The sequence below is a fragment of the Roseivirga echinicomitans genome (genome assembly GCF_001592935.1).
GTDB lineage: Bacteria > Bacteroidota > Bacteroidia > Cytophagales > Cyclobacteriaceae > Roseivirga > Roseivirga echinicomitans.
Map to the genome: position 1 here is coordinate 173015 of NZ_LRDB01000001.1, position 230686 is coordinate 403700.

The 230686-nt window shown below is 39.5% G+C and carries 209 protein-coding genes and 1 riboswitch (2 of these 210 cut by a window edge); of the genes, 87 read left to right on the plus strand and 122 right to left on the minus strand.

Going from position 1 to position 230686, the window contains the following annotated elements:
* Both scpA and AWN68_RS00825 read right to left on the minus strand, forming a co-directional pair.
* Positions 1-1192: the 5' portion of a methylmalonyl-CoA mutase gene (scpA, locus tag AWN68_RS00820; protein ID WP_068410117.1), read on the minus strand. 926 nt of this gene lie to the left of the window's left edge; only the first 1192 of its 2118 coding nucleotides appear in the window; its start codon is at positions 1190-1192; the stop codon falls past the left edge of the window.
* 9 nt (positions 1193-1201) lie between these two features.
* Positions 1202-2338 (minus strand): methylmalonyl-CoA mutase family protein, encoded by a 1137-nt coding sequence (locus AWN68_RS00825; protein WP_068410118.1) that lies wholly within the window; start codon positions 2336-2338, stop codon positions 1202-1204.
* Positions 2339-2605: 267 nt separating this feature from the next.
* Here AWN68_RS00825 and dnaA point away from each other — a divergent pair, with 267 nt between their 5' ends.
* Complete coding sequence (gene dnaA, locus AWN68_RS00830; RefSeq protein ID WP_068410119.1) at positions 2606-4021, plus strand: chromosomal replication initiator protein DnaA; 1416 nt, start codon at positions 2606-2608, stop codon at positions 4019-4021.
* A 45-nt stretch (positions 4022-4066) separates the two neighbouring features.
* Here dnaA and AWN68_RS00835 read toward each other — a convergent pair whose 3' ends face one another.
* Positions 4067-5551 (minus strand): trypsin-like peptidase domain-containing protein, encoded by a 1485-nt coding sequence (locus AWN68_RS00835; protein ID WP_068410120.1) that lies wholly within the window; start codon positions 5549-5551, stop codon positions 4067-4069.
* Between the two features lie 218 nt (positions 5552-5769).
* On the opposite strand from AWN68_RS00835, the gene AWN68_RS00840 reads away from it, so the two are divergent.
* From AWN68_RS00840 to AWN68_RS00860, 5 genes are all read left to right on the plus strand, one after another.
* Entirely contained in the window at positions 5770-7266 is a 1497-nt protein-coding gene (locus tag AWN68_RS00840; RefSeq protein WP_068410121.1) for a GH3 auxin-responsive promoter family protein, read from the plus strand.
* An 11-nt stretch (positions 7267-7277) separates the two neighbouring features.
* Positions 7278-8441 carry a 1-deoxy-D-xylulose-5-phosphate reductoisomerase gene (locus tag AWN68_RS00845; protein ID WP_068410123.1) on the plus strand — a complete coding sequence of 388 codons (1164 nt, stop codon included), beginning with the start codon at positions 7278-7280 and terminating at the stop codon, positions 8439-8441.
* A 3-nt stretch (positions 8442-8444) separates the two neighbouring features.
* A complete protein-coding gene (gene rseP, locus AWN68_RS00850; protein WP_068410125.1) occupies positions 8445-9752 on the plus strand; it encodes an RIP metalloprotease RseP in 1308 nt (435 codons plus the stop codon).
* Between the two features lie 206 nt (positions 9753-9958).
* The gene (locus tag AWN68_RS00855; protein WP_245657911.1) at positions 9959-11284 is read left to right on the plus strand and encodes an HNH endonuclease; all 1326 of its coding nucleotides are present in this window, start codon (positions 9959-9961) and stop codon (positions 11282-11284) included.
* Positions 11285-11414: 130 nt separating this feature from the next.
* Complete coding sequence (locus AWN68_RS00860) at positions 11415-11615, plus strand: hypothetical protein (RefSeq protein ID WP_068410127.1); 201 nt, start codon at positions 11415-11417, stop codon at positions 11613-11615.
* 109 nt (positions 11616-11724) lie between these two features.
* On the opposite strand, the gene AWN68_RS00865 is transcribed toward AWN68_RS00860, so the two are convergent.
* Positions 11725-13713 carry an OmpA family protein gene (locus AWN68_RS00865; protein WP_068410129.1) on the minus strand — a complete coding sequence of 663 codons (1989 nt, stop codon included), beginning with the start codon at positions 13711-13713 and terminating at the stop codon, positions 11725-11727.
* Between the two features lie 167 nt (positions 13714-13880).
* Here AWN68_RS00865 and lon point away from each other — a divergent pair, with 167 nt between their 5' ends.
* Genes lon through argH form a run of 4 tightly spaced genes read left to right on the plus strand, consistent with a single transcriptional unit; the run spans position 13881 to position 20197 of the window.
* A complete protein-coding gene (gene lon / locus AWN68_RS00870; RefSeq protein ID WP_068410131.1) occupies positions 13881-16346 on the plus strand; it encodes an endopeptidase La in 2466 nt (821 codons plus the stop codon).
* Positions 16347-16403: 57 nt separating this feature from the next.
* On the plus strand, positions 16404-17435 hold the full coding sequence (porQ, locus tag AWN68_RS00875) for a type IX secretion system protein PorQ (protein ID WP_068410133.1): 1032 nt from the start codon (positions 16404-16406) through the stop codon (positions 17433-17435).
* A 1-nt stretch (position 17436) separates the two neighbouring features.
* On the plus strand, positions 17437-18825 hold the full coding sequence (hslU, locus tag AWN68_RS00880) for an ATP-dependent protease ATPase subunit HslU (RefSeq protein WP_068410135.1): 1389 nt from the start codon (positions 17437-17439) through the stop codon (positions 18823-18825).
* 40 nt (positions 18826-18865) lie between these two features.
* Entirely contained in the window at positions 18866-20197 is a 1332-nt protein-coding gene (argH, locus tag AWN68_RS00885; protein ID WP_068410138.1) for an argininosuccinate lyase, read from the plus strand.
* A gap of 18 nt (positions 20198-20215) precedes the next feature.
* Here the strand turns inward: argH and AWN68_RS00890 are convergent, their stop codons facing one another.
* The 17 genes from AWN68_RS00890 to AWN68_RS00965 all read right to left on the minus strand — a co-directional run bounded on the left by AWN68_RS00890 (position 20216) and on the right by AWN68_RS00965 (position 37770).
* Positions 20216-21337 (minus strand): hypothetical protein, encoded by a 1122-nt coding sequence (locus tag AWN68_RS00890; RefSeq protein ID WP_068410139.1) that lies wholly within the window; start codon positions 21335-21337, stop codon positions 20216-20218.
* Positions 21330-21620 (minus strand): nucleotidyltransferase family protein, encoded by a 291-nt coding sequence (locus AWN68_RS00895; RefSeq protein WP_068410142.1) that lies wholly within the window; start codon positions 21618-21620, stop codon positions 21330-21332. Before AWN68_RS00895 ends, AWN68_RS00890 begins: the two co-directional genes overlap by 8 nt.
* 49 nt (positions 21621-21669) lie before the next feature.
* On the minus strand, positions 21670-22944 hold the full coding sequence (locus AWN68_RS00900) for a serine hydrolase domain-containing protein (protein WP_068410144.1): 1275 nt from the start codon (positions 22942-22944) through the stop codon (positions 21670-21672).
* Positions 22945-23111: 167 nt separating this feature from the next.
* Positions 23112-23891 (minus strand): DUF547 domain-containing protein, encoded by a 780-nt coding sequence (locus AWN68_RS00905; RefSeq protein ID WP_245657913.1) that lies wholly within the window; start codon positions 23889-23891, stop codon positions 23112-23114.
* Between the two features lie 88 nt (positions 23892-23979).
* On the minus strand, positions 23980-24672 hold the full coding sequence (locus AWN68_RS00910) for a Dph6-related ATP pyrophosphatase (protein ID WP_068410146.1): 693 nt from the start codon (positions 24670-24672) through the stop codon (positions 23980-23982).
* Between the two features lie 19 nt (positions 24673-24691).
* On the minus strand, positions 24692-25369 hold the full coding sequence (locus tag AWN68_RS00915) for a Dph6-related ATP pyrophosphatase (RefSeq protein ID WP_068410148.1): 678 nt from the start codon (positions 25367-25369) through the stop codon (positions 24692-24694).
* Between the two features lie 4 nt (positions 25370-25373).
* Positions 25374-27254 (minus strand): TonB-dependent receptor plug domain-containing protein, encoded by a 1881-nt coding sequence (locus tag AWN68_RS00920; protein ID WP_068410151.1) that lies wholly within the window; start codon positions 27252-27254, stop codon positions 25374-25376.
* Complete coding sequence (locus AWN68_RS00925) at positions 27251-28261, minus strand: ABC transporter ATP-binding protein (RefSeq protein WP_089082085.1); 1011 nt, start codon at positions 28259-28261, stop codon at positions 27251-27253. The genes AWN68_RS00920 and AWN68_RS00925 overlap by 4 nt, the downstream gene beginning before the upstream one ends.
* A gap of 7 nt (positions 28262-28268) precedes the next feature.
* Complete coding sequence (locus AWN68_RS00930) at positions 28269-29327, minus strand: FecCD family ABC transporter permease (protein WP_068410156.1); 1059 nt, start codon at positions 29325-29327, stop codon at positions 28269-28271.
* 20 nt (positions 29328-29347) lie between these two features.
* On the minus strand, positions 29348-30541 hold the full coding sequence (locus AWN68_RS18695; RefSeq protein WP_084362745.1) for an ABC transporter substrate-binding protein: 1194 nt from the start codon (positions 30539-30541) through the stop codon (positions 29348-29350).
* Positions 30542-30568: 27 nt separating this feature from the next.
* Positions 30569-30766: riboswitch (cobalamin riboswitch) on the minus strand.
* 119 nt (positions 30767-30885) lie between these two features.
* Positions 30886-31545, minus strand: a complete 660-nt coding sequence (locus tag AWN68_RS00935) for an FKBP-type peptidyl-prolyl cis-trans isomerase (protein ID WP_084362712.1) — start codon at positions 31543-31545, stop codon at positions 30886-30888.
* A 112-nt stretch (positions 31546-31657) separates the two neighbouring features.
* Positions 31658-33385: a DUF885 family protein gene (locus AWN68_RS00940; RefSeq protein WP_068410158.1), complete on the minus strand. Its 1728-nt coding sequence runs from the start codon at positions 33383-33385 to the stop codon at positions 31658-31660.
* A 105-nt stretch (positions 33386-33490) separates the two neighbouring features.
* Positions 33491-34402, minus strand: a complete 912-nt coding sequence (locus tag AWN68_RS00945) for a CPBP family glutamic-type intramembrane protease (protein ID WP_157716017.1) — start codon at positions 34400-34402, stop codon at positions 33491-33493.
* Positions 34403-34529: 127 nt separating this feature from the next.
* Positions 34530-35075 (minus strand): lipid-binding SYLF domain-containing protein, encoded by a 546-nt coding sequence (locus AWN68_RS00950; RefSeq protein ID WP_068410162.1) that lies wholly within the window; start codon positions 35073-35075, stop codon positions 34530-34532.
* Positions 35076-35135: 60 nt separating this feature from the next.
* Positions 35136-35786 (minus strand): AlbA family DNA-binding domain-containing protein, encoded by a 651-nt coding sequence (locus AWN68_RS00955; RefSeq protein ID WP_068411431.1) that lies wholly within the window; start codon positions 35784-35786, stop codon positions 35136-35138.
* Between the two features lie 409 nt (positions 35787-36195).
* Positions 36196-37224, minus strand: coding sequence for a tetratricopeptide repeat protein (locus AWN68_RS00960; RefSeq protein ID WP_068410164.1), 1029 nt, complete (start codon positions 37222-37224; stop codon positions 36196-36198).
* A 6-nt stretch (positions 37225-37230) separates the two neighbouring features.
* Entirely contained in the window at positions 37231-37770 is a 540-nt protein-coding gene (locus AWN68_RS00965) for an RNA polymerase sigma factor (RefSeq protein ID WP_068410167.1), read from the minus strand.
* A gap of 300 nt (positions 37771-38070) precedes the next feature.
* On the opposite strand from AWN68_RS00965, the gene AWN68_RS00975 reads away from it, so the two are divergent.
* From AWN68_RS00975 to rpiB, 4 genes are all read left to right on the plus strand, one after another.
* The gene (locus AWN68_RS00975; protein WP_068410172.1) at positions 38071-38514 is read left to right on the plus strand and encodes a response regulator; all 444 of its coding nucleotides are present in this window, start codon (positions 38071-38073) and stop codon (positions 38512-38514) included.
* A gap of 96 nt (positions 38515-38610) precedes the next feature.
* The gene (locus tag AWN68_RS00980) at positions 38611-39885 is read left to right on the plus strand and encodes a serine hydroxymethyltransferase (protein ID WP_068410173.1); all 1275 of its coding nucleotides are present in this window, start codon (positions 38611-38613) and stop codon (positions 39883-39885) included.
* A gap of 4 nt (positions 39886-39889) precedes the next feature.
* Positions 39890-40708 (plus strand): twin-arginine translocase subunit TatC, encoded by an 819-nt coding sequence (gene tatC / locus AWN68_RS00985; protein WP_068410176.1) that lies wholly within the window; start codon positions 39890-39892, stop codon positions 40706-40708.
* Between the two features lies 1 nt (position 40709).
* Complete coding sequence (rpiB, locus tag AWN68_RS00990) at positions 40710-41141, plus strand: ribose 5-phosphate isomerase B (protein WP_172796016.1); 432 nt, start codon at positions 40710-40712, stop codon at positions 41139-41141.
* Between the two features lie 12 nt (positions 41142-41153).
* On the opposite strand, the gene AWN68_RS00995 is transcribed toward rpiB, so the two are convergent.
* Positions 41154-42173, minus strand: coding sequence for a hypothetical protein (locus tag AWN68_RS00995; protein WP_157716018.1), 1020 nt, complete (start codon positions 42171-42173; stop codon positions 41154-41156).
* 118 nt (positions 42174-42291) lie between these two features.
* On the opposite strand from AWN68_RS00995, the gene rbfA reads away from it, so the two are divergent.
* From rbfA to radA, 4 genes are all read left to right on the plus strand, one after another.
* Complete coding sequence (gene rbfA / locus AWN68_RS01000) at positions 42292-42678, plus strand: 30S ribosome-binding factor RbfA (RefSeq protein ID WP_068410186.1); 387 nt, start codon at positions 42292-42294, stop codon at positions 42676-42678.
* Positions 42679-42681: 3 nt separating this feature from the next.
* Positions 42682-43908: an ABC transporter permease gene (locus AWN68_RS01005; RefSeq protein ID WP_084362713.1), complete on the plus strand. Its 1227-nt coding sequence runs from the start codon at positions 42682-42684 to the stop codon at positions 43906-43908.
* A gap of 95 nt (positions 43909-44003) precedes the next feature.
* Positions 44004-46934, plus strand: a complete 2931-nt coding sequence (locus tag AWN68_RS01010; protein ID WP_068410192.1) for a DEAD/DEAH box helicase — start codon at positions 44004-44006, stop codon at positions 46932-46934.
* 287 nt (positions 46935-47221) lie between these two features.
* Positions 47222-48595, plus strand: a complete 1374-nt coding sequence (gene radA, locus AWN68_RS01015; protein ID WP_068410195.1) for a DNA repair protein RadA — start codon at positions 47222-47224, stop codon at positions 48593-48595.
* Here the strand turns inward: radA and AWN68_RS01020 are convergent.
* Positions 48592-49485, minus strand: a complete 894-nt coding sequence (locus AWN68_RS01020; protein ID WP_068410198.1) for a 1-aminocyclopropane-1-carboxylate deaminase/D-cysteine desulfhydrase — start codon at positions 49483-49485, stop codon at positions 48592-48594. The two genes, radA and AWN68_RS01020, sit on opposite strands and share 4 nt — an antisense overlap.
* Positions 49486-49841: 356 nt before the next feature.
* Between AWN68_RS01020 and AWN68_RS01025 the strand changes: the two genes are divergently transcribed.
* From AWN68_RS01025 to AWN68_RS01040, 4 genes are all read left to right on the plus strand, one after another.
* Positions 49842-51161 (plus strand): NAD(P)/FAD-dependent oxidoreductase, encoded by a 1320-nt coding sequence (locus AWN68_RS01025; RefSeq protein ID WP_068410200.1) that lies wholly within the window; start codon positions 49842-49844, stop codon positions 51159-51161.
* 173 nt (positions 51162-51334) lie between these two features.
* Complete coding sequence (locus tag AWN68_RS01030) at positions 51335-52276, plus strand: sensor histidine kinase (protein WP_245657915.1); 942 nt, start codon at positions 51335-51337, stop codon at positions 52274-52276.
* A gap of 17 nt (positions 52277-52293) precedes the next feature.
* Positions 52294-53013 (plus strand): LytR/AlgR family response regulator transcription factor, encoded by a 720-nt coding sequence (locus AWN68_RS01035; RefSeq protein ID WP_068410203.1) that lies wholly within the window; start codon positions 52294-52296, stop codon positions 53011-53013.
* A gap of 57 nt (positions 53014-53070) precedes the next feature.
* Positions 53071-54687, plus strand: a complete 1617-nt coding sequence (locus tag AWN68_RS01040; RefSeq protein ID WP_084362714.1) for a mechanosensitive ion channel family protein — start codon at positions 53071-53073, stop codon at positions 54685-54687.
* 87 nt (positions 54688-54774) lie between these two features.
* Here the strand turns inward: AWN68_RS01040 and AWN68_RS18700 are convergent, their stop codons facing one another.
* The 7 genes from AWN68_RS18700 to AWN68_RS01070 form a co-directional block, all read right to left on the minus strand.
* The gene (locus tag AWN68_RS18700) at positions 54775-54933 is read right to left on the minus strand and encodes a DUF1328 domain-containing protein (RefSeq protein WP_084362715.1); all 159 of its coding nucleotides are present in this window, start codon (positions 54931-54933) and stop codon (positions 54775-54777) included.
* A gap of 245 nt (positions 54934-55178) precedes the next feature.
* Positions 55179-55670, minus strand: a complete 492-nt coding sequence (locus AWN68_RS01045) for a hypothetical protein (RefSeq protein ID WP_068410207.1) — start codon at positions 55668-55670, stop codon at positions 55179-55181.
* Positions 55671-55692: 22 nt separating this feature from the next.
* Positions 55693-56082, minus strand: coding sequence for a zinc ribbon-containing protein (locus tag AWN68_RS01050; protein WP_068410209.1), 390 nt, complete (start codon positions 56080-56082; stop codon positions 55693-55695).
* A gap of 32 nt (positions 56083-56114) precedes the next feature.
* Positions 56115-57032, minus strand: a complete 918-nt coding sequence (locus AWN68_RS01055; protein WP_068410211.1) for a mechanosensitive ion channel family protein — start codon at positions 57030-57032, stop codon at positions 56115-56117.
* A 4-nt stretch (positions 57033-57036) separates the two neighbouring features.
* Entirely contained in the window at positions 57037-57228 is a 192-nt protein-coding gene (locus AWN68_RS01060; RefSeq protein ID WP_068410214.1) for a CsbD family protein, read from the minus strand.
* Positions 57229-57419: 191 nt separating this feature from the next.
* Positions 57420-57944, minus strand: a complete 525-nt coding sequence (locus AWN68_RS01065; RefSeq protein ID WP_068411434.1) for a Dps family protein — start codon at positions 57942-57944, stop codon at positions 57420-57422.
* A 132-nt stretch (positions 57945-58076) separates the two neighbouring features.
* Complete coding sequence (locus tag AWN68_RS01070; RefSeq protein WP_068410217.1) at positions 58077-59516, minus strand: PAS domain-containing sensor histidine kinase; 1440 nt, start codon at positions 59514-59516, stop codon at positions 58077-58079.
* 152 nt (positions 59517-59668) lie between these two features.
* On the opposite strand from AWN68_RS01070, the gene AWN68_RS01075 reads away from it, so the two are divergent.
* Positions 59669-60289: a porin family protein gene (locus tag AWN68_RS01075; RefSeq protein ID WP_068410219.1), complete on the plus strand. Its 621-nt coding sequence runs from the start codon at positions 59669-59671 to the stop codon at positions 60287-60289.
* Between the two features lie 85 nt (positions 60290-60374).
* On the opposite strand, the gene AWN68_RS01080 is transcribed toward AWN68_RS01075, so the two are convergent.
* Positions 60375-61748, minus strand: a complete 1374-nt coding sequence (locus AWN68_RS01080; RefSeq protein WP_068410221.1) for a sigma-54-dependent transcriptional regulator — start codon at positions 61746-61748, stop codon at positions 60375-60377.
* Position 61749: 1 nt separating this feature from the next.
* Positions 61750-62106: a response regulator gene (locus AWN68_RS01085; protein WP_068410223.1), complete on the minus strand. Its 357-nt coding sequence runs from the start codon at positions 62104-62106 to the stop codon at positions 61750-61752.
* 232 nt (positions 62107-62338) lie between these two features.
* Here AWN68_RS01085 and AWN68_RS01090 point away from each other — a divergent pair, with 232 nt between their 5' ends.
* Positions 62339-62938 carry a M48 family metalloprotease gene (locus AWN68_RS01090; protein WP_068410226.1) on the plus strand — a complete coding sequence of 200 codons (600 nt, stop codon included), beginning with the start codon at positions 62339-62341 and terminating at the stop codon, positions 62936-62938.
* Here AWN68_RS01090 and AWN68_RS01095 read toward each other — a convergent pair.
* From AWN68_RS01095 to rho, 7 genes are all read right to left on the minus strand, one after another.
* The gene (locus tag AWN68_RS01095; protein WP_068410228.1) at positions 62924-64462 is read right to left on the minus strand and encodes a GH3 family domain-containing protein; all 1539 of its coding nucleotides are present in this window, start codon (positions 64460-64462) and stop codon (positions 62924-62926) included. The two genes, AWN68_RS01090 and AWN68_RS01095, sit on opposite strands and share 15 nt — an antisense overlap.
* A 473-nt stretch (positions 64463-64935) precedes the next feature.
* Positions 64936-65550 carry a response regulator transcription factor gene (locus AWN68_RS01100; protein ID WP_068410230.1) on the minus strand — a complete coding sequence of 205 codons (615 nt, stop codon included), beginning with the start codon at positions 65548-65550 and terminating at the stop codon, positions 64936-64938.
* A 78-nt stretch (positions 65551-65628) separates the two neighbouring features.
* Complete coding sequence (locus AWN68_RS01105) at positions 65629-66015, minus strand: response regulator (protein ID WP_068410233.1); 387 nt, start codon at positions 66013-66015, stop codon at positions 65629-65631.
* A gap of 76 nt (positions 66016-66091) precedes the next feature.
* Positions 66092-68134, minus strand: a complete 2043-nt coding sequence (locus tag AWN68_RS01110; protein ID WP_068410235.1) for a tetratricopeptide repeat-containing sensor histidine kinase — start codon at positions 68132-68134, stop codon at positions 66092-66094.
* A gap of 2 nt (positions 68135-68136) precedes the next feature.
* On the minus strand, positions 68137-68748 hold the full coding sequence (locus tag AWN68_RS01115; protein WP_068410238.1) for a response regulator transcription factor: 612 nt from the start codon (positions 68746-68748) through the stop codon (positions 68137-68139).
* 6 nt (positions 68749-68754) lie between these two features.
* Positions 68755-70716, minus strand: coding sequence for a histidine kinase dimerization/phosphoacceptor domain -containing protein (locus tag AWN68_RS01120; RefSeq protein ID WP_068410241.1), 1962 nt, complete (start codon positions 70714-70716; stop codon positions 68755-68757).
* A 203-nt stretch (positions 70717-70919) separates the two neighbouring features.
* Entirely contained in the window at positions 70920-72596 is a 1677-nt protein-coding gene (gene rho, locus AWN68_RS01125; RefSeq protein WP_068410243.1) for a transcription termination factor Rho, read from the minus strand.
* A gap of 260 nt (positions 72597-72856) precedes the next feature.
* On the opposite strand from rho, the gene serS reads away from it, so the two are divergent.
* Both serS and AWN68_RS01135 read left to right on the plus strand, forming a co-directional pair.
* A complete protein-coding gene (gene serS / locus AWN68_RS01130) occupies positions 72857-74128 on the plus strand; it encodes a serine--tRNA ligase (protein WP_068410246.1) in 1272 nt (423 codons plus the stop codon).
* A 45-nt stretch (positions 74129-74173) separates the two neighbouring features.
* Positions 74174-74650 carry a GNAT family N-acetyltransferase gene (locus tag AWN68_RS01135; RefSeq protein WP_068410249.1) on the plus strand — a complete coding sequence of 159 codons (477 nt, stop codon included), beginning with the start codon at positions 74174-74176 and terminating at the stop codon, positions 74648-74650.
* 35 nt (positions 74651-74685) lie between these two features.
* Here AWN68_RS01135 and AWN68_RS01140 read toward each other — a convergent pair whose 3' ends face one another.
* Positions 74686-74988 (minus strand): DUF4286 family protein, encoded by a 303-nt coding sequence (locus AWN68_RS01140; RefSeq protein ID WP_068410252.1) that lies wholly within the window; start codon positions 74986-74988, stop codon positions 74686-74688.
* Between the two features lie 80 nt (positions 74989-75068).
* Here AWN68_RS01140 and AWN68_RS01145 point away from each other — a divergent pair, with 80 nt between their 5' ends.
* The 9 genes from AWN68_RS01145 (at position 75069) to AWN68_RS01185 (ending at position 83229) form a co-directional block, all read left to right on the plus strand.
* Positions 75069-75719: a carotenoid biosynthesis protein gene (locus tag AWN68_RS01145; RefSeq protein WP_068410254.1), complete on the plus strand. Its 651-nt coding sequence runs from the start codon at positions 75069-75071 to the stop codon at positions 75717-75719.
* 42 nt (positions 75720-75761) lie between these two features.
* Positions 75762-76211, plus strand: a complete 450-nt coding sequence (locus tag AWN68_RS01150) for a sterol desaturase family protein (protein ID WP_068410256.1) — start codon at positions 75762-75764, stop codon at positions 76209-76211.
* Positions 76212-76213: 2 nt separating this feature from the next.
* Positions 76214-77113 (plus strand): MerR family transcriptional regulator, encoded by a 900-nt coding sequence (locus AWN68_RS01155; RefSeq protein WP_068410259.1) that lies wholly within the window; start codon positions 76214-76216, stop codon positions 77111-77113.
* 251 nt (positions 77114-77364) lie between these two features.
* On the plus strand, positions 77365-77874 hold the full coding sequence (locus AWN68_RS01160) for an RNA polymerase sigma factor (RefSeq protein ID WP_068410262.1): 510 nt from the start codon (positions 77365-77367) through the stop codon (positions 77872-77874).
* Positions 77875-77887: 13 nt separating this feature from the next.
* Positions 77888-79363 carry a phytoene desaturase family protein gene (locus AWN68_RS01165; protein ID WP_068410265.1) on the plus strand — a complete coding sequence of 492 codons (1476 nt, stop codon included), beginning with the start codon at positions 77888-77890 and terminating at the stop codon, positions 79361-79363.
* A 26-nt stretch (positions 79364-79389) separates the two neighbouring features.
* Positions 79390-80226 (plus strand): phytoene/squalene synthase family protein, encoded by an 837-nt coding sequence (locus tag AWN68_RS01170; RefSeq protein WP_068410268.1) that lies wholly within the window; start codon positions 79390-79392, stop codon positions 80224-80226.
* 67 nt (positions 80227-80293) lie between these two features.
* Positions 80294-81139, plus strand: a complete 846-nt coding sequence (locus AWN68_RS01175) for a 4-hydroxy-3-methylbut-2-enyl diphosphate reductase (protein WP_068410271.1) — start codon at positions 80294-80296, stop codon at positions 81137-81139.
* A gap of 23 nt (positions 81140-81162) precedes the next feature.
* Positions 81163-81843, plus strand: coding sequence for a fatty acid desaturase (locus AWN68_RS01180; protein WP_068410272.1), 681 nt, complete (start codon positions 81163-81165; stop codon positions 81841-81843).
* A gap of 99 nt (positions 81844-81942) precedes the next feature.
* Positions 81943-83229 carry a hypothetical protein gene (locus AWN68_RS01185; protein WP_068410275.1) on the plus strand — a complete coding sequence of 429 codons (1287 nt, stop codon included), beginning with the start codon at positions 81943-81945 and terminating at the stop codon, positions 83227-83229.
* Positions 83230-83275: 46 nt separating this feature from the next.
* On the opposite strand, the gene AWN68_RS01190 is transcribed toward AWN68_RS01185, so the two are convergent.
* The 3 genes from AWN68_RS01190 to AWN68_RS01200 form a co-directional block, all read right to left on the minus strand.
* Positions 83276-83950 (minus strand): ABC transporter ATP-binding protein, encoded by a 675-nt coding sequence (locus tag AWN68_RS01190; RefSeq protein WP_068410278.1) that lies wholly within the window; start codon positions 83948-83950, stop codon positions 83276-83278.
* 143 nt (positions 83951-84093) lie between these two features.
* Positions 84094-86499 carry an ABC transporter permease gene (locus AWN68_RS01195; RefSeq protein WP_068410281.1) on the minus strand — a complete coding sequence of 802 codons (2406 nt, stop codon included), beginning with the start codon at positions 86497-86499 and terminating at the stop codon, positions 84094-84096.
* Positions 86500-86689: 190 nt separating this feature from the next.
* Positions 86690-87916 carry a Pycsar system effector family protein gene (locus AWN68_RS01200; protein WP_068410283.1) on the minus strand — a complete coding sequence of 409 codons (1227 nt, stop codon included), beginning with the start codon at positions 87914-87916 and terminating at the stop codon, positions 86690-86692.
* 86 nt (positions 87917-88002) lie between these two features.
* On the opposite strand from AWN68_RS01200, the gene AWN68_RS01205 reads away from it, so the two are divergent.
* Both AWN68_RS01205 and AWN68_RS01210 read left to right on the plus strand, forming a co-directional pair.
* Positions 88003-88839: an SdiA-regulated domain-containing protein gene (locus AWN68_RS01205; protein WP_068410286.1), complete on the plus strand. Its 837-nt coding sequence runs from the start codon at positions 88003-88005 to the stop codon at positions 88837-88839.
* A 34-nt stretch (positions 88840-88873) separates the two neighbouring features.
* Positions 88874-92557, plus strand: coding sequence for a metallophosphoesterase (locus AWN68_RS01210; RefSeq protein WP_068410289.1), 3684 nt, complete (start codon positions 88874-88876; stop codon positions 92555-92557).
* A gap of 20 nt (positions 92558-92577) precedes the next feature.
* Here the strand turns inward: AWN68_RS01210 and AWN68_RS01215 are convergent, their stop codons facing one another.
* The gene (locus tag AWN68_RS01215; RefSeq protein ID WP_068410291.1) at positions 92578-95601 is read right to left on the minus strand and encodes a PAS domain-containing protein; all 3024 of its coding nucleotides are present in this window, start codon (positions 95599-95601) and stop codon (positions 92578-92580) included.
* A gap of 106 nt (positions 95602-95707) precedes the next feature.
* Here AWN68_RS01215 and AWN68_RS01220 point away from each other — a divergent pair, with 106 nt between their 5' ends.
* Positions 95708-96484 carry a LytR/AlgR family response regulator transcription factor gene (locus AWN68_RS01220; protein WP_068410294.1) on the plus strand — a complete coding sequence of 259 codons (777 nt, stop codon included), beginning with the start codon at positions 95708-95710 and terminating at the stop codon, positions 96482-96484.
* Here the strand turns inward: AWN68_RS01220 and AWN68_RS01225 are convergent.
* From AWN68_RS01225 to AWN68_RS01240, 4 genes are all read right to left on the minus strand, one after another.
* Positions 96481-97401 (minus strand): hypothetical protein, encoded by a 921-nt coding sequence (locus tag AWN68_RS01225; protein WP_068410297.1) that lies wholly within the window; start codon positions 97399-97401, stop codon positions 96481-96483. The two genes, AWN68_RS01220 and AWN68_RS01225, sit on opposite strands and share 4 nt — an antisense overlap.
* A gap of 99 nt (positions 97402-97500) precedes the next feature.
* Positions 97501-97914 carry a c-type cytochrome gene (locus tag AWN68_RS01230; protein ID WP_068410299.1) on the minus strand — a complete coding sequence of 138 codons (414 nt, stop codon included), beginning with the start codon at positions 97912-97914 and terminating at the stop codon, positions 97501-97503.
* Positions 97915-98040: 126 nt separating this feature from the next.
* The gene (gene lysA / locus AWN68_RS01235) at positions 98041-99273 is read right to left on the minus strand and encodes a diaminopimelate decarboxylase (protein ID WP_068410301.1); all 1233 of its coding nucleotides are present in this window, start codon (positions 99271-99273) and stop codon (positions 98041-98043) included.
* Between the two features lie 95 nt (positions 99274-99368).
* Positions 99369-100370 carry a T9SS type A sorting domain-containing protein gene (locus AWN68_RS01240; protein WP_068410302.1) on the minus strand — a complete coding sequence of 334 codons (1002 nt, stop codon included), beginning with the start codon at positions 100368-100370 and terminating at the stop codon, positions 99369-99371.
* 131 nt (positions 100371-100501) lie between these two features.
* Here AWN68_RS01240 and AWN68_RS01245 point away from each other — a divergent pair, with 131 nt between their 5' ends.
* The 3 genes from AWN68_RS01245 (at position 100502) to AWN68_RS01255 (ending at position 103679) form a co-directional block, all read left to right on the plus strand.
* Entirely contained in the window at positions 100502-102061 is a 1560-nt protein-coding gene (locus AWN68_RS01245) for a sensor histidine kinase (protein WP_068410304.1), read from the plus strand.
* Positions 102054-102761 (plus strand): response regulator transcription factor, encoded by a 708-nt coding sequence (locus AWN68_RS01250; protein ID WP_068410306.1) that lies wholly within the window; start codon positions 102054-102056, stop codon positions 102759-102761. The genes AWN68_RS01245 and AWN68_RS01250 overlap by 8 nt, the downstream gene beginning before the upstream one ends.
* A 183-nt stretch (positions 102762-102944) precedes the next feature.
* Positions 102945-103679: a 1-(5-phosphoribosyl)-5-[(5-phosphoribosylamino)methylideneamino]imidazole-4-carboxamide isomerase gene (locus AWN68_RS01255; RefSeq protein WP_068410309.1), complete on the plus strand. Its 735-nt coding sequence runs from the start codon at positions 102945-102947 to the stop codon at positions 103677-103679.
* 5 nt (positions 103680-103684) lie between these two features.
* Here the strand turns inward: AWN68_RS01255 and AWN68_RS01260 are convergent, their stop codons facing one another.
* Together AWN68_RS01260 and AWN68_RS01265 are read right to left on the minus strand one after the other, a co-directional pair.
* Entirely contained in the window at positions 103685-106063 is a 2379-nt protein-coding gene (locus tag AWN68_RS01260; protein WP_068410312.1) for a TonB-dependent receptor, read from the minus strand.
* A gap of 77 nt (positions 106064-106140) precedes the next feature.
* Positions 106141-106512 carry a hypothetical protein gene (locus tag AWN68_RS01265; protein ID WP_157716019.1) on the minus strand — a complete coding sequence of 124 codons (372 nt, stop codon included), beginning with the start codon at positions 106510-106512 and terminating at the stop codon, positions 106141-106143.
* Positions 106513-106642: 130 nt separating this feature from the next.
* Between AWN68_RS01265 and AWN68_RS01270 the strand changes: the two genes are divergently transcribed.
* A complete protein-coding gene (locus AWN68_RS01270) occupies positions 106643-106984 on the plus strand; it encodes a tRNA-binding protein (RefSeq protein ID WP_068410319.1) in 342 nt (113 codons plus the stop codon).
* Positions 106985-106993: 9 nt separating this feature from the next.
* Positions 106994-109429, plus strand: a complete 2436-nt coding sequence (locus tag AWN68_RS01275; protein WP_068410320.1) for a bifunctional UDP-N-acetylmuramoyl-tripeptide:D-alanyl-D-alanine ligase/alanine racemase — start codon at positions 106994-106996, stop codon at positions 109427-109429.
* A gap of 1 nt (position 109430) precedes the next feature.
* On the opposite strand, the gene AWN68_RS01280 is transcribed toward AWN68_RS01275, so the two are convergent.
* The 3 genes from AWN68_RS01280 to AWN68_RS01290 form a co-directional block, all read right to left on the minus strand.
* Positions 109431-109997 carry an RNA polymerase sigma factor gene (locus AWN68_RS01280; RefSeq protein ID WP_068410323.1) on the minus strand — a complete coding sequence of 189 codons (567 nt, stop codon included), beginning with the start codon at positions 109995-109997 and terminating at the stop codon, positions 109431-109433.
* 340 nt (positions 109998-110337) lie between these two features.
* Complete coding sequence (locus AWN68_RS01285) at positions 110338-112446, minus strand: KAP family P-loop NTPase fold protein (protein ID WP_172796017.1); 2109 nt, start codon at positions 112444-112446, stop codon at positions 110338-110340.
* Between the two features lie 455 nt (positions 112447-112901).
* Positions 112902-113201, minus strand: coding sequence for a hypothetical protein (locus AWN68_RS01290; protein ID WP_157716020.1), 300 nt, complete (start codon positions 113199-113201; stop codon positions 112902-112904).
* A 233-nt stretch (positions 113202-113434) separates the two neighbouring features.
* On the opposite strand from AWN68_RS01290, the gene AWN68_RS01300 reads away from it, so the two are divergent.
* Complete coding sequence (locus AWN68_RS01300) at positions 113435-114493, plus strand: PDDEXK nuclease domain-containing protein (protein WP_068410333.1); 1059 nt, start codon at positions 113435-113437, stop codon at positions 114491-114493.
* An 84-nt stretch (positions 114494-114577) separates the two neighbouring features.
* On the opposite strand, the gene AWN68_RS01305 is transcribed toward AWN68_RS01300, so the two are convergent.
* The 4 genes from AWN68_RS01305 to AWN68_RS01320 all read right to left on the minus strand — a co-directional run bounded on the left by AWN68_RS01305 (position 114578) and on the right by AWN68_RS01320 (position 119511).
* Positions 114578-114943, minus strand: a complete 366-nt coding sequence (locus tag AWN68_RS01305; RefSeq protein ID WP_068410335.1) for a YccF domain-containing protein — start codon at positions 114941-114943, stop codon at positions 114578-114580.
* On the minus strand, positions 114940-116127 hold the full coding sequence (locus AWN68_RS01310) for an SdiA-regulated/phytase-like domain-containing protein (protein WP_068410338.1): 1188 nt from the start codon (positions 116125-116127) through the stop codon (positions 114940-114942). The genes AWN68_RS01305 and AWN68_RS01310 overlap by 4 nt, the downstream gene beginning before the upstream one ends.
* 82 nt (positions 116128-116209) lie before the next feature.
* Positions 116210-116848, minus strand: coding sequence for a hypothetical protein (locus AWN68_RS01315; protein WP_068410341.1), 639 nt, complete (start codon positions 116846-116848; stop codon positions 116210-116212).
* A gap of 380 nt (positions 116849-117228) precedes the next feature.
* The gene (locus AWN68_RS01320; protein ID WP_068410344.1) at positions 117229-119511 is read right to left on the minus strand and encodes a family 20 glycosylhydrolase; all 2283 of its coding nucleotides are present in this window, start codon (positions 119509-119511) and stop codon (positions 117229-117231) included.
* A 95-nt stretch (positions 119512-119606) separates the two neighbouring features.
* On the opposite strand from AWN68_RS01320, the gene AWN68_RS01325 reads away from it, so the two are divergent.
* A complete protein-coding gene (locus AWN68_RS01325; protein WP_068410346.1) occupies positions 119607-120581 on the plus strand; it encodes an isoaspartyl peptidase/L-asparaginase family protein in 975 nt (324 codons plus the stop codon).
* A gap of 1 nt (position 120582) precedes the next feature.
* Here the strand turns inward: AWN68_RS01325 and AWN68_RS01330 are convergent, their stop codons facing one another.
* From AWN68_RS01330 to AWN68_RS01345, 4 genes are all read right to left on the minus strand, one after another.
* Positions 120583-121815, minus strand: coding sequence for a DUF418 domain-containing protein (locus AWN68_RS01330; RefSeq protein ID WP_068410348.1), 1233 nt, complete (start codon positions 121813-121815; stop codon positions 120583-120585).
* 40 nt (positions 121816-121855) lie between these two features.
* Positions 121856-122182, minus strand: a complete 327-nt coding sequence (locus AWN68_RS01335; RefSeq protein ID WP_068410351.1) for a Rieske (2Fe-2S) protein — start codon at positions 122180-122182, stop codon at positions 121856-121858.
* Entirely contained in the window at positions 122182-125298 is a 3117-nt protein-coding gene (locus AWN68_RS01340) for a S41 family peptidase (protein WP_068410354.1), read from the minus strand. The genes AWN68_RS01335 and AWN68_RS01340 overlap by 1 nt, the downstream gene beginning before the upstream one ends.
* Before the next feature lie 161 nt (positions 125299-125459).
* Entirely contained in the window at positions 125460-125891 is a 432-nt protein-coding gene (locus tag AWN68_RS01345) for a VOC family protein (RefSeq protein WP_068410357.1), read from the minus strand.
* Between the two features lie 128 nt (positions 125892-126019).
* Between AWN68_RS01345 and AWN68_RS01350 the strand changes: the two genes are divergently transcribed.
* Together AWN68_RS01350 and AWN68_RS01355 are read left to right on the plus strand one after the other, a co-directional pair.
* Positions 126020-126469 (plus strand): Lrp/AsnC family transcriptional regulator, encoded by a 450-nt coding sequence (locus AWN68_RS01350; protein ID WP_068410360.1) that lies wholly within the window; start codon positions 126020-126022, stop codon positions 126467-126469.
* Positions 126470-126587: 118 nt separating this feature from the next.
* Entirely contained in the window at positions 126588-128855 is a 2268-nt protein-coding gene (locus tag AWN68_RS01355) for a TonB-dependent receptor (RefSeq protein ID WP_068410363.1), read from the plus strand.
* 54 nt (positions 128856-128909) lie between these two features.
* Here the strand turns inward: AWN68_RS01355 and AWN68_RS01360 are convergent, their stop codons facing one another.
* Positions 128910-129281 carry a helix-turn-helix domain-containing protein gene (locus tag AWN68_RS01360; protein ID WP_068410366.1) on the minus strand — a complete coding sequence of 124 codons (372 nt, stop codon included), beginning with the start codon at positions 129279-129281 and terminating at the stop codon, positions 128910-128912.
* Positions 129282-129462: 181 nt separating this feature from the next.
* A complete protein-coding gene (locus AWN68_RS01365; RefSeq protein WP_068410369.1) occupies positions 129463-129675 on the minus strand; it encodes a helix-turn-helix domain-containing protein in 213 nt (70 codons plus the stop codon).
* A 173-nt stretch (positions 129676-129848) separates the two neighbouring features.
* Here AWN68_RS01365 and AWN68_RS01370 point away from each other — a divergent pair, with 173 nt between their 5' ends.
* Positions 129849-130130, plus strand: a complete 282-nt coding sequence (locus tag AWN68_RS01370; protein WP_068410372.1) for a hypothetical protein — start codon at positions 129849-129851, stop codon at positions 130128-130130.
* A 28-nt stretch (positions 130131-130158) separates the two neighbouring features.
* Here the strand turns inward: AWN68_RS01370 and AWN68_RS01375 are convergent, their stop codons facing one another.
* The gene (locus tag AWN68_RS01375) at positions 130159-130806 is read right to left on the minus strand and encodes a porin family protein (protein WP_068410376.1); all 648 of its coding nucleotides are present in this window, start codon (positions 130804-130806) and stop codon (positions 130159-130161) included.
* A 43-nt stretch (positions 130807-130849) separates the two neighbouring features.
* Between AWN68_RS01375 and AWN68_RS01380 the strand changes: the two genes are divergently transcribed.
* Positions 130850-131833 (plus strand): gliding motility protein GldB-related protein, encoded by a 984-nt coding sequence (locus AWN68_RS01380; protein WP_157716022.1) that lies wholly within the window; start codon positions 130850-130852, stop codon positions 131831-131833.
* On the opposite strand, the gene AWN68_RS01385 is transcribed toward AWN68_RS01380, so the two are convergent.
* From AWN68_RS01385 to AWN68_RS01400, 4 genes are read right to left on the minus strand one after another with little or no spacing between them, the layout of a single operon-like run.
* Positions 131830-133020 (minus strand): glycosyltransferase family 4 protein, encoded by a 1191-nt coding sequence (locus AWN68_RS01385; protein WP_068410382.1) that lies wholly within the window; start codon positions 133018-133020, stop codon positions 131830-131832. The genes AWN68_RS01380 and AWN68_RS01385 overlap by 4 nt on opposite strands.
* Before the next feature lie 18 nt (positions 133021-133038).
* A complete protein-coding gene (gene nth / locus AWN68_RS01390; protein ID WP_068410385.1) occupies positions 133039-133692 on the minus strand; it encodes an endonuclease III in 654 nt (217 codons plus the stop codon).
* 14 nt (positions 133693-133706) lie between these two features.
* A complete protein-coding gene (locus tag AWN68_RS01395) occupies positions 133707-133943 on the minus strand; it encodes a hypothetical protein (RefSeq protein WP_068410387.1) in 237 nt (78 codons plus the stop codon).
* Entirely contained in the window at positions 133918-134517 is a 600-nt protein-coding gene (locus AWN68_RS01400) for an RNA polymerase sigma factor (protein ID WP_068410390.1), read from the minus strand. Before AWN68_RS01400 ends, AWN68_RS01395 begins: the two co-directional genes overlap by 26 nt.
* 277 nt (positions 134518-134794) lie before the next feature.
* Between AWN68_RS01400 and uvrA the strand changes: the two genes are divergently transcribed.
* The 5 genes from uvrA to AWN68_RS01425 all read left to right on the plus strand — a co-directional run bounded on the left by uvrA (position 134795) and on the right by AWN68_RS01425 (position 139807).
* Positions 134795-137614 (plus strand): excinuclease ABC subunit UvrA, encoded by a 2820-nt coding sequence (gene uvrA / locus AWN68_RS01405; protein ID WP_068410393.1) that lies wholly within the window; start codon positions 134795-134797, stop codon positions 137612-137614.
* Positions 137615-137854: 240 nt separating this feature from the next.
* Positions 137855-138088, plus strand: a complete 234-nt coding sequence (locus AWN68_RS01410; RefSeq protein WP_068410397.1) for a thioredoxin — start codon at positions 137855-137857, stop codon at positions 138086-138088.
* A 63-nt stretch (positions 138089-138151) separates the two neighbouring features.
* Positions 138152-138874, plus strand: coding sequence for a hypothetical protein (locus AWN68_RS01415; protein ID WP_245657917.1), 723 nt, complete (start codon positions 138152-138154; stop codon positions 138872-138874).
* 4 nt (positions 138875-138878) lie between these two features.
* Positions 138879-139142: a DUF2024 family protein gene (locus tag AWN68_RS01420; protein ID WP_068410400.1), complete on the plus strand. Its 264-nt coding sequence runs from the start codon at positions 138879-138881 to the stop codon at positions 139140-139142.
* A 20-nt stretch (positions 139143-139162) separates the two neighbouring features.
* Positions 139163-139807 (plus strand): MarR family transcriptional regulator, encoded by a 645-nt coding sequence (locus tag AWN68_RS01425; RefSeq protein ID WP_221405691.1) that lies wholly within the window; start codon positions 139163-139165, stop codon positions 139805-139807.
* A gap of 221 nt (positions 139808-140028) precedes the next feature.
* On the opposite strand, the gene AWN68_RS01430 is transcribed toward AWN68_RS01425, so the two are convergent.
* The gene (locus tag AWN68_RS01430) at positions 140029-141600 is read right to left on the minus strand and encodes a PQQ-dependent sugar dehydrogenase (RefSeq protein WP_068410406.1); all 1572 of its coding nucleotides are present in this window, start codon (positions 141598-141600) and stop codon (positions 140029-140031) included.
* 105 nt (positions 141601-141705) lie between these two features.
* Positions 141706-142725 carry a helix-turn-helix domain-containing protein gene (locus AWN68_RS01435; RefSeq protein ID WP_068410410.1) on the minus strand — a complete coding sequence of 340 codons (1020 nt, stop codon included), beginning with the start codon at positions 142723-142725 and terminating at the stop codon, positions 141706-141708.
* Positions 142726-142934: 209 nt separating this feature from the next.
* Between AWN68_RS01435 and AWN68_RS01440 the strand changes: the two genes are divergently transcribed.
* The 3 genes from AWN68_RS01440 (at position 142935) to AWN68_RS01450 (ending at position 145524) form a co-directional block, all read left to right on the plus strand.
* Positions 142935-144095 (plus strand): hypothetical protein, encoded by a 1161-nt coding sequence (locus AWN68_RS01440; RefSeq protein ID WP_221405692.1) that lies wholly within the window; start codon positions 142935-142937, stop codon positions 144093-144095.
* 288 nt (positions 144096-144383) lie between these two features.
* Positions 144384-144833 carry a hypothetical protein gene (locus tag AWN68_RS01445; RefSeq protein ID WP_068410412.1) on the plus strand — a complete coding sequence of 150 codons (450 nt, stop codon included), beginning with the start codon at positions 144384-144386 and terminating at the stop codon, positions 144831-144833.
* Positions 144834-144978: 145 nt separating this feature from the next.
* Positions 144979-145524: a hypothetical protein gene (locus AWN68_RS01450; protein ID WP_068410415.1), complete on the plus strand. Its 546-nt coding sequence runs from the start codon at positions 144979-144981 to the stop codon at positions 145522-145524.
* 14 nt (positions 145525-145538) lie between these two features.
* Here the strand turns inward: AWN68_RS01450 and AWN68_RS18925 are convergent, their stop codons facing one another.
* Positions 145539-145688, minus strand: coding sequence for a hypothetical protein (locus AWN68_RS18925; RefSeq protein ID WP_157716023.1), 150 nt, complete (start codon positions 145686-145688; stop codon positions 145539-145541).
* A 155-nt stretch (positions 145689-145843) separates the two neighbouring features.
* Here AWN68_RS18925 and AWN68_RS01455 point away from each other — a divergent pair, with 155 nt between their 5' ends.
* Together AWN68_RS01455 and AWN68_RS01460 are read left to right on the plus strand one after the other, a co-directional pair.
* On the plus strand, positions 145844-146299 hold the full coding sequence (locus AWN68_RS01455; protein WP_068410419.1) for an excisionase family DNA-binding protein: 456 nt from the start codon (positions 145844-145846) through the stop codon (positions 146297-146299).
* Complete coding sequence (locus AWN68_RS01460) at positions 146289-146852, plus strand: PIN domain-containing protein (RefSeq protein ID WP_068410423.1); 564 nt, start codon at positions 146289-146291, stop codon at positions 146850-146852. Before AWN68_RS01455 ends, AWN68_RS01460 begins: the two co-directional genes overlap by 11 nt.
* A gap of 68 nt (positions 146853-146920) precedes the next feature.
* Here AWN68_RS01460 and AWN68_RS01465 read toward each other — a convergent pair whose 3' ends face one another.
* The 7 genes from AWN68_RS01465 to AWN68_RS01495 form a co-directional block, all read right to left on the minus strand.
* The gene (locus AWN68_RS01465) at positions 146921-149572 is read right to left on the minus strand and encodes an FtsX-like permease family protein (protein ID WP_068410426.1); all 2652 of its coding nucleotides are present in this window, start codon (positions 149570-149572) and stop codon (positions 146921-146923) included.
* A gap of 4 nt (positions 149573-149576) precedes the next feature.
* Positions 149577-149909 (minus strand): PadR family transcriptional regulator, encoded by a 333-nt coding sequence (locus AWN68_RS01470; protein WP_068410429.1) that lies wholly within the window; start codon positions 149907-149909, stop codon positions 149577-149579.
* Positions 149910-150036: 127 nt separating this feature from the next.
* Positions 150037-151161: an ATP-binding protein gene (locus AWN68_RS01475; RefSeq protein ID WP_068410432.1), complete on the minus strand. Its 1125-nt coding sequence runs from the start codon at positions 151159-151161 to the stop codon at positions 150037-150039.
* Positions 151162-151242: 81 nt separating this feature from the next.
* Positions 151243-152103: a DMT family transporter gene (locus tag AWN68_RS01480; protein ID WP_068410434.1), complete on the minus strand. Its 861-nt coding sequence runs from the start codon at positions 152101-152103 to the stop codon at positions 151243-151245.
* Positions 152104-152182: 79 nt separating this feature from the next.
* Positions 152183-152680 carry a YcxB family protein gene (locus AWN68_RS01485; RefSeq protein WP_068410436.1) on the minus strand — a complete coding sequence of 166 codons (498 nt, stop codon included), beginning with the start codon at positions 152678-152680 and terminating at the stop codon, positions 152183-152185.
* A 110-nt stretch (positions 152681-152790) separates the two neighbouring features.
* Positions 152791-153648 carry a carboxylating nicotinate-nucleotide diphosphorylase gene (nadC, locus tag AWN68_RS01490; protein WP_068410438.1) on the minus strand — a complete coding sequence of 286 codons (858 nt, stop codon included), beginning with the start codon at positions 153646-153648 and terminating at the stop codon, positions 152791-152793.
* A gap of 31 nt (positions 153649-153679) precedes the next feature.
* On the minus strand, positions 153680-154093 hold the full coding sequence (locus AWN68_RS01495) for a DUF4783 domain-containing protein (RefSeq protein WP_068410440.1): 414 nt from the start codon (positions 154091-154093) through the stop codon (positions 153680-153682).
* Between the two features lie 131 nt (positions 154094-154224).
* On the opposite strand from AWN68_RS01495, the gene gpmI reads away from it, so the two are divergent.
* Together gpmI and AWN68_RS01505 are read left to right on the plus strand one after the other, a co-directional pair.
* Positions 154225-155742 carry a 2,3-bisphosphoglycerate-independent phosphoglycerate mutase gene (gpmI, locus tag AWN68_RS01500; RefSeq protein ID WP_068410442.1) on the plus strand — a complete coding sequence of 506 codons (1518 nt, stop codon included), beginning with the start codon at positions 154225-154227 and terminating at the stop codon, positions 155740-155742.
* Positions 155739-156320 (plus strand): hypothetical protein, encoded by a 582-nt coding sequence (locus AWN68_RS01505; protein ID WP_068410445.1) that lies wholly within the window; start codon positions 155739-155741, stop codon positions 156318-156320. The genes gpmI and AWN68_RS01505 overlap by 4 nt, the downstream gene beginning before the upstream one ends.
* Position 156321: 1 nt before the next feature.
* On the opposite strand, the gene AWN68_RS01510 is transcribed toward AWN68_RS01505, so the two are convergent.
* Complete coding sequence (locus tag AWN68_RS01510; RefSeq protein ID WP_068410448.1) at positions 156322-157248, minus strand: universal stress protein; 927 nt, start codon at positions 157246-157248, stop codon at positions 156322-156324.
* Positions 157249-157394: 146 nt separating this feature from the next.
* Here AWN68_RS01510 and AWN68_RS01515 point away from each other — a divergent pair, with 146 nt between their 5' ends.
* Positions 157395-157721 (plus strand): DUF6787 family protein, encoded by a 327-nt coding sequence (locus AWN68_RS01515; RefSeq protein ID WP_245657918.1) that lies wholly within the window; start codon positions 157395-157397, stop codon positions 157719-157721.
* Positions 157722-157805: 84 nt separating this feature from the next.
* Complete coding sequence (locus AWN68_RS01520) at positions 157806-158228, plus strand: Fur family transcriptional regulator (RefSeq protein WP_068410454.1); 423 nt, start codon at positions 157806-157808, stop codon at positions 158226-158228.
* Here the strand turns inward: AWN68_RS01520 and AWN68_RS01525 are convergent, their stop codons facing one another.
* Together AWN68_RS01525 and AWN68_RS01530 are read right to left on the minus strand one after the other, a co-directional pair.
* Positions 158229-158450, minus strand: a complete 222-nt coding sequence (locus AWN68_RS01525; RefSeq protein ID WP_068410457.1) for a hypothetical protein — start codon at positions 158448-158450, stop codon at positions 158229-158231.
* A gap of 86 nt (positions 158451-158536) precedes the next feature.
* Positions 158537-160030, minus strand: a complete 1494-nt coding sequence (locus AWN68_RS01530) for a sodium:proton antiporter (protein ID WP_068410460.1) — start codon at positions 160028-160030, stop codon at positions 158537-158539.
* A 759-nt stretch (positions 160031-160789) separates the two neighbouring features.
* Between AWN68_RS01530 and AWN68_RS01535 the strand changes: the two genes are divergently transcribed.
* From AWN68_RS01535 to rsmI, 9 genes are all read left to right on the plus strand, one after another.
* Positions 160790-162067: a hypothetical protein gene (locus tag AWN68_RS01535; RefSeq protein WP_068410463.1), complete on the plus strand. Its 1278-nt coding sequence runs from the start codon at positions 160790-160792 to the stop codon at positions 162065-162067.
* Between the two features lie 11 nt (positions 162068-162078).
* Positions 162079-163404, plus strand: coding sequence for a hypothetical protein (locus AWN68_RS01540; protein WP_068410466.1), 1326 nt, complete (start codon positions 162079-162081; stop codon positions 163402-163404).
* 60 nt (positions 163405-163464) lie between these two features.
* The gene (gene lptC, locus AWN68_RS01545) at positions 163465-164013 is read left to right on the plus strand and encodes an LPS export ABC transporter periplasmic protein LptC (RefSeq protein WP_084362717.1); all 549 of its coding nucleotides are present in this window, start codon (positions 163465-163467) and stop codon (positions 164011-164013) included.
* A 198-nt stretch (positions 164014-164211) separates the two neighbouring features.
* Entirely contained in the window at positions 164212-165492 is a 1281-nt protein-coding gene (locus AWN68_RS01550; protein WP_068410472.1) for a hemolysin family protein, read from the plus strand.
* Between the two features lie 85 nt (positions 165493-165577).
* Entirely contained in the window at positions 165578-167707 is a 2130-nt protein-coding gene (locus AWN68_RS01555) for a peptidylprolyl isomerase (RefSeq protein WP_068410475.1), read from the plus strand.
* Between the two features lie 61 nt (positions 167708-167768).
* Positions 167769-168032 carry a DUF493 family protein gene (locus tag AWN68_RS01560; RefSeq protein ID WP_068410477.1) on the plus strand — a complete coding sequence of 88 codons (264 nt, stop codon included), beginning with the start codon at positions 167769-167771 and terminating at the stop codon, positions 168030-168032.
* A 2-nt stretch (positions 168033-168034) separates the two neighbouring features.
* Positions 168035-168718: a class I SAM-dependent methyltransferase gene (locus AWN68_RS01565; RefSeq protein ID WP_157716025.1), complete on the plus strand. Its 684-nt coding sequence runs from the start codon at positions 168035-168037 to the stop codon at positions 168716-168718.
* Positions 168719-168721: 3 nt separating this feature from the next.
* A complete protein-coding gene (locus tag AWN68_RS01570) occupies positions 168722-168952 on the plus strand; it encodes a 4a-hydroxytetrahydrobiopterin dehydratase (protein WP_068410483.1) in 231 nt (76 codons plus the stop codon).
* Positions 168953-168956: 4 nt separating this feature from the next.
* Positions 168957-169631, plus strand: a complete 675-nt coding sequence (gene rsmI, locus AWN68_RS01575; RefSeq protein ID WP_068410486.1) for a 16S rRNA (cytidine(1402)-2'-O)-methyltransferase — start codon at positions 168957-168959, stop codon at positions 169629-169631.
* Positions 169632-169639: 8 nt separating this feature from the next.
* Here the strand turns inward: rsmI and AWN68_RS18930 are convergent, their stop codons facing one another.
* A complete protein-coding gene (locus tag AWN68_RS18930) occupies positions 169640-169804 on the minus strand; it encodes a hypothetical protein (RefSeq protein ID WP_157716026.1) in 165 nt (54 codons plus the stop codon).
* A 55-nt stretch (positions 169805-169859) separates the two neighbouring features.
* Here AWN68_RS18930 and AWN68_RS01580 point away from each other — a divergent pair, with 55 nt between their 5' ends.
* From AWN68_RS01580 to feoB, 3 genes are all read left to right on the plus strand, one after another.
* Complete coding sequence (locus AWN68_RS01580) at positions 169860-171200, plus strand: HTTM domain-containing protein (protein ID WP_068410487.1); 1341 nt, start codon at positions 169860-169862, stop codon at positions 171198-171200.
* A gap of 116 nt (positions 171201-171316) precedes the next feature.
* Positions 171317-171538 (plus strand): FeoA family protein, encoded by a 222-nt coding sequence (locus AWN68_RS01585; protein WP_317038909.1) that lies wholly within the window; start codon positions 171317-171319, stop codon positions 171536-171538.
* 3 nt (positions 171539-171541) lie between these two features.
* Positions 171542-173656, plus strand: coding sequence for a ferrous iron transport protein B (gene feoB, locus AWN68_RS01590; protein ID WP_068410490.1), 2115 nt, complete (start codon positions 171542-171544; stop codon positions 173654-173656).
* Between the two features lie 29 nt (positions 173657-173685).
* Here the strand turns inward: feoB and AWN68_RS01595 are convergent, their stop codons facing one another.
* The 3 genes from AWN68_RS01595 to AWN68_RS01605 are packed head-to-tail and all read right to left on the minus strand — an operon-like array spanning position 173686 to position 176779.
* Positions 173686-175170: a carboxypeptidase-like regulatory domain-containing protein gene (locus AWN68_RS01595; RefSeq protein WP_068410493.1), complete on the minus strand. Its 1485-nt coding sequence runs from the start codon at positions 175168-175170 to the stop codon at positions 173686-173688.
* A gap of 8 nt (positions 175171-175178) precedes the next feature.
* The gene (locus AWN68_RS01600) at positions 175179-176159 is read right to left on the minus strand and encodes a FecR family protein (protein ID WP_068410496.1); all 981 of its coding nucleotides are present in this window, start codon (positions 176157-176159) and stop codon (positions 175179-175181) included.
* Positions 176160-176206: 47 nt separating this feature from the next.
* Positions 176207-176779, minus strand: coding sequence for an RNA polymerase sigma-70 factor (locus AWN68_RS01605; RefSeq protein ID WP_068410500.1), 573 nt, complete (start codon positions 176777-176779; stop codon positions 176207-176209).
* Between the two features lie 205 nt (positions 176780-176984).
* Here AWN68_RS01605 and AWN68_RS01610 point away from each other — a divergent pair, with 205 nt between their 5' ends.
* The 4 genes from AWN68_RS01610 to AWN68_RS01625 are packed head-to-tail and all read left to right on the plus strand — an operon-like array spanning position 176985 to position 180850.
* Positions 176985-178772, plus strand: a complete 1788-nt coding sequence (locus tag AWN68_RS01610) for a MutS-related protein (RefSeq protein ID WP_172796018.1) — start codon at positions 176985-176987, stop codon at positions 178770-178772.
* Positions 178773-178800: 28 nt separating this feature from the next.
* Complete coding sequence (locus tag AWN68_RS01615; protein ID WP_068410505.1) at positions 178801-179940, plus strand: 5-(carboxyamino)imidazole ribonucleotide synthase; 1140 nt, start codon at positions 178801-178803, stop codon at positions 179938-179940.
* Entirely contained in the window at positions 179937-180443 is a 507-nt protein-coding gene (purE, locus tag AWN68_RS01620; protein WP_068410508.1) for a 5-(carboxyamino)imidazole ribonucleotide mutase, read from the plus strand. Before AWN68_RS01615 ends, purE begins: the two co-directional genes overlap by 4 nt.
* Positions 180444-180448: 5 nt before the next feature.
* Positions 180449-180850, plus strand: a complete 402-nt coding sequence (locus tag AWN68_RS01625) for a VOC family protein (protein ID WP_317038910.1) — start codon at positions 180449-180451, stop codon at positions 180848-180850.
* On the opposite strand, the gene AWN68_RS01630 is transcribed toward AWN68_RS01625, so the two are convergent.
* The 3 genes from AWN68_RS01630 to AWN68_RS01640 all read right to left on the minus strand — a co-directional run bounded on the left by AWN68_RS01630 (position 180847) and on the right by AWN68_RS01640 (position 184925).
* Complete coding sequence (locus AWN68_RS01630) at positions 180847-181068, minus strand: hypothetical protein (protein ID WP_068410511.1); 222 nt, start codon at positions 181066-181068, stop codon at positions 180847-180849. The two genes, AWN68_RS01625 and AWN68_RS01630, sit on opposite strands and share 4 nt — an antisense overlap.
* Positions 181069-181231: 163 nt before the next feature.
* The gene (locus tag AWN68_RS01635; RefSeq protein WP_068410514.1) at positions 181232-184297 is read right to left on the minus strand and encodes an AsmA family protein; all 3066 of its coding nucleotides are present in this window, start codon (positions 184295-184297) and stop codon (positions 181232-181234) included.
* A 91-nt stretch (positions 184298-184388) separates the two neighbouring features.
* Positions 184389-184925: a PepSY domain-containing protein gene (locus tag AWN68_RS01640; RefSeq protein ID WP_068410517.1), complete on the minus strand. Its 537-nt coding sequence runs from the start codon at positions 184923-184925 to the stop codon at positions 184389-184391.
* Between the two features lie 213 nt (positions 184926-185138).
* Between AWN68_RS01640 and AWN68_RS01645 the strand changes: the two genes are divergently transcribed.
* Positions 185139-185999, plus strand: coding sequence for a hypothetical protein (locus AWN68_RS01645; RefSeq protein ID WP_068410519.1), 861 nt, complete (start codon positions 185139-185141; stop codon positions 185997-185999).
* An 8-nt stretch (positions 186000-186007) separates the two neighbouring features.
* Here AWN68_RS01645 and AWN68_RS01650 read toward each other — a convergent pair whose 3' ends face one another.
* From AWN68_RS01650 to tpiA, 9 genes are all read right to left on the minus strand, one after another.
* Positions 186008-188263 carry an OmpA family protein gene (locus tag AWN68_RS01650; protein ID WP_157716027.1) on the minus strand — a complete coding sequence of 752 codons (2256 nt, stop codon included), beginning with the start codon at positions 188261-188263 and terminating at the stop codon, positions 186008-186010.
* Positions 188264-188319: 56 nt separating this feature from the next.
* Complete coding sequence (locus AWN68_RS01655; protein ID WP_068410525.1) at positions 188320-190650, minus strand: patatin-like phospholipase family protein; 2331 nt, start codon at positions 190648-190650, stop codon at positions 188320-188322.
* Between the two features lie 47 nt (positions 190651-190697).
* Positions 190698-191975 carry a M23 family metallopeptidase gene (locus tag AWN68_RS01660; protein WP_084362719.1) on the minus strand — a complete coding sequence of 426 codons (1278 nt, stop codon included), beginning with the start codon at positions 191973-191975 and terminating at the stop codon, positions 190698-190700.
* 71 nt (positions 191976-192046) lie between these two features.
* On the minus strand, positions 192047-194248 hold the full coding sequence (locus AWN68_RS01665; protein WP_172796019.1) for a heavy metal translocating P-type ATPase: 2202 nt from the start codon (positions 194246-194248) through the stop codon (positions 192047-192049).
* Between the two features lie 60 nt (positions 194249-194308).
* On the minus strand, positions 194309-196813 hold the full coding sequence (locus tag AWN68_RS01670) for a protein-disulfide reductase DsbD family protein (RefSeq protein ID WP_084362720.1): 2505 nt from the start codon (positions 196811-196813) through the stop codon (positions 194309-194311).
* A 58-nt stretch (positions 196814-196871) separates the two neighbouring features.
* Positions 196872-198260 carry a dipeptidase gene (locus AWN68_RS01675; protein ID WP_068410533.1) on the minus strand — a complete coding sequence of 463 codons (1389 nt, stop codon included), beginning with the start codon at positions 198258-198260 and terminating at the stop codon, positions 196872-196874.
* Positions 198261-198334: 74 nt separating this feature from the next.
* Entirely contained in the window at positions 198335-202999 is a 4665-nt protein-coding gene (locus AWN68_RS01680; protein ID WP_157716029.1) for a hypothetical protein, read from the minus strand.
* Positions 203000-203097: 98 nt separating this feature from the next.
* Positions 203098-203928: a 50S ribosomal protein L11 methyltransferase gene (gene prmA, locus AWN68_RS01685; RefSeq protein WP_068410538.1), complete on the minus strand. Its 831-nt coding sequence runs from the start codon at positions 203926-203928 to the stop codon at positions 203098-203100.
* Between the two features lie 9 nt (positions 203929-203937).
* The gene (gene tpiA / locus AWN68_RS01690; protein WP_068410541.1) at positions 203938-204699 is read right to left on the minus strand and encodes a triose-phosphate isomerase; all 762 of its coding nucleotides are present in this window, start codon (positions 204697-204699) and stop codon (positions 203938-203940) included.
* Between the two features lie 50 nt (positions 204700-204749).
* Between tpiA and AWN68_RS01695 the strand changes: the two genes are divergently transcribed.
* Positions 204750-205253, plus strand: a complete 504-nt coding sequence (locus AWN68_RS01695) for a regulatory protein RecX (RefSeq protein ID WP_068410544.1) — start codon at positions 204750-204752, stop codon at positions 205251-205253.
* Positions 205254-205262: 9 nt separating this feature from the next.
* On the opposite strand, the gene AWN68_RS01700 is transcribed toward AWN68_RS01695, so the two are convergent.
* From AWN68_RS01700 to AWN68_RS01740, 9 genes are all read right to left on the minus strand, one after another.
* Positions 205263-205757: a DinB family protein gene (locus AWN68_RS01700; protein ID WP_068410547.1), complete on the minus strand. Its 495-nt coding sequence runs from the start codon at positions 205755-205757 to the stop codon at positions 205263-205265.
* A gap of 202 nt (positions 205758-205959) precedes the next feature.
* Complete coding sequence (locus tag AWN68_RS01705) at positions 205960-206568, minus strand: alpha-ketoglutarate-dependent dioxygenase AlkB family protein (protein ID WP_068410550.1); 609 nt, start codon at positions 206566-206568, stop codon at positions 205960-205962.
* A gap of 28 nt (positions 206569-206596) precedes the next feature.
* The gene (locus AWN68_RS01710) at positions 206597-207985 is read right to left on the minus strand and encodes an RNA-binding domain-containing protein (RefSeq protein WP_084362721.1); all 1389 of its coding nucleotides are present in this window, start codon (positions 207983-207985) and stop codon (positions 206597-206599) included.
* Positions 207986-208130: 145 nt separating this feature from the next.
* Positions 208131-208346 (minus strand): Ada metal-binding domain-containing protein, encoded by a 216-nt coding sequence (locus tag AWN68_RS19210; protein ID WP_068410553.1) that lies wholly within the window; start codon positions 208344-208346, stop codon positions 208131-208133.
* Between the two features lie 3 nt (positions 208347-208349).
* Entirely contained in the window at positions 208350-209060 is a 711-nt protein-coding gene (locus tag AWN68_RS01720; protein ID WP_068410556.1) for a 2OG-Fe(II) oxygenase, read from the minus strand.
* 6 nt (positions 209061-209066) lie between these two features.
* On the minus strand, positions 209067-209915 hold the full coding sequence (locus tag AWN68_RS01725; protein ID WP_068410558.1) for a bifunctional helix-turn-helix domain-containing protein/methylated-DNA--[protein]-cysteine S-methyltransferase: 849 nt from the start codon (positions 209913-209915) through the stop codon (positions 209067-209069).
* A gap of 77 nt (positions 209916-209992) precedes the next feature.
* Positions 209993-210415 (minus strand): arsenate reductase family protein, encoded by a 423-nt coding sequence (locus AWN68_RS01730; protein WP_068410561.1) that lies wholly within the window; start codon positions 210413-210415, stop codon positions 209993-209995.
* A gap of 94 nt (positions 210416-210509) precedes the next feature.
* Entirely contained in the window at positions 210510-210674 is a 165-nt protein-coding gene (locus AWN68_RS18705; protein ID WP_084362746.1) for a DUF1328 family protein, read from the minus strand.
* 177 nt (positions 210675-210851) lie between these two features.
* A complete protein-coding gene (locus AWN68_RS01740; protein ID WP_068410567.1) occupies positions 210852-212024 on the minus strand; it encodes a lipoprotein N-acyltransferase Lnb domain-containing protein in 1173 nt (390 codons plus the stop codon).
* A gap of 97 nt (positions 212025-212121) precedes the next feature.
* Between AWN68_RS01740 and AWN68_RS01745 the strand changes: the two genes are divergently transcribed.
* A complete protein-coding gene (locus tag AWN68_RS01745) occupies positions 212122-213144 on the plus strand; it encodes an SPASM domain-containing protein (protein WP_068410570.1) in 1023 nt (340 codons plus the stop codon).
* On the opposite strand, the gene AWN68_RS18710 is transcribed toward AWN68_RS01745, so the two are convergent.
* From AWN68_RS18710 to AWN68_RS01755, 3 genes are all read right to left on the minus strand, one after another.
* Positions 213141-213314, minus strand: coding sequence for a FeoB-associated Cys-rich membrane protein (locus tag AWN68_RS18710; protein WP_084362722.1), 174 nt, complete (start codon positions 213312-213314; stop codon positions 213141-213143). The genes AWN68_RS01745 and AWN68_RS18710 overlap by 4 nt on opposite strands.
* Before the next feature lie 180 nt (positions 213315-213494).
* Positions 213495-214277 carry an inositol monophosphatase family protein gene (locus AWN68_RS01750; protein WP_068410573.1) on the minus strand — a complete coding sequence of 261 codons (783 nt, stop codon included), beginning with the start codon at positions 214275-214277 and terminating at the stop codon, positions 213495-213497.
* 95 nt (positions 214278-214372) lie between these two features.
* Entirely contained in the window at positions 214373-215164 is a 792-nt protein-coding gene (locus tag AWN68_RS01755) for a prolyl oligopeptidase family serine peptidase (protein WP_068410576.1), read from the minus strand.
* A 233-nt stretch (positions 215165-215397) separates the two neighbouring features.
* On the opposite strand from AWN68_RS01755, the gene AWN68_RS01760 reads away from it, so the two are divergent.
* Together AWN68_RS01760 and AWN68_RS01765 are read left to right on the plus strand one after the other, a co-directional pair.
* Complete coding sequence (locus AWN68_RS01760) at positions 215398-216165, plus strand: hypothetical protein (RefSeq protein WP_068410580.1); 768 nt, start codon at positions 215398-215400, stop codon at positions 216163-216165.
* A gap of 206 nt (positions 216166-216371) precedes the next feature.
* Entirely contained in the window at positions 216372-217151 is a 780-nt protein-coding gene (locus AWN68_RS01765) for a hypothetical protein (RefSeq protein WP_068410583.1), read from the plus strand.
* Here the strand turns inward: AWN68_RS01765 and AWN68_RS01770 are convergent.
* The 4 genes from AWN68_RS01770 to AWN68_RS01785 are packed head-to-tail and all read right to left on the minus strand — an operon-like array spanning position 217128 to position 221252.
* Positions 217128-217823 carry an N-formylglutamate amidohydrolase gene (locus AWN68_RS01770; RefSeq protein WP_068410585.1) on the minus strand — a complete coding sequence of 232 codons (696 nt, stop codon included), beginning with the start codon at positions 217821-217823 and terminating at the stop codon, positions 217128-217130. The genes AWN68_RS01765 and AWN68_RS01770 overlap by 24 nt on opposite strands.
* A complete protein-coding gene (locus tag AWN68_RS01775) occupies positions 217802-219067 on the minus strand; it encodes a carboxylate-amine ligase (RefSeq protein WP_068410589.1) in 1266 nt (421 codons plus the stop codon). Before AWN68_RS01775 ends, AWN68_RS01770 begins: the two co-directional genes overlap by 22 nt.
* Positions 219068-219072: 5 nt before the next feature.
* Positions 219073-220521 (minus strand): RimK family protein, encoded by a 1449-nt coding sequence (locus AWN68_RS01780; RefSeq protein ID WP_068410592.1) that lies wholly within the window; start codon positions 220519-220521, stop codon positions 219073-219075.
* The gene (locus AWN68_RS01785) at positions 220521-221252 is read right to left on the minus strand and encodes a peptidase-C39 like family protein (protein WP_068410595.1); all 732 of its coding nucleotides are present in this window, start codon (positions 221250-221252) and stop codon (positions 220521-220523) included. Before AWN68_RS01785 ends, AWN68_RS01780 begins: the two co-directional genes overlap by 1 nt.
* 147 nt (positions 221253-221399) lie before the next feature.
* Here AWN68_RS01785 and AWN68_RS01790 point away from each other — a divergent pair, with 147 nt between their 5' ends.
* On the plus strand, positions 221400-221993 hold the full coding sequence (locus AWN68_RS01790; protein WP_068410598.1) for a nitroreductase family protein: 594 nt from the start codon (positions 221400-221402) through the stop codon (positions 221991-221993).
* 55 nt (positions 221994-222048) lie between these two features.
* Here the strand turns inward: AWN68_RS01790 and AWN68_RS01795 are convergent, their stop codons facing one another.
* The 8 genes from AWN68_RS01795 to AWN68_RS01825 all read right to left on the minus strand — a co-directional run bounded on the left by AWN68_RS01795 (position 222049) and on the right by AWN68_RS01825 (position 227116).
* On the minus strand, positions 222049-222738 hold the full coding sequence (locus AWN68_RS01795) for a methyltransferase domain-containing protein (RefSeq protein WP_245657919.1): 690 nt from the start codon (positions 222736-222738) through the stop codon (positions 222049-222051).
* A 26-nt stretch (positions 222739-222764) separates the two neighbouring features.
* Positions 222765-223085 (minus strand): hypothetical protein, encoded by a 321-nt coding sequence (locus tag AWN68_RS01800; protein WP_068410600.1) that lies wholly within the window; start codon positions 223083-223085, stop codon positions 222765-222767.
* Positions 223085-223237 carry a 3-oxoacyl-[acyl-carrier-protein] synthase III C-terminal domain-containing protein gene (locus AWN68_RS18715; RefSeq protein WP_262501352.1) on the minus strand — a complete coding sequence of 51 codons (153 nt, stop codon included), beginning with the start codon at positions 223235-223237 and terminating at the stop codon, positions 223085-223087. Before AWN68_RS18715 ends, AWN68_RS01800 begins: the two co-directional genes overlap by 1 nt.
* A gap of 33 nt (positions 223238-223270) precedes the next feature.
* Complete coding sequence (locus tag AWN68_RS01805) at positions 223271-224005, minus strand: hypothetical protein (RefSeq protein ID WP_068410602.1); 735 nt, start codon at positions 224003-224005, stop codon at positions 223271-223273.
* Positions 224002-225174: a 6-bladed beta-propeller gene (locus tag AWN68_RS01810; RefSeq protein WP_068410605.1), complete on the minus strand. Its 1173-nt coding sequence runs from the start codon at positions 225172-225174 to the stop codon at positions 224002-224004. Before AWN68_RS01810 ends, AWN68_RS01805 begins: the two co-directional genes overlap by 4 nt.
* 3 nt (positions 225175-225177) lie before the next feature.
* Positions 225178-225432 carry a hypothetical protein gene (locus AWN68_RS01815; protein ID WP_068410608.1) on the minus strand — a complete coding sequence of 85 codons (255 nt, stop codon included), beginning with the start codon at positions 225430-225432 and terminating at the stop codon, positions 225178-225180.
* Between the two features lie 143 nt (positions 225433-225575).
* A complete protein-coding gene (locus AWN68_RS01820) occupies positions 225576-225815 on the minus strand; it encodes a hypothetical protein (protein WP_068410611.1) in 240 nt (79 codons plus the stop codon).
* Positions 225816-226027: 212 nt separating this feature from the next.
* Positions 226028-227116: a type III polyketide synthase gene (locus AWN68_RS01825; protein ID WP_068410614.1), complete on the minus strand. Its 1089-nt coding sequence runs from the start codon at positions 227114-227116 to the stop codon at positions 226028-226030.
* Positions 227117-227166: 50 nt separating this feature from the next.
* Here AWN68_RS01825 and AWN68_RS01830 point away from each other — a divergent pair, with 50 nt between their 5' ends.
* Entirely contained in the window at positions 227167-228072 is a 906-nt protein-coding gene (locus AWN68_RS01830) for a UbiA family prenyltransferase (protein WP_068410617.1), read from the plus strand.
* Here the strand turns inward: AWN68_RS01830 and AWN68_RS01835 are convergent.
* On the minus strand, positions 228069-229184 hold the full coding sequence (locus AWN68_RS01835) for an NAD(P)/FAD-dependent oxidoreductase (protein ID WP_068410619.1): 1116 nt from the start codon (positions 229182-229184) through the stop codon (positions 228069-228071). The genes AWN68_RS01830 and AWN68_RS01835 overlap by 4 nt on opposite strands.
* Before the next feature lie 106 nt (positions 229185-229290).
* Between AWN68_RS01835 and AWN68_RS01840 the strand changes: the two genes are divergently transcribed.
* A protein-coding gene (locus AWN68_RS01840; protein ID WP_068410622.1) for a zinc-dependent metalloprotease crosses the window boundary here: on the plus strand, positions 229291-230686 show its 5' portion. It continues 1085 nt past the right edge of the window; the window shows 1396 of its 2481 coding nt (coding positions 1-1396); the start codon lies at positions 229291-229293; the stop codon falls past the right edge of the window.

The window sequence follows — 230686 nt, forward strand, 5'->3', positions numbered from 1 at the left end:
TAAGGTATTCCACATAATAAGACCCGCCCCATGGATCAACCACTTTGGTGATGTCAGTTTCTTGCTGAAGATAGATTTGTGTGTTTCTGGCAATCTTGGCCGAGAAGTCGGTAGGCAGGGCTATTGCCTCGTCTAAGGCGTTGGTGTGAAGCGATTGCGTATGACCAAGCACGGCAGCCATGGCTTCCACACAAGTTCTAGTAACGTTATTGAAAGGGTCTTGCTCTGTTAAACTCCAACCCGAAGTTTGGCTGTGTGTTCTTAACGCCATTGATTTCTCGTTCTTTGGATTGAACTGCTTCACGATTTTAGCCCAAAGCAAACGACCCGCACGCATTTTAGCAATCTCCATAAAGTGGTTCATCCCAATTCCCCAGAAAAAAGAAAGACGCGGGGCGAAGGTATCAATATCCATACCCGCGTTAATGCCTGTGCGAATGTACTCCAAACCATCTGCCAATGTATAGGCCAATTCGATATGAGCAGGCGCACCCGCCTCGTGCATGTGGTACCCAGAAATACTGATAGAGTTAAATCGGGGCATGTTTTTGGACGAATACTCGAAAATATCGCCAATGATTTTCATGGAAGGCAAGGGCGGATAGATATAGGTGTTCCGCACCATAAATTCCTTCAGAATATCATTCTGAATGGTTCCACTTAGTTCTTCTTTAGCCACACCTTGTTCTTCTGCAGCAGCAATGTAAAAAGCCATGATGGGCAATACCGCTCCATTCATGGTCATCGAAACCGACATTTTATCGAGCGGAATTTGATCGAAAAGCAGCTTCATGTCCAAAATAGAATCAATGGCCACGCCCGCTTTACCCACATCGCCCACCACACGTGGATGATCGGAATCATAACCTCTATGGGTCGCTAAATCAAAAGCCACAGACAATCCTTTTTGGCCTGCCGCTAAATTTCTTCTGTAAAAAGCATTTGATTCTTCAGCTGTAGAAAATCCAGCATATTGGCGGATGGTCCAAGGACGTTGGGTATACATTGAAGCATATGGGCCTCTCAAGTAAGGAGGAGTTCCTGCTTCAAATTTCAAATGCTCGGCATCTTTAATTTCGGAAAAGGAAATAGTTGAAGGCACTTCAATTCCTTCTGCAGTTTTCCAGTTTTCGATAGCCTTAGTTTGGGTACTTTCAGCCGAGATGTTGAGTGTTTTTAATATCGGTCTCATAATTTCGGATTAAAGGGCTAAAGCGTTAATGTCATTTTCAGAAAGGTTTTTCAACCCTCCTTTTTCTTCAATTTGTTGAAGAATGGCCCAAGTTTTTTCAACCAATTGGGCAGTCAGTGATTCTATATAATAGGAACCAGCAGAGGGGTCGAGGGTTTTGTCCAAATACGATTCGTCTTTAAGAATTGTAGAAATGTTTCTTGCTATGCGCTCGCCTTGGGCTGGGTTTTTCGGAAACAAATGATGGAAAGGTTGAACGATCACAGCGTCTGTCCCTCCGATAATGGCGGTCATGGCTTCCGTTGTTGCCCGGAGCAGGTAATTATATTCATCCTTCGTAGGCTCATTCCATTGGCCAGAGCTTGAAGAAATTTGAATGTCGTTCAGTGCCAAGTCAAAGCCATATGAATTTGCGAGCTGCGCAACCAGAATCCTTAAAGCACGGTGACGGGCAATTTCTAAAAAGTAAGATTCACCTACATTGAGGTTAAACTGTAATTGCTTAAACCAAGCTTGAACCTCTTCAGTCGTGTTAGTTTTGGCATCAACAATATCGATGGTTTTGGCAAGAAGAACAGCTAGGCCTAGATTGGCATTTTCGTTTTTCTCTTCTGAAAGGAAAAACCTGAAATTGGGCAGCTTACTTAAAAAAGGCGGCTCGTTGGAACGAATAAAGCCTCTCACTTCATTTTCATCAATTCCTTTTGAATGAATATAAGCTTCGAATGAACTCGTCAATGATTGAGCTCCATTTTCTATCTCCAATCCAATATGGCAGTAATTGAGCAGCAGGTCTTTGAGGAGCAGATCGAAGTTTGGAATTGCTTTTAAGTGAAAGAAGATTCCTGTCGCGCCACTATTCAGGGCCAAAAGCGCCATTTCGTTGGCCTCTTTTTCTGTCTCCACTGCAATCACTTGGTAGTTGACCCAGTTTCTGACTCCCAAAGCTTCCGCCTGATGATTTGGAATTTGTAATTGAGGCAAAGAGCTCGGTAAATCTTCTTCAGTGTAAAAAGGTTTCCCCTCCACACCAGCAATTTTCCAATTGAGTTCTTCAATGGGTTTGCCCTTTAGTTCTTTAATGATTTGGTTCTGCCAAGCCTTAGATTCTGGCTTTTTAAAGTCATCGAAAAGTCTTTGCTCCATACTCCTTCAGTTTATGACACGAAAATAAGGGATTTCAAATCGCCATGCTGATTTAAAGTGAAATTCGACTTTAATAAACTGGATTTTGATGCCGTGATGTGCCATTCAACAGGCACTGAGGCACATAGCTTACAGGGCAAGTTTTAACGGCCAAATTATTTTCACCTCTCTTATGAATTCGCCTTTCATGTTCGTCTTATTTTTATCATTTTTGTCGTCCCCCAAAAATCACTTGGGGATTTTTTATCCAGTTTGCTTAATCAATTGATGGTGAAAGATTGCGTATCGGTTTGGGAAGACTGTCTCCGATTTATTAGGAGCCAGGTAGGCGACCAGAGTTTCAAAACTTGGTTTGAACCTATTGTTCCGCTCAAACTGCACGAAGGTATTCTTACAATTCAGGTGCCTAGCCAGTTTTTTTACGAGTATTTAGAAGAGCATTATGTTCAACTACTTAGGCAAGTGATTCATACTGAACTTGGCCCACAAGGCCGACTTGAATATTCTGTCATTGTGGACAGTGGAAGTGCTCAGAATCAAGCTTACTCCGTTACGCTTCCAAACCAAACACCAAAAAATAAATGGGAGCAAGACAAGCCGGCAAAAATTCATAGCCCCTTTGACATGCCTTCTGTAGAGGAAGAGTTTAGGCACTCTAACCTCAACCCAAATTACGATTTCGAAAATTATATTGAGGGAGACTGTAACCGTTTGGCGAGATCTGCGGGTATTGCCGTAGCCGAAAAGCCGGGCGTTACTTCTTTTAATCCACTGATGGTTTATGGCGGTGTAGGTTTGGGGAAAACCCACTTGATTCAGTCCATTGGAAATAAAATTAGGAGAGATGATAAAAAGCATTTTGTGCTTTATGTGTCTTCTGAAAAATTTACGACCCAGTTTACGGATGCGATTAAGAACAATAGCATCCAGAGCTTTACCAACTTCTACCTACAAGTAGATACTTTGATTATAGATGATGTGCAGTTCTTCTCGGGCAAAGAGAAAACGCAGGAAATGTTCTTCCATATTTTCAATCATTTGCATCAAAGCGGAAAGCAAATCATTATGTCGAGCGACAGGCCGCCAAGAGATTTGAAAGGCTTGCAGGACCGATTGCTATCGAGGTTCAAATGGGGGCTTACGGCAGATTTGCAGATGCCTGATTTTGAAACCAGAATTGCCATTATCTCCAGAAAAATGGAATCGGATGGGATTTATATTCCTGATGATGTAGTAGAATATTTAGCCTACAGTGTTGATACCAACGTGCGTGAATTAGAGGGTGTTTTGATTTCTCTAATTGCCCATGCAACGCTAAACAAAGCTGAAATCAATTTAGAACTGGCCAAGCAAACACTGAAGAACATTGTTCACGACATTGAGTCGGAAGTGGGTGTTGATTACATCCAAAAATCCGTGGGTGAATACTTCCAGATTAGTGTGGAAGACTTGAAGGATAAAACGCGAAAAAAAGAGATTGTAATTGCTAGACAAGTAGCGATGTACTTGTGCAAAGAATATACAAACCACTCATTAAAATCTATTGGTTACCATTTTGGTGGTCGCGATCACTCTACCGTAATTCACGCAGTGCAATCTGTCAGTGATATGATTGAGATTGACACCAAGTTCTGCCATAGCATGGACGAACTCAAGAAGAAAATGAGAATGAAATCAGTATAAAAAAGGGGCTTAAAGCCCCTTTTTTATTACCCCTTCAATAAATGATTATTGGAACCTATACCTCAGTGTATTCTGCCTTCCTTTAGCATCGAGAATATCCAATTGAATTCTTCCTGAATAGCGCTCTAGATAATTGGCGACTGCTGTTGGATCACCTGCCCATTTTTGGTTAATGGCTACAATAATATCTCCTTCTTTAATATCACTGAGCTTTCTCATAAAACCTGTGTCCTTGTTAATTTTGGTCACCTTCACTCCATATTTTAAACCATTCTTTTCCAGTTCCAATTGGGTGAGTTTTCTCATTTCGGCACCCAGAAAATCAGAGAAATGAATGTCCTCTTCATTAAGCCCAGATTGGCTGTCCAGGATATCCGTATTCCCCAAAACGTTTTCCAAGGTTACGTAGGTTTCTGCTACTCGCTGATTTCTTCTGTACTCTACCAACACCTTATCCCCTGGTGACATATAAGTAAGTAATTCATCAAACGTAGATTTGCTATTGATATGTCTTCCATTCAAACTAAGGATTACATCTCCCGCCTCAAGTCCAGCCATATCTGCTGCACTTTCCCTTTTAATGGACTGAACAAATACTCCCTTTAAATCTTTTAGGTTCTCTCGTTTCGCTAGTTCTTCATTGATTTCAGCTACATCTGCACCCGTATAGGCTTTTTGCACATACTTGTACTTTTTCAAATCTTCCACCGCTTTCACCACAATATCGGAAGGCACTGCAAAACCATAGCCTGCATAAGAACCTGTTTTAGAAATAATAGAAGAGTTAATGCCTACCAATTCACCATCCGTATTGACCAAAGCGCCCCCGCTATTCCCTGGGTTAATGGCGGCATCGGTTTGGATATAAAGTTCTAGGGGAAAGTTTTCTCTTAAGGCTGCCGTTTCGCTACCAATCGCACTTACGATTCCGGCTGTTACAGTAGAAGTTAAATTAAAGGGATTGCCCACGGCCAATACCCAATCTCCTATTCTTACATCAGAACTCTTTCCAATTTCTACTGCTGGTAAGTCTTTTGCATCAATTTTCAGTACTGCTAGATCAAGGTTAGGGTCTGTACCTACAAGCGTAGCGCGGTAGGTTCTTTTTTCGTGCATTACCTCAATTTCATCGGCCCCTTTAATCACGTGATTGTTCGTAATGATGTAGCCATCCTTGGAATAAATCACGCCAGAACCAGAGCCAATGGCCACTTCGGAACCAGCCCCTTCACGCCCATAGATGTAATCATAGAAAGACATGCTTCTTCTGTTGCGCTGTAAGTTCTTAATGTAGACTACACTACGAATCGATTTATCGGCAGCCGTTCTAAAGTCTGCTGGGGCTTCAAATGGCCGATTCGTCATTTCATCATTCGATCGGTCATCGGTATAACTCGCCTGCCTGAAATTGGCGGGCACTTCTCTTATAATTTCATTTACTTGAGTTGGGCTCAAGTATTGTTGGAAAACAAAGGCTCCGGCCAGTCCGGCCACAAAAGCCAGAAGAATCATCTTTGCTGCGCTTTTCATATCTGTATCCTAAATATTTATTTTATCTAAATTCGAAAAATGTAAGAGAGCAGAATGTAATTCAGGCTGAATTCTCTTTACACTATTCAAACATACGTAACACAGATATTGTTGGTAATCTGTCCATTGTTAATTAAGGTTAAAAGCCAATACAGATTCTATCGAGATTATTAGATTTCGGTGTTTTCAGCATTTCAAAAAACATATCTTTGCCTCTTATGGGAATACGGTCGATACTTAGCAAACCTTTGGCAGCCTACATGGCAGCGCAACAGCGCAAGTGGTCTTTGAACCCTAGCGCTTCTCAGGCCAAAGTTTTTAAGCAAAACATCAAAGCTGCAAGCCAAACGGTTTTTGGCAAAGACCATAATTTTGATAGCATCAAAACCTATGATGATTTTAAGAAAAATGTACCCATTCGCGATTACGAAGAGCTCAAACCTTATGTAGAAAAGATCCTTCAGGGTGAGGCCGATGTCCTTTGGCCGGGCAAGCCCGCCTACTTTGCGAAAACCTCAGGCACCACCTCGGGTACCAAGTACATTCCTATTACAAAAGACTCCATTCCCAACCATATTGGCAGTGCACGAGATGCGATATTGAGCTATGTGGCCGAAACAGGTAAATCGAAGTTTCTAGACAACAAGCTAATCTTTTTATCGGGTAGTCCAGAAACCTATAAAACTGCGGGAATCAATACGGGGCGACTTTCAGGAATTGTGAATCATCACGTGCCAGGCTATTTGCGTAGTAACCAAATGCCGAGTTACGAAACCAATTGCATTGAAGATTGGGAACAGAAACTGGACGCTATTATTGACGAAACGCTCGATCAGCCCATGAGCTTGATCTCGGGCATTCCGCCCTGGGTACAAATGTATTTCGATCGTATTCAGGCCAGAACTGGAAAGAAGATAAAAGACATTTTCCCTGAATTCGAACTCTTTATTTATGGTGGAGTAAATTTTGAACCCTACCGCCAAAAGTTGTTCGAAACGATAGGGAAAGAAGTAGATAGCATTGAGTTATACCCTGCTTCCGAAGGCTTTATTGCCTATCAAGATTCTCAAAAAGAAAAGGGCTTATTGCTACTCTTAAATAGCGGCATCTTCTTCGAGTTTGTGCCAGCCGATGAATATTTTAACGAAAACCCAACCCGTCTTTCCATTGACGATGTAGAGCTGGACAAAAACTACGCGCTCATTATCAATAACAATGCGGGGCTTTGGGGCTATTCCATTGGTGATACCATAAAGTTTGTGTCGAAAGATCCGTATCGTATTGTGGTGTCGGGCCGAATCAAACATTTCATCTCTGCCTTTGGCGAACATGTGATTGGCGAAGAGGTAGAAAAAGCCATGCAATATGCGGTTGAACAACAGCCAGGAACTGAATTGGTGGAGTTTACAGTAGCACCTAACGTAGCACCCAAAAGCGGTTTGCCACTGCACGAATGGTACATAGAATTTGCCAATGAACCTTCTGATTTGGAGGCCTTTGAAAAAGACCTAAATTTGCAGCTTCGAAAACTGAATTCTTACTACGATGATTTAATTTCGGGGAGCATTCTAAAAAATCTGGAAGTAAAATCATTGTCGCGCGATGCTTTCAGAAATTACATGAAATCGCAGGGCAAGTTAGGTGGGCAAAATAAAGTACCTCGCCTTTCAAACGACCGTAAACTTGCGGATGCACTTTTACATTATCTGAAATAGTTAAGCAATACGTGGAAGAAATTAAGAAGAAGCACATTGCCATTTTGGGCTCAACTGGCTCTATCGGCACGCAAGCCTTAGAGGTGATTCAAGCCAATCCAGACCGTTTTCAGGTGGAAGTGCTTACCGCACAAAACAACTGCGATTTACTGATTGAACAGGCCATTGCCTTCAAACCGAATGCGGTGGTCATTGGCAATGAGAATCATTACGACAAAGTTTTTGACGCCTTAGATCGCCTTGACATAAAGGTTTACGCTGGCGAAAATGCACTGTCATCTGTCGTGCAAATGGACAGCATTGATTTGGTCCTTACCGCTTTGGTGGGTTATGCTGGGCTGAAACCTACCATAAAAGCCATTGAAAGCGGAAAGCCAATTGCCTTGGCCAATAAAGAAACCATGGTCGTAGCGGGTGAACTGGTGACCGCCTTGGCCGAACAACATGGGGTGAATATTTACCCAGTAGATTCTGAGCATTCAGCTATTTTTCAGTGCTTGGTGGGAGAATTTCATAACCCCATCGAAAAAATCATACTTACTGCCTCTGGTGGCCCTTTCCGAGGAAAAGATACCAACTTCCTGAAAACAGTAACGAAAGAACAAGCCTTGAAACACCCGAACTGGGACATGGGCGCCAAAATCACAATTGATTCTGCTTCCTTGATGAATAAAGGGCTTGAGGTAATTGAAGCCAAGTGGCTCTTCAACCTAAAGCAAGAGCAAATAGAAGTCATTGTGCATCCGCAATCTATTATTCATTCGATTGTGCAGTTTGAAGACGGTAGTATGAAGGCACAAATGGGTTTGCCAGACATGAAGTTGCCTATTCAGTTTGCCATGACCTATCCTGAAAGAATCAAAACCGACTTCCCAAGATTCGATTTTTTGAATTATCCTGCCCTTACTTTTGAGCAGGCCGATACAAAGACTTTCCGTAACTTGGCCCTGGCGTTTGAGGCCCTTAAACAAGGCGGAAACATGTCTTGTATACTAAATGCTGCCAATGAAGTGGCAGTAGAAAAATTCCTTAAAGATGAAATCAGCTTCCTAGGAATGTCCGATGTAGTTGAAGCTTGTATGCAAAAGGTATCTTTTGTTAAAAGGCCAACGTATGAGGACTATGTCTTTACCGATGAGGAGACGAGAAAAATAGCATTTGAACACATAATTTAATTAATGGAAACTATAGTACAGATTGCTCAGCTATTGCTGGCCCTATCAATTCTGGTAGGAATTCACGAAGCAGGCCACATGCTTGCCGCTCGTTTCTTTGGAATGAAAGTGGAGAAATTCTTCATTGGCTTTCCTCCAACCATATTCAGTTTCAAAAAAGGAGATACAGAATACGGTTTAGGTGCTATTCCTCTTGGAGGCTTTGTTAAAATATCTGGGATGATCGATGAATCCATGGATAAAGAGCAAATGAAACAAGAGCCTCAGCCATGGGAGTTCCGTTCTAAACCAGCTTGGCAGCGTTTAATCGTTATGTTGGGTGGAATTATCGTCAATGTAATTGCCGGTATCATTGCCTTCGTAATTCTTACCTACAACCAAGGTGAAGCTTATATTCCAGCCAAATTCACAAAAGAATACGGTGTAGTGGCTGGAGAAATTGCTCAGGAAGTTGGCTTCCAAACGGGTGATAAAGTAATCATGGTCAATGGTGCCGATTATGACCGTTTTGGTGACATCGCCAGCGGAACAACATTGCTCACTACGGATGGCTACTGGACTGTTGACCGTAACGGACAGCAACTGGACCTTCCAATTCCGAAAGGCTTTTTAAATAACCTGAGTGATGAAGACTTTCAGTTGAAGTTCTTAGAGCCAAGACAGCTTTCAATGGTAGGTGGCCTTCAAAAAGGCTTTGATATTCCATTACAGGAAGGCGACAAAATTTTGAAAGCCAATGGCGTTGAAGTTCAGTATTACGACCAATTGAGGTCGGAAATGGAAAACTATGCGGGTCAAAATGTTGCCTTTTTAATCGAGAGAAATGGGCAAGAAATGACTGTAAACCTTGATGTAAATGAGGAGACTCAAATCGGTATTGCATTGCCCTCTGCTTTCGAAATAGACGAATACACTTTGGCCGAAGCCATTCCAAGAGGTACTTCAAAAGCATTTGGCGCAGTAATTCTTAACGCCAAGGCCATGGGCAAAATGTTCAAATTCAATGGCGAAATGTCTGCCAGAAATATGAGTGGCCCAATCGGTATTGTCAACATGTTCCCTAAAACTTGGGACTGGAATGCATTCTGGGGGATCACAGGCTTTATTTCTATGGTATTGGCCTTTATGAACTTATTGCCAATTCCAGCATTGGATGGTGGACATGTAATGTTCCTACTTTTCGAAATGGTATCGGGCAAAGCGCCTTCAGACAGGTTCCTTGAAAATGCCCAAAAAGTGGGGATGATCATTCTTCTTTTACTGATGGTATTTGTATTCGGAAATGATATTCTGAAGCTTTTCGGAATTTAGACTGAACCAAAAATTTTAATGAATGAAGGCACCTCACAAGGGTGCCTTTTTTTACTTGGCAATAAAACCATCAATACTTGTATATATATTCCATAAAAGGAAAAAACAAGAGTCATTAAATTCAATATATTTATAGTCAACAGTCAAAAAAGTAACTGGTAAATAACGTTCTAGGTATTAGAATAACATTTCCTGAAAAAGTAAAAATGATTGAAAAAGATATAATTGAGAAAGCAAAAAGGAAAATACCTAAATGGTTTAATTCTCCCAATCAGATAGGTAGTCAAATTGTAATTAATTATATGGAACTTTTGAATGGAAAGAGTTCTATTAGTCTTTCTGACCTGGAGAATAAATGTAAAAACATTGAGACCTTCAATACTAATTTCACTCAACTGTCAGGTAAAGGACAAAAAAATCATGCTAAAATATTCGTCCGAAACGGCTCAATAGTAACACTTTGGGAACCAATTGCAAATTTCTTAAAAAGCGAATACGAAAAATATAAAAGTACGAATTTCAAACCGGTAATTATTGCAAATATTAGTTACAATCCCACAGGGTGGAGGAGTTTGTATTTGAATCCCAAAGCTAGCCATAGTTATGCAACTGAATTCCCAGGACATGAATCTCTCAATTTTAATTTTGATAAAAAGGGAGTTGATACTTCAAATGAAGTTTATGGCTTTGTTCAATGGACAGCCGACCCTAAATTCTTTAATAAAGGCGGAACTATAATATTTTATTCGCGGAATACAGATACCAGAAAAGGGCAAATTGTTGGAATTTATTGTAACACAGAGATTCTAAATCATCACAAGTATATAGACTGGAAAGGTTTTGAGAATAATGAAATTGGATTCAATTTGAAAGCACAAAAGGACCTTTCTATGTTGTTTCCAATCCCATTAGATGCTAATAATTATAAGGAGTCAAAGAAAAAAAGACTAGTTGGACAAATTGGATATTCATATTACAGAAATGAAATTGCTGAAGTAATTATTAAAGATCAATTATATGAATTAAGTAAAAGTGGTGTTCAAAAAAATGAATTCGATAAACTAAAAAATATTTTTTCTTTCATATCTGGAAAGTCATTAGACGAAAACATTTTCGACTATGACTTAAAGCAGCAAGATGAATTAGTTGAGCTTTTAAGTTCAGATAAAAGTCAAATTATTACAGACTTAAAAAATCTTGATAAAGACGAAACAGAAACCGTTACAATCAATCAGAAAGTTTATAAAAGAGACAACAAAACTCTTGCACAAATAAAAATTTTAAGAGATTTCGAATGTCAAATATGTAGCAAGAAGATAAAAAAAGAAAAGGGTGGTTTTTACATTGAAGCAGCTCATATAAAACCAAAGAACAAAAAGGGTAAGGAGACGCCAGACAATATTTTGATTTTGTGTCCAAACCACCATAAAGAGTTTGACTATGGTTCAAGAACAATAATTAATCACACCAAGGATTTTATTGAATTTATAATGAATGGAGTATTATATAAATTGAACTTAAGAATAGAATAATATCCTGCAGAAGAGTAGACGGCCTACAAACTCAGTTTCAAACCGATAACTTAACCAATACCCTTTGAAAGGCTAATCTCAAATAGTTTTGTAGTAAATTTGGTATACGGAATTACAAATTAGGACTAGCATGAGCGGTGAAATTCTGATATACAAAAACCAAGACGGCAATATCAAAATAGATGTCCGCTTAGAGAATGAAACTGTTTGGCTTACTCAGGCACAAATGGGGCTATTGTTCGGCAAAGACAAACGCACCATCAGCGAGCATATTGGTAATATTTTCAGTGAAGGTGAATTGATCGAAAATTCAGTTGTCCGGAATTTCTAAATAACTGCCGAAAATCGTAGAAAACTATGCCCCATCTTGCCCATCAGTATATAAGGTGTAATTAAAGCTGGTTTCAAACCGATCACTCACTGCGTGAATTCTTATGCTTTTAGTGGTTTCCCCCCTCTTCCTGCGCCTCTCTATAAATTTCAAACTCTACCCTGCGGTTCACTGCTCGGTCTTCATCCGTTTTCTCTTCTTTAACAATCGGCCTTTGGCTGCCGTAGCCAATGGCATTAATGCGTTCGGCACCTACTCCGCCATCCACAATCCAAGTCTTAATCGATCGGGCCCTTTGTTGAGATAAAGCCAAGTTCAGAATTGGTTCGCCACTGGAATCGGTATGGCCAGACACATTCAATTTAAACGAGGGGTGATCAATTAAGAAGTCGACCACTTTCTTCAGGTCACTTTCCATGTTGGGGAGAATATCTGATTTTCCATTTTCAAATTCCAGAGAGGCAAATTCAATTTTACTGGCCACGCGCTCCACAATGCCTTCATATTCGGTGTCGCCATCCAGGAAAAACATCTTTTCTAGTCGGAAGAAATCATCTCCTTGAATCACCACCAGGTAATTTCTTTGATTGATCAAATCGAACTCAAAAGTCCCGTCTTCTCTGGCGAATTTTGGGGCCACTTCCACACCATCGTCCAAATCAATAATCGACACCACCATGTTTTGGGGGATTTTCCCTGTCACGCTTTGTATTCGCCCCATAAAGCGGGTGGTGGCCAAAGGTTGCCCACCCATGGGTAAGGGAAAAGAAAAGAGGTCTAGGTTTTTCATGCTCTTTTCCTCTGAGCGCGAGTAAAAAATATCTTTCGAGGCCTTATCAATTGTAAAGTAAAACTCCGTTCCAGGGCCATTCACTAAAGGCCCAATATTGATCGGTTCCGAAAAGTTGACTCCCTCTTTATAGGTTTTGTAGATGTCGTAATCTCCAAAATTCAACAAATGACCGTTGCTACTAAAGTAAAGCACATTGTGTTCTGGATGATAAAAAGGACTTACTTCATTCTGACGCGTATTGACAACGGGTCCTAAGTTCTGAGGCTGCGTCCATTTGTTTTGCCGATCCTTATAGGTGTAATACAAATCGGCCAAGCCAAAACCTCCTTGTCGGTCAGATGAAAAATAAAGCGTGTCTTCCGTAGGCGAAAGTGTAGGGTGCGAATCCCAACCCTTTGAATTAATCAATTCCCCCATGTTTTTGGGTTCCGTCCAAAGGCTGTCGCCTTGAAAAACGGAAGTATACAAATCGCAATTGCCATAACTATCGGGCGCAGCGCAGCGCGAGAAGAAAATGGTTTTTCCATCTTTGGTCATTGCTGCAGAACCTTCGTTGTATTTGCTATTGATGGCTTCAAAAGGTTTGGCTTCTCCCCAGCCATTTCCAGTACTCTGGGCTATAAAAATGTCCTCGTTGCTAATTACTTTAATGCCCTCGTTGTGTGCATTCCTTTTGGAGGTGAACAATAAAATCTCATCGCCTTTGGCTACGCTTGGCGCGTAGTCCTCAAATAAAGAATTGATTTGATTGCCCATGGTGGTAAGCACCCCGCGCGGAGGAATGAGCGTGTCCACTTGTCTTCGGTATTCCACCAGCTCGTAATAGTATTCCAATGGAACATAACGCTCCCTTTTATTGGGGTTGAGGGAATCGTAACGCGCGAGCACTTCTTCAATCGGAAGCCCCCTTCTGTGGTGTTTCAGCACAAGACTATAAAGCGGCCTGGCCTGATCTATGGTTCCGAAAACCTCGGTAAGTTTCGCCAACATCCAGAGGTAATAAGTTTGATAAGCGAAGTTCTGAATACCGAAATTGGACACATACTCCCTCAGTTCAGGGTACAGTTCCTTCCAGTTCTCCTCCCTATCCAGTTTATCAATTCTTTTAAGCTGCTTATCGTTGGTGTAAAGCCCAACCTTGTTTATATTTCTGAAAATGATGTCTGTAACTTCAACCGATACCGAATCAGAATTCAATTCTAAAAGCTCAGTTTTCTTGTTGTCTTTCTTCTTTTTGAAAAACTGCCCATGTACTGTAGAACTACAGCACAACAGTACGACCGCAATGAGGAATATCGGTCTCATCTTTTTCAAGTGTTTTTTTGTCTTTTTTGGCAAAAGATGTACCAAAGAACGTGTATTTCGCCACAATTAAAAAACCGTTCATGACACTTTGCTGTTTGGCACACGGCTTGCAATTTAGGACGTCCAAATTTATTTAAGCACAAACGTGTCATTCTGGCACTTTATATATGAAAATTAATAACCAAATGTTCGGATCCATGATGGCTAGCGATATCGATGACGATGAAGCTGGAGATCTTATTCAGGTAATTGGCGGTGAGGATGACGAGGAGTTAAACGAAGCCAACCAACCAGATGAATTACCGATTTTGGCAGTACGTAATACAGTATTATTTCCGGGGGTGCTTATCCCCATCACTGTAGGTCGCCAAAAATCCATCAAAGTGGTGAAGAATGCATATAAGGGAAACCGTCTTGTTGGGGTACTTGCCCAAGAAAACCCAAAGGTAGACGACCCTACACAAAAGGATCTTTTCAGGGTAGGAACAGTCGCCAAGATTGTGAAAATGTTGGTGTTGCCTGACGGAAATACCACCATTATCATTCAAGGGAAAAGCAGGTTCGAAGTAGAGGAATATACTTCCGATGCGCCTTATATGAAAGCCAAGGTCAAGTACCTAGCTGAGAACTTCCCAAAAAGACTGAGCAAAGAGGTCAAAGCGCTTCTTCAGTCTGTAAGAGATGCGGCCAATAAGATTATGTCGCTCAACCCTGAGATTCCGAAGGAGGCGCAAGTGGCCTTGGACAACATAGACAAAACCAGTTTCTTGATTCATTTCCTTTGCAGCAACATTAACACCGAGGCCAAGGAAAAACAGAAACTTTTAGAAATCAACGATGGTGTTGAAAGGGCTACGGCATTGCTTCAATACATGTTGAAAGAAGTGCAGTTGCTTGAACTGAAGCATGAAATACATAGCCGTGTGCATTCTGATATCGATCAGCAGCAACGCGATTATTTCTTGCGTCAGCAAATGAAAGTCTTGCAAGACGAACTGGGAGAAGATGGCCCAGAGCGTGAAGTGGAAGCCCTTAGAAAAAAAGGAGAAAGCAAAAACTGGCCAGAAAAGGTCGGTACTCACTTCAATAAAGAGCTGGATAAAATCCTTCGGATGAACCCAATGGCAGCGGAATATCCGATTACCATGAACTATGCCGAATTGATGATCGACTTGCCTTGGGGGGAATATTCTAAGGATAACTTAGACCTCAAGCGCGCAAAGAAAATTCTCGACAAAGATCATTTTGGTTTAGAAAAAGTAAAGGATAGGATTCTTGAATACTTAGCTGTTCTTAAGCTTAAAAATGACTTAAAAGGCCCAATTCTTTGCCTTTATGGCCCTCCGGGCGTGGGTAAAACCTCTTTAGGAAAAAGTATAGCCAAGGCTTTGAACCGCCAGTATGTCAGAATGTCTTTGGGTGGCATTCATGATGAAGCCGAAATTCGCGGACACCGTAAAACCTATGTCGGTGCCATGCCTGGCAAAGTGATCCAAAACATTAAAAAATCGAAAACTTCGAACCCAGTATTTGTACTGGACGAAATAGATAAGGTAAACTCTAACTTCCGTGGTGATCCATCTTCAGCTTTGCTGGAAGTGCTTGACCCTGAGCAAAACGCAGAATTCACCGACAACTACTTAGAGGTGGAATACGACCTTTCTAAGGTGTTATTTGTGGCGACAGCCAATTCATTGGATACCATTCAGCCTGCATTGCGCGACAGAATGGAGATCATTGAGGTGTCGGGTTATACGGTAGAAGAGAAAATGGAGATTGCCAAAAGGCACCTTGTTCCAAAGCAAAAAGAGGAACATGGCTTGAAGTCTACTGACTTGGTTTTCGATAAAAAGACGATTCAGAAAATAGTAGATGAATATACCCGTGAATCTGGAGTTCGGAACTTGGAAAGGAAAATTGGTTCAGTTGTACGAAGTGCCGCTAAATCAATTGCTTTGGAAGAAGAATATCCTAAAAAGGTGACGGCTGAATTCATTGAAAAAGTACTTGGCGGCCCTGTTTTCGATAAGGAAACTTATGATAACAACGATTTGGCTGGCGTGGTCACTGGCTTGGCATGGACCTCTGTGGGCGGTGAAATTCTTTTCATCGAAACCAATTTAAGCCGAGGTAAAGGCAAGTTGACGCTTTCAGGTCAGTTGGGTGATGTAATGAAAGAATCGGCTGTGGCTGCGCTTTCTTACCTGAAATCAGAAGCACATAAGTACGATATTGACTATCGTGTTTTCGATAAATACGATTTGCATATTCACGTGCCTGCGGGTGCGGTGCCAAAAGATGGCCCTTCTGCGGGTATCACCATGCTTACTGCCATTACCTCGGTATTTACGCAGCGCAAGGTGAAGAACAAATTGGCGATGACAGGCGAAATCACATTGCGTGGTAGAGTCTTGCCGGTAGGAGGTATCAAGGAAAAAATCTTGGCAGCAAGAAGAGCCGGAATCAAAGAATTGATTTTGAGCAAGAAGAATGAGAAAGACATTCTTGATATTGACGAACGTTACACCAAAGGCCTCAACATTCATTATGTTGAAACAGCCGAGGAGGTATTAGAATTGGCATTAATGAAGCAAAAAGTAGCCAATGCTATTGATCTAGTAGTAGAAGACTAAAATTCAAACTATTTTAAGGGGAAGAACTTCGGTTCTCCCCCAATTAATCCCGAAGTATTGAAGCAAATTGTCCGTCTTGTTTTGGTTGCTGGGTTTTTCATTCCCCAACTATTGACTGCCCAATTGGGCGGGCAAAGGGCATTTGAATTTCTAAACCTTCCAAACAGCGCTCGGCAAGCCGCTTTAGGCGGGGTAAACCTTACCTCTGGCTGGAATGATCCCGGCATGTTGGCTTCTAATCCTGCATTACTGAATAGCGACTGGCACAATCAATTAGTGATCGACAGGCTGGGCTATTTTGCTGACATCGCTCAAACCTCCGTTTCCTACGCCCGAAACATTGAAAAAGCTGGGCTTTGGGCAGCCAGCCTTACTTACCTGAACTACGGCACCATTGAAAGCTACAATGAAAACGGTTTTCTGAATGGTGATTTCAACGCTTCAGAATTCGTTTTTGGTTTAAGTCATTCCATGGCATTCGGCCCTTTTCAAGCGGGTTCTACCTTGAAAATAGCCGCTTCGGATTTAGGAAGCTATAAAGCTTCTGCCCTGCTATTCGATTTTGGAGGCACTTTCAAGCATCCAGAAAAAGATTTGACTGTGGGCTTAGCGGTTAAAAACTTAGGCGTGCTATTGAGCGACTATACGGAAGACAATCAAAGCGAATTGCCTTTAGATGTTCAGTTAGGCGTGACTTACAAACCAGAGTTTATGCCCTTTCGATTTTCGCTTACGGCCAGAAATTTAAATCGTTCAGATGTGGTTTTTTTCGACCCAAAAGGCAATACACTCGTTGGAGCTACAGAAAAGGAACCGGGTTTTAGTGAAGAGGTGTTTCGAAGATTGGTCTTCGGTACAGAATTACTCTTGAGCGACAATTTTCAATTGCGCTTTGGTTATAACCATTTGTTAAGAAAAGAGCTTAAACAAGAAGCCACTTCGGGAGGCGCAGGCTTTTCATTTGGGCTGATGTTTAAAGTAAAAAGATTTGAATTTTCTTATGCCAGGGCACTTTATCACTCGGCAGGAGGAAGCAACACCATACAATTGACCACCAATTTGAGTGGAATCGTAAAGAAAAAGAACTAAGATGTTAGACGAGAAATATTTAACCCCAAGGCAAATTGTTGCCGAACTAGATAAATACATTATTGGTCAAGCTGACGCCAAGAAAAACGTGGCCATTGCACTCCGAAATCGTTGGAGAAGAATGCACGTGAAAGAAGAAATGCAGCGCGAAATTGTGCCGAATAACATCTTGATGATAGGCGCAACGGGTGTGGGTAAAACCGAAATTGCCCGAAGACTGGCCAAAATTGCGGACGCTCCTTTCACCAAAGTGGAAGCTTCTAAATTCACGGAAGTGGGTTACGTTGGGCGTGATGTGGAAAGCATGGTGCGCGACTTGGTTGAGCAGTCGGTCAACTTGGTGCGCCAATCCAAAAAAGAAGAGGTAAAAGGCAGGGCCGAACAAGCTGTTGAAGATGTAATTCTTGACGCATTGATTCCCCCAATCAAAAATACGCGCCCTTCGGCTACCGTGGTTGAAAACGGAGAAGAGCCCGAAAAAATGTCGGATGCGGAATTGAATGAAAGAACCCGTGAGCGTTTCCGTGAGAAAATTCGCTCTGGCGAAATTGACGACCGAAAAATAGAAATCAACATCACTTCTTCTGGTGCAGGAGTTGGTATGGTGGGTGGAGGCATGGACGAAGTTTCCATGATGAACCTTCAGGACATGCTGAGCAATGTAATGCCCAAGAAATCGAAAAAGCGTAAGGTGACCATTGGCGAAGCCAAAAAGATTCTTTTGGATGAAGAGAGCGCCAAGCTGATCGATATGGATGAAGTGAAAGAAGAAGCCATTCGCAAAGCGGAAAATACGGGCATCATCTTTATCGATGAAATTGATAAAGTAGCTGGTAGTTCTAAAAAAGGTGGTGGCGGACCCGATGTAAGTCGCGAGGGTGTGCAGCGCGATCTTTTACCTATTGTGGAAGGCAGTTCTGTAAACACCAAGCATGGCATTATCAATACCGACCATATTCTGTTTATTGCTGCGGGCGCTTTCCATGTAGCGAAACCTTCCGATTTGATTCCTGAGTTGCAGGGTCGATTCCCTATCCGTGTAGAATTGAACAGCCTTACACGAGATGATTTCTACCGCATTTTGAAAGAGCCAAAAAATGCCCTTACAAAACAGTACGAAGCTTTGATGAATTCTGAAGATGTGTCTTTAGAATTTACCGATGAGTCCTTAATGGAATTGGCGGATATTGCTTTCAAGGTAAACGAAGAAGTAGAAAATATTGGTGCCAGACGTTTGTACACGGTAATGAGCAAATTGCTCAACGATATCCTTTTCGATATTCCAGAGAAAATCCCAAACAATGCCAAGGTACTTGTGACCAAAGAATTGGTGCAAGAAAGACTTTCTGGCTTGGTACAAAGCAAAGACTTGAGCGAGTTTATGTTGTAACTCACATTGAATTACTAATTTCGCCCCAAAATAGAAACACATGAAACTCTGGCAAAAAGAAACCCGCGTATCTGAAATTGTAGAACGATTTACCGTTGGTCGCGACCTGGAGTTTGATATCCATTTGGCACCCTATGACGTGTTGGGCTCTTTGGCCCATACCGAAATGTTGGCCAGCATTGGCTTGCTTACGATGGAAGAAAAGGAGGCCATTCATGTGGAACTTAAAAATATTTTCAAGTCGATTCAAGCTGGGGAGTTCTCGATTGAAGCAGGCGTGGAAGACATTCATTCTCAAGTGGAATTTATCCTAACCGAACGACTAGGCGATGTAGGAAAGAAAATCCATAGTGGCCGTTCGCGTAACGACCAAGTTTTGGTAGACATGAAGCTTTTTATGCGTTCCGAAATCAAGGCTTTGGTGGAAGGCACGAATACGCTTTTCGATCGCTTAATGAGCTTGAGTGACCAGCACAAAAACACTTTAATGCCGGGCTATACGCACATGCAGGTGGCAATGCCATCGTCTTTCGGGCTTTGGTTTGGTGCTTATGCCGAAAGCTTGGTGGATGATCTATACGCCTTAGAAGCGGCTTATAAAGTAGTGAACAAAAACCCGCTGGGCTCTGGCGCTGGCTTTGGTTCTTCTTTCCCTTTAAATAGAAAAATGACTACGGAGCTTTTGGGCTTCGAAGACCTGAATTATAACGTGGTGTATGCCATGATGGGCCGAGGCAAGGCCGAACGTTCATTGGCCACTGGAATGGCGGCTGTGGCAGCTACTTTGGGCAAATTCGCCATGGATGTATGCCTTTACATGGGCTCCGATTTCGGCTTTATCGGTTTCCCCGATGAACTGACCACGGGCTCCAGCATTATGCCGCATAAAAAGAACCCTGACGTTTTCGAACTGATGCGTGGCAAATGCAATAAACTACAGGCGGCACCGAATGACATTGCCATGATGACCACTAATTTGCCAGTGGGTTATCACCGCGAAATGCAGCTGATCAAGGAAGTGATTTTCCCTGCCATTCAAGATTTGAAAGATTGCCTTTTCATGGCTGATTTTATGTTGGAGAAAATCACGATTAACGACCAACTCATTCAGCAAGACAAATACAATTACCTTTTTACGGTAGAAGAAGTAAATCGCTTGGTGCTTTCAGGCGTTCCGTTCAGAGATGCATATAAGCAAGTAGGCATGGCCATTGAAAGAGGTGAGTTTAAGCCCGAACGCAGTGTAAACCATAGCCACGAAGGCAGCATTGGCCAATTGAATCATGCAGAAATTAAAGCCATGATGGACAAAGCCACCGCCAACTTTAACTTTACTAAATGGGAAAAGGCTTTTGAGGGGTTGGTGAAGTAACCACCTATTGCTAAACACTCACTTAGGTATTGAATTAACCATTTCAATGAACCAAGGGCTACTTATATTAGTTAAAATACCAGAAGCAACATTTTTGAAGAACTCCTTAAAGTCTTGAGGCTGTTTCTCTTTTAACTCCTTAAGCTCCTGCTTCAAATGCTGAAGCATCTCCAAGCTAGGTTTTTCTCCCATACTCAACTCTAGAAGTTGATATACGTGATCAATATTGTTGTTTTTGATTACTGCCTGAATAAGGTTCGATAAGTCTAATTGTAAATCAAGACTTCCTCTCATAGATTGAGCTAACTTTAGATTTAAATCTTTTTTGTCACTCTTGAGGTCTGATATCAAATCGCTTTGAATTTTCAATAGGTTCTGGCTATTTTCTACTCTGAGAAGCGCTATTTTCAGCTCATTTTCTAAAGAGATTATTTGAAGTCTTTCGGATAGAAAATCAGAGGCTGATTTTTTACCTGAAATAACCAGTTGGTAATCTTCAAAAGCTTTTTCTATTATTTCCTTATGGCCATCCAAGGTCTCAATTTCCATTGAGACAGTATTCCCAAACTGTTTAATTGTAACTGATGCTTCGATTTCAGGATACTTAAAATTAAGTATCTCTTGAAAATAAGATAGAATTTGAATTCCAGCTAGTTTAAACTCTGCTTTAAATTCTATCCTTCTTTCAATACGATGTAAATCAATTTTGAGTATAGATAAAAGTCGAAAAGCAGTATCAAATGTATCATACAAATTGTTTTGAAAAATAAGAGAATTTTTCTGCTCCGAATTTGCTGATACTACCAAATTGGCAACTCTTTTTCGATCAATAACAATAAAGGAATATCTATATGGTAAATACCCTGAAATGGTTTTATACTTCGATAAATAGATTTCCTCATCAAAATTTTCTAGACTTTGAGGAGGAATGAAAATCAATGCTGAATATTGAGAGGATGGTGAAAGATTACTCTTTTTAGTTATGTCTATTAAATGTAACCCCCATTTTTCAAGGCTATCACCTGGTATTTGATAATGCCTTAGTAATTCTTCATCTATAAAGCTTAAAAAATGAATTCCAACTGGAAGGGAGTATGTTGAACTATAAGCTTTGTTATTCCAAATTTCTGTTTCAGACATATATCAAGTCAGATTTGATCTTCTGAAAGTAGCGATCTTTTATTCCTTTTCTAGAAACAAGATCTACTTTGAAGCCTAAATAACTCTCTAGCTCTTCTGCTAACAGGATAAAATCAGAACCGATTTTATCATTGAATTCTACGACCAAATCGAGGTCGCTATGATCATTTTGTTCATTTCGAGCGAAAGAACCAAAAATGGCCAAAGACTGAATAGGATACTTTTTGAAAAGTAAAGTCTTTCTTTCTGCTAAGGCCGCCTTTATTTCAGTCAAGGATTTCATATTTCAAATATATTGATTCCCTGGGACATATTGAATTGGAAAAATACCCCTACTCGCTTACCTCAAACAAATCTGTGCTGGGCCAGTTCTTGATTTGCTTGAAAGATTCGCGCATGGCCCAACGGCTGGTGCTCCAAAAGCTACCTCTGCGCGGTGTAGTGTTTGAGATCACTACCCATGAAACTCCATTCAGGTCGCGGGTAAGTAAGGCTGATGTGCCTGAAAGGGTGCCGGTGCGCCACCAGTGCTCACCACTTACACTACGCCAGCCCAATGGCTGATTTACGCCTCCAACTCCCTTGATCATTTTGTCCATAGAGTCTTTGCTTAAAATATCTTTATAGCGTTTAGAATAACCATCTACCATCACCAACAGACGCATCATGTCTACCGAGTTGGCCACCCAGCCGCCCGCAGGAGCAAGCATCTTCACATCATCAGCACCATAAGGTTTATCTACCATCTTGCCAGAACCAGTATAGGCCAATTGCTTATTGTCTGGGCTATAGTCATAATATTTTACTTCGTTCTTGAGTCGGTCACTTTCAAAATTCCCGGCAATTTTCATGTGGGTGATCCCATTGGGTTTGAGAATATTCTTCTGAATCCAATCTTCATAACTTTCGCCCGTTTTTTCTTCTATGATTCTTCCTAACAAGCAATAGCCAAAATTGGAATAATTGTAATGCGTACCGGGTGTATATGGCAGATGGCGTGTAATTACAAAACTGATGACTTCGTCAAAATCTATGGGATAAGCCGCCTTATCCATTTTATGAATTTTAGCAGGAATAAACATGGGGTCACCATAGGTAATCAAACTCCATCCAGCGGTATGGTTAAGCAGGTGTTTGACCTTTATTTTATACACATTGCGGTTGGTAATTCCTTTGTACTTGGCTCCTTTTAGAATGCCGTTATCTCCAAAGACGAAATCGTCTAAGCCAATTTTCCCATCATCTACCATTTTTAAGATGGCCGTTGCTGTTACTAATTTTGAAACGCTCCCGATTCGGAAAAGATGAGAAGGTTCAACAGGTATTTTATTGTCTTTGTCGGCATAGCCAAAGCCCTTAGCGTATACCAATTTTTCGTTTTTCACCACCGCTACTGTTGCTCCTTCTAGCTTCAGACTAGTGACGATCCGTTGTGCCATTTTATCAATAGGCGCTAAAGCAGGATTATCAGAATCTTTATTGGTAAGTGTCCGTTTTGCGGGTTTTAGATCGTTAGGGATTTCTGTTTCCGAGGGGGCTAATGAGAGCAGAGATATAAGTATACCCACGGTAAGAATTAAAAAAATAGCTTTGCCTTTTTGCTGCATATATTAAGTAACGACCCTTTACAAGTAGCAATTATAAGAAAACTAGAGTTAAACGTAAAGAGCAAAGGACAGTCTCTTTGACTAAGTCCTAAATGAGCCTCTTTTTTGCTCTGATAATCGCATTATTCAGACGAAATAAATCGAAAGAGGTTTAAAGTTAGGTCGAACTACTTTTTCGAAGCATCATTTAGACTCCACTGATAATCCATAAAATCAACCTCTGCATTATCGCTAATTTTCACTTCTGAATACTTATTTAGGAACTGAATTAAGGTTTGTCCTTTCTTAAAATCACCACCAAACCAGCTAAAAATTTTGGACAGTTCTACTGCGTTTTCGGTGATTTTGTTTCGCTGAGGATCGTTGATGAATAACCTGGCTTGCTCAGTTAATTGTGCTTCGATTTTTTCGGCTTTAAAAGCTTCAGCCCTTAAAACTGGACAAGAAAAGGAAGCACAATTAATCGCAAAATGGATTCTTGGTTCCTCAAACTCATCTCTCAAAATTTTATGCTCCACCCGATCAAGGCTAAAATTTTCACCTCCAATTTTAAACCATTCTTTCGTCCAAACGGTGTTTACTGTTGGAATACTCAATGTTGGATTCAGGTCTTTGATACTCGTTAAAGGGTAATTGTCGATAATCAGTTTTACAGTGAAGGCATTGTAGACATTGATCCAGTAAGCCAGTTTTTCATTTTCACTCCAACTATTGGCAGGAGCATTATTGCTGAGCAAATCAAGATAGCTTTCGAACTTCACTCTTTCCGAAATAATGCCTTTGTAGTCGATAAAGCCATCTTCGTTCACATACTCCTTTAGGAGTTCATCCCAGGTCCCGTGGCTCGGTGCAGGGCCATCCCCCACCACCGTGGCTTTTTCATTAGTACAGGAAGTCAGCGCTAAGAAGAGAAAGAAGACTGAAATGTTAATTGATCTTTTCATCATCAAGTTAACCAAGGTAAGGCCTTAGCTGTTCATTTTAAAATGTGGGCATTGTCAGCTAAAGGCTATTTCAGGTCATTAAAAAGATTTACTAAAGCAAGTCTTGAAACCAGTAGGTTACTTTGTCTTGTGTTTGGCTAGACAAAGTGTATTCTTTTGGCACAACCTCTCCCTTTTCGAATGCCACTGGATGGCTAAAGATTGGTCCATCAAAAACAAAGCTGTGGAACTCTCCATTTTCTCCGCAGGGGTCAACATTGCTCGGAAGCTCCTTGAGCAAGTCATGGTCTATGATTTGGCCTGCAAACGATTGATCGAGCTTACTTCCGTCTACCGAAACGAGCATGGTTTTAAAACCCAAGTCGATGAACTCTCTTACTAAGCCAGCTGTGTTCCTTTTCCAAAGCGGAAAGTGCCCTTTAAGCCCCACTTCAGCCAACCTCTTTTCTCTATATTCCTTTAAGTCTTCCAGAAAAATATCCCCGAAGATGGAGTGCGTTATGCCTTGGGCTTTAAAGCCTTCCATTTTCTCTGACATTAAGCGATCGTATTCTGGCATCGTTACTTCACCGGGAATAGACAGAATTGATAAGGGAAGGCCAATGGCTTCCACTTGACGTTTCAAAAGATCTTTGTGTACTCCATGCATGGAAATTCTTTCCAATTCGGCATTAACACTGGTCATCAATGTCATTACTTCAAACACATTTCCTTGAAGCACATAATGTAAAGCCAAAGCACTGTCTTTGCCTCCGCTCCAATTGAAAATTGCCTTTTTCCTCATATTAGCCCCGATTCTGTGCTCAGTTTGACTTCCTAATGTCTAAAAATGAATAGCCTTTATTCGACTGAATTTCAAAGCTATCAATCAATAATGGTTTTTTATGCGCTGGTCCATCAATTACTAATGTATGGTATTCACCATTTTCACCACAAATGTCAATTTCTAAATTCTGAAAAACTTGGATGAGTTCTTCATCAATCACTTTTCCTAAAATGTTGGGTGCGAACTCCGTTCTGCATGAAACTACCAAGGCTTTAACCCCCAGCTCCAACATTTCAAAAACCAAGGCTTCTCTGTCTTCTTGCCAAAGCGGTAAAAGGGCTTTTAGCCCTGCTGCTTCCGAAACCTTCTCTTCCCAATCTCTGTGCGACTGAATATCGATATCGCCAAAAACGGTATGACTGAACTGGTATTCTGTTTTAAGCTGGTTTAGCTTTTCTATGTAGTTGACTTCATAGTCTTCCCATGTGCTTTCTATAAACTCAATGGGCAAACCAATGCATTCGGCTTGGGCCATAAGTACTTCTCTCGGAATTCCGTGCGACCGCGACTTATCACCCAACTCATTCATTACATTGAAAAGCACTGTGGGTTTTGCCTCCCTTTGGAGCGCCCTATAAAAAGCCAAATAGCTGTCCTTTCCTCCACTCCAAGAGCAAAGAAAAGAACAGCTATGATTTGGTTTGGCACTTTTCAAATCCTTAGAAGGTACCAGTTACACCAATCGTAAAGTTAGCCGGACGAGTTGTAAAGCCATAAACGCCTACAAAATCTTCGTCTAATAAGTTGTTGATGGTTCCTGAAAAGATGACTGCTCCATCGAATACCTTGTGTGAAAACGACAGATCAACCATGTTATAGGCTTCAAGCTTCACCAAATATGGATCTGAGAAAATAGCAGCTTCCCGTTCGCCAAAGCGCGTGTAGTTTACCGCTACATTCGTGTTTGAAGTAATGGCATAGTTGGTATTGAAGCCAAATTTCAAGTCGGGGATTCTGTAAAATTGAGCTGGGTTACCGAATTGATAAGACGCCAAATGTCCACTGATAGAAAGCGGCTCAATAATTTGCCACTGGAAATCAATTTCAAACCCTTGTATTTCTCTTGTTCCAGTTACGTTATCGTAACCTCCACCCACATAGTTTCCTGTATTGTCGAATCGAGACACAAAATCGATTGCATTTTCTTCTTTACGCGTAAAGTATTCTGCATTTACGGTAAAGTTACTGCCAAGATAAAGCGACAGACCAAATTCGGTCGACTGCATTTCTTGTGGCTCCAATGCCGTATTTCCGTAGAAAGGTGCAAACAATTGGTATAAACTAGGCGAAATGAATGCTGTTGAATACGAGCCGAAAGCCTTCAATTTGCTTTCACCACCGAGGTTCAATAAGTAAGAAGGGTTAAGGCTGTAGACGAAATTTGAACCGTATTCGCTATTTATATTAAGCCTAGCCCCTGCGTTTAAGGTGAGCGCATCGGTTGCATCCACAGCCAAATTGAAGTAGGGATCAATATTGGTCGCATCTGGCTCGTCATCACCAGCAACAAACTTATACCCCTGATAATGTACCCCAACAATGGTTTTTATTCGATTACTAAATATGTACTCATTGGTCAAATCGGCTTGTGTATTTTCACCTTCACTTTTTGAAGGGTAAGCCGAAACGAAATCTCTCTTGATTTGATTATGGTTGAACTTCAACTGTAAGTTTCCTTTGTTGTATTTAAACTTTGGGTTCAAGCCAAAGCTCGTTTGCTTCAAAGTAAATTCATTATCAGCATCAGCAAAAGCACCATCATCGTAATCTGATCTTAATTTCTCGTATGAAAAATTTGCGCCTAAGTTAAAGGCCTCCGAAAAGTCGTATGCAAATTTTGTTCTTCCAGAGTAACGGTAAAAACCATCGTTGCCGAAATCGGTGGCAGGATCGTTGTCTTGTGCCGCTGAGATTCCTTCGCTGATGGCAAAAGCTCCAGCCACTAAATAACTGAGTTTCCCAGTTTTTCCTTGCACATCAGCATTGGTGTTTGAAGTACTAAATGAGCCAATTGACTGTGACAAAGTCACTTTTGGCAGCTCAGAAGTTGGTGCTTTCATTTTAATATTGATTACACCAGCCGCAGCCCCTGTTCCGTACAAAGTACTCGCTGCACCTTTCAATACTTCGATGTATTCAACGGCTTGTGCATTGAGCAATCTCAAGTCATAATCCATGGCGATGCCTGAAGGATCGTTGATTGGCAAGCCATCAATCAAAATCAAAGTATGGGCATTCCTTCCTCCTCGAATATTATAATCTAGGTTCGTTCCTGGAGTTCCAAAAGCCCCGTCAATATTGACTCCTGGAAGCTGATTCAAAAGATCGGCCACCGTTCTTCCTGGCGAGTTTCTAATTTCATCGGCAGTAATTTTATAGATCACTTTGCCTGATTTTTCAATGGGTGTTTCAAACTTATTGCCCGTCACTACAACACGACCAAGGTCTCTTACTTGCCCCTCCTCTTGAGCAAAAAGATTAAATGAAGCGGTCAAAATTGCCAGTGAAGCAATGCTTAATTTTCTAAAAATGGTTCTCATTGATTGTTTAATTGAATTAATAATTCTTGAATAGTTTTATAGGTAGTATCGTTGTAATTCAGGTGCCAAAGCGGTGCTTTCAGGTTACCTGAAATTCTAATTTCTATATCGGAAGCGTCAGGGGTTACTTCGTAACCCGCCCTTTCCAAAGCACTTCTCGTCCATCGCTTTAAAATGGAATCACCCTCTAGTTTGATCTTTATTTTCTTCTGGGTTGAAGTCCTTTTAAATGTTCCCAGTTCGTAATCGAATTGAAGTTGATCTCTTTGGAAAGCTTCCTCTAGCAGTCCGTTCAATACCAAATCTTCAGGCAATCCTGAATCGATGGTTTGATTTTGATTGATGAGCCATAAATGATCGGCATTGGCCAAAGCCATATCCAATTCATGCGTGGTGAGTAAAATGGCCTTGTCCGAGTCAACTGCTAATGCACGCAGTAGATGAAAGATTTCCATGCGATTAGGCAAGTCTAAATGAGCGGTCGGTTCATCCAAAAATATCACCTCCGTATCTTGGGCCAGCGTTCGGGCAATCATTACTTTCTGTCGCTCGCCATCGCTCAATTCGCCTATGTGTTTGTTGGCAAATTCAAGAATGCCAGTGGCTTCCATGGCCAAAAAAATGATGTCCTTGTCTTTCTGACTTAAGGTCCCCAGCCAGCTGGTGTATGGGAAACGACCTAAAGAGACTAAAGCATAAACCGTTAAATTTCCAGGAGCAATTCTATCGGTAAGTACCAAGCTCAGTTGCTTTGAAAGGGATTTCGCATCGATGGATCGGATCGGTTTCCCTTGCATGAAAACTTCTCCCTCCAATGGTTTTTGAATGCCTCCTATGGTTCGCATCAAAGTAGATTTACCAGCGCCATTGGTGCCAAGCAAGCAGGTAAGTTTCCCCTTTTCCAAACTGAGGTTAAGGTTGGATAAAACAGGTTTCACCCCTTTTTTGTCCTTGTAGCCTACCGTAAGGTTTGTGGTGTTGAGTATCGTTCTTGTCTCTTTCATCATTCTACTTTTAAAAAGAAGCTTTTAGGTTCTTGCGTTTAACAATGATCCAGATGACAATAGGCGAACCGATGAGGGCCGTAATGGCATTAATCGGCAATACCGTTTGGCTACCTGGTACTTGCGAAATAATGTCACAAACGAGCATCAGAATCCCGCCTACGAGCGTACAAGTAGGCACCAAAGTGCGGTGGTCGGAAGTATTTAAAAAGCTGCGCGAAAGGTGTGGCACAGCTATGCCCACGAAACCAATTGGCCCACAGAAGCCCGTGATGGCGCCTGCCAAAATACTGGTCGTAGCAATAATGGCCACTCGTGCCCATTTTACATTCAGCCCCATGCTTTGGGCGTAATCTTCACCCAAAAGCAGCGCATTTAATGTTTTAGAAAGGAAGAAAGTGAGGATAACACCTGTGAGTACAATGATGGCCAAGGCTCCAAGTTGTTCGTTGGTTACTCCTCCTAAGCTGCCGAATGTCCATAAAATATATTCCTGGATTTGTTCGGGATCGCTAAAGAACTGCCAAATGCTCACGACAGCAATGGTGATATTCGCCACCATCAGACCGACAATAAGCATGACTACGTTGTCTCTGATTTTGAAAGAAATACCCAGAATAAGCATAAGCACCGTGGCGGCACCTAATGTGGAAGCGATGATAATCAACCAGCTTCCGTCTACCCCCAATTCACGAATTGAAAAGGTGGTAGTAACCGTGCCTGCGGCCAACATAACGGCAGCCACACCCAAACTAGCCCCCGCAGTAATTCCCAATACTGAAGGTCCAGCGAGTGGGTTTCTGAAAAGTGTTTGCATTTGCAGGCCGCCTAATGACAGTGCTGCCCCCGCCAAAATTGCGGTGACTGCTCTAGGTAGTCTGATTTTCAGAATAATCCCTTGCCAGCCACTATTATCGATTTGTTGCCCTAAAAGTGTTTTGATCACATCGCTTACAGGAATTCGAACCGAACCCAAACCGATGTCGAGCAAGAAAAGAACGATAAGCATTAAGCCCAACAGGGTCAACGACTTCGCTCTAAGGCGTTTTCCTTGAGTGATTGCATTCATAATAGAAGGGATTTAATAGCTTACTTCAGCTGATTGTAGTACACCAATTGGTGATCGGGGAGAAGTTCGGGGTGGAAGATTTTCACCACGTCCTTCAAAACAATGTGCGGTTCTATTACACCAGTTTCGTAATAGTCGTTGCCACCGCCTTCGGTATTTCGACCAAAGACATTATAGATAGTTCCGTTTTTATAGGATTTGAAATCCATATAACGCGGGTCTCTTTCTCTAATGTTCTGCAAAGTGCTTGCGCCACCAGGTGCCACCCAGAAATCGGCTTTCAAACCTATTTCATATACGGCTTCAAAACTTAGCTTGATGCTGCCAGTAGAGTTATCCTCTTTCCAAGGGTAATCGGCCTTCGCAACCCTTAGCACATTGTAAGCAAAGCTTTTTCCGCCAGAGACCTGCCACGCATCGCCTTGAGCGATGCCTGTGATGGTCAGTGGTGCGTCTGTTGCTTTCTCGGCAATCAAGTCTAAAACGCTCTGAAACTCGGCTTCAATGGCGCTGAATTTATCGTTTACCAGATTTTCTTTATTCAATAAAACGGCCAAAAGTTTCACCCATTCGGCACGCCCCAATAGGTCAACCTCTTGCCAATCGGCATTCAGTACTACGGGAATGTTTAAGCGTTGAAGTTGTTGAAAAGATTCGTTTTGTGAGTTAGGATAGCCTACGCCTAAAACGACATCGGGGCCCATTTCGATAATGGTTTCTACATTTAACGTCCCTGCAGGCTCTACTTCTATGATCTCACCAGAGTCTACCATGCTGATGACCTTTAGGCTGCTCACATACTGCTTTCTCTCTATTCCCTTGAGTTCACCAAGCGCATCGAGCAATTCGAACATACCCAAATGTGTGGTAGACAATGAAACTGCTTTCTGAATAGGTACAGTAATCACAGGCAAATCAACGCCCTCCGGAGCTGGGGTTCCTTTTTGAACTAACAAAAAACTCACGGTATCTGCTACTTCATTGTAGTGCCTAAAAAGGTGGAGAGTTTTGTAGTTGTTGTGGTATTCAACATCAAAACCAATGGAATGATCGATCGAGATCTTCTCTAGGAAATAATCCTTTTTGGGATCAAAATCTAGAAAATCAGATTGATTTTTGGAATTGGATTGGCAGGCTGAAAAGCCAACCATTAAGAAACACAGCAGGGTATATACCGCCCAGCGATGCGCATTGCGTTTGTCAGTTTTTTTCATGCTATAGCCCTTCCTCAGAGGGTGGTTTAGTTGAACTTTGCAATGGCAGGTCTTCTGACTCTCCTAGTGTATTGCGCCTTCCCGTTTCGAACTTGGAAACAGTGGCAAAGTGCAGTACACTTTTTTATAGGATTACAGCAGCTGGGACTGTCCGGGATTTACACCCGATTCCCTTTTAATTCTGAAAACCGAAGCTTTCAGGAAACCCTTGCGGTAGCGCAAATGTAGAGAATAAAATTTTGATTGGGGAAATGAAGGTAGAAATATTCATTTCGATCCTTATAAAACAAGAAAGCCTTCCCGAATCATCGAAAAGGCTTTCAAAATCTTAATTCTTTTTAGAATTACTTAATCTCAAGTAATTCAATTTCGAAGATTAAAGCAGCATTTGGAGGAATTGCACCGCTAATACCACTTTCGCCATAGGCTAAATTAGATGGAATATACAACTCTACTTTACCACCAATTTTCATCAGTTGAAGACCTTCGATCCATCCAGCAATAAATTGATTTACGGGATAGGTAAGTGGTTCGCCACCAATAGAACTATCGAATATCGTACCATCCAAAAGCTTACCTGTATAGTGTATTGTCACTGTATCTTCTGCCTTTGGAGATGCTCCCGCTCCTTCTTGCATAACCTTGTATTGCAAGCCGCTGGCTGTAGTTTGTACACCTGGCTTCGTTGCATTTTCAGCTAAAAACAGTTCACCTTCTTCTTTTGCCCCTTCCATTGCTCTTTGTTGATCGGCAATAAGGATCTCTTGAGATTGGTCTAAAGTCATCTGAGCAGTATCAGACAAAGCCTCTTTTACAGCCGCAGCTACCATGTCAGCGTCTAAAGTTTTGTTCTGCTGCTTCAGCATTTCTGCAATCTGAACACCATAAGCATAACTGAGGCTATCTTGTTGTGTTTTCATTTGTGCAGTAGAAGTATTGTCATTGCTGCATCCAATCGCGGTGGCCAAAATAACTACCAACCCAATAGAAAGTATGTTTTTCATAATCGTTTAGTTTTTTAAAGTCAGGCGCAAAGGTAAAAATTAAATACACGTTTAATAATCTAGACCTCAACTCCTTCAAGAATTGGTTCAAAGTTGATTTTCCGCTTGAGAATTATTTATTGTAGAACATCCAGCTACTTTCGAAGTCCTTTTTTAAGCGTTGGTTGGTCAGTATGGCACGTACCATTTCCACAGGCATGCTGTTCTCTTTTAAAACGGCATCGTGAAACTCTTTAATCGTCATTTTACCACTATCCACTAACTCCTTTTTAAGCTCATAAAATTGAAGGCCGCCCGTCATGTAGGCCAATTGGTATAGTGGCCCGTAGTTACCTTCAAAAGAACGTCTCACTTCTCCTTCAGCATTTGCGCGTTCATGCCCCACTCTATCCACCAAGAAGTCAATACACTGCTGAGGAGTCCATTTACCTAAGTGATAGTTTAGTGAAAAGATGATTCGAGCCGAACGGTGCATTCTCCAGAATAACATTCCTATGCGGTCTTCTGGCGACTGCGGAAAGTCCATGTCCCAGAGTAAAAGCTCCCAGTATAAGGCCCAACCTTCTGTCCAAAAAGGAGTGCCATATGAACGGTATTCCTTATTTCGATTGTTCATAAAACCCTGAAGATGATGACCCGCGATTAATTCATGATGCACTGTAGCACGAGAAAAATGTGGATTGTTGCCTCGCATGCTCATCAACTTGTCTTCATGATTCATATCGTCCGTTGGATAAGAAATTTGAAGGGTTTCTCCACCCAGAAAGAAAGGGCTAATCAATTGTCTCGCTGGTGAGATCATAGACATCCTCCAAGTTTCTTCTGCAATTGGGGGAATGGTAAGCAGGTTGTTCTTTTTCAAGAAGTCCACTGACTCATTATACAGTTTCAGCATCGCTTCTGGTTGGTGGCCTTCAGGTACGAAAGACATTTTTACCTTTTCTTGCGCTGCTCTCCAATCATCACCAAAACCCATTTCTCTCGAGGCTTTCAACAATTCCGCATCGGCCCACGCAAATTCTTTGTCGGCAATCTCTACCAATTGCTCTGGCGAATAAGGAATCATTTCGTACTTCATCTGTCTAATGAGTTCCTCTCTTCCAATCGGGTTTCCTATAATTCCACTGCCATCATCTTTTGGTAATGTAGATTTATCGACTTGCGCACTCAATACTTTTGAATAATCGTCCAAAGCTTTATCTAGTACTTCGTAAGGTTTGGTTACCCACCAAGTAAACTGCGGATCGTATCCTTTATAGAAGTCATAAACGCTATTGAGGGCCCGCTTTTGTCCACGAATTGTTCTTTCTGCTCTTCTGGTTAGTTCTCTAGAAAAAGTGGGGTTCTCTTTTTTCAATTCAGTAGTGGCCACTTTTAGTTTTTTGGCGATGTCATTCAAGTCGGCTGCAACTTTTTCACTGTCCAGGTGCAATCCTCTTCTTCGTTTCCTTTCCAGTTCATAAAGAGATTCGGCAGGACTGACCCACCTCTTCAACTGGTTTACTTCCTTCTCTTCTACAGATAACTCAAACAGATTTTCGTCTATATATCGCTTCTGAAGTAAGTAGTCCACCTGACCACCCGTTGACAGCTTATTGAAATTAAATTTCTCGAGTTTTGAGAGTTGATCTTTAAAAAAGCTTTCAAATCGTTGTCTCCTTTCGGGGGAGTTTTCAATAGAATAGAAGCGAGAAAGGCTCCCATAATCAGCCCTTAGATTTACTGAGAAGTCGTACAATTCTGTAACCCCTGATTGATTATCGGGCTGTTGAGCAATAGTCAAGTGCCCAAATATTAAAAATAGGCAAGCAATAAAAAATAACTTTGATAGCTTTTTCATTTGTAGAACGAGTTTAATCAAAAGGTAAAAATAGAAGAGAAAACCAAAGTTCATCAGTGAAGTTTCTTTGATTGTCAGTTGGCTTGATGAATGGTTTGCCCATAGCTATTTTAAACTGCTTTCAGACTTCTTGGCTGATCTAATCAACTCTTCGTTTTGTAAAACCTCAAAGAAATCTTGGTAAAAGATTGTATCATGTTTAGAGGTATAACTCAAGTTGAATCTAAAAAATGGTCCATTAATTAAAAAATCGTCAGCACTTTTGCCTTTGTAAGCCAATTCCAAATATCTAAATAACGCATCAATACCCTGACCTTCAAGAGTTACCTCCGTACTATTCATCTGGATTCTATTTGGCTTACCATCATAAAAAGGTACCTGCTCATAACTGAGTATACCATGTTCCGTTTCCTTAACTACTTTTTTACCAAAAGGAAATTGAAGAGCGAAAAACAAAATGCTAAACAATATGAAATTCCAGCTCATATGAAAGTAAATGGCATTACGAAGTTTAAAGTTTAAGCAAATCCAGTTAAAAATAAGGCCTGCGCCTAATTGTATAAGGACAAGGAAAGTGTCAATATTCAACCCAAATTCACCTTCACTTAAATGGACTAAAGCGAACATTATTGAGTTGATAATAATATAGGCAGGTAAAAACTTATCACGACTTAGACGCTCAGTTCTCGCTAAAAGAATGACCATAATCAAGGCTAAGCCTAAGGTGAAATTGAGCCACTCGGAATACTGACTAATCGTCACTAGAATGATGGCAATAAGACTAACGATTCTAGTATTTCTGTTTAAGGCGTGCTGCCCTCGAAAAGTTATTTCCTCAAGAAGTGGCGCGATAAATACAGCCATAAAAAAGATCAGCTCAAAGCTCAACCCACCAAAATCTTCAGGAGTAATATCCTCCGCTGAAATGAAAAGAATTATGAATCCTATAATTAATGAGAGGACACCTAGCTTCAATGCCCAATTGAAATTCCGCTGGAAAAATATTTTATATATCAATATTGTAGAGTTAATCTACTAAAGTAAATGAAAAAGATTATAAAGGCTACCTTACATCAGGGTAATAAAAAAGGCTTACCCTTCTTGGGTAAACCTTTCAATAACTTCAGGTATTTTTAGTCAAGTACTACTTCATTTCGTTCTCTGAAACGAACTTAAATTTTTGTCCTCCAATAGAAGCCTCATACATTAACCCGCCTTTGGCTTGGGTGAAAACCGCTACTCCATCGGTGTAGCTTGCATCTGCGGATATTCCAGACTTTAACGCTACGGCAGAAACCTGGGCAGCAAATTGGTATTTATTATTGATAAATCGGTTGAAGCTGTCTGCGTCCTCGAAGAAAATGATCTCACTGTATTCTTGTCCTCCCAACTGGAAGCCGACAGTGATTTGAGTCATATTGGATCCACCAATCATATCGCCTTGCTTATAAACAACCCCTTTTCCAGCAGCGCCCCCAATACCTATGGCTCCTTTTCCAATAGAGGGGAATACGGCATAACCGAATGAGTTTTCAAAGAAACTGTCTAAACCACTGTCTATTTTCTTGAATTGCGTGATGGTTTTCTGTGCCTTTTTCACGTCATACTTTTCCTTTTTCTGGGCCATTGCCTGATTTGAAAAGAATACAACTAAAACTAAAAATGCTGCTATTAGACTTTTAACTCTCATAATACTATCCGTTTTGTCGCTCTCTATTGATCAATTGTGGTTCCAAATTTTCAAAAACCTCTATTTTCTGAAATATAAATCCTCCCTTTCCTCGGGTTCTATTTCCAAAACATTTGCAAGCACCAATTTTATCAATGTTCGGGAAGCTATAAATTTCGATAAGTTCGCTGCCTTAGCATATTCAATAAGAGTAACGGTTTGGTTATTCTCTAAAAGCTCCATTAACGCTCTTTCCTTTTCACCAAAAGTAAACTGCGTGTCTTTTGCTTTCACCCGCCTTTTTAAAATTTCTCGCATCTCCTTAGTCGCTTGAAGGCTTTGATCACCAGCCCTAACATAAGCCTTTCCAGATTTGGCATCAATATTCTCTTTTAGCTGTAAAGGTAGCTTCTCACCTTTTTGAATTTCAAAAACAGCAATTCCTTTTTTTTCATTAAGTTTAATAATCTGCAAATCGTAATTGAGTTTTGGCCAAATTAAATTTTCAATGGTTTGCTCCAGCACAAATACTTCACCTTCTATATTACGGGTACCCGAAATAGTACCGTCATCATCTACCCCCAGTAGAAGTACTCCTCCTTGAGTATTAGCAAAAGCCACGAGTTCTTTTGCTATTTTTTCTGGAAAATTGGCCTTCTTCTTAAACTCAAGATGAATACCTTCTCCGTTTTTGGTGAGCACGTTTAACCTTCGGATACTCCAGTTTTCCATACTTAGTAAATAATATTGTTTCTTCTCTCCATTTGTTTTTCCAGTCAAGAGAAAAAAGAAACCTCCTTTTTAATTACACTTCAAATTTAGAACAAGAATATTCAATTTGTAATTCTTATTCATTTGATACACAGACAAAGGCTGAAAGAATTCTGAAGGTTTTGAAATAGTTATGGATTCTCATTTATTTGCTAAAAAGGCAAACTCCATGAGTATTTATGGCAGTTATAAAATACCTAAAAGAAGAGTCAGGTAGGGCGTATTTCTCTATATCTGGTGAATCGGCTTGTATAACCAAGCTTGCTTCAATTCATGACAGAAAACGAAAAGCTCATAAAAACAAAAAACGTCTCAAAATGAATTGAGACGTTTTAAAGTGTGTGTATATGTGTGTATATGGAATTCTAATTTATCCTAATAAGAACGCGTAACCCTTACGACCTTTTCTCCCTTTGGTTAAAACGATACATTCAATCATATCTCCTTCTCTAAGATCTCTTATTGGTCTATCATTAAAGAAACGATATTGTTCACCGTTATTTGGATTCAAAACTTCACCAAACTGTACTTGACGCTGATCAACAAATGAACCATCAGGAACATTAGTACCCAAGCCTCCAGACTCATCACTTTCCGGCCTCGTAGTAGTTTCAACTACTATAACGGGATTAGTCTCACCCAAACTTTTTAACCCAAACTTCTCCATAAGTATCTCAAGACTCTTCTCTTTATAAGAATCTCCTTTAACACTTAGATCAACAAGGTTAGATAATGCTTCATCGGTTGCTCCATCTTTCAAAAGAGTAAGTGCCAAATACCATTGTGCTTGTTCGGCATATTTTGAGTAATTATTAAGAACGATGTTTAAATCATTTTTAGCAGCTTCAGTATCTCCTGTCTCAATATGAGCAATACCTAAATAAAAATAGTTGTCAGCACTCTTATCGGTTTCGACCAATTGAGCAAGCCCTCTTTCTGCCTCTTCATAGTTACCTAAATCATAAGCATAGTAAGCTCTGTTTTTCAAATTTGTAAGGTCAACAGCAGTCCCTCTTTCAATACCCGATGCAATATTTGTATACGCCTCATAGTACTGTCCGAAAATTTTAGCTCCATTAACTTCTGATGTACCGCTAAAGAGACCAAAGTAACTCAGTGACACTATCAAAAGCAGAGTAGCTGCAATCGAAATGTATTTTTTCATAGTGGTGTGGGTTTTAATTGTTTGACTTTTTTCAATTGAGGCTTCTTGGTTTTTTAAAGATTGAAGTACTTTAAGTTTTACTTCTTCTCTCAAAATATTTTTAATGAGTTTTGCTTCTTGAAATTCCAACTGAAATTCAGGGTCACTCTTTAATCTATCATCAAAGTCTAGCATCTCGTTGGTTTCGAGATTGCCATTCAAGTAAGCATCAATCAAATCTAAATTCTCTTTCATAGGAATTTATTCTATCAGTTTCTTTATTCTTTGAATACACTTGTATTTCAAATTTTTTACGGTATTACCGCTACTATACCCCATTATTTCGGCAATCTCATCAGTGGAAAGCTTGTTGAAATAGAATAACTCTAAAATTCGCTTACAAGGATCTCCTATTGAACTTATAATTTCTTTGACTTTGTCATACTTTTCGATTTTATTGACTTCGAAATCATCGTCATCAACTATAAGGTCATCATCATTAAACTTGCCTTGAAAAGTGATTTTGGTCTTCTTCCTCAAATCACCAAGCAACTTATTCTTTCCAATGGAATAAAGATACGTCTTAATCCCAGCAGCATTCATTTCCTCAAAACTTCCATCTACGACATTTTCATAGAAAGACAAAATAGCATATTGATAGATATCAACAGCTTGATCTTGCGAACAATTATGAGTGTTTGTGATATACGCAATAAAGCTTTGCCTATAGTCAGAATAAATCTGTTCAAGTGCTTGCTGATCACCACGTTTTAGTCTCACAATAAGACTGCTTTCGCTCATGCCTTCTCTTATTAATGATTAAGAACCCCAAAGGTCACCCTTGTAAAGTGATTTTTTTTATTTTTTTTGAAAAACCCCATCCTTTTAGACCAAAAATAGGCAAATAACCTACCGTTGATTTCTGTATATCATCCCTAAGGACTATAACTTTTTTCGATTTTAAAGTGATTTTTTTTGAAAATATAAAATTAATGGTTTTTCGAGGGTGACATTTGCCACATGAAATCATTAAAGCTATAAAGAGACATTTTGCAATTGAAAGGGACATCATACTATTTAATAGACGATAAGATTCATTTGATGGAGGACCGATTTTCCAATGAGCCTTCGTTTATTGTAAATCAGTCTGATTGGAAATTACTAGAAGGTATCAACATCCTGGTAGTTGACGATAATCCTATTAATCTAACCGTTGCAGACAAGACTCTAGCCAAATTCGGGGGCACTTCTTTCAAATGCCTTAGTGCAAAAGAATCTTTAGTGGTTTTCAAGTCCAATCCAATACAATTAATTTTAATGGATTTGCATATGCCAAGTATAGATGGTTTTGCCGCTACTAAGCTAATTAGAGAAACAGAAAAATTCAAGAACAACCCAATTCCGATATTGGCATATACTACTTATAATTACAATGATGTTAAACTTGAAATCGAAGATTGCGGAATGAGTGGTTATATAGGAAAACCATTCACACACATTCAGGTAATAGACACCATTTTAGAAGTTGTTGGTGTTCAAAAATAAGACCCTCCTTTCTTTTTTTATATTCATTTGCAAGACTACCTTGGTTGGTAATTAGAACTTGTTACCCTATTTTTGGCAAAAACTACACCCATTGCCATGCAAAGAGACCAACTCATTTTCGATCTTATTAAAAAGGAACGTCACAGGCAAACCGAAGGGCTTGAATTAATAGCTTCGGAAAACTATGTATCTGATCAAGTCATGGAAGCCATGGGTTCGGTGCTTACGAATAAATACGCAGAAGGACTACCTGGCAAGAGATACTATGGTGGCTGTGAGGTTGTAGATGAAGTAGAGTCATTGGCGATTTCAAGAATTAAAGAATTATTTGGAGCTGAATGGGCCAATGTACAACCACACTCAGGTGCACAAGCTAATGCTGCTGTAATGCTCGCATGCTTAAAAGCTGGAGACAAAATTTTAGGCTTTGACTTATCCCACGGGGGTCATCTTACCCATGGTTCACCAGTAAACTTTTCAGGTAAGTTATACCAACCATCTTTTTATGGGGTTGAGCAAGAAACTGGATTGATTGATTGGGATAAAGTAGAGACCATTGCTCTAGAGCAAAGACCGCAAATGATTATTTGTGGTGCATCTGCTTACAGTAGAGATTGGAATTATGAACGTCTACGCGAAATCGCTGACAAAATTGGAGCTCTCCTTTTGGCTGACATTTCTCACCCTTCTGGCTTAATTGCTAGAGGAATTCTAAACGACCCATTAGAGCATTGTCATATCGTTACCACCACCACACATAAAACGCTTAGGGGACCAAGAGGCGGTTTAATCATGATGGGTGAAGATTTCGAGAACCCTTGGGGTTTAAAAACTCCAAAAGGTGAACCTAGAATGATGTCTCAACTACTTGATTCTGGTGTTTTTCCTGGCACACAGGGCGGGCCATTGGAGCATGTAATTGCCGCCAAAGCCGTTTCTTTTGGAGAAGCATTAAGTGATCAATACATGGAATACATTCTTCAAGTGAAGAAAAATGCCCATGTAATGGCAAAAGCATTTATGGAATCCGGTTATAAGATTATTTCTGGAGGAACTGATAATCACATGATGTTGATCGACCTCAGAAGTAAAGGACTTACCGGAAAAATAGCCGAAGCTACATTAGGAAAGGCAGACATCACGATCAATAAAAACATGGTTCCCTTCGATGACAAGTCTCCATTTGTAACATCTGGGATGAGAATTGGGACCGCTGCAATTACATCACGAGGTTTAATTGAATCAGATATGGAACGAATCGTTGAAATGATTGATCAGGCACTTATGAGCCATGACAATGATTCAAAACTTAATTCAATTCGCGCTAATGTTAATTCATGGATGCGAGATTATCCACTTTTTCAGGTTTAATTAATTGGCACTAGATCAGTTAAATGATAAAACCGAGATGGGCTTTTTAGATCATCTTGAAGAGTTAAGATGGCACTTAGTGCGATCCGTGATTGCCATTTTCGTTTTCGCTCTCTTAGCCTACCTATCAACTGATTTTGTTTGGGGTACTGTTATTTTAGGCCCTACTCAGCCTGACTTTTGGACTTATAGAAAGCTCTGTGAGCTAGGAGAAGTGATTGGCTCCCCTCAGTTATGCATCGATACCATTCCCATTTCTTTTCAGAATAGAGAAATGGCAGGGCAATTTATGATGGATATAATGTCTTCAGCGGTTATTGGTTTGATATTGGGCTTTCCCTACGTGTTTTGGGAGCTTTGGAGGTTCATTAAGCCAGGATTGAAGAGTACGGAAAAAAATGCCTCTCGAGGAGCCGTTTTGGTTGTATCCTTCCTTTTTATTCTAGGGGTGTCTTTTGGTTACTTCATCATCACTCCACTTTCTATAAATTTTCTAGCCAATTATAGTCTATCCGACCTGATCAAAAACGATATCGACATTAAGTCGATTGTTGGAATGTTGACGATGCTCACTTTGGCTTGTGGTTTTATGTTTCAACTGCCCGTAGTATCTTATTTTCTATCTAAGGCAGGTTTAGTTACACCGGCATTAATGAAAAGGTATAGAAAACATGCTTTAGTGGTTATACTTATACTATCAGCAATACTTACACCACCTGATGTAATGAGTCAGGTTTTAATTGCTTTACCAATTATAGTACTTTACGAGATAAGTATAATAGTCTCGAGAAGAGTAGAAAAGAAAAGTCAAAAAAATCAATAAAATGAAGAATATAGGAATTGGTGGAGACCACGCAGGTTATGAATATAAAAGCGAAATCATACCTTATTTAGAAGGTTTAGGATTTAATGTGACGGACTTTGGCCCTAATTCAACGGATTCGGTAGACTACCCTGATTACATCCACCCAATGGCTTCCAAAATAGAAGCAGGTGAACTGAGCTTGGGAATTGCCATTTGCGGAAGTGGAAATGGTGTGTGTATGACCGCCAATAAGCATCAGGGAATCAGAGCTGCCTTGACTTGGAATACAGAATTGGCTTCTTTGGCACGCCAACACAATAATGCAAATGTTATTTGTATCCCCGCTAGGTTTGTGGATTTAGGGACTGCAAAAGAAATGGCAAAAGTATTTCTTGAAACCGACTTTGAGGGAGGCAGACACCAAAAAAGAGTCGATAAAATTAATTGCTAGTTCACCCCATAATCAAGGAGTGAAGAGAAAAGTGACCGAAGAAACAACCAGAAGAAAAAATACAATTTCCGCAACCCAACGTTTTCCTCTAGTCAGTAAAAACTGAGTGGAGAAAAAAGTCAAGGGGATAATTATGGTTTCTGCTGTCAATAGCGTCAACTGATTGTCCAATCGGAGAATCACCAAAGCGAAGATCAACATCCATAACATCATTCTTTGTATCAAAATTTGATGGTTTATTAACCCCACCCCTTGAAAGTTTTGAGCTCCTGATAATACACTCAGAAATAAAGGCAAACCAAAAATCAACAACAGTTCATTAATTACTCCACTGTCCATTTCATTTATCTGAAACAGATCTGAAAAGTAATCTCCCAAAAAAGCTCCTCCATTCCCAAAGTATAAATAATAGATCCAGAAGATCAGAAAACTAAAAACAAAGCCATATGTCATTAAGAAATACCTTCTGACCAAAGTCCCCGAATAGATGATGTAAATAACAATGGCAAAAATCAAGAAAATAAAGTACGGAGCATAGCATAAAGCGCCCAAGCCCAATAAGAACCCAGTAGTAAGAATATTCTCTTCTGACCCCCTAAACTTTAGATGAACAAGGATTTTATCCGTAGCTAAAAGTAAAAAGGTATTTGCCATTAACGCTGGACTCAAGAACAAAAACTCTTGATTTGAGCTTAATATCAAGACGTAAAGTATACCTGGTAAATAAGTGTTTTCTTCAAAAGCTCCATTCTTTTGAAGTGTTGAGTTAAAAATCAGCGCTTGTATAAAAACAAGTATGGCTGACACCACAACTGACACCAACATGGAACTATTAAATAAAAATGTAAGTAGTCCGTAAAAAAAGACATACAATGGGCCAGCTGAGATGGAGTTGGATATTATCGCCCCTGGGTTTTCGTTTAAAGCAGAACCCAGCAAGTATGAGCTATTCAGAATAGTAGACTCCTCTAAGCCCATAATGAGCAAAATGACCCTAGTTATGATCAAAAAGGCAGCTATAAACAATAGCAAGTAAGGATCGTTTTTTCTGAAGAATCGAAGCAATTTGAATGTTGTTACAATGAGTTGCTAAAATAAGCCAAAAAAATGGCAGGAAGGAAAATAGATAAATTAATAAGATATTTGCAGCATGAACCAAAGCCAAAGTAAAAGACAGCTTAAATTTTCTAAACTCATTCAAAAGGAGATTAGCGAAATATTTCAAAAGGAACACTCAGCAAAATTCATTGGCTCGTTGGTAACCGTTTCCGATGTAAGCATGAGCCCTGATCTTGGTTTAGCCAGAATTTACCTCAGTATTTTCCCAGTGAAATCTTCTGAAAAAATTATGGAAGAAATAGAAGCAGCCAAAAGCAAAATTCGTGGTAGCCTGGGAAGACGTATTGGTAAAGAAGTACGAATCGTTCCACATATCGCTTTTCATTCAGACAATACTGCTGAGGAAGCGGAGAAAATGGATCAAATCATCAACAAACTGAATATACCTCCTACAACAGATATCGACACTGAAGAATAAATTTTGAACCTCTCCAGTTTCATAGCAAAGCGTTATTTCGCTTCAAAGAAAAAAAAGAACTTCATACAGGTACTTTCATGGATTTCCGTGATTGGCGTTGCAATGGGCACAGCCTCCCTCATCGTTGTACTTTCTGTTTTCAATGGTCTTCAGGACTTTGTTCGCTCCATATACAATTCCTTTGACGCTCCTTTAACGATTCAAGCCTCGGTGGGAAAATCCTTTGAGATGACTCCTGAGTTACGATCAAAAATCGAGACCATAGACGGCATAAACGTAGTCACCGAGGTAATTGAAGATAATGCTCTTATCCTTTTTCAAGACCAGCAAGTCGTGGCAAAAATCAAGGGGGTTGAAAGCAACTACGCTTCTGTAAACCGACTGGACTCTTTTCTGGTGCGAGGGAAAATGAAGTTGAAAGAGAATAATATCAACTATGCAATTCTAGGAACAGGCGTGGCATATGACTTAAGCCTCAGACTCGATGCAAATTCCTATGGAATGCAGATTGTTTACCCAAAAAAACTCAGGCCTGGAGTGCCCGTTACCAATAGTTCAATTACTCGGAAAAGTATAGTGCCTGCTGCTATTTTCAATATTGAACCTGTTTATAACGAAAGCTACGTCTTTGTCCCTTTGAGCTTTGCTCAAGAGTTAATGGATTACGGGGAAAAACGGACTTCCATAGAACTCTACCTCAATGAAGAAGTAAGCATTAAGAAGTTAAAAGAACAAGTAGCAAACACACTCGGAAGTGAATTCAAGGTACTTGATAGCGATGAACTTCATTCTAGTTTATTAAAGGCTATAAAAATTGAAAAGCTATTTGCTTATATCACCCTCTCATTCATTATGGCCATTGCCTCTTTCAATATTTTCTTTACCCTCTCCATGTTGGCCATTGAAAAGAAGCGAGACATTTCTGTGCTCTACTCCTTTGGGGCTACAGCACAGTTTATTCGCCAGATTTTCCTTAAGCAAGGCAGCATTATTTCTTTGGTAGGCTCCATCATCGGTTTATTAAGTGGCTTGGCCCTTTGCCTCTTACAACAGCGGTTTGGCTTGGTGAGCATGGGAATGCAAAGTGCAGTAATGAATGCCTACCCAGTTAAATTAGAGTTAACCGACTTTATTATGGTGGGCGTTAGTATTTTCCTCATTACTGTTTTAATTTCCTACCGACCAGCAATTATTGCATCACGCGTAGAAACCATTAAAAATCTCAATTGATTTTCAAGTAGTTATACTTTTTACTTAGCTTTTTGTTCAATTTCTTCCAGCCCTTCTCAATTTAATAATTAATTTGCGGGTCGCATTTTTTTGAAATGAAGGTATCAACAGGCAAACCGTTCCAATTAATCTATTCGCTTTTTCAGCACGAATACTTAGGCTATCTATTCGAATCCTTTGTAATTCAGTTGGATGATAAAGGGCGCTTAACCCTGCAACACCAAAACATATCTTCCAAAAACGCTAAAGAATTTGGGGCCAAAATGGACGACCGTGACTTTGAGTTAATAAAGCTCATGGACCAAATGCAACAAGAAGCCATCACGCTTAAGTTCTACAAGAAAAAAATCAAACCTGCTGATTTCTTTTTCAAAGTATATGACAAAGAAAAAGGCGATGTAGAGCTACAAAACACCATTGACCACTACCTAGAAGTAAGGCGTTCAAGAATTCTGGACCTTATGGATGGAAAAATGATTTTTGAGATGGGCCGTGACGGTGAACCTGCTTGGCGACAAATTCACTGGATGGAACAAAAGGCCAGCGTGCTTTTTCATTTCAGAAGAAATGAAGACAACACCCACTATTTCCCTACCATAAAACACAATGGTGAAAAATTAGAATGGCAGTACAACGGGTCATTTCTCATCTGTAATCAACCGGCTTGGTTGGTCGTCAATGATCAGCTATTCCGCTTCGAAAAAGGAGTTGATGGGCCAAAACTGAAACCCTTTCTAAATAAGAAGTTTGTTGTAATTCCTAGAAAAGTGGAAGCCACTTACTACGAGAAGTTTGTCAGCAATTTGGTGGCTTCGTTCGATGTATATGCCAAGGGTTTTGAAATCAATACCGAAAGGCATGATCTCATTCCGGAAATAACCTTCTCCGAATTATCAACGGCTCAATCGGTAACTCCAGACCTTTTTGGGTCAGTTAAAAGCAATGGGAAGGGGGATCTAGAACCCGCCAAAATACTTTTTAAAATTGGCTTTAAATATGGCCCATATACCTTTCCCTATGATGTAAATGCCACTTCCTCGGTAAAATTAGAGCGTAAGGGAGAGGAATACATTTTCCATAAAGTAAAGCGAAATCTAGACGCTGAATTATGGATCATTAACCGATTGAGCGAAAAAGGTTTGGCGCTGAAAAATGGACGGCAGACCTTAACCCGTGGGGAAGGTTTTGCCTGGCTTTCAGAGAAAAAAGAATTTATTGACAACGAAGGAATTATTGTTCGTCAAAGTGAAAAAGACAGCAAACGCTATTTTGTTGGCGAAGCACATATTGACATCAAAGTGAATGAAAACATCGACTGGTTCGATATTCACGCCATCATAAAATTCGGAGATTTCGAAATCCCTTTTGAGCAATTAAGAAAATTTATTTCGGGTAAAAAGAGGGAGATCATACTTCCAAATGGTGAAATCGCAGTAATTCCTGACGCTTGGTTTGTCAATTATGCTGAGCTTTTCGCCTTTATGGATCATGAAGGTGCTCCACGACTTAAAAAACATCACCTGTCACTTATTCAAGATTTACAGAATGGGCAGTTGGCCCAAGTCAGTATGGACAGGAAGCTTAGACAGCTGGAAAATTTTGAAGAAATTGAAGATTTCACCATTCCACCAAGCTTTACTGGGGAGTTAAGGCCTTATCAAAAAGCGGGATACAATTGGATGCGTTTTCTTTCTAGCTATAACTTTGGAGGTTGCTTGGCAGATGACATGGGTTTGGGTAAAACCGTACAAACCTTGGCCATGCTTCAGTCAGAAAAAGACAAGGGAAAGAAGAATGCATCGCTATTAATCATGCCTACTTCCTTAATTTACAACTGGGAAATTGAAGCGTCTAAATTCACCCCTGACCTAAAAGTATTGGTGTATTCAGGTTCTGGAAGGGACAAAGATGTGGCAAGTTTTGAAGGCTATGATTTGGTACTTACTTCTTATGGCATCACAAGAATAGATATTGATATTCTGAAGGGCTACTACTTTAATTATGTGATTCTCGATGAGTCGCAAGCCATCAAAAACCCATCTTCCAACATTGCCAAATCCGTCCGTAAACTGAAGTCTAAATACAGACTTATCCTTACGGGAACTCCACTTGAAAACAGCACTTTGGACCTATGGTCGCAAATGAGTTTTGTAAACCCTGGACTATTGGGTACAGAGAGCTACTTTAAAGATGAGTTTCAAATACCAATTGAAAAGAAGCAAGACCAAGAAAAAGCCAAAAGGCTGAACGTGATTATTAAGCCCTTCATTTTAAGAAGGCAAAAATCGCAAGTGGCTAAGGACTTGCCCGAGAAGGTAGAAAATGTGAAATACAGCACAATGACTGCCCAGCAAGAAGAAAAGTATGAAGAGGTAAAATCATATTACCGAAACAAGATTCTAGACAACATAGAAAAAACTGGCGTCAAAAAGTCCCAACTTCTGCTATTGCAAGGCCTTACACAACTCAGGCAAATTGCCAACCATCCAAGAATGACCGACCCTGAGTATACTGGTGATTCTGGGAAGTTGGAAGACGTAACTTATATGATTGAATCGGCCTTGAGCAAAGGCCATAAGATTCTTATTTTTAGTCAGTTCGTGAAACATCTCTCTATTGTAAAAGAGTATTTCGACAAAAACGAAATGACATACGCCTATTTGGACGGAAGTACCAAGAATAGACAAGAACAAGTAGAGCTTTTTCAAGAAGACGAGAGCATCAGGCTATTCTTGATTTCTCTAAAAGCTGGTGGTGTGGGCTTAAACCTAACCCGTGCCGACTATGTGTTCTTACTTGACCCTTGGTGGAATCCTGCCATTGAAGCCCAAGCTGTGGATAGGGCCCATAGAATCGGGCAGAAGAACACAGTGTTCACCTACAAATTCATCACCCGAAATACGGTTGAGGAAAAAATTCTGGCATTGCAACAAAACAAAATCAAATTGGCTTCCGATTTAATTACCACCGAAGAAAGCTTTATCAAAAAGTTAGAAGCCAGCGATATCGCAAGCCTATTGAGTTAATCTGATTTTTCCCAAAACTGGGCTAATAAACCAAAAGTCACTATCTCTAATTGTACTCAACTATATTAAATACCACTATAAGAGGAACTTTGCGTTTTTCAACTAAAAAGTTAATCCTAAGTGCATCCTTTTTATTCAAAACACAGTATGCATAGGAATTGACATTCATTTTGGAATACTCTCTTCATAGTTAGTAAAAAAAAGATGTTGATAATTCGATTGAAAAGCGGGCGCAGAAGGTGTCCGCTATTTTTTTATACTCCCTTTCCATTTAACTTGCCCAAGGTATGGCGAAGATCAAAACTGTTTACGTTTGTCAAAATTGTGGAGTCCAATCTGCCAAGTGGGTAGGCAAGTGTAATTCATGCAACGAATGGAATACATATGTCGAGGAACAGGTAGGACCTCCTGAAAAAGAACTTACCAATTGGAGGGAAAAGGATTCAAAATCGCCTACTTCAAAACCCATTCGTCTTAACGAAATAGAGAACAATAGTGAAAAACGAATTGTCACTTACGACAAAGAATTGAACCGCGTTTTAGGAGGAGGAATAGTATACGGTTCATTGGTACTTATTGGTGGTGAACCGGGTATCGGCAAATCTACATTAATGCTCCAACTAGCACTTTCTTCGAAGCGGTTAAAAGTGCTCTATGTTTCTGGTGAAGAAAGTCAACAGCAAATTAAAATGCGTGCGCAGCGCATTGGCCAATCGTCTGATAACTGTTTTATTCTGGCAGAAACTTCTACCCAGCATATTTTCACTCAGATAAGAGAGATTCAACCTGATATTCTCGTTATCGATTCAATACAAACACTTCATACACCAAGAATAGAATCTGCAGCAGGAAGTGTGTCTCAAGTGAGAGAATGTACTGCTGAACTGCTTAAATTTGCCAAAGAAAGTAATACCCCTGTTTTTCTAGTAGGCCACATTACCAAAGAAGGAAGTCTGGCTGGCCCTAAAGTATTGGAACATATGGTGGATACTGTGCTTCAATTTGAAGGTGACAGACACTTGGCTTATCGAATTTTGCGAACCGTTAAAAACCGTTTTGGCTCTACTTCAGAGTTGGGGATTTACGAAATGCAGTCTACTGGACTTCGCGAAGTGTCTAACCCATCTGAAATTCTAATCAGTCAACGTGAAGCAGACTCACCCGGTGTAGCCATTGGCGCATCCATAGAAGGTAACCGACCGCTTTTGATTGAGATTCAGTCGCTGGTGAGCACAGCTTCGTATGGAACGCCTCAAAGAAGCTCTACTGGCTTTGATGCAAAACGACTAAACATGCTTTTGGCCGTATTGGAAAAACGAGGTGGTTTTAGGCTCAGCAGCCAAGATGTATTTTTAAATGTAGCAGGCGGAATTAAAATTGAAGAACCCGCCATCGACCTTGCCGTTTGTGCCTCATTGGTAAGTGGGCTACACGATGCCCCAATTTCAGATAAAACGGCTTTTGCTGCTGAAGTGGGCTTAGGGGGAGAAGTGAGGGCTGTTAATAGAATCGACAACCGAATTTCTGAAGCCGAAAAGCTGGGTTTTACTGAAATCTTTATTTCTAAGTACAATATGAAAGGGCTCGACCCTAAAAAGTACGAGATCAAAATCAGACCTTTTAGTAGGTTGACCGATGTTTTTGAAGAGTTGTTGGGTTAAGCTCTAAAATCAAAACCTGCATTTCCTTGAAGGCCTCCCGTATGTAAAGCCATAATTACGGTTCCTTTTTCAAAGAAATCATTCCTAATCATATCGAAAAGGCCATAGAACATCTTGCCTGTATAAATGGGTTCTAAAGGAATATTATGAGCGCGTTCAAATTCCTGAATAAAACTGATCAAATCAGGTTTTACCTTGGCATAGCCCCCAAAATGGTAGTCGGTTTGAATTGACCAATTACGAAGGTTTTCAGTCCCAACCTCTTCCAGCAGAGTATATACCTCATCTTTCAAAAAGTCTCCTTTAAGTGCCGAAAAGCCTATTACTCGTTTCGTTCCATTCAAGCCCGCAATCAACCCCGATACGGTTCCTCCAGTACCTACTGGGCAAGTAATCACATCAAAATCCTGATCAACCTCACTAATAATCTCTACACATCCTTTTATGGCCAGTCCATTTGTTCCCCCTTCGGGTAAGATATAGCATTTACCAAATTGGCTTTCGAGCTGCTCTAATATTTCTGGTTCACTTTTTCTTCGGTAACTTTCCCTGTCCATGTAATGCAAATACATTCCTTGAGATTGCGCAAAAGCCAAGGTTGGGTTTAGGGTTTCATGCGCTTCGCCTCGAATAACACCAATGGTTTTAAAACCGAAAGAAGCGCCCGCACCAGCTACGGCATAAATATGATTGGAAAAGGCACCGCCAAATGTCAAGAGCGTATCACGCCCCTCCAGTTTTGCTTGCTCGAGGTTATATTTCAGTTTCCTAAACTTGTTGCCCGAAACCACAGGATGATTAAGGTCATCGCGCTTCACTAAAAACTTGATACCCTTTTCATCGAGCAGTGGATCTCTTATTTCTTGAATAGGGGTTTTAAGCGATTGCATGAATGAAGATAGATGAGTTTCAAAAACTATTCGAATTATAAGGCAAATTTGACAAAACAGTAGCTACAAAAAAAAGATGCTGTCACTTTCGCAACAGCACCATCTTCAACCAAAAACATTAAAATCTCAATCTAATCTATCTCTACTTTTAACCTAAGCATTTACATAACACTCAAAGTTACCAACACGATTTTAACGTTGTCTTTCTAGCCGTGGCCAGTAATTTCTTTATTCAGTTTTATAACGATAAGTCGTTGAACAGTATTACAAATTCTTCCGACTTTCTTTTAAACCTTTGTTCATTTATTTAAACCATACGAGCACATAATCGTTCACTTATTAACTATTATTAACGTATGGATCCTTTCAAGAACCTCCACCTCGACATTCCTCAAACCCAAAAGAAAAGAGTAGTAATTATTGGCGGTGGCTTTGCCGGCATTCAAATGGCCAAAGGACTAAAAGGACATGGTTTTCAGGTAGTTCTACTAGATCGAAATAACTACCACACATTTCAGCCGCTGCTCTATCAAGTAGCCACAGCTGGCCTAGAACCAGACTCTATTGCAGGCGCCCTTCGTCAATTGTTCAAGAACTATCCCGACTTTTATTTTAGGATGGCCAAGGTGACAGAGATTCACCCTGAGGAGCAGAAAATCAGCACACTTATTGGCGATTTACATTATGACTACTTAGTAATCGCAAACGGTTCTAAAACCAATTATTTCGGAAATAAGGACATGTTCAACCTTACTTTCCCTTTAAAGCAAATCCCACAAGCACTTAATTTAAGAAGCCAAATGCTTCAGAATTTTGAGCAAACCGTACTAACAAGAGATCCACATGAAAAAGACAGACTCACCAATTTTGTAGTAGTTGGTGGCGGACCAACAGGAGTTGAGGTTTCAGGAGCTTTAGGAGAATTGAAAAAGCATGTTTTGCCAAAAGATTACCCAGATATTGATTTCAATATTATGAACCTGCATTTGGTGGATGCTGGACCAAGACTTTTGGCCGGAATGTCGGAAAAGGCAAGTGCGAAAGCGCTAAAATACCTTGCTACCTTTGATGTAAAAGTGAAGCTAAACACTTTTGTAAAGAAGTATGATGGGGAAGAGGTAACGCTTTCCGATGGAACAGTAATTCCGGCCAAAACGGTGGTCTGGGCAGCAGGCGTAAAAGGAAATATCATTGATGGAGTTCCTGAGAATTCTCTTGATCGTGGACGTATTTTAGTTGACGATTTTAATGCTGTTAAAGACCTCCAAAATGTATTTGCCCTTGGAGACATTGCTTTTATGAAAACGGAAAGATATCCGAAAGGCCAACCAATGTTGGCTCCAGTAGCGATTCAACAAGGAAAGCTTTTGGCCCGTAACCTCATAAGGGTCTCTAAAAAAGAAGAAATGAAGCCTTTTGAGTTTATAGATAAAGGATCGATGGCCACGGTAGGCCGTAATAGGGCAGTCGTGGATATGCCTAAATTTACCTTCGGAGGTTTTCCTGCTTGGTTAGTATGGATGTTTGTTCACCTCCTCTCAATTATTGGTTTCAGAAACCGACTTGTCGTTTTCAGTAACTGGGTTTGGAACTACTTTACCTATGACAGAGGAACGCGCTTGATCATTCGAACTTTCGTTCGAGACAAAAACTACAAACAGGGAGAATCCTTATAATCAGGATCTATTTCTGCCTTTTATAAAATCATGAACGGCAGACTGCGCTTTTATTCTTACTTTTTGGGGTGCGGAAGAAGCGGTTATACTGGACATTACAAATTGTTGGATGGGCTTTACCAGCCATCATCAATCTGATTTTTATTTCAGCGCTCGGTGAAAGCTCCGAACAAATGCAAAGACAGCAGTTTGAGGCTGTTACTCAAAGCCTTATTCCCTTTCTAGTTTCTCACTTTGTAATTCGAAACATAATAATCAAATACAATTGGCTTAAAGTAGATTTAGGTAAAATTGTTTCTCGAGTACTGGGCCTTATATTGGTTGTGGCCGTACTTACAGGCCTACTCTATCAGCTTTCTTACTTAATATTTAGAAGCACTGACTACACTAATGGAGATCTCTTTCTTCAACTTACTTTCGATTTTCTGGTAACAGCCTTTCTTTATGTTATTTGGACCACCATATATTTCCTTTACCATTACCTGGAAAGCAACAACCGCTCTTTAAAATATGAGGCTGCCATTAACGAAATGCAGTTGAACCAACTTAAATCTCAGTTGAACCCACACTTTATTTTCAACGCATTAAATAGTGTAAGGGCATTGGTAGATGAAGAACCCGCCAAAGCAAAAATAGCCATTACTCAACTGTCCAATATTTTGAGAACCTCTTTGATTATGGACAAAAAAAGAGTCATTAATTTTAATGATGAATTAAATACGGTAAGGGCTTATTTGGCACTTGAATCTATTCGGTTTGAAGAGCGACTTAAGATTAAGTATAATATCGATCCGCGCTCCAATCATTTTCAGATTCCACCGATGATGCTTCAAACGTTAGTTGAAAACGCAATTAAACACGGGGTTTCGAATTTGGTAGATGGTGGAATAATTGAAATAAAAAGTATTACCGAAGATTCTGTGTTGAAGTTGCGGATAAAAAATAGTGGCCAGTATATCCATGGTGCCAGAAAACCGGGAAAAAAGGGAGGTTATGGCATTAGCAATACCAAAGAAAGACTAAAACTTATCTATGGATCGGAAGCGACATTCAATATTTACAATGAAAATGATAAGTTTGTAATTACAGAAGTTAGAATTCCACAGGGAATTTAACAGTTAGCCCATAAATTATGAAAGCACTTATAATAGATGACGAGAGATTAGCCCGAAAAGAGCTAACCAATTTGCTTCAGGAATATCCTGAAATCGACATTGTAGGAGAAGCAGTAAATGCTGAGGACGCATTGGAAAAGATTAATTCTCTAAAGCCCGATTTGCTGTTTTTGGATATCCAAATGCCAGAGAAAACAGGTTTTGAGCTACTTGAATCCTTGGACAATGTTCCAGAAGTAATTTTTACCACTGCCTACGATGAGTATGCACTTAAGGCCTTTGACTTTAATGCACTCGATTATTTATTGAAGCCAATTGAGCCAGACCGTTTAAAAGATGCTTTGAATAAGTTATTAAAGCGTGCTCAGCCAGAAGAGGTTGGTGAAGTAGAAGACAAGAAGTTAGGCCCAAATGATCGTGTATTTGTAAAGGATGGCGACAAGTGTTGGTTTGTGAAGTTAGAGAATATTCGTTTGTTCGAATCTGACGGAAACTATATCAAAATCTATTTCGACAACTTTAAGCCAATGATTCACAAGTCGTTGAACGCCCTAGACGAAAGATTAGACGATAGATCTTTCTTCCGTGCTAGCAGAAAACACATCATCAACCTTACTTGGGTTGAAAGTATTGAATCATGGTTCAATGGTGGTTTAATGGTGGTTCTACGCGGTGGCGACAAAGTTGAAGTCAGCAGAAGACAAGCTGCTCGCTTTAAAGAGATGATGAGCCTCTGAAAAATTGTTTTATAAGTTGAAAACTATTATCATGATAATGCGTAGCATTGTTCCAACATGAAAATAGTTTTCAGCTTTCTTATTTTAATGCTTTCTTTTCAGGGGCTAAGAGCTCAGGTAGAAACCGATAGCATTACCCAAATTAAACCCGCAGGCTTTCCTGTAATTGCTGAAGATACCCTCTTCTATCTTCAGCAAGGTATTGGGCCCTTTTCTGCAGAACAAAGGGTAAACCAAATCAATCGAAAAATAGCCGATTTCCTTTCCGACAACACCAAAGTTGTTGATTCCTTAAAGATTTCAAAAAATAATATGACCCAAGACATTACTGTTGAAGGGACCATTATTATGAGTGTCACGGAAAAGGATGCAGCGCAATTGGGCCTCAACCTCAATCGATCTACTATTTATTATTACGACATTCTAAAAGAAGGGCTTACCAAAGAGACAATATTCAATTGGCAAGGTTTGATCATCAACATCCTTATTGCACTCCTTATTGTTGGAGCCTTTTTATATGGACTTAAGTATTACAATAGGTTTTTTAGGGCAATTTATCTCAAAATACATGCCCAAGAAGGCAAAATGATCAAGAGTATTTCAATAAAGAATTACCAACTTCTAAAATCTGAAATACTTACTCGTATTATTGTTTATGCGGCAAAAGGCCTAAGAATCGTATTACTTGTTCTTGTAGTTTATTTACTGCTCCCTATACTCTTTAGTCTTTTCCCTTGGACCCAAGGTATTGCTGACACTTTGTTTCAGCTAATCCTAACCCCACTAAAAAAGCTGGGGATTGGACTATTAGATTACCTCCCTAACTTGTTAACCATTATAGTTACTGTGGTTGTGACCCGCTACTTCTTAAGAATGATTAAATTCTTTAAGGTAGAAATAGAAGAAGGCAGACTCTTGGTTCCAGGCTTTTTCCCAGACTGGGCAAAACCTACCTACAACATTCTTAAGGGAATTATTTTAGCCTTAGTACTTATTGGTATTTTCCCGCTTTTGCCCATGGGTAACACCGATAGCTTTAAAGGCGTTTCTGCCTTTTTTGGTCTTTTGGTTGCGCTAGGTGGTGCTTCGGCCATCGCCAATGTTATTGCTGGGGTTGTCGTCACCTATATGCGATCTTTCAAAATTGGAGACCGCGTAAGGATTGGTGATGTAACTGGAGATGTGCAAGAGAAATCTTTGCTCAATACAAGAATCAAAACCATTAAGAACGAAATCATTACAATTCCAAACTCTAACTTGCTCACTAGCCATACGATAAACTACACTACCGCCAACGATGAAGACGGACTTATCCTGCATACAACGGTAACTATTGGCTACGATGTACCATGGAGGCAAGTGCACGAATTATTAATTGAGGCTGGTCTTAAAACAGAATTTGTAAAGAAAAAACCTCATCCATATGTATATCAAACCAGTTTAGATGATTTTTATGTGAGCTATCAGATCAACGTAAGGACACGTGAGGTTCAAAAAATGTCTAAAATATATTCTGATTTACATCAGAATATTCAAGACGGGTTTAATGCCGCTGGCGTAGAAATTATGTCGCCACATTATGGTGCGCACCGTGATGGAAATCAAAGCACTATTCCTCAAGAGAACTTACCAGCAGATTATGTAGCCCCTTGGTTTAGAATTAAGAAGGATTAAAAGCCAATTCCAAAACCTATAGAATAGAAAAGCCCAGAGTAATGTTTTACTCAGGGCTTTTCTATTCTTACTGCTAAGCCATAATATCTATGCAAAACCTTGATAGAGAAGAGACAATACAAAAAGAACAATGAATATGAAGAATAGAAACTTGGCAATACTAGACGTTACCGAAGCAATTCCTCTAAACCCGAATAGCGCTGCAATAATTGCAACTACGAAAAATACGATTGACCAGTATAACATGATTTTAGATTTTTAGTGAATACTTATTTATAATCTTATTCACCATAAGACAATTAGGCATCCAAATTCTAAAAAGCTCATCCTGAGCCATAATCGATATTTTTATTCTTAAGTAGCTTTATTTTGTGGAAAATAATCTACGTTTTTGCCTTTTAAATTGTGGCTATTTTCAACAAGAGCAAAGCACAAAAAAAGGGTTCCTCTTTTCAGACGAACCCTTCAATCTTCAAAATCAACTCTACTTATTAATTGATAATGTATTTAATTCCTATGGCTGGATCTGGTGCACCATAAAAATTCCCATTAGTGTCTATTTCTAAGAAAGGTTTTAAGCCAAAGCTAAATGCAAAGGGGATTTCATTAGGTTTAAATTCCAAGCCTATAATGCCATCGACACCAAAGCCTACTGTGGAATCATCATACCTTCTATCTCCTCTTCCATAATTGTTACCCGGGTTTCCATTGTTAAAAAAGGCAACATGACCACCGTAACCATAAAACCAATTCAATTCAGGTGTCTCAAAAGCTGTTGCGTAGTTTACATGCAGAGCAGTAACACTAAATCCGTTGCCCCAGAAACCCAGAATTCCTTCAAAGTGCCCTTTGTCAAAAGTGACACCACTGGTTCCTCCAAATCGAAGTCCTAATGCGGTATTATAATTTTGCGCTTTTGCCTCGTTTGAGACGGTAAATAATAGCGCGAATATGAATGTGCTTACAATAATTTTTTTCATCATCTTTTGGGTTAATATGTGATAGTTACTTGTTATCAAAAAGGTCTTGAATGTTAGATTTTACGTTCTCTAAACCTTCCGTTACATCATCGTAAGTTCTACTTACTGCTGATTTTGTGTCTTCCCATGCTTCTTCCGTAGCATCGGCAACATCGTCTGCTGCTTCTTCAAGTGCAGATTTCTCTTCTAATAAATCTTCTCTGATTTCTTCTAAACTCTCTTTAGTTTCATCTCCTGCATTTTCCATTCTCTTGTCAATGTCTTCAATGGCCTTATCAATATTGGCTTCTGCCTTCTCAAGGCGTTCCGTCAACTCAGCTTTTTCATCAGCAAACGATGATCCATTTTGACAACTCATCATTCCAAATACTGAAAAAATGATCATTAGGTTTATGGCTTTATAAATTGTTTTCATGATTGTATTATTAAAGTGTTTACGTTTAACTACTAAGCCTTTGGTAAAAGCTTAATCTCTTTTGCTTCCAGTTGTTCTGAAAGTTTTTCTCCCCCTTTAATTCCAAAATCCAATGTTCTGATTGGGAATGGAATTGTAATGTTATTTTCATCAAAGGCTTTCTTAATGGCTCTAATCGCCTCGCTTTTGGCCTCTAGGTACATTGGTTTTTTAGGATTATACTCAATCCAAAACATGACCTTAAAATTGATGGATGAGCTACCGAACTCTTCATATACTAGCTTTATAGGCTCACCGTCTACTAAATAACTATTGGTAGCAACAGCCTTTTCTACTACTGCTATCACCTTATCCAAATCATCTCCGTAAGACACCCCCACTTCCAAGTCAACCCTTCTAGTATGTGTGCGGGTATAATTGGTAAATGGGTTTTGGAAAATATCTTTATTGGGAATAATTACGTGCAAGCCTTGGAAGGTTCTGATTATGGTTGACCTTAATTCAATTCTTTCTACAAATCCAGTATAGCCGTTGGTTTCTATAATATCACCCACAACAATTGGCTTCTTAAAGGCCATAATAACTCCAGAGATGAAGTTGGCGGAGATGTCCTGAAATGCAAACCCGAGTGCCAATCCAATAATTCCTGCACCAGCCAACAGAGAAGTAACAGCTTGCGTAAGTTGAAGTACATTTAAAGCAACCACCAACCCGACCATAATGGTCAGTAACGCAATGATTGTTGAAAATAAGCCTATGATGGCTGCCTGATCCGAGAATTTAGAAATCAATTTTCGCGATCCTGCTTTCATCAATCTCGACAGGAAATAAAAAGCAATAAGCACCAAAACTGCCACGACTATATTCGGGAGCATGGACGTTAATGCCTCCAGCCAGTTTTTTAACTTGGTAGATACAATACTAGCAGCATCATTTATTCCGAAATCCATAGGGTCAGTTGGTTATAATTGTTTTGAGTTCAGAAGTCATTTCTCGCTTAGTCTTATCTAGTTTCACTTGAAGTTTACTCATTAGTTCTTCTTCATGCCCCTCTACATACTTCAAATCTTCGTCATTTAGCTCTTCATATTTTTCCTTCAGCTTTCTCCTGATCTGATCCCAATTACCTTGAAGAAATCTTTTCATACGTGTTGTTCTTAGTTGGTTCTAGCCCTTATAAAGAAAGAATTGTACCAAGCTATTCGCCATACAAAAAACAACGTTTAAAGCCAATTAAACGCATATTGAATATTGAACGCATGGAGAACGTGGAAAATATTTCACAAAAAAGGGTGAAGAAAAACCCCACCCTCAATTTCACATACACTAACTTCAAATTATTTTTTGGAGAAGGCAGTAAGCATCCAATGTTTTTTCTCAATGTACTTTACCATAGAATTAAGCATGTCTACCGTTCCGCTGTCACCATTATTAAGTGCAACATCAATTGTGTTAAACATGTGCTCCAATAAAACTTCATAATCCTTCAAGACTTCTGAAACCATCTCCATTCCACTAAGGTCCGTACTTGACTCATTGATGTCCGATGTTTCTAGATAATCCCGCATGGTACTCAAAGGGGTTTGCCCAAAAACTCTGATTCTCTCAGCAACATCATCGATGGCAACTTTTGCATCATTGTATTGTTGCTCAAACTGTTCATGAATATCGAAGAAATCCGGTCCTTTTACGTTCCAGTGGAAGTTTCTTAATTTTTGATAATGGACACTATAATTAGCCAATAACTTGTTCAGTGCATCTACCAACTCCGCTGTTTCCATCTTTGTGTAACCTAAACGAGCGAAAGCTCTCTTCTGCAATTTTGCTTTAGGTTTCTCTGCTGTTTCTCTATCAGTTATCATATCCTTTTCTTTAATGTTTATCAATTCTTATGAAGGATAAGCCAAAGTCATTCCAATAGCCTCAGGACATTAAAAGCAGATATTGTTAAAGATTGTGAGCAATTTGATCTACAAACCTGGGGAGGCCTACCCTCAGTCTACACTAAAAGAAATCTGGAAAACAGTGCCCTCACCAACTACACTGCTAGCAGAAATTTGGCCTGTATGACTCTTTATTATGTTCTGAACCGATGTTAACCCTAGCCCCATTCCTCCAGTTTTTGCAGTAAAAAAAGGCTCAAAAAGACTATCAATATTCTCATCTGAAATGCCAATACCATTATCCGCCACTTCTAAGAAGATGGTACCATCTTCCAGATAAGTTTTTATCGATAAAACTCCCTTATCTGGTTTCATCGCTTCAATGGCATTCACAAAAAGGTTAACCAAAGCCGTTTTCATTTGATCAGAATCTAATGGTATCAAAGGAATAGACGGATCGTAATCCTCTTCCAGCTTCATGCCTTGAAGCTTTAATCTATCCTTTACAAGGTCCAATGTGTCTTCTACCACTTCATTCAGTAAGGACTTCGTCAACTTTAACGACTTTGGCTTAGATGACTCAAGTAATTCAGTAATCAGGTTACCAATGCGTTTAGAGTTGCGCTCAATAATATCAATGTATAAATCGGCCTCTTTCACTTCTGCTGGAATCTCATCTTTCAGTTGCTCCAAAGCCAGAGACAAGTTTGTGAGTGGATTTCTTACTTCGTGCGCAATACTCCGAGCAATTTTTCCTGTCATCGATAGCTTTTCGGCCCAAATCAACTCCCGTTCAGACATTTTCTTCCGAGTAATATCCTTAATAATACCTTGGTATAACCTTAGCCCTTCCTCAGACTGACTCAGCTCAACTATGTTGATTAAGCAGATTCCTGTTTTTCCATTACTAAGCAAAAGTTCTGCTTCAAACTCCTCTACTCTGTCATTTTTATAGAACTCCTTATTAAAGCGCAAAAAATCCTCCTCATTCAAAAACAAGCTCTTGAAAGTTAAACTCCTCATCACCGCGCGCACATAACCAAAGGTCTTAAGCATGGCATCATTGGTTTCCAATAAGAGTAGTTCATTATTGGTAATGAAAATAGCATCTATTGATTCCTGAAAAAGCTGTTCATAGCGGACCTCTGAAGCCTTGGCTTTCCTTATGGCTCGTTCATGCTCACTGATATCTAGAAAACTCACGGTGAATCCATCAGCCAAAGCAGAGGCGTGAATTTCAAACCAATTATCGAAGTGCTCTCCTGCGTAGTGTTTTTTGAAACTTACTGGCTCTCTGGTTTCTACCACTTTGCAATAAGCATCAAATAGGCCCGCTTCCATATTGCCTGGTAATTTATTCAATAGTGTGTCCCCGACCATTTCACTGAAAGGAATGCCAGTAATTTTCTCCGCCTTTGGGTTAATAAAAAGACACTCAAAATCTATAATTTTATCTCTCTGATCACGAATAGACTGAAAGGAAATTATTCCATAGGGGGCATTTTCAAAAATGGATATTATCAGGTCTTCAAACTCAGGCTTCATACTCATATTTTCAATTAATTTTAGGGTCGATATTACTCACAAGGGGTTTCAATTCCCCAAGAAAAGTGTGGTAAAGCGCTCCAACCCCCTTTTTGGCAAATGGCACAACCTTTTCTAATTCACAGTGCAAAAGCACATAACAATTAAACTAGAAAGTCATGAAAAAGATTATTATAACAAGTATTTTTTCACTGCTAAGCTTAGTGGCATTTACAAATCAGAGCAAGGCGCAGGAATTTAGGTCAGGTATAAAAGGTAGTTTTAACCTTAGCAACTTCTATTCTAACGACATAGACGACAATAATTTAAGACCAGGTTTCAGTCTAGGTTTCTTTAAAGAAAACCAGATTGGCCCTTCTGCTGCTATCCAAACCGAATTCTTATTTTCTACAAAAGGAAATAGATCAGAGTACCGTACTGGTCCATTTGACGGAGAAGCAAAATTCAATTTGAATTATCTTGAATTGCCAATCATGTTAGATTTAAAGGCTGGTTCTGCTCTTGATATTACCTTTGGTCCTTACGTGTCTTATTTAGTTAGCGCAAATGTGACGACTGAAGGAGACTTTGGAAGTTCATACAGTGAAATTGACAGGGATGAATTAAAATCTTTTGATTTTGGTTTCTCGGGAGGACTAGGACTTAATTTTGGAACCACTGAACTAGGCGCACGATATAATTTGGGACTTACAGAAATAGCTAATTCCAACAATGCTAGGTCCATTATGGGAGATGCCAAAAATTCGGTCATCCAATTTTATATTGCTTTGGGAATGTAAGAAGACAATTGTTAAAAATAAAATAGTAAAAAATGCCCAGCAATACTGCTGGGCATTTTTTATGGAAATTCTTCAAGCCACTAAATCAGGTATTTATTCCGTAGGCTTTTAGCTTATTATAAAGCGTTTTCCTATCCACCTTAAGTAGATCGGCTGTTTTGCTTTTGTTATTTTTCGTGCGTTTTAGCACTTCAATAATTGCCCGCTTTTCCGCAGCCTCCGCCACCGACTTTAAATCGGTAGGCATTTCTCCATTGAAAGACACCTGCAATGACGAATCAGCTTCCGATAAGTCTGGAGTCACAATTTCCTGTGGCAAATGAATGGTTTCTATGAGCTCTCCCTGACATAGTAAGACTGCTCTTTTTATCACATTGCTCAACTCTCTCAGGTTCCCATGCCAAGGGTATTCACTCAATTTTTCCTTCGTTTCATCTGTAAATCCTTTCACATCTTTCTCCAACTGCCTATCGGCCATTAGCAAGAAATGCTCAGCATACACAATAATGTCGTCCGGCCTTTCTCTTAAGGGGGGAACTTCTATTCTAAACTCATTCAGTCGATGGTAAATATCCTCACGGAATTTACCTTTTTTGACCATCTCCTTTAAATTCTCGTTTGTCGCTACAACTAAGCGCACATCCACTTCAACTTCCTTGGTGGCGCCTAAAGGCTTCACTTTCCTTTCTTGAAGCACCCTTAGCAACTTCACTTGGTTTTCATAAGTAAGGTTCCCAACCTCATCTAAGAAGAGGGTTCCTCCATTGGCCAATTCAAAGCAGCCTTTTTTATCGGCAATTGCGCCAGTAAAAGCTCCCTTCTGATGACCAAAAAGTTCGGAACCCGCCAAATCTTTGGGCAAAGCGCCACAGTCAACGGCTTGAAAGGGCTGATCAGCTCTTTTGCTCTTCTCATGAATTGCCGTTGCGACAAATTCTTTCCCAATACCTGTTTCGCCCATAATAATGACTGACATATCAGTAGGAGCGATCAACTCAATGTGTTTGGCTAAAGTTTGCGCAGCATGGCTCACGCCCTCCACAAACTCATTCCTAACCTGTTTCTTCTTGATTCTTGTCCTTGGGTGATTTTCTTCCAACTTTTGGTTCAGTGCATTCTGAATCGTCAAGAGAATTTCATCTGGGTACAAGGGTTTGGTGACATATTCGAAAGCCCCTCTTTTTAAGGCCTCCACCGCAACTCGAACATCTGAGTAACCTGTGATGATAATGACTTGAATATTGGAATCTATGATTTTAATTTTCTGAAGAATCTCGAGGCCTGAATAATCTGGCAACTTAAAATCGCATAGCACAAGATCTACCTGATTATTCTTCAGCCAATCTTCAGCTTGTTTTCCGCTGTAGACCACATAAGTTTCATATCCTTTTTTCGTAAGATATTTTTGGAGGAGCAGGCATATGTCCTGATCATCGTCAATTATTAAAATTTTCTCCATTTTATCTTTTTACCGTATTTAGTATTGACTGCTTATTGAAAGGTTTGTGAATAAAGTCATGGACACCAAATGCCCTGGCTCTACTTAATTCTTCATGTCCGTCATGTGCGCTAATGATAATTATTTTCGCATCTTTTGCCCTCTCTTGAATTAAAGGTACCAGATCGAATCCGGTTCCATCTGGAAGGTTCAAATCCAAAAAATAGTAGTCATATACAGTGCTTAAAAAATTCTCCTTTGCTGTAAGCATTCTATCAAAGTAAGTAGTTTTCAATCCTTCTTTTTCCAAGAATTTTGACACCATGTGCCCAATAAACTCTTCATCATCTACAATTGCTACACTCTTCCTTTCTGTCATGGTTCCTTTATACTGTCTGAATATACCCCCTTGTTGGGGAATAAACTACACAGAATATTTATTAAAGTCTAGTTACACTCACTTTGTTCACAACGGCACGAATTTTTCTCTATAAATGGATAAAACAGGCTTTGAAAGGAGTGCTTAATGTTGAAAAATACCGATCAGACAATCAAAGTCCAAATTAAGAAGTATCGAATATTGGCGATACACTTTTACTGACACAAAATTTATGGAACCATTACTGTTGAATACATTTGGCTGGAAAAAGAAAATTCCAGAAGAAATTAGAATTCCCACACTTATAGCGCTTTCTCATTACCCTGAACTCAAAGGTGTAAAAATCGAATTTCGTTTTGCTGAAAAGAAGAGCAAATCGGTAATGAGTGCCAGGCCTTCGTTTCGCTCGGTATTTGGTGTATTAGCCGATCGCACCTATGTAATATATGTTAGAAGGAGATTTGTTATTGAAGGTAAATTACTTCGCATTGAAGAATTACCTCAAAACATTTTAGTAGGCTGGATTGGACACGAACTTGGTCACATTATGGACTATAAAGATCGTTCTGTACTTTCTCTATTGGGTTTTGGGCTTGGATACCTCATACTAGGCAAATATGTAAGAGCTGCAGAAAGAAGAGCAGATGAGTTTGCTGTCAGACATGGTTTAAGGTCAGAGATATTAGAGACTAAGAACTTCATCCTTAACAACACACACCTTCCTGAACGCTATAAGAATAAGATCAAAAGGTTATATCTATCACCAGAAGAAATTATGGAGATTGTGAACACTGACGAGGAAGAAATTACAAAAAAACTAGCTAGCGTTTGATTCTAGAAAATCCAAAAAAGCCTTCATTCCTGATTCCTTCATCATTTGTGGAATTTTAATCTGACCTCCTTTTTTCTTGGTTTGCTCTGCCCAGTCATAAAAAACTTCTGAAGTTATCAACTTTACTTTAACTCCTTTGAGGGCCTTACTTCTGGCCACCCCATAGTTTTTATTCGCACTTTGTAAAGCTTTATCCAGTGTGTCAGCCAAAGCCTCTTCATTCAAATTGGAGTTGTTTCCAGTTCCAATTACCCATTGGTGATAAAACTCGCCATCGTATTTAACAGCCGCCATGGTGAATTCCGAGATTGCCATATCAAACTCTTCTTTAAGCTTCTGAGTGGCATCGGTCATTTTGTTTACCGACAGCTGTGAACCAACCACGTTCATAAAGAACTTTGTTCGGCCAGTAATTTTAATCTCGGCTTTTTCTTTATTCGTAAACTTTATGGTGTCACCAATGCTATACCGCCAAGCTCCACTCACAGTAGAAATTAGCATTGCATATTCGTTACCTTCTTCCACTTGAGCTAAACTCAAGGCGGGTGCCTCTTCGAGTGGAGCTCCGTTTTCATCGAAGTATTCTGGTTGAAAAGGAATAAACTCGAAGTAAATGCCAATATCATAAGCCAATTGCATAGACATATCCTCATTGGGACTCACCTGAAGCGCAATAAAGCCTTCTGAAGCCAAGTAAGTGTCTAAATAAAGTAAAGGGTGATCGAGTAACTTTTCAAAGCTCTCTTTATGAGGTTCAAAAGGAACTCCACCAGTAGTAAATACTGAGAGCGAGGGCCAAATCTCGTGGATATTTTTGAGATTATTAAATTCAATCACCTTCTTAAGCATAAGTTCAATCCAAGAAGGTATTCCTGAAAGGGCTCCGATATCCCAGTTGGGGGCTTGTTCAGCAATACGTTGCACACGCTCATCCCAATCTTGAATTTTAGAAATCTCTTCCCCAGGCTTATAATAGCCCTTGAACCAAAACGGAATATTGCTAGCACTTATCCCACTAATTTCTCCTTCTAAATGACCGTTTCTTTCTTCAAGTTGGGTACTACTTCCTAGCATGAGTATTCCCTTCTGGAAAAACTCATCGGGCAAGTCATAGTCTGAAAGGCTCATCACCTGCTTAATTCCTGTACTTCGAATTGCCTCAATCATTTCCTTGGTGACAGGAATACGTTTGCTTGCCGACCCTGTCGTGCCTGAGCTAAGTGCAAAATATTCTGGACTGCCGGGCCACGTAACATCGGGAATTCCCTCCACAGTCTTATGCCACCATTCCCCAAACATACGGTCGTAGTCAAAGCAAGGGATAGATACTCTAAATGATTTAGAAAGGTCTTCTGATTTAAGTATTTCGCTGAATTGATATCGACTCCCAAAATCGGTGTTTTTTGCCGTTTCTAGCAAGTTTTTTAACACTTCAGTCTGGGCTTCGATTGGGTTTTTATCTTCTTCCAAAAGGTCGCTGGCGACATCTATTGATTTCTTTATTAGTTTTCCTAACAGTGGCATCTGGCTCATTTAAATGATTAATGAACTCATTATTGCAAGAGCTTTGCCATTATAAATGCTGGAGTAAAAAAAAGAAGCCACCCGTATGGTGGCTTCGTAGATTGACTACACCTCAACCAAATAGTCGTCTACTAAATTCTTAAATATCTTTTACAGGAATCTCATAATTGGTAATAACAAGAAATAATCATACAAACCAATCATAAGACCCTAAAGCTAGCTCCTTAAACTCCCTTAGAAAATAGACCTTAAGGTCTAATTTTGTAACTATTAAGCTTAAAAACTGCCAAACAGAGAAACCCAATAGATCTCTCTGTTTAAATGCAGCTCAAACAAGAAACCCACTTCTTGAATTCAAACAGAAATAGTCTGAGACTATATTATTCAAATCTATAGCCTTTATTATTAGCTGTAAATAGACCTCACGGTCTAAATTAATTGTCAAGAGACATTTTATTAAATTCCAATATGCATTAGAACTTCAACTGATTTTTGTTTTGAAGCACCCAGCTCAAAAGGGAATGTGTAGTGTGAGATAGTTTGAGTTTAACGCAAATATTATGTCTATGATTCTTAATGGTACTTACACTCAACTTAAGCATAGCAGCAATTTTTTTTGAGGTAAGACCATTTGAAATTTCTTTTAAAATGACCCTTTCCATTGGGGTAAACTCTGGAAGTTCTTCATCCTCAGTTTCGTCTGTCTTAGACAGCGGTCTGTAACTAGTGAAGGCTGACTGTAACGTGGTTTCTAAAGAAAAAAACTCATACGGCTTTGTCAAAAAAGCAAATGGATTAGTGGCCTTTACTTGCGAAATGGATGCCCTATCTATAGAGCCTGAAAGATAAATAAATGGAGTGTTAGAATTCTGCTTAATGTAATTGGCTACATCAATTCCTGTTCGCTCATCCTCAATGCAGATATCAAGGGTAACAAGGTCTGGCGCATAGGTTTTGAAATACAAAATTGCCTCGTCATAAGATTTTGCAACGGGGCAAGTTTGGTAACCGCATGATTGAAGTGCCTCACAAAGGCACTCAGCAACTTCGGCATTATCTTCAACAACCAATATTTTTTTTCCCTTCAAAATAAGTCTCTTTGAGTTGATATTCTAAAGCTACACTTACAATAAAAAACAGTAAATAGACCTAATGGTCTAAATTGATTAGTTCAGGATTGAGCTAACCGCATCAATAAGTTCTTGATTAACAAAGGGTTTAACTAAATAAGCTGTAGGTTGAGTAAGCTCAGCTTGATGTCTAATTACTGTACCCCCAAGAACAGTAATATAAATAATCGGAGTATTAAAACGAGAACGAATCCAGGTAGCAAGCTCAATTCCTGTCTTCTTCCCCTGAAGACGAATATCGATAATTACTAAATCAGGATTGTGCGTATTATAAGAGTCTACAGCGCTATTATAGTCAAAAACAGGTTCGAGCGGATGGAACCCCATTCTGGCCACGGTCATTGCAATATCATCAGCAATGATTATTTCATCTTCAACGACAAGTACTTTTCTAATTGCCGACAGGGTTTCGGCTCCTACCATAACCACAAATCTATTGCCTAACAATAGAGAGGTAAATAGACCACAAGGTTTATATTGAAATGGCTTGAAACGATTCTTAGTAGTTTACAAACTCACTTTGAGTGAAGTAAATTTTAAAAATGGCACCTTCATTATATTCATATTCATAGTGGCCATGGAGCTGAAGTGCCAATCGGCTAATCAACCAAATCCCCGTGCTTTTAGCTGTCTTTACATCAAAACTTGAAGGTACCCCTGGGCCGTTATCTTTGAATGTAATCACATTATACTCTCCCTCTTGGTGAAGACTGACATGTAATCTTAATTGGCCACCAGCATTGGTTCCATATTTAAAAGAATTGGTGACAAGCTCATTTGCAATAAGTCCCAATGGCACCATATTATCTATATCTAGCGTATATTCAGCATCAATATCCATGTTAATCTCAGAAGTTTGACCTTCAAAAGATTTCTGAATTTCATTGATAAGATTTTTGAGATACTCTGCTAAATGTATGGTCAGACCTTCATTATCATAAAGTTGACTATGTATCAATGCCATTGATTTAACCCTACTTTTACCTTCAGAAATACGATCTTTTGTAGCCTGATCATCCACCCCTTTGGCCTGCAATTCGAGTAAACTGGAAAGAATCTGAAAATTGTTTTTTACTCTGTGATGAATCTCGGTGAGAAGAAGCTCCTTTTGCTTCAGTTCAATTTCTACTTGGTCACTCTTCACTCGAAGCAGCCCCGCTAACTTCCTTTGCTTTATAAAACTGTAGTAGATAACACAGGCAATAATTAGTACACCAATACCAACAAGCAAAATCATGAGTTTTGAACGCTTTTGAAGCGTGGTCTCATATTCCGACTGTAAAAGTTTTTCTTGATTCCTTAGGCTATCGGTAATTTGCTTTTGGCGAAAATCATAAGATAATTCGAGCTCCTTAATCTTTTTCACATTGTCAGCATTGTAAAGTGAATCCTTTAAACTGACATAGGTATATAGATATTGATATGCCTTCTTGAAATCTTCTTTGTAGCTATAGAAATCACTCAGGTTCAAAGCCATTTCTTTCTGCTCATCTTGTCTTCCAATTTCTTGCCATATGTCATGCGCTATTTTATAGTAATAAGCTGCCTTTTCTCTATTCCCATTATGCCTCCAATAGAAGCCTTGAGCTACACTTACTAACCCAGTGAAATCAGGTTTGTTGATTTCTGGAAGCAGAACCTCTATCTCCTCTAAATAGTGCCTGGTACTGTCTAACTCTCCGGCATCTCTGTAAGTGTCGGATAAATGTTTATAGGCAAAAGCTTCACCGTAGGTGAAATTCGCTTGCTTCGCGTAGCCAATAGACTCTTTAAGTACTTCCTTCCTCCTCTCGAAGGAAACACAGTTGCAAAGTGAGTAAACACTAGCCAAATTGTTCAACCAAATATTAAGTCTCCTTGCATCCCCTTCGGGCTTTAATATTTCAATTATTTGATTGATCTTTTCAGCACTCTTATCATACTCACCCAAGGTGTAATATATAAATGACTCTCGGTTAAGAATGTCCATAATTACCGATTTATTATCGGGAGTGCTTTCCGCCAAAACCTTACTTTGGTTCAATTCTTCTAATGATTTAGGAAATTGAGCTAAATGATTATGAACTGACGACAGCATTAATCGCCCTTTGATTATTGAAACTGTGTCTCGGGACTCTTCGCCCAAAGTCACCACGTTTTTGGCAAAAAAAATGGCACTATCATAATCGTTTTGAAGCTGTTTTGAATAAGCCATTTGATAGGTGGCTTCAATCATGTTTGACGTATCTTTAGCGGTACGGTAATAATTAAGAGCACTTTTGGCGTACTGTTGCATTTCGATCCCATCGTAGCTAGAAACCTTGGCCAGCCTAAGCTCAACTTCGGCTACTTTAGGAGAATCACCCATTTGCTCAGCCAATACTATTTGAGCAGAGAACAATTCAATCAGCTTATCTTCAGATTTAGTTTGGTTAATGATTAGTTCCAAACTGTCCATCTTTGCTTCCTGTTTATCTTGAGCAAAGGGCTTAAGTGGTATCAATACCAAAATGCCAACTACAGCAATGTATCGAATTACAGAAGTGGTGAGGTGGTTAGTCATAATTACTGAATATACTGATTATTCTCCATTACCCATTTAAGAAGTGAATGGGTTCCTGGTGCCAAATCTAGTTTAACACATATGTTATGTCGGTGATTTTTGACTGTGCTCTCACTGATAAACAGCTGTTCAGCAATTTCCTTTGTGGAAAGGTTTTCTGAAATTTTCCTAATCACCACTTTTTCCATCGCGGTAAGGGAAGGGATCTGCTCTGTATCAATGTTTCCTTTGTTCTCTGAGTAACGTTTTTGGTTATTAAAAGCAATTTCAATAGCCGCCATTACATCGGATGCTCCATAAGGTTTAACCAAGTAGGCATAGGGCATTGTGTTCTTGGCCAATTCCAAGGTCTTTGTATCGGTATGAGAAGACAAATAAATGAATGGTATTTCCAACGCTTCCTGAATATATTCGGCCACGTCCATTCCTGTTTTTCTTCCACCCAAATTAATGTCTAAGATTGCCAAATCTACGGTTTCAGTAGATAGCATGTCTATGGCTTGTTTGTATGAAAGGGCAGGCTCTAATGCATCATAACCAAGCCCATTCAATGTACTGCAAAGGTCATCTGCAATAATGACTTCATCATCCACAACAAGTATTCTCTTCTTCATTCAGTTTTAGTCAATAAGTGTTATTCTCATCTCTTCATCGGCAAATACAATAGTAAATCTATTGCCGCAATCATATTCGTAACCAAGTTTCCCGTGTAATTGTGTCGCCAAGCGAGAAGCTAACCTCAGGCCAAAACCCTTCTTTGTCATTTCTTCAAATGTATCAGGTATAGGAGCCCCATTGTCCTGATATGTCAAGTTAAACATTCCATCTTTCCTAGAATGAAGTTTAAGCATTAATTCTAGTTGATTATTTTCATCAATCATATGTTTATATGAATTGGTCAAAAGCTCATTCAAGATTAGCCCCAAAGAAATAGAAGTATCAAGGTCAAAATTAGGCTGGCTATCAAAGTCCACCACCAATTCATAACATCCCTTTTTTGTCTGGATACCATCAATTTTCTTAACCAACTCGACCACATAATCCTTAAAATCAATCGTGGCAATGTCATCCGTTCGGTATAAGAACTGATGGATCATTGACATAGCCACCACCCTGCTTCTGCTTTCCTCTATCGCCTTAGCAGAATCTTTAGTTCCGCTCCACTCTTGCTGCATATTCAGTAAACTTGAGATGAGCTGCAAGTTGTTTTTTACTCTGTGGTGTATTTCTTTGAATAGTGTTTCTATTCGTTCGTTTCTTTCCTTAAGAACAACCTTTTGATCTTCAATTTCCTTAGTTCTCTCAACTACCTCGTTTTCAACTCTTTTATTTTGCTCCTTCAAAACAACATTCAACTCGTTTAAGGCAATATTTTTTTCTACCTCGTGCTGACGCATTCTAATACCAATGGCAATAGAAAAGATTAGTACCTGCACCAACGAGCCCAGTGAGCTGGTATACAAAAGCACAATTGACTTAGAGACGAAGATGTATTTCCATGTGAAAGAAGCAATGATTAGTGTTGCACCAAATATTATAAGCCCTATCAAGAACACTTTTCTGCTTCTCTCTACCTTTTTCCATAAGGCAAAAAGCAGAACATGAAACAGAGTAATGTCGATCATGAGCAGCTTAATACTCATGTCAGTCATTAAGCCATAATCTTGATAGACTGAAGTAAGAACTACGCCTGCAACTGTACGTAACAATGTGAGGAGAATCAACCCAATAAAGACCTTATACCAAAGCGGAAATTTTGTTTTTAACTCCAAAAAACTAATGGCCAAAAACAACATTCCTAAATGGCCAAACTGAGACCAGGGCATAGTGAAATTAAGCGCTGTTGTAGGCGAGTTGGGTAAAATCCAGTCCACAAAAAAGCCTTGGACAGAGAAAGCATACATTCCCATTCCCAATGCAAACATGGCCAACCAGAGGTATGGCATATAACGATAAACGCCAAATTGAATCAATGAGTAAATAACCAAGATTAGACAAGCACCAAAAAACAGCAAATCCTGTACTTGCCCCCGTAACTGCTTAGTCCGAAATGTTTTACTGTCCATAAAATTGGCACTGAAGGCCCTTCCATGAACTCTAAAATAAACATCCTGTGGTGCTCCTGCCTTTAGAGCGAAGGAAACATGTGCTCTACTATCTCCTTGGTTAAGTCCCTTTTTCTTTTGAAACGCTCCATAGGGTGCATTGAATAACTCTCCGTTTGACAGTACTTGAAACAACTTGCTATTGATCGTTCTAAAACCCGTAACCACCACTTCCAAGTCATTAATGGTAGTGTTCAAAAGGCTTAATTTTATCCAGTAAAACCCTGTAAGGTTATTTGGGCCAGTCACTTCACCATTGAATGGTGGGTTTTCAATAATATCATTGAAGGTTAAGCTCGCAGTGGTGTCTTCAAAAACAAGTAGCGATTTTCCCTTACCCACTGAAAAGTCAAATTGAGGTGAATCAATTGAGATTACCTCTTGGGCTTGTAATGCTGGGTTAAAATTAATGAGTACAAGTAGAAGTATGCCCCAAACACAACCAGAATGCTTTTTCAGAATATTTAATTGAAGCATTATTGATATTAATTGTTTACTAAAAAACTATTATATATACAGTGAGGTAGGCCGATTGATTAATTCAACCTTAGTTCAATTTGCTATAATAATTTAGTTATACCTCTTATTTACTTCAATTAAGTATTAAGCAGAAGGTGGGTGAGGCATAAAAAAAGCGACCCTCTTTCGAGGATCGCTTTGAAATTTTTGTTCCGGAAGAACTATCCGTTCATTGAAATCAAGAACTCTTCGTTGTCTTTCGTTCCTTTCATTCTGTCTAATAAGAATTCCATGGCTTCGATTGAGTTCATGTCCGACATGAATTTTCTCAAGATCCAAACACGTTGTAATTCCTCTTTGCTCATCAATAGGTCTTCTCTTCTTGTACCAGAAGCAGGAACATCGATAGCAGGATAAACACGCTTGTTGGCCAATTTTCTATCCAATTGAAGCTCCATGTTACCCGTACCTTTGAATTCTTCAAAGATTACTTCGTCCATTTTAGAACCAGTTTCAATCAAGGCAGTAGCGATAATTGAAAGCGAACCTCCATTCTCTACATTTCTTGCAGCACCAAAGAATCTCTTTGGTTTGTGTAGTGCATTTGCATCAACACCACCAGAAAGGATTTTACCAGATGAAGGAACAACGGTGTTATAAGCCCTGGCCAAACGCGTGATTGAATCCAAAAGGATTACTACGTCATGACCACACTCTACCATTCTTTTCGCTTTTTCTAAAACGATGTTAGAAACCTTCACATGTCTGTCGGCTTGCTCATCGAAAGTAGAAGATACTACCTCAGCTTTTACGCTTCTGGCCATATCCGTAACCTCTTCAGGTCTTTCATCAATCAATAAAATGATTAGATAAATCTCAGGGTGGTTTTCAGCAATCGCGTTAGCAATTTCTTTCAATAAAACAGTTTTACCTGTTTTAGGCTGCGCCACAATCATACCTCTTTGCCCTTTTCCAATTGGAGCAAACATGTCCAAAATTCGGGTTGAAGTAAGGCTAGGCTTAGTACTTAAATTGATTTTCTCTTCTGGGAAAAGTGGAGTCAAATACTCAAAAGGAACTCTATCACGAATTTCTTCAGTAGTTTTTCCATTTACAGACTCTACTCTTAATAAAGCGAAATACTTTTCACCTTCTTTCGGAGGTCTGATTTGTCCTTTTACAGTATCTCCTGTTTTCAAACCAAATAATTTGATTTGAGAAGGAGATACATAAATATCATCTGGGCTGGCCAAGTAGTTGTAATCTGAAGACCTTAAGAAGCCGTAGCCATCTTGCATAATCTCCAAAACACCTTCGCTTTCAATTAAGCCATCAAAATCTTTGATGCTTTGATTGTATTGCTGCTTATTGCTTTTTCTGTTATCTCTGCGGTCACCGTTATCTTTACGGTCGTTATTTTTTCTAGCTTCTGGCTTTGCATCACTTGCTTCGCCTTCTTGCTGTTCTCCCTTTACTTCTTGCTCGACCTCTACATTGTCAGAAGATTTTGGTTGCGCATCTTTGTTAACAGGACGTGGCCTTGGGCGTGGTCTTTCTACCTTTGCTTCAACAGCTTTCTCTTCACCGCCTTCAGTTTTCTTAGACTCTTCTTCTTTTTTGACTTCGGTTACGTTTTCACGCTTCACTTTTCTTGGTGGGCGCTCAGCTCTCTCAGGTCTTTCTACTTTTTCTTTAGGAGCTTCGTCCGTAGTAGTTTCTTCTTTCTTAACTGCGGTTTTCTTTGGTAAAGCCTCGTCTGGAGTTCGAGCTTGTTGATCTAGAATGGCGTAAATAAGTTCTTGTTTTCCGAGCTTCTTATAGTTCTTTAAGCTCATTGCCTCTGCAATTTCTTTCAATTCTGAAAGCAGCATTAGCTTCAATTCTTCAATGGTGTACATAGATTTATACTTTGGGGGAATCCCTTATCCGGATGGGTGGGAGTTAATTAAAATTAATGAAATAATTATTTGAGTATTTCTCGAGATGATGTGCAGAAAAAGATCACTCTCATCCTAGGAACACGCAAGTATAGAGCATCTCTTGCTACTTATCAAACATTGAACGGTAATTTTAACAAAAAGGATATACTTAGCTGGTTTTACTCCCTCTTTTTTAGAGGAATTGATTTACTTTGCCACTATAAACGAATATATAAGTCATGCTGCAAATCAGCCAAATAGTAACGGAGAAGGAAAGGGTAATCGAGGGGTTGAAGAAACGCAACTTCCCTAATGTTGAACAGGTTTTGGATCAGGCCATTGCGCTTGATGACAAGCGTAAATCCTCTCAGCAGAGCCTTGACTCCAATTTGGCAGAAGCCAATGCACTTGCCAAGGAAATTGGCGGCTTAATGAAAGCTGGGAAACGCGATGAAGCGGAGCAAATAAAAAGCAAAACGGCCGAACTGAAAGCTGCCAGTAAAGAATTAGCAGAAATTAAGGACCAAGTGGAAAAGGAACTATTGGCTTTGTTGTATACAATTCCAAATGTGCCTCACCCTTCTGTTCCGTCAGGAAATACAGATGAAGACAATGAAATCATAAAAACGGTTGGTGAAGCTCCTAAGCTACACGATCAGGCAGTGCCGCATTGGGACTTGATCAAACAATACGACATTATTGACTTTGACCTAGGTATTAAAATTACGGGCGCTGGCTTCCCTGTGTACAAAGGAAAAGGTGCTCGTTTGCAGCGTTCTTTGGTTAATTTCTTTTTGGATGAAGCCGTGGCCGCAGGTTTTTCTGAAGTACAGCCTCCAATTATGGTCAACGAAGCCTCGGGTTATGCTACGGGCCAATTACCAGACAAAGAGGGGCAAATGTACCATGTAGGAAATGAGAACTTGTACCTTATTCCTACTGCCGAAGTGCCAATTACTAACTTATATAGAGACGTAATTGTAAACGAAGACCAACTGCCAATTAAGCACACTGGTTTTACGCCTTGCTTTAGAAGAGAAGCAGGAAGCTGGGGTGCGCACGTTCGTGGTTTGAACAGATTGCATCAGTTCGACAAAGTAGAAATTGTTCAAGTGTGCAAGGCAGAAGATTCTTACAAAGCACTTGATGACATGTGTAATCACGTGGCTAGCCTGCTTGAAAAACTTGGACTACAATACCGAATTTTAAGACTTTGTGGTGGCGACATTGGCTTTACTTCCGCGCTTACCTTTGACTTTGAGGTGTATTCTGCTGCACAGGAAAAGTGGCTGGAAGTAAGTTCAGTAAGTAATTTCGAGACTTTTCAGGCCAACCGATTAAAGTTGAGGTACAAAGACGAAAACAAAAAAATTCAGTTGTTACACACTTTAAATGGAAGCGCTTTGGCTTTGCCTAGAATTATAGCCGCCCTTTTAGAGAACAACCAAACACCAGACGGAATCAATATTCCAGAGGTGCTAGTGCAATACACTGGCTTCGATAAAATTTAATTTGAAACACAATGGGGCTTAGGCCCCATTTCTTTTATACCCACCATGAGCATTACCATCAGAAAAGGAACGTCAAAGGATTTAACCCAAGTTTTTGAACTGGTCAAAGAATTAGCAGAATACGAAAAAGCACTTCACGAAGTAGAAAATTCTATAGAAAGAATGACAGAAGATGCCTTTGGCGAAAAGCCTATTTTTGAATTCTTTGTGGCCGAAGAAAACGGAAAGATTGAGGGCACGGCCATCTTTTATTACCGTTATTCTACTTGGAAAGGAAAAGCCATTTTTCTTGAAGACTTGGTAGTAAGAAAAGAGAAAAGAGGAGCTGGTATTGGTAAAAAGCTTTTAGACGCCATTGTGCAAGAAGCCAAGGCCGTAGATGCCCGTCAAGTAATGTGGCAAGTGCTCGACTGGAACGAACCCGCCATTAACTTCTACAAAAAACTAGGCACTGACTTAGACGAATCTTGGATCAATTGTAAATTAGAGTTTAAGCAGATTCAAGAGTATAAGGCAGGGTAAATAGAGAATTCCACCTTGTACATTTAAGGTTCAAATCACTCCACCTCCTGAAGCAAAGTTCTAAAAGCAGCGAATTTACCGGGGAAGGCATCTCCTGCTTTTTGCTGAAGGCCGGGAGCGTGCTGACCAAGGTACGTTTGGAGCTTGCTGTGATTTTCAGCAAAATATTGAATGCTGTATGATGAAGATTCCTCTTCTTCCTTCATTACCCTAAAAAATTTATGTTCAACAAAAGCACCTGTAGCCATCACTTCAGGAATATGAATATCACGCATCCACACTTTCCAATCCTCCTCTACAGTTTTTTCAATTGCTACGGTTACGTTATATAAGATCATAAATATTAGTTTTACTGCAAATCTAAAACAATCTGCTTGAACCTTGAAACAATAAAAGGTACTTCGAGTTTTTCCAAACTATGCTAAAGCAACTTCTCTCCACAGGTGAACGAAACCAACGCATTGCCTTTATTCTTCTCATTGCAATTCACGCTGCTGGGGTATTGGGTTTGTATTTTGAAGAGAGTAGAGCTCTTTTCCAATCGCTTACGCCTTTTAACCTACTGCTTACAGCAGCCATTATTTTTCATTTTGAAGAAGGTAAGAATGCCAAATACTTCATCTTTATCCTGTTTACATTTTTGTTCGGGTTTTTCATCGAGGTGGCTGGCGTTAAAACAGGAGCCATTTTTGGCGAATATACCTATGGCCCAACTTTAGGTTTTAAGCTATTTGATGTACCTCTTATTATTGGGCTCAACTGGGCAATATTAATTTACATTACTGGAATAGTCAGCAACAAGCTCTCCAGTAACTTTTGGATTCGAACCACTGTCGGAGCCGGAATGATGGTGATACTTGACCTACTGATTGAGCCAGTTGCAATACGCTTTGACTTTTGGCAATGGGCAGGCTCAAGTATACCAGCCCAGAATTACCTGAGTTGGTATATAATTGCCCTTCTTCTTCATATTATCTTTCAGAAATTGGACTTTTCTAAAAACAATCCGCTTGCTATAAAGCTTCTTATAATAGAAATGGCGTTTTTCGTAAGTCTTAACCTAATTTAAATTTTTGTTGAACAAAGCACCAAACATTAAGTTATGCCGCTGATGATTAAAGCTGTATTGTGGTTATTGGCTGGTTTCGTTTTAATGGAAACTTTCTCATGGTGGATTCACAAGTACATTATGCATGGCTTTTTATGGAAAATTCACAAAACGCATCATCAGCACACAAAAGGTTATTTCGAATTGAATGACCTTTTCACACTCCTATTTGGAGGGATAGCCATAGTGCTGATCTTCTTAGGAGTTGAAAATTTAGATTACAGGTTTTGGCTAGGTTGCGGAATCAGTTTGTACGGAATGCTCTACTTCGTTTTACACGATGTACTCATTCACAAAAGATTAAAGCTTCTAGGGCGACCAAAGTCCAAATATTTAAAAGCAATTATGAGAGCACACAGGGCACATCACAAAACAAGAGAGAAAGAAGATTCAGTATCTTTTGGTCTATTTGTGGTTCCGAAAAAGTACTTTAAGGAGGAAGGAGAAAATTAGTCGTGGCGAATTATTCAATCAAAGATTTAGAGCATTTATCAGGCATTAAGGCCCATACTTTACGCATATGGGAACAGCGCTATAACCTCATTAACCCAAAGAGAACAGAAACCAATATTCGGTTTTACGATCAAGACGACCTGAAGCTCATCCTCAACGTTTCATTGTTGAAAGATAACGGCATCAAAATATCGAAGATTGCTGAAATGACTCGGGAGCAACTGAACGAAGCCATCATCAATATTTCCGATAACAGTACCAACTTCGCAGATCAAATCTATGCCCTCACGCTATGTATGATTGATTTGGACGAACAACGGTTCGAAAAAATAATAAACTCAAATACGCTTAAGCATGGCTTTGAGCGAACCATGATGAACTTGGTAATTCCTTTTTTATCTAAAATTGGAGTAATGTGGCTTACAGATGCCATAAACCCAGCTCAAGAACATTTCATTAGTCACCTAGTACGACAGAAAATCATGGTCGCTATTGATGGTCAACAAACGAATGTAGATAGCTCAGCAAAAAAGTACATGTTATTTTTGCCTGAAGGTGAACTTCATGAGTTAATCCTCCTTTTCGCAAACTATCTGATAAAATCAAGAGGCGGAAGGGTAATATACCTCGGTCAAACTTTGCCCATAGACGACCTAAAGATGGCTCATGAAATTTATGAACCAGAATATCTAATTACTGTACTTACCGGTAAGCCTCTAAATTCAACCCCAACAGAATACATTGAAGAGCTATCAAACCTTTTCCCTGATTCGGAAATTTTGGTGAGTGGGAGACAGGTGGTTGGTCAGGACCTTCAACTACCCGATAACGTTACTTCCCTCGCTAGCCTTAATGATTTGATCACTTTTGTGGAAGAGAATTCCACAATCACCACCCCATAGGAGTAATTTTCTCTACAGAGGAAGTTACACCTTTAAATATTGGTGTCTTCCATCCAAAATTATTTTCCAATTTATTAAGACTTTTTAAAACACCCTTGTAATGCTCTCAAGGCACTTAATAATGCGCTTTACACTGATTTCTAAATTAGTGTAGGTTCTATATTTATACCCTTTTCAAAAAACATCACGGTTTTTGTTTGTATTTTGTTTAACGTTTATTGATATTTGTTCAACAAAATAAAAATACAACCATGACAGTTCTTGAGTACAACCACGAGATCGGGTTAATGACTAAGTCACTAAAACCTTTCGCTTTAAAGCTCACTAGAGATTCAGAAGATGCAAATGATTTGCTTCAAGAAACTCTGATGAAAGCGTATAAGAACAGAGATAAGTTCTCAGAAGGAACAAACCTCAAGGCATGGTTATATACCATTATGAAAAATACCTTCATCACCAATTATCAGAAAATGATGAGAAGGGGTACTTTCATTGACACCACCGACAACCTTCACTTCATTAACTCTTCAAGCACTAAGATTGAAAATAGCGCTTACGGAGATTTTACACTGAATGACATCAATATGTCGATTGATCAGCTTGATGATGTTTACAAAACTCCTTTCATGATGTACTTCAGAGGGTTTAAGTATCAGGAGATTGCAGACAGAGAGCAAATCCCAATTGGTACAGTAAAAAACAGAATTCACATTGCCAGAAAACTTTTAAAGGATAAATTAAGCGTATATAAAACACGTTAATAAAAAATCCTCTATGAAAAACGGCAAGGTGGTAGTAATAGGTGCTGGATTTGCTGGTTTTTCAGCAGCCATTTGCCTAGCCGATAAAGGATTTAATGTTAAGATATTAGAAAAAAATCCCTCCTTAGGGGGGCGAGCCCGACAGTTTAAAGAGTCGGGCTTTACTTTTGACATGGGCCCAAGCTGGTATTGGATGCCCGATGTTTTCGAATCCTTCTTCAATCAATTCGGAAAAACCACTGCCGACTATTATGAACTCATTCGGCTCGACCCTTCCTATCAGGTCGTTCATGGCAAAGACAACTTTATGCCTATTCCTGCCAATATGCAGGAGCTCGAAAAGTTATTTGACTCGATAGAGCCTGGCGCAGGAGAGCAACTCAGGAAATTTCTGAAAATAGCCGAGTATAAATACGAGGTTGGAATCAATAAATTCGTTTACAAACCAAGCAGGTCCATCCTTGAATTTGCAAACCCGAAACTCGTCATTGATGCCGTGAGGCTTCAAATATTTCAGTCAATGGCCAAGCACGTTCGCAAGTTCTTTCAAAACGAAAGACTTATTCAGTTGATGGAATTCCCTGTCCTCTTTTTGGGCGCACTTCCTGAAAACACGCCCGCCATGTACAGCCTAATGAACTATGCAGACATGTCGCTAGGAACGTGGTATCCAAAAGGCGGCATGTATAAAATCATAGAGGCCCTAGAAAGCTTAGCCAAAGAAAAAGGAGTTGAAATTCTCACCAATCAGGAAGTAACCTCTATCAATTATTCAGGAAAAAAAGCCACTAGTGTAAGTACAAATCATGGTGATTTTGAGGCTGATGTTGTGGTTGCTGGGGCCGACTACCATCATGTGGATAGCATGTTGCTCGATAGTGAAACTAGAAATTACGATGAGGCTTACTGGAACAAACGCGTAATGGCGCCAAGTTCTCTCTTATACTATGTGGGCGTGAATAAAAAATTAGATGGCCTTCTTCACCATAATCTATTCTTTGACACGGATTTTGCCCCACATGCGCATGACATTTACACCGACCCGAAATGGCCTGAAAAACCTCTTTTCTATATTTCTGCACCTTCAAAAACAGATCATACCGTTGCCCCAGAAGGTTGTGAGAATATATTTATGCTCATTCCCGTAGCCCCAGGTTTAGATGATACCGAAGAAATTCGAGAACGCTATTTCGACCTAATGTTGGAACGAATGAAAGATAGAATGGGGCTCGATTTTAAAGAAAACATAGTCTTTAAGCGATCCTTTGCACATAAGGACTTTGTAAAAGATTATAATGCTTTTAAGGGCAATGCATATGGTTTGGCAAACACCCTAAACCAGACTGCTATTTTAAAACCACAGTTAGCAAACAAAAAGTTAAACAACCTGTTTTACACCGGTCAACTAACGGTTCCTGGCCCTGGCGTTCCACCAAGTTTGATTTCAGGACAAGTGGTAGCCAAAGAAATTTTTAAGGACTTTGCCTAAACGGTGAACAAATTTTGTAAATTATAATGATGGATTTATTCAACCAAACCTCACTGGAGTGCAGTAAGCTGATTACTCAGCGCTATAGCACCTCATTTACCCTAGGGATAAAAACCTTGGACAAGAAATTCCATCTGCCCGTTTACGCCATCTACGGCTTCGTGAGGTATGCCGATGAGATTGTGGATACTTTCCACGATTACGATAAAAAAACGCTTCTTCAGAATTTCAAAATTGAAGCCTACAAAGCCATTGAAGATGGAGTGAGCTTCAATCCAGTTTTGCATGCTTTTCAACTTGTGGTGAACAAATACAAAATTGACCTTGATTTGATTGAAGCATTCCTTCACAGTATGGAGCTAGATTTGGAAGAAACCACCTATGACAAAATTGGCTACGAACAATATATCTATGGGTCGGCTGAGGTTGTTGGCCTTATGTGTTTGAAAGTATTCTGTGAGGGAAACCAAGAGCAATTTGATTCACTAGTAGCGCCAGCTAAAAAGCTTGGTGCAGCTTTTCAGAAAGTCAATTTCATTAGAGATATCAAAAGTGATTACGAGGAAAGAGGCAGGGTTTATTTCCCTGGTGTTGATTTTAGGGAGTTTACAAAACCTACAAAAGATTTAATTGAGCTGGATATTCAAAGAGATTTTGACGATGCTTTGGAAGGTATTCTAAGATTGCCCAAAGGAGCTAAACTGGGTGTATACTTAGCGTATAGATACTATTTAAAGCTTTTCAGGAAAATAAAGAGATTACCTGCTTCGCGTATAAAACAAGAAAGAATACGGATTAAAGACAGCATGAAAATGCGCATTCTATTGATGACTTATTTTCAACATAGAATCAAAGTGCTTTAGTATTCGTTAAATGTTAGCAGCTTATATAAATTTTAAACAAAATAGTTAAACACTTGTTTGTGACCGCATGTTTGACCTCACTGTAGAAATCGATCCTAGTTCAGGCTTCTGTTTCGGAGTAGTTTACGCCATTGAGATGGCCGAAGACATTCTGGACGAAACAGGCACGCTTTATTGCCTAGGTGATATTGTGCATAACGATGAAGAGGTCAGGCGTCTGGAGTCAAAGGGGTTAAAGATTATTAATCACGAAGAGTTCAAAGCCATAAAAAATGCGCCTGTATTAATTCGCGCCCATGGCGAACCACCTTCTACCTACCAATTAGCGCTAGAAAATAACATTGAGCTGATAGACGCCTCTTGCCCGGTAGTTTTAAAACTTCAGAATAGAATTAAGAACTCTTTCGATAAGGAAGAAAACATCTACATCTATGGCAAACATGGCCATGCTGAAGTAGTTGGGCTTTTGGGTCAAACCAACGAAGAGGCCGTAGTTTTTCAAAATCTAGAAGAACTTGATCTGACTACAATGCCCAAAGAAATAACCCTCTACAGCCAAACCACGAAAAGCACAGATAGCTTTTACGAGATCAACAAGGTGCTGGCTGAAAATGGGATCACAGTCAACACCAACGATACTATCTGTCGTCAGGTATCTAATCGTGATAAAGAACTGCGCAATTTTGCCAAAAACTACGATCGAATTGTGTTTGTGAGCGGCACTAAATCATCCAATGGAAAAGTGCTTTACAATGTGTGTTTAGATCAAAATCCAAACACTTACTTTGTTTCTTCCATTGCTGATGTAAAGTCAGAATGGTTTGCAAAAAATGAACGCATTGGTATTTGTGGGGCGACCTCCACGCCAATGTGGCTAATGCAAGAGGTTCAGCAATACTTGCAGCATCTCTAATCGAATATTGCTTTCTTTGTAACATGAATAGCATCAAAAATCATTTTGGGGTGATTATCGCGCTAATCATTATTATGACTTGGGGAGTTTGCCTGGCCTTTGGCCTGAATTTGAATATCAACTTTTCTTCTCCGTTCACCTACCTACTGGTTTTGCTCCAAATGCACTTGTATACAGGGCTTTTCATTACCGCCCACGATGGCATGCACGGCACCATTTCTAAAAACAAGCAAACCAATAAACTTATAGGCACAATTAGCGCCTTATTATTCAGCTTTAATTTCTACCATAGGCTTTTCCCGAAACACCACGAACATCACAAATTTGTGGCCACAGATAAAGATCCTGATTATTACCAGGGAAGCTTTTTCCCTTGGTATTTCAGCTTTTTAAAACAGTACATTACTTGGCAGCAAATCGTTTTAATGGCCATTAGCTTCAATATTCTGAAACTCTTTTTTCTGGCAGAAAACCTGATTCTTTTCTGGATGTTGCCTGCTATACTTTCTACTTTCCAGCTTTTCTATTTTGGCACCTATTTACCGCACAGGGGCCATCATGCTCCTGATAACAAACACTTTTCGCGAAGCCAAAAGAAGAACCACTTATGGGCTTTTTTAAGCTGTTATTTCTTTGGCTACCACTATGAGCATCATGATTCACCAGGTACGCCTTGGTGGCAATTGTATAAGGTAAAGGGGTAGATTTAAGCAACAAGCTATATTCATTAGATGCAAAAACTATAATGGTGAAAGTAGACATTGAAAATTTAGCATATCTTGAGTCCATAACTTAACCCGACTATGGAAGCAAATCCACTCCCCTTGATCTTAGAATTTGATCAAGTCGACCTGTCTGATCTCAAGGTAGCCGATGTCAAAAGTCTCTTACCAGCCACTTCATTTGATTCCGTAAAGCAAAAACTAAAAAACGGAGATATTAAGATATTTGTGAATCAGGATATACCTCTTGAAAATTTTGAAGAGAGTTCTTCCATTTTGGAAAGAGCAGTATATGTATCATTAAATACAATTCCCTTAATCTTACTTTTAACAATTTTTGCCAGTGCTTTAATTATAAGCCCATGGAGCTTACTTGCTTTGCTTTGCTTCCCAATAGCTCTTTTAGCTACACCTTTCACCTACAATCACAGACATTTAGTTTATAGCATACTCTTGGCCGCCTTAGTTTATTCTGTAATTATTGAATCAAATTTAAATCTAGGGCTAAACATCACCACTCTTCTATTCACCTTAATTTGGTTTCATTATCGTGATCAGAAAAAAATAGATGCCATTTTCAGAGCAGCTTTAGAAAACGAACAGACTTTCCTAAACAGCTTCCTAAGTAACAAAGTTATAATAGCCAATAATGACAGAATTTTCAACTCCATTGATGTAGCAGAGGAGGTTCTAAAAAAACACCTCTTGGAGCAACCAAAGGAACTTTCACTTGATGACAAACTATTCTTTTGTAAACAATGTACAAACCGAGCATTTGATAAGTATCAAGGGGTTGTTTGCGGCTTAACTCGTAAAAAGCCCACATTTATTGCTGACTGCCCTGAATATAGTCTGAACAAGGACTATGGATTGAAAGAAGCCCAAAAATATCATAGGCGAGAAAATTTAAACAGTAAAGCCTTATTTTCAACAAGGCTTTCATTCATACTAATTGATATAATCATTATTGGAACAACCCTCTCTGCATTGAGCGTCATATTCAAAAATGAACCACTAACATTCCTTAATTCTGGAACGGTTTACCTGTTGTTGGAATCATTTGAAGAAGCACCATATTTTCAATACTTTATGTTTCCGGTGTTATTACTCATTTTTGGTTTTCTTGCTAAGCTAAAGCTCAAACAAGCGCTACTAATCACAACGATTATAGTAAGTATTGATACTGTTATGCTAATATTCTATAAACAGTTTTTCTATGAGCCACATATCCGAATCGCGCTAGTAATGGCGATTGGAAATGGGTACCTTAATATTGAAAACGCCAAAACGTATTCAAAAAATCTGGCAGGCTCAAATGCCTTTTTAAGATCTTATTTTAAAGATGTAAACGATCAATCTGAGAAATAAAAAAAGCTAGACTTAGGTAGCTTTCAATTTCAAAGAGGGTTTAATCTTAGTGCGTGTCGTCAGTATCGATAGCTCCATCCACAATATTAATGGTTCGCTTACCGTAAGCCGCATTTTCTTTGGAGTGCGTTACCTGCACAATCGTCATTCCTTCGCTGTTTAGCTTTTGAAAAAGCTTCATAATTTCTTCGGCTTGGTCTGAATGAAGGTTACCCGTTGGCTCATCTGCCAAAAGCAATTTAGGCTGACCAATTAGCGCACGTGCTACGCCAACTAATTGCTGCTGCCCCCCTGAAAGCTGTTCTGGGAAAAGATCCTTCTTCGCTACCATTTGAAAACGGTCTAGCATTTCGGCCACCAAACTTTTTCTTTCAGAAGACTTAACTCCTTTATATAAAAGTGGGGTTTCGATGTTTTCATAAACCGTCAGTTCATCAATCAAGTGATAAGCCTGAAATACGAATCCAATATGGTGCTTATGAAGTTCGGAACGCTTTCGTTCCTTCATTTTATGAATAGGCTCATCCAAAAAATAATATTCGCCTTGAGAAGGCTCGTCAAGCATTCCAATAATGTTCATTACCGTGGACTTTCCAGCGCCACTGGGGCCCATGATGGTAACAAACTCGCCTTGCTTAATTTCTAGATCGATACCCTTGAGTATGAAGGTTCTCTGGTATTTTGAATCGATAAACTTATCGACATCATTTAGTTTAATCATTGTGGTTGATTTAGATTCTGACCTTTCTGCATTTACCAATTAACATGCCAAGGCCTAATTTATTCATACTAAGTAGTTAAGCAAAGCAAACGCATTTAAATATGTTCGGTAACGATCATATGCGTTCGATTTTGACACTGAAATCAGTCAATTCTTAATGCTTTTACTGGATTAGATCTTGCCGCATTCAAGGTTTTATAACTAATTGTGCTCAGTGCGATCACCAGGGCTCCCAAACCTGCCAATATAAAAGTAAAAGCACCTAGGTCTACTTTGAAAGCAAAATTCTGAAGCCACCAATCCGACAGAAAATAGGCGGCAGGTGCGGCAATCAAAAACGCGACAATAATCAAAACCATAAAATCTTTAGAAATTAGAAGAAGCACTTGGGCCACCGAAGCACCCAGTACCTTTCTCACCCCAATTTCCTTAATACGTTGCTCAGTAGCAAAAGATGCCAAACCAAATAGGCCGAGGCAAGCAATGATAACGGTCAGTATCGCAAAGAAAATAACAACCTGACTAAGTTGCTCTTCTGACTGATAAAGTTGATTCAGGTCGTCTTCCAAGAATGAATACTGAAAAGGTATTTCAGGAGCGAACTGTTCCCAAGTGGCATGTGCCAATTCAATGGATTCGGCTAGTCTATCAGGGTTCACTTTGACATAAATATATAAGTTAGACCCAAAGAGTGGGCCATACATTGTTGATTCCGTTTTGCGCTGCAAAGGTTCAAAGTTGACATCCGCTACTAAACCAATTACCTTTTTATTCACCCAATCTTGTCCTTGACTAATTTGTATAATTTGCCCGAGAGGATCCTCTATAATATTGAGTTCTCTGGCCGCTTGTTCGTTTAACAAAATACTTTGGGTAGAATCACTAGGTATGGACCTATCGAAATCACGGCCTTTTAGGATTTCGATACCGAAAGTGCTCATGTAATCGAAGTCTGTACTGATGCCTGCGAGGTTCAAATTACCTTCATCGTCTATTACCGTTTCAGACTTTATAAAGATAATGGGCCTCAAGCCTCCTGGTTTACTCATAGAGGATGTTACACGCTCAATAGAAGGGTCTTTCATCAACTCATTCTTGAAAGCATCCAGCTGGGGGGTGACGGCATTACGTGTATTCGAAATGACAAGCATATTCTTCTTCTGAAAACCCAACGATTTATTCTTCATGTAGGTCAGTTGGTTGTAGACCGTATAAGTACCTATCATGAGCATGATAGAAATGGAAAACTGGAAAATGACCAATCCTTTTCTTAAACTACCTGAGCTGTTCATTCCTGGCGCGAGCTTACCCTTGAGCACTACAGCTGGCTTAAAGGACGAAAGAAAAAGCGCAGGGTAAATTCCCGAGCCAAAACCAATAAGGATCACCACAATGAGCAGTACCATAACAACCCTAAGTTGAAACAGCATGTCGATGGTTAAGGCCTTGCCTGTAAAGTCGGCCATTAAGTTAATAGTTGCTCCAATTACAGCAATAGACAGCATGGCAGAAATGATTACCAAAACCACAGACTCTCCCATAAACTGGCCTATCAACTGGTTTTTGTAAGCCCCAAGCACTTTTCTGACCCCAACTTCCTTTGCTCGTTTTGCTGACCTGGCCGTGGCCAAATTCATATAATTGATGGCAGCAATTAAAAGGATAAAAATAGCAATGGCGGAAAAGACATACACCACATCCATGCTACCGTTGGGTTGCATTTCATTTCTCAAATTTGATTTAAGATGAATGTCTGTCATGGCGATCAAAGATGGATTGACCCTGATGCTGTTACTTTCCTCAACGTACTTTGCCTTCAGTTCAAGTATTTTTTTGTACACCAAATCTGCTGACTTTGGTGAATTAAGCTTAATGTAGGTAAAGGCTCCTCCACCATTCCAGCTATTGAGGTTTGCAGGATTATTGGGGTTACGAAGGGTTTCTAAAGAGAGCAACATCTCAAAATTCATGTGGGAATTGGCAGGAATATTCTCCATGATCCCACTCACCAAATAACGGGCGTCTTGATTGCCCTTTAAGGTCAGTATTTCTCCTACCGCATTCTTCTTTCCAAAAAATCTTAAAGCTGCATTTTCTGTAAGTACCACCATTAAGGGCTCATCTAGTACTTCACTGCGGTCTCCAAAAGTCAGCTCGAAATCAAAAAACTCGAAAAAAGTAGAGTCAGCGTAAAAAGCATCTTCAGTTTGGAAGAGCTCATTGTTTACTTCAAAAATTCGCTGTTGTCCATTGCCGGTTAACCGTGTAAACCCAGTAACCTCTGGCACTTCCGTAAGCAAAGAAGGTCCAATACCATTAGGCCCATTTGGGTATTTATATTCTCCACTGCTTAATTTTAGCGCATTATCAACCCGATAAATCAGGTCGGCATCCTTATGAAACCGATCGAAACTGACCTCATATTGCACTACTAAAAAAATGAAGAGAAAGCAGGTGATGCCCAGTGTTAGCCCAAAAATGTTAATGCCTGAATAGCCTGGGTTTTTGAGAATACTTCTAACCGCTATTTTTAAGTAATTCTTAATCATTATGCTCGATTTGAATTAAGCAGCCATGCGTTTACATACTCCATCTAGCTGAACTGCACATTTGAAGTTACACTAAATGCCGAACCCATTCATGCCGCTCAAAAAAGAACTGCTGATTTACAAGAGCTTAAGCCAGCTATTACTCAAAAAAGGACTTTTTGAAGTCAAGCCTTAATTCTTAAACCAAAACTTAAAATGTATAAAAGCTTGCCGTATCTTGAGGCGGGAAGAACAACATGGCACACAAAAACGCTAGTATAGAAAGCACAAAACCAATCATAAAGGTGGTATAAGCTATTCGCAACAAGCGATATTTTTTACCGAGCACTACTCCCAGAAAATATATATCCTTGGTAAGACTTCCATAAAGGTAATCGCTGTCTTTCATCATTTCGCGCATACCCCATTGGTAGCGGTCTAGTTTCATTTTATGAAAATTGCCAAAGAAGAGCAGGTTTGTTTTTTTGTTCAAAACGTCTTCATCGGTAAACACCCCCGAAGAAATATTAGGCCTGGTTGCTAGAATCGCCAGAACTATCGTAAACAAGCAGACAACAATGAGCATTATTGTGGGTATGATGAGGTTTGGATATTCATAGATCTTTCTAAGTAAAACAGAAACCACCACGGAAAGGATAATGGTGTTTACCGAAATCATAATGTTAGCCTTATTATCAGCCATAGCACTTAGCTCTAAGTGATTTTTAGAGGTGGTTCGAAACATGGTTTCAATACCCCTATCAGGCTTAAGCACTATTTTACTTTCTAGCTTTTCAATTTTCTCCTCCAGCTTTCTGATGTATTTCTCATCCTTTCCAGCTCCTTTATTCTTCTTTTTAATAGATTTCAGGTTCTCTTTTTTAATAGGTTCCAAATGCTGCTTTGCGTAATCCGTAAAATACTCGTGGTCTTTAAAGAAGTTGAAATTCATGGTATTCCAATCCTTCATCTTTATCTCATGCCCTTTAATTTTCTCCACCTCCATATGCATCTTCTCAGCCATCATACTGTAATCGGTGCAGGCCAAGTGATGTAAATCGGCATCACACAAAACCTCTTCCAATAAATTCTTGGGGGCCTGTGGCATTTGAGTGGCCATAATACAGCCTTCCACCTTTTTAATTTTTTCTTCGGAGTAGCCTTCTTTTACTAAAAATTCACGGGCCAATTTAGCACTCGCCTTTTCATGTTTCATGCAGCCCGAACGATAGCCCAAATCATGAAACCAAGCCGCAATGGTTACAACTTCCAATTCCTGTTCAGAAAGCCCACTTTCTTTACCAATCATTTTTGTAGCCTTTACTACTCGTGTAGTATGGTACAAATCGTGGTAAACAAAGTCGGAAGGGATCTCATTTTGGAGAACCTCTTCGGCATACTGAGCTACCTTTTCTAGTATCGAATTCTGATCATTCATTGCTTAAATATAATCTGCTCATTCTTTATAACATAAAAGTACCCAATAGGGTGAATTATATATATGTTATTTTTGTTCGCTAGAACATGAAACGAACGCCTTTTCTATTCATTATTATATACCTCTTCACTTTTAAGTCTTCGGCATGGAGTCAAGGTAAAGAAAGCTTCCCCTATAACCTCGAATTCCCTTCCGATACTTATAGACTCCCATCAATATTAGAAGAAATATCCGCACTTAGTTATTACGCCCCCAATCAATTGGCAACCCTAAACGATGAACAAGGTCGGGTTTATATCTATGACCTTAACAAAAAAGAGGTTGTTCAACGCATTAGATTTGAAGGCAATGGCGATTTTGAAGGCTTAGAATTGGTCGGCAAAGACATGTATGCTATAAAAAGCAATGGAAAGCTATATAAGTTCAATATTGACATTGAAGGTGTTGTAGAGTCCATTGACACCCCTTTCACCTCTGAAAATGATGTTGAAGGTCTCGGGTATGACAAAAACAGTAATAATTTACTGATTGCCCTAAAGGGAAAAGGGGATATTGACCATGTCAAAGTAAAAGGGAAAGCAGTGTATGGCTATAACCTGACTACCGAAAAGTTCTTAAAAACCCCACTTTTCGTTTTACAAGACAAAGACCTCGAACGCGTGCTAGGTTCAAACAGCTCAAAATTTCGACCATCGGCCATTGCTGTCCATCCCATAAGTGGCGATATATATATGGTTGCCTCGGTAGGTTCTGCATTAGTTGTTTTTAACAATGACGGCAGTCCTAAAAGCTTGAGTATTTTAAAGAGAAGCCTTTTCCCTCAACCAGAGGGCATTGCCTTTATGCCAAATGGGGATTTATTTATATCGAATGAGGGCGATGATAGAGGCACAATTCACCGTTTCAATATGAAGCAAAATTGAGCATTCTAATTTGAGTTTATTACTTTAAAACACTATGAAAAACATTGCCCTATTCGTCATAAGTCTTTTTTTGTTTGGAACATCAGCTTATGGCTTTCAGGAAAAGGAAGCTCCCATCTATTCTGTATTTCTAATAGGCGATGCAGGCGAACCCGGCAAAAATCCAGTATTGGATTTATTAAAAATAGAGCTTGACAAAGTAGGAGACCGAGGGGCAGTACTTTTTCTTGGTGATAATATTTATCCGCAAGGAATGCCACCAAAAGGCCATAAACTTAGGGCGGATGCTGAAATCGCTATTGATCAACAGATCAACACGGTAAAAGACTTTAAAGGGGAAAAGTTCTTTATTCCCGGCAATCACGACTGGGCCCAAGGCAGGCCTGATGGATTTGATTGGTTGCAAACCCAAGAAAAGTATGTAGAAAATAAGCTCGACAGCCAAGATGTTTGGATTCCAACCAGAGGTTGCCCAGGGCCAATTGAAGTCGACCTCAATGAAAACATCACCCTCATTGTAATAGACACCCAGTGGTTTTTACATCGTGGAGAGAAACCTAGAGAAGGTTCGGACTGCGAAGCCACCACAATAGTAGAAGTGGCCGCCAATTTTCAAGATGCACTGAAAAGAAATGCGCATAAAAAAGTAATTGTGGCCTCACATCACCCTATGTACACCTATGGAATTCACGGAGGAGTGTTCAGCTTAAAGGATCACCTTTTTCCGCTTACCGCCTCAAAAAAGATGAAGAATCTATACCTTCCACTGCCTGTTTTAGGGTCTATCTACCCGCTCTACAGAAAGTGGTTTGGCAATATTCAAGATACTGCTCACCCCGTATACCGTCAGTTCCGTGATGCCATGGTTTCACTTATGAAAAACCACCCCGATATTATCGATGTGGCCGGACATGAGCATGCTCTTCAGCATATTCAAAAAGAAGGGATGGACTTTATTGTGAGCGGAGCGGGTTCAAAAAACAATGCCCATGTAAAACAAAAAGGTGACGCACTATTTGCCACCAACACCGTAGGCTACGGCCGTTTGGACTACTATGCAGATGGCAGAACAGAATTAAAGTTCATCACTCCAGAAGACGAAAAACCTACTGAAATCTACGCCAAGGTACTCTCCGAGAAACCATTTAAGCCTGCGCCAGAAGATTTACTAAAAAAATACGCGAACCTTTCCTTCGCTGGTCAAGACACAGTTTTTGCAGCAAGCGAACTTTACCATGTTCGTAGTAACTTCCATATAAAAATGTTTGGCGAGAACTATCGTAATGAATGGGCGGCAAAAGTTAAAGTCCCTGTTTTCGATATTGGAAGTGAAAAAGGCGGATTAGAAATTCTTCAAAGAGGTGGGGGACACCAAACCATATCCCTTAGGCTAGAAGCTGAAAACGGAAAGCAGTATGTACTGAGGTCTATGGATAAAAACCCAGCGCTTACCTTACCCCAAGAGTTTCGTCAAACATTCATCAAGAACATTGTACAAGATGGAATTTCAGCTTCCCATCCTTATGCACCATTCATTCTACCTCCTTTGGCGGATGCCGCAGGGATTTTCCACACCAACCCAAAAGTGGTTTACATTCCTAAAGACCCAAGGTTTGGGCTTCACATGCAAGATTTCGCAAATACGCTGGCGCTGTTTGAAGAAAGGCCAAACAAAGAAAACATAGAAGAGCCCTTTTTTGGAAGCGGAGATGACGTATTATCAAGTCCAGATTTGTATGAAAAACTTAGGAAGGACAATGACAATCATGTAGACCAAGTTTTTGTGGCTCGCAACCGTCTTTTTGACTTCTGGATAGGCGATTGGGATCGCCATGACGACCAATGGCGATGGGTAGAGTACGACAAAAAGGACGATGAGAAATTATACAAACCGATCCCAAGAGATAGAGATGTAGCCTTTTTTGCTGGAGAAGGACTCTTTAAAAAAGTAGCCTCCTCAAAATGGGCTCAACCTGCGCTAAAGGGTTTTCATGATGATATAGACTACATAGCAGGCATGGGCGCTTATCGCATTCGCTACTTCGATAGAGTTTTTATGACTGAAGTTTCTTTGGAAAGCTGGTTAGAGCAGGCAAACGAACTAAAAGCAGCCCTTACTGATGAAATCATCGAATCGTCTATCAGGCAATGGCCAGATAAAATTTATGACTTGCACGGAGAAGAGATCATTCGAAAACTGAAAAACAGAAGAAATAATCTGGAAAAATACGCCAAGGATTATTATCTCTTGATTTCAAAAGAAGTGGATGTGTTAGCTAGTGACAAACAGGAACTCTTTAAAGTGGAAAGGCTGGATGACGAACACACAAAAGTGACAGTTCAAAAGATTTCCAAAAAAGGAAATTTGCAAACCATTTATGAACGCACGTTCAAAACTTCAGAAACCAATGAAATTCGCCTTTTCGGTTTTGATGGAAACGACAAGTATGAAGTTACAGGGGAGGTAAACAAGGGCATTAAAATAAGAATTATTGCTGGAGACGATGATGATGTGATTGTTGACAATAGCAAAGTTCGTGGCCTTGGGAAAAAGACAATTGTTTATGACACAAAAAGTGGCACTGATTTACAAGAGAGTTCAGAAACCAGAAACTTAACCACGGACAAAGACCCAAATATCAATGCCTACAATCGTCAGGAGTTTGATTTTAACCTTTTGGCTCCGCTTGCCTCAATCAACTACAACTCAGATGATGGTATATTCTTAGGAGGTGGTGTGTATATAAAAACGGACGGTTTTAGAAAGGCACCTTATGCCACCAAACATAAGATTTTGGGCAGCTACGCCATAGGAACATCCTCTTACCAGTTCTCTTACGACCTTGATATCATTGATGCTTTTGGAAAGTTGGATTTCTCATTATCGGCCGAAGCCAAAGCACCCAATTTTGTAAACAACTTCTTCGGAATGGGTAATGAAACAGTCTACGATAAAGATATCGAGGAGCGATATTACCGTACCAGATTCGAAGAGTATTCAGTAAGGCCTACGCTAACCTTGAACCTCGGCAAGAATACTTTTCTCAACTTTGGGCCAACGTTCAGAACGGTAGAAGTTGAGGAAAGTAACGATAGATTCATTCGTGATTTTGCCAATACCGAACCGCTAGGCGTCAACGTTTTTGAACGTAAAACTTATGCTGGCGGAACAATAGGTTTTCATTTAGACGAAATTGGTGAGCAGCTAATTCCAAAAAGCGGATTGAACTTCAATGCCGTTTTGGACTATAATGCTGGTCTTAATTCTCTTTCAGGCAATAGTGCTCAGTTCAAAACAGACGCCTCTTTCAGGTGGAGTTTCCACGAGCCTTCTAGAACCGTGTTTGCCACAAGAATGGGTTATCAAAAAACCTTTGGAGATTTTGAGTTCTTTCAATCAGCCCAACTCGATGGATTTAATACCTTAAGAGGCTATAGAAGATATCGCTTTTCGGGCGAAAGCAGTTTATATCACCAGGTAGAAATGCGAGTGAAGTTGTTCGATTGGAGCTCTTTCTATTTCCCTTCCCAAGTAGGGATGATTCTGTTTAACGACTTAGGCAAGGTTTGGGTAGACGGTGAGGAGTCGAATAAAATTCACCACGGATATGGTGGTGGAATTTATGTTACACCATTCAACTTTGCAGCCATCAACATTCTGCTAGCCATTTCGGAAGAAAGTATACTTCCCTTGATTAAATTTGGTTTCTATTTTTAGCTCTCAAAGCTGTTTAATGATTATACATCAGGTAAATTAATGTAGAAAGAGGTGCCCTTACCAAGTTCACTTTTATAGGTAACTGTGCCTCCATGAATTTCTACAAACTGCTTGACAATAATAAGTCCCAACCCCGTGCCTTCAATGTCGCCAACATTAGTCGCACGCGAAAAAGATTCGAAAAGCCCTTTTTGGTCTTTCTCAGGGATTCCAATTCCATAATCTTTTATTTCCACACACACGCCTACCTTCTTATAGGTGACAATAATTTCTGGGTCAGGTTTGTTCTCAGAGTATTTTAGCGCGTTGCTAATTAGATTGGAGAGGGAGTGACTTATCAATTGGCTATCCAATTCCACCTGTCTTTCTTCCCCTTCAATATTAATCTGGATACTTCTGGATTTATGCTGTACACTATTCTCTAAAACCACTTGTTTTATAATACCTGTCAAAGAAGTAATATCTTTTTTGATTATGGTTTTACCCACATCTAATCTGCCTAATGTAAAAACATCCTTAAGCAGGGAATTCATTCTTTCCAATTCAGTTCTAATTCTACCTACGTGCTTTTTAAATTTGATATTGGGAGTTGGATCCGCATCCAAATACATATTGATCAGTTCATTACTAGACTGAATGGTCGTCAATGGTGTTCTAAATTCATGTGAAGCCATGGAAATAAAGCTTGACTTCAGCTTCCCTAATTGCCTTTCTTTCTCCAAGGCCTTAATTCTCTCAGAAATGTCACGGGTGGAAGACTGTAGGTATAAAAATTCATTGTTGGGGCTCTCTATCGAACTATATGATGATTCCACCCAAATCCATTCTTCATTTTGAGTTTGAATTCTATAGGCAACCTTAACATTCTTACTCCTGTTTTGAGTTACTTGATTAATAATAGACTGAACAAATGGTTGCTCGTCTGGATGAATTAAATCAGAGTAAAAAGTATCTAACAAGGCATCTTGTTCAAACCCAAGTAAAAATTTGGATGACGGAGAAATAAAGGAAATTCTCCCTTCGAAATCCTGTAATGCAATTACATCACCAGAGTTTTCAGACACCAGTTTATATTGCTCTTCCTTCTCTTGAAGTTTTTGTTGGGTTAAGATTCTATCAGTAATATCTCTCTGATTAGTTCTTATATAAATTATTCGATCGGTATCATCCAGTATAACCCCTTCCTGTGCTTCCATCCATCGCCAATCCCCTGCCTTGTTTCTATATCGAAAGGTCATTTTATGGTCTTTTAGCTTTTCATCCACTGTTTTATCAAGCTCTTTTACCACTTTGTCTAAGTCTTGTGGATGAATAAATGAGGAGATTTTCTTTCCCAATACCTCATCAATTTCATAGCCCAGCATTTCCTTAATCGAAGGTGACACAAAATCATAAACCCCCTCCACATCCATGAGTGTAACAATATCATGAGAGTTTTCGGTAATCAGTTTATACCTTTCTTGACTTTCCTTTAGTTTTTGAGCAGCAATAAATCGCTCCGTTACATCCCTAGTTGAGGTAAGTAAGTACAAGGGGTCTCCTTCGCCATCCGTAATTAACCCACCTCTACTTTCTAGCCATACGTCATACCCTTTTTTATGCTTGGCCTTAAACGTAACACTTGCCATTTTACTGTCTTGACTTATTACATTCATCATGGCTTGAGACACCTGTATAAGATCATCCTTTTCAATAAACTCACGCAACCTTAGTTGCTCCAATTCAGAAGCATCATACCCTATAATGTCCCTACAAGATGGGCTCACAAAAATGAATGTCCCATCCGGACTCTGCAAACAAATACAGTCACTAGAGTTTTCAGAAATCAATTTGTACTTGGCCTCACTCTCTCTCAGTTTTGACTGCGCTTGTTTTAGAGAGGTAATGTTAGAAAGTGAGCCAACAATCCTTCTTGGATGGCCTTTCCCTTCACTGTACAATATTTTTGCTTTAACAAAAAGCCAAAGAATTTCCCCCTCCTTCCCCACCATTCTGGTTTCCAGTTCGAATTCTTCATTTCTGGTTTTAAACTTATGGTGAATGAGTTGAAGAAATTCTTCCCTGTCTTCTTCATGGATGAATTTGGCTAACAAGTTTTTATCGAGGGGGTTTTTTTTAGGTTTCAGGCCCATCGCCTCCCAGAACTGAGGAGAAAGGTAAGAACTAGATTTTTTGAAATCATACTCCCAAATCACATCATTGGTGCCCTCTATCGCAAGTTGGTAGCGGTCATTACTCTGTTTCAGTTCTCTTTCGAGTGATTTCCTTACCGTGATATCCTGCAAAATAGTAATAAAGCAAGGCTCATTTTGAAACTCCAACGGCATTGTAGAAGCACTTACCCAATATGACGCTCCCTTATTGTTTTGGAGGAGAAGCTCATGGTTTTGTACAGATCCATCCTTAGCTAGCGTTTCTAGATATGATTTTCGCCCCTCAAAGTTTTGATAGAACTGAACTGCTTTTTTTCCCAAAAATTCATCGGGCTTCATTCCATAGACCTCAAAAAGCATCTCATTGGCGAAAATTGCCTTTCCTGTATCTTGTGTCGAAATGAAAACGGGGTCTGGTAATGCTTCTACAATACTTCTAAGCCGCTGTTGACTAAGTTCCAAGTCTCGTCTGGACTTTCTGATATCGTCAATATCAGTGGTGATGCCATCCAATCGAACAGGCTTCCCATTTTCGTAAAACACTTTCACCCTATCCCTGACATAGCGATAGTTGTCTTCACCTCTTAAGGCTCTGTAGGCATAATTACCACTTCCTATATTAAGAACACTTACCACTTCATCAAGAATACGCTCTTGGTCTTCTGGGTGAATTGTGTTTTGCCATTCCTCAATTGTGGCTGCTGCTTTTTTATAAACTCCTCCAGGTGTTCTAGTCAGTGGATCATTAAGGTAAATAATTTCATACGGCTCCACCGACATATTAATGCTCCAAACGACTTCAAAGAGGTTCTTAACTACAGACTCATAATTGACACCTTTTTCACTTGTATCTCGTATTTCGCCTGTAGAATCATCGAAAATGTTTTGCATAACAACTATGGCCTCTGTGAATTAATTTGTCTAAATTTAAGATAGCATATTCAGTAATTACTGACAAAAAAACAATTCACCCAACACCCCTAAATATAAATTTAAAATGGCTGTAATCAACAATGACTATGACCAATCGCCAAGAATTCTCATAGTTGAAGATGAACCTTTTATTGCGGAAAACCTTCAAGAAATGCTGGCCATTTTCGGTTATGAACAAACCGAAATAGCCAACTCTGCAAATCAGGCGATCAAGGCAATTAAAGCTTCCTTACCAGATCTTATACTACTCGATGTAAAAATCAAAGGCGATCAAGACGGAATAGAACTGGGAAGCATTATTCATGAGCAATACAAAGTACCTTTTGTTTACATTACTTCCTATTCCGACAAAGAAACCGTTAATCGCGCAAAGCACACCCGCCCCTTGGGTTTTATTGTAAAGCCCTTTACCAAAGATGACGTTTACGCTGCCATTGAGGTAGCGCTATTTAACAAAAATCGTATCGCTGTTAACTCTGGGCAAAATTTGTCCAATTCAAACCCAACTACTTATAACAATGATTCAATCTTTATTAAGAAGAAAACTGTGCTTGAAAAAGTAAAGTATTCGGACTTAATGTGGATAGAGGCAGACGGCAACCATATTACCCTCCATGCGACAAAAGATAGAAGCTACACCGTAAGGAAATCGCTCAAAGAAATTACGGACAAGCTTCCTAAGGATAAATTCCTTAGGGTACATAAATCGTTTGTTGTACAAGTAGACGCGGTTACCGCAATTGACACTAACCATGTACACATGGAAGACAAGAAAATTCCGATTGGACGATCGTATTACAATGCCTTTACGGCAACTTTAAATACGATTAGCGCCAGTTAATTTCTTCTATAAAAAAATATGGGAACAGGATCAGCAGAATTCTTTTCACTTACAGTATAAAATCCGGAGCCATCTGTTGAAAAGCAGATGGCTTCTCCTTGTGGTTCGGCTGTGTATATCAACCTGCTAGGTTTTTCAGAGAGGGCATCCTTAACAGTTACCCCATTAGCCCTTGGCCAGTGGTAAATTTCTAAATAGGTTTTGATCAAAATTTCAGAACCATCTAAAGAAATATCGCCCCCTACAAAACTTGTATAAGGCATGTTCATTAAAAACTCTGCCGTATCCATTTCTATTAATGACTGAGGATAGCGCAATACATAAAGTCCTATTTGAGACTCTCTTTTCGAAAGGACATAAATGTCCTTGGTTAATGGGTCAACCATCAAGCTTTCAGCATCTCTAGCGCCATTCGAGTAAACATAATTAATGGCTTCTACATTTGATAAAGTCTGTTGACTTGGGATATCTAGTACATTTAAGTCGGGTTCAGCAACTCTGTATATGGTTAGATTAGACCTCCTTGCACTGTTATCTCCAATGTCTCCCACATATAAGTATTGAATGGTATCATTTGGGCCTGGCCCCATCGCAATGTCTTCCCAATCTGTATTACGTGCCCCTTCTAATCTTACCTGGCTAGAATCTGCCCCAGCCTTAGACATGAGGTAAACGATAGGTTCGCCCCCACTATCATTATGTGTCCAAAGATAGATACTGTTCGATCTACTGGCCACAAGACCGGAAGCCTCGTCAATATCTTCGGAGGCAATTGTACCCACTTCTTGAGCGGTAGCAAATAAACCACTAATTGGACTATCATCTATTGGATCATCATCTCCCGAAACTTCTTTGCAACCTGCAGCCACGAAAGTCATAAGCGCAAAAAGTAACAATCCGCTTTTTAGAATTTTCATTATAGGCTTAACGCTCATTTTCTTAAAAGTATTTCTGCTTTGATAAAAAAGACTGCGAACAAAGAAAAATAGCCTCAAATGAGGCTATTAAATTCTGTTTTATTTTTTCGCCCTAACCTTGGCTACATGTTCTGCCGTTACTTTGTCGCCTTTATTTCCCCAAGAGTTTCGGACATAATTAAGTACATCTGCGATGTCTTTGTCGTCCAATCCGGTGGCTGGCATAGCCCCTTTATATATTTTTCCATTTACTGTGATCTCACCTTGCTGGCCTTTGATCAATACATTAATTGACCTGTCAAGGTCTTTCATCAGGTAATCAGATTTAGCCAATGGAGGAAAAACACTGGCAATTCCTTGCCCTTCATTCATATGACAAGCCATACAAAGACCTTCATAAACATTTTTCCCATCAGCCATACTCTTTTTCAAAGCGGCATCTTGAACGGTGGTAAAACTGAACGAAATTGTGGCAACAGCCAATACTGCAAATAGAATGTATGTTTTTTTCATCTCTCTTAGATTGTGTCGTTAGTAAAAGTATGAGAATATTTTTGAAACCCGTGGCTCCTAAAACAAAAAAGCCACAACATTAATTTCAATCCTTGCTCTGCACAAATCGAACCAAAATGGCTCAGCCTAAATATCTACCTCAATCTGATTGCGAGTCAAATCCTCAAAAACCTCTCTTTGTCTAATCAATTTTGCTTCACCTTTATGAATTAGTACTTCTGGAGGCTTTAGTCGTGAATTATAGTTTGAAGCCATACTAAAAGCATATGCCCCAGCATTTTTGAAAGCAATTACATCACCTTCTTTTACCTCATTCATTTTTCTATCCAAACCAAAAGTATCGGTTTCACAGATATAGCCCACTACGGTATATATCCGCTTTGTTCCGTTGGGGTTTGATAGGTTTATGATTTCATGATACGAATCGTACATCATTGGACGAACCAAGTGGTTCATTCCAGAATCAACACCAACAAATGCCGTGGCTGGCGTGGTTTTTACCACATTCGTTTTGGTTAGAAACACCCCTGATTCACTCACTAGAAACTTACCTGGCTCAAACCACATTTCTAGTTCTCTTCCGTATTCCTTACAGAACTCTTTAAAAGCTTCACTTAATTTTTCACCTAGCTCTTCGATATCAGTTACGATGTCGGCCTCTTTATAACCCACTTTAAAACCACTTCCAAAATCGATAAACTCTAAATCTTTAAAGCTTTTTGCAGCATCGAAAAGAATGGCAGCCGCTCTAAGAAACACTTCTGCATCCAATATATCAGAACCTGTGTGCATATGTAGCCCCGTTACATTGAGGCCATATGTATTTACTACCCTAATAATATGTTGAAGCTGATAAATTGAAATTCCGAATTTAGAATCGGCATGGCCTGTAGATATTTTCTTGTTTCCACCCGCCATAATATGTGGGTTCAAACGGATACAAACCGGTACTGTGTTATGAAACTCATTTCCGAACTGCTCAAGAATAGAAATGTTATCGAGATTGATCATTACCCCCAATTCCACCGCTTCTTTTATTTCAGAAATAGAAACACAGTTTGGTGTATATAGAATTTGTTCAGGCTCAAAACCAGCCTTTAGGCCCATTTGTACTTCTTGAATAGAAACACAATCGAGTTCTGAACCGATACTTCTCAATAGCTTAAGAATCGAAATATTGGTAAGGGCTTTAGTTGCATATTTTACCCTCATCTTAACTCCGCTAAAAGCAGAAGTAAGCTGTTTAAATTGAGCTTCGATTTTTTCGGCATCATATACATAAAGTGGTGAGCCATACGTTTCGGTCAGCTCCACTAAATCTACACCTTGAATGGTGTATCGGTCATTCACTAAATCCATTTCAAATAAATTAAGGCGCAAATATACTGTGTAGAAAAATAAAAAAGAGGAAGATTGACCAAACCTTCCTCTTAGAAAATGAGAATGAATATTTTCTACTCAATAATCACCCGCTTTGTAAGCGTTTTATTGTTCTGAATTATCTGTAAAATGTATACGCCTTCTCTTTCATCCGATATATCGATTTTGAAGTTATAGCTTGAAGCCCCTGTAGCATCGGTCTTATTATAAACCACATTGCCCGTTGGGCTTACAATTTTAACTTGTAAAGGGCCTTTGTCCGTGGTTTGAATGTCCAAATCAAACCTACCATCACTTGGGTTTGGATAAAAACTAATGTCTTTAATTTCAAGTGGCTCCATTTTATCCGCCCCAACTACCTCTTTATCCTTGTCCTTCGCTGCGCGAATAAAAACGCGTGCCCTTGAGATTACATGGAAACCTTCATCATCCTTATCATCTCCAAAGCTCCAAGCATTAAAATTGTCACTGTCGGTATCAAAGTCAAAATTCATGTTACCAAACCTATTCTTCATGACTTCTCTCAACGAGTCCATGTCCATAATCTCGTCTCCGTTCTGAAACATTTTTCCATTCTTAAAATGAAAATTCAGTTGATTTTGGAGCGAATCCATATCCATGAAAAAAGGATCATCATTATCAAAGTTGAAGAAGAAGTTGTTTGTCCCAAAGCCTCCTCGCATCATCGACTCCATATATTTTCGCATATTATCCATGTCGAAATCAAACATAGAAGAGGGATCTTGCCCCATTCGGAAAGCCCCTGAAGAGCCAAAGCTCGAGCTCCTCCCTCCAAAATTCCAGTCGCTTAGGTCTATCCCATTCCTCTCTAAATCCGGGTCACCGTTAATTTCATCATAGCTGTCATAGGTCTTTTCAAAAGTCTTGGTATCATCTCCCACTTTTGTCACTACTTTGAGCTTTACTTTACCATCTTCAGTGGTATTTACGGAAACCGACTTGGACTCACTGCGTTGTTGCGTTTGTGCAAAGCCATCAAAATTGGTGGCCATCAAAATCATCATGGCAAAAAAAGCCACGAGTTTAAGTGTTTTTTTATTCACTGACCTGTTCATCTTTTAAACCTTTAAGTTGTTGATACGAAAGTATTTAATTAACGAAAACGGCATTGTTAAAAGGCGGTTAAATCATGTTAATTTTTGTTAAGCCCACAGCCATGACCATTTTATTAAAGTACTTTTGAAACATGAGTAGAATGAAGATAAGGTGGTTGATAGGATTACTGAGCATAGCCATGCTCGGTTTGATCGTCTTCCAGTTTTATTGGATCAAAGAAGTGAATAAGGTAAATGAAGAACGATTTACCCAAAATGTTCAAACCGCTTTAAACGAGGTAACCAATAAATTGGCCCGTTTAAATGACACCAACTTTTTGCAGACAGACGTTAGCCAATTGATGCCTAGCCAGCCCGAGAGAATGCAGCAGGGGGATAGTTTACCAAACCCCTACCGTCCTCAAAATAGACGCCCCGTACCCTATGTTGACCCAAGTTTAATATCTTTTGGTGTTGAAATAGACGAAGTAAATCAGAGAGTTAATTTTCAAGTGAACCTCGATGCTTTAATCCAAGATTTTTACGATCAGGCCAACCCTAATCTCGACCGAGAGCGTTTTCAGCTGGAGCAGCAAATGAAGAATAGATGGAGGTCAATACAGAGAGACTGGGCAGAGCATTTGGTGGGGAGTAACAACCTCTTTTCAAGAGTCAATCCAATAGAGTTGGATACACTGTTAAAAAGAGAAATGAGAAATCGGGGTATCGACCTGGCCTACAATTATGGAATAATTGAACGTAGAACGGGCAAGACTAACCTGATTAATACCTCCAACGCAGACGATTTAGATAATATTAAAAACTCAAAATTGCAGGCCAATTTGTTTCCTACCGACCTGCAACCTAAGGACTACTTTCTTAGCGTTTACTTCCCAAGTCAAAAACAATTTCTCTTAAAGCAAGGCTTATTGCCATTGTCTGCCTCGGGGCTATTAATGCTTATTCTGATCGGCTGTTTTACTTACGCAATTGTCGTCATCCTTCGTCAGAAGAGAATCTCGGAAATTAAGAACGACTTCATCAATAACATGACGCACGAGTTCAAGACTCCAATTGCTACGGTGTCATTAGCTACCGAGGCCCTTCAAGATGCCGACCTTCGAAAGAATGAAGGAATCGTAGACCGATACATTCAAGTGATTCGAGATGAAAACAAAAGACTTGGAATGCAGGTGGAGAAAGTGCTTCAGATTGCCAGTTTAGACAAAAAAGATTTCAGACTGAAGTTCGAAACTTCCGATGTGCATGACATTATAGAAAAAGCACTAGTGAACATCGATATTCTGGTACAAAAAAGAGAAGGCTCAATTACCAGCCAGTTATTGGCTTCAAACCCAATTATTGAGGCTGACAAGGTGCATCTCACGAATATCATTTATAACCTGTTGGACAACGCCAATAAGTATTCGCCAGAGCCTCCAGAAATACATATTAGAACCGAAAACATTTCAACAGGAGTAATTATCAAAATATCGGACAAGGGTATTGGTATGGCTCGGGAAGACATTGAAAAGATTTTCGAGAAATTTTACCGTGTTTCCACGGGCAATGTTCACGATGTTAAAGGATTTGGTCTTGGCCTATCTTATGTGAAAAACATTGTAGACATGCACAAAGGGACCATTTCAGTGAAAAGCGACCTAGGAAAAGGAAGCACATTTAAAGTATATTTACCTTTCAATCATGGCTAGTTTTAAAATTTTACTTGTAGAAGATGACCCCAATCTTGGGCAAATCTTAAATGAATACCTTTCTTTAAAAGGGTATGAAACGAAACTTTGCCGCGATGGTGAAGAAGGCGTTAAAGCATTCAAGCGCGAAGCTTTTGACCTTTGCCTTTTTGATGTGATGCTACCTAAAAAGGACGGCTTTTCTATGGCCAAGGAAATAAGAAGGGACGATAAAGTGACTCCCATTATTTTTCTAACGGCCAAGTCGATGAAAGAGGATACCATTGAGGGCTTTAAGATTGGCGGTGACGACTACATTACAAAGCCCTTTAGCATGGAAGAATTGCTGCTCCGTATTCAAGCAATTCTGAGAAGAACAGCCGAAAAAAATCCTCAAGTTTCCGATCAAAAGATTTTTGAATTTGGCTCCTTTCACTTTGATTTCGATAAACAAATTCTGTCATGGAATGGAGGCGAAAATAGACTCACTTCTAAAGAGTCTGAGCTTCTACGCCTTTTATGTTTGCATGAAAACCAACCTTTGGATAGATCAACAGCTTTAAAAATTATCTGGAGAGACGATAGCTATTTCAATGCAAGAAGCATGGATGTGTACATTGCCAAACTCAGGAAGATGTTGAAAGCGGATGAGTCGGTTCAGATCATTACTATTCACGGATCTGGTTTCAAGTTGATTACGGAAGGCATCACAGAAAAATAATAACCCAAAACTGAGATATTGACGTTCAATAGTTTAAGATTTTATGGGTCACAAATTTTGAATTCTGCCGTAAAAAGGCTATTTTACTAGGCTTGAATTCTAACACAATATTAATATAGATTTTTTCTTTTTAGTGTTAGAAACCGCTAATTTTGGCTCTGCAAGCTTTATACATCCAACTATATGATAAGAATTGTTCCCTCTATATCGATTATCAACGGAAAAGTAACCCGTTTAAAGCAAGGTGATTACGAGCACGGTACTGTCTACAAAGATAGCCCTGTTGATATTGCTAGAAGGTTTGAAGATTGTGGGGTAAAGAAAATTCATATCGTTGATTTAGATGGTGCAAGAAGCGGCACGCCAGTAAATTACGATATATTAGAATCTATAGTCGGTTACACCAAACTAAAGGTCGATTACAGTGGCGGAGTTGCTACTGATGGAGACATTAGTAAGGCTTATGAGTATGGAGCCAACTCAATTACTGCGGCATCCATTGCCACTTCAGATAAAGAGCAGTTCGGCTCGTGGTTAGTGTCTTACGGAAGAGAGAAGATCATTCTTGGCGCGGATGCAAGAGATGGGAAAATAGCCATCAGAGGTTGGCAAAAAAATACCGACATCGACCTGTTTGACCACATTGATTATTACTACATGAGAGGGCTGAAATATGTAAAGAGCACTGATGTAGCCAAAGATGGTATTCAAGAAGGCCCAAATTTTGACATGTACAAAGAGATTGTATCTCGTTTCAAAGGAATCCACGTGCTGGCCAGCGGTGGAGTAAGGAACATAGACGACATCAAAAAACTAGAAGAGATTGGGGTTAAGTCCGTGATTTTCGGGAGGGCATATTATGAAGGTAACCTGACCCTAAAAGACATTGAGAAATTCATTGTCAGCCAATCTAAATAAGCTCCTTAAAAACTGTAATTCAGTTTAATACTAAAGTTTCTACCCACCTCATCTGAGTAGTAACGAAGCCTATTCATGTAGTCGCGATAACTGTTGTTGAACATGTTTTCAACAGAAGCATATACCGCAATATAATTTGCAGAAACTGGCACTTTAAATCCAGCGCTAAAACCAAAATTCGAATAGCCAGCAGGAGCGGCCAAAAAATCGAAAACCGTTTGATTGCCCGTGAAGAGGTCCGTATTAGTCTCATTGGCTTCAATCACCTCAGAAATACTTACCACCCTAGGTGCATTTCTTTGCTTATCGACCATATCGGCCGACAATGAAATATAAGGGTCTTTTAACCAGCCATCATTGAAATTATATGTAATACCAGTAGAGAGTCTATTCGTAGGGATATTAATCAACGGCCCATTGTTCAATTGATCTTCAACTTTAATCAGTGATAGCTTTCCGGTGACATCAAAATGTTCATTAAGGTGATACGTTAAATCCGTATCGAGGCCAATAAATGAAGCATCCGTCTGGGTATAACTGAGCAAAGGAAAAGCCCCTTGAATTGTAAGTTCAACATTCTCCGGCCTTAGGTAGATATAGTCGTAGATGTAATTATAGTAAGCGGCTATGTTCATTTCGAACTTCTCTGAAGCCTTTTCGAAGCTACTGATCCACTTAATAGCCTTTTCGCTTACAAGGTTCTCATTTCCTCTTTCAATAGCAGCAGAACCATGGTGAAGCCCTCCACTGTACAGTTCATTAATATGAGGTGCACGCCAAGCAGTTCCTAAGTTAGTTCTGAAATTCCATCCCGATGGAAGAAAAAAGACTGCCCCTAACGAGCCCGTAACATTGTTAAAATCGAATTCTGGTTTGATAAGATTGTTTTGAGAATCAAATCGCTTCACCAAGTAATGTTTAAAATCATAGCGAACGCCTCCTTCTAATTCATACGAATTTTGAATATATCTCCAGATGGCATGAACACCCACGGTCCAATTGTCAAAGTTGGGGATCAAAGGTTTAATCCCTGTTTCTGGGTCATTGGAATTTCCTTGATAAAGAAAGCTTGCGCCTATATCTCCTTTAAAGTCACCCATAGGCTTCAAGTCCAGGTCTAGTTCAACGGTATGTGTAATCAATTCTAACGAAAGAGCAGGAATGGTAGACCGACCACCTCTTCTGATGTCAAATTCCTTTCTTAAGTTTCGTTGAAGACCATACTGCACGGTAACTTCACCTAAGTCTTTCCAATCCAAATGGCCATTCACTTTCAGCAATTGATGCTGAACCCTTTGCCTTGGGTTATTAATATCATAACTAAAGTCGTTGATAAAAAGCGGTCGATCGCTTCCAATTGCTCTTTCTAAATCCGTAAGATTTCCCGTATGCGCACTTCTTAGCACGCCCATTTCCGCATCAAAGCTGCTAAAGAATAATTCGAGACCACCCTTTTCTTTGTGGTAGCCCAAGCCTATCGAAAAGTTTTTCTCTAAAGTCCCTGTATTGGTTAGCCTATAATCTGGTGCTTTTGAATCTCCAGCTTTTTTATAACTACCTTGAAGTCTCCAACCGAATCCATTTAGGCCTTCAATGCCTCCTTCGACCATCGCGCTTCCTGTGTACATACCGTTGTTAGAATTTCCAACAGCATTCAGTGAGCCAGAAACTCCTGCGGTTTCTGGTAAATCAGGTGGGTTTACCAAAATAACGCCACCAATGGCGTCAGATCCATACTTTACTGCTGCTGCACCTTTAATCAATTGAAGATTAGTAGCCACAAATGGGTCAATCTCTGGCGCATGTTCCTGGCCCCACTGCTGGCCTTCTTGCCTGATTCCATTATTCAAAATCAGAATACGACTGCTGTGCAATCCATGAATAACGGGCTTAGCAATATTGGGCCCTGTTTGAAGCATATTTACTCCAGACATTGTGGAGAGCACCTTGCCTAATGACTCACCACTCTTCCTAAAAAGTTCTTCTTTCTTTATCTCAAGCTGTTTTAGTGTAGCAATCTCTTCTGCTTTTTCTCCTTCAACGGTTACTTCACTCAAATCCTTAATTTCAGGAACTAACTCCACCTGAATTTTAGTGGCTTTTGTAATGCTTATTGTTTCTTTGAAAGGCGTATAACCAACAAATCGAATCAAAATTTCATAGCTACCAGCACATAAATTTGCTATTTCAAACTCCCCATTTTCATTTGCAACTGCCCGGTGTTGGGTATGCGCTATTTCTATTGTAGCTAAAGGAATCGTTTCACCACTATCTTTTCCAATGATAACTCCTGATAGCTTTAAATCACAGTTGGTTTGACCAAAGGCCGCTGCGTTAAATAAGCTTAGTAATAAAATTAAAAGAGAGAGACGCTTTAAAATCATGTTGGCAAGGTATACGTAAATGCAACACCATTGCAACAATGAATTTTCAAAAGGTCAAAAGAAGTTAAAGAAGGTATTTATTTCTTCTCAAAAACGTCTGAGGGCTTAAACTTGTAAAAAATGTAATAGAGGAAATTAAATGAAAGAGCCGATTGGTTCTCTTCTTTGGTCGCAACTTTTGGTTGGTTGTCCTTTCTTTCTGAGGGTTTTTCTAGATTAACAGAATTCAACTCGCTCCCTAAAATGGTCGTCTCAGAAGTACCACGAGGCATGTCACGTTTACCTTCAGAATTAAAATCGACTGGGATGATGCTATCTTGAATAACTGTGTTTTCGTGTCTAGGAACAGGTAAGAGCACTTCTTCCCCCTCTTGACCCAAGGCACTCATAGAATGCATGGACATCCCTAAAATTCCGAAAGTAAAGATACGAAGTAGTTGTCTATTCATAGTATTTATCTCATGGGGGGATAAAATTAATAAAAAATCGCAATTATCTAAACGGTAGATATTTTATTTTGTTTAGTTTTCTTATCCAAGCACTAACTTAGTGTTAAAACTCTGTAAACAATAAAGATACATGAACAATCTTATCAGCTGGTTAGATTTCGAGAAAGTTGACCTTCGGGCAGGCACTATTATAAAGGTCGAAGATTTTGAAAAAGCGAGGAGGCCTGCTTGGATACTTTATGTGGATTTAGGCTCAGAATTGGGTATTAAGAAATCGAGCGCACAAATCAAACACCACTACACTAAAGAAGATTTACTTAACACTCAAGTAATGTGCGTAGTCAACTTTCCACCCAAACAAATCGCCAATATTAAGTCAGAAATTCTAGTAACCGGCTTTCCCGATCAAGATGGAAATATAATATTGGCAAGGCCAGATAAACCCGTGCCGAATGGTGCTAAACTTTTCTAATTTTAAGACTTGAAACTCTCACAGATTTTTGATGCAATTGATGGCGAATACTTATCTCAAGGAATAGATAACGATATCGCACATTTAATGACGGACAGTAGAAAGGCTTTTGATTTAGAATCAGGACTTTTCTTTGCTATTGATGGCCCACATCATGACGGCCACTCTTTTATTCCTGAATTGATAAAATCAGGCTTTCAAAACTTTGTGGTTGAAAAGGAAATTGGAGAAATCCCTAAGAATACGAACGTTATCAAAGTTGCGTCTTCAGTGAAAACACTACAAGCCATAGCTGCTGTGAAAAGGGCTGCGTTCAATAAACCTGTGGTGGCCATCACTGGGAGCAATGGCAAAACCATTATTAAAGAATGGTTGGCACAAATACTCTCAGAGAAGCTGAATGTATGCAAAAGCCCCAAAAGTTTTAATTCGCAAATTGGTGTTCCTCTTTCCGTTTGGCCTTTAAGCGAAGCGCATGACCTAGGAGTTTTTGAAACCGGAATTTCTGAGCCTGGAGAAATGCTGCCTTTGAAAAAGGTAATTCAACCTACTCAGGGCATTTTCACCAATATTGGTTCGGCACATGAGCAATACTTCGCCTCCATCGATGAAAAGCTGGATGAAAAACTCATTCTATTTGAAGGCATTGATCAACTCTACTACCGAAATGACAACCCGCTGATTAATGAAGGGTTGAATAGGATGCAAAACCCTCCCAAACACAAAACCTCTTGGGGCTTTAATTCCAAAGCAGATCTTCAGGTTGAAAAAAAGGAAGGTCAGTTCTTTCAGTTGAAGAGCCAAAACGAGTCTTTCAACTTAAAACTACATTCCGGAAACGAACCTTACATAGAGAATATAATGCACTGCGTTTGCTTTGCATATTTCAATGGTTGGACCCCTTCAGAAATTCAAAAAGGAATTGATGCATTGCGGCCAATAAAGATGAGGCTGGAATTGAAAAAAGGGATTAACCAGACTTACATAATAGATGACACCTACAATAATGACTTGGCCGGGCTAGAAATTGCGCTCGATTTTTTAGCACAGCAGAAGCACTACCCAAAAAAATCACTGATTCTTTCAGATATTCCGCAGTCTGACCCGAAAGAAAGCACCTATAGCCGTGTAGCCGAACTGGTAAAAGAAAAGGGCATTACACAGCTTTATGCCATCGGACATGAGTTGGCCGACTTCAAAAGCTTATTCCCAGCATCCACTAAATTCTATCCTTCTACCGAAGCATTCCTTCAGCATTCATTTGACGCTTTTGAAAAGGAGGTTGTCCTTATTAAAGGGGCAAGAAGTTTTGGCTTTGAACAAATCGCGAAGCAACTAACAGAACGCATTCACCGCACGGTATTAGAAATTGATTTAGATGCGGTGACACACAATCTTAACGTATATCGCCAGTTGCTAAAGCCAGAAACCAAGCTTTTAATTATGGTGAAGGCATTGGCCTATGGCAGCGGAGGCTCTGAAATTGCTCACCTTTTACAGTTTCATAAGGTAGATTACTTGGGCGTGGCCTATGTAGACGAAGCGGTGCAATTGCGAAAAGCAGGAATCAATCTTCCGATTATGGTGATCAACCCGTCAGAGGAAGATTTGCCTAATTTGGTGGCCTACGATATCGAGCCTGAAATTTATAGTTTCTTACAGCTCAAGACTTTTTCTGAATTCTACCTTAAGAAAGGCATTGCGCTCAAGGGCCACTTTACCATCAATACCGGAATGAACCGCTTGGGTTTTGATCCTGAAGATTTAACAACATTAATTGCTCAGCTCCATGCTCAGCCCCATATTAAAGTACAGAGTTTGTACACGCATTTGGCCGCATCGGACGAGCCAATACACAATGAATTTTCGCTTCAGCAATTACAAACCTTTACAGGCTACGCACAAAAAGTAGAGCAGCAACTGGGCATAAAAACCATAAAACACGCGTTGAACTCCGCTGGCATTGTAGCCTATCCCGAGTACCAATTCGATATGGTGCGATTAGGCATTGGGCTTTACGGCATCGAACCCTGCGGTAATTTGCAGCATGAACTGAAGTCGATAAGCACCTTAAAAACGGTGATTTCTCAAATCAGAAATGTGAAGAAGGGCGAAACGATTGGTTACGGAAGAAAAGGAAAAGTGACCAAAAATATGCGCGTTGCTACCATTGCGATTGGCTATGCCGATGGCTTCTCAAGAATTTTCAGTAATGGAAATGGAGAGGTAATGCTGAACGGACAAATAGCGAAAGTGATTGGCAATGTGTGTATGGACATGACCATGATCGACATTTCCAATATTGAAGCCGAAGAAGGAGATTCCATCATCATCTTTGGTGAAAAACCGACCATTTCCGAGTTGGCAAAAAATGCAAAAACTATTCCTTACGAAATACTGACCAATGTGAGTGATCGCGTAAAGCGTATTTACTTTGCCGAGTAGGCTAATCGTGATTACTGTATTTGGAGTATAGTTTATTGATTTTCTCCTTGGCCCTAGAAAGGCGCATTTTTACTGCACTTTCTGAAATGCCCATGGTTTGCTCAATCTCTTTAATGGAGTGTTTCTCTTTGTATTTGAGCAGCAGAATCAACTTTTCTTCAGGCGTAATATCTTCTAATAGTTTAAACAAGGCTGTTTCCATGGCATCTTTGTCCAATACATCCTCATCCACCAAATCAATCATTTCATCCATCAACTTTTCAGAAATCACGGTGTGTGTTTTCCTTTTCTCTTTCCGTAAATAATCAATGCAAGTATGGTGAATGATGGAATAGAGCCAGGTTTTGAACTTTGCATCGCTGCGGAAATTCTTGAGCTGCATAAAAATCTTAATCAGAATCTCCTGACAAAGATCTTCCGAAACGTCTTCATTTTTTACGTAGCTGCGACACTTCTTAATAATATAAGTCTCATACCTTCTGGTAATGATCTCGAAATAGCGTTCGTGGCCTCCCGCTTTCAAGAATGCAACTACTTCCTCGTCCGATAAATTGTCGTTTTTCAGCATAAAGCTTTACCCCAATGTTGTTTTCTTAAGCCTTGACCCAAGAAATACAAAGGTAGAAAAATACATGATCGTTTTTGGGAAAGGTTGGGGTGGGGTTTATTTGTTTCAACGGATTGATGAGCGTCTTTACTGTTGCAAGTACTTATTCTCATTTAAGTTATTAAGTAATGAGCCCTTTACTTAATGTGAATACTTGTTCATAACAATAACAACAAGGATTTCATCTTCTGGTAGGCAAAGCGTTGAGCCCTTTATGAGCCCTTTATAATGCAGTGGGACTTTGACCATGCCGAGTTAAATTCTTGATGGTAAGAGATATTACCAACACACTTGATTCAATTTATGTTGTTTGATAATCTTCGTCTTTTATTTCTGGTTCAGGCACCCAACTTGGACGATTAAACTCGTAATCCTCAAACTTAAATCCTTTAAGCTGCTCATTTGCTTTGACATAGCTATAAATTTTCCATAGGAGTTTCTTTTTAGGAAATGCTGAAGTGGTTCTTTGAAGCCAATCTTCGAAGTTCTGCTGACTATCAAAAACTTGATTAGTAAAAGCATGAAAAGCATATTCACGGCCTGTCTCGCTTTGATTTAACGGAATAATAAGGTGTTCCAAATAGGATTCAGGCTCTTCGATGATTTTTTTCCTTAAAAGCTCATTTGCTTTTTCATTGATTTTAATTAGTCTGGACTGTTCCTCAACACTTTCTGTACAACGGCTATGAATTGTAAGAGCCAAATCATCGATAAGATTATTGGAGAGATATGTCTCCAATATTATCAGGTTCTGCTGAATAAAATCATCAAACGGTATAATGTCTAGAGACTTTTCTTTGTCATAAATGATTTGTAGTAGTATCTGCTGAATTAAATATGACCTTCTATTCACATCTTTTATAGAGTTTAACCATTCAAAAAACATAAACCGATAATCGTCAAATTTATAATCATCAATCTCACTTGTAAGACTGCTCAGTTCTGATGTTGATAGTAATCTTTCTTTGATGTCACGTATTTCTAGGAATCCTGAAGTTAACATATGGAACCACAAAGAATAAACTCTTTTGAAGGCAGTAGGTGACGTAAATTTCTCAATGTCTGACAATCTGCCTAGTAGCTGTGATTTAAGATTCTTTGATGAGATATCTTGATAATACTCTTCGGCTGTAAGGGTTAATTCATTCAAATACTTCTGAAATGTTGTTTCGGAGAAATAATTACCAAAGAGATTTACTCCAAAGATGATATTGAATCTTGATAACCACTGTATTGAAAGATTATTTGCCTCTTTCGAATTCCTTTGGAAAAGTGATTGTACTTCTTTTAAAAATAGCTTTACGTTCGCTTTTTGAGGTTTTTCAACAAAGGTCTCGAAAGATTTCCGTCCATGTGCTATTTGTTCGCTGCCTTCTGTATCCTTACCTGGATACTCTAGGAAAGTATCATTACCAACAGATTTAGCCATAAGAATATTATTATGATTGGCATAAAAATAATCTAGTTCTCTAGCGAACTTTACTTTAAGAACTTGAATTCTGAAGAAGTCGTTTATGTCTACTTCTCGTCTTATATCTTCATCATATGTAAGCTTAATATTATTAGCCAAGCGAATAACATCTCGTAAATTTGTTATTAATGAACTTGCTGTATTTGAAGGAATTTCCATGGATGATCCAATCATTGAGCTAAGTCCAAAAAGTCCAACATCTATGCTAAAAAGGTTTTTAAGTTCATTTAAGTCCTCTTCAATCCTTATCGTCTCTTTTAGACATTCAATAAGCTTGTCTCTAAGTACAATTCTATCAAATCCTGGTAAGCTAATTTCGGCTTGAAATATCTTGTGAAGGTATTGGTGCGTATTGTGCTCATTAATGTCTTTGAGCGCTGTGGTAACATATTCTCTGTCAAAGGCCGCTAGGAAAAAGGTATTAGTAAAGCTACCTGTATTCCTTATTAACCTGAAGACTTCAATCACCTCGTCTTTATCAAGCCGATCGATGTCATCAATTTCGATAAGTATTTTTCTTCCTATTGAAGTTATTATTCCATCTATTTCTTCATAAAGCTGTCTTAACGGTTTTGGAGGGTTAAATGCATCAACAAGGTCGTTGATGTTTTCCACAACAGTATTCCTTTTTAATACGGTTATAGAGTTTGAATACTCCTTTATAAGTGATCCAACTCTTGTTCTATATGGTGCCAAAGAAGTTTCAAATTCCTTGAAAAAATCCGTGATTATGCCCTTTGGGTTTTGACTTAACTTTGGGTTAAATCTTATTACAATCGCTGATTTATCTAGTTCTTGAAAGTGCTCAATGATTAGATTGACAAAAGATGTTTTTCCACTTCCCCACTCCGATGACAAAGCAAGTGCGAATGAATGGTCAAGAGAAGTGTTATGGATGTGATTTGAAATCTTTTGAGCATAATTCTTTCTTGAGAGCACATCATCTAAAGACTTTTCAATTGGAACATCGGCTATTAGGCTTAAGGACTTATTATTGTTCGATTTTCTCCTCTTATCATGTAGTCTATTCCTTACCTCTAGGACAACGCATGAAACAGGAATAAGTGCAAGTGCATGGAAATAAGGAACTTCTGAATCGAACCAGGTTAAATAGATCCAGTTGTCAAAACCGTAATAATAAACGAAATAAATTGAGACTAGCAGAGAGGTATAAATGACCGTCCAATTTGAGATAATAGTTCTGCGCCTCCACAATAAAACTGAGTAGTAAATAAATCCAATTATTAGGAGGATTAGCAAAAACTCTAACCAACCAGAACTATTGAACTTAGAGAGAATTGGATTTACAAGGTAACTATTGATTAGATCAACAGATTTATTTGGAAAAATAAGCGGGCCAAAAACTAGTACTACGATTAATAAGATATGTTTTTTCATTTCTCACCCCCCTCCACAATCTCAACCTCCTCCTCACTCAGCGCATACAGCGCATAAACCATCAAATCAATTTCGCGCTCTAAAGCAGAAGTATTTGCCTGTGGGTTGCCCTTTTTGAGAGAAAGGATTTGTTCGACTTTGGCATCACCCACCTGACTTATCAAGTAGAGCAGGTTTTGCCTAAACGCATCAAGATCATTTCTAAAAAGCTTTACTTTTCGATAAGCTTGGTTAAGAGCGCCTTTTGGTTGTATGGGGTGGAGAAGCATTCTCAAAGATATTTCTTTCGCATTCAATTTTTAATATAAATATTGTTGTTTGATTTTGAATGATTTTTTGTCGACTATTATTTTCAAGCCCTGCAAGCACAAGCTTAAAGCCCTCTGGCAAACGGAGCGAAGGCCAAGCAAATGATAGTGATAGAATTAATTTAGGTAGTGAGATTAATAGTGCAACAACTGTTGCAGAAGTGATAATGGTAAAGAAAGTAATACTGCAACAGCTGTTGCAGAAATAGCATACACAGAAAATGAATAAAGAATTGCATCGAGATAAAAGCTATGAGGACCTATTGCAGAATATACTGCTAGAGATAGAAAGTCATAGAAAGAAAGCTTCAGAAGAGCTTACTATAACCATGATGCAGCTATACGATACTATTGGAAAACGTATAGTTGAAAAACAAGAAGAAGAAGGTTGGGGTAAATCTATTGTTGAACAATTGGCAATGGATATAAATAAGGTTACTGGGTCTAAAGAAAGTTTCTCAAGCAGGAACCTATGGTATATGAGACAATACCACCTTACCTATTTAGAAAATGAGGAACAACGCTTACTTTCTTACAGGGTTAACTGGGGTCAGAATATTCTCCTATTCACCAAGATTAAAGACGGGGAGGAAAGAAAATACTATTTGGAATGCACCATTGAAGCCGCATGGAGTAGAAACACCCTATTTAATGCTATTAAAAGTGAGGCTTATAAGAATCATAGACTCAATAAAAAACAGAGCAATTTTAAAGCTACCCTACCTGCTCACTTTTCAGAACAGGCCAATGAAACCTTAAAAAGTGAATACACCCTAAGTTTTTTAGACATTGATGGTCCTATCCTAGAGCGGCAGTTGGAAAATAAAATTGTGGCCAGAATCAAGGACTTTGTTTTGGAGTTAGGCTATGGGTTCACCTATATGGGTAATCAATATAAACTCGTACTAAGAGATAAGGACTATTTTGTTGATCTTCTATTTTTCCATAGAAAGCTCAAATGCATTGTAGCCATTGACTTGAAGATTGGAGAGTTTCAGCCAGAATTTGCCGGAAAAATGAATTTTTACCTTAACCTTCTTAATGAGCAAGTTCGATTGCCAGAAGAAAATCCTTCTATTGGTATTATACTTTGTGCAGAGAAGGACAATGTGGAGGTAGATTATGCGCTAATAGGCGTTCAGAATCCAATAGGAGTGGCAGAGTACACACTTAAGAAGAAACTTCCTCAAAAATACAAAGGAGAATTACCTGGCGTGAAAGAGCTTAAGACTAGGCTGACCAAAGAATTTAAAGCCAATCATAACAACGAAAAATCATGACTTCCCTCTTTTCCTATTATACAACTGCTAAGGCATTACTTACTTTTTTTTAGTGGGCAAGGAACTACGGGCACAGCGTACCAACTAAATCCCCCTCCCAAACGGAGCAAAGGCCAAGCCTGCGAGTTTAAAGTGTTGCATTCCAAAAGGAATACCGATAATGGTGATGCAAAAGATTAGCCCCCAAGCCAAGTGGGTAAGGAAGACCCAGAAGCCACCAAAAATAAACCAGATAATGTTTAAGGGAAGTGAAAGGCAACCGGTAAGTGTTCTCCCCCCTTCAATTCGTTGCCCAAAAGGCGCAAAACCTACAATGGCCAGTTTAAAGCACTGAATCCCAAATGGAATTCCTACAATGGTGAGACATAAGGCAATGCCGCCAATAATGTACTCCAAGGCGATCATCCAACCACCAAATACGATCCAGATTATGTTTCCGATTAAACTCATTTTACTTTCTTGAGCTCATAAATATAGAACTTATTATAATCGAGTTCTTCTTCCTCGTTTACATAAGGCACTAAGAGTTGGCTTTCATTTAACCTTACATACCTCAAAAGATCAATATCAGTTTCGAGCACCATTTTATCCTTAACAAAAAAGGAATACCGTGTCTCACTATTAGCCATTGCATATTTAGTTGCCTCTCCATAATCTGTAATACTAGTTGGTTCGGCAGCTCCCGTTTTGTATCCGATCATGGTTATTTCACCATAGCTGTTCACATCTAGAATACTACTATTCAGCATTCCATAGATATAATTCAACTGGTTCGATCTACCGAAACCTTTGAGGGGATTTTCATGCTGATCTTCATAAGCAATACCTTGTGGTGTTCTGAAATTTCTCAAATCCAGATCAAGTGTACTTTCTAATTCAAATCCATTATTTATGAGTTTATACTTATACAGTTTTGGCTCCAAGGGCAATACTAGCATCAGTTCCTCTTTCTGTTGATTATAGCTAATTTTAGGCTCATGGTTGTCAAGATAAAGTTCGTTAGTCCTGTATATTGAATTCTCTGGATAGGGTAATAATTCCGTTGGCTCTTGGCTTTTAGAATTAAATGCCTCCAACATCATAGCAGTATTAAAGTGGTCTTCCTTTAATTTGACACTCCCAAAATAGTTCTGACTCTTTGCTTTGATAATAGTGTTTACGCCATTTATTTCTACCGCATCGGGTTTGCCATCTATATAAGTTAAAGGAATATAGCCAGAGCCAGGAGTGAACTTTTCAAGATAATTCCAGTCGGCATCGAGGAAATAGTAAGCACCCGCACCCTCCACAACTATATTATCTCCCAAATAGCCCAAGCCACTCATTCCAGGGCCAAAGTGCCCCGGCCCCTCTCCAGTCAGATCGACTGAACTTAACACATTCCCTTCTGCATCAATTTCCATACAAGCCTTACTTTGAGTACCATAGGCTAAGAAACGATTCGTTTTTGGATTGAAATCTGTGATCTGAAGTGGCTCTAAAACTGGTACCATTAAAGAATCTACTTTAACCAGCTCGTAGTTTCCTTCAAGGTTTGAGTTCTTACTCTCGGTGGAAGTGTTTGAAGAACAGGAGGCTATAGCCAAAAGTGAAAAAATTACTACTCCGAAGGGCTTAAGATGGTTTGCTTTCATATCAATATGAAAGCTAATAGTTTATTGGAAAAAGAATAAATTATTTCGGCATTTTATTCAATAAGCAGACCAGTCAATGAGCCTAAATGTCCTTAAAAGAAAGCACCTCTAAACTCTCGGTATTCAATTCAAAAACCGTTGTGATGTTTTGCGCTTGATTGAGTTGGTACTCGTGTAAATAAAAAGTAGATGCTTTTCCGCTGAGGTCAAGATGATAAGCCGAAAGATTAAAGTAGCTCAGGGCATTATTAATATCCAAAAGCTGATCGGTGAAAAGCTGTTGTTGTGTGCGATAGCTTTCTGGGAAAGTCTTCTGGTTTACTTTCAGTTTGGCTTTAAGCGCATTGTCTAATTTGATGTTCTCCATAATTAACTCATCAATCAAATCGATTTCAAAGCTGTTTTCCATGCTAAGAAAGGTATTAATCAAAGGGCTTTCAAACACCACGGAATAATCTAAAGCCAAGTTGAGCTTCGTTCTCACCGTATCCTGAATGGCCAGAACAGAAGTCATTAACGCTACATCAGACGATAGGAAATTATTGTCAATACGTTGAAAACGAATGGGGTTATAGGCAATGTCATTCTCTAAATGCTCCAAAATGAAATAACGAATTTCGGCCTGAAATTTATCTTCACCATTTCTCCGGTCGCAACTGAACAGAGAAAATACAGTCAGGGCAAGGGCTAGCAAGGCATTTTTTCTAAAAGTATTATTCATAATGCAGTGTGTTCGAAGGGGTGAATTCTGCAATTTTCAGGGTTTGATAATTCACCTTGAAAAATAACCATGCCTAGGTGAAAACTAGGAATGCTGAGCACAGAAAAAGCCCTGTTTTTAACTAGGCTTCGCGAATCCATTCGGATATAGGAGAATAGCATAATAGTATTTTTGAGCTTGACCTATCCAATATCGTTAAAACAAATGAGTTGCGAAAGGATAGTTTTCGCCATTTTTAATCTGCCTGTTCAATTGAGTTAAGCCAAATACACCCACCTATTGATAGCACTACGGACGGATTCTTTCAGCCGATATTTGTGTATCAGAAATATGCTTTCTGCGATTTGGCGTGAGCCTTCAGGATCGCATAAATGCGAAATCTAATGCTTAAACATGTTAGCCGGAATAGCTTGCTTCTCTATATCAGGGCCTTGAAAGGCAACAGACAAAGTTTCACCCCCACCAGCCTCAAAATACTTAAGTAGAAAATTATGATAGCCAGCCCTCAAGGCAATTTCTCCCATTCGTTCCTGAGCGCCATGGGGACCATCATTATCAACCACCTTTTGACCATCGATATTAAGTACACTACCATCATCAGAAGTGGTGTAAAAAATGTAAATGCCATCGGTAGGGACATTGATAAGACCCTGGAATACCAGCCCAAATTTATCTGGTTGATTAGTAGGCAAGACAACATTGTCGGAAACAAAAGTAGAAGAAGCTCTTCCCTCAATTTGCCTTACACTTGAATAATTTCGAGTGTAAAGCATGGTTTGTAATCCATTATTTACTTTTAGAGGGTTCACGGATTCAACCAACTCAGCTTTCTTGTAAACTCCCTGAACGATAGGACTGTATTTTCCTGTGGAAGTAACGGTTACCGCCTTTACTTGCAATTCCCTTTCAGCTATTTTCAGAATGAATGGAGCAGTATATTCTATTGAATTTTTCGAAGGCTCACTTCCATCTGTTGTATAGAAAATTTTGGCGTCCGAATACGGCACTGAAAGTTCAATCTCAATTTCTTCGGAAAGTGTTAAGCCTTGCTTCAAACCTGCCGGAGCAGCCACATGATAATTGATGTTCTTTGAATCGAGCAGCTGGTATTGATATTTGAGCTTCTTCTGAAACCTTTCCCAGTTCTTATTTTCAGGGTTCGTCCAAACTGTTTCCGAAAGGGCCAACATACGTGGGAAAACCATGTATTCAACATGATCAGAGGTTTTCATATACTCTGTCCAAACATTGGCCTGAGCACCCAACACATGCTTTTGGTTTTCCTTAGAAAGCTCTTCTGGAACTGGCTCATAATCATACACATCTTGAAGCGTAGTAAAGCCACCAATGGCCAAAGGTTCTCCTTCTGGGCTCGCTTGGTAGTGGTCAAAGTAAGCAACACTGTTTGGTGTCATAATTACGTCATGGCCCTGCTCTGCGGCTTCAATACCTCCGGCTTCACCTCTCCACGACATTACCGTGGCTTCAGGTGCTAGGCCTCCTTCTAAAATTTCATCCCAACCAATGAGTTTTTTGCCCTTACTGATTAAGAACTTTTCAATTCTTTTGATGAAATAACTCTGCAATTCGAACTCGTCTTTTAAGCCTTCGCGTTTGATCACCGCCTGTGCTACTGCGCTTTCTTTCCAACGGTCTTTTGGCGCTTCATCGCCACCAATATGGATATACTGACCTGGAAAAAGCTCAACCACTTCTGAAAGTACATTTTCTAAGAAAGTAAATGTTGCTTCGCTTGGGCAGTAGATGTTCTTATCGACACCCCAAATGGTACTCACTTCAAACGGACCTGGCGTACAGCCTAGCTCTGGATAAGCCGCTAAAGCTGCCACACTATGCCCTGGCATTTCAATTTCTGGAATCACATTGATCTGTCTTTCCATGGCATAAGCCACAATTTCTTTCACCTCTTCTTGGGTGTAAAAACCACCATGAGGAATGCCATCGCCCACATATGGACTAAAATTTTTCTCTACCATGGTCTCTTTACGCATGCTGCCCACTTCCGTGAGCTTAGGGTATTGCTTGATTTCAATTCTCCAGCCTTGGTCTTCGGTAAGGTGCCAATGGAAGTTGTTCATTTTGTAAAAGGCCATCATGTCCAAATACTTTTTCACGAACTCAACAGGAAAAAAATGACGGCCCACATCAAGGTGCATTCCACGATAAACGAATCGAGGCTCATCATTGATTTTCATCACGGGCAGCTTTACGGCTTCTCCCTCTAGCGGTAATAATTGAATAAGCGATTGAACAGCATAAAACAAACCCTTTCCATTGGCGGCTTCGATTTTAACTCCTTCTTTGGAAGTACTCAGCACATAGGCTTCTATGTTGTCTGAGCCAATTGATTTTTGTTGAATAGCAATGAAATTACTGCTGGGTGCATCTTCTTTTACTTTCACTGTCCAGTTAATTTCGGCCAAATAGTCTTTCAAATAGTTAGCAATCTTCTGTTCTTCTTCGCTTACTGCCACAATGGTTAGGCCTGAAGAAATGACCATCGTTTCGTTATCCCTGATTTCCATACTTTGAGGCTGAGGAACAATTTGTACCGCACTAACCGCCAAATCTGGATAAGAATTAGACTGGCAAGAAAAGGCCAGAATGGCCAATAGACTGAAAATTACCGCTGTTTTTTTCATAGGGAAAGATATTGAGATTCAACCAAATATAAAATCAATGTTAAAAGGTATGTTACAGGTCGGTACATTTTTTTTAACTTCCTAAAATTTTTACCATGAGCAATCGCAGAAAATTCATCAAGTCGGGCATACTAGGAGGCCTTGCTGTTACTACTGGAAGTTTATCCACTTTGGCTTGCGCCACCCCAGCGAAAGCGGGTCAGAAGCCTATTGTTATTTCTACTTGGAACCACGGAGTGCAGGCCAATGTAGGCGCATGGGAGGTCTTATCTCAAGGAGGAAAGTCCGTTGACGCGGTGGAGCAAGGCGTAAGAATTACCGAAGCCGACCCTAATAACGCCACCGTAGGCATAGGCGGTTTTCCAGATCGCGATGGCTTCGTCACCCTCGATGCTTGTATTATGGACCACAACGAAAACTGTGGCTCAGTCGCTTTTTTGCAAGACATTATGCACCCTATTTCTGTTGCCCGAAAGGTAATGGACGATACGCCTCATGTGATGTTGGTAGGTGAAGGCGCCAAACAGTTCGCTTTGGAAAAGGGCTTTAAAGAAGAAAACTTACTCACTCCCAACTCTGAGAAGGCTTGGAAAAACTGGCTTAAAAATCAGGACTACAAACCGAAGATCAATGTAGAAAACCATGACACGATAGGCATGTTAGCTTTGGATGCAGATGGAGATCTTTCTGGCGCATGTACCACCAGCGGTGCTGCTTGGAAAATGCACGGTCGAGTAGGAGATTCTCCCATCATCGGAGCAGGGCTGTATGTTGACAATGAAATTGGAGCAGCAACGGCTACAGGTTTGGGTGAATTCGTGATTAAGATTTGTGGTTCACATATGATTGTTGAACTTATGCGCCAAGGCTATCCTCCACAAGAAGCCTGTAAAGAAGCTGTGGATCGGATAGTAAGGAAGTACAAAAACAACTATATGGATTTACAAGTTGGCTTTTTGGCCCTTAGTAAAACGGGGGAGTATGGAGCTTACGGTATACACAAAGGCTTCAATTTTGCAGTAAAGTCAAATACGCAGGATGAATTGATAGATTCTATGTCTGCTGTTTAACCTATTTTTTTATGGGCTGAGCGCGGCCATAACTGAGTGAGCGCCAGACCCATTCAAACGGCCCAAATTGGAAATAGCTTAACCATATAGAAGAAAAGAGAATCTGAAAAACCCAGAGTGCTAATACCACCACTCCTTGAGCCGAACGGTCTAAATCACCATAGAGGCCCAAGCCGTGTCCATAAAATATATAACTACAGATGATGGACTGCATCAAGTAATTTGAAAGGCTCATTCGCCCCACATAGGATAAGCTTCTGGCAATAAAACTTCTGGTTGAAATTTTACAGAGAAGAACAATAAACCCGCAATAACCAATGGCCATTAAAACACTTCCCCAATAGTTAAACTGAGAAAAATAAAAATAACTCAATTCAAAATCCCAGCGGTAATGAAAGTCGAGTAGAACACCAGACACTACCAATGGTAAACCCAAACCTAGGCCATAAATGAGCATTTTTGATAGGTATTTTTTAGATTGCTTGCCAATAAGGGCTCCTTTCTTATAAAAAGCCATTCCTAATAACATTAACCCACTCACTTTCCAAAATACTTCTGAAAGGAAGATTCTCGTTTGCATATAAAAGGCCTCAGGAACTCTAATCAGCATTTGTTGTTCCCAACTGCCCCTGTAATAACTAATTTGATTGGTAATTTCCTGAGCGCTTGGATCCCATAATTTTGATTCTAATAATTGAAACTGACCTGGCTCCCAAAAAGGAATGCTATAGGCAAGCAGAAGCTTTAAGCCCGAACCAACCACCAAGAATATAACCCCTGACTTAAAGAGATAAGCTTTGCTCTTGCTTCGAAAGGCAAACATAAAAAAGCCACATATAGAAAAGGCCACTAAGAGATCCCCATACCAAAGAAGATAAGCATGTAAAATCCCAATAAGCAGTAAAACAAAAAATCTGCGATACTGCAATTTACTAGACCTCATGTGTTCCTTTCTAGCCTTCTGCGATATCATTAAAATGCCCGCTCCAAATAGCATGGCCAGCATGGCTGAAAATTTTCCGTTGGCGAACACATGGCTTATCAGCCAAGCATATAAATTAAGCCCTTCAAGGTTTTCAAAAGAAAGAGGATTCAAGAAGGCATAAGAAGGCATGGAAAAACGCTGAATACTCATCAGTAATATTCCAAGCACAGCACAACCTCTCAAGATATCTAGAGTTATAACTCTATTTTTAGTACCAATGGGTTGTAAAATATATGATGTACCTGCCATAACCGTAGTAATATTAACTGATTCGTTTTTAATCGAAAAATCAGTCGTTCACCTGCAAAAAAACACCATCGTTTTCAATTTTTAATGCATGAATTCTCAATGGCTTAGTTCGCTGCTCACATTCGCTTCCATCCTTCAAACTAAACCGATAGGAATGGAGCGGACAAACCACTTCATTCTTGTAATTAATTGTTCCTTCAAACAAGGAATGTTGATTATGGGGGCAAAGATGGTCAAACGCATGAAATTCTCCCGCATTTAAAACTAGGCAAATCCTATGATCTCCAATTCGAACAATACTGCGTTCATTCACTCCCATTCTTTCCAGCAATTCATTCTTTGAATCAAAGAGCTTAAAGGATTTCATTAGTTATTGATTTGCTTCATCACCTCTTCAATCGCTCGGTCAAGTTGTGGGTCTTTTCCGCTAAGGCGATCTTTAAAATTCATATTCACTAAAATATCTGGACTCACGCCTTCACTTTCCAAGTTTTTACCATCCATAGTATAACAACCCCACGAGGGTAGTCGATAGGAGGAGCCATCTACTAATCTTGCCGAACTCGTGAATATAATCCAGCGATACGTTTCGGTTCCAATTATTTTACCCAAACCCAACTCTTTAAAGCCAGCCGCTGTCATTTCTGCATCACTCAATGATTGTTCATTAATCAGCAGTACCATCGGTTTGGCACCAGCGCCAAAATTGGCCTGAGTAGTCAATTTTCCTTCACGGAATTTCCATTTTAAATATGGTTTTTGAGAAAGGAATTTAAGCACTTCATCATGAACATTTCCACCCGTGTTGTATCTCAAATCCAAAATAAGTCCATCACGATTATAGCCTTCAGAAGTCATTTCAATCAAGAATTCCTGTAATGAGCCTGTACTCATATTTTTCATATGTACATAGGCCACTTGGTCTTTTGTGGCTTCATCCACACGCTTTTGGTTGTCAGCTATCCATTCATCATACAGGTTATTTCTCAATGCGCCCATACTCGATGGATGCACTTTTACTTCTAATTCTTCCTTCCCTCTTTTTATGCCCAAGGTGATTTCTTCATCTACTGAAGGCTTAGAAAGGTAATATTCCCGATTCATTTTCGGGTTAATGACTTCTCCGTTGATTGAAGTAAGCACATCCCCCTTTCTTATGTTTTTATTTGAAAAGTCCGAAGGACCTTCGCTCACTACTTTATCAATTTCATAAGGATTCTCATTAGAGAAAAGTACACCTAGATTCAAGCTCTGAGTGCTGTAATAGGTACGTTCTTCCCCTCCACCAGAATTAAAACCCATGTGAGAAGAATTCAATTCACCCAGTAAATCATTGAGGAGCACGCGTAATTCAGCCCTACTTTTTACATGTGGAAGGAATTGAGCGTATTGGGTTTTAAGCTTAGTCCAATCGGCTCCATGAAAAGTTTCGTTGTAAAAATTCTCCTCAATACCTGCCCAAGTTTCATCATACATCTGGTCAAATTCATTTCTAAGCGATTTTCTGAAAGTGAAATCCGTTTCAATATCCGTAAGCTTGTTTTGGCTTAAATTCAACTTACTGATGGAGCCCCCATTGATTAAATAGTGGTTCTTTTTCACCGTAAGGATTTCACCTCTGGCCCTGGTCGACCCTGTTATTTTCTCTGTTTTATTCCTTTCAAAATCTTCGAGGGTAGTCATCCAAAGACCACGTTGGTTTTCATCGTGATTGGAAGAATAAATCACATAAGTCTTATCACCAGACTTGATGACATTGGGATTGCTTTGAGTTCCGAAGTTGGGGCTAATACGCTGTAAATTACGTAACCAGTTTTGATCGAAATCAATGTTGACAACCACTTTAGTACTGTCTTTCTTCTTGTCGCTCTTTTCAAAAACCTCATTTAGTTTATCCGATTTAAATTCGGCTTCATGACGAGAAAGCGGCACTCGATACACGCGGCCATCTTCCAAACCAAAAGGGTAACTCGGCTTCGTTCTGTTCGAAACAAAATAGAGGTATTTGCCATCTGGCCCCCAAAAAGGACTGGTTTCTGTCACTCCAGTTTGAGTGTAATTGCTTAACTTTTTTGTAGGAAGGTGATAGATATAAATATCATCTTCAAAATCATTTTTCACATTGAAGGCAATGTATTGGCCATCGGGAGAAAACCGTGGCTGTGAATTGTAAAGCCCCCAAAGCTCTTCGTTCGCAATCGTCTCGCTTTTCAAAGTTCCCAAATCAAGCAAACGCACTTCGTTAATTCCACTGAAATAAACTGCTTGCGTTCTATCCATATTGAACTCCAAGTTTCTATCCGATTGGTCATCTTGCGTCAGCTTCTTTTCCTTGGCTTGGTCATCAGAAGCATCAATGGTAAATAGGTTGGTATAGCCTTTTACCGTTTGGGCATACAATAAAGTTTGGTTGTCTTTAAGCCACTTTACTTCCGTCACCCTTTCCCTGTCATTGGTTTTAATCTGCTTGATGAATTTTCCGCTGATGTCAGACACAAAGAGTTCGCCCCTAGAAACAAAGGCCATTTTCTTCTCATCGGCCGAAACATCAAAAGCAGAAATATTTCCCTTTGTATTGAAATTGGTGGTTTTGGCCAGTGTTGAATTCTGGAATATAGAAATCTTCACCTTTTCACTTTTCTTGCTGGCTACATCATAAACGTATAACTGATAGTCTTTTTCAAACACCACTTTACCACCGTTGGCATTTACCTGAGGGGTTTTTATGGAAGTATTAAAACTGGTGAGTTTGATTTTACTTCCATTTTGAAAAGCATACAAATTGTACTGTTCGTTCGATTCATCCGATACAAAATATAGGTTGCTTTTTCGGTCAATTGTAGCCCACATATCTTTACCTATATAGTCGGTATGCGTGTTAAACTCTTCCGTTTTAGGGTTATATGATTTAATATCTGGGTTAAAAGCTCCTTTATAGCGTTTACGAGCCACCTGATTACTGCTTTCCCAGCTCTCATTGAAATAAATTGTGCCATCCGGGTGAATGGCCAAGTTATGTGGCCAGTTAAAAAAATGTTCGAAAAAACGGTTCGGTGTGCCGCCATTAATGCCCACCGAATAGGCTGAACGGCTGTTGTATCTGCTCGAATGAAAGTAAATGGTTTTACTATCCCACGACCAAGTTTCCATTTGATCACTTGAGGAATTAAAGGTGAGTTGCCTAATTTCTCCTCCGCCATATGGCATCAGGTAAATGTCTGTATTTCCATATTGTTCCGAAGAAAAGGCAATCCACTTACCATCTGGGCTTACGCGTGGATAACTTTCATTCCCGTCCATGGCCGTAATTCTAGTGGCGGTGCCACCATTTGAAGCTACTTTCCACAAATCACTATCGTAAGAAAAAATGATTTCGGAACCATCGGGGTTTAGACTTGGAGTTGAAGCAAAGTACACATCGCTTTGCGCATGAAGTGTCGTTGCAAAAATCAGTAAAGCGAGTATCGAGTAAGCCTTTTTCATACAAAATTGATTCATAATGGAAACATATCACATGGTTTAACCACAGTTGTACCATGTGACTAGTTATTAAATGTATCAGATTTGTACTTTACTTTCAAACGTCCGCCTTGAATCGTTTGGCTTTTGAATGAAAATACCAATTGAGTTTAAAAAACGAAACGTTAATCTTTAGCGAATAACTGATCGATTTCTTTAAATGCTTTAAACTCTAAAGCGTTACCGTCTGGGTCTAGAAAAAACATGGTAGCCTGTTCTCCTGTCTCGCCTTTAAAACGGATATAAGGTTCTATAATGAAATGAATTCCCCAAGTCTTTAACCGCTCTGATAAATCCATCCATTCACCCCAATCCAATACTACACCAAAGTGAGGAATAGGGACATCATGCCCGTCTACTGGGTTAGATTCAGGTTTATCAGCCTCCTGGCTCTTAGAGGTTTTGTGAATGACGAGTTGATGTCCAAAAAAATTGAAATCGACCCACTTTTCAGCGCTTCTTCCTTCAGCGCAACCTAAGGTTTGCCCATAAAATTCTCTGCATAGCGCTAAGTTCTGCACGGGAATAGCCAAGTGAAATGAATTAAGTTTTTTCATGTGTTTCTCTAGTTCTCTTTTCTCCACAAATATCTTTTGAGATTACTTCATTTTAAAATTGATTGAATTGCCTATTTTTGATATTTCTGCGCTATGAATGGTTTTATTAAAAAATAACAGTTGATTCAATGATTGATGCTTTAGATTTGAAAATCCTGAAAGTTTTAGAGAAAAATTCGAGGCTCTCCTTTGCCGAAATTGGAAGGGTTGTAAGCCTTTCTCCATCTGCCACAAGAGAGCGGGTGCAAAAGCTAGAAGAGAAAGAAGTGATCTCTAACTATACAGTAGAAATCAACAGTCGGTTACTTGGCTATGATATTGAGGCCTTTATCTCTGTAAAAGTATTCCATGGCAAACTCAAGTCTTTTCTAAATGTCGTAGGAACATTTCCAGAAGTAAAGCGAGCCTATAGAATAACTGGTGGCCAGAATGTTCAACTGGAAATCATTGCAAAGGACAGACTGCAACTACAGAAGCTTATCGATAAAATTATGGAATACGGTGATACGCTCACTCAACTCATATTATCAGAAGTAGAAATCGACAAAGAAAAAATTACCTACACCATCTCGAAGTAAGAACATCAAAACCCTATAAACAAGGTGAGAGGTATTTCCTAATCCGCAAAAAATCCGATCTTCGGGTGTGGAAAGTTACATGGCAATAGCTAAAGAAGTTTGCAGATCAAGAAGAACTATGAGATTCACTCATTTTATAATAATACTCCTCCTTTTAAGCATAAGTTTTTTCGCCAAAGCCCAAACCGGAATAATTCTCTTGGGTAAGAATGCCGAACCAGTGGAGGGAGCCTTGGTATTTGTACTGGGCACAAGTCAGGTGAAGGTAAGTGATCAGCGAGGCATTGTAATTTTAGAAATTACGGAAAACAGCAAAGTCAACATTACTCATGTAGGCTTCAAAACTACAGAAATTGAAATAGCGGTCGACTCTTGGCAAACCATTTCACTTACACCAAACACCACCAATTTACAGAGTGTAAAAGTTGAGGGTTTTTTAGAAAACACTGACCTCAGTGAACAAGCAGGTGCCATTTCGACCATTGGCCTCAGAGACTTACAACGCTCCGATCGAAGCTCTTTGGTACAAGCCGTAAATGCGATACCAGGTATTCGTTTTGAAGAAAGGGCTGGGGCCAGCTATCGTATTTCTATTCGCGGAAGTTCGGTTCGCTCTCCCTTTGGTGTGCGAAATATAAAGGTCTACTGGAACGACATTCCATTTACCGAACCCGGAGGAAACACCTTCATCAACTTGCTCGACCTCACCAATATTTCTGGAATCGAAATTATTAAAGGTCCTGCAAGCAGTATTTATGGTGCAGGAACAGGCGGGGTAATAAAGTTAAAAAGTACAGTGCCTGGCGATTTGAACAATAGCATTCAGGCAGCCGCCACAGCGGGTTCGTACGGGATGAACAAGGCGGATTTGATTTTTAATCAGTTAAGCGAAAAAAACAGCCTTACCGTAAAAGCGGCCATTCAAAAAGCGGATGGCTATAGAGAGCACAACGCAATGGACAGACGCACCTTGGAAATGGATGCCTTATTCTTTCCAAGTAGCAAGCAAACCTTATCCGTTTCATGGCTATACTCTAACCTGTTTTACGAAATCCCAGGAGCACTCAATCCTTTACAGCGAAGTGAAAACAGAAGACAATCAAGGCCGGGAAGTATTGACAGAAATGCTTCTGTTGATAATCAGTATTGGCTTGTAAAACTGGGCCAAGAGTTAGAGTGGGGAAGAGCCTGGAAGGGGAAAATGTCAATTTTTGGTTCGAAGATGGATTTTGAAAATCCTTTCATACTAGACTATAAACAAGATGAGCAAGATATTTTGGGAGGGAGAATGGAGGTGAGTCGGAATGTGATTATGGCTGGTTTACCTGCCTCTTTTGTAGTGGGGACTGAGCTTCAGAATTCTTCCTTTTTAGGGAAGAATTTTGGTAATGTGATGGGCCAGGCAGACACCATTAATTTTGAAGATGATATTAGTGCTAAGCAATCCATTCTGTTTGGCTCGTTCAAAATAGAACCAATAAATGATCTCTTTGTTACTGCAGGCCTGAGCCGAAATACACTGAATTACGATATTAATCGCTTAGTGGATAAGGTGAACAACAACCCCACTCAATTCAACAAGGCGTTTGAAACTGTATGGTCGCCAAGGCTGGGTGTTTCGAAAAAATTAAACAAGGATTTATCCGTTCACTTTAGTGTTTCGCAGGGCTTTTCACCTCCAACTACCACTGAAGTACGTACCAATGAGGGCAGTATCAACCGCGACATTCAACCCGAAAAAGGCACCAATTACGAATGGAATATTCGGGGCAATTTATTGGGTTCGAGACTCTCCTTTGACATGGCCATTTTTAGGTTCGATCTAAAGGAATCTATTTCATCATATACCAATGGTGATGGTGTGGTGCTTTTCAGAAATGCGGGAAAAAACACTCAACAAGGTTTAGAGTTGCAGGTTAATGGTGAATGGATTAAAGATGAAGAGCAAACTGTACAAAATTTGAGTACTTCAATTTCCTATACTCTCCATGATTTTGAGTATAAAAATTACGTGAATGATGGCGATGATTTTTCAGGAAACGCCCTCCCTGGTACAGCACAAAAAGTAGTGACCCTACAAGTAAACACCAGTTTTATTTATGGTTTAGATGTTAAGCTGAGCTATCACTACTCAGATGCCATTCCACTAAATGATGCAAACACTATGTATTCAAGACCATATAACCTTTGGAACATAAATTACAATTACCTGATCCCGAAAAAGAAAAAGATGCAATGGGAATTGTTCGGAGGGGTGAATAATATTTTTGACGTGGATTATAGTTTGGGTAACGACCTTAATGCGTTTGGCAATCGCTACTTTCAACCTGCCCCAGGAAGGAATTATTACTTTGGTGCCCGATTGAAATTATCTTACAGAGATTAAGGCTGTATAATTTGTCCGCGCTTAGGCGCTAGCAAAGTTCATTTTTAGCAGGGGCTATAGACCATTTTCCAAGCGGTCTATGCGCTGATTCACAGACTGGAGTTCTTTATGAATATCAGCCAAAGCCTCATGTAAATCGGAGTTTTGTGCTTTTTTCACCTTGTATTCACCCGCTGAGTCCGCTGCCATCAATTGTGATTCATCAAGTAGCATTTCACCCTCCCCAGTAATTAACCAGTTCAGGTTTATGTTCTCATATGATTCTTTCAGTTTTGCATAGAAATCGTGACTGGGCGAAGTACGTCTGCCATTCTCAGAAATGATATTATGAATTGTGGTACGACTAAAATCCAATTGTTTTGCCAGAGAATTCACTGACAAATCAAAATGCTTCATTAACAATTCTAAACGATCGTTTACTGACATATACAAATATTGTTCTCATATGTTTGTTATTGTAATCAAATGATTACATATTTGTTGACTCAATAGCTATTGAACCAAACATACACTCAAACATAGTTAAAAGCACCGATAAAGAAATACGATAAAAGGTTTAAGGCACTTAAAAAGGGGTCTGAAACACTGCTTGTGCTATACTTTTGTGCTATACTTTTGTGCTAACCAATAGTTCCCTAACATCTACATCCAATGTTTCGGCAATAGTGAAGAGGGTCTCCATGGTGGGCTGCATATCGTTAGTACACCAGCGTGATACAGTAGTAATGTTCTTCCCCGTATTTTCAGAAAGCCAATTATTAGTTTTTCCTTTCTCTGCCAACACTGCCTTTATGCGGTTATAAATCTTTTTATCAGCCATAAAATTATCGTTCTACACAAATTATTGATCAAAATAAGAAAATCGAAACTAGCATATCAAAATTATAATTATCGTATTAATAAACTATTATATCGTATAACGAACTATTAATTGTGTTTAACGATAATAATTTTAAATTTGGTTAAATATTACGAACGTTAAAGCTAATTCTTATGGACAAAAAAGCCCTTGCCCTTCATCTCATAAAACAAGACCTTAAATATCGCCAAATGGTGGTTGCCCAAAACAGTGTTGGTATTCACTTGGAGTTTCACCCCGACTTGGTACGTGTTATCCGTGCTTTAATGGGGCATTCCAATGTTAAAACCATAGACGCCTGGGTAGACGTTTATGTGCAAGGAATGGCCAAAATAGAAAAGATAAATTGGGGTAATGAAGCAGGGCTTTATATTGTAGCACTCAACATTTACAAATCATTAGAAAGCTTTAACTGATTTGTAAGCATCTCTTTACAGTTTGGTATTAAAACTTGATACCCACTTCCAATGCAAATAATCGGTTTTTAAGAATTAGCTCATCATAAGCTTCATTTTGGATTTTTACCTGATTAATAAAACCAAGGTTAGAGAAAATACCGGCATACACACGGGTATTTACCCCAATGTTTCGCTCTAAGCCTCCACCAAAATTACCCGCTAAATCAAAGCTTCTAAATTCACGGATGATATCAGAATTAGTAGATTTCGGAGAACTGCTCAAGCGTACTTCGGGTACAATACCAAAGTTGAAATAAATCTTAGTATCAAGAATCACCTCATTGGTGTATAGCTTTAGCAAGGCCGGAACCTGCAAAAACTCTTGGTTAAAGCTGGCTGCTCCTGTTACATTGGCGATGCTATTGGTTGACCTAGCCGTTATCCCAAAATCCTTGGAGGCATAATTGATTCCGGCACTGAAAAAATAGTTTTCTTTGAACTGATAATCTACAAAAGCACCGATCAAAAACTGAACGGAAGAGCCGTCATCATCATAATTTGTACTTGTACCATCTGTACTTGGCTTTGAATAGGTTAGGGTTGGCCCTAATTTGATACCAATATTATAATCTTGCGCTACAGCTGCCACGCTAAACAATGATAACAAAACCGCTGCTAAAGTGAATTTTCTCATGGGGAATAAAATAAATGAATACTTTTGTCATTTAAAATTAAGTATGAACAAAAGCTGGACTATTAGTTTCGTTTTCTTGTTGGTTATGGCTTGTGGCAAAGATGACCCTTGCAAAGACATCCCAAATATAGCCCTTGATTTGGACTATACGAGTTTGGTAGACCAAATTCATTCAGTGGAAGATACAGCGGCTTTAAATGATTTTTTAGAAGCCAACCCAATCGTACGTGATTACTTCTTTTTAGCGGCCGATTATCCATCTAAAGCGGAGATGCTTACCGAGGTTTTCAACCTGATAAAAAACCCGTTTGTGGATACGCTGTATCAGCAAACCAAACAAATTATTGACGAGGCACAGTTAGAACAAGACTTAGAAACGGCATTTAAACGTATAAAATCTTATTATCCTGAATACAGGGTACCCAAAGTTCAAACCGTTTACTCCGCTTTTGGTAACGATGTATTTTTCTCTGACACTCTAGTCATTATTGGTATTGATTATTATTTGGGTCCAGAAGCTTCTTACCGACCAAATGTCTATGATTACCTATTGGTAAGGCTTACTCCTGAGCACCTCGTTCCGCACATTGTTCAGTTCTCTTCTTTAAAATTCAACGATACGTTTGACAATGGTGAACGTACTATTTTAGAGGAAATGGTGTACTACGGAAAAGCACTTGAGTTCACAAAAACCATGTTGCCTTGCTTACCTGATAGTTTGATTATGGGTTATGATGGTGAAAGCTTGGCCTCGTCCATTCGAAGTGAAGGTTTTCTTTGGTCGTATTTTGTGGATAATGCTTTACTATACGACAAGAACCCACTCAATTTATCCAAATACATTGATGAGCGCCCAGGAATTCCTGAAATTGATCCCATTTGCCCTGGCAGAATTGGCCAATGGATCGGCTGGCGTATTGTTCAGAAATATCAAGAAGAAAAGGATTTGGACTTTACAGCGTTGATGAAGCTGACAGACGCCAATGACTTTTTGTTGCAGTCGAGGTATAGGCCTAAAAACAATTAAACTCCCTTGGTTGATTCTAAAACTGCAATCAATTTTTGTACTTGTAATCGCTTCGAGTAAAGCTTTTCTGCAACAATTCGCGCATTGTTTTTATAGGTATCTAGTTTATCTTTTTGTTCAATAAATGGTGTGATCTTCTGAATAAAATCATTCGCGTCTTCAGGATTAGTATAGAAACCGCACTTATTTTCCTCCACCAAATCCTTTGTCCAGCCAAGCGAGTTCACAATCGTAAGTTTACCAGCCGCTAGGCTATCAAACATTTTATTGGGGCTGTTGGTACTCAAAACAGGGAAATTGGCAAAAGAGACATAAGTCGCATCTGTTACATTAAGTATTCTTCGTACCCCTTCTTTGTTCTGATGACCGTAGAACTCTACATTTTTGAGTTTTTTTAGGTAAGCCTCTAATTTAACCTGATGTAATTTAGCCCCTTCACCCACAATCTTAAACTTGATATTCAACCCCATTTTTAAGCACTTCTCGGCTGCCTCCAGCAAAAACTCGAGGTGATTCGTAATACCAATACTACCCAAATAGGTAATTACAAAAGCATTGTTCACATTATAAAAAGAAGTCAGCTTTGGGTCTTTTAACTCCTTACTAAAGAACTCGCAATCTGCCATATTCGGGATCATATGTACTTCCTTTTCAGGAACCACTTCTCTAATCCAATCTTCCATTCCAGGGGAAAGCGCTATGATTTTTTCTGCACGCTTGTATATTTCTTTCTCAAGTCCGTATAGCCACTTTTTCAGCCAGCGGGACTTAATTGCACCAATCTGAATAGGCGCAGTAGGCCACAAATCGCGCACTTCAAAAATATAGGGTTTGTTCAACCTCTTCTTCAACCAAAGACCAACCAAGCCCACGGTTAAAGGTGTAGAAGTCAAATACGCCAAGTCAAAACTCAAGTTTTCTTTTGAAATCAGTTGCTTTGATTTCTTTTGAAACGAATAGAAAGAATAAATGCGCTTAAGAAAGCCTAAGTCGTTGCTGTAATAAACAGGCAAGTAATGGACTGTGATTCCATCAATTACGGTTTTTTGATAAATGCCTTCGTTGTGGCTTGTAATCATTTCCACTTCAAAGCCTTGATCCACCAAGCCTTTGGCCAAGTAGTAAGAGCGAATGGCTCCTCCTTCTTGAGGCGTTTTAAAATATTGGTGGATATACAGAATTTTCATGGTGAACAATCAACTGGCCTAACGCACGATTCCTTCCTTTTTCTCGAAATAACGGCAAAAAGAAGTTAAAGCACACGATTCGCATTTAGGAGTTCGCGCTAAGCAAGTATAGCGACCATGCAATATCAGCCAATGATGAGCCAATGGAATTACCTCTTTTGGGAGATGACTTACCAACTGTTTTTCTACTGCCAATGGAGTATTGGCATTCTGATTTACCAAACCCAATCTTTTCGACACCCTAAACACATGCGTGTCTACTGCCATGCTGGGCTGATTCCAAACCACGGAGGTAATTACGTTGGCCGTTTTTCTACCCACACCCGGTAGTTTCTGCAAGTCCTCAATGGTTTCGGGAACTTCAGAATTAAAATCTTCCACCATCATCTTTCCCAAGCCCAAAAGGTGCTTGGTTTTGTTGTTGGGATATGAAACGGTTTTTATATAGGGAAAAAGTTCGTCAAAATGAGAAGCCGCTAAATGGGCCGGAGTAGGAAAATCTTGAAACAATTTGGGCGTCACCAAATTGATTCGTTTGTCAGTGCATTGCGCACTCAAAACCACAGCCACTAGCAACTCAAACGGATTGCCATATTGCAGTTCCGTTTCGGCCTGTGGTTGGTTTTCACTAAAGTATGCTATAAAAGCCTCGTACCTCTGCTTCCTCGTCATGCCCCTAAATTAGGCTATTTCAAGGAATGAAGGTCATAGGATTTAGAGTAACTTAGTATTTTGTCGATAGTCGACTCAGAAGGTACTCGTTCAGCAGCCGTTATTAACATCACTGTTTGCTCAAGTTCACGCAACTCATGCGACAGCGAGCCATTTAAAATGGCGGCAGTTTGAATTTCGATATTTTCTTCTGTGTCGGTCTCCTGATATATGTATCTGATCAGGTCATTCTGGGTAGATGTTCTTATCATACGCAACGTTCGTTTTGTCCATCTTTTTTCTAAGATTGATGAGCGCATAACGCATACGACCAAGGGCGGTGTTGATACTAACATCTGTTACTTCCGCAATTTCCTGAAAGCTCATTTGCATGTAGTGTCTCATCATAAGAACTTCTCGCTGTGAATCGGGTAGCTCTTTTATTAACTCCCTAAGTAACGCGTGTGTATCTTCTTTTATTTGACGATCCTCGATAGATTCTTCAGAAAACTCTAAGCTGTTGAACACATTGCTGCCATCTTCCATCACAATAGTTGGGTATCTCTTGGCCTTTCTAAAGTGGTCAATCGCTAGATTATGTGCGATTCGGCTCACCCAAGGCAGAAATTTACCTTCCTCATTGTAGCGTCCAGACTTTACTGTATTCACCACCTTGACGTAAGTTTCCTGCAATAAATCTTCTGCAAGATTATGGTCTTTTACAATCATAAAGATTGTAGTAAAGATTTTATTTTTGTGACGAGAGACTAATTCCGCGAATGCGTCTTCATTACCGTTTTTGTATAGCGATATCAATTGGCTATCGCTTACTTCATATTTCCTCATGTTAGTTATTGTTAGGTCTAAGTAGAGGTTTATATCATACGGTAATGTTTAGTTTTTAGAAATGGATTAATAATAAATACGATCTCAAATGTATTGATTCAAATATAGATTACAAATATTTGATCGTGATTTTTAATTTTCAAGCTTTAGGCTAATGCCTTCAAGACTATCACAAAATTTTACTCAAGTATAATGCCAGAGTTTAGAATTTAATTCTGAAAAAGGTAATTATTTTCAATTAACAATTAGTTGCCAGCTCTGTTATCTTTGCAATCTTATGAATTCAACAACACTTAACCGCCCTACCCCTATTGACGACTTGAACCCTAGAGAGTTCATTATCATTAAAGGAGCTAGGGTAAATAACCTTAAAAGTATCGATGTGGCCATTCCAAGGAATAAATTGGTGGTGGTTACAGGCCTTTCTGGTTCAGGTAAATCATCACTGGCCTTTGATACGCTTTTTGCGGAAGGGCAGCGGATGTATGTGGAAAGTTTGAGTTCATATGCCCGTCAGTTTTTAGGCCGAATGGAAAAGCCTGAGGTCGATTATATCAAAGGGGTTTCGCCTGCCATTGCCATTGAGCAGAAAGTAAACAATAGAAACCCTCGTTCTACTGTAGGGACGACCACAGAAATTTACGATTACCTGAAATTACTCTTTGCCCGTATCGGTAGAACTTTTAGCCCAGTGAGCGGCAAAGAAGTAAGCCGCGATAGTGTTACGGGTATCGTAGAGTTTTTAATGGCCAAAGAAGAAGGCACCAAGTTGATGATTCTTTGTCCGCTTGTTCAGAAGGAAGAAAGAAGTGTAACAGAGGAATTGAGTTTACTGCTGCACAAAGGCTATACCCGTGTGGTGGCAAAAGGCGAGCCTTATTTTATAGAAGATTTACTCAAGGACGGGAAAGACATTGTTTCAAAGGACTTGGAAATTCTGATTGATAGAGGCGTAGTCGCCCACAACGAAGACACCAAATTCCGTTTTTCAGATTCAGTACAAACTGCGCTTTTCGAAGGCCAGGGAGATTGTATAATTGAAATTCCGGGCGAAGGCCGAACGGCTTTTTCCGATCGATTTGAGGCAGACGGAATTCTGTTCGAAGAGCCAAGCGTTAACCTATTCACTTTTAATAATCCCTTTGGCGCTTGTAAGCGCTGCGAGGGTTTTGGGAAAGTTTTAGGCATCGATATCGACTTGGTGATTCCCGATAAATCACTTTCTGTATATGAGGGAGCTATAGCCCCTTGGCGCAGTGAAACCATGAATAAATGGCTGCAACCGCTATTAAAACATGGAATAGAATTTGATTTCCCTATTCACAGAACTTATGCGGAACTGACTGACAAAGAGAAGCAGCTGCTTTGGACAGGCAACAAATTCTTCAAGGGGCTCAATAAGTTTTTCGAGCACTTAGAATCGAAAACACACAAAATTCAGTACCGCGTAATGCTTTCGCGTTACCGCGGCCGCACCGACTGCCCTGAATGTAAAGGTACAAGGCTAAGAAAAGATGCAGCCTATGTAAAAGTGGACGGCAAGAGCATCACAGATGTTGTTCTAATGCCAGTGAAGGATGCGGCTGTATTCTTTGAAACGCTTCCACTTACAACGCATGAAGAAAAAGTAGCGAAAAGACTACTTCAAGAAATTCAAAACCGACTTGAATATTTAGGCCGCGTAGGCTTAGGTTACCTTACCCTAAATCGGCTTACAAGTACTTTATCGGGAGGGGAATATCAACGCATTAAACTGTCCACCTCCTTGGGCAGTGCCTTGGTGGGTTCCATGTATATTTTGGATGAGCCTAGCATTGGTTTACATCCGCGCGACACTGATCGATTGATTTCTGTTTTGCTTACCCTCCGCGACTTGGGCAATACGGTGATTGTAGTAGAGCACGAAGAAAAAGTGATGCAAGCTGCGGATCAAGTCATCGACATTGGGCCAGACGCGGGTACGCATGGTGGTGAGCTTATTTTTCAGGGCACCATTGACGAATTGATTCAAAATGGCACAGGCCACACCGCAAACTATTTGAGTGGAAGGGAAAAACTGGAGATTCCCGCGCAAAGAAGAAAGTGGCGCGACTCACTTAAAATTAAAGGCGCCAGAGAGAACAACCTGAAGAATATCAATGTGGATATTCCATTGGACGTGCTTACTGTCATTACGGGGGTAAGTGGTTCGGGGAAATCCACCTTAGTAAAGAAAATTCTTTACCCTTCATTGGGTAAAATGTTAGGTACCGTAGGTGAGCAAACAGGCAAAATGGATGCGCTTGAAGGTGACACCAAAAAGGTAACCCAAATCGAGTTCATCGATCAAAACCCGATTGGCAAGTCCTCCCGATCGAACCCCGTTACCTATGTAAAAGCCTATGATGCCATCAGGGCATTGTATTCAAACTTACCACTATCAAAACAACGCGGTTATAAGCCCGCATTTTTCTCCTTTAATGTAGATGGCGGCCGTTGTGAAACTTGCCAAGGTGAAGGCGTAGTTAAAATTGAAATGCAGTTTATGGCCGACATTCAGTTGACTTGCGAAAGTTGCAAAGGTCAGCGTTTCAAACAAGAAATTCTGGAGGCCAGGTACAACGACAAAAGCATTGCCGATGTACTCGACATGACGATTGACGATGCCATGGACTTCTTCGCCAATGAGAAAGCAGTACATAATAAACTGAAGCCTTTGCAAGAAGTAGGCTTGGGCTACATCCGTTTGGGCCAATCTTCAAACTCCCTCAGTGGAGGCGAGGCACAGAGGGTGAAACTGGCTTTCTATCTAGGAAAGGGCAAATCGAATGACAAGGATCATATTCTATTCATTTTTGATGAGCCCACTACCGGACTTCATTTCCATGACATAGACAAGCTCATGAAGGCGATCAACGCACTGATTGAACAAGGCAATTCCGTCATCATTATCGAGCACAATACCGAAGTCATCAAACTAGCCGACTGGGTTATTGACCTTGGCCCAGAAGGCGGACAAGAAGGCGGAAACATCACTTTTACCGGCACCCCAGAAGAAATGATAAAGCTCAAAGACAACTATACCGCGCAGTATTTGGCTGCTGATATGAGTAAATAAACTTTTCCAACAATAAGCTAGACAGTGACTGTAATACCTGATATATCAAGTATTACAGTCACAAAACTCAATATATTTATGGTATACGTCATAAATGTGACTGATAAATAATGTTAGCCAAAAACTTATCGACACAAAATAACCTTTCCACTTCAAGATTATTTTGAAACAAAATTTTCATTGTTAGGATTCCTTACTATATTTGCAATGCAATAGTGCAATAAATCAAATTCTATTAAAATGAATAAATCAATTTTTTATCATGCAGGATGTCCTGTATGTGTAAGCGCAGAACATGACATTGTTAATTTAGTTGGAGCTGACAATGTTGAAGTTGTCAATATTGGCGAAAACCGAGTAAGAATATCAGAGGCAGAAAAAGCAGGTGTTAATTCTGTACCTGCATTGGTAACACCAAACGGTAACACACTTCATATCAATTTCGGTGCATCTATGGCAGATGTAAAAGGGTAATATTTAATTATTATAGTTAGGATTCCTAATCTATAATAATATTCTAACTTCTAAAAACAATTCATGATGAAATCAATACTCATATTACTGTTAACAACCTTACTATTAAGCGCTAAATCTTTTGCGCAAAAACACCAATACAAAAATGACGACTTCAACATTAAAGAAGTAAGCGTAAGTCACGAACCCAATCTCGGAGTTACTGTTTGGGAAATAAGAGTCAATGGAACAGCAGGAAAAACAACACCGACAAAAGTTGGACAGCTTGATGGCGCACCAGTTTTAGGATATGTGTTTCCCACCAGTTTAAAACCAACTGATGTAGGTTTTAATCAAACAGACGGTATTGTGGCACTTGCCCTAACATCTCATCCCGATTTTGACGATACACCTCTGTGGGACGAGAATAACGACAAAGTGTATGATAACGATGGCCTTGTTTGGCATCCGCACTGGGTAATCCTACACGAAGATGAGCGAGTAGCAGGTGGTCTTTCTGTAAAACAATTTAAAAAAGCAGATGAAACAGTTGTATTGCCACCAACTAACCCAGGAATGCCAATGTATATGGATTCACCAGGTTATCCTGTTACCGCTAAAAGCAATACCATAAAAGTTATAGTCCCTGATTACCGAATGAACAACAAAACGGACTTCAATTATGATGGTGTAACAGCATTTATGCAAGTAAACACAAGCAATGAAAACTTACCAATGCTAGGCGTTTACGAAGTTTTTAGCGTAGCAAGTGGAGATTTATCTCTACCGTATAAAGTCAAAAAGTGATACTATGAAAATAGCGATTTGGGACACATATGTAAAAAGGGAAGATGGCAAGGTTATGCATTTTGATATTTTAGTGCCAAAAAGTGTAACGGATGAAAAAACCATATTTGCCTATGGTAAGGCTTATCTAAAAACCAAGCCTTTTCCAACTAATCAATTATCTGCGGATGAATGTCGTCTTTGCCATATGGAGCAAGCTACCAAAGATACTATCTTGTCAATTGAACAAAAAGGATATTCAATTATAGAAATGGAAAATTGCAGTTAATTTAATTAGGATTACTAACTTTGCCTGTCGAACTAATCTCGGCAGGCTTTTTTATGAAAGAAAGTACATTTAACCCGAATCAACAAGAAAAGGATATTTCGAGTAAAATCGTTGCAGGGTTGGAACGAGTTTCAGAAGTATTTAAAATCTTGTTATGGGAGAAAGCCAAAATGGTTGGTTTAAGTCCGATACAAATTCAGATACTTATTTTCATAGCATTTCATAAACGGAGTTTATGCAACGTTAGCCATCTTGCAAAAGAGTTTAACGTAACAAAACCAACTGTAAGTGACGCTGTTAGGATTTTGGACAAGAAAAGGCTTATCATAAAGGACTTTTCATCATCAGATAGTCGAAGTTATTCAATATTATTATCGGATTTAGGCAATGATATAGTTTCTCAAACGAATGACTTCTCAAATCTGTTAAAAAAGGAAATTAATGGTTTTTCGCAATCCGAATTAGAAAGTTTGTTCGGAACTTTAAGTCAACTGATTTTCAAATTAAATCGTAACGGAATATTAAGCGTTCAAAGAACTTGCTACGGTTGTAGGTTTTATGAAAGAAATCAAGAAATTGATTATTGTTACCTACTTCAAAAAGAATTATTGAACAAGGAAATCCGATTGGACTGTCCAGAATACGAAGAAAAAGCCCGTGGTTAACAATGTAAAATTATGGCTAAGTGCTAAACCAAAAAGTAATCGCCTACAAACTACCCTACTTTTCTTATACTAAGCGTTACACTAGTCATTCTTTTACCCTTCTCCACTCAGACATTTTCAATTCCGTAACCCTTATTCTCTACTCCAATCCCTTGCATTTCAAGATTACTTTTTCACCAATTTCTTAGAGAATCAACCCCCTCTAAACAACTTCTTACATTTCAACGCCCACTATTAAACACCCGAATCAGTTTGCCGTCTTCTTCGTCAGAAAGTAAATAGAGTTGCCCTCCAGGAGAAACAATTGCTTTTCTTAACCTCACTCTGCTGTTGATGAAGAGTTCTTCGGCACTTATGATTTTATCGCCATCCACCACCATTCTCCACAAGCTGCCTTTGCTCAACCCAGGCACAATCAAATTACCTTTCCATAAAGGAAATTCTCTACCTGAGTAAAAGGTCAATCCTGTTGGTGCAACAGTGTGTTCCCATGAATATAATGGATCGGTAAAAACGGCTCCCGAAATCGCCTTTGGTTGGTAATCCGTTCGGTAACTGCCCCTAGTAACATTAGGCCATCCGTAGTTTGCGCTTGGCTTCAGAATGTTCAGTTCATCTCCTTGGTTTGTACCGTGTTCACTAAACCATATATCTCCCGTTTCTGGATGTATGGCCAGGCCCTGCGAGGCACGAATACCAATGGCAAACAAACCCTTAATCGCACCCGATCCAAAATCAGGGTTGTCTTTTGGAATACTCCCATCAGGGTTAATTCTGATGACCTTTCCTCGCTTGTCTTTTACATCCTGCGCAACTGGAATTTCAGGGTTCATATACTCAAAGAAGTTACGCTCACCAATGGTAATGTATAGCTTGCCATCCCTGCCGAAGATCATTCCGCCCCCATAGTGATAGAGCCCATGCACATAAGGTTCTGCTACAAAAAGCGTCTCCACCTCTTTCAGCTCTTTGTCAATCAGCTTTCCGCGAATAACTTTGATAGTGCTGGCGCGCGCTTTATTCTCCGCGGCATAGGACATATATACATAGTTATTTTGGTCAAAGTCCGGGTCGAGGAGCACCTGAAACCAGCCAGCATTGGCGCTTAGGGTTTGCCCATGAAGACTATTAGGGAAAATGCCTTTCTCAAATTTCGTAGAGTCAACCCGCACGGCCCTCGCCACATCCTTTGGTAATCCTGAAACGGCTTTCCGTTCTTTGGTTTCCAAATTAACGCGAAGAAGGCTGCCATCCTTTTCAGCAATAAGCACATCATTTTCTGAAAGAAAGGCCATGCTCCAAGGCCTGTTGAGCCCCGTCAGTACAACTTCCTTTGCTGGGTTTGGCGTGAACGCTTCAGGCGCTTTGGGAATCGGTCCGGCTGAAGTGGCCTTGCCCACAATTTTCCAATGACCAAGGATCTTTTTAAGCAAGAGTAAATCATGATATCGATTCCCAAAAGATGGAATATCAATCTCTAATTTGGCATAAGCCACATCTTTCACAATCTCAATGCCGATGATCTTTGATGGCCGATTATTCAACGTGCCTGGCGCTTTACGCCCATACAACCCTGCATACTCTTCGGAGGTCATAAAATAGGCCGAGTCCGTCCCATTATAAAGAAACATTCTGGTACCCGGATGGAAAGCCATGGCTATCGAGTCTGGATAGTTATACTGGGTACCCACAATAAATTGATTGAGTATTTTCGTGATTTGCTCATGATCTGTTTGGGCAAAACACGGGCTGATACTTATGACAGCCAGAAAGATGAATGCTTTAATTTTCATTGGATGAATTGATTTGTTCAGCCAAGATTACGAGCAGTGCCGTCAAGAAATCGAATTAATCGGAGATAAGAAGTCCAGAATGATCATTCTGGAGTTATTTGTAGCTTATGCCACCAGTTGGTGGCTCTTTCTATACTCCGAGGGGGTGGAATTCGTGATCTTTTTGAATGCATCAAAGAACGATGACTTGGAGCTAAAGCCTGCTTCAAAGCCGATGCCTTCCAGCGAAAGTTCATTTCTGGTGTGAATCAATTGCTTCGCTTCTTTCACCCTAAACTCTTTCACATATTGCGCAAAGCCATATCGGTACTCTTCATTCAATAACTTGGACAAGCTGTGCTTTGAAAGCCCAGTCTGTGCGGCCAGGTCGTCCAGTTTAAGTTTCTGATTGATATATGGTTTTTGCGTATCCATCAGCATATTCAGTTCCTCCAGTTTTTTTGAAGCATTAGCAAGGGGTTGGTCGGTAGATTTGGGTGTAAAAAATTTGCTTGAAATCAACATCCTTCCCAAAAGAAAATATAAGGTAAAGGAAAAAATAAGTGCCCCCCAGATGTAGGTAAACAAACCATACAGCGCCATCTGGTAGGTCAAATTGATGATGAGCAGGGCAATGGTGAGTATGGCCAAATGCTGCTGTGGCTTACTCATTGCGGAGGGCTTCAGTATTACAGGTTTCAGCATTTTAACAGCGTAGTACAAACCCATTAATGTGAATACGCCCCAGGTAATGTAGATTCCATAAACAACATAACCTCTCCATACATCGGGCTGCGTTCGGTAAGGATAGATTAAACCGATGCTTACAATAGATACCAGAAGGAGCAAGAGCAGCATAACATCCTTGGTATGAATTTTCCGATGCTGCCTGTAAATGGCTTTGGTGTAGAGGTAAAAGAATGGCCCTATAAAAGTACAGGCAGAAAGCCCAATTTGAAGGATCAGTAAGTCTACATTATCTTCAAAATAATAGAAAACAGATTTACCAATCCGTAAGCTCAATACCAATAACAGTCCGCCCAAATAGGCATTCGCGACTTTGTTCTGGTTGCGGAAAACCAGAAAAGCACCAATCAATAATCCGTTGATTACCCCCAAACTAGAGAGCAAATAAAGTACTGACATCTTGAGGTTTTAGAATGATAGGATAAAGATAGAAAAAGACTCCATCTATCTAACGGTTCGGTTTAGTGCAGGTTTCTTTAGCTATTTTTAGAAAATATTTTGACGCTTTAAAGGAATGCTTTTTCAAATCATGAACGAACTAATGACTTCTACATCTTATATATAAGTATAAACATCATATATTTTTAATATATTTATAGCAATCAGTCATGGCTGAAATGGAACTCTTTGAACAAAAAAAACGCACTTATACAGGGCCTTCAAACCACAATGAAAATCCGTATGGCTATTACGATAGAAGTGCAAGAAAAGATATTTCTGTTATCCGCGAAACTTTAAATGAGTGGTTTAGGAAATATCCAAATGATGAAAAGCTAGAATTAAGAAACAGTTTCAAAAAGAAGTTTGATGATTGTTTTTATGAGTTATTCCTCCATCAACTTTTTACCAAACTCGGATTTGATATTCAAGTCCATCCTGATTTACCCAATACTTCCAAAAAACCAGATTTTTTGTTAAAAAAAGGAGACTTAGAGCTTTATGCCGAAGCAAAAATCGTAAAGAATAAATCTCATCAGCAAGAGGCCATTGAAAGGAAAATCAACGAATTTTATGACAATATAAGTAAACTCGACTCGAAAGGATTTCTCTTAATCATCGACACATTAATTCTAAAATCTAATAACCAACCAAGTACGAAGAGATTAATAAAAAGAATTGAAGAAGAAATAGAAAAGCTTGATCCAGATTTGGTTACTGAAGAAATTTCGACAAAAGGTTTTGAGAGTACTCCTATTATAGAGATAGAAAATGAGGATATTCTACTCAGAATAAAACCAATCCCAGTTGTTAAATCAGCAAGAGATAAAAAGAAAAGACCTATCGGAATGTACCCCATGGAAAGCTTTTGGGGTGGAGGTGAAGATTCGTTAAAAGAATCTATTTCTATGAAGGCTAAAAGATATGGCAAATTGGATAAGCCATTCATTGTTTGTGTGAACACTTTGGACGTCAAGACTTCCGGAACACATGATATTGAAAATGCTATTTGGGGTTCATCAGCAATATCTTGGTCTACTAACCCAGATAATAAAGATGAAAAATGGATAAGGAAAAGAGACGGAGTGTTTTTAGGAGAGAAAGAACCCAAACTGAAGAGTTTATCAGGTGTTTTAGTAACGAAAGTATTTACTCATAATATTCCCGTTGCAAATTATTGGTTATATAAACATCCTTTTTCTGAAAATGGGCTTGAATTTAATTCTCTTGGACTTAAATTCAATTTCGTTGAGAATGGTAAAATCAAATCAGAGTTGGGAGATGATTTGGGTAACATTCTAAAAATTGAAAACGATTGGTTAAATAAATAAAAGCTTACAGCACTGTGTAAAAATGTATTGAAACGCATTTTACACTAAACGTTAAACACAATTCAGAACAACATTAAATCGAAAAGAATTGGGGAAAAAAATTTAACCGATAGCATTGAAAAAGAAATCTTCAATACAACATCGGAATTAACTCAAGATTATGCTGAACTCGCTTTTGACACTTTAACGAATAAGAGTCTTTTAAGCAAAATTCCTATTGTCAAATCTTTAGTTTCCTTTTATAAAATTACATCTTCAATTGTTGACAGAAATAATGTTAAGAAAATATTGATTTTTTTAGAACAGTTTCATTCAAAAGGTATTGATGAAAATAAACTAAAAAAGTTTAAAGATAAATTTAACGAAAACAGCAAACACCGAAATCACGTTTTAGAAACAATTTTATTACTAAACGAAAAATTCATTGATACAGAAAAATCAAAAATATTAGCAAATTTATTTTCTGCGCACATAGAAGAAAACTTGACTTGGGAGGATTTTTTTAAAATATCATTCATACTGTCAAATCTGAATCCAGCAGCATATCTATTTCTAGAAAAACATGTTGACAAAGACTCAAAAATTAGAACAAAAATGTACGAATCGATTGAGGGAGAAGCTTTACTTATGGCTTGCGGAATTGGTACAATGTTCGAGCAACAATTTAAACCAACAAGAACAGCTATAAAACTTTATGAATATGGATTAAAGCCTCTGAAAAATAAGCGCAGTGTCTAACAAAGTGCATAGAGCATAGCTACTTCAGGCTTTCCCGAAGGTCGCTGCATATTCTCAAAGTCCACCAATCTGAAAATTATTGTAAATTTAGATGCTACGTTGCATGTACGTCAATTGTAGCTCATTCTTTTGACACATTGTACCTATGAAAAAAGTATCCGGACTTATTTTATTCTTTTTAATTCCAGTCATGTTGACTGCTCAGACTTATTCTCCCAAAACCTTAGGGAGTAAATGGTCTTTCAAAATGGGGAGCAGTTCTTTTACTGACGAAATAGTTGAAGGTAAACTCACTATTGATGGCATGGACTACTTTAAAAGCTTGAGAACGTATTCATGGGGCGATAAGGACTTATCATATTTTAGAATTGATAATAATGGGACAGTTTTTTATCTAGACACGAAGTCAAAACTTGAGAGCATTGATGTCCCAGGGCAACCGAAAGTAGGGGACTCTTGGACAAGCACTGACAACGCTTGGGAATATACCGTTACCGACATTGCAGCAAGCTTTAAAACACCCATACAAACTTTTAAAGACTGTTTGATTATCAAAGCAGAACAAACAGATAGAAGGGATAGCGAGAAACTTCAGACCTATTTCAACTACTACGTTAAAGACATTGGATATATAGGCAGTAAAGTTGACGGAGGACTAATGGCTTATATTGAAAAATGGAATTTGAAATAAAAACGAGTCTTTCCCTACTCCGACCTCAACGCATTTACTGGATTGCTTTTTACTGTTTTCATTGAAATGAGTGTGATGGTAAAGCCAATCAAGAACAACACGGCAATGGCAGTAAGTACATAAGCCAAAGGATCTATTCCGAAGTTGTTGAGCCAGTCTTTCATAGAAATGATGGGAGTAGTTACAGTACTTCCTTAATAAATAAGCACGTTGAGTTAATCTACAATTGAAAATGGGCTTTTAAAAAACAAATCGAAACAATCGAAACAACGTTTCGAATATTTCGTTTATTTGTGATAGACAACTGAACTGTATTAACATGAATAACATAGATGACATAAAAAGACCCTCTAAAGAAGAGCAGAAGGCAGCTATGGAATCTTACGATGCACTTGCCGCTACATTGGATCAAATTCATTCTGAATACCCCTCAATTGAGATTGAGGAGACTAATGAAAGAATTAAAATTCCATTAAGTGCGCTACGGCTCTTGGCCAAAATACTAAAAGCGACAAGTCAGGGCAAACCCATATCCATAGTTCCAATAGCTACCGAAATCACTACGCAGGCTGCTGCGGAGATTTTAGGATGCTCAAGACCCCATCTAGTCAAATTGCTTGAAATGGGGGAAATCAACTTTACAAAAATCGGTAAACACAGAAGAATTCAGTACCAAGACCTGATTGATTATCGAAAGAAAATGAAGGCAGAACAGCGCAAGCTGCTGACAGAAATAATGAAAGCGGACGAGGAAACTGGGTTGTATGATTCATAGTGTACGGTTTACTTGTGTTCTTGATACCAATGTGATATATCCAATCGATATCAGAGATCTTCTTTTTTGGTTTGCTTCTTACGATCTCTTCACTCCAAAATGGAGTAAACACATATTCAATGAGTGGGAAACCGTAATGAAACGAAAAGGTGTCCCAGATGAAGAAATTCGTAAGAGATTAGGCAAGGCTCAACTTGCGTTTCCAGATGCGTTGGTTGATAATTATGAATCACTTGTCAATGCATTGGAATTACCTGATGATAAAGACAGGCATGTGCTGGCGGCAGCAATAAAAACAAATGCAAACATCATTGTCACCAACAATATCAAAGACTTTCCAAAAGAGTATTTAGCTACTTTCGGTTTGGTAGCAAAGAAAGCCGATGACTTCATTACAGACACAATTGACCTCAACAATGACCTTGCGCTCGAAGCTTTTAGAGCCTTAGTGCTGAACCGAACCAATCCAAACCTTGACGAATTTGAAATATTAGATCGATTTCGTAAAAATGGACTAAACGACTCGGCTGATTATTTACACGCGCTGATCTAAATAGAAACCAGCAGGAGGAAAACAAAACCATTAAAAATGGCTTTCTATTCAATTCCCACTAAAAACCTCTACTCCGACCTCAACGCATTCACTGGATTGCTTTTTACCGTTTTCATGGAAATAAGTGTGATGGTAAAGCCAATTAAGAACAGCACCGCTATCGCGGTAAGCACATAGGCCAAAGGATCTATTCCAGTCTGGTACGTGAAATTGCTGAGCCAGTCTTTCATAAAATACACGGAAACGGGCACGGCAATAAGTAGCGAAACTCCAGCGATTAACAAGTACTTAAAGTTCATCAACCATAGAATTTGAGAAGCCGAAGCGCCCATAATTTTACGAATACTGATTTCCTTTACGCGCTGCTTAATCACAATGGAGATAATGCCCAAGAGCCCACCACAGGCCAGAAAAATTGAAATAGCGGAAAGTAAAGTGGTTAGCTTCAGGGTTCGCGTTTCTTCCAAATAAAGTCTCTCGATTTGATCGTCTAGAAAACGATAGGAGAAGCCACCTTCAGGATAAACCTCTTTAAAGTTTGACTCTACACTTAATATCGTCTCTTTTAGGTTTGCTGGGCTTACTTTCGCCACCAAATAATTATAGCCAAATGAAGTAGGCACCATCATAATCATTGGCCGGACTGGGACGTGTAGGGAGTTGTAATTAAAGTCTTTTACTACACCAACAATAGTTCCTTTTACAAGCTGTTCGTTATTTACCCAATTAAGTTGCTTACCAATTGGGTCTTCCAAACTTAGTTCTCTTATGGCTGTTTTATTCAATACAAAAGCAGTTCCAGAAGAATCTGCCGAAAATTCTTTATTCAGCATTCTTCCAGCTTCAATATTCAAACTTAAGGTAGTAGCTAAGTCATTATCAATAAACATTTCAGCAGCATCCACCCGAAGGGAAGGATTGTTAGCTGCGTATATTGGGTGTTGGTTAAACTGACCTCCTGGTACGTTTGAAACAAGGGAAACATCTAACACCCCAGCACTTTTTTGAATAGATGTTTTCATTACTTCCAAGTCGCCTTGAAAATCGTCTACCTCCACAACCAAAAGGTTTTCTTGCTTGAAACCAAGGTCCTTATTCTTTAAAAAAGAAATCTGATTTTTAATAATAATGCTTCCGCTGATCATAAGAATAGCAGCAACAAATTGAACTGCCAGTAGACCATTTCGAACACTAGATCCACCCAGTTTGGTGGTTTTCAAACCTTTTAAAATTTGCCCTGCTTCAAAAGAGTTTAAGTAGAGCGAAGGGTAAATGGCAGATACAAAAGCGGTAACTATGGCTATTGATAGTAAGACTAAAATGACGTCTGTTTGATATAAATCCGCCACTGAAATGTTTCCATTGACCAATTGATTGAAGGGAGTTTCCAGCATATACATGGCCACAAAAGAAAGTGCCAGCGCCAAAAACGTAGTGAACAGTGCTTCGAAAATAAATTGCGAAAACACCTGAGACTTGTAAGCGCCCAAAGTTTTCTTCACCCCAACCTCTTTCAGCCTTTGTGCTGCTTTTGCCGTGTTGAGATTCACAAAATTGATGATAGAAATAAGTAAAATGAATAAAGCGCTGATGCCATAAATAAGCAAGTAGCTATAGCTGCCATTGGCTTCCAATTCCCATCGAATATTGGAATGCAAATGAATACTTTGAATGGGCTGTAATTCAAATTTATTCTCACCTGTTTTCAAGGCCTCTACATTTTCTTCATCCCAACCTAAGTACTTTGGCGCCCAATCAGGAATTTTCGCTTCGAAAGCTTTTGCATCTGTTCCAGGTGCAAGCTTTAAATAATTGAAGTGACCAAAATCATCCCACGACATCCATGGATCGTTGAATTGTAAAGACTTGAGGGACACATAAGAAATGAGGAAATTAAAGCGGAAGTGGGAGTTCTTCGGAGTGTCTTCAACTACGGCAGCTACTTCCAGCATATCTTCCATTCCGTTGAACGAAAGCCTTTCTCCTACAGGGTTTGCCTCTCCAAAATACTTTTCGGCTACTGACTTAGTTAGAATAATTCCCCAAGTTGTTTGGAGCGCCTCTTTCACATTACCATGAATTGGCTTAAAGCTAAATACATCGAAAAAAGTACTATCAACAAAATAGCCATTAGGTTCATCAAATGTGATGTTGCTCTTTTCGTTTTTTAGCAATACTGTCGCTTTAGTAAGCCCTGAACCATAAATTGGCGAAATACTCACTGCGTCAATCACCTCTGGAAAATCATCCACGAGTGCCTGCGCCATAGGATGAGGTGTTCGTGTTTGAGGGTTTTGGTTCATCCATGCCACACGATAAATGTCATCAGCGTTATCGAGAAAAGAATCGTAAGACGACTCGTATTTTATGTGGGAATAAATGAATCCGCAAACGCAAAAGGCCACAATAAGCCCGAGTAAATGGAAACTGGTTTGCAGCTTTTGGCGGAGCATTCCGCGCCAAGCAAATTTGAAATAGCTTCTGTACATGATGATTGTATTTGAGTTTTGACCAAGTTTTTTGATGGCAAAAGGCCGGATAAAATTGAGCATGTGAAACCAATAATGCAGGTTCGCCATACGTTTCGATTTCTCTTCCCTTTGGCCTTGATAGTATTCGTATAAATCTCCCTCTATTTCTTCAAAAAGGTTTTTCTTGCAAACAAGCGAGAGCAGCTTGACCGCAGTTTTAGGTGGTTCATATGTTGGTTGGAGCCCCACGAGATTACACTATTTTTAAGGCCATTTCTGGGATTTGATTGAAAAGGGAGTTTCTCAATTCATGGTTTCTTTCAAGGGCTTGTTTACCGCTTGCGGTAATCTTAAAAAGGCGTTTTCTTCTGCCTCCACGTTCGTGAGTGCCTTCTGCCAATTCAGATTCTAAAAAGCCTTTTTCATCGAGCCGACTGAGGGCAGAGTGTACTGCGCCAATCGCTACTTTTCTTTTGGTTTGGTTGATGATTTCCTCGCGGATATTTAGACCGTACGCTTCTGGAAATAATACGCCCACCACCAACAATACCAGCTCTTCAAATTCACCTAATTGCGTTCCTTTCATTCTTCAAGTTTCGTATTTGTAGAACAAACATAATCAAAATCTACAAATATGAAAATTGATTTCTTAAATTTGAAAAAGGAATAGCTGGGGGCGAAGAAGGAAAAGGAAGAAAATTGTAGCTAGAAAGCTAAGCCCTCTGAATAAACTCCAGATAGTTCTTTTTATTCACGGTGAGTAATTCATGGTCTGGATAGGCCTGTGTAAATGACTTACTAAACCGTCCCTTTTTCTTTTCATTCCATTTGAATTCAAAGGCATGGAGTACTCCGTCATAGTCTTCAATAAAGTCTATTTCTTGTTGCGCATTTGTTCTCCAGAAATAGTCATTGGAGTAAATAGAATTATAGGCTTTATATTTGAGTCGTTCCACAATCAAGAAGTTTTCCCAAAGGCTACCCACATCTTGTCTTAAACTTACAGGGTTCCAATTTTTTATTACTGCGTTGCGAATGCCTACATCATAAAAGTAAACTTTACGGCTCTTTTTCAACTCATTTCTAAGATTACGGCTTAATGAAGGAAGCCTGAAAACAATAAAGGCTCTTTCCAGTAATGAAATATATTTTTCTACTGTTTGATTGTCTAAGCCTGTGATTTGTCCAAGCTCATTATAGGAAACCTGCTGACCAATTTGAAAGGCTAACGCTTGTACCAATAACTCAAGCTTTTGTGGTTTCTTGATATTTTCCCAAGTTAAAATATCCTTGTACAGATAGCTGTCTGAAAGCGTGTTAAGAATCTCTTTCTCATCTCCAGCATTGTTTATTACATCAGGATACCAACCATAGACCAGTCTATGATCTAATAAGCGTGTTTCTTCCAATAATGAATGATGCTTGATCATTTCACCCGTACTAATTGGCCAAAGGTTAAACTCCCATTTTCGGCCAGTCAAGGGTTCATTAATTTTATTTGCTAATTCAAAAGAAGATGAACCTGTCGCTATCACCTTTACTTCAGGGATATTGTCATGAATTATTTTAAGTGTTAATCCGATATTTTCTATTCGCTGTGCTTCATCAATAATAACTCTATCATGTTTGGCTATAGTTTGTTTGAGCCAAGTGGTTGTTTGATTGGAGAGTTGATTCCTTGTGTCCGAATCATCACCATTTAACCACAGGGTGTTTTGACTTGAAAAGTGCTGTTTGAGTAGTGTTGTCTTTCCAACCTGACGAGGCCCTAATAGAATAATGACTTTTTTATCATTGATTCGTTTTTGAATGAGTTCGATGAGGTCTCTAGTAATCATGATTTTGCGATTATATTCGCAAATATAGTATAAAATTTGCGATTAGATTCGCAATATACATACTGTTCTGATAAAGCACTTTTACTTTAGATGGCTTATCCTTTTTCTTTTTCTCATCAAAACCCCAAAAATGTTGGCAGAAATAATCAGACCCGCCCCGATCATTTTAGAGCTGCTCATACTTTCATTCAGAAAAAAGTAGCTGGTAATCATGGCGATTGGCGTGCCCAAATAGAAAATAAGACTTGTGTTGGTTGGCGGCAAAACGGTAGAGGCTCTCAGCCATAAAGTATGTGCGCCTACCGTACAAACGGTTCCCAGAATAGTCAGGTAAACCCAGTCCTGTTGGTTCAAATCCCAATTGGACTCGAGTGACATGGGTAGAAAAATAATCAGCGCAAAACTGTATTGGCCAAATGCCCGGGTCATAGAATCTAGGTGCTGATTTCTTTGTTGAATAAAGGGCAGTATGGCAAAAAAGGCCGCGCTGACCAGTCCTACTAAAATACCTGTGGTGAGATTATTACTTAAGTCAAAGGCGGGGACAATAAGGTAAATTCCAAAAAGGGCGATGAATACCGCGATGATATCGTAAACGGACGGCTTCTTCTTATTGATGATCCAATTGAGGTAAATCATGTGCAGCCCAAAGGAAGAAACCGAGAGAATAGCCATGGAAGGCGTGGCAAGCTTTACGCTCATGAAATAGGTAATCCAGTGCGCCCCGAAAACAATGCCAATGAGAACAAGTGCCTTCCAATCCTTTTTGGTGAGCCTTTTAAGGTTCTTATTTCCCGCTATGAAGAACAAAAAACTCGCGCCAATCACTAATCGCACCAAGCCAATGGTCACTGCATTGGCAGAAACTTCCTTGATAAAAATGGGAGTAATGCCAAAGAGAAAAACGGCAATCAATCCTTCGATGTAGTAGCGTGATTTCAACTTTCTGAATTAGAAAGCAAATAACGCAAAAAAGCACGGCTATTGAATAACCGTGCTTTTACAAAAAACTTAAATTTTCTTATTTCTCTATTTGCTCTTTCTTCTCTTTGATCAATCCTTTACGCCTCATAATCGTCTCCACAAATTTTATTTCGTTTTGAGTTTTGAAAACGGTGAAAGGAAACATCATCATTTGGGCTTTGTTTACCACAAGCACAAATTGCTTTTTGTCCATCCAAGCGTATTTGATCTGCTCCCATTTCATGGGCATACCTTGCTTAGAATTCATCTTGATCAAAATCTGACGGCTGTCAATTTCGTAAGAAAGCTTATCGAAAAGCATTTTACTTTGTTCTAGTTGGGTTACTCCCGTAAATTGGATCAACCAGAATAAAAGATAAAGTACATAAGCGATCAAAGCACCAATCCACCACCAATTTGAAGGGATGACAAAGGCCATGGAAGAAATTCCGATGGCAATTAAAACCACCCACCATTGCTCTTTAAGGATGTTTCTCATCCCCGCACGGATGTAAGCTTTTTTGTCTAAAGCGTATTTTTTTGTTTTTACAATCATGATAATTTACCTGCTAACTCGCACAGTGTCGAAAAAGGAACACAAACATAAGGATCAAAACCAAGGCTTCAATCATTAACACTAAAAAATTGCGCTTCTTAACTTTCAAATTATTCTGCTTTCAGACTTATGTCCAGGCTTTTTGCCGAATGGGTAAGTGCACCAACGGAAATATAGTCTACTCCAGTCTCTGCCACCGCCCCAATGGTCGATTCGGTAATGCCACCGGAGGCTTCGGTTTCTAAACGGCCTTTAATCAAAGCCAAAGCTTCGCTCATTAATTCCGGGCTCATGTTATCGAGCATAATTCTATGCACTCCCTCCAAAGTCAAAACCTCTTTAACTTCCTCTAAGTTACGGGTTTCTACTTCAATTTTAAGATCACGTCCCGTTCGTTTTAAATAGTCTTTAGTTGCTGAAACTGACTGAGTAATTCCACCAGCAAAATCGTTGTGGTTGTCTTTCAGCATCACCATATCATATAACCCAAACCGATGGTTCACCCCTCCACCAATAAAAACAGCCCATTTTTCCATCAGCCTAAAGTTAGGGGTGGTTTTCCGCGTGTCTAAAAGTTTTGTTGAAGTATGCGCAATAAGCGAATTCAGTTTGTTGGTGTAAGTCGCAATGCCACTCATACGCTGCATGCAGTTAAGCATTAAGCGTTCGCCAGACAAAATGGCCCTTGAACTGCCATGAATCCGCATGATGATGTCGCCTTTTTTGACCACATCGCCATCTTTCACTAATGACTCTACATTAATGGAAGGACTTAATTTTTTTAAAATGATTTCTGCCAATTCCACACCAGCGATGACGCCACTGTCTTTCATGAGCAAATAAGCTGAGTTTTCTGCGTTCTCTGGAATTGAAGCTAGGGATGAATGATCGCCATCACCAAGATCTTCGGCTAAAGCGCTTTCAATAAATTGATTGAGAGATTCTTCTGAAATGTATTTCGGCCACATGGCTCAAAAATACTAAATAGATTGCTAGGGCTTAACGGTCTTCAGTAAATTCAAGCCTATATATTTTATAGTCTGTCTTAAATTGCTTCGCCCTTATCACAACGCGGTATTTCTTATTGCCTGAAACATAAGAACCGATGGCGTAAACAATTCCTCCATCAGACTTAGAGTCGTGAATAAACTCTGTTGAGTCCGCTGGATTTTTCTGAAAAAATTGCTTCAGAACAATTTCAGCCTGATTTGTGCTGTAGTCCTTTTTCTCGTTATCGAGCTTAATTTCAACTCGTTCGTGCAAGTATTTAACCAGCTCTCTGGAACTAGAAGACTTTAATGCCTCTTGAACATTTTTTATCAATTTTTCTTCAGTCGTCTGGGCAAAACCTGACAAAGAGCTCATTATCATCAAAAGAGACATGAAAGTAATAACGATGTTTTTATTCCTCATTTTTAGTGACTTAGCCGTTAGTTTAACGAAAATAATGCCAATTATTACTCTCCTTATAGGGTAGTTCAGAATCAAATTAATACAATCGTTCTGGACTTACAAACCAGATCATAATAATATATATTTGCCCCATGGAAAAACGCGTTCTCTTAATGATCTTGGACGGTTGGGGTTTAGGTACCGATTCCAACGTCTCTGCTATTGATCATGCCAAAACCCCCGTTATTGATTCTCTCTATCAAAAATACGCTCATTCTAAGCTAGAAGCCTCTGGTTTAGCCGTTGGTTTGCCCGCTGGTCAAATGGGAAACTCCGAAGTTGGCCATATGAATATTGGTGCTGGTAGAGTAGTATATCAGGATTTGGTGAAGGTTAACAAAGCAGTGGAAGAAAACACCTTGGCAGATAACCCAACATTGAAATCTGCTTTCGACTACGCAAAAACGAATTCCAAAAAAGTACATTTCTTAGGCCTGCTTTCGGATGGTGGAGTACATTCTCACATCAATCACTTGAAAGCCTTACTCAGCATTGCAGACAATACTGGGTTGAAAGATGTTTTTGTACATGCATTTACCGATGGCCGCGATACTGACCCAAAAGGTGGAATAAAGTATATGGCAGATTTAGAGGCGCACATGGAAAAAACCACTGGAAAAGTGGCTTCTGTGATTGGTCGTTACTATGCCATGGACAGAGACAATCGCTGGGAAAGGGTGAAATTGGCTTATGATGCCATGGTGAAAGGAGCTGGTGTGAATTCAGAAAACATCACCGAGAGCATTGCTAATTCATATATTGAAGGCGTTACAGATGAATTTATCATTCCAATAATTCATACAAAGAATGGCGTTCCTCTAGCCACTATTGAGGAAGATGATGTTGTGATCTACTTCAACTTTAGAACGGATAGAGGAAGGGAAATTACCCAAGCACTTACACAGCGTGATTTTCCTGAACAGGAAATGAAAGCCATGAAACTTTACTTTGTCACCCTGACGAATTACGATGATTCTTTCAGTGGCGTAAAGGTGATGTTTGATAAAGACAACTTGGTAAACACTTTGGGTGAAGTACTTGCCGAGGCTGGTAAAAAGCAGATTAGAATTGCTGAAACAGAGAAATACCCACATGTCACCTTCTTTTTTAGTGGCGGCAGAGAGGTTCCGTTTAAAGACGAAAAACGAATTTTATGCCCTTCTCCTAAAGTGGCCACTTACGATTTGCAACCAGAAATGAGCGCGAATGATATTAAGGAAGCGATCATCACAGAATTAGATCAGCAGGAGGTAGACTTTGTTTGTCTCAATTTTGCCAATGCCGATATGGTAGGGCATACCGGGGTTTTTGAAGCCGCAGTAAAAGCTTGTGAAACGGTAGACAAATGCGCTGGAGAAGTAATTGATTCGGCCTTGAAAAACGGCTACACCACCATCGTAATTGCCGACCACGGTAATTCAGATGTAATGATAAATCCAGATGGCAGCCCAAATACTGCGCATACCACGAACTTGGTTCCTTGTATTCTCGTTGACAATGAATTGAGGCCTCAAATGAAAGATGGTAAACTTGGCGATTTAGCCCCTACTATTTTAACATTAATGGGGCTTGAAATTCCTAAAGAAATGAGCGGAGAAATACTCTTATGAAATTAAAAAACCTAGTCTTCTTACTTTCTCTATTGCTATTTGGTTGTTCTGTAGGAAAGAAATCTGAACCCATCCGAACTGGCACTTATTTTGACCTTGTCGAGCTATTAGACGAGCAAATAGCCGCATTTGAAGAGGAAAGACCTACCCTTACTAAGGAGCTAAGCGTGAATGGTGAAACCGATCAGGTGATAGTTCAATTCGATTCTGCAAAACAATGGAAAGAAGAGCTTGGTCTCTTTTATCAGGCTGACATAAATAAACTAGGATTGGAAACATCCTATGTTACCGAAGAGCTTTCAACTGGAACAGATATCAAAAAAGTAATTGATTCGGCCAAAACAGACAGACCCTCCGTTCGCTCCATTGAATATAATTACAGGGCAGACCGGTTAGAAAGCATCCGAATTATAATGAAAGACGAAAACCCAGTGTATAAATTTGAAAAAGAGCTCAGCCTCTATTTCAATGTGGTACAAGGAAAGTCGGTTTTGAGCTCTTTTACTATTTCTGGTGATCAGAGTATGATCTTAAAAGACGAACTGAATTATAGCTTAAAAGCTAAAATCGGCAAATAGATTATAAACGGAACAAAGCCTCAAGTAGGCTTAGGTTCTCTTTGCCTTTCTTCACCAAGAATAAAGGAATATCTCCACTTTCATAGACTAACTTTTCAGCTACGCTACCAATTAAGAAGGCAGCAGCGCTGGTTCGGCCTTTAGAGCCTAGAATAATTAAGTCCACTCCTTTTTCAGAAGCTGTTTTATAAATTTTATCGGCTGGGTGTGGATCATCATCAAGCGCAAAAGTGTGCTCAAATTTCACATCACCAGTATCCATTTTCTTAAAGAACTTTTCAGAGTCTTTCTTAGTGTTTTCGAGCATAATCTCCGAAAACTCTTCATAATTCTTCCCTGATTTATGATAACCAGTCGGCACTCTATAGATATGATTACTCATCAATTTTGCACCGGTTTGCTTCTGTAGTGCCACTCCAATTTCAAAAGCCATTTGAGAGTGTTCAGAGTAATCAATTGGAATAAGAATCTTATTCAATTCCAGTTTTGGGTTTTCAGGAACATACATTACGGAAGAAGGAGAGCTCTTGGCGATTTTGCTTGAATTCAAACCAGCATTAGAACGGTGATGCTTTCTACCCAAAATCATAAGGTCTATTACCTTTACTTTGGCCATTTTAATCACTTCTTCAGTCACTTTCCCAGTAGCTACCTTTATTTGAACATCGCAGCCATTGGGTAGCACAAAGTTCTCATCCACCTTGGCTTTTATTTCATGCTCAAGCGTTTCATCCAGTGGTGCAATTAAGTCGGGGTATTTCTCTTGAATCTCAGCAGGTAGCTCCAATGATTCGGCCACATGCAAAAAGTAAACAGAGTTAATTTCAAAAACGCGCGCTATCATAGACGCATACTGGATAAGCCCTTTATCCATTTGGGTAAGGTCTAAACAGACCATCATTCGCTGAAACTTGCTTAAGTCGTACATCTTCAATCAGAAAATTTGTTGATGTAATTTATTGAAATAATTAGCCCATACCCACGCATTGAAGGTTTTTTTGATAAGGTTTTATTTAGGGTTGGTGATTGGTATCAACATGCCTAACTTCGTGCGCTTTTAAAAGAATAAAAGGTTTGGCAAATACGCAGTTTTTAGAAAAGATGAAAGAGCGATGGAATCTCAACTCGCTCATTCAAGTGGTGTTGGTTTTAATTGTATTTTCACTTACAGGTACATCTGTTGTGTTTTTAAAGCCTTATGTTTTTCAGCTTTTTGGCATTGAAAGCCTAACGGGCATCAAAGGAGTCTTTCTTTATTTACTCCTAATTCCGCCCTTATACCAAATTCTACTCTTGTTTTACGGCACCTTACTGGGCCAGTTTAACTTTTTTTGGAAGTGGGAGAAAAAAACATTCAACTCATTAGGAAAACTTTTTCGAAAGAGAAAAAAGAAGGATTAAGTCTCTGTTTATATCATACGCGTCTATACAAGGAACTTAAAAATCCTGTGTAACATTCTTCTCTCGAATAACTATCTTTATTTCGTGGACAATCATATTAAAGAACTTTTAAGAGATCACACATTAAGGCTGACCCAAGGCAGAGCGGATGTTATTGACGTTTTTCTCAATCACGAAGTAGCGGTTTCTCATGCCGATATTGAGGTGGCTGTAGATGGGAAATATGACAGGGTTACAATCTACAGAACCCTTAAATCTTTTTTAGACAAAGGATTGATTCACAAAATACTCGATGACAAAGGAGGTATTCGTTATGCCCTGTGTGCTGATGCCTGTTCCGAAGGAAGCCATCAACATAATCACATCCATTTTAAGTGCAACAAATGTGAGCAAACCACTTGCTTGGAACATGTTGAAATTCCCATGGTAAAACTACCGAGGGGGTTCACTGGTGAAGAAAGTAATTTTTTGATTACTGGTATTTGTGATAAATGTAAACAGCGTTAATTAATAGGCTTTTTCAACCTTTCTCTTTTTCAGCAAAGGGGAATCAGGCCAAACCACACCAGGCGGTAAGTCTATATTGGGTGGTGTAAACTCATTAATTCCTCCCTCATCATCATCTTCATGCTTATTTACCTTTCGGCTTTTCATAAGCTGAAAAGTCAAGTACGTAAGAATCACATAAGTGAGGCCGCTCAAAATCAGATCTAGGTAAATGCTATCCATTTCAAAACTTCAGAGAAATGAAGTTACAAAATGTTTCTCTACAAAATCAACTAAAAGGAAGGCTTTCCCCTTCTGTGAAGAAAAATTTAAAACGCGAAGAAAACAAGCCAAATAATAAAGAGTATTGGCAATAGAATAGGAATAGAGTACCTCAATATATAGCCAAAGAACGAAGGCATATGAATTCCCATTTGCTCAGCAATAGACTTTACCATAAAGTTTGGTCCATTTCCAATGTAAGTCATGGCTCCGAAGAACACAGCACCAATGGATATGGCCATGAGCATGAACACGGAGTCATCATAAACTCCACCTAGGGCATAACTTTGAACATCGCTAATTACAGCAATATCTCCGCCCTGCGAAGCCATGGCAGCCGCCAAGAAATTCAAGTAAGTAGGTGCGTTATCTAAGAACCCTGAGAGAATTCCCGTACCCCAATACAAGGTGTTGTGTGTGATTAGCGCACTACCAGTTTCAGACTGTGCAAACTCACTTACTAAGGCCAATGCAGGCATCATCGTTCCGAAAATCCCAATAAATATAAATGCCACTTCCCTTATGGGCTCAAAATTAAATTCGTTCCCCTTTATCGCACGCTTATCGGCAAACCTAAAAGAGAGGAAGCCAACAGAGAACATAATTAATTCTCGAATGTAGGAGAACTTCATTCCGTCATAGTGAATTGCTGGAACGCCTTCTATTACATTTGGATCAATGAAAACGGCAGCAATTATAATGGCCAACCAGATAAAATTTCTTGAACCAAGAATCTTGGTTTTGTTGGAGAAGGTTGAGATTTCCTCCAAATCCTCATCCGTATTACGTTTATCAAAAATATAGAAGACTAAGGATAAGATTCCCACTCCAGTAATCCATGGAATAATATTGTGCTCTAAAGTCCAGAAGAATGGCACTCCTTTTAGAAAGCCTAAAAACAATGGCGGATCACCAATTGGGGTCAGCGCACCACCAACATTACTCACTATAAAAATAAAGAAGATTATGTGGTAAGGCTGAATTCTTCCCTTATTCAATCGAACAAAAGGTCGTATTAAAAGCATTGAGGCTCCTGTGGTACCAATAAGGTTAGATATCACAGCCCCTATCACCAGCAGCCCTACGTTTGTTAGCGGAGTGGCTTTTTTGTCCACATCAATCATTATCCCTCCAGAAGCAATATACAAGGAGGATAATAAGGCTATGAATTGAACGTACTCTGCTAAAGCATGTACCGGATGGTTAACATCACCAACGACAAAGAGGTAATATATAACCACAATTCCGGCCAAGGACACAGCAATTATTGGATAGTTCTTATGCCAAAAATGCTCATAAAACAATGGTCCAGTGGCAATCATTACCAATAACAAGACAAATGGAATTACGGACCAACCCGCAGGAGATGGATGTTCTTCGTCTGAAGAGGCGGCAGCTGAATCATCATGTGATTCAATTGAAATCTCTTCGGAGGCCATAACCGTAACTGAAGTCGCAGGGGTAGCCCCGTTGATATATTCAGCTTTGGCTATAAAAACCATAAACAACATGCACAATGTTAGTAGGAATCTGTTTTTCATTAAAGTCGCTGTGTGTCGCTAAAGTATACTTCTGATTCGAGAATACAAATTCGCTTTGCAGATTTTGGGCTAAGATAAGCATTAGCGGTAAAACCAATGTTAATCAAAAATCAAATTCAGTGGATTACACGAAATGTTAAGTTCTCATTTAATTCTAAAACCTTCAAAACCAACCTGACATGAAATGCTATAGAATCTTTAAACTGTTGTTCAATTTATAAAGTCAATTTTAGACTATTGAGTGACTGACCAAAGAATATTTACTCGAAAGGCAAAAATTAAAATCAGAGAGCTATCCAACCCCTGAACTGTTGACTTCAAATGCCAATGGGTTAGCCTTACGAAATAAAGATTCTAAAGTTATAAAAACTTAGAGGCTCTGTTCTTGAAAATAGGCTCCTGACTCCGTGAATCGTAGTCACACAAAAAATAACCACGGAGCATTGTCATACTCATTTTTATCAACTAAATTTATAGTCATAAATAAATCTAACTAGCCTTTAATTTGAAACAGTAATGGTCTATGGTTTTCTACTTGTTATGACGATACCGAGTCAAACTTTGAGCTATCGTTAGGTATTTATAAATGTATCTCAGCGTGGGATTGGAGGTAATTCTCACAATTTTGGTTAAAAATGTCTGATTTTAAGCGGATTATTGGCTTACCTTTTTTAGAAAGGTTTGAAACTAAAAGAAAAGCTGACATATTTGTAACCCTCAAATTAGTGCTCGTTGGACTGAATGTGTTTAGGTTAAGTAATGCTCAAAAATATCATTAAATATTCGGCCCTTCTTGGGGCATTTTTATTCTGTACCACTCTTAAGGCACAGTATACTCAAAGTTCTTATTCTGCTTTTGGAATAGGGGATGTCAACTGGGGAGGTTATTCCCATAATGCTGGAATGGGAGGATTCGGTATAAGTTATAATAACAGGCTTTACCTCAATAACCTTAACCCTGCTTTAGTCGCAACTAACTTCGAGGCTGTATTCCAAATTGGCACTTCCTTTGACTCAAGAACTTATAATAATGGCGACCAGAGCTACAGCTCGTTTACTGGTGGATTCAAAGACTTTGGTTTTTCTTTACCCATAAAATACGGAAAATGGAATATGGCACTAGGTCTTAGTCCATATACCTCCGTTAATTATGGTATTCTGCAAACCTCTACTGGCCCAGATAACTCAATTCTATTATCTCAATTGGATGGAAATGGAGGTATAGATGAGGCTTTCATGACCCATGCCCTAAGGCTTGGCAACCTCATGGTTGGCCTAAAAACTTCATACCTATTCGGCTCGATTGAAAGGGACACTGAATACCTTCTTACTGGCATTCCAACCATCACCTTTAGTAGCACAATTTACAATGAAAGAAGAAGTTTTTCGGATGTTACAGCCAACATTGGTTTGGCCTATAAACTAGAAGTTAAGGAAAGGCAATTCATTAATTTTGGAGCATTCTATAATTTAGAGGCGAATGTAAGAAGCAGGAACCTAACTAGATTAGAGAGTCAGGATATTAACGGAAACGTGCTTTCGAGTGATACGCTAAAAAACAATGTAGATTCCCAAATTTCCATCCCTCAGCGTATTGGATTTGGTATTTCTTATGAAAAATCACAAAGGTTTGCCGTTGGTATAGATGTACAAACTCAGGCATGGAGTCAGTATCTCGATGAATCTGGTCAAACCAGTTCAAACTTTGGGGATGCATTTAGAATTGCCGTTGGTGGAGAATTATTACCAAACTACGAAGTTTCGAAGGCTGGCCCGAGAATAACTTATAGATTCGGGATTCATTATGAAAGGACTCCTTATTTAATCAATTCACAAGAAGTAAACGACTTTGGTATAAATATTGGAACGTCTTTACCATTGAACGGAATTGTGGGTGTTTCAAATTTAAATTTAGGAGCTACCTTTGGAAATAGAGGTAATGTAACCGATGGGTTAATTAGAGAAAACTACCTCAAGTTGAGTATTGGATTTAGCTTGCAAGATCAGACATGGTTTGCGAGACAGAAATATAATTAAACTACAGTATTATGAGAATTAAATTTTTATTGACCTTGATCATTATTACCTCTGGGTACTCTGCCATGGCTCAATTCAAATGGCCAGAACAACCAGAAGAAAGAAGCGATGCCCAAACAAAATGGACATTGTTTAGCGATACTGAGAAGGCTGGAAATTATGATGCCGCTAAAGGTCATCTGGCATATATCTTGGAGCATTTTCCTGATTTAAGTGAGTCAACTTATATTAAAGGAATCGCGATTTGGGATGAGTCTTGGGAAAATGGGAAAACCGAAGCTGAAAAAGAAGCAGCGGCCGCTAAAGTGATGTCGCTCTATGAGATGCGCTTTAAAATGTACCCAGAGTCAAAAAAGGAAAATATTGGCCGTCAGGCTATTTCAGCATATAGGTATTTTATTAAGGACGCTTCCAAAACTCAGTACTTGCTTGATTTGTTCAAACTTACGTATGAGCTTGAAGGAAATGAGGGCTTCTACTCAACTGGCCGCTATTATATGCAAACTGCTGTTTTAGGCTATACACGTGATATTGGTCTTACTGACGAGCAAATTCTTGATATCTATAACAAATGTACCGAGCACATTGATTATCAAATCAAAAAAGCGAAAAGTCAGAATAAGAGCACCAAGAGTATGGATGCCGTAAAAGAGTTTGTCGATGAAAAATTGGCTAACCTTAACTTAATCGACTGTGCCTTTATCATTGAAAAACTTGTTCCTCAGTTTAAAGCAAACCCTAAAGATGGAGAGCTGGCAAACAAAATATTTGTTTATGCTTACGATGGTGGATGTACCGATGCTGAATGGTTTCTTGATGCCGCGAAAGCTGTGCTCGAAACAAAGCCACAATACGGTGTTGCTAACTTACTTGCCTCAACATATGTTAAAGAAAAAGACTATGTAAATGCTAAGATCTACTATAACAAAGCTATAGAGATTGCTGAAGACAATACTGATAAAGGAAAAGCCATGAAGCAGATTGTGTTAATGGAACGCCTTGAGGGAAATAAAGCGGAGGCGAGAAAATTGGCCATTGCTACGGTAGAAATTGACCCTACGTTAAAGGAAGAGATGTACACATTGATTGGTGATATGGTGATGCAAAGCACAGAATGTGATCAGCAGAAAAGCCAAGTTGATGATAGGGCAAAATTCATTGTTGCTTACGAATATTACACCAAAGGGGGTAATCAACTGAAAGCAAGTCAAGCCAAAGCGCAATTTCCAAGTGGTGGAGAAATCTTTACTGAAGGAAAAGAACTAGGTGATTCAGTAACAGTAGGATGCTGGATACAGCAAACTGTTAAATTGCAGAAAAGACCAGAACAGCAGTAATTATTGCCCAAATGAAAATAAAGGCGGTCTTCTCTCTTAGGGAAGACCGTTTTTCATACCATGAGATTGAGAAAATTTATACCTCTTTTGTTTATTATGGCTTTTACGGCCTGTTTTTCTGAGCCAAAAAAATTGGCTGAAATGGAAGAGTATGAGGGGCCAATTCTAGAATCAGAGAATGTAGAAATCATTATGACCGAAGGTTCTATTCGGAAATTGGGAATTAAGGGAAATAAACAACTAACTTTCTCCAATGGAGATTTGGAGTTTCCTGAAACTATAAGAATTGATTTTTTTGATAGCGAGGGAGACACTACTTCGATACTCACTGCATTAGAAGGTTTTTATGATGCTAAAACAAAACTTTATAGGGCTACTGGTGATGTAGTAGTTATAAACCTAAAGGAAAATCAGACTCTAAAAACCGAAGAGTTGTTCTGGAACCCAAACACAGAAAGAATTTATACTGATCAGTTCTTTATTGTAACCACAGAAACAGATTTGATTCAGGGTACGGGTATGGATGCTCCTCAAGATTTTTCAGAATTTAAGGTTACAAACCCAAAGGATACGGAATTCCTAATTAAAGAGACGAATGAGAACAACTAGTGGTACCATAATCTTTTCACTTTGTGTAGTCACATTTGTGATTGGAGTACATCAGACCATGACTTATGGAATTGCCTATTCCTATTTTATTTTTATGATATCAATAGGTCTGTTATTTTTATACAGATATAGAAAAGCAAAGCATAAAGAAAAAGAAGAACAGGCCAAGTCGGCTCCTAAGCGGAAAAAGAAACATTAATGGACTATTACCAAGTTACGGTTATCATCATTACCCTCATTTTTTCAGCATTTTTTTCTGGAACTGAAATCGCATTCGTTACCTCAAGTAAACTTCAAATCGAGCTTCAGAGCAAAAAAGGAACGCTCAGCGGAAGAATTCTTGCATTTTTCACCCAGAAACCTTCTAGGCTCATTAACACAGCCTTGGTGGGGAATACCATAGCGCTGGTGATGTATGGTTATTTTATGGCCCTAATTCTGGAGCCTTTGATCATGGATGTTCTACCAGAGTATTTAATTAACCCTGGTGCAGTACTTATCATCCAAACTGTATTATCTACCCTTTTGGTATTATTTACGGCTGAGTTTACTCCCAAAAGCATTTTCCTGATTAACCCAAACCGACTATTGAGCATCCTTTCAGTTCCGATCATGCTCATTTTCATCATTATGTTTCCTTTGGTTTGGGTAATTGAACAAATGTCTCGTTTCATTATCGTTCATATTTTAAGACAGAAATTCTCTGAAGATCGCCCAGTTTTCGGGCTTACAGATCTGCGCTCCTACATTCAGCGCAATACCCATAAAGATATTAAAGAATCCAAAGTAGAATTGGACACCAAAATTTTTAACAATGCCCTAGAGTTCAAAACCGTTAAAGTAAGGGAATGTATGATTCCTCGAACTGATATTGCCGCAGTGGAGCTTGAGGATTCCATAGAAGATTTAAAAAACGAGTTCATTGAAAGCGGCCACTCCAAAGTATTGGTGTACCGAGATAATATTGATGAGGTCATTGGATACTGTCATGCATTAGCGCTATTTAAAAAGCCTCAAGACATAGAGAGTATTCTTACGCCAATAATCATTGTGCCCGAAACCATGTTAGTGAATGAGCTAATGATCCAGTTTATTCAAGAAAGAAAAAGTTTGGCCTTGGTCGTAGATGAATTTGGAGGGACATCAGGTCTGGTAAGTTTAGAAGATGTGATCGAGGAGATTTTTGGTGAGATTCAAGACGAACACGATGATGAAGATTGGGTTGAGCAAAAACTTGACGACAACAATTATCTTTTCAGCGCTCGCCACGAAGTAGACTACTTGAACGAGAAGTACCATTTCAATATTCCAGAAGGTGATTACGACACGCTAGGCGGCTTTATCCTCTCAATCACCGAGAATATTCCTCAAGTAAATGAGACCATTTCCGTTCCACCGTTCAAAATAAAAATAGTGGCAATGGAAGATGCTAGGATTGATACCGTTATGCTTAGTATCCTTCCAGACAGAGAAGACTGATTAACAGGGCTTTTTGTCTGTATTTTCTTTTGCTAATAGGTCATAAATCAATTATGTTTGCGGCTATTTCAATTAATAAGTACAAATGGCAATAATTAACACGCTTCGTGAAAAGATGGGACGACTCTTGGTAGTCGTAGTAGGGGCATCGATTTTAGCTTTCGTTTTAACCGATGTATTAAGCAGCAGATCGTCCATTCTGGGTAGTGACAAGCAAGAAGTTGGAGAAATTTCTGGAGAATCCATCAGTCAGCAAGAATATGCTAACCTAGTAGAAAGCATCAAACAAAATTACATGGCTCAATACGGTGTTAACCCGAATGAGTTCTTAATGCAAACCATAAGAAATCAGGCTTGGGAGCAGTTGATTGCTCAAATCGCGTATACCAAACGTTTCGATAAAGCTGGCATTGCAGTTTCTGGCGATGAAAGAATCGATATGGTTCAAGGCAAAAACATTTCACCTCAAGTAATGCAACAATTTGCAGATCCTCAAACGGGTGAACTGGACCGTCAGTTTTTGAACCAAGTTTTGGTGAACAGTGATTTGGACCCAGAGTCTAGAATTAGATGGCAGATGTTCGAAAATAGCTTAGCTGAGAACAGACGCATGGCGAAATATCAGAACCTGATTCTGAAAACCAACTATGTAACCTTGGCCGAAGCACAACAAGAATATATGGAGCAAGAAGGCGAAGTTACTTTGGATTACCTTTACATTCCTTTCTTGGCTGTAAATGATGACCAAGTTTCTGAAGTTTCTGATGCCGATTTACAAGCCTATTTAGATCAGCACAAAGATGAATACACTGTAGAAGAGAGTCGTTCAATTGACTACATCTCTTTCCCTGTTATTCCATCAGCTGCGGATAGCGCTTATTATATTGAAGAACTAAACCATCTTAAAGCTCAGCTTGAGGCCGGAGATAACGACTCAACTTTAGCCGTTATTAATACAGAACAAGGAATTGGTTTTGGAACATTCGACCCATCAGCACTTCCTGATGAAGTTGTCAACAATCTTTCGAACATTAAGAAAGGCGATATCATTGGTCCAAATTTGCAAAATGGGATTTATACCCTTTACAAGTTATCAGATATTGTTAAAAGCGAAGCCGAATTTGTAAAAGTAAGTCACATCCTACTGAGAACAGAAGGAATGTCTGCAGCAGACAAAGCCGCAGTAAAAACCAAAGCAGAAGGGATTTTACGTGAAGCCAGAAACGGTGCAGACTTTGCTCAATTGGCTATTCTCAACTCTGAAGATTCTTCTGGACCTTCGGGAGGAGATTTAGGATGGTATAGAAAAGGTGGAGATGCGCAAGGTCAGTGGGCTGAGCCATTCGAAAAAGCTGCATTCTCTGTGAATCGTGAAGGTGTAATTAACCGTCTTGTAGAAAGTGATTTTGGTTACCACATTATGAATGTAACTGGAGCGCCAAGCAACAACAGATACAAAGTCGCTATTATCCTGAAAGAATTAACTCCATCAGACGAAACTATCGATGGCGCTTATCAAAAAGCTGGTCAGTTTGTTTTAGAAACTGAGTCATATGATGATTTTGTAAACAATGCATCTGCAAACGGTTACTCTGTCTTCAGTGGGAACAATATTAACTCTAACAGTTCAAGTATTGGTAGATTAGAAAGTGCTCGTCAAATTGTAACATGGTTATATGGAGAAGCATCTGTAGGAGATGTGAAGGACTTTGACCTTGCCAATGAATACGTTGTAGCGGTTTACAGAGCCAAAGTAGAGGCAGGTACGGCTAAACTTACGGATAGTGGGGTGAGAAGCCAGATCAAACTTAAAGTTGAAAACGATAAAAAGGCAAAGTACATCACTGATAAGATTTCAGCTGCTTCAGGTTCATTATCTGATATGGCTGCTTCATTTGATGCCATTGCACAAGTATACACTGATACTCAAGTGAAATTAAGCTCAAATTCTTTGCCTAATGTAGGCGTTGCTCCTGCTGCTGTAGGAACAGCCTTTGCACTTAAAAATGTAGGTGACAGATCTAAAGCAATTACTACTGATGTAGGAGTTGTAATCATGGAGTTAAAAGGGAAAAATACGCCAGCCGGCATTACGGATTACACTACTTATGTAAATCAAATTCAGCAAAGAGCGCTAAGTAACGCTCAATTGAAGATGAATCAATCGGTAAGAGACAAGGCCGAAATTCTAGACAAACGATATAAATATTACTAAAAACATTAAATCGGCCTTCTGGCCGATTTTTTTTTGCCCCTTCCTGCCTTAACTTAGCGTGATGCAAAAATTCACTTCAGAGAATTTTAAGGAAAAACTAGAGAACACCCTTAACTTTCCAGCTTTATACATGTTCAAATTTATCGTGGAAGACGAGAAGCAAGATGAAGTAAAAAAGCTTTTCCCCGGCCATGATGTAAAAACCAAGGCCTCTAGCAAGGGAAAATATGTAAGTATTACAGCTCAAGTCATGATGCCTTCTAGCGATGCCATCATTAATACCTATCTCGAAGCAGCAAAAATTGAAGGAATCATAGCCCTATAACTTTGAGGTCATTACCCTACATATTGCTCATCCTTTTACTCTGGTCTTGTTCTTCTAAACCTAAAGAACGAGGTGTAGACTCTCCACCAATACAACATGAAGAACTAGTGCCCGAAGTTTTAAGCGAGCATCAGGAATCACTTGAATTACAAGAAGACGAAGGTAGAACGGAATGGCAAAATCCGGAGTTTGTAATTAACCTATTAGGAGATTTAACCAATAAGACCGTAGCCGATGTTGGAGCCGGATCTGGATATTTTACATTCAAAATCGCCAGAAAAGCGAAGAAGGTAATCGCTATGGATATCGACCCTAATTCACTGGAATACATAGAAAATCAGAAGTCAATTGTAGGCAAGTGGGCAGATAATATTGATACACGACTGACCCCAGCCGATGTGCCTAATTTACTTGACAATGAGGTGGACGTTGTATTGATTGTAAATACCTATGCCTATATCCCCAATAAGGATCAATATTTAAGCCGACTCAAAAAGGGAATGAAGAAAGGCGGAACTTTGCTTATTATCGATTTCAAAACGGGCGACATTCCAGTGGGGCCCTCAGATGAAGCCAAGGTTTCGAGCAAAACATTAGAACAATCTTTGAAAAAAGCAGGTTTCTCAAATACGGAGACTGACAATAGGAGTCTACAATATCAATACATTATTACAGCTAAAAACTAAGATATGTGGGAAGAAAAAGACAATAAGCTCGTTCGAAAATTCGAGTTTACCGATTTTGTAGAAGCCTTTGGTTTTATGACGAAAGTTGCCATCTGTGCCGAAAAAATGAACCACCATCCCAATTGGTCAAATGTATATAATACAGTGACAATTGAATTGACCACCCATGATGCTGGCAACACTATTACAGACAAGGACCGTAAACTGGCCAGTAAAATTGACCTATTAATCTAACCTGATGTCTGAGACTTCTCTATTCCTCGTCCCCACTCCCATTGGAAATCTTGAAGACATCACTTTAAGAGCTTTGAGAATACTGAGTGAAGTGGATGTTATTTTGGCGGAAGACACGCGTACTTCGGGCAAGCTATTAAAGCATCATAATATTACCAAGCCACTCCAGAGTTATCATATTTTCAACGAACACAAAACGGTCGAAAAACTAATCAGTAGAATGGAGGCAGGCGAAAAGTTTGCACTCATCTCTGATGCTGGTACACCTTCAATTTCGGACCCTGGATTTCTACTGGTGAGAGAATTGTTAAAGGCTGGCCTCGAAGTCAACTGTTTGCCGGGCGCCACAGCCTTTGTGCCTGCTTTGGTCAACTCTGGGCTACCGTCTGATCGTTTTGTCTTTGAGGGCTTTCTTCCACATAAAAAAGGACGTCAGACGAGACTGATAAAGCTGGCTGAAGAAGAGCGAACCATCATCCTTTATGAATCGCCTCACAGACTGATTAAATGCTTAGAGCAATTGAAAGAACATTTGGGAGATAGAAAAGCCTCGGTGTCGAGAGAAATTTCAAAGATGTTTGAAGAAACCGTTCGAGGTACTTTATCCGAACTGATTGACCATTTCACAACCAAGGGCGTGAAAGGTGAATTTGTGGTTTTGGTAGAAGGAAAGATTTAAATAGTCAATTAACCACCGCAACCAATATTTCTTTTAAAAGGAGCATCCTTCGGAATTCCTCCAAAATCAAAATCTCCCTTTTCGGTGTCTCTCAACTCCATTTCATCAAGTTTTGGGTCTTTTTTAGCCCCCATTTTTTCTTTCTTTGAAGCCCGAACCTTTTTTTCTTTCATAATTTTATAACCGAATCCTCCTGTTTAAAATTCCAAAATTGTATAGATTAGAAATATGTTGAATTTCTTTTCCAGAATCATTCAAAAGCAATTCGATCCAGTGGACAATTCTCCACTCATATTATTTCGAATAATTTTCGGCTTTCTGATTTTCGCTGAAACCTTTGGTGCCATACTTACTGGCTGGGTTAAACAAGCCCTAATTGAGCCTATGTTTACATTCACCCTCATAGGTTTAGAGTGGCTCCAACCACTTCCGGGTAGCGGAATGTATGCATATTTCGCTTTAATGGCCATTTGTGGTTTATGTGTTATGGTAGGTTATCGTTATAGGCTTAGCCTCAGCATCTTCACCATACTTTGGACACTGGTCTATTGGATGCAAAAATCGCATTACAATAATCATTACTACCTGCTTATTCTTCTTTGCCTTTTCATGCTTTGCGTTCCTGCCCATGCCTACGCCTCATTCGATGCAAAAAGATGGAGCTCAGTCGTAAGTATGACCTGCCCAAGGTGGTGTATTACCATCTTCATTATACAGCTCTGGATTGTCTTTACATTTGCCGCACTGAACAAAATTTACCCAGGCTGGGTTGAAGGTCACTTTATCCAAGTGGCTCTGAGCTCAAAAAATGGGTATTGGTTAATAGGTGATCTTTTGCAAAAACAGTGGCTGCAAAATCTGGTTATTTATGGCGGAATCTTCTTTGATTTACTCATTGTCTACTTCTTGCTTTGGAAGAAAACAAGAGTCATCGCCTTCATCACTTCAATAGTCTTCCACGTTTTCAATGCCGTGGTTTTTCAGATTGGTATTTTCCCTTTCATGATGATTGGCCTGACGGTGTTATTCTTCAATCCCGAAACCATCAGAAAGGCCTTCTTCCCTAAAAAGACTTTGATAGGACTTTCTAATAATAAGCAAACGGAGCTCAAAGCCGGTAGGCTAGCATTAGCCATAGTTTTCGCCATTTACTTCGGCTTTCAAGTCTATCTACCACTACGACATCACCTATATAAAGGCGATGTGTCTTGGACGGAAGAAGGTCACCGCCTTTCGTGGCGAATGATGTTACGGGTAAAGTATGGCAATTTGGATTTTAAATTAAAAGACCCAAAAACTGATAACACATGGCGTGTAGACCCAATGGATTTCTTTACAGCCAAACAAGTCGCAGCAGCGGCCTCAAAACCCGATATGATCTGGCAAATGGCCCGTTGGATGGAAAAGCACTATAAAAAAGAAGGAATAGCAGACGTAGAAGTTTACGCCAATACCAGTGTCTCTCTCAATGGAAGTACCCGACATGCTATTATTGATCCTGAAATAGATCTTACCCGAATGAAATGGCAATCTTTCAGGCATTCTACCTGGATATTGAGTCCCAAATAACGGCTTCTTTCACCCCTCTTAAAATAGATCAACCTAATTGGCACGAGTATTTTGTTATGAGCATTGACTCTAGTAAATTGCGGTTGTTTATATTTAATCTAAATAAGCATAGAGCCGTGAAAAGTCTAGCAGAGTTAAAGAAAAACGAAAGAGGGATCATAAAAGGGTTTAAAGATGATTCTCTTTCAGTAAAACTTATTGAAATGGGCTGCCTGCCCGGAACGGAAGTTTCTGTAGATCTTATCGCTCCTTTTGGCGACCCCATTGCTATTGGCGTTTCGGGTTATTGCCTCTCGCTTAGAAAGGATGAAGCGGCTTGTATTATGATTGAAGATTAAGACATGGCAAAAGCGGACAGAATTAAAATTGCGCTTGTTGGAAATCCTAACTCTGGAAAAACAACACTTTTTAACTTACTTACTGGGCTCAATCAAAAAACAGGGAACTTCCCTGGAGTAACTGTAGATAAGAAATCTGGGTTCTCAAAACTACCAGATGGCAGCACTGCCGAAATTATTGACCTTCCTGGCACTTATAGTGTCTACCCCAAAACATTGGATGAACAGATCGTTCAAGACATTCTGCTTGACCCTGAACATCCACAATACCCTGATAAGGTAATTGTAGTAACCGATGCTTCTAACCTTAAAAGAAACCTACTCCTTTTTACTCAGATAAGGGATTTAGGTATTCCGTTGGTTTTGGTACTCAACATGATGGATGTTGCCCAGCTTAAGAAGCTCAACATTGACTTAAGAGGCCTTTCCATTGACTTAGGAATAAAAATCATTCCGACTAATTCTCATTCTGGCCACGGAGTAGCGGCTTTAAAAGAAGCCCTAACTCAGCCTTTGATCAAGAGTAAGCGCCCATTCTATGATATCTATGATTTAGCGCCCAAAACCATAGATGTTATCAAAGAAGAGTTTGACCTCACTGAAAATTACCGCGCCTATCAATACGCGCAACAATCTGTGCGTTTGAATTTTTTGACTGAGGAGGAAAAAGAGAAAATAGCCAAAATAAAGACCGAAAATGGTTTTTATGATGTACCAACTCAGTCTCAAGAGACCTTGGGTAGGTACCAGCTCATTTCTGATATCGTAGATAGAAATGTAAAGAACTCACAAGACCCGTTAAAGAAATCCGTAAGCCAGAAAATAGACAAGGTGGTTACTCACCCTGTTTTTGGATATCTTATTTTCTTTACGGTACTCATGCTCATATTTCAAGCTATTTTCGCTTGGGCAGAAGCACCTATGAACCTTATTGAAGGATCGATAGCAGAATTTAGTGGCTGGGTGAAAGATGTCCTTCCTGAAGGAATCCTTTCTGATTTACTCACCGATGGTGTGCTTGCCGGACTTGCTGGTGTTTTCGTATTTATACCTCAAATCGCTATTCTATTTGCCTTTATCGCTCTTTTAGAAGAGAGCGGCTACATGTCCAGAGCGGTTTTCCTGATGGATAAACTGATGAGAAAAGTTGGCCTCAATGGAAAATCAGTAGTGCCACTGATCAGTGGAATGGCCTGTGCCATTCCAGCCATAATGGCCACCAGAAACATTGAAAGCTGGAAAGACAGACTCATTACGATTTTTGTAACCCCATTTATGAGTTGCTCTGCGAGGTTACCGGTTTATGCTATTTTAATTGGTTTGGTAGTACCAGAACAGCAAGTACTAGGCATTTTCAACCTTCAGGGCTTGGTCCTTCAAGCCTTATATCTTCTCGGCTTTTTAGCTGCTATTGGTTCGGCTTATGTAATGAAGCTCATTTTAAAGAGTGGTCAAAAGTCTTACTTCATCATGGAGTTGCCAGGCTATAAAATCCCAAGCTGGAAGAATATTGGGCTCACCATTTATGATAAGTCGAAAACCTTTGTATTTGAAGCGGGTAAAATAATCATTGCTATATCTATTGTATTGTGGGTGTTGGCCTCCTATGGTTTCAACGATAATTTCCGAAATGCGGAAGCGAACGTTAGGCAAAACATTGGTGCAAATGCATCCGAAGAAGAATATGAAATAGCATTAAGCTCTTATAAGCTCGAATACTCTGTTGCAGGATCATTCGGTAAAATTATAGAGCCGGCAATTCGCCCACTCGGTTATGACTGGAAAATAGGAATCGCACTGATTACTTCCTTCGCGGCACGAGAGGTTTTTGTGGGCACCATGTCCACCATATACAGTATTGGCGCCAGTGATGATGATGAAGTAACCATCAGGGAAAGGTTGAGTCAGGAAAAAAACCCTGAAACAGGTGAAGCCATGTATACCCCCGCTGTAGCTTTTTCACTCATGGTATTCTATGCTTTTGCGATGCAATGCATGAGCACTTTAGCCATTGTATACAGAGAAACTAAAGGGTGGAAATGGCCAATAATTCAAACCATTTATATGACCGCAGTGGCCTATATTTCAGCCCTTATCACTTATAATATTTTCTCCTAGAATGATCTTACGGCCAATAAACATGAAGTCTATTGCTCTTGCTCCTTTGGCCTAAAGTTTAGAGGTAGCTTTACAGAAAAGCCTCCCCATGTCCACCAGCCCAAATATAGGGCTGCTCGCTTACTGCTGAAATAACCAGGGAAAGCAATCAGTGGTTGTTTTTCTTGAAAAAGGATTACGGACTTTTGAAACAATGGAACATCACTGATGTCCATACCCACCACCTGATAGCTGGTAAGGCTCTGGTCATTACTCAAGGAGATTGTAGATCTAGATTTCTGATCGGTGTATTTATAGTTTCCACTTTTGGACTTACTTCTAAAGAGTTTCTTGTACTCTTCGTCTTCAAAACCCTTTGTATACGTTATTTCTATGTCAGAAGAGCCTAGCAATTTGTACTCTAGGTCCTTATCAGATGGCTCAAGCCTTATAATTTCAGATAATTTGGCAGGGTTCAGTGGAGTACTGTATTCTGAAGTAACCGAATCGAATTGAACTGTATTCACTGAAAAACCTTCCTCCGCAACTCTACTTTCGATCAAGGAATTCAAAAAATGGTTAACAGACCCATAATATGCCTTTCCCCTGGCCTCTTCCCATCTTGCATTCTGCTTTCGCGACTTGGGTTCAAGTTCCGTAAACTGTGCCTTGCCAATGTATGTCTTAGTGCCATTAATAAAAGTGAATTCTTCCAGAATGTAACTTACCTGATAACCTAGGGCATAATTCTCAATATATAGCTTATCATTGGCTGTTACTTCATAGTTATTTAGAGAATCGAGCACAAAGAAATCCAGCACTTCTGGGTTGACAATCCTACAATCTTTAGCGTTGCTATCTCTTCCTAAAAAATCCTCTTCAAACCTTTTGAGAAGTCTCCGGTCACTTTTACGTTGCTTTCTAGTCTTGTTGGCCGAAACTTCAACTGGCTCTAAGGCCACTTCTTCAACATTCATTTCAATTATAAAAGTGTTGTTCTCTAGTGGCTGTTTATAATTGAAAGGAATAGTCTTGGGCTCATATCCAACGTAAGACACAACAAGATTGAACGCGATATAAGGGATATTCTTAATTTCAAAATAGCCTTCACGATTTGTAGCCACTCCAAAGGTGCTATTATCAATGAACACATTGGCATAAGGAAGAGGTGTTTGGGTCTCGGCATCCAGCACTTGCCCCTTAATTGTCCTATCGGTGGAAGGTTGCTTGAGAATCACGATCGTGCCGTTAACCTCTCTATAATAAAGATAAGCTTTGGATAATATATCTTCTAGGATCGCTCGCAGTGAGACACCATCATATTTAACCGAAAATTTATCCATTTTCGGAATGATCATAGTATTGTATGAAAAATTGATTTGCGTCTGACGATTCAATTGGCGCAAAGCAGCACTTAGCGTTACGTTATCAAATTCAACAACGTATTCAAAGTCTAAAACTGAATTAGACCTCTCTTGGGCTTGTACGTTAATACACCAAAATACGTAGATGGAAACCAGAAATCCCCTGAGCATGGACCAATTTAATGATCGCAGGGCTTTCCGTCTAATTTTATTTCATTTTCTTTAAAGGAGACTAGCTTTACCTCTGTAAAAGTAGCCACAATGGTCTTGATTACATCTTCTATTGAAGTCCCTTGAAATGTGGAGGTTAGCGTACAAGCGCCAATGGCTTCATTATAATTAATTTTTACCCAATAGGTGTCTTCTAAGTCTTTAAATACTTCACTTAGAGGCGTGGCATCATATTCCAGTTTTCTTGTCCACCAACCACTAAAGTTGGTATCCTTCATTTCATTCTTTTGAATAATCTTTCCTGATTTATCCAGTTTCGCACTTTGCCCTTTGGCAACATGCTCCTTTGCTCCAGTAATTGTTGAAGAAAATTCAACCAAGCCTTCAGTAACATCAAGTTCTACACCATCTTCAGCCTCAGTGGCTAAATTAAAACTAGTACCTAAAACCTTTACTGTACTGTTTCCTGCCTCAATTACGAAAGGCAGATCTTCATTGCGAACAACGTCAAAATTTGCCTCTCCCTTTAAAATCACGTTACGATTGCTATCTCCAAAATGTTTGGATAGGGTGAGTTTAGCATTCGCGTTTAGTTTCACTAACGATCCATCAGGCAATGTAAATTCTTTTATCCCATTAGCCACTGAGGTTAACTCCGTACCCTCAAAGTCCTTAGCCTTTGTCGAATTATAAATAAAATATCCAGCAACCGACAATACCAATAGGGAAGCTGCAATCTTTAAAAAGCTAAAATTAGTCCTTTGGATTTTTACAACCTTAGTCTCTTTTGTGCGTTCGTTCACTCTATTCCAAGCGAAATCTGCATCGAAAATTTTATCATTCTCATTGCTCGTTAAATCAAGCACATTAGCATAAGACTCTAATTCGAGCCTAAGCTCTTCATCCTGAATCATTTGGAATTCAAAATCGGCTCTTTCGCTAGTATTTAGTTCATTGGCCAAATATTTGGCCATTAACTCTTCCATCATTTCCTTCTTTCTGTCAGTTAATGTAACAACCCTGACAATTTATTCCCCTACAACAAAACCACCAAAGGCAGAAAAAAAACTAAATAATCCTGTAATTGGTTTCTTAATATCTTAAGTGCCTTACCCATATGCACTTCAACCGTCTTTTTAGATATACGCAATTCCTCCGCAATTTCATGATACTTGAGGCCCTCTTCCCTACTCATTCTAAAAACCTTCTGACATTGGGGAGGTAAGCTATCAAGTGCGTCTTCAATTCGTTTTTGTAACTCAAAATCAGGCTGATGACTGACATAGCTTTGCATGCTGATTTCAATAGAATCTTGCTTATTGTTCACATACTTATTGACCACCTTTTCATGCTTAATGTAATTAAGGGCAGTATTGTAAGCAGCTCTAAATAGGTATGATTTAAAATTAATGTCTTCTCTAATCATCTCTCGCTTTTCCCAAAGGTTTACGAAAGTGCTCTGCACAATTTCTTCACAAGTATCTTCATCACGAAGTATTCTGAAAACATATCGGCAAGCGCCATTATAATGCTCTTTGAATAAATGCTCAAAAGCACGTCTATCGCCTTTGGCAAATGCAGCAAGAAGTTGATTTTCGTTTAACGACACTCTTTAGGATTTCAGCAGCTTTGAAGATAAAAAGAAAAAACATATTCCAATGAATTTACGTGTTCTCATACTAATTAATTGACATTTTTGATAGAAGTGTAAATTGTGGTGTCTATGTTTGAACATAAATACGCCTTAATGGTAAGAATGGTTTTTTATGCCCTTCATCTTATCCAGAGCCGCACTTAAATCTCTTATTAACAGAATGGAAAAACTTTTTAAAGAAAGGGCAGAGCAATTTGAACATAGCCTTAATGACCAAAAAAAAAGGTCCCTTTCACTCGCATGGCTTAGGGTCTCTTTATTTTTTGTAGCAATCATCTTAATTACACTTTTTGCAAACGCAAAAATAACAGAAGGAATAACCGCAACAGCCATTGGTTTTATTCTGCTCTTTTTCTACTTGCTCAAAAAACACGTTGCGGTAAAGAAACAACTCGACTTTACAGAAGCCTTACTTAAGGTAAATGAAGAAGAGTTGCAGAGACTAGAAATGAAGCTTTCCACTTTAGATGATGGAGCGGAGTTCATCAATCCACTACATGAATACCATATTGATCTTGACGTCTTTGGTAGGCATTCTATTTTTCAGTTAATCAATAGAGCTTCAACCGCCTTTGGCAGAGAGACCATGGCGAAATGGTTGAGTACACCTGCCGATAAGGAGGAAATTCTAAAGAGGCAAGAAGCATCAAAAGAAGTCGCTCCTTTGATTGATTGGAGGCAAAACATTCAGGCAAGCGGAAGAGCGTTCAATGAAGAAAAGGCCAATATTGAACCGCTACTTTCTTGGATAAAAGAGCCCAATGTTCTGTTGACAAAAACATTTTACAAATTAGCCATTTTCCTTTTTCCATTATTTACACTTACATGCATTGTGCTTGCTTCTATTGGAGTGTCTCCAATTGGACTTCCCATTCTGGCCGTGTTCATTAATATTGGGGTTTTGGCTACTGTTTTTAAATACGCAGGCGATGTATTTCAGAAAACCGTTTTCAGTAATAAAATATTAAAGGCATATGAGTCTCAAATAGCTTGGATTGAAAAGCAAGAACTGACATCACCTTTGATGAAAGATTTGAAAGGGAAACTTCAAACAGATGGTAAAGACGCTTCTGTAGTCATCAACCAACTTCAGTCTATTTTGGATAATCTGCACAACCGTGCTAACATGATGTACCAGATATTCAATATGCTTTTTATCCTAGATGTATATTGGTTGATACAGGCTGAAAAATGGAGGCAAAAGACCAAGGAAGATATACAGTCATGGTTTGAAGCCATTGGAGAAATTGAAGCCGTGAATAGCCTTGGTGCATTCTACTTTTCAAATCCAACGGCTATTTTCCCAACCATAGAAACGGATCCTTTCATAATTAAAGCAACTCAAATGGGCCACCCAATGCTCAATGCTAAAAAGAGAGTGAGCAATGATTTTGACTTTTCAGGAAAAGGCGGAATCTGCTTGATCACAGGATCGAACATGAGTGGAAAAAGTACATTCTTAAGAACAGTGGGGGTAAATTCGATTATGGCGCTTATGGGAGCTCCAGTTTGTGCCGAATCCATGAATATCTCTAAACTTCAGGTGTTTACCAGCATGCGTACGCAGGATGATTTGGAAGAAAGCGTTTCTTCTTTTTATGCTGAATTGAAAAGATTGAAGCAGCTTTTGGGCTCAATCAATACAGAAATTCCTACACTATTTATGATAGACGAGGTGTTGAAAGGAACCAATTCAGAAGACAGGCATACGGGCGCCATTGCCTTGATCAGGCAATTGAATAAATCATACGCTTTCGGCTTTGTTTCCACACACGACCTGACGCTAGGCAAAATAACTACAGAACTAAACGGGATTAAAAACTACAGTTTCAATAGCGTGATTGAGAATGATGATATCATCTTCGATTATACGCTCACCCCAGGCCTTTGCAAAAGCTTTAACGCAACTAAGCTGATGCAAAAAATGGGAATAGAAATTATTGACTAAATTTGCCCGCATTCCATTAAAAACAAGCATGTCGGTATTCGATTCTAATTTCAAAATAGGAGTTTTAGGAGGAGGTCAACTGGGTCGAATGATGATTCAGTCGGCCATAGATTTCAACTTTAATGTGCACGTATTAGACCCCGATGCAAACGCGCCTTCTAAAGAAATTGCGGCCTCGTTTACACACGGAAAACTCACAGACTTTGATACAGTTTACAACTTTGGCAAAGACAAAGATGTAATTACCATTGAAATTGAAAACGTAAATACCGAGGCTCTAAAGCAATTGGTTAAGGAAGGTAAAAAGGTGTTTCCACAGCCTGAGGTAATTGAACTGATTCAAAATAAGACACTTCAGAAAAGGTTTTATAAGGAAAACGGAATACCCACAGCCGACTTTATTGAAACCCAATCCAACGCTGATGTGGCAAAACATAAAGACTTTCTTCCTTTTGTAAACAAACTGGCTACTGGTGGTTATGATGGACGTGGAGTGCAAGTCATTCGCACCGAAGAGGCCTTCAGCAAAGCTTTTGATGCCCCGGGTTTTGTTGAAAAGCTCATTCCTTTCGAGAAAGAAATAGCTGTAATTGCTGCCAGAAATGAAAAGGGTGAGGTCACCTGTTTCCCAACAGTTGAAATGGTTTTTCACCCTGAGTTGAATCTTGTAGAATACCTGTTTTCGCCCGCAATCGTGAGCACTAGCGTAGAAATTAAAGCACAAGAAATTGCCAAAACGCTAATCACTAAATTGAATATGGTCGGTTTATTGGCCATTGAAATGTTCTTGACAAAAGAAGGTGAAATATTGGTGAACGAAGTAGCGCCAAGAACGCATAACAGTGGTCATCAAACCATTGAAGGCAACGAAACCTCTCAGTTTGAACAGCATTTAAGAGCCATTTTAAATTTGCCTTTGGGCAGCACTAAAATTGTTCAACCAGCCGCAATGGTTAACCTTTTGGGCGAAGATGGCTTCGAAGGGCCCGCCAAATATGAAGGAATGGAAAATGTACTCGGCCAAGAAGGCATACATGTACACCTTTATGGCAAAAGAATTACCAAGCCGCACCGTAAAATGGGGCACGCTACAATTACCGCAAGCAACATAGAGGGTTTGAAGGAAAAAGTTAATTTCGTAAAAGCAGAATTAAAGATAAAAGCATGAGCAAAGCATTGGTAGGAATCATCATGGGTAGTCAGTCAGATTTACGTGTAATGTCTGATGCGGCTTCTGTTTTAGAAGAATTGGGTGTCCCTTTCGAGGTAACCATAGTTTCTGCGCACCGCACACCACATAGAATGGTAGACTATGCTGAGCAAGCCATTAACAAAGGACTTAAGGTAATCATTGCTGGCGCTGGTGGTGCAGCGCATTTGCCGGGTATGGTGGCGTCCTTAACTACTTTACCTGTAATTGGAGTGCCTGTTAAATCGAGTAACTCCATTGATGGTTGGGATTCGGTACTTTCCATTTTACAAATGCCAGGCGGTGTGCCAGTCGCTACCGTAGCCTTAGATGGCGCAAAAAACGCGGGTATTTTGGCCGCTCAAATCGTGGGTACTTTTAACGAAAAGGTAGCTGAAAACTTGAAGTTCTACAAAACCGAAATGCGCAAGAAGGTAGAAGACAGTGTAGAAGAATTAACATCTAAAGGCTGGAAAAAATAAGCCAGATGGCTGATTTGCACTTATCCCATATAAAAGAAACCAGCCTTTATATTTCTGACCTAAATCGGACAGAAAATTTTTACCATACTAAACTTGGGTTATCGGTTGCCGCCAAAGTCGATGGGAGACATATATTTTTTAAAGTAGGTAACTGTATGTTACTTTGCTTTCTGCCCGAAGTGAGTAAAATAGAAGAAACTTTACCGCCTCATTTTGCCAAAGGCAAACAACATATGGCTTTTGGAATTCCTCTGAAAGAATACGAAGATTGGAAGAAGAAACTGATGAATCTGGGCATTCCCATTACCTGTGAGCACCATTGGCGTGAGCGTATATACTCGCTCTATTTTGAAGACCCAGATGGGAACGTTCTTGAAATTGTTCCGAACGAACTTTGGGATAATTAAATCTCGTACTCCAATTCATGAGTCCCAGAATATTGGAAATCGAACCAATATTCATATTCTGAATACTGAATACAATCCTCTAAAACCTGATCCGCCAAATTGAGTCTAACAAAACTCGTTTGTGGTAACCACTCGCGAAGCTTGAAAACTTGATCAAATGGTAACCTAGAAACCTGAACATATCCAGTGCCTAAGTCGATGTGGGGCTGTGCTTTCATTTGAATGCAATTTTAATCAATTACGACACACGTAACTTAATCAGCTGTTTATCAGATTATTAAATTTATGTATCTAAAACAATAAGTCGCCTGCATTTCAAGCGACTTATTGATAAGATGACTTAATTAAGTAAAATGTTACAGTTGGCTTCAAAAATTATTTCTAGTTGCCGCCTCCGCCTTTTTTCTTTTTCAGTAAGCCTTTCAATACACCTTCGGCTTTCTTCTTTGCTTCTTCAAGCTTTTGGTCAGTAGTATCCTTTTTAACCCCTAATTTACCAGCAAGCTTAAGTGCAGCACTATCAGTTTGGGACTTCAATAATGAATCAGCTTTAGACTTAAGTTCTGTTTTCTTCACATCCAAGACTAGGTTTGCTGAGTCTTTCGCTTGATCAACTTTTGCCTGAACTTCTTGCTTCACCTCTTCTTTCTTTTCCTCTACTTTAGCTTTTACTGAAGCCGTTACTGCACTTTTGACGTCAGTACCGTCACCACTGCCCACACTTCTAAGTCCGAATTCAGGTTTGGCGTATGTTCCACTCATACCAATATTTAGTCTCACTGTGCTACTAGAAACTGCTGAGCTACCCGTAACTTGAGAAACTAAACTATTTAGTTGAGCTCCAATTTGTCCTGCTTGAACATCCATTCCTAAGGTATAATCGATTGAACCATCTATTCCAGTACTTCCCGCGATGGTGGTTTTATAATCACCAAGCTTCACATCAAAAGGCTTCACGAAAAGGCGGCCATCCTTAATTTCAGCCGACATTTTTACTTTATCTAAAGTTGAAGTAGAAATTTTTTGAAGTTTAGTTAACGAAGTTAGACCTGTCACTATTTTGGAATCTTGATCTAAACTGGCTTGTAATAACTGCAATACTCCACTACCAGATAAGGTGCTATAATCAGGCATCATGTCTGCACCCAACGCTCCAGCCATTGCAAAATCTGTTGACAAAAGGCCTTGCATCTTCTCGGCAATTGGTGCTAATTTTTGAATCATCTCAATACTCTGAAATGATTGAGGAATTGAAATCTCTTTTACTTTAAACCCAAAGGCAAAAAGTGGTTTTTCTGGTTTACTGTCGTAAGAACCTTGTAAACCAACAGTGCCATTGAGGGTTTTCATGTTGGCATTTTCCAAGGCTACTTTACCATCCTTTACAACTAAACCACTTTTTACCTCTTTAAGCTCAAGCTTATTGTACATTACCTTATTTACAGAAGCATTCATGTTGAACTCCACATTCTCAGGAATTCTAACGACCTGCATAGGCTCTCCTGTTTCATCGTCAACCTCTTCTTCAGATTCGGTCATCCATTCGTTTACGTTCAGCACGTCAGCCGTAGCATTTAAATTCCCCTTCAGCTTTCCATCATTTAAAGCAAAGCCTAGGTAGTTTTCAATTTTACCAGTAGCACTAAAGTTCGTTTCGCCAGCCGAGCCACTTAATTCATTTAGGTTAATACTGCTTTTATCAAAAGAAGTGTTTGCAGAAGAGATTTTAAAAGTTTTTCCCATGGCTTCATCAGCATACACAAGGTTGGTCACTTTCAACACTCCTTTAGTATCTAAGTTTTGGTATCGCTCATTTTCTATATCGCTCATTCGGCCTTTTGAGCTCAAGTCAGCCATAATAATTCCAGAAGCCTGAACGCCTTCCATCGGGTAAATCTTAAAAATTTTATCAAGGTCAATGGTTCCTTTTGCTGTAGCATCCCATTCAAAATTATCTGGGTTTTGAAGCATCAACTTTGCCTGAAAAGGCTGTCCATCCATCATAAAATCCATGTTGGAAACATTGATTTTGGTATCCTTTATTTTACCCGTTGGGTTTAGCACTTCAGCCACTACATTGATTTGTTCCAATGGAATTGGGAATTCAGTAGACTGTATTTTACCATCTTTGAGGTTCATGGTAATGTCTAATATAGGAATCATGGACTGTAGACTATCGTACTTGCCATTTGCTTTTGCATTTAAGGTCATTATTCCGTCTAGAACAAGCCCTTCAATAGGCAACATGCTATTTAAATCTTTCAGGTTCAACGTACCCTTGATATCGGCATCAATAGGGTAGTCCTTTAGGTTTGCCACTTTTAATCGTGCATCAAAAGGATTCTTCCCAAAGTCGATGTGCATTTTCTTCAGGTCAATAACTGTGTTCTCAATTACTCCATTCGAATTGTCCACATTCAAGGCAACTTGAATATTATTGATTGCCTCTGGTAAACCAGGGTATTGAACAGATGCATCGTCAATATTAAGGTTAAGGCTAAATGCAGGCATTTCTGTATCTGAATATTTACCCTTCACCATTCCGCTAAATGAAACATTACCCGTTGCTTTCACATCATCGAAGCTCTCTGTATAGGCTCCGGGAATAAGTGAAAATATTTTTTTGAATTCTGATGAAGGAGAGCTAAACGAAAGATCCATACCATAGGAATCATCGAACATCGTAAACGAGCCATTGGCGGCTAAAGGAAATTCGTTAATCAGAAATTCGTTTTCTTTAAATGTAAACTTCATGTTAGGCAGGTCCATGCTCATCACCAAGTCCATTGTTACTGATTTATTGGTTACATATTCTGTCCCATCATAAGCAAATGTTGCTGCATCAACCTTTCCTTCAGAAACCAAATCGAAAATATCCTCGGCAAAATCACCCTTTCCAAAAATATTTATTCCGTTGAGTTGCGTAAATACTTGTGAAGATTGATCGAAGTAAATAAAATCACCATTTGAGACGGAAAAACTTTTTATTCCAAAGCTTAAAGAGCCTTCTGATTCAGTTGTATCTACCTCATCAGCACCTTCCACAACCTTCATTATATCATAATTGGCTGTCCCATCTTCTAGAACAATGATGGTAATATCAGGAGACTCTAGGCTCACTCCCTTAATAGTAATTGCATCACCAAAAAGTACTTCTTTCAAATTGATTTGAGCTTCAAGGTTCTTTACGTTGGCCAACGTATCTCCTTCAAAAACACCCTTCCCAATTATGCCAAAGTCGCCAAGGCTCACCGTAAAGTCCGGGAAATTTTTAATGAGCGAAAGCCCAAATTTATCAATGTCGAAGTATAAGGTAGCTTCAGTATTCTTGTCAAACTCGGAAACAATTTTATCCCTGATTTTATCTTTGAAAAAGATGGGGATAAGCAACAGCAGTAAAAAGACAAATAGAAATACTCCGAGAACAATTTTAAAAAAGCGCTTCATAAAACTTTAGTTTTTAATAATACAAAAGTATAGAATAAACTAGGAAGAAGCCTTGATGTTATAAAAATTGAAATTAAATAATCTTGAAGGTTTAAGATTTGAGCTTCCTAATCTTCCTAGGGCCATACCACAACCAAATACCTGATATGGAAAGAATTAAGAGGCCAAGACCCAAAACGTTCATAGAAATAAGTTTGAACAGTTCTGAAATTATACTCCCATCATGAATCTGCTCTATCCAGTCGGAATTTCGCTTGGCTACGGAATAAACCTCTAGTGTTTGGGCATCTACTTGAACTTCCCAACTTCCAGTATCGAAGATCACTTTGGCGATTCCTTTGGTTGGTCGATATTCAATTCGATCAAAATTAGAAGCATTCAGACCCAAACTGTCCACTGCTAGAAGCGAAACATCTGCCAAGCGTTGAACAGAATGCCAATCCGACATATTCAAATTTTCACCTTCCCGAGTTGGAGGTTGTAGGATATCAATATTCTTTTTCCAACCCAAGATTAGACCCGTCACCGAACTTATAATCAGAAAAGTCACGATGAACAAACCAAGGGTCTTGTGAATTTGACGATATGATCTTATGCTTTTTACAAGCTTAACAGGAGCCTTGGCCATAAATCAATGAGTTTGCTGAAAGCGCGAATAAGTGGAATTTAAGTGGAACGCACAACCGTAATTATATGAACAAAGCTTTAATTAAGGTGAAAAAATGACTGACCAAAACTACATGAACATAAATTGTATGTTACGTAATTTGTTATTATGTTACCTCAATGTTAACTTAATGTTAACAGATGTGTTATAAAATAGTAACTTTGTACATAGGCAATGAATAAAAGCAGAGACATATGGTTAATCATAATAGTGGGGTTTCTCCATTTTAACCTATATGCTCAAAGCCCTACACAAAATAATTCACTTCAAGAAACGTTTAGCAAAGCTGATATATTTCTGGCCGATGTCGAGGAAGAGCAGCGAATAGAAGCACATCAGAACCTTGCTCAACTCATTGATAATCTTGAGTCTATGAGAAAAAAAGAAAACGATGATGACGCCTTCTTGCGTAAGATCTTTCTTAAAACCAATAGAAAAAATCTTCGCAGATACAGCCTGTACTCTGATTTTTCTGAAACCTTACTTAACGGCAATTACGGCTGTCTGTCAGGCACAATCCTATACTCCCTTCTTCTCTCACATTTCGGTTTTGACTTTACAGCAATGGAGCTTTCCGATCATGTTTATTTATTGGTAGAGAAGGATAACTCAAAATTCATTTTTGAATCAACCTTGGGGTCTAGAGGTTTTATAGCAAACAAAAAAGAGATAGAAAAAGCGCTGAACGGCTATAGCGATCGGTTGGTTGTGAACCAGTCAATGACGGCCGTAGCTTCATTAAAGAGTAGAGAGCAAACATCCTTTATCAACAATCGAATTGGCTTGAAAGAGTTAGCTGGACTGCAGTATTATAATAAGGCCTTTGAAAGTTTTAAGAACTCTGAACTGATTATTGCGTTGGAATACACTGAAGAGGCTCACGATTTGTACCCTTCAGTGAGAATAAAACAGCTTATGCAATTAATAGTAAACCAAATTCTTTATAGCGAAGGATTAACCCAAGAGGTAAAACAAGATGCCTTGAACAATTACATTTCCCACGTTCGTGGGAATAAGATTAGTCAAACCAAATAGTTTTCTCTTTACATACCTATAATGGTGAACTCAACTCTTCGGTTGAGGGCTCTACCCATGTCGGTTCTATTGGTGGCCAATGGAACACTTTCTCCATACCAAACAAACTTAAGTCGATCTTCTTTAATTCCTAAGCCTGCAAGTGCTTTCCGAACGGCCTCCACCCTTCTTCTAGATAAGTCAATGTTATACTCGGGGCTGCCATAATTATCGGTATGGCCAGCCAACTCTACAATGGCGGTAGGGTAGTCGTTCATAAATTTAGCAAGGTTCCTAATTTCTGTCCAAGACCTGGGTTTGAGCAAATCCTTATCAAAATCAAAAAATACGTTTCTAATAATAAAGGAAGCTCCAGGAGCGGCTTTCACCACTTGTGCATTTATGTTTATGATTGGTCTCTGAATATCACTTACCAAAGCATTAGACTGGGTTGGTGCTTCATCCAATTCTCTTCGCTGGGCATTTAATAGCTCAAAAGTGTCTCTCTTAATTTGAGGTAAAGCAAGATCAATGGCCACTGCCTTCATAATATTTGCAGGAATGCTAATAGGTTCACCGGTAGCCAAGTCTGCACTATCAAGGTCCAATTTATCTAGTGTCACTGCGAACACATTGACTTCAGAGATATCCAATAAGTCAACCGTAGCTCCAACTGGAATAAAACCAGGTATTTCGGCTCTGTAAGTGTAAATTTCATCCGCTGGTAGTTCCGTGCAATAATTTCCAGCGGCATCGGTTCTTACTCGGCCAACTTCCACTCCATCTCTTAACCTAGAGAACACTACTTCTGCATCCAAAGGGTCTCCTGTTTCGGGATCCTTAATTGCTCCGCACAAGGTCACTAGTCTCAATTGACGTGTTACCAAAGGGAGCGTCATAGAAAAAATATCAAGGTCGTTGCCATCTACTTCTCTACAGAAATAGGCAAGCGATCCATTTTGCGGAATGAAAAGGAACATATCGTCCTCTTCTGTATTAATAACTGGCCCCAAGTTTTCCGGCTCAGTCCAACTTGTCCATGAGTTATCTAAGCGTCTGGTGACATAAATATCCTTCTTGCCGTATCCACTATGCCCTTCAGAGGTGAAAAACATTGTCTTTTTATCTGGCATTAAAAATTGCCCTTCTTCTTCACCAGCAGAGTTAATTACAGGCCCCATATGTAAAGGCTCCGTCCATAGACCATCCCTCTGCAAAAAACTTACATATAGATCTCTGCCTCCTTCTGTTTTCTTCCCTTCTTCAGAAATAAGAAGTATTTCGCTATCTGGAGTAAGCCAAAAGTTTACATTTCTGTGAACATTAACATCGTTGAAAATCTTAAGATTTTCGGGCTTAGTCCATTCCTTTTTGGATATCCTCTCACTTTTCGAAATACCATACTTCATTCCGCCAGGCAAATATTTATTGCCCAGGATAATCAGCTCCTCACTTTCTTGTAGAAATGAGCTTATAAAATTCGGATCAGGATTATTAAGTACATCACCAATGTTATTGGCCAACCCCCAGTCTAAAGTCGTTGAATCAAAGTCAGAATACCATATGTCTTCCATGTCATCTTCTCCCCCCACATTTCCAGGATGTCCTCTTCTACTGAAATACATTGTTTTATTGTCTTTAGTCAATAAGGGTTTTATTTCCCTATATGGACTATTTACCAAATCATTCAATCTTTTGACCTCCAGCTTAGTGTTGATATCAGGCAATAGGTTAACCTTTGCCTCAATCGGTTCTTGTGAATTAGAAACACCAATACAGTCAATGGCCGAAAAGCCATCCACCGCTCTTCCGTCAATTACTATTTTGATTGCTTTTACATTGTAAGGGGTCTTGTCCAAAAAAATTCTGAACATCCTATGAGGCTCATCAATTGGCCCTGGGGATTGTTTAAATACTGAATGCTCCTTGTTATCATCATCATAAAGAATCACTTCCCTAATGGCTCCTGGATTGAATGTCTCACCTATTGCAATTTGTTCGATAGGCATTTCCAAACTGAATTGTACCTTAACAAATTCAACGGTATTGGGATTGAAGGGTGCCCAAGCACTAGGGCTCTCTCCTCCTGCAGGTAATGCATCGGGCTTACCTAGCAACTGCTTGGCAGAACCCTGAAGCTGAGAAATTTCAGAAGAATAGTCAATTACACGCGAAGCCCACTGAACTGTGGTTTGGGAATAGGCCGCAGGAAAGCAGAACACCCAAAGAAGCGCACAAAGGACAATTCTCATAGAAGTGAAAACACGTATGTTATAGAGTTTCAATAATAGCCAATTATAACAAGTAAATAAATATTTAGGTATAGCAAATACCCTTTTTCCTATTCAATTGATCTTTGGTTGAAGATCATATACCCGAATGAGAGCGACAACCCTAAACTGGAAGTAGGGTTCTCTAAATAATTCACACGAAAAGTGAGCGGTCCTAAAACCGAATTATAAATCAACCCTGCCATTCCTAAAAAGCGTACATCCTCAAACCCCCTTTTATCTTGGGCTCTCTGTCCCGCCATTTGCTGAGGTCGATTATAAGCACTGAAACCATAAATTTCACCTCTTAAAAACAAACTATTGGCCAAACGCACAGAATGAACCATTCCAGCACCAACATAGCTATATGCCCTATAATTGGGCAAAAAATAGGTTTCTGAATCGAACATTGGGTTAAACTGAGTAGCATAAATCAAACTCGACTGGTAGTTTATAAAATTCGGTTGATTGCTATATACCGACTCAAATTTCCACCCAAACCTATAGTTCTCAGAAATTTTCTTGTACTCTTCAAAGTACAATTCCAGTGAAAGCCAATTTTTAGACTCCGTATAGGTGGTTATTTCATTGGGCCTGTATAAAACTGAAGTACTGCCTGGTGTATATGAAAGCTGACCCAACAAAGCGTTGGCCGAGGTATAGAACCTAACTCCTGAAGTGGCGAATTGCTTCGCGTTTAAGCTGTTCCTCTCGTAACTCAGCTTACCCTTGAAAGCCTCAAATCTTGTGTAATCTAAACTCTCCTCCACTGATATATTTGAGAGATTGCTAAAGTTATCTGAGTTTCTTATATAAGCCGCTTCAGTAGTAAATACGCTACGTTGGCCAGAGCCTAAGCCGACAGTCGCCCCAAACTTTCTATCAATTCGATTTAGAATAGTTGGACTTGCCTTTTCATTAAAAAAATCATCAGTATTAAGGTAATCCCATTGATTAAGTAAAAAAGAAGGCTCTACAAACAACCTTGTCCGTGGGTTAAGATTGAAACGGGTGCCCAGATAAACGGATTCATAAAATTTTCCAGTAGAAATTTTTAGTTTATACGAATTCAGATAACGGTTGAATGAATTTAGCGTTAACCCGAAGTGAAGGGTGCTTACACTTCTGGTAGAAAGGTTACCTCCAAAATCAACCGAAAGCCCATTTCTGGCTGTAGGCTTCAAATAGAATTCCAATACATAATAGCCATTATCAGAATCAAAGTCGAAATTCAGGTATATATTTCTAAAGTAGGCTTCGGAAACTAACTTGAAATAAGCTTGTCTAATTTCCAACAAGCTTAACGGCCCATCCTTGAACGAAACGAGGGAATTGATCAATAACTCCTGTTTGGGCATAAAACCAAAAAGCTTAATTGCTCCAAATTTGTAATCTATAAATTGATCTCGGAATTCAGCTCGATCCAATTCCACTTCGTCCTTTGCAACCCTCCTAGAAATCTTCTGCTTAATACTCTCCATTTGACTCATCGTGACATCATACCCCGCTTTAATAAGCTCAGGTACTCTATCGAAAGACAGGGCCGTGAAAGGCTTCATGTCGGGCTCTAGATAGATATCAGTACTGTCCAACTGGCTAGGGTCCGTTTTATTCAGGAAGAGAAAAAGGAGGGCATCGGTCAAGATCTCTTCATCAGCATCAAAGGGGTAAGACTCTGCCTTTTTAGTCGCCACATTCGAACCAATAGTTACTTCAGGCTTAAAGTCTTCCTTCATAATATCCACAGGAAAATTATCGTAAACACCGCCATCGAATATATACTGATTCTGAAACTTGATTGGTCGGTAAAAAAACGGTACAGCCATAGAAGAACGTGTGGCCTGCATCAATGAGCCCGTGTCTAATCTTACTACCTCTTCAGAAAAAATATCAGCAGCCACCGCTTTAAAAGGAACAAAAAGTTTGTTGAAGTTATAATTAGCGGCCTGTGCTGCCTGACCTAAATACTCATTCAAAAGAAAATTGATAATGATATCATTGGCCAGTGGTGTACTAATGGATGCTTGAAAATCCTTGTCGAAAAGTAAGTCTACCGTGATCCATGAAGCATCGTCTTGTGACTTCGTATAATTGTATTGATAGCGTTCTGAAGATTTTCCATTAATCCAATCTTCAAAGTTCGGGTTGGTTACAATTGTCTCAATTTCTTCTGGGCTAAAGCCCGCTGCGTATAAAGAACCAACCACAGCCCCCATTGAAGTCCCCACCACATAATCTATGGGAATATTGTTTTCTTCAAGCGCTTTCATCACGCCAATATGAGCAATGCCTTTTGCTGCTCCTCCACTTAACACCAAGCCTACTTTTTGTGCATGGATGATAAAGGAACTACACAGCAATAATGTAATGATCAGAGACTTGTTCACTGTTTTAATTGGCATAAAAAAAGCAGGGATTAGCCTGCTTAAAAATATAGATTCAATTTCGCTTATCTACTACTAGCAGTTATAACATCTTTAACCCACTCCATGGGTATATCGTTTAGTTTTTTATCCATTAATTCTTTCATGGCTTCAAACTTTACTATATGCTCAGGTGAAAGTGGTTTTTCAGCTGGCAAATCTTCTCTCAAGAAATCAACTTGCTCACCCCTTTTCCAAAACCTGAAGCAAAGGTGATTTCCTGTGGCCAAGCCCGTACTTCCAACATAGCCTATGATATCTCCTTTTTTGACTTTTTGACCATTCTTGTAATTTCCAAACTTCGACATGTGTAGATAGCCTGTGGTATAGGTTCCGTTATGTCTAATTTTCACATAATTCCCGTTTCCTCCAGTAAAGCCTCGTGCAATAATTACCCCGTCAGCTGCTGCTTTAATTGGAGTTCCTTTGTCGGCAGCAAAGTCGGTTCCCAAATGAGCTCTTCTTGTATTCAATACTGGGTGAAGACGACTTTTACTATAGCGTGAAGAAATTCTAGAAAATTCAACTGGATACCTCAAAAAGGCTCGTTGAAGGCTCTCTCCCAAGTCATCATAATAATCGAGACCATCTCCTTGATCGTAGACATAGGCCATATAGCTATTTCGAATATGATTGAACTCTGCGCCCAATACTTTTCCAACACCTATTGACTCACCATTGACTTGTCTTTCTTCATAAATTATTTTAAACCAATCTCCTACTTGCAAAGAACGCATGTCTATCTGCCAACCGAAAACATCGGCCACAGCACTTACCAAAGCGGCTGAACCCCCTTTCTCTCGAATGGAATGATCAAGTGACACGGTAATTCTTCCAGACATGGTTGTTTCAATTATTTCAACCTCTCTTTCTTCCTTGTAGATGGAAATAGAATCCTTCAATTGATAAACCACATACTCTAAAGGGCTAGGCTCATAAACAAAATAAGCGGCTCGCTTCAGAGAGTCTTCTGTGTAAAAAAGGGTGTAGTCACGATTTGGAATAAAATTACGTACACTGAAAACGTCTTTGGACAGACGGTCAATGCTGAAAATATCTTGATTGCTGATGTTAAAGGGGAGAAGAATGTCTGCAATTGTCTGATTGCGCTTAATCTTTCCTTCAAGTACCTGATACTGATCTACGGGGATTCCAAACTTATAAAGTGGCTCGGCAATAATGGCCGCTTCATTCATTGGTATTTCCTCCTCAATATAGGGAGTACTTTCTCTGCTAAAATAGAAGTATAGAACTACCACAACAACTAAACCTACTACACTGGCAAGTCCTAAGTTTCTTTTCATTATTCGTTAGTTTTTACCTTTCAACGGCAAAGTACTAAAAATGTGTCCCTTTTGTAAACCTTTTTTTTCGGCTATATTTTTGAGCTCCTTAACCTGAGGCTGTTGAGCACAACAGAAACAGACGAAAATGCCATGGCCGCTCCTGCAATCATAGGATTTAGGAGAAAGCCATTGACCGGGAAAAGTACTCCAGCTGCCAATGGAATGGCCACTACATTGTAGGCAAAAGCCCAAAACAAATTCTGCTTCATGGTTTTTGTGGTTTTTTCAGAAAGCAGAATAAGTTGATACAGTTTAGAAATATCTCCATTGAGTAAAGTGACGGACGCACTTTCTAAGGCTACATCTGCTCCAGTGCTCATAGCAATTCCTAAGTCGGCTTCGGCCATTGAGGGCGCATCGTTAATGCCATCTCCAGCAAAAGCTACGATATGACCGTCTGCTTTGGCCTGTTTTACAATCGCGTGTTTGTCATCCGGCATAAGACTGGCCTGGAACTTCTTGATTCCTGTTTCTCGGGCCACATTAGCGCAAATCTGTTCGTTGTCGCCAGAAAGCATTTCGATCTCTATTCCACGCTTTTGCAATTGTGCCACTAAGGCTGCAGATGATTTACGGACGGTATCTTTCAGTGCAATTACCGCCAACACCTTTTCGTCCCGAATAAAGAACACTTGGGTTCGGCCTTCCTTGTCGTGGCTCTTAATCAAATCATCAACCTCGTCTGATAGAGTGAGTTCTTTCAACCCGCTCTTTCCTACAATTTTATAATCATGCTGGTCTAGCGTGGTGGCTAAACCTACACCTGCAATGGTTTTCAGCTCTTTGATTTGCACAGGGAAAAGAGAATAATTCTCGTCTAGGTAATCCGTAACCGCTCCTGCAATTGGGTGATTAGAGGCAGCCTCCATTCCACTGAGCACGCTTAAGAGCTCAAGGTTATTGTCTTCCTTAAAGAAGGTTTTGAAATCAGTAACCGAGAGTTTTCCTTCTGATATTGTTCCTGTTTTATCTACAAACAGCTTGGTCACTTTCGATGCATTTTCTAAAGCAACGGCATCTTTAACCAGAATTCCGTTTTTAGCCCCCTTACCAATTCCAACCATAATGGCCATGGGTGTTGCCAAACCCAATGCACAAGGACATGCGATAATTAATACAGAAAAGGTATTTACAAAAGCATAGGTAAGGGCTGGGTCGGGCCCGACAAAATACCAGATCACAAAAGTAAGTGCGGCTAAACCAAGCACGATGGGTACAAAAATACCAGCAATTTTATCAGCCAACTGTTGGGCTGGTGCTTTGGAGCCTTGGGCTTCTGTAATCATCTGAATGATTTTACCTAAAACGGTATCCTCGCCCAATTTCTCGGTTTTAACCTGCAGGCTGCCATCAATATTGATAGTTCCTGCTTTTACTTCATCGCCTTCCGATTTTTCTACGAATAGAGATTCACCCGAAATCATGGCTTCGTCTAAACTTGCTCGCCCAAAAATAATTTTTCCATCCACTGGAATTTTCTCTCCAGCCTTTACTAATAGAATATCGTTTAGCTGAACTTTCTCAAATAGAATTTCATTTTGCTCACCGTCTTCAATCCTAATTACTTTTTTAACCTGAAGCTCATAAAGCTTTTCGATGGCTTTTGAAGTGGAAAACTTGGCCTTTTCTTCCAAATATTTTCCAAGAAGGATAAAGGCGATAATCACTGCGGCTGACTCATAGTATACATGCACCTGCAAGCCTTGATTCATGATCACTTCTGGGAAAATGGTATTGAACATGCTGAATAGAAAAGCTGAGCCTGTTCCAAAAGCAATGAGCGTATCCATATTCACTGCTCCTCGCTTGATCTGTGAAAATGCGCTCGTAAAAAATCTCCAGCCAGAGATAAACACTACGGGAAATGAGAAGCCGAGTAATACCCAGTTCTTATAAGGAAAATCGCCCACAAACATGGAGAGCACCATGACCACAACACCAAGGGAGATGGCTAGCGCCAATGATCGTTGCGTTTTTATTAAACCTTCTTCGCGCGAAGCATCTACAGAGGCCTTGTCCTTTTTGGCTTGGAGCGTATAGCCCGCTCCCTTTACGTATTTCTGAAGCAGCTTAAAATCCACCTCAGAATCATTGTATACTAAGGTCACCGTATTGGTGGCATAGTTTACAGAAGCTTCTTGTACGCCTTTGCTGTTCTTAAGGGTTTTTTCAACGGTGGAAGCACAGCCCGCACAGTGCATTCCTTCAACTGGGTATGTATCTTTAATCATGGCTTCTTTCATTGCGTTCAGTCAACACTACCAACGCTCGAAAAGCGCCACAGGTATGGATTAGCGTTTGGCAAATTCTGCCAGCCCTTTGTCTAAAAATTCCACAAAGTTGGACACTTCGGCATCATAAGATTTTGGACGAACTAATGCTTCTTCATTATTATCTAAAAGCACATAGTAAGGTTGTGCGTTGCCATTAAAACGGGTAATCTGAAAATCGAAGTTCTGTTTCCCGATAGTCTTTTTCACTTTGTTGTCGAACTCAGAAGTGTACCATTCTGACTCAGGCAATTCTGTTTTGTCATCTACGTACAAAGCTACCACCACATAGTCTTCTTTCATTCTTCTGAGCACTTCTGGGTCCGACCAAACATACTCTTCCATCTTACGACAGTTCACACAGCCATGTCCTGTAAAGTCAATAAAGAGCGGTTTTTTCACTCTTTTGGCATAAGCCAAAGCTTGTTCGTAATCGAAAAAGCCCTTGATGCCGTGGGGCAAGTGTAGAATGTCTGAATATTTTACTTTACTCGGAAAACCTGTTTCAGTAGTGGTGCCAGAAATCTGAGCACTTTCAATTTCTTCTCTGATCATTTCTCTTACAGAAAAATCATGTGTGCTCAGAGGAGGTAAATAGCCAGACAGTCCTTTGAGTGGTGCGCCAAACATGCCTGGCAATAAATACACAGCAAACACAAAACTAATGATGGCCATCACCAAACGAGGTACCGAAGTTTTTTGAACTTCATCATCGTGTGGTAAGCGCAGTTTCCCTAACAAATAGAAGCCTAATAGCACTGCAATTACCAACCAAATGGCAATGTAAATTTCACGGTCGAGCAAGCCCCAATGATAAGCCTGATCGGCTACACTTAGGAATTTAAAACCCAAGGCCAATTCGATAAACCCTAAAACCACCTTCACGGAGTTTAACCAGCCGCCTGATTTTGGAAGGCTCTTCAGCATTCCTGGGAAGATTGCGAACAGCGTAAAAGGAATAGCAAAGGCAATAGAAAAACCAAGCATTCCCACAACGGGTTTAATCACTTGCCCTTGAAAAGACTCGATTAAAATTGTTCCTACAATCGGCCCAGTGCATGAAAATGACACGAGCACCAAAGTAAAAGCCATAAAGAAGGTGCCGAACATTCCACCTTTATTGGCCTTTTTATCCATTTTATTGACAAGTCCACTAGGCAATACGATTTCAAAAAGACCAAAAAAGGAAAGTGCGAAAACCACAAATACCGCAAAGAATATAATGTTTGGAATAGCGCCTGTGGCCAATTCATTGGCAATGCCTACCCCAAATAAACTTGTGAAAAGCAAGCCTATTAGGATATAGATAACAATAATCGAGACCCCGTAAATACTGGCTTTGGTAATGGCCTGCGCCCTCGACTGACTGCTATTCGTAAAGAAAGCGACTGTCATCGGGATCATTGGAAAAACGCATGGCGTTAATAATGCTGCCAAACCAAAAAGAAATGCGGTTATAAAAAAGCCCCATAAGGAGCCATCGTCTTCGGGTTTTAGTAAATCGTCATAACCACCTTGGTTTGTTTTGTTGATGGTGCTAGTCGTTACACTTGCTGCTGTGGTAATCTTTTGTGCACCATCTTCTAAGGAAGAAAAGGCTACATCAAAATCTTCAGTATCTCGAATGCAAAGGCCCTCTACATCAGAGCAAGTTTGAAACTCTAACTCTCCCCTTAATTGAAAGTCGTGCTTTAAGATTTTTATTCTTTGCTTAAACTCCCCTTTTCCAGTAAAGTAGGTAACTTCCTCATTAAAAAAGTTATCGAATTTCTTCTTTGGGTTGGTTGGAATCAAATCTCCAATTACTTCAAAACCACCCATTTCTTCAAAAGAAACAGTAGCAGGAAGTGCAGATGCATCAGGAGCTAAATCACTGGAATAAATGTACCAATAGTCATCTACTTCTACATTGAAAACAAGATCAATTTCAGTGCCTACTTCGGTAGTTCCTTCCTTGCTGAGTCTCCAAGAAGTAACCTTTCTTACGCCTGGCCCTTGACTTAATAAGCTTTGAGGGACTACTTCTGCTGGCGTTTCATCTGGCTCCTTGTCACCTCCAACTACTTTAATAAAATCAATTACGAAGTCTTGTTCACCTGGAACACACTGCCCAGTAATGTCTGTGCAAGTTTGAAAATCAAGTACCCCCGAAATATTGAGATTGCTCTTGAGTATTCTTATCTTCTGTCTGAATTCTCCTCTGCTGCCAAAATACTCTACCGTATCACCCCAAATAGGATCGTATTTATGCTTTGGGTTAACCCCGTAAAGTTTACCGATGACTTCAAAAGAAGGATCTGCATTCAGCTCTGCAGTGGCGGGTATGGCCATCACATCTTCCTTCTGATTTGAAGAGTAGATATACCAGTCCTTAACGACATTGACATTGAAGATCAACTCAATTTCGTCCCCTACTTTTACCTCATTTTGTGAAGCATCAAAAGTCCAATTGGTAGTTTGACGAAACTGAGCAAAAGAACTCAGGGCAAAACCAATAAGAATGAATGACAATAGATACTTTCTCATAAAACCAGCATTTGGAAAATAAATGAGCCTAAAAATTAGGGCTCATTGTAAATGTAATTTAGTCATTCAACTCTGCGAAGTTTTTGAAAAACAATGGAATGGTTTCAATCCCTTTAAAATAATTGAAAACACCATAATGTTCGTTTGGTGAATGAATAGCGTCTGAATCTAGACCGAAACCCATCAGTACAGTTTTCAAACCAAGCGTTTGTTCAAAAAGTGCCACAATAGGAATACTTCCTCCACTTCTAAATGGCACAGGTGTCTTTCCGAAAGTAGTTTCCATGGCCCTAGACGCAGCAATATATGCTGGAGAATCTGTTGGCGTAACCGCAGGTTGACCTCCATGATGTGGGGTCACTTTTACTTTTACAGAAGGAGGTGCAATTGAAGCAAAATGATCTTCGAACAGCTTGGTAATTTTATCTGGGTCTTGATTCGGCACCAAACGCATTGATATTTTAGCATAGGCTTTAGAGGCAATTACGGTTTTGGCTCCTTCACCAATATATCCGCCCCAAATTCCGTTGACGTCTAGTGTAGGCCTAATTGAAGAACGTTCAATTGTAGTATAGCCTGCTTCGCCTTCAGTAGCATTAAGCCCGATTGATTTTTTATAGTCTTCTTCATTAAAAGGCGCTTTGGCCATTGCCGCTCTTTCTTCTGCAGTAAGCTCAATTACATCGGCATAGAAGCCTGGTATGTTTATTTTTTTGTTTTCGTCTTTCAACGAGGCAATCATCTCGGCCAACACATTGATTGGATTGGGAACAGCCCCACCGTATAAACCTGAATGTAAATCTCTGTTTGGCCCAGTAACTTCTACCTGAACATAACTCAAACCTCTTAGACCAACCGTAACTGAAGGCACATCGTTGGCAATGATTCCAGTATCGGAAACCAAGACAATGTCAGCGGCCAATTTCTCTTTATTCTCTTCAAGGAAAATTCCTAAATGGTCAGACCCAACCTCTTCTTCCCCTTCGATTAAGAATTTAATGTTACAGGCAAGATTATCGGTCTTCATCATGGTTTCAAAAGCCTTAATGTGCATATACACTTGGCCTTTGTCGTCACAAGCACCACGGGCGAAAATTGCCCCTTCTGGGTGAATTTCTGTCGTTTTAATTACAGGCTCAAAAGGAGGTGAATCCCATAGTTCGTAGGGGTCGGCTGGTTGTACATCGTAATGACCATAAACCAAAACGGTAGGCAATTTGGCATCAACAATTTTTTCTCCGTACACAATTGGGTGGCCTCCTGTTGGGCATATTTCAACTGTATCAGCACCCGCTTCTAGTAGTTTTCCGTGTATAAATTCGGCTGCCTTTAAGACATCTCCCTTGAACTTACTGTCGGCACTTACCGAAGGAATTCTAAGTAAATCAAGGAGTTCGTTTAAAAAGCGATCCTTATTATTTTCAATGTAATCGTTGATGTTTGCCATAGGTCTTAAATTATGACTCGAAGATAATTGTTTTGAAACGAAACGCCCATCAGAAAGGGCTTCTTTTAGGCAGGCTAAAATCCATCGCCCTCTACCACTTCTTTCTTTTTAAGTGATTGATCCGATTCGCTCGCCATCAGCAGTTTGTACGGTTCATCTATGCCGTAGAATAGTTTACGGTAATTCCGTGACCAAGCGATCACTTCTTCTAAAGAGTATGAGAAGACATTGAATTCGCCCACTTTAGATTTCGCTTTTCCCTTCCCGTCTAAGGGGTTTCCAATGGAGGCATTGAAGGCGGCATTAGAAGAAAAAGCACCTAAGCTAAACCCATCATAAGTGAAGTAATACCAAGTGCCATCCGTCATCTGAATCAAAACATTTACGATGTCACCCTCTGGGGTTTTCTTAATTTCGACAAAGCCATCCAGCTCCATGTTGATGTCAATATTATTGATGTTGCTAACGCTAATTTTCCCTTCGCTATAAAAAGTTTTTAACTGTTTTGACCACCTTAAGTCTACGTTTGAAATGACCAAATTTTTCATCAACTCCCCATTAGCTGAAGCATTCACCAAAGGAATCGGCACCGTCTGATATGATTTGTCCCATTTTTTTACGGCTTCATCACCAATAAACTCGGCTGCTTTATAAATTAGGTCTGAGCGGTCGTCATGGGCTCTTTTTATTCCTAATTTTTCAGCCATATCCTTCAAGTTTTGAGCCATTAACGGAACACTTGCCACTGGCAAACCAAAATCCATAACCAACATGGCGTTGATTTTAAAGTCAGCAGAATCTAAATTTCCAGTGCCTTTGCCTGCCCCTTGGACTGTCAACCCTTTACTCAGTGGGCTCACAAAATTCAGCTTTCCTTCAAAAGAAACGTCTTGGCTATCTTCGTTATATGAAAACATATTACCCTTGTAAAAATTAGCCGGATCTTCTTGTTTATTGGGGTTTACGATGTTGTAAGAGCCTGTATTTTGATCATAGAACAGATTTCCGCCTTTTGGAATAAAAAAGTCTTCATCATCCAAGCCTCGTTTTTCCGTTATAAAAGAAAGATAAATAGCTCCTCTATTAAAGTGAAGTCCAGCCGTGAGCGGCTCACCAAGCTCTGTTCGGGCTTCATCAAAGTTGAAAACCACCTCCGAAATATCATCATTCGATTCGTATTCAATCCATACGTTTTTCTCTTTCAGTTTCTCAAGATTAAGCTTTACAGCTCCTTTTAACTCTAGTGCCTTTCTAAAGGCATACATAAAGACTGTTCCTTTATAGGTGAATCCTGGTGAAACAATTACACCACTGTCACCACTAATCTTCCCGCTTGATTTAGTATAAAGCCCATGTTCTTGATCCTCCTCCAAGCCGAATTGATCAAATTTAATAGCAAAGGTATCCTGCAAAATCACCAGTTGATAAGTACCCTGGCCTCTAAAGCGATTTCGGGAAATAATTTCAATGTTGGCATCGTACAAACGGTGGTTCGCCTGTGCTGTATCAAACACGACAACCGCATTTTCTAATGCACCAATTTCAGAATCTCCTAAAATCAATACCTCATTATTTTCTGGTGTGATCAGCGCATCGGCTACAATAATGTATGGGATACCTTCAACTTTTAAGGTCTCTTTTTCAATGTCATAACTGGCACTTGTACCCATAAACACTAAGGAATCCATACTCTTTTTTGTAGAATAGAAAAAGGATTTTTCAAGGGCCACAGTATCTGGCTTTGTCATGGTAATCATATTGTTGGCAATATCCCATTCGGCTGTAGGAATGGAGGTTTTGTATTGCGCAAAAGGAAAGGTTAATGCCGCATTACCCTGTATCTCGGGTTGAATTATAGCCTTATTGTTGGCCAGATCGTAATTCACTCTTACATCGGCAGAACTCAATATTGGTTTTTTCGGATTTCCAGAACCCAACTCAAAGTCAGAGTTTCTAGATTCAAAAGAGGTTTCTTGCAGCGTATAATTCTCCGAATTGGTTTTAGAACCCCGCATCTTCATTTCCCCTTTACCATAAAGGCCGTTTGTAGACAAAGTGAGCATACCGCTAAATGCACCTAAGCTGTCATACATTTTAAATGGAGCTTCCAGGTTTCGTAAATTCATACTGTCCTTTTTAGGTAGCCAGTTTAGTTCATACCTAGATAGCTCTACGGAGGGGTATGAAACCCCATTGAGTGTTCCTGGATCAATTTTTCCTTCAATCCCTTTTTTCGAATACATGGAATCTAGATAAAAAGTAACCGATTCGGTATTGAAACCACCTGTTAAAAAGTCGATTTTACCTGGAGAGTTTAAGCCCGATTGATCCATGCTTATTTCACCATACAATTTTCCAGAAGTGCCATAGAGGCTATAACCCGAATCAGGAATTGAATGAATAAAACCAAAAGATCTATCAGGCATCGCCCTAAGGCTTTCTTTGAACTCTGGAAAAATTCCATTTGAATAGAATGTCCCCTCAAAGGCATAATCAGAGGGGTCTGCTCTAGATGCACTGTCGAGTTTGAAAGGGGGTATGTCAAAATATACGGTACTATCATAGGCACCTCCCAGCACCCCATTTTTGTCAAACATTACACTAGTACTTTCATTAGAAGTAAAAATGGGGTATTCTGGTTTCGAAATTCTTGCCGATTTATTATTGGGGTCGTTAATATTTAAAACCCCTGAAGTGTTTACCAACTGATTATTCAAAGCCTCCTTCTTTCCTTCTTCCAGTTCTACTTGGAGTTTAATTGAATCAATTTGGGGCAATTCAACCAAAAAATTATTGTAGTCAAATTTGAATCTTTGACCATTGAACTGAAAGTTTCCTGCCTCCAGCGCGCCATCAAATTCTATCGTTCTGTTATTGGAAATTTTAACCACTCCGTTGGTTGGTGTAATCATAACATCAAGCGAATCGCTTACGTAAAATTTCTCAACTCCTCGAACCGTTAAAGTATCGTTCACCAAGTTAATAGTAGCGTTGGGAGAAGAGCCTATGACGGAAGGGATGACGAGATCGTCAAAATCAGATTCATCTCGCCCTGAATCGTAGTAGTGAAGCCCTTTGGCAGTAATAATTACTTTTCCGGTATATTCATTATAAAGCACCAAGCCTTTAGACATCAAGTCGTTCATACTCTTTTTCAGAATTCCGAGGCTTATTTTTCGGTCTTCGGAAAGTGATGAAATGTAAAACTCATTCTTTGGCTCATATTGCTGAGCCTGCCTCACCGAAAGGATCAAGGGATTAAAATTGTACAGTTGAGAAAGGCTGTAGAATCTTGAAGAGCTAAAGAAATTCTTTGACTCAACAATCAGAGGGACTTCGCTTCGTGCTGAGCCAATGGTTAGATCCAACGAATCAGACTTCAAGTCCCAAATCAAGCGATCGCCCGTGAGGTCAACGCCATAAAAAGAAGAGCTAAAAGGTGTAGTTCCATAATCACCTTTATTAGGTTCGAGGTCCAAACGATATTTTCCGTAGTTATAGACCATTCCTACAGCAGGGTTATATATAGAGTCTGTACCATGGAAAATGGTTACTTTCGCTACTGCAGAACTGACCATAGAGTCCTTTTTGTTAAAAACAAAGTTGGACGCTTCCGCTCTAAACTTCAATTCTCCATTCACAAAGCCCTCTATCCTAGAAAGTTCATTAAAAGCCGATTTACTATAAAAGTCTCTTCCCTGATAACTTACGCCACCTCGGTAGGTCAGGTCATTGGTTCCTAAGTCATTGATGGGTGCATCGGCAAAATCCGATATAAATTTGGGGTATGAATCTACTGTGCTTCGTTGTGGAGTCAGGGTAATCTCTACTGCTCCTACTATGGGCTCATCTAATTTTCCCTGATAGTGAAAATAGGCTTCATCGAACTTAATATCCGTCTGAGTAACAGAAAAAAAGTAATTGCGCAGTTTGGCATAAGTGGTTTCGGCAGGCAAGCCCACATTGGTCCAGTCAACCGCACCACCTTGCCCCTCAAACTCAAGTGTTTCAAAAGAGAAATTTCCTTGTGTATTTCTGAGATAGATTGTGTCTAGACGATTTACAAAAACGAGATCCAGTTTTTTGAACTCGATTACTGGTCCCATTCGGGTGGGCATGGCGGGCAAAGTTTCTTCTAGTTTAGTCTCATTGTTGATAACTTCTTCCTCGCCAGAGGTTAAACCTTGCTGCTTCATCAATAAAAGCTCAATGGCGTCAGGCCCTTTTTGGGCCTCGGCTACAAAAGGCTCTTCTTCCGAAAGATCTGCAGAACCGTTGAACTTTAAATCGAAATCTGCATTTTCGACATAAATACCATAACTACGGTCTTTAAAAACTGCCATGTCGCCCAAGAAGAACGCGGCATATTGATGAAATTGATCAATGATTTTCTTGTCGTAGTTTTCAGAAACGCTTAAGCAAGCTTTCACCAAATCGTCAAACTGTAACTGATTAAAACTGCGCTTTTCTTTGGCCAGAATTAGTGTGTTAAAAACTCCTTTAAAATCGAAACGGGGCCTAAAGCCCTTTTTTTCCATATTCAAAAGCGTTTGCCCTAATTGATTTTTTTGAGCTTTGGTGAAATCATTTGCCTGCCATGCCTCTATAAAAGGCGCATAGTCGGTTCCAAAACTGGTAGGGTTAGGAGTGGTGAGAATTCTGGCAATATCTGGGGTATAAACAATAGAGTCCGTTGGTGTCGCTTCTTGCGCAAAAGAGCTCGGCAGAAGCCACAACAAAACCAATAAACTATATAAAATCCTTTTGACCAGAAATTCCATACGACCCTTCAACTGACCATTAATAACGATAAAAGGACGGAAATAATACTTTGAAACTACAGTTTCTTTAAAAGAATAGCCGCCCAGTTTTTCCTTTCGGTTGAATTCAACTTTTCGAAACCATTTGCAGCAGTACACTCCAGAATATCGGCCTCATCGTGGGTATAAAACCCACTTAAGAATAAATGACCACCTGATTTTGTAAGCTTCGCATAGTGTTCCATTTCAGCCAAAAGCACATTTTTATTGATGTTGGCATAAAGAATATCGAAAGGCGCATCAAAAGTAAATTCATCGATGGTGCCCAGCAAAACATCTTTTGGCTCAATTGCATTCAAGGCAAAGTTCTCTCTGGCGTTATCAATGCACCAATCGTCAATGTCGGTGGCCGATACTTCCGAGGCCCCAAGTTTTGACGCCATAATGGCTAAAATTCCTGTGCCAGCACCGACATCCAAGACCGTTTTGCCCTGATGGTCTAGTGTCATTTCTAGTGCCAACATTTGGTGAGTGGTTTCGTGGTGCCCTGTGCCGAAAGACATCTGTGGGTGGATGATGATTTCATGCTTAAAGCCCGGCTTCGATTCATGAAAAGTAGCACGCACAAAAATGTCGGTACCGACTTCAATCGGATCGTAATTCTTTTCCCACTCTTCGTTCCAATTTTGCTTTTCAATTTTATTCAACTCGTACCAAATGCGGGTTTGCTTTCGGTAATTGTTGAAAAGCTGCTGCAAAGCAGGGTGACTAAAAACATCTTCCGAAATATATGCGTCAAAACCCACCTCGGTTTCAACGAAGGTATCAAAGTCCAATTCGCCCATTTCGGCAATTAGTATCTCACTAAATGGCTGATCGCAATGGACTTTGATTTCTATGTAATTCATTGGTTTCAATTAAAATGACTTAGCAATTTCTACAAAGTCTCTGGCTTTTAAAGATGCTCCGCCAATTAGGCCGCCATCAACATCAGGCTGAGCGAATAGTTCTTTTGCATTGTCTGGCTTGGCACTTCCTCCGTAAAGAATAGAGACCTCATCTGCTACTTCTTGCCCAAATTGACCCGCTAAGAAATCACGCATCGATTTGTGCATGTCTTGTGCTTGTTGCGATGAGGCTGTTTTTCCAGTCCCAATTGCCCAAATCGGTTCGTAGGCAATTACAACTTTCTGAATTTCATCTTCTGTGAGGTGGAAAAGGCTTTCCGTAAGTTGATTACATACATAACTCACTTCCTTGCCAGATTCTCTGATTTCAAGCGATTCGCCACAGCAGAAAATTGGAGTTAACCCCATTTCTAAAGCCAAATCTACTCGCTTCGCAAGTTGATCGTTTGTTTCATTATGGTATTCTCTTCTTTCGCTATGGCCAAGAATAACATATTCTGCACCTACAGATTTAATCATTTCGGCTGAAATATCGCCTGTATAAGCGCCAGCAGTGTGTTCACTCATGTTTTGAGCACCTACAAAAACCTTATCGCTTTCTTGGGCATTTTTTGCTACTTGGGCCAGGTGAATAAATGGAGAGCACATAATGACGATGACGTCATCATTCAGTTCGTCATTCACAATGTTTACCACTTCAGATGCCAGTGTAAGGCCATCGCTGAAGTTTTTGTTCATTTTCCAGTTACCTGCAACAATCTTTTTTCTCATTATCGGTTTGTTGTGTTTTGCCCAAAGATAATTCATTCTAACTTAGTTCGATGGCTTTTCAATACGAAGAACACAAACCAAAGCGATTAGACCCTAAAGTGGCCAAGCTCAAAGCGGCCGATTTTTGCGCTTATCAGGAGCGTTCGCAGCAAGAGGTGCGCGACAAGCTGTATGGCTATGGCCTTCACCATGATGAAGTTGAGGAAATTTTATCCGACCTAATTACCGATAATTATATCAATGAAGAGCGTTTTGCAAAAGCCTATGTTGGGGGAAAATTTAGAATCAAGGGCTGGGGCAAACGTAAGATTTTGCAAGGGCTGAAGCAGCATCGCATCTCTGATTACTGCATGAAAAAAGGGTTTATGGAAATTGACCCCGATGATTATTACGCCACCCTCATGCGTCATGCAGAAAAAAAATTACCGACCATTAAAGCCGAAAACCAATATACCGTGCGTGGCAAACTGACGCAACACTTGGTAATGAAAGGTTTCGAAGGCGATTTGATCCGGGATGTAATTGAGGAGCTGCTCAATTCAACAGCTCCATAATTATCACGCTTAGTTTCTCTCCCAGAAAAAAGGAGGCTCAATATTCAAAGTACGGAGGTAAACATATCCTTGGCCTCTGTGGTGAATTTCGTTATCAATGCAATAAAAAATCAGGGCATGGTTGGTGCCTTCATATTGACCAAAAGCATTTTCAACTTCTTGAAAACGCTCAAGTTTGATATGAGGAAATAACTCATTCAATTTTTCCGTTGACTCGTCCCAAAGTTTGAGAAGTCCCGCTTTGGTGGTTGGTTTTTCTTCGGCCTCAGATTCGCCAAAGGATTTCCATTTCCCAGTGATAATTCCCACTACGCTGGGCACAGCCATGTGGATCATTTCTAAGGCCAATTCAGAAAATGGACGCATTCCGCCTACTGAATAACTAAAAAGTTTGTCTTCTGGGAAAGCCTCAATCACTCTGCGGGTAAGGTTGCGGTGTCCTTGCCATTGGGTTAATAAGTCGTTTGGGCTGATGACTACTGGTGCTAATGTTTCGTTTTTCATATCGTGCGATTTAAGATTATGGTATAAACTTAAAGTGCACTAGTGACAACCCTATGTCAGTAGGTTTTTGGTAAATGAAATTCTTTTGGATTTAGGCTTAGCTGAGAAGCAGACACGGTCTGACCTTCGGTACCGACCGGTTGGTCACACTAGGCGCTTTTCTAAGGTCGGCACCGAAGGTCAGACCTCTATATCAATTAACTTACCTCATAATCGTTCTGAAGGTCAAATTCACCCTTGGGGTATTTACTTTTTTGGTGGGGGGTAAGCGATGAAGCCAATGGCTTTGCGTAGTATCTTTCATAACCAAGAGGCTGCCGTGTTCTAAGAAAATATCAATCTTCTCTTTGGTTTCTTTGTGCTTAAAAGCGAATTTTCTTTCGGCTCCAAAACTAACAGAGGCGATGGCTCCATTTTTCTTCAAGTCCTTTTCGCCATCACTGTGCCAGGCCATTCCTTCTTCTCCAGAATGGTATAAATTGAGCAAACAAGAATTGAATTTTTCACCCGTTTTTTCTTCTACCAAAGCTTTTAAGCTTAGTAGTTCAGGCGTCCAAAGCAGGGCTTTTTTGGTGACGTTGGAATAACTGTATTCGTAAGGTTGATCTGCATACCAAGCCACTTTGCGCTTGGTAATAAAATGCTTGCCAAAAATGACAGCCTCATCATTTCGCCATTCAATAACATCGAAGAGTTTTCGGAAATAGAAATTCGCTTCTTCCTCGGAAACTAGTTTTCCATAATAGTTAACCGTACCGTCTTTGGGTAGCCAGTTTTTGGTTTCGTCTATTTCTTCAGGGAACAGATTCATTCTCGTGGTTACGTTTTAAAAATCAGCTTTAATTTATTATTTCCCATTTCCCCCTTGTGCCTCCCGTACGCTTTATTTTACCTTCTTCCTTAAGTTTTTCTAAATGGTATTTAATTCCGTCTTCTGTAATATTACCGATGGCCAGCGCCAATTTGTACCTGCTTAATGATGGATCCTTGCTAAGCAAATCCAGTATCATTTGGGTAGTCATTTGGGTAGTCATTTGGGTAGTCATTTGGGTAGTCCCTTTTAAGGGAATCACGGTACTAAAAACATCCCCTTCTATAAATTCAGGTATTGCCCCGGTAGTATAAATGCCACAATACTTAAATGTATTGCGAACTCCTGAACCCAATTCATCCACCATTCCAATTTCTTTGAAGAATTTGGCGATTAGCGGGTTCTTAGGGTAAGGAGAAAAATTGAGCGGGTCAATAGCGCCATTATTATGAGGTCGATTCCAGTTCTCAACCACTACTCTATCTTTTTCGATAATCAACTTTGCAGGGAAGGGGTTAATATATTCTCTGTGAATAATCAGATTACCGATTACCTCGCGAAAAATCCTATCTCTCAAACTTATGCGTTGCTCTCCCTCTTGAAAAAATTTATCTGGTAAATGCTTCCTAACAAAATCCGTTAACCTAGTGTAAGCATCTAAGAGGTTTGTCCGAATGTCATCTCGATCATCATAGCGATCTGTATTTTCCACCCTCAGCAAAGCATCAATTCTAAAATGAGGCAGAACACTTTGAATTACTTCATCCTTACCAAAAAGAAGTACAGCAGCCAGGGTAAACCCGCTGTTCCCTTTAAAATGATCCATTCTAAATAGGCCTGCTGAGCGCAACAGGTCTTCATCCGTCATATTTTGCCAAGGATGGTTAGCCCTTTCATTTTTAGCTAACCTTCTCACTTTTTCAAATAAGTCTGGACGAAAATCATCAAGTTCAATAAACGGATAAATGCGATTTTCGGAATAGGTGGTTTGTTTTCTAAGATAAAGCTGTGTTACCTGTTCCGTTTGTCGCGTAATGTCGAAATCACCATCTCTGTTTCTATCAAAAATCTTTCCGTTGGTACTGTGAACCTGAGAGCTCTCTGGGACAACAACATAAATTATCTTTTTGCCTTCTACTTCAATCAATTCGGTCGACAAATAATATGGAGGGTTAAGTTTTTGAGGGTTGTTGGCGTTATTCACCAAATTGCTAGCAATATCCTCTAAGCAAGAATCCATGATGCCTTCAACAGTACCATCATTTCTAATTCCTAGGAATAGATGTCCTCCCTTTCGATTCAAGAAAGCACAAACAGATTCAAATACATCTCTGTTAAGCTCAAACTGTGAGGTTTTGAACTCAACTTCAATATTCTCTCCGTTATTAAGAAACTCTTGAAGTCTTTCTGTGGTCATTCGGGGTATTTATATTCCTTAAAGACTAAAGTAACGCTATTCATCTGAATTTGAAACAAGCGCAGACCTCCTTGTAGATTGAGTAAATCCGTTCTTGGTTTCGTCTATTTCTCTACTGAACAATTCCATTTTTCCAGTTTTGATATTAGGTTCTCATACAATGCCCACAGGGGCGAAAGCCATACAATTTAGCTTCATCCAGCGAATAGAAAAATACTCTGTTTTCCTTTTTCATCCTTTTTCCAGAACCACAGTTTAAGGTGCCGTAAATTTTCAGTTTTCTATTGCCAGCCCAGCGTATTTCTCTTTGCCTTATTTTACCATATAATTCTGAATTGCTGATTTCAATATGTTGGATCATACTTCAACTGATAGCATCATGAAAGATGACCCCTAACGTATGCCTTTCTCCGCTTTGTACTTCGCTTACTCCGTGTTTCATATTGACACGATAATAACCCTTGCTGCCTTTCACAGGTCTAAAGTTAGTCGTGAAAATAAGTAAGTCTCCTTTGTTTGGCTTTAACACTATGGCTTTTGATTGTGCACGTGGTGTTTGTTGCGTCAACACAAATTCTCCTCCTGTAAAGTCTACCTCTGGTTGGTTTAAAAACAGCACGGCTTGAATCGGAAAATATACTTCACCGTACAAATCTTGATGCAGTGTGTTAAAGCCACCCTTTCCATATTTCAAAATTAATGGGGTAGGTTGAAGTTGACCGCTATTATGACAAAGTGATTGTAAATCATCAAACGAATCAGGAAACTGTTTTTCGATATTCAGTACCTTCATCCAAAGGTTAGCAATAGGGGCAAGTTTTGGGTATAATTCTTCTCTAATGGTTTGAATAACTGATGGCAGCGGATAGTTAAAGTATTTGTATTCCCCCAAACCAAACCTGTAACGTTCCATCACTACCGTTTTACGGTAAATGGGTCGATTATAGTTTTCAATTAATTCGGAACAGGTATTTTCTAAAATGAAATTCGGAATAAGCGCAAAGCCTTTGGAGTGCATTTCTTCTGTCACATTCGACCAGCTGGTCTCTGCAATTTTTGCTTCTATACTTTCCATGGCCTTTTAAACTGCGGTGTCTATTTTTGCTGCCTCCCAACCAATGATAGCAGTTTTTCGAGTTGGCCCCCACATATAGCCACCTACTGTTCCGGTGGCTTGAATTACCCTGTGACAAGGAATCAAAAAAGCGACAGGGTTACTTCCTATAGCGGTACCCACGGCCCTGGAAGCTTTCGGCTTTTCAATTTTGGCCGCCACATTGCCATAGGTTGAGAGTTGGCCCAAAGGAATATTCAAAAGGGCTTTCCAGACTTTTAGCTGGAAGTCAGTGCCTTTGAGGTGCAATTTGATTTTATCAAGTTGCTGCCAATCGTGAGTGAAAATGTACAGCGCATTTTGCTGCATCATATCTACTACCTGATTTAACTTGGCATTGGGAAAATGGCTTTTAAAGGTGTTGAAGGCAGCTGTTTCATTTTCTGAAAAAGCCATATAACAAATTCCTTTTGGGGTAGAAGCCACCAAAATATTTCCGAAAGGGCTTTCGGCAAAACTGTAATTAATGGTGAGGCTTTCTCCTCCATTTTTGAATTCGCCCGGGGTCATTCCTTCAATCTGAACAAACAGATCGTGGAGACGGCCTGTGCCAGACAAGCCTGTTTCATAAGCTGCATCAAACAAAGTGGATTGCTTTTCTTTGAGCACCTGCTTGGCGTGTTCTACACTAATGTATTGCAAGAATTTCTTTGGACTTACTCCAGCCCATTCAGTAAACATACGCTGGAAATGAAAAGGGCTAAGGTTTACCTTTTCTGCGAGCTCTTCTAAGGTAGGCTGCGCTTTGAAGTTAAGCTTCAAATAATCAATGGCCTTCGCAACCCGCTCGTAATTAATTTGGCTTTGTTCGTTCATGATTTAGGGTTTCAATTAGAACAAAGGTTGCCTAATTGCCTAATGAGTAAAACCCGAAACTTGCGGGATTCTATTCTTTAATCGCGACTTGGCCCTTCAGAAGAATTACCACTTTTGCTTTTTACGCCTTCAATCTCGATTCCTTTGTTCACAAAATCATAGGCAGAGTGTACAAAAAACACGGTTCCGTTAAGCATGGCAATTGGCGTTTTAAGGATATCCGGATGACGCTTTACAATCTTCATCATTTCTTCATTCGAAAAATTCTGGGCCTTAATTTCATTTAAAAAAGTGTCCGAAGTTTTATCGATTAAATCGAGAATTTGCAAACCCATGTCATTTGCTACTTGGGTCAGCTGTGTTTCTGTCAGTGGGTTTTTGTCAATGTTCCTTTCGTTCACTTTGTATTTCTGAATAGAACTTGCATAGCCCAGCACTTTTGCATCATGGGCTTTTCTCCCATTAAAAATAAAAAGAATTTCGTTTTCCTGTGGTCTCATAAAGAATGGGTAAAAAGTGAACTAAAGGGTAGATAAAGTTTGGAGCAGTGACAGAAATACAGCACTGCTCCATGATCTATATATAGAGTAATGCCTATCGCCTACTGGTGACTCCTCTTAATAGAGAAACAACAAGCAATACCACGAAAATGAAGAATACAATTTTAGCTAGAGAAGCAGCGCCAGCAGCAATGCCTCCAAAGCCTAAAATACCGGCAACTATGGCTATAATTAAGAATGTGATTGTCCAACGTAACATATCTGTGGGGTTTAAGTGATTAATTGATTCACCCCTAGATATGGGAAAACTATGCCAAGCCGATTTATTCCAAATAATCAGCGTTTTTAGTAAATTTAATGAGACGTTAAGACCCAGCTTGTGGAGATGTTTCCACAACAAGTTGTTTAAATTGAAGGACTTAGGAATGCAATTAGATCAAGCCAAACCCTTCACCCATAAAAAGGCATACCTCACGGCCAAAAGTAACATGATTGGAAGTAGAGCAATAGAAAACACCTGAAGCTGGAAAACCCAAATAAAGGTCATTCCTATAAGCATAATAAAGAGTAAGCGAACATATACCCGTGTCCACCCTGGAGCTCTTCTCTTGGCTACATAAAAGGCTACAATGAGATTAGGCGCAAATGCCCAAAGTAAATTTAAGTTTTTAACCGTGGCGGTATGGTCAGTAGCAAACCAAAGCAAGGCTACCATTACCCCAACTAAACCTGTAACGAACAAAATGGTGAAATCTAAGTACCTAGCCCTTGTATTATTAGCGGTATCCTTATAGGTGAAAACCACCACAATAATCATTAGGAACGAAAAGATCATCCAAGGTGAAATTGTTTCTTGAGGTGTTTCATAGTAATCTGATTCGAAAAGCATGTTTGTTGACTTCACTACTGGAACTTCTTCCCCGTCTCTTGTGATCGTAGCATTGGCATAAGCCTTCATTATGTAATCAGGTAAAAACATATGCTCTTCTGGCGTGGCATTAACATCAATGACTGACCCTAAGGCAATGTCAATCCCAAAATCCCACCAAGGAAAGTTGAAAGTGTTTTCTTGAATCAGGTCACGAAAGGTCTTTTCTTCTGTGAGGTGATCGTTGTTGAATTTGAGTTTGTCCCCTAAAACATTGCTCACCACATCGCGCAACTTGGTGGCGCAGTTATCATAGAAGAAATCGTATAAATAGTAAGCGTTTTCAGGAATGGCGTTGTTCTCTATAAACTCAAATATTTGCTGTTTTTCAGCGTGATTAAGGCTCAAAACTTGTTCGGTTACCCAGCGGTTTTGGGCTTGATAATTCCCCAAAAAACGTTTGAAATCCTGAATTGACAGTTTATAGTTTAACTTACCCTGAGCAAACTTTACGTAGAAACCGTCTTCGAAAGAATCAAATGTTCCATAGTTATAGACCCTATCAAAACTTAAATACGGATCTTGAATTCGAATAGCACCGTGACCAAAGCTGTCATACAAATTTGCCCCTGGGCCAATGGTGATGATACTGATTTCAGCTTGGCCAGACAAGGCTGGAAATTGAGCCTTCGCGCTAAAAACAAAAAGGAGTAAACTGAAAAAAAGTACAAACCGCTTCATTCGTAATATGATTGTGTTGTACGAAGATAAAGAGACTTATTTGATTAAAAACCTTTAAGGGTTTTGAAAGTGAACTTTGCCAACCTAATTTGACGCTATGAACAGAAATTTCACAGATGGGATGAATTACGCGTCAAAACTGACCCTCCTTCGATTGTGGAATATGTTCCAATTGGTGGGAAGTTATTGGCTTTCTAAAATCACGAAAAGGGCAAACCATTCGGGAATGCCAATCAGCATCAGCTTAGAACCTACCACTTCTTGCAACTTACGTTGCCCCGAATGCCCTAGCGGAATTCGCAGTTTTTCTCGAGACACAGGAATGCTGACAGACGAAATTTTCCAAAAAACCATTGACGAACTGGCGCCTCGGCTTACCTATCTTATTTTCTACTTTCAAGGTGAACCTTACTTAAACACCAGCTTTTTAAACCATGTAAAGTATGCTTCAACAAAGAAAATCTATACAGCCACTTCGACCAATGCCCATTACCTCCACGATAAAAATGCTAAGGCGACAGTTGAGTCTGGTTTAGATCGACTTATTATTTCCATTGATGGCACCACGCAGGAAACCTATGAGCAATACCGAATTGGCGGGAAGCTGAAAAAGGTAATTGAGGGCACAAAAAACATTATCCGTTGGAAGAAAGAACTGAAGAGTAAAACCCCCCATGTCATTTTTCAATATTTGGTGGTAAAGCCAAATCAGCATCAGTTAGACGATGTTCAAAAACTAGCCACAGCGTTGGGTGTGGACGAAGTCGCTTTCAAAACGGCTCAGATCTATGATTACGAAAACGGTTCGGAACTGATTCCAACCATAGAAAAATATGCGCGTTACCGCCAAAAAGCGAATGGAAAATGGGAGATAAAAAACCGATTGCTCAACCATTGTTGGAAAATGTGGCACTCCTGCGTAATCACTTGGGACGGAAAAGTAGTGCCTTGCTGTTTCGATAAAGATGCACATTATCAACTGGGCAGTATGCAGGCCCAAAGTTTTCAGCAAGTTTGGAAAGGAAAAGCCTATCAGAGTTTCCGTCAGTCGCTTATTAAATCGAGAAGTGAAATTGAAATGTGTAAGAATTGTTCTGAAGGAACGAGGGTTTGGGCTTAGTTCTTTAGGTGATCTGGCATTTTAAACTCTATTTTCTTCACCTCTTTAGAAATATCACAAGAGCCACAGCCTTTCGGACAGCCTTTGTCGGATTTATATTGATGATAAAAGTGCCTCCCAATAAAGAGTACCGCTATTAAAAACACTATGCCCACTACTAACTCTTGCATTTCGCTGAACTTTTGAAAGGTTAACCCAAAACTCGCTGGCGAAGTTCGGTTTTATTTAGAATTATTCCAAATAAAGCCCGTTTAGTCGATTAAAACTCTAGATCCTTCGTACCTCAGGAAAAAAAAAGGCTTTGTCACTTCAGGTTTACTGATTTTAGCTAAAGCTTTACCATTCATTGCTTAAAACCAATGCTCTTGAATTAACTGCTGCATGGCGGGTTGCACTTCGTTTCCAGCAATGATTTGCCTTCCGAAAATATAGTCATCGCCTCCTTTGAAATCGCTCACCATTCCACCTGCTTCTTTCACAATTAAGGCCCCTGCTGCTACATCCCAAGGTTGCAAGTTGTACTCGAAAAACCCTTCGAAACGACCACAAGCGGTATAGGCCAAATCTACTGCCGCACTGCCCATTCTGCGTAAGCCATGGGTAGATTTCATGAACTCATCAAGAATCACCAAATACTGCGACATCTGCTCAAAGTTGTAATAAGGAAAGCCCGTAGCCAATAATGACTTGTCCAAAGTTTTTATGGGAGAAACTGTAATAGGGAAGTGATTCAAGAATGCGCCTTGCCCTTTTACGGCATGAAAACATTCATCCCGGTTGATCTCATATACAACACCCATGGTCAATTCATTGCGTTTCATCAAAGCAATAGACACTGCGTAGACAGGAATGCCATGTGCAAAGTTGGTGGTGCCATCCAACGGATCAACAATCCAATTATAGGTGTCTGATTTTTTAGTGGAAGTACCTTCTTCAGCAATAAAACCAGCACCTGGAAGAATCTTGCTCAAGCCTGCAACAATTCGCTTTTCAGCCTCTTTGTCTACATAGGAAACAAGGTCGTTTTTACCTTTGTATTCGATTTTTGAATGATCAAATTTTCTGGATTCTTGCCGAATGAATTCACCGGTTTCTTTGGCAAGCACGATGACATCTTGAAGTAGTTGCTGCATGTTCTATTTTCTTAACCCTACAAATATAAGGGTTTCAAAATGCAGACTTTATGAAATTCTGTTTAGTATTCAAGCAAAAGCCACAAGTCAACAGCTTAATTCCAAACCGTAGTTTGTAGCCAAGTAATAGCATCCTTTACATAAGGTACGTAGTTGCACGGCTCGTAATGCCCAAGCCCAGTTGCCTCCACAAAGGTAATGTCGCTCCCTGCGGAAATAGACCCGTCCACCCATGCTTTAGTGGTTTCTATTGGGAATAACTGATCTTCTGAGCCATGTATTACATAAAGCGGAACATTGATTTTCCGGAAAGAGCCATCTTGGTTACGCGTGCTATATGAGCTGGCCATGGCAATCCCAGCAGAGAATAATTGAGGTGCGTTATCAGTAAAAAGCCAAGTTGCATTTCCTCCATTGCTGTAGCCCATGGCCACCACTTTATTTGGGTCTACCGACAGGTAGTCTTTGGCCAAACTAATCAACCCTTGAATCTGAATTTGATTGTTTTGATCATACCATTGTTCTTGCCCTGCATTGGGTATTATCATAAATGCGTTGAGGCCTTCCAACCCTTCTTCTAAATAGCAATCGTATGAAGTTTGATGTGCACTGGCAGCGCCACCCGATTCACCATGCATGTCTATAAATAATGGCGCGGTTTCGCCTGTCTCCAATTCTGGCACCACCAGCCTAAAATTCCAGAAAACATTGGCTGCTACCTCAATAGAATGATCTTTAACCCCAGGCGAAAAATCGAGTTGACTGAAAGACAATTGAACATCTTCCCATGTAATTGGGTCTGGACCATCGTCTCCTCCGCCACCACAGCTAAGAACAAATATTGAAAAAAAGAGAATTGCTAAAAATGACCTGTTCTTGAGTTTCATACCCTTGAAAATTAGATGCTAAAAATGACCTTATTTTGATTAAATATAGAATTTTTAAATCAATAAGGACCGATGGAATAAAAACAACCAAGCCTAGAAATCCCCTTAACTGTCGAAACTATTGGCTTGGAATACAGTATAATTTTGTGAAAAATAATGCTCAACTTATAATGTTTGAAGCATTTTAATGCCTTCTTTAGAAGAACAATTCCTTATTGAACGCTTTTAATTAAATGAACAGAATTACCCTAAGTAGATACGTTTTCTTTATACTAGGTTTGATTTTTTCACAAGAGCTTTCCGCTCAGGCTTTATCAAACGCAGAGCAATACTATGCTTGGAATGTAAAGAGCACAGTGGTTTATGCCGAAACAAATACGGAATCCGAAGTTTTAGATAGCCTGGCTTTTGGAACGGAGGTTTTCATTAAAGATACTTCATACCCTAAGATCATTAGAGACTTTCAGGTCGAATCAGATCAAAATCAAATTGATTATTCCCTGAAAGGCCATTGGGTTAAAATAGTTGCTGGAGATGTTGAAGGCTATGTATTTGACGGTGAACTTTCCAAAAGATTACCATTGAAATTGACTGAAAACAAGCGACCAGAAAGAGAAGATGATTATTTAGAGCGTACTTTAGGAGAGGGAGTGGTTACGGAAGAAAACGAGCCACTAGGGACTGAACCTAACATTTACTACCGTTGGATTAAAGACATTAAATTCGCTGACGGTAGTTATATTCATTGGATAAATCAAGAAGGCTGTGATATAGGAGAGTTTTTCATTAGTGGAGCCAGTATCAATCAAGTCTATTTTATGTTCACGGCATTTCTTTATGACAACAGATCACGCATCTACTTCCCAAATGCTGATATCGTTAAACTTACTAAAGTGAAGGGTACAAGGCTCGAGTTTACCGATTCCGAAGAGTCTTATTCAAATCACATCACCATCAAGGAAGACGGGAAAGTTGTCTTTGGTGGTGGCTTGTGCGGTTAAACCTCTTTGCCTACATAAGAAACTAGATAACTTCTCTATTTGTATTCAATTTTGGATGATCAAATTTCGGGATTCTTGTCTAGTCAACTCACCAGCCTCCTTGGTAAGGAAAATGACATCTTGAAGTAGTTACCGCCTTGAATTATATGAATGGAATCTATATGGAGGATAATAAATGAGTAATTTCAAGAATACATTCACAAGCCATGAACTACCTTCTCAGTTTTCTCGTATTCTCAATACTTTGCTCATGTCAGCCAAAAGAGCTGCCCAAAAACGAGGTGATCATTATGGGGATGATCCACGGTGGACACAGCACCAACCCTAATTATAACATTGAAGTCGTAAAACAACTTATTCGTGAGATTGACCCGGACTTTATTCTAACAGAATTACCTCCTGACCGATACCCTGTAGCACGTAAAGAGTTCGATGAACTAGACACCATTATGGAGTCGAGGGTACGTGTTTTTCCTGAGTATGTAGATGCTGTTTTTCCTTTGACCCGAGAAATGGATTTCGAAATTATTCCTACTGCAGGATGGACCAAACCCATGAATGACTTTAGAAATAAAAGGCTGCGTGAAATTCAGGCCGATACGGCTTGGACTGAGCGATGGGCAGAATACCAAGCAGCTGGCAGAAAATCCAGCGAAGCATTGAAAGCCGCAGGAGACTCAAACGACCCCTATTTCATTAATTCTGATGCATATGATGCTGCCAACGAAATTCGGTACGAGGCTTATAACCGCATTCTTAATGATGAATTGCTCTTGGGCGGTTGGGACAACATTAACATAGCTCATTACTGGAACATTGAAAAAGCACTGAACGAGCACAAGAATGAGGGAAAACGATTTTTAATAACTTACGGTGCAGGCCATAAAGGTTGGTTTTTACGTGAGCTTCACAAACGTGATGACATTAAAATTATTGAGATGAAGCCTTATTTAGACAAGGTGCTAAAAGACAAAGCCAGCAAGTGACTCACTGAGCAAATACTTAATAGAATCTAACTCCTTATTAAAGAAGAACTTTTGATTGACTTCGATTTCGATGCCTGAGTAACTTTTAACCCCAAACTTCTTGCGTAAAGTGGTGGTAAAACCATCGTCAGTACCTTTGTAGGGTTCGTTCAGGTCGATGGTAAGCAAGGGCGCTAACCCCCGAAGTTTCTCGGTCAATTCCAGCGCAATCTTGTTTTCCAACCTTCTTTTGGGGTCGAAGAGAATACCGATATCGGTAGGGCGTTTTTTGCCTTCCCAAACAGGCGTAAACGAGTGTATGGAAAAATGAGCTACTTCCTTTTTGTCCTCTGTTTCTCTTTTAATCCAATCGGTTACTGCATTTCGGTAAGGGCGATAGTATTTATTCAGCAGAAACTGCTTTACCGAAGGCTCTAGGTCAATCGTGAATTCACTAAAGAGATGAGGGTGGTTTAAAGACCTATTCACCTCTACCAATAAACGCGAAGTGGGGTGCAGAAAAACAGGGGCGGCCAATTCAATTCCAAGGTAGCTGGCAAGAATAGCAGCACCAGGGTCCCAACCCCGGTGCGACTCCAACGCCTCTTTCCCTCTTTTAAATAAATATTTATAATTCTCAGGCAATTCGTTGCCTGCATGTTCGCAGGTAATTAGAATGCTCCTTCCAGACATGGATCAAACATTTGGTTGTTTTCCAAACAGTCAGTCAATTCACGATACACCATTTTTAAATTGCTGTGCTCGTAGTTGTCGTTGGTGCTGGCCAAAATTCTACTGGCCAAAGTGCCTTGATCTAGAATTTTATGAATTTGCTCGTACCAAGGTTCAAGCCTTTCAGGATACATCACATGTAAATTGATCAGCATTTTTCTCCAGAAATCACCAGCGGTTACTTCCTCATAAGGGTTAAAACCAAAGGCTTTTAGATATTCCTTGTCGTTGATTACAGTGTTTTCACCATGCCGAATTACTCCCTTGAAAATGGCTTGTAAATCCGTGGTTTTAAACTCATGCTGCACTTCTGTAGTCATGATTTTTTCCTCCGTAAGCATTTGCAAAAAGACAATGACCAAGTTGGCAATGGCCAAATCCGCAGCAGGGCATTCTTGAATATCAATGATCCTGATTTCAATCGCTCCACGATCGAAACGAGCAATTGCACCACGAGAATTCAACCAAATCGGGTCTAAAATTCCATCTGGATCATGCGGAGCAATGTCTTGTTCAATTTGGCTGTAAATGTACTTTCTGTAAGTCCTCTTTGAGAAAATAGCTTCCGGAATCACCTTCCCCGTAAGGGAAGGAATGATCTTTTGGTTGTTCTGGTAGTAATCCAAACGCTTGTCTAAAAAGTTGGTAAACTTACCCCCAATAATAGGCGAACTGGCCGATAAGGCTGGCAGCAAAGGCAATATCAAACGAATGGCGCCATGAAGTTTTGAGAACTCCTCATCGTCATAAAAGGGCAAGTTAATGTGCGTGCTTTGCAAGTTGCTCCAGCCATGACCTTTGCAGTTGAAAATCCTGTCGTAGGCAGCATAAATTTCACCATTGTCATGCGTCCAACGGAAGGATTCATTTTCAGGATCCATCCAAGGATGCGCAGCCGTTGGCATTAATCGCGCATGAAAAGTGCTCAAGAGCTCATTCATTTGCTCAATGGCTTCTTGAAAATCTACGCCCAATTGCACCAAGTCTTTGGTTGGGTAAGAGCATTTAAGTTCTAGCACGTGCAAAGCCAATTCGTTGGACCATGTTACTGGCCCCATGTTTATTTCTCCGGTATATTCTCCGGTCAAAGATTTGAACACCTCGTCTGCGATTGGCTTCACATTGAGGGTTTCTATATCCACAATCATGTATTCCAGCTCTATTCCAAATGCTTCGAATAGATGCAGGCGGTTCGTGTTGCTCATTTTTCTTATTTCATTTTTATGCGCTCCAGCATAATTTCCATGATGCGTTCGTAGAGCTTGTTCTTGATAACCCTATCTTCCACACCCGAATCAATGTTCGGGTTGTCGTTTACTTCTATTACATAAAATTTGCCATTCACTTCCTTGATATCTACTCCGTAAAGTCCGTTACCAATCAGTTTTGTAGCCTTTAACGCCGTTTGTAATAAGCCCACCGGAGCTTGCTCTACCGCCAAGGTGTCGGCATTACCCTCCACATGCTTGTCGCCTTCTTTCCAGTTTACAATTTGCCAATGGTCGCGCGCCATGTAATAGCGGCACACATAAAGCGGCTCGTTATTGATAATTCCCACTCTCCAGTCGAAAGGCGTTGGCATAAATTCTTGCGCAATCAGTAATTCCGACCCTTTGAAAAAGCCCTTTAAAAGCGCTTTCAATTCCACTTCATTTTTCACCTTTTTCACGCCTCTTGAGAAAGCGCCATCAGGTTCTTTTAGAATGAAAGGGAACTGCAATTTCTCAGTGTCAGGCGTTGAGTTATCTTTTGAAATGATCGTGGATTTCGGCACAGGGATTTTGTTGCTAGTCATCAACTCGTTCAAATACACTTTGTTGGTGCATCTCAAAATCGACATTGGGTCATCAAAAACCACCAAGCCTTCGGCTTCTGCTTTTTTGGCAAAGCGGAAAGTGTGGTTGTTTACGTTCGTGGTTTCCCTTATGAAAAGCGCATCGAACTGGGTAAGTCTGGCGTAATCGTTTTTGGTAATTATTTCCGTATTGAAACCCGTTTTTTCCGCAGCTTTTACAAACTTCTGTAATGCTTTAGCATCTGATGGTGGGTTGTCATCTTCTGGATTCACCAAAATAGCCAAGTCGAATTTTCTTCTTGGATTGCTGGTTCTCACTACCATTTTCTTGGTAAGGAAAAGACCCAGTTGTTCACTTAAAGTAATGCGTTCTTCTTCATTTAAGTCATGAATGTTGAGTGGCTTCAATAGCTCCAAAGCCCACTTTTCCTTCTTTACAAAAACCACTTTTAAGATTGGCGTTTGGAAAAGGTTGAAGAGCAAAAGGCCGAGTTTGCCCGTGTGGGCACTGCCGGTAAAGCCAAAATATATCCTTAGTTCAACCTTAGTTTCGGTACTTCCTTTAAAGGTCTTTTGAATCACTTCATCAAAGTCTTGCGCATCGTCCTTGATCATGGCTGGGTAGCGGAAGTCTTGAATGGTGGAAGCTTCTGGCAATACTTTGTGGTTTCTAGCTTCCGCTAAAAGCGACACATAGTATCCCGTGCTTTGATATTGGTATGATTTGCAAAGGTTAATTACCTTGACCTTGTTCAGGTGTCTTAAACCTTCGTTTGCAAAGTATTCTCTGGCGGAAATAACCTCTACGCCAGGGATATTAAAATTCCATTTCTTTGGGTTCTCTGTAACTATTAGTTTCGACATTACTGGTTTTTATCTCTTGGTTCAATAATTAATAAATTGGCATCGTAGGTGACTATGCCCAACATAATCGCATTGATCAGGCGGTGGATTTCTACTTTGTAGTGTTGCTCACCGTTGTTCATGGGGTTGTTCTTTAGCGGGTCGGCAATTGACACCATTCCCGTTTCTTCAGAATAACCATTCAGTACCACAAAGTGACCCACTGGTAGACCTCTCAAATCGTCATATTCGGTTACCGTTTCACCAATTTCACGTTTGCTGCCATACAAATAGGTGGCACTTAAGCCTGTTAAAATTGGTTGCTTCGCGAAGAGGAATTTCTTGATCAAATCAGGACTTAAATCTTGAAATTTTATTTCTCCACCACGCTTCAGAAACTTCATATAGGCCACAGATGCAAATTGAATTCTGCGCTGTGGTTTATATTTCTTTTGCAGTTTCAACTTCTGAAGCAAATCCGGCTGTTCTTCTTCAAACCATGATGGATCAAACAGGTTGAGGTTATAGGTGTAAAGTGTGGCTTTGTAACCGCGCTTTAATGCATGGTTGCCTAAGTTTACCGCTAACGTTCCTCCACTTTTCAGCTCTTTTACCTCCCCAATAACATCTGTTAATGGGCTGTAATCGTCATAGTATTGATATACCGCTTGCAAACAAGTGGGACCACAAGTGGAGTCCGTTGGCTGCGGAAGCATATCAATACCAAACCATGCTTTATCTAAAACGATCATGTATTTTTCTACCTTTAATACTCCTTTGACGAAGGCTTAATTAAAAGTCACTTTTGGGAGGGAATTTATGAGATAAAAGCGCTGTTGTTGGGGTCAAGTAGACGCAATCTCAACAACCTTTAAGCCGCACTTTTAAGTTAGAACGATATGAAATTTTCAATAGAAGAAACCAATAAGCTGCTCCGAAACCGCAGGTCGATATATCCAGCCATGTATTCTGAAGTGCCCGTGGATGACGCCATCATCAAAGAGATGCTTGAGAATGCCAATTGGGCACCTACCCATAAACTTACCGAGCCTTGGCGCTTTGTGGTTTTCAAAGGGGAAGGCTTGAAGAAACTGGCTACTTTTCAATCGGAGTTATACAAAGAATTGGCGACCAAGGCTAGCAATTTTGACGCCTCTAAATTTGAGAAGTTGGCGACAAAGCCATTATTGGCTTCGCATATTATTGCTATCGGCATGAAGCGCGAGCCCAATGTATTGGTGCCAGAAATTGAAGAAATTTCGGCTGTGGCCTGTGCGGTGCAAAACATGTATTTAACAGCTACTGCACATGGCATTGGTTGTTATTGGGGCTCGGGTGGAATTACTTATAAAGAAGAAGCCAAAAGCTTTTTTGGCTTGGGTGCCGAAGATAAACTACTTGGCTTTCTCTATGTAGGAAACTTAAAAACAGATAAATGGCCAGCAGGAAAGCGCGGACCAATTGAAGAAAAAGTGAGTTGGGTAGAAAGCTAAATATGTCAACCCTCCAAGGGTTTGAAACCCTTGGAGGGTTTTTTCTCTTCGAAAACTAAAAAATCAACTGCCACCTAAAAGCCCACATCCAGCGCAACTTGAAAAACGGAATTTCGGCTTGATTCATGATTTTCTCTAGTTCTGCTTTTTTGAAGGCCCGCCTTACCGAAAGCGGAGCATCGTTCTTTACCATTTCAGATTTGGAGAAAAAGCGAGTCAGCCATTTGATTAAAAACTCGGCCAAACCATGGCGATGCAAATCATTAATAACGGTTCCTTTTTTTGCTTGAGTCTTAAACTGATTGAAAATATTGATGAGTTGTTCATCGGTAAAGTGGTGTGTAAAGAGCGTACAAAGAATAACATCGAATGGCCTTTCTTTAAATTCTTCTGAAAAAATATCACACACTTCGAAACGGATGTTCGGGTAGGCTTTACAGTTATCAATGGCATATTCCACAATTGCAGGATTGGCGTCAAAGCCTATCAATTCAACTTCCAGTTTTCTCCGTTTAGCCCATTGTGCAACGAGCTTCAGCATATCTCCTCCGCCACAACCCAAATCAGCAATCACGAGTTTCTCCTTGGTTTTTGACCGAACAAGCTGATCCAAACCATTAATCGTCACAAAGTTTCCACCGAGCCATTTATTGATGGTTTCAAGCTCCTTTAGCGTCTGAGGAATTACTTCGCCTGAGGCCTCAAGGTCATCCATTAATTCTTCTTCGTATGATCGGTTGCTCAATGTGTTATTTTAAAGGTCAATATTTTTCATTCAAAGTAGACAATCCTTTTTACTATCCCCAACGAGTCGAAATGGACAAAAATACCATCAGATGAAAAAGCTGGCGGCTGATAATAGAACCTAGTAATATTGTTCTCTGAACCATAATCACTTCTTGCGTCAGGCTCACCCATTATTTTCTTCACCTGCAATGAGTCCATTCCTATTTCCAGCTTTTCGGAGTTGATCACATTTTCTTTGCCTTTTCTGGCAGCGGCACTCCATTCTGTAAAGTAGAAGAACACTAAAACCAACAGAGAAACTAAAACGCCAATAAATATGAAAACCTTTTTCCTTACCCTAAACATTAAACTATTTCTAACACCATCGACTCCAAAGTAAGGCCGGGGCCAAAGGCTACGGAAAGACAATGCTCGCCTTTTGTAGGCTTTTCTTCCATCAACTTTTCTAACACAAAGATTAAAGTGGCAGAAGACATGTTTCCATAATTCTGGAGCACCTCATAGGCAAAGGCCTGTATTCATTAAGAAGCTTATTTACCTACAACAAGATAATCTAACTCTTTAACTCCCTTTTTTAATGCCAGACCATAATTTTTCTGTAAGAAATCATGAAGTTTTTCACCTGAAAGGCCTTTGGGTATACTAAAGGCAAAAACTCCTTCAAATGGTTCTGCAAACACATAATCACTTAAATAGTGTTTTGCCAACACAAGGCCGAGGTAATTAATGTCACCAATAATATGCAAGGTTTCTTTGTCCATTGATACACTTTTCACTACACCAATAGGAACATCTATACCCATTAAAGAAGTGATTATACTTTCATTTACGATCGTAATCTCCCACACTTCTGCTGGAACCTTTTCTTCTTTCAATACATACCCCAACTTCTTCATTATTTGCTTAGAAACATCGAGGCCTATGTCATTCATTATCGTCATTTCAGAGGTTTTCAATTCTAAAAAGTATAGATCCTTAGAGCGAAAAACCTTAGTCTTGATAAATTTACCCGGGTTTAGTTCAGTTAAAATTTTAGAAATGTCACCTCCTACTTTGAGTAAATTACTGCCTTTACTCAAGCTCGTATTCGTAACTCCTTTTTGATCGAATTTATATAGTTTGAGGTCATAGCCTTCTTCTTGGTGATTAAGAATTAGGCTCATTTCTGCAACGGGCATCTGGTCTATATCAATGTTTTGACCTGTGAGCGAATGAGATACCAATAAAAGAAGTGTAAATGCCAGAGTTTTTTCAACGTTTTTCATTTCTCTTTGTATAAGATTAATATTGGATTTAAATCTTCGTTTAAAACTTGGTGGGCTGTTTTCAAGAACTCAATATCATTCAAACCATTGATGATTTTTTGCTCTTGTGTTTCAAGCCATTCACTGGTAAGAACTGAGACGAAATACCCATTTGAATAGTTGTTAGGGGCTACAATATCTATTTTGATTTTGGAGTCTATTATGTTTTTACTCATGAATTTGATTTTGTCATCTTTCAAATAAACCCATCGAAAATTCATATCGTACAGAATTACAAAGGACTGAGACTTGGGTGTTAAGAAATTAAAGAAAGGGCCTACGTGAATTTCTGAATTCCTTGACAATAGTTCTTCTGGAGACGGTTGAAAATGAGATTTATTTAAGTCATTGGGTATAGAAGGGCGCGATGGGAACCCAATATTCACGCCTGTTAACTCTCCATTGCTCAATATATAAAGTGAGTCATTTCTAAACCCATTGCTATAAATTAACGATGAACCATCTCGTCCAAAAGGCCTGTCTAATCCAATCAAGTTTTCTGTAACTCCAGATTTAACCTCACCCTCATATGGCAAGTAGCCTCCCATTATATTTCCTTCCTTATCTGTCGTGATTATCTCATACTTATCGGTTCCGTTCAAAAGTGGATTTAACCTGTTGCTCTTGTGAAAATAGAACATTTCATTGTCATATTCAAAGGAAGATCCACCTCTGAACTGCAAAGGTATGTATGAGACAAAAGAGAAGTCTTCTAGATTATAGAATAAAAGCCGATCACTTTTGTTGTCCAGAATTGCCAAACGGTTGTCGATTAGCTGAAAATCGGCAATTCTTTGATATTCTGACGGCCCAAAACCTTGTTCGTTCAATCTTCTGAGAAACTTTCCTTTTTTAGAAAATTCCGTAATTTCATCACCTGACTCAACAAGTATAGAGGTGTCCAAAACGACTATTCGGCCTACGTTGTTAATGATACTTTCCTCATGATTTTCTAGCGTTACATAAGTAATATCTTTAAAGAAATTACGCAATTCAACATCCCTGAACTCTTTGTAGTCTATAACTAAGCTGTCTGATTTTACTGACTTATCGCCTCCACAGGAAGAAGTACCTGATACTGCTAAAAGCAGTATCAGGTACTGAAATGGTAAAACCTTATCCTTTTTCATAGTCTAAAGTACTCCTCCATTAGGGATGCAAACCGCGGTGTTTGGCCCGCAACAGGCATATGTGTCTCCCGTACAAGTTACACTTGGACCTGTTTGGTCAATAATGGGTATTCCCAATATGGTAAGACTCCTCTCAAATTGACATTCAGAGGCACCAGGCCCTCCTGCCGCACAAGTTTCGTCAGATGCCAATGCCGCACCACTGAAAGTAAATATAAACATCACGATAAATAAAGTACTAAATATTCTTGCTTTCATAATTAAATTTTTTTGTTAAAAATTAAACTCATAGCCAACCCATTGTCTAGAATTTTGAACTTGCTACTTACCTATAATATTATGAGCTAACACTGACAAAATATGACATTACTATAATTAAATTAATTACTCAATATATATTTTTAATACGTCTTAATTAATTTTTTAAACCCAAAAGACCATTCTACCTCATACTCATAACAGTAAGCCCGGTAATAAACTTCATAATAAACAGGTGCACCAAGTTCTTTCATCAAGTCCAATAAACGATATAATTGTCTCTCACTAATTTCTAATTTTTCAGCACACTCCTTAGGGGTTCCAGTAGCTTTCAATCTGATTAAATTATGTAAACGCTCTATTCTTTCTATTTGCTTTTCCATACTTATCCCTATCCAGAACAACTACTTACCGTAATTTAATGGATAAAGTGCAATAATCACAGCTTATTATTGTTTTTTTGATTTTAAAGATGTTCAAAAAAGTAAATCAGACAATAAAATTGACTTTTTTTATGAAATGAGATGACAGCAGGCTAACTGAAAAGATTTAAGCGGCAATTAGGGAGTTACTCATTAACCTTGCTATTGATGGTTTAAACCCCCAGTACCATCGACTCCAAAGTAAGGCCGGGGCCAAAGGCTACGGAAAGACAATGCTCGCCTTTTGTAGGCTTTTCTTCCATCAACTTTTCTAACACAAAGATTAAAGTGGCAGAAGACATGTTTCCATAATTCTGGAGCACCTCATAGGCATGACGATTATCATTTTTGTCAAGATTCAATTCTTGTTCAATCACTTCCAAAATCCGTTTCCCTCCTGGGTGTATGGCATATCGTTGAATAGAATTTCCTCCCATTTTCGTTTTCAATTGGTCAATCATTCCAGCAATTCCCGACTCAATTAGTGTAGGTACGTAAGAAGAAAGCTTCATTTCGAAACCGAAATCGCCAATGTCCCAAGCCATGCTCTCGCCACCATCGTTCAGAATTTGATTATGAAAAGCGACAGGCGATAAGCCTTTACTTCCTTGTTCCGAAGAAGTCATTAAAAGGGCGGCAGCTCCATCACTGAAAAGTGCATTGGCCAGTAAATTATCCTCGTCTGTTTTATTCTGAAAATGGATGGTACAAAGTTCTGTTGAAACCACCAAAACTTTAGCCTTTGGGTCGGCTTTGCAAAAAGCATCAGCGGTACGAATACCCGTTATGGCTGCATAACAGCCCATAAAATTGATGCAAGTACGCTGAACATCCGGTCTTAATTTTAGTCCATTGACCAAATCAATATCTAAACCAGGGGCATACATACCTGTGCAACTGATGGTGATCAAATGGGTGATTTCCTCCAGCTTTATATTCGATTTCTGAATACAGTTCTTTACTGCCTGCATAGCCAAGTCTGGCGCTGCTTCTTTATATAAAATCGATCGTTGTTGGGTCGTTGGAAAAGGACTCAAGTCTTTACTTTTGGGATAAAAAGTCCAACCTTCCATATTCAGACTACTGTAATCCGGAATTACAGAATGACGGGTTTGAATTCCACTGGCACGGTAGAGTGCTTTCAGTCGGGTTTTATCCTTACCTTCAAACCCATGGGCTTTCGCCATGAATTCAAAGATTTCGCTTTGAGGGATTTTGTTTTCTGGAACTGCGGTGCCTATGGCTGATATGACTGATCTCACGTTCTATATTATCCTTTTTTCCGCTAAATTGTTCAGTATAACTTCCACATATGTTTAAAAAGTCGACCTGGTTACATCTAAGAATTCCGTTTAGCTACTTTCTTCTCCCTATCTATTTCTTTGGAATTTCTATTAGCCCCAACCTAAGTGAGCCCAGCCTGCTCTGGCTTTTTATCATTCTTCACCTTTTTATTTACCCTGCTAGCAATGCGTTTAACAGCTATTTTGATAAAGATGAAAAGAGCATTGGTGGCCTGAAAAGCCCACCACCAGTAGATAAAAACCTGCTTTACATGGCTTGGCTTTTCGATATTATTGGAATTTCACTTTCCATTTGGCAGTTCAAAAACAACTGGACATTGACGCTTATGCTACTTGTCTATATTTTGGTATCGAGAGCATACAGCCATCCTTCAATTCGATTAAAAAAGTATGCTTTCCTGAGCTGGTTCATCGCTGGCCTTTTTCAAGGCGCTTGGGTAGTTTGGATCATTTACATTGGCCTCAATAACTTCGAATTCAGTCATATTTTAAAACCTCATGTCCTTATTCCTGGGCTTATGGCCTCTGTTATTTTGTGGGGGGCTTATCCTATGACCCAAATTTATCAACATGAAGAAGATGCCAAAAGAGGTGACAAAACCCTCAGTATAAAGTTGGGAGTTAAGGGCACCTTCTTGTTCACCGCTGTCTTTTTTGTGATGGCATCGGTACTCTATTTCTTCTATTTTGAGGCCTATCATCAAGCCAAATATGGCTGGACGTTTATTCTCGCAATGACCCCTATTGTTCTCTTTTTTGTAGGCTGGTTTTTAGCGGTGCTTAAAAATGGAGACAAGGCGAATTACAAAAATACAATGTGGCTGAATTTCATTTCGGCCACCTGTTTGGGTGGATTCTTTCTATACTTTTTTCTCAACTCCACCAATATTTTAACGGCAGTAGGTCAATATTAAAACGGCTTTCCGTGTGTGTTTTTCATAATCTGATTCGCTAGCGCAGGGGAGTTTCTCATTACTGAAAGCGCTACATTACTGCTCCATTTTGAACCAAAAAAGGACTGGGTTTTTCTTCCCACCCAAAGCCGCCTTTTAAAAGTCGCATTCCACTTCTCACTGTAGGCACTTTCCAGCCTTTTTCTATCCCATTGTTCTGAACTGGCATGGTCAGCAATGGCATCAGAGAGGATTTTAGCGGAGTGAATAGCCATGGCCATTCCATTGCCGCACAAAGGAGTAATCAGGCCAGCAGTGTCTCCAGACATCAGAATGTGATTTTCAATCAGTTTTTTGGGACGAAAAGAAAAGGCATTGATCACCACGGGCTTTTCGTGCACAAATTCAGCATTATCAAAAATGGACTTTAGAAATGGATTGGCTTTAAGCACTTTCTCTTCCATTTCTTCTACAGAACCTGCTCTTTTCAAATCTTCTCTTCTGCCTAAATAACAGAGGTTAAATTGATCGTTTTCAATGGCCACGATTCCGCAATATCCCCCTTCGAAATTATGTAAGGCCACCAAGTCTCTAGGGAAGTCTGTTTTGATGTGGTGTTTTACACCAATAAATGGCGCTTCAAACTTCAAATGATTCCGCTCAAGTTTTTTATCCAGCACGCCATTCTTACCATAGGCGCCAATCACTAAATCGGCATGATAAACTTCACCTGAAATAGACTTAAGTTCAAATTGATTTTCGATGAATTCTACTTCGCTTATCGATGTGTTTTCTATAACCTGAGCACCAGATTCTCTTGCCTTGTTTGCCAAAAAATCATCGAGCACATAACGGCTAATACCAAAACCGCCTAAGTCAAGTGGCATTGTTAAGGACTGACCCGACAAAGCACTCATTTGAAACCTCGAGATTTGTGGAAAATCATCGTTTTTAGGCATTAAATCCTCCCTTTTCATGAAGTCTAACACTTCATTTGAAAGGTATTCGCCACAAACTTTATGGAAGGGATACTGCTTTTTTTCAAAGAGCAAAACCTCGAAAGTCAAACGAGAAAGTCGTGCAGCAGTCACTAAACCTGCTAAACCGCCACCAATTATTGCTATTTTTTTCAATTTTACATTCCCCTTTTATAATTCTAAAGTGCCTTTCAAGTAATATAGGCTGAACCGTATAACTTAAGCAATTAGCTTAAGCGACAATTATTAAACCACTAAAGGAATGAAAAAGATTAAAACGATTGCACAAAGGCCATTATTGGTTGCTGTGGCCGTCTTATTTTTGCTCACAGGGTTCGCAGATAACTCTTATGGGCAAACTAGGAAGGAAAAAAGAGAAGCTGCTGAAAAAGCGGCCGCAGCTGCTGCTGCACCAAAACAAGACCCTAAGCCTAAAGTTAAAAAAGGCGAACCAAAGCCTTATAATGAGGTAATTACAAAAGATGCCGTTTCAGACGAAGGTCTTTTCCAAGTTCACAAAGTCGAAGACAAGTACTTTTTTGAGATCCCTAATGATCTTTTAGGAAGAGATATGCTTATGGTCTCAAGAATTGCTAAAACTGCTTCAGGCATTGGTTTTGGTGGTGGAAAAACAAGCACGTTAATGCTAAGATGGGAACGTTATGAGAATAAAATTCTTCTCAAAATTATCTCAACTCAAGTAACAGCTGATGATTCTCTTCCAATTAGCGAAGCGGTTAAAAACTCAAATTTAGACCCAATCTTGGCGTCTTTCCAAGTTGAAGCTTTGTCTAAGGATGGTAATGGAGTAGTGATTGATGCTTCGTCATTATTGACTAGTGACATTAAGCCTCTTGGCATGCCTCAGCGTTCAAGAACACAATACAAAGTTTCAAGAATGGATAATGATCGCTCTTATGTGACTAGAGTGAGCAGCTACCCAGAAAACATTGAGCTTAGACACGTTAAAACTTATTTAGCGAGTGCCTCCCCTTCTTCTAGAGAGGATGGAGCCATCACAATAGAAATGAGTAACTCAATGATTCTTTTGCCAGAAGTACCAATGCAAAGAAGGCTTTATGACGAAAGAGTTGGTTGGTTTGCCAGAGGAACAACTGACTATGGCTTAGACGTTCAGCAGTCTAAAGATGTTAGATATTTGGACAGATGGAGACTTGAAGTAAGAGATGAGGACTTGGCTAAATTCCGTAGAGGAGAGTTGGTTGTGCCTAAAAAACAAATCGTTTATTACATTGATAGAGCTACGCCTACAAAATGGGCACAAGCAATTAAAGATGGCATTGAAGATTGGCAAGTTGCTTTTGAAGCCGCAGGTTTCAAAGATGCTATTATTGCTAAAACACCTCCTACTCCAGAAGAAGATCCAGATTGGAGCCCTGAAGATGTTAGATACTCAGTTGTTAGATATTTGGCTTCTCCAATTCCAAACGCAAACGGACCTCACGTAAGTGATCCACGTTCTGGTGAAATTTTAGAAAGTGATATCAACTGGTACCACAACGTTATGACTTTATTGAGAAGATGGTTCTTTGTTCAGACATCTGCAATCAATCCTCAAGCACAAAGCCCAGAATTTGACGATGAAGTAATGTCTCGTTTGATTCGCTTTGTATCTTCTCATGAAGTAGGCCATACTT

What these genes read in the sequence shown, in the direction of transcription:
- AWN68_RS01375 (WP_068410376.1), bottom strand. Translation starts at nt 130,806, where the DNA reads ATGAGAAAATTCACTTTAGCAGCGGTTTTGTTATCATTGTTTAGCGTG.
- AWN68_RS01615 (WP_068410505.1), top strand. Translation starts at nt 178,801, where the DNA reads ATGTCGGTATTCGATTCTAATTTCAAAATAGGAGTTTTAGGAGGAGGT.
- AWN68_RS01470 (WP_068410429.1), bottom strand. Translation starts at nt 149,909, where the DNA reads ATGAAAGGAACGCAATTAGGTGAATTTGAAGAGCTGGTATTGTTGGTG.
- AWN68_RS01385 (WP_068410382.1), bottom strand. Translation starts at nt 133,020, where the DNA reads ATGAAAATTCTGTATATCCACCAATATTTTAAAACGCCTCAAGAAGGA.
- AWN68_RS01165 (WP_068410265.1), top strand. Translation starts at nt 77,888, where the DNA reads ATGAAAAACGGCAAGGTGGTAGTAATAGGTGCTGGATTTGCTGGTTTT.
- AWN68_RS01200 (WP_068410283.1), bottom strand. Translation starts at nt 87,916, where the DNA reads ATGAATGATCAGAATTCGATACTAGAAAAGGTAGCTCAGTATGCCGAA.
- AWN68_RS01555 (WP_068410475.1), top strand. Translation starts at nt 165,578, where the DNA reads ATGGCAATAATTAACACGCTTCGTGAAAAGATGGGACGACTCTTGGTA.
- AWN68_RS01145 (WP_068410254.1), top strand. Translation starts at nt 75,069, where the DNA reads ATGCTAAAGCAACTTCTCTCCACAGGTGAACGAAACCAACGCATTGCC.
- AWN68_RS01140 (WP_068410252.1), bottom strand. Translation starts at nt 74,988, where the DNA reads ATGATCTTATATAACGTAACCGTAGCAATTGAAAAAACTGTAGAGGAG.
- AWN68_RS00920 (WP_068410151.1), bottom strand. Translation starts at nt 27,254, where the DNA reads ATGAGAACCATTTTTAGAAAATTAAGCATTGCTTCACTGGCAATTTTG.
- AWN68_RS00960 (WP_068410164.1), bottom strand. Translation starts at nt 37,224, where the DNA reads ATGAAAGAGAATTTAGATTTGATTGATGCTTACTTGAATGGCAATCTC.
- AWN68_RS00840 (WP_068410121.1), top strand. Translation starts at nt 5,770, where the DNA reads ATGGGAATACGGTCGATACTTAGCAAACCTTTGGCAGCCTACATGGCA.
- AWN68_RS00900 (WP_068410144.1), bottom strand. Translation starts at nt 22,944, where the DNA reads ATGCAGCAAAAAGGCAAAGCTATTTTTTTAATTCTTACCGTGGGTATA.
- AWN68_RS01510 (WP_068410448.1), bottom strand. Translation starts at nt 157,248, where the DNA reads ATGTACGACTTAAGCAAGTTTCAGCGAATGATGGTCTGTTTAGACCTT.
- AWN68_RS01255 (WP_068410309.1), top strand. Translation starts at nt 102,945, where the DNA reads ATGATAAGAATTGTTCCCTCTATATCGATTATCAACGGAAAAGTAACC.
- AWN68_RS00965 (WP_068410167.1), bottom strand. Translation starts at nt 37,770, where the DNA reads ATGAGCGAAAGCAGTCTTATTGTGAGACTAAAACGTGGTGATCAGCAA.
- AWN68_RS01805 (WP_068410602.1), bottom strand. Translation starts at nt 224,005, where the DNA reads ATGAAAAACGTTGAAAAAACTCTGGCATTTACACTTCTTTTATTGGTA.
- AWN68_RS01010 (WP_068410192.1), top strand. Translation starts at nt 44,004, where the DNA reads ATGAAGGTATCAACAGGCAAACCGTTCCAATTAATCTATTCGCTTTTT.
- AWN68_RS01025 (WP_068410200.1), top strand. Translation starts at nt 49,842, where the DNA reads ATGGATCCTTTCAAGAACCTCCACCTCGACATTCCTCAAACCCAAAAG.
- AWN68_RS00895 (WP_068410142.1), bottom strand. Translation starts at nt 21,620, where the DNA reads ATGAAATCCTTGACTGAAATAAAGGCGGCCTTAGCAGAAAGAAAGACT.
- AWN68_RS01195 (WP_068410281.1), bottom strand. Translation starts at nt 86,499, where the DNA reads ATGATTAAGAATTACTTAAAAATAGCGGTTAGAAGTATTCTCAAAAAC.
- AWN68_RS01345 (WP_068410357.1), bottom strand. Translation starts at nt 125,891, where the DNA reads ATGAAAAAACTTAATTCATTTCACTTGGCTATTCCCGTGCAGAACTTA.
- AWN68_RS01030 (WP_245657915.1), top strand. Translation starts at nt 51,335, where the DNA reads ATGCAAAGACAGCAGTTTGAGGCTGTTACTCAAAGCCTTATTCCCTTT.
- AWN68_RS00930 (WP_068410156.1), bottom strand. Translation starts at nt 29,327, where the DNA reads ATGAATGCAATCACTCAAGGAAAACGCCTTAGAGCGAAGTCGTTGACC.
- AWN68_RS01370 (WP_068410372.1), top strand. Translation starts at nt 129,849, where the DNA reads ATGGACAAAAAAGCCCTTGCCCTTCATCTCATAAAACAAGACCTTAAA.
- rbfA (WP_068410186.1), top strand. Translation starts at nt 42,292, where the DNA reads ATGAACCAAAGCCAAAGTAAAAGACAGCTTAAATTTTCTAAACTCATT.
- AWN68_RS01250 (WP_068410306.1), top strand. Translation starts at nt 102,054, where the DNA reads ATGGCTAGTTTTAAAATTTTACTTGTAGAAGATGACCCCAATCTTGGG.
- AWN68_RS01760 (WP_068410580.1), top strand. Translation starts at nt 215,398, where the DNA reads ATGAACAGAATTACCCTAAGTAGATACGTTTTCTTTATACTAGGTTTG.
- AWN68_RS01035 (WP_068410203.1), top strand. Translation starts at nt 52,294, where the DNA reads ATGAAAGCACTTATAATAGATGACGAGAGATTAGCCCGAAAAGAGCTA.
- AWN68_RS00910 (WP_068410146.1), bottom strand. Translation starts at nt 24,672, where the DNA reads ATGAGGAAAAAGGCAATTTTCAATTGGAGCGGAGGCAAAGACAGTGCT.
- AWN68_RS01310 (WP_068410338.1), bottom strand. Translation starts at nt 116,127, where the DNA reads ATGAAAGCAAACCATCTTAAGCCCTTCGGAGTAGTAATTTTTTCACTT.
- AWN68_RS01660 (WP_084362719.1), bottom strand. Translation starts at nt 191,975, where the DNA reads ATGAAAAGAAACTTAGGACTTGCCAGTGTAGTAGGTTTAGTTGTTGTG.
- AWN68_RS19210 (WP_068410553.1), bottom strand. Translation starts at nt 208,346, where the DNA reads ATGATCCAACATATTGAAATCAGCAATTCAGAATTATATGGTAAAATA.
- AWN68_RS01270 (WP_068410319.1), top strand. Translation starts at nt 106,643, where the DNA reads ATGAACAATCTTATCAGCTGGTTAGATTTCGAGAAAGTTGACCTTCGG.
- AWN68_RS01280 (WP_068410323.1), bottom strand. Translation starts at nt 109,997, where the DNA reads ATGCTGAAAAACGACAATTTATCGGACGAGGAAGTAGTTGCATTCTTG.
- AWN68_RS01105 (WP_068410233.1), bottom strand. Translation starts at nt 66,015, where the DNA reads ATGGTAGGAGCCGAAACCCTGTCGGCAATTAGAAAAGTACTTGTCGTT.
- AWN68_RS00835 (WP_068410120.1), bottom strand. Translation starts at nt 5,551, where the DNA reads ATGAAAAGCGCAGCAAAGATGATTCTTCTGGCTTTTGTGGCCGGACTG.
- AWN68_RS00940 (WP_068410158.1), bottom strand. Translation starts at nt 33,385, where the DNA reads ATGAAAAAGCTATCAAAGTTATTTTTTATTGCTTGCCTATTTTTAATA.
- serS (WP_068410246.1), top strand. Translation starts at nt 72,857, where the DNA reads ATGCTGCAAATCAGCCAAATAGTAACGGAGAAGGAAAGGGTAATCGAG.
- AWN68_RS01675 (WP_068410533.1), bottom strand. Translation starts at nt 198,260, where the DNA reads ATGGCAAACATCAACGATTACATTGAAAATAATAAGGATCGCTTTTTA.
- AWN68_RS01665 (WP_172796019.1), bottom strand. Translation starts at nt 194,248, where the DNA reads ATGATTAAAGATACATACCCAGTTGAAGGAATGCACTGTGCGGGCTGT.
- AWN68_RS01395 (WP_068410387.1), bottom strand. Translation starts at nt 133,943, where the DNA reads ATGATAAGAACATCTACCCAGAATGACCTGATCAGATACATATATCAG.
- AWN68_RS01800 (WP_068410600.1), bottom strand. Translation starts at nt 223,085, where the DNA reads ATGTTTAGGGTAAGGAAAAAGGTTTTCATATTTATTGGCGTTTTAGTT.
- AWN68_RS01505 (WP_068410445.1), top strand. Translation starts at nt 155,739, where the DNA reads ATGAAATTAAAAAACCTAGTCTTCTTACTTTCTCTATTGCTATTTGGT.
- radA (WP_068410195.1), top strand. Translation starts at nt 47,222, where the DNA reads ATGGCGAAGATCAAAACTGTTTACGTTTGTCAAAATTGTGGAGTCCAA.
- nadC (WP_068410438.1), bottom strand. Translation starts at nt 153,648, where the DNA reads ATGTGGCCGAAATACATTTCAGAAGAATCTCTCAATCAATTTATTGAA.
- AWN68_RS01120 (WP_068410241.1), bottom strand. Translation starts at nt 70,716, where the DNA reads ATGCTTCAATTAAATATTCTGAAAAAGCATTCTGGTTGTGTTTGGGGC.
- AWN68_RS01055 (WP_068410211.1), bottom strand. Translation starts at nt 57,032, where the DNA reads ATGGATTTCGGAATAAATGATGCTGCTAGTATTGTATCTACCAAGTTA.
- AWN68_RS01535 (WP_068410463.1), top strand. Translation starts at nt 160,790, where the DNA reads ATGCTCAAAAATATCATTAAATATTCGGCCCTTCTTGGGGCATTTTTA.
- AWN68_RS01645 (WP_068410519.1), top strand. Translation starts at nt 185,139, where the DNA reads ATGAATAAAAGCAGAGACATATGGTTAATCATAATAGTGGGGTTTCTC.
- AWN68_RS01655 (WP_068410525.1), bottom strand. Translation starts at nt 190,650, where the DNA reads ATGCCAATTAAAACAGTGAACAAGTCTCTGATCATTACATTATTGCTG.
- AWN68_RS01610 (WP_172796018.1), top strand. Translation starts at nt 176,985, where the DNA reads ATGGAAAAACTTTTTAAAGAAAGGGCAGAGCAATTTGAACATAGCCTT.
- AWN68_RS00890 (WP_068410139.1), bottom strand. Translation starts at nt 21,337, where the DNA reads ATGTCTGAAACAGAAATTTGGAATAACAAAGCTTATAGTTCAACATAC.
- dnaA (WP_068410119.1), top strand. Translation starts at nt 2,606, where the DNA reads ATGGTGAAAGATTGCGTATCGGTTTGGGAAGACTGTCTCCGATTTATT.
- AWN68_RS01730 (WP_068410561.1), bottom strand. Translation starts at nt 210,415, where the DNA reads ATGAGACCACAGGAAAACGAAATTCTTTTTATTTTTAATGGGAGAAAA.
- AWN68_RS01525 (WP_068410457.1), bottom strand. Translation starts at nt 158,450, where the DNA reads ATGGATAGCATTTACCTAGATCTGATTTTGAGCGGCCTCACTTATGTG.
- AWN68_RS01350 (WP_068410360.1), top strand. Translation starts at nt 126,020, where the DNA reads ATGATTGATGCTTTAGATTTGAAAATCCTGAAAGTTTTAGAGAAAAAT.
- AWN68_RS01600 (WP_068410496.1), bottom strand. Translation starts at nt 176,159, where the DNA reads ATGATGGAAGAGTTAATGGCCAAATATTTGGCCAATGAACTAAATACT.
- AWN68_RS01495 (WP_068410440.1), bottom strand. Translation starts at nt 154,093, where the DNA reads ATGAGGAATAAAAACATCGTTATTACTTTCATGTCTCTTTTGATGATA.
- AWN68_RS01415 (WP_245657917.1), top strand. Translation starts at nt 138,152, where the DNA reads ATGATGAAATCAATACTCATATTACTGTTAACAACCTTACTATTAAGC.
- AWN68_RS01360 (WP_068410366.1), bottom strand. Translation starts at nt 129,281, where the DNA reads ATGTCAGTAAACGATCGTTTAGAATTGTTAATGAAGCATTTTGATTTG.
- AWN68_RS01400 (WP_068410390.1), bottom strand. Translation starts at nt 134,517, where the DNA reads ATGAGGAAATATGAAGTAAGCGATAGCCAATTGATATCGCTATACAAA.
- lysA (WP_068410301.1), bottom strand. Translation starts at nt 99,273, where the DNA reads ATGGATTTAGTGAATGACCGATACACCATTCAAGGTGTAGATTTAGTG.
- AWN68_RS00950 (WP_068410162.1), bottom strand. Translation starts at nt 35,075, where the DNA reads ATGAGAGTTAAAAGTCTAATAGCAGCATTTTTAGTTTTAGTTGTATTC.
- AWN68_RS01455 (WP_068410419.1), top strand. Translation starts at nt 145,844, where the DNA reads ATGAATAACATAGATGACATAAAAAGACCCTCTAAAGAAGAGCAGAAG.
- AWN68_RS01580 (WP_068410487.1), top strand. Translation starts at nt 169,860, where the DNA reads ATGTTGAATTTCTTTTCCAGAATCATTCAAAAGCAATTCGATCCAGTG.
- AWN68_RS01225 (WP_068410297.1), bottom strand. Translation starts at nt 97,401, where the DNA reads ATGAAAATTCTAAAAAGCGGATTGTTACTTTTTGCGCTTATGACTTTC.
- AWN68_RS01725 (WP_068410558.1), bottom strand. Translation starts at nt 209,915, where the DNA reads ATGAACGAACAAAGCCAAATTAATTACGAGCGGGTTGCGAAGGCCATT.
- AWN68_RS18705 (WP_084362746.1), bottom strand. Translation starts at nt 210,674, where the DNA reads ATGTTACGTTGGACAATCACATTCTTAATTATAGCCATAGTTGCCGGT.
- AWN68_RS01315 (WP_068410341.1), bottom strand. Translation starts at nt 116,848, where the DNA reads ATGAATAATACTTTTAGAAAAAATGCCTTGCTAGCCCTTGCCCTGACT.
- AWN68_RS01085 (WP_068410223.1), bottom strand. Translation starts at nt 62,106, where the DNA reads ATGACAGAAAGGAAGAGTGTAGCAATTGTAGATGATGAAGAGTTTATT.
- AWN68_RS01435 (WP_068410410.1), bottom strand. Translation starts at nt 142,725, where the DNA reads ATGTCAGTACTTTATTTGCTCTCTAGTTTGGGGGTAATCAACGGATTA.
- AWN68_RS01160 (WP_068410262.1), top strand. Translation starts at nt 77,365, where the DNA reads ATGACAGTTCTTGAGTACAACCACGAGATCGGGTTAATGACTAAGTCA.
- AWN68_RS01420 (WP_068410400.1), top strand. Translation starts at nt 138,879, where the DNA reads ATGAAAATAGCGATTTGGGACACATATGTAAAAAGGGAAGATGGCAAG.
- AWN68_RS01340 (WP_068410354.1), bottom strand. Translation starts at nt 125,298, where the DNA reads ATGAAAAAGGCTTACTCGATACTCGCTTTACTGATTTTTGCAACGACA.
- AWN68_RS01780 (WP_068410592.1), bottom strand. Translation starts at nt 220,521, where the DNA reads ATGTCGAAACTAATAGTTACAGAGAACCCAAAGAAATGGAATTTTAAT.
- AWN68_RS01765 (WP_068410583.1), top strand. Translation starts at nt 216,372, where the DNA reads ATGAACTACCTTCTCAGTTTTCTCGTATTCTCAATACTTTGCTCATGT.
- AWN68_RS01770 (WP_068410585.1), bottom strand. Translation starts at nt 217,823, where the DNA reads ATGTCTGGAAGGAGCATTCTAATTACCTGCGAACATGCAGGCAACGAA.
- AWN68_RS01785 (WP_068410595.1), bottom strand. Translation starts at nt 221,252, where the DNA reads ATGATCGTTTTAGATAAAGCATGGTTTGGTATTGATATGCTTCCGCAG.
- AWN68_RS01635 (WP_068410514.1), bottom strand. Translation starts at nt 184,297, where the DNA reads ATGAAGCGCTTTTTTAAAATTGTTCTCGGAGTATTTCTATTTGTCTTT.
- AWN68_RS01700 (WP_068410547.1), bottom strand. Translation starts at nt 205,757, where the DNA reads ATGAAAAACGAAACATTAGCACCAGTAGTCATCAGCCCAAACGACTTA.
- AWN68_RS01180 (WP_068410272.1), top strand. Translation starts at nt 81,163, where the DNA reads ATGAATAGCATCAAAAATCATTTTGGGGTGATTATCGCGCTAATCATT.
- AWN68_RS00865 (WP_068410129.1), bottom strand. Translation starts at nt 13,713, where the DNA reads ATGAGACCGATATTCCTCATTGCGGTCGTACTGTTGTGCTGTAGTTCT.
- tpiA (WP_068410541.1), bottom strand. Translation starts at nt 204,699, where the DNA reads ATGAGAAAAAAGATTGTTGCAGGTAACTGGAAAATGAACAAAAACTTC.
- AWN68_RS01210 (WP_068410289.1), top strand. Translation starts at nt 88,874, where the DNA reads ATGAAAAACATTGCCCTATTCGTCATAAGTCTTTTTTTGTTTGGAACA.
- AWN68_RS01185 (WP_068410275.1), top strand. Translation starts at nt 81,943, where the DNA reads ATGGAAGCAAATCCACTCCCCTTGATCTTAGAATTTGATCAAGTCGAC.
- AWN68_RS00905 (WP_245657913.1), bottom strand. Translation starts at nt 23,891, where the DNA reads ATGATGAAAAGATCAATTAACATTTCAGTCTTCTTTCTCTTCTTAGCG.
- uvrA (WP_068410393.1), top strand. Translation starts at nt 134,795, where the DNA reads ATGAATTCAACAACACTTAACCGCCCTACCCCTATTGACGACTTGAAC.
- rseP (WP_068410125.1), top strand. Translation starts at nt 8,445, where the DNA reads ATGGAAACTATAGTACAGATTGCTCAGCTATTGCTGGCCCTATCAATT.
- purE (WP_068410508.1), top strand. Translation starts at nt 179,937, where the DNA reads ATGAGCAAAGCATTGGTAGGAATCATCATGGGTAGTCAGTCAGATTTA.
- AWN68_RS01640 (WP_068410517.1), bottom strand. Translation starts at nt 184,925, where the DNA reads ATGGCCAAGGCTCCTGTTAAGCTTGTAAAAAGCATAAGATCATATCGT.
- AWN68_RS00860 (WP_068410127.1), top strand. Translation starts at nt 11,415, where the DNA reads ATGAGCGGTGAAATTCTGATATACAAAAACCAAGACGGCAATATCAAA.
- AWN68_RS01365 (WP_068410369.1), bottom strand. Translation starts at nt 129,675, where the DNA reads ATGGCTGATAAAAAGATTTATAACCGCATAAAGGCAGTGTTGGCAGAG.
- AWN68_RS18930 (WP_157716026.1), bottom strand. Translation starts at nt 169,804, where the DNA reads ATGAAAGAAAAAAAGGTTCGGGCTTCAAAGAAAGAAAAAATGGGGGCT.
- AWN68_RS01265 (WP_157716019.1), bottom strand. Translation starts at nt 106,512, where the DNA reads ATGAATAGACAACTACTTCGTATCTTTACTTTCGGAATTTTAGGGATG.
- AWN68_RS01440 (WP_221405692.1), top strand. Translation starts at nt 142,935, where the DNA reads ATGGCTGAAATGGAACTCTTTGAACAAAAAAAACGCACTTATACAGGG.
- lptC (WP_084362717.1), top strand. Translation starts at nt 163,465, where the DNA reads ATGAGATTGAGAAAATTTATACCTCTTTTGTTTATTATGGCTTTTACG.
- rpiB (WP_172796016.1), top strand. Translation starts at nt 40,710, where the DNA reads ATGAAGAATATAGGAATTGGTGGAGACCACGCAGGTTATGAATATAAA.
- AWN68_RS00825 (WP_068410118.1), bottom strand. Translation starts at nt 2,338, where the DNA reads ATGGAGCAAAGACTTTTCGATGACTTTAAAAAGCCAGAATCTAAGGCT.
- AWN68_RS01820 (WP_068410611.1), bottom strand. Translation starts at nt 225,815, where the DNA reads ATGGAAAAGCAAATAGAAAGAATAGAGCGTTTACATAATTTAATCAGA.
- AWN68_RS18710 (WP_084362722.1), bottom strand. Translation starts at nt 213,314, where the DNA reads ATGCAAGAGTTAGTAGTGGGCATAGTGTTTTTAATAGCGGTACTCTTT.
- AWN68_RS01790 (WP_068410598.1), top strand. Translation starts at nt 221,400, where the DNA reads ATGAAATTTTCAATAGAAGAAACCAATAAGCTGCTCCGAAACCGCAGG.
- AWN68_RS01020 (WP_068410198.1), bottom strand. Translation starts at nt 49,485, where the DNA reads ATGCAATCGCTTAAAACCCCTATTCAAGAAATAAGAGATCCACTGCTC.
- AWN68_RS01305 (WP_068410335.1), bottom strand. Translation starts at nt 114,943, where the DNA reads ATGAGTTTAATCGGAAACATAATCTGGATCGTATTTGGTGGTTGGATG.
- rsmI (WP_068410486.1), top strand. Translation starts at nt 168,957, where the DNA reads ATGTCTGAGACTTCTCTATTCCTCGTCCCCACTCCCATTGGAAATCTT.
- AWN68_RS18695 (WP_084362745.1), bottom strand. Translation starts at nt 30,541, where the DNA reads ATGAAAAAAACTGACAAACGCAATGCGCATCGCTGGGCGGTATATACC.
- AWN68_RS01450 (WP_068410415.1), top strand. Translation starts at nt 144,979, where the DNA reads ATGAAAAAAGTATCCGGACTTATTTTATTCTTTTTAATTCCAGTCATG.
- AWN68_RS18700 (WP_084362715.1), bottom strand. Translation starts at nt 54,933, where the DNA reads ATGTTATACTGGTCAATCGTATTTTTCGTAGTTGCAATTATTGCAGCG.
- AWN68_RS01630 (WP_068410511.1), bottom strand. Translation starts at nt 181,068, where the DNA reads ATGAAAGCACAGCCCCACATCGACTTAGGCACTGGATATGTTCAGGTT.
- AWN68_RS01485 (WP_068410436.1), bottom strand. Translation starts at nt 152,680, where the DNA reads ATGATTGTAAAAACAAAAAAATACGCTTTAGACAAAAAAGCTTACATC.
- AWN68_RS01325 (WP_068410346.1), top strand. Translation starts at nt 119,607, where the DNA reads ATGAGCAATCGCAGAAAATTCATCAAGTCGGGCATACTAGGAGGCCTT.
- AWN68_RS01595 (WP_068410493.1), bottom strand. Translation starts at nt 175,170, where the DNA reads ATGCTCAGGGGATTTCTGGTTTCCATCTACGTATTTTGGTGTATTAAC.
- AWN68_RS01190 (WP_068410278.1), bottom strand. Translation starts at nt 83,950, where the DNA reads ATGATTAAACTAAATGATGTCGATAAGTTTATCGATTCAAAATACCAG.
- AWN68_RS01380 (WP_157716022.1), top strand. Translation starts at nt 130,850, where the DNA reads ATGAACAAAAGCTGGACTATTAGTTTCGTTTTCTTGTTGGTTATGGCT.
- AWN68_RS01430 (WP_068410406.1), bottom strand. Translation starts at nt 141,600, where the DNA reads ATGAAAATTAAAGCATTCATCTTTCTGGCTGTCATAAGTATCAGCCCG.
- AWN68_RS00975 (WP_068410172.1), top strand. Translation starts at nt 38,071, where the DNA reads ATGGAGGACCGATTTTCCAATGAGCCTTCGTTTATTGTAAATCAGTCT.
- AWN68_RS01075 (WP_068410219.1), top strand. Translation starts at nt 59,669, where the DNA reads ATGAAAAAGATTATTATAACAAGTATTTTTTCACTGCTAAGCTTAGTG.
- AWN68_RS01530 (WP_068410460.1), bottom strand. Translation starts at nt 160,030, where the DNA reads ATGAAAAACAGATTCCTACTAACATTGTGCATGTTGTTTATGGTTTTT.
- AWN68_RS01460 (WP_068410423.1), top strand. Translation starts at nt 146,289, where the DNA reads ATGATTCATAGTGTACGGTTTACTTGTGTTCTTGATACCAATGTGATA.
- AWN68_RS01220 (WP_068410294.1), top strand. Translation starts at nt 95,708, where the DNA reads ATGGCTGTAATCAACAATGACTATGACCAATCGCCAAGAATTCTCATA.
- AWN68_RS01560 (WP_068410477.1), top strand. Translation starts at nt 167,769, where the DNA reads ATGCAAAAATTCACTTCAGAGAATTTTAAGGAAAAACTAGAGAACACC.
- AWN68_RS01570 (WP_068410483.1), top strand. Translation starts at nt 168,722, where the DNA reads ATGTGGGAAGAAAAAGACAATAAGCTCGTTCGAAAATTCGAGTTTACC.
- AWN68_RS01745 (WP_068410570.1), top strand. Translation starts at nt 212,122, where the DNA reads ATGAACAGAAATTTCACAGATGGGATGAATTACGCGTCAAAACTGACC.
- AWN68_RS01475 (WP_068410432.1), bottom strand. Translation starts at nt 151,161, where the DNA reads ATGATTACTAGAGACCTCATCGAACTCATTCAAAAACGAATCAATGAT.
- AWN68_RS01775 (WP_068410589.1), bottom strand. Translation starts at nt 219,067, where the DNA reads ATGAGCAACACGAACCGCCTGCATCTATTCGAAGCATTTGGAATAGAG.
- AWN68_RS01110 (WP_068410235.1), bottom strand. Translation starts at nt 68,134, where the DNA reads ATGACTAACCACCTCACCACTTCTGTAATTCGATACATTGCTGTAGTT.
- prmA (WP_068410538.1), bottom strand. Translation starts at nt 203,928, where the DNA reads ATGAATTACATAGAAATCAAAGTCCATTGCGATCAGCCATTTAGTGAG.
- AWN68_RS01355 (WP_068410363.1), top strand. Translation starts at nt 126,588, where the DNA reads ATGAGATTCACTCATTTTATAATAATACTCCTCCTTTTAAGCATAAGT.
- AWN68_RS01300 (WP_068410333.1), top strand. Translation starts at nt 113,435, where the DNA reads ATGAATAAAGAATTGCATCGAGATAAAAGCTATGAGGACCTATTGCAG.
- nth (WP_068410385.1), bottom strand. Translation starts at nt 133,692, where the DNA reads ATGACGAGGAAGCAGAGGTACGAGGCTTTTATAGCATACTTTAGTGAA.
- AWN68_RS01095 (WP_068410228.1), bottom strand. Translation starts at nt 64,462, where the DNA reads ATGCCACTGTTAGGAAAACTAATAAAGAAATCAATAGATGTCGCCAGC.
- AWN68_RS01810 (WP_068410605.1), bottom strand. Translation starts at nt 225,174, where the DNA reads ATGAAAAAGGATAAGGTTTTACCATTTCAGTACCTGATACTGCTTTTA.
- AWN68_RS01060 (WP_068410214.1), bottom strand. Translation starts at nt 57,228, where the DNA reads ATGAAAAGATTTCTTCAAGGTAATTGGGATCAGATCAGGAGAAAGCTG.
- AWN68_RS01135 (WP_068410249.1), top strand. Translation starts at nt 74,174, where the DNA reads ATGAGCATTACCATCAGAAAAGGAACGTCAAAGGATTTAACCCAAGTT.
- hslU (WP_068410135.1), top strand. Translation starts at nt 17,437, where the DNA reads ATGTTAGACGAGAAATATTTAACCCCAAGGCAAATTGTTGCCGAACTA.
- AWN68_RS01150 (WP_068410256.1), top strand. Translation starts at nt 75,762, where the DNA reads ATGATTAAAGCTGTATTGTGGTTATTGGCTGGTTTCGTTTTAATGGAA.
- AWN68_RS00925 (WP_089082085.1), bottom strand. Translation starts at nt 28,261, where the DNA reads ATGATGAAAGAGACAAGAACGATACTCAACACCACAAACCTTACGGTA.
- AWN68_RS01230 (WP_068410299.1), bottom strand. Translation starts at nt 97,914, where the DNA reads ATGAAAAAAACATACATTCTATTTGCAGTATTGGCTGTTGCCACAATT.
- AWN68_RS01705 (WP_068410550.1), bottom strand. Translation starts at nt 206,568, where the DNA reads ATGAATCTGTTCCCTGAAGAAATAGACGAAACCAAAAACTGGCTACCC.
- AWN68_RS01330 (WP_068410348.1), bottom strand. Translation starts at nt 121,815, where the DNA reads ATGGCAGGTACATCATATATTTTACAACCCATTGGTACTAAAAATAGA.
- AWN68_RS01815 (WP_068410608.1), bottom strand. Translation starts at nt 225,432, where the DNA reads ATGAAAGCAAGAATATTTAGTACTTTATTTATCGTGATGTTTATATTT.
- AWN68_RS01245 (WP_068410304.1), top strand. Translation starts at nt 100,502, where the DNA reads ATGAGTAGAATGAAGATAAGGTGGTTGATAGGATTACTGAGCATAGCC.
- AWN68_RS01240 (WP_068410302.1), bottom strand. Translation starts at nt 100,370, where the DNA reads ATGAACAGGTCAGTGAATAAAAAAACACTTAAACTCGTGGCTTTTTTT.
- AWN68_RS01070 (WP_068410217.1), bottom strand. Translation starts at nt 59,516, where the DNA reads ATGAGTATGAAGCCTGAGTTTGAAGACCTGATAATATCCATTTTTGAA.
- lon (WP_068410131.1), top strand. Translation starts at nt 13,881, where the DNA reads ATGAAAATTAATAACCAAATGTTCGGATCCATGATGGCTAGCGATATC.
- AWN68_RS01750 (WP_068410573.1), bottom strand. Translation starts at nt 214,277, where the DNA reads ATGCAGCAACTACTTCAAGATGTCATCGTGCTTGCCAAAGAAACCGGT.
- AWN68_RS01335 (WP_068410351.1), bottom strand. Translation starts at nt 122,182, where the DNA reads ATGAAATCCTTTAAGCTCTTTGATTCAAAGAATGAATTGCTGGAAAGA.
- rho (WP_068410243.1), bottom strand. Translation starts at nt 72,596, where the DNA reads ATGTACACCATTGAAGAATTGAAGCTAATGCTGCTTTCAGAATTGAAA.
- AWN68_RS01260 (WP_068410312.1), bottom strand. Translation starts at nt 106,063, where the DNA reads ATGATTTTAAAGCGTCTCTCTCTTTTAATTTTATTACTAAGCTTATTT.
- AWN68_RS01740 (WP_068410567.1), bottom strand. Translation starts at nt 212,024, where the DNA reads ATGAAGCGGTTTGTACTTTTTTTCAGTTTACTCCTTTTTGTTTTTAGC.
- AWN68_RS00855 (WP_245657911.1), top strand. Translation starts at nt 9,959, where the DNA reads ATGATTGAAAAAGATATAATTGAGAAAGCAAAAAGGAAAATACCTAAA.
- AWN68_RS01115 (WP_068410238.1), bottom strand. Translation starts at nt 68,748, where the DNA reads ATGAAGAAGAGAATACTTGTTGTGGATGATGAAGTCATTATTGCAGAT.
- AWN68_RS01695 (WP_068410544.1), top strand. Translation starts at nt 204,750, where the DNA reads ATGGCTTTTCAATACGAAGAACACAAACCAAAGCGATTAGACCCTAAA.
- AWN68_RS00955 (WP_068411431.1), bottom strand. Translation starts at nt 35,786, where the DNA reads ATGGAAAACTGGAGTATCCGAAGGTTAAACGTGCTCACCAAAAACGGA.
- AWN68_RS01710 (WP_084362721.1), bottom strand. Translation starts at nt 207,985, where the DNA reads ATGACCACAGAAAGACTTCAAGAGTTTCTTAATAACGGAGAGAATATT.
- feoB (WP_068410490.1), top strand. Translation starts at nt 171,542, where the DNA reads ATGGCAAAAGCGGACAGAATTAAAATTGCGCTTGTTGGAAATCCTAAC.
- AWN68_RS01175 (WP_068410271.1), top strand. Translation starts at nt 80,294, where the DNA reads ATGTTTGACCTCACTGTAGAAATCGATCCTAGTTCAGGCTTCTGTTTC.
- AWN68_RS01670 (WP_084362720.1), bottom strand. Translation starts at nt 196,813, where the DNA reads ATGAGAAAGTATCTATTGTCATTCATTCTTATTGGTTTTGCCCTGAGT.
- AWN68_RS01320 (WP_068410344.1), bottom strand. Translation starts at nt 119,511, where the DNA reads ATGAAAAAAACAGCGGTAATTTTCAGTCTATTGGCCATTCTGGCCTTT.
- AWN68_RS01065 (WP_068411434.1), bottom strand. Translation starts at nt 57,944, where the DNA reads ATGATAACTGATAGAGAAACAGCAGAGAAACCTAAAGCAAAATTGCAG.
- AWN68_RS01410 (WP_068410397.1), top strand. Translation starts at nt 137,855, where the DNA reads ATGAATAAATCAATTTTTTATCATGCAGGATGTCCTGTATGTGTAAGC.
- AWN68_RS00980 (WP_068410173.1), top strand. Translation starts at nt 38,611, where the DNA reads ATGCAAAGAGACCAACTCATTTTCGATCTTATTAAAAAGGAACGTCAC.
- AWN68_RS18925 (WP_157716023.1), bottom strand. Translation starts at nt 145,688, where the DNA reads ATGAAAGACTGGCTCAACAACTTCGGAATAGATCCTTTGGCTTATGTA.
- AWN68_RS01050 (WP_068410209.1), bottom strand. Translation starts at nt 56,082, where the DNA reads ATGAAAACAATTTATAAAGCCATAAACCTAATGATCATTTTTTCAGTA.
- AWN68_RS01080 (WP_068410221.1), bottom strand. Translation starts at nt 61,748, where the DNA reads ATGGAGAAAATTTTAATAATTGACGATGATCAGGACATATGCCTGCTC.
- AWN68_RS01090 (WP_068410226.1), top strand. Translation starts at nt 62,339, where the DNA reads ATGGAACCATTACTGTTGAATACATTTGGCTGGAAAAAGAAAATTCCA.
- AWN68_RS01170 (WP_068410268.1), top strand. Translation starts at nt 79,390, where the DNA reads ATGATGGATTTATTCAACCAAACCTCACTGGAGTGCAGTAAGCTGATT.
- AWN68_RS01540 (WP_068410466.1), top strand. Translation starts at nt 162,079, where the DNA reads ATGAGAATTAAATTTTTATTGACCTTGATCATTATTACCTCTGGGTAC.
- AWN68_RS01205 (WP_068410286.1), top strand. Translation starts at nt 88,003, where the DNA reads ATGAAACGAACGCCTTTTCTATTCATTATTATATACCTCTTCACTTTT.
- AWN68_RS01040 (WP_084362714.1), top strand. Translation starts at nt 53,071, where the DNA reads ATGAAAATAGTTTTCAGCTTTCTTATTTTAATGCTTTCTTTTCAGGGG.
- AWN68_RS01045 (WP_068410207.1), bottom strand. Translation starts at nt 55,670, where the DNA reads ATGATGAAAAAAATTATTGTAAGCACATTCATATTCGCGCTATTATTT.
- AWN68_RS01720 (WP_068410556.1), bottom strand. Translation starts at nt 209,060, where the DNA reads ATGGAAAGTATAGAAGCAAAAATTGCAGAGACCAGCTGGTCGAATGTG.
- AWN68_RS01755 (WP_068410576.1), bottom strand. Translation starts at nt 215,164, where the DNA reads ATGAAACTCAAGAACAGGTCATTTTTAGCAATTCTCTTTTTTTCAATA.
- AWN68_RS01830 (WP_068410617.1), top strand. Translation starts at nt 227,167, where the DNA reads ATGTTTAAAAAGTCGACCTGGTTACATCTAAGAATTCCGTTTAGCTAC.
- AWN68_RS01550 (WP_068410472.1), top strand. Translation starts at nt 164,212, where the DNA reads ATGGACTATTACCAAGTTACGGTTATCATCATTACCCTCATTTTTTCA.
- AWN68_RS01215 (WP_068410291.1), bottom strand. Translation starts at nt 95,601, where the DNA reads ATGCAAAACATTTTCGATGATTCTACAGGCGAAATACGAGATACAAGT.
- argH (WP_068410138.1), top strand. Translation starts at nt 18,866, where the DNA reads ATGAAACTCTGGCAAAAAGAAACCCGCGTATCTGAAATTGTAGAACGA.
- gpmI (WP_068410442.1), top strand. Translation starts at nt 154,225, where the DNA reads ATGGAAAAACGCGTTCTCTTAATGATCTTGGACGGTTGGGGTTTAGGT.
- AWN68_RS00935 (WP_084362712.1), bottom strand. Translation starts at nt 31,545, where the DNA reads ATGAAAAACATACTTTCTATTGGGTTGGTAGTTATTTTGGCCACCGCG.
- AWN68_RS01625 (WP_317038910.1), top strand. Translation starts at nt 180,449, where the DNA reads ATGGCTGATTTGCACTTATCCCATATAAAAGAAACCAGCCTTTATATT.